This is a genomic window from Agromyces sp. Y575 (assembly GCF_059445445.1).
The window spans coordinates 112408-342035 of the sequence record NZ_JCAIUI010000002.1 but is presented as its reverse complement, the minus strand read 5'-3'; the positions used below and the strand labels follow the sequence as shown (position 1 = coordinate 342035).

General features: G+C 68.5%; 202 protein-coding genes, 4 tRNA genes and 1 pseudogene (2 of these 207 only partly in view). 134 read left to right on the top strand and 73 right to left on the bottom strand.

The features are described from left to right. The 3 genes from AC1C2U_RS07725 to AC1C2U_RS07715 all read left to right on the top strand — a co-directional run. Positions 1–82 carry the end of a PH domain-containing protein gene (locus tag AC1C2U_RS07725; protein WP_495361160.1) on the top strand. The gene continues 572 nt to the left of window position 1, outside the view, so the window shows 82 of its 654 coding nt (coding positions 573–654); its start codon lies off the left edge, out of view; its stop codon occupies positions 80–82. Positions 83–254: 172 nt separating this feature from the next. Continuing rightward, a tRNA-Tyr gene (locus AC1C2U_RS07720) sits at positions 255–339 on the top strand. Positions 340–435: 96 nt separating this feature from the next. Continuing rightward, positions 436–1305, top strand: coding sequence for an inositol monophosphatase family protein (locus AC1C2U_RS07715; RefSeq protein WP_495361159.1), 870 nt, complete (start codon positions 436–438; stop codon positions 1303–1305). Positions 1306–1708: 403 nt separating this feature from the next. On the opposite strand, the gene AC1C2U_RS07710 is transcribed toward AC1C2U_RS07715, so the two are convergent. After that, positions 1709–2131, bottom strand: coding sequence for a hypothetical protein (locus AC1C2U_RS07710; RefSeq protein WP_495361158.1), 423 nt, complete (start codon positions 2129–2131; stop codon positions 1709–1711). Between the two features lie 322 nt (positions 2132–2453). On the opposite strand from AC1C2U_RS07710, the gene AC1C2U_RS07705 reads away from it, so the two are divergent. Beyond that, positions 2454–3557, top strand: a complete 1104-nt coding sequence (locus AC1C2U_RS07705; RefSeq protein ID WP_495361157.1) for a M23 family metallopeptidase — start codon at positions 2454–2456, stop codon at positions 3555–3557. Between the two features lie 343 nt (positions 3558–3900). Here the strand turns inward: AC1C2U_RS07705 and AC1C2U_RS07700 are convergent, their stop codons facing one another. After that, positions 3901–5583 (bottom strand): glycoside hydrolase family 13 protein, encoded by a 1683-nt coding sequence (locus AC1C2U_RS07700; protein WP_495361156.1) that lies wholly within the window; start codon positions 5581–5583, stop codon positions 3901–3903. Between the two features lie 262 nt (positions 5584–5845). Here AC1C2U_RS07700 and AC1C2U_RS07695 point away from each other — a divergent pair, with 262 nt between their 5' ends. From AC1C2U_RS07695 to AC1C2U_RS07680, 4 genes are all read left to right on the top strand, one after another. Next, on the top strand, positions 5846–7078 hold the full coding sequence (locus tag AC1C2U_RS07695; RefSeq protein ID WP_495361155.1) for a sugar ABC transporter substrate-binding protein: 1233 nt from the start codon (positions 5846–5848) through the stop codon (positions 7076–7078). A gap of 170 nt (positions 7079–7248) precedes the next feature. Beyond that, entirely contained in the window at positions 7249–8868 is a 1620-nt protein-coding gene (locus AC1C2U_RS07690; RefSeq protein ID WP_495361154.1) for an ABC transporter permease subunit, read from the top strand. Continuing rightward, complete coding sequence (locus AC1C2U_RS07685) at positions 8868–9872, top strand: sugar ABC transporter permease (protein ID WP_495361153.1); 1005 nt, start codon at positions 8868–8870, stop codon at positions 9870–9872. The genes AC1C2U_RS07690 and AC1C2U_RS07685 overlap by 1 nt, the downstream gene beginning before the upstream one ends. Positions 9873–10060: 188 nt before the next feature. Beyond that, positions 10061–12088: a glycoside hydrolase family 13 protein gene (locus AC1C2U_RS07680; protein WP_495361152.1), complete on the top strand. Its 2028-nt coding sequence runs from the start codon at positions 10061–10063 to the stop codon at positions 12086–12088. Positions 12089–12126: 38 nt separating this feature from the next. Here the strand turns inward: AC1C2U_RS07680 and AC1C2U_RS07675 are convergent, their stop codons facing one another. Both AC1C2U_RS07675 and AC1C2U_RS07670 read right to left on the bottom strand, forming a co-directional pair. Beyond that, positions 12127–14196 carry a hypothetical protein gene (locus AC1C2U_RS07675; RefSeq protein ID WP_495361151.1) on the bottom strand — a complete coding sequence of 690 codons (2070 nt, stop codon included), beginning with the start codon at positions 14194–14196 and terminating at the stop codon, positions 12127–12129. Between the two features lie 84 nt (positions 14197–14280). Beyond that, the gene (locus tag AC1C2U_RS07670; protein ID WP_495361150.1) at positions 14281–14598 is read right to left on the bottom strand and encodes a PAAR domain-containing protein; all 318 of its coding nucleotides are present in this window, start codon (positions 14596–14598) and stop codon (positions 14281–14283) included. Between the two features lie 171 nt (positions 14599–14769). On the opposite strand from AC1C2U_RS07670, the gene AC1C2U_RS07665 reads away from it, so the two are divergent. The 15 genes from AC1C2U_RS07665 to AC1C2U_RS07595 all read left to right on the top strand — a co-directional run bounded on the left by AC1C2U_RS07665 (position 14770) and on the right by AC1C2U_RS07595 (position 30090). After that, positions 14770–15393, top strand: coding sequence for a response regulator transcription factor (locus AC1C2U_RS07665; RefSeq protein ID WP_495361149.1), 624 nt, complete (start codon positions 14770–14772; stop codon positions 15391–15393). Positions 15394–15514: 121 nt separating this feature from the next. After that, positions 15515–16165 carry a Pvc16 family protein gene (locus AC1C2U_RS07660; protein WP_495361148.1) on the top strand — a complete coding sequence of 217 codons (651 nt, stop codon included), beginning with the start codon at positions 15515–15517 and terminating at the stop codon, positions 16163–16165. Between the two features lies 1 nt (position 16166). Next, a complete protein-coding gene (locus tag AC1C2U_RS07655) occupies positions 16167–18218 on the top strand; it encodes an ATP-binding protein (protein ID WP_495361147.1) in 2052 nt (683 codons plus the stop codon). 105 nt (positions 18219–18323) lie between these two features. After that, positions 18324–19007 (top strand): eCIS core domain-containing protein, encoded by a 684-nt coding sequence (locus tag AC1C2U_RS07650; RefSeq protein WP_495361146.1) that lies wholly within the window; start codon positions 18324–18326, stop codon positions 19005–19007. Between the two features lie 139 nt (positions 19008–19146). Further along, positions 19147–20712, top strand: a complete 1566-nt coding sequence (locus AC1C2U_RS07645; protein ID WP_495361145.1) for a phage tail sheath family protein — start codon at positions 19147–19149, stop codon at positions 20710–20712. A gap of 46 nt (positions 20713–20758) precedes the next feature. Further along, the gene (locus AC1C2U_RS07640; RefSeq protein ID WP_495351576.1) at positions 20759–21205 is read left to right on the top strand and encodes a phage tail protein; all 447 of its coding nucleotides are present in this window, start codon (positions 20759–20761) and stop codon (positions 21203–21205) included. Beyond that, positions 21205–21693, top strand: coding sequence for a hypothetical protein (locus tag AC1C2U_RS07635; protein ID WP_495361144.1), 489 nt, complete (start codon positions 21205–21207; stop codon positions 21691–21693). Before AC1C2U_RS07640 ends, AC1C2U_RS07635 begins: the two co-directional genes overlap by 1 nt. Continuing rightward, positions 21690–21848 carry a DUF6760 family protein gene (locus AC1C2U_RS07630; protein WP_495361143.1) on the top strand — a complete coding sequence of 53 codons (159 nt, stop codon included), beginning with the start codon at positions 21690–21692 and terminating at the stop codon, positions 21846–21848. Before AC1C2U_RS07635 ends, AC1C2U_RS07630 begins: the two co-directional genes overlap by 4 nt. A 3-nt stretch (positions 21849–21851) precedes the next feature. Continuing rightward, the gene (locus AC1C2U_RS07625) at positions 21852–24080 is read left to right on the top strand and encodes a hypothetical protein (RefSeq protein WP_495361142.1); all 2229 of its coding nucleotides are present in this window, start codon (positions 21852–21854) and stop codon (positions 24078–24080) included. 31 nt (positions 24081–24111) lie between these two features. Continuing rightward, positions 24112–24555: a phage tail protein gene (locus AC1C2U_RS07620; RefSeq protein ID WP_495351571.1), complete on the top strand. Its 444-nt coding sequence runs from the start codon at positions 24112–24114 to the stop codon at positions 24553–24555. A gap of 9 nt (positions 24556–24564) precedes the next feature. Next, positions 24565–25329, top strand: coding sequence for a CIS tube protein (locus AC1C2U_RS07615; protein ID WP_495361141.1), 765 nt, complete (start codon positions 24565–24567; stop codon positions 25327–25329). Next, positions 25313–27169: a VgrG-related protein gene (locus AC1C2U_RS07610; RefSeq protein ID WP_495361140.1), complete on the top strand. Its 1857-nt coding sequence runs from the start codon at positions 25313–25315 to the stop codon at positions 27167–27169. The genes AC1C2U_RS07615 and AC1C2U_RS07610 overlap by 17 nt, the downstream gene beginning before the upstream one ends. A gap of 14 nt (positions 27170–27183) precedes the next feature. Continuing rightward, positions 27184–27597, top strand: coding sequence for a GPW/gp25 family protein (locus AC1C2U_RS07605; RefSeq protein ID WP_495361139.1), 414 nt, complete (start codon positions 27184–27186; stop codon positions 27595–27597). Continuing rightward, positions 27594–29531, top strand: a complete 1938-nt coding sequence (locus AC1C2U_RS07600; RefSeq protein WP_495361138.1) for a putative baseplate assembly protein — start codon at positions 27594–27596, stop codon at positions 29529–29531. Before AC1C2U_RS07605 ends, AC1C2U_RS07600 begins: the two co-directional genes overlap by 4 nt. 1 nt (position 29532) lies before the next feature. Further along, on the top strand, positions 29533–30090 hold the full coding sequence (locus AC1C2U_RS07595; protein WP_495361137.1) for a phage tail protein: 558 nt from the start codon (positions 29533–29535) through the stop codon (positions 30088–30090). Positions 30091–30110: 20 nt separating this feature from the next. Here AC1C2U_RS07595 and AC1C2U_RS07590 read toward each other — a convergent pair whose 3' ends face one another. Next, positions 30111–32456, bottom strand: coding sequence for a BTAD domain-containing putative transcriptional regulator (locus AC1C2U_RS07590; RefSeq protein WP_495361136.1), 2346 nt, complete (start codon positions 32454–32456; stop codon positions 30111–30113). 323 nt (positions 32457–32779) lie between these two features. Between AC1C2U_RS07590 and AC1C2U_RS07585 the strand changes: the two genes are divergently transcribed. The 8 genes from AC1C2U_RS07585 to AC1C2U_RS07550 all read left to right on the top strand — a co-directional run bounded on the left by AC1C2U_RS07585 (position 32780) and on the right by AC1C2U_RS07550 (position 42381). Beyond that, complete coding sequence (locus AC1C2U_RS07585) at positions 32780–34876, top strand: hypothetical protein (protein ID WP_495361135.1); 2097 nt, start codon at positions 32780–32782, stop codon at positions 34874–34876. Positions 34877–35003: 127 nt separating this feature from the next. Then, positions 35004–35075 (top strand) — tRNA-Thr (locus tag AC1C2U_RS07580). A 48-nt stretch (positions 35076–35123) separates the two neighbouring features. Continuing rightward, positions 35124–35197 (top strand) — tRNA-Met (locus tag AC1C2U_RS07575). A 171-nt stretch (positions 35198–35368) separates the two neighbouring features. Continuing rightward, positions 35369–35593, top strand: a complete 225-nt coding sequence (locus AC1C2U_RS07570) for a helix-turn-helix transcriptional regulator (protein ID WP_495361134.1) — start codon at positions 35369–35371, stop codon at positions 35591–35593. A 780-nt stretch (positions 35594–36373) separates the two neighbouring features. Continuing rightward, the gene (locus AC1C2U_RS07565; protein ID WP_495361133.1) at positions 36374–37459 is read left to right on the top strand and encodes a hypothetical protein; all 1086 of its coding nucleotides are present in this window, start codon (positions 36374–36376) and stop codon (positions 37457–37459) included. After that, positions 37456–39888: a glycoside hydrolase domain-containing protein gene (locus AC1C2U_RS07560; protein ID WP_495361132.1), complete on the top strand. Its 2433-nt coding sequence runs from the start codon at positions 37456–37458 to the stop codon at positions 39886–39888. Before AC1C2U_RS07565 ends, AC1C2U_RS07560 begins: the two co-directional genes overlap by 4 nt. A 71-nt stretch (positions 39889–39959) precedes the next feature. After that, on the top strand, positions 39960–40451 hold the full coding sequence (locus AC1C2U_RS07555) for a hypothetical protein (RefSeq protein WP_495361131.1): 492 nt from the start codon (positions 39960–39962) through the stop codon (positions 40449–40451). A 154-nt stretch (positions 40452–40605) separates the two neighbouring features. After that, complete coding sequence (locus AC1C2U_RS07550; RefSeq protein ID WP_495361130.1) at positions 40606–42381, top strand: SIR2 family protein; 1776 nt, start codon at positions 40606–40608, stop codon at positions 42379–42381. 223 nt (positions 42382–42604) lie between these two features. On the opposite strand, the gene AC1C2U_RS07545 is transcribed toward AC1C2U_RS07550, so the two are convergent. The 3 genes from AC1C2U_RS07545 to AC1C2U_RS07535 form a co-directional block, all read right to left on the bottom strand. Next, positions 42605–43702 carry an FtsX-like permease family protein gene (locus AC1C2U_RS07545; RefSeq protein ID WP_495361129.1) on the bottom strand — a complete coding sequence of 366 codons (1098 nt, stop codon included), beginning with the start codon at positions 43700–43702 and terminating at the stop codon, positions 42605–42607. Beyond that, the gene (locus tag AC1C2U_RS07540) at positions 43699–44271 is read right to left on the bottom strand and encodes an ATP-binding cassette domain-containing protein (RefSeq protein ID WP_495361128.1); all 573 of its coding nucleotides are present in this window, start codon (positions 44269–44271) and stop codon (positions 43699–43701) included. The genes AC1C2U_RS07545 and AC1C2U_RS07540 overlap by 4 nt, the downstream gene beginning before the upstream one ends. A 65-nt stretch (positions 44272–44336) precedes the next feature. Further along, complete coding sequence (locus tag AC1C2U_RS07535; RefSeq protein WP_495361127.1) at positions 44337–45446, bottom strand: peptidoglycan-binding protein; 1110 nt, start codon at positions 45444–45446, stop codon at positions 44337–44339. Between the two features lie 213 nt (positions 45447–45659). Between AC1C2U_RS07535 and AC1C2U_RS07530 the strand changes: the two genes are divergently transcribed. Beyond that, positions 45660–45998 carry a hypothetical protein gene (locus tag AC1C2U_RS07530; RefSeq protein ID WP_495361126.1) on the top strand — a complete coding sequence of 113 codons (339 nt, stop codon included), beginning with the start codon at positions 45660–45662 and terminating at the stop codon, positions 45996–45998. A gap of 130 nt (positions 45999–46128) precedes the next feature. Next, positions 46129–46758: a hypothetical protein gene (locus tag AC1C2U_RS07525; protein WP_495361125.1), complete on the top strand. Its 630-nt coding sequence runs from the start codon at positions 46129–46131 to the stop codon at positions 46756–46758. A gap of 315 nt (positions 46759–47073) precedes the next feature. On the opposite strand, the gene AC1C2U_RS07520 is transcribed toward AC1C2U_RS07525, so the two are convergent. From AC1C2U_RS07520 to AC1C2U_RS07505, 4 genes are all read right to left on the bottom strand, one after another. Next, complete coding sequence (locus AC1C2U_RS07520; RefSeq protein ID WP_495361124.1) at positions 47074–47742, bottom strand: GAP family protein; 669 nt, start codon at positions 47740–47742, stop codon at positions 47074–47076. A gap of 239 nt (positions 47743–47981) precedes the next feature. Beyond that, positions 47982–48173 carry a hypothetical protein gene (locus AC1C2U_RS07515; RefSeq protein WP_495361123.1) on the bottom strand — a complete coding sequence of 64 codons (192 nt, stop codon included), beginning with the start codon at positions 48171–48173 and terminating at the stop codon, positions 47982–47984. A gap of 121 nt (positions 48174–48294) precedes the next feature. Continuing rightward, the gene (locus AC1C2U_RS07510; RefSeq protein ID WP_495361122.1) at positions 48295–49161 is read right to left on the bottom strand and encodes an ABC-2 transporter permease; all 867 of its coding nucleotides are present in this window, start codon (positions 49159–49161) and stop codon (positions 48295–48297) included. Positions 49162–49166: 5 nt separating this feature from the next. Then, positions 49167–50111, bottom strand: a complete 945-nt coding sequence (locus AC1C2U_RS07505; protein ID WP_495361121.1) for an ABC transporter ATP-binding protein — start codon at positions 50109–50111, stop codon at positions 49167–49169. Between the two features lie 110 nt (positions 50112–50221). On the opposite strand from AC1C2U_RS07505, the gene AC1C2U_RS07500 reads away from it, so the two are divergent. From AC1C2U_RS07500 to AC1C2U_RS07485, 4 genes are all read left to right on the top strand, one after another. Further along, positions 50222–50881 carry a hypothetical protein gene (locus AC1C2U_RS07500; protein ID WP_495361120.1) on the top strand — a complete coding sequence of 220 codons (660 nt, stop codon included), beginning with the start codon at positions 50222–50224 and terminating at the stop codon, positions 50879–50881. After that, positions 50874–51161 carry a transcriptional regulator gene (locus AC1C2U_RS07495; protein ID WP_495361119.1) on the top strand — a complete coding sequence of 96 codons (288 nt, stop codon included), beginning with the start codon at positions 50874–50876 and terminating at the stop codon, positions 51159–51161. Before AC1C2U_RS07500 ends, AC1C2U_RS07495 begins: the two co-directional genes overlap by 8 nt. Before the next feature lie 77 nt (positions 51162–51238). Beyond that, entirely contained in the window at positions 51239–53059 is a 1821-nt protein-coding gene (locus AC1C2U_RS07490; protein ID WP_495361118.1) for a DEAD/DEAH box helicase, read from the top strand. Between the two features lie 47 nt (positions 53060–53106). Beyond that, entirely contained in the window at positions 53107–53484 is a 378-nt protein-coding gene (locus tag AC1C2U_RS07485; RefSeq protein ID WP_495361117.1) for a ribosomal maturation YjgA family protein, read from the top strand. A gap of 50 nt (positions 53485–53534) precedes the next feature. On the opposite strand, the gene AC1C2U_RS07480 is transcribed toward AC1C2U_RS07485, so the two are convergent. Continuing rightward, on the bottom strand, positions 53535–55067 hold the full coding sequence (locus AC1C2U_RS07480; RefSeq protein WP_495361116.1) for a glycosyltransferase: 1533 nt from the start codon (positions 55065–55067) through the stop codon (positions 53535–53537). Between the two features lie 89 nt (positions 55068–55156). Further along, positions 55157–56224, bottom strand: a complete 1068-nt coding sequence (locus AC1C2U_RS07475) for an alpha/beta hydrolase (RefSeq protein WP_495361115.1) — start codon at positions 56222–56224, stop codon at positions 55157–55159. A 278-nt stretch (positions 56225–56502) separates the two neighbouring features. On the opposite strand from AC1C2U_RS07475, the gene AC1C2U_RS07470 reads away from it, so the two are divergent. After that, on the top strand, positions 56503–57471 hold the full coding sequence (locus tag AC1C2U_RS07470) for a metallophosphoesterase (RefSeq protein ID WP_495361114.1): 969 nt from the start codon (positions 56503–56505) through the stop codon (positions 57469–57471). Between the two features lie 127 nt (positions 57472–57598). Next, positions 57599–59071, top strand: coding sequence for a phospholipase D-like domain-containing protein (locus tag AC1C2U_RS07465; RefSeq protein WP_495361113.1), 1473 nt, complete (start codon positions 57599–57601; stop codon positions 59069–59071). 14 nt (positions 59072–59085) lie between these two features. On the opposite strand, the gene AC1C2U_RS07460 is transcribed toward AC1C2U_RS07465, so the two are convergent. Further along, on the bottom strand, positions 59086–60708 hold the full coding sequence (locus AC1C2U_RS07460; RefSeq protein WP_495361959.1) for a stealth family protein: 1623 nt from the start codon (positions 60706–60708) through the stop codon (positions 59086–59088). 225 nt (positions 60709–60933) lie between these two features. On the opposite strand from AC1C2U_RS07460, the gene AC1C2U_RS07455 reads away from it, so the two are divergent. From AC1C2U_RS07455 to AC1C2U_RS07420, 8 genes are all read left to right on the top strand, one after another. Further along, on the top strand, positions 60934–61554 hold the full coding sequence (locus AC1C2U_RS07455; RefSeq protein ID WP_495361112.1) for a DJ-1/PfpI family protein: 621 nt from the start codon (positions 60934–60936) through the stop codon (positions 61552–61554). Next, positions 61554–62030, top strand: a complete 477-nt coding sequence (locus AC1C2U_RS07450; RefSeq protein WP_495361111.1) for a MarR family winged helix-turn-helix transcriptional regulator — start codon at positions 61554–61556, stop codon at positions 62028–62030. Before AC1C2U_RS07455 ends, AC1C2U_RS07450 begins: the two co-directional genes overlap by 1 nt. A 227-nt stretch (positions 62031–62257) precedes the next feature. After that, complete coding sequence (locus AC1C2U_RS07445; RefSeq protein WP_495361110.1) at positions 62258–63712, top strand: NtaA/DmoA family FMN-dependent monooxygenase; 1455 nt, start codon at positions 62258–62260, stop codon at positions 63710–63712. A gap of 237 nt (positions 63713–63949) precedes the next feature. Next, positions 63950–65308, top strand: coding sequence for an aminotransferase class V-fold PLP-dependent enzyme (locus tag AC1C2U_RS07440; RefSeq protein WP_495361109.1), 1359 nt, complete (start codon positions 63950–63952; stop codon positions 65306–65308). A 91-nt stretch (positions 65309–65399) separates the two neighbouring features. Then, on the top strand, positions 65400–66224 hold the full coding sequence (locus AC1C2U_RS07435; RefSeq protein ID WP_495361108.1) for a hypothetical protein: 825 nt from the start codon (positions 65400–65402) through the stop codon (positions 66222–66224). 119 nt (positions 66225–66343) lie between these two features. After that, on the top strand, positions 66344–67288 hold the full coding sequence (locus tag AC1C2U_RS07430; protein WP_495361107.1) for a bile acid:sodium symporter family protein: 945 nt from the start codon (positions 66344–66346) through the stop codon (positions 67286–67288). Positions 67289–67339: 51 nt separating this feature from the next. Beyond that, positions 67340–68134 (top strand): hypothetical protein, encoded by a 795-nt coding sequence (locus AC1C2U_RS07425; protein WP_495361106.1) that lies wholly within the window; start codon positions 67340–67342, stop codon positions 68132–68134. 28 nt (positions 68135–68162) lie between these two features. After that, positions 68163–68660 carry an FBP domain-containing protein gene (locus tag AC1C2U_RS07420; RefSeq protein WP_495361105.1) on the top strand — a complete coding sequence of 166 codons (498 nt, stop codon included), beginning with the start codon at positions 68163–68165 and terminating at the stop codon, positions 68658–68660. A 67-nt stretch (positions 68661–68727) separates the two neighbouring features. Here AC1C2U_RS07420 and AC1C2U_RS07415 read toward each other — a convergent pair whose 3' ends face one another. Both AC1C2U_RS07415 and AC1C2U_RS07410 read right to left on the bottom strand, forming a co-directional pair. After that, positions 68728–69498, bottom strand: coding sequence for an SGNH/GDSL hydrolase family protein (locus AC1C2U_RS07415; protein ID WP_495361104.1), 771 nt, complete (start codon positions 69496–69498; stop codon positions 68728–68730). A gap of 90 nt (positions 69499–69588) precedes the next feature. Further along, the gene (locus tag AC1C2U_RS07410) at positions 69589–69783 is read right to left on the bottom strand and encodes a DUF1918 domain-containing protein (RefSeq protein WP_495361103.1); all 195 of its coding nucleotides are present in this window, start codon (positions 69781–69783) and stop codon (positions 69589–69591) included. 224 nt (positions 69784–70007) lie between these two features. Between AC1C2U_RS07410 and AC1C2U_RS07405 the strand changes: the two genes are divergently transcribed. Then, positions 70008–71153, top strand: coding sequence for a M14 family zinc carboxypeptidase (locus tag AC1C2U_RS07405; RefSeq protein ID WP_495361102.1), 1146 nt, complete (start codon positions 70008–70010; stop codon positions 71151–71153). A gap of 158 nt (positions 71154–71311) precedes the next feature. On the opposite strand, the gene AC1C2U_RS07400 is transcribed toward AC1C2U_RS07405, so the two are convergent. After that, positions 71312–71776: an SgcJ/EcaC family oxidoreductase gene (locus AC1C2U_RS07400; RefSeq protein WP_495361101.1), complete on the bottom strand. Its 465-nt coding sequence runs from the start codon at positions 71774–71776 to the stop codon at positions 71312–71314. Positions 71777–71855: 79 nt separating this feature from the next. Here AC1C2U_RS07400 and AC1C2U_RS07395 point away from each other — a divergent pair, with 79 nt between their 5' ends. Beyond that, the gene (locus AC1C2U_RS07395; RefSeq protein WP_495361100.1) at positions 71856–72461 is read left to right on the top strand and encodes a PadR family transcriptional regulator; all 606 of its coding nucleotides are present in this window, start codon (positions 71856–71858) and stop codon (positions 72459–72461) included. A gap of 50 nt (positions 72462–72511) precedes the next feature. Then, a complete protein-coding gene (locus AC1C2U_RS07390; RefSeq protein ID WP_495361098.1) occupies positions 72512–73984 on the top strand; it encodes a GH1 family beta-glucosidase in 1473 nt (490 codons plus the stop codon). 20 nt (positions 73985–74004) lie between these two features. Here the strand turns inward: AC1C2U_RS07390 and AC1C2U_RS07385 are convergent, their stop codons facing one another. Further along, on the bottom strand, positions 74005–75549 hold the full coding sequence (locus AC1C2U_RS07385; RefSeq protein ID WP_495361097.1) for a PucR family transcriptional regulator: 1545 nt from the start codon (positions 75547–75549) through the stop codon (positions 74005–74007). A 226-nt stretch (positions 75550–75775) separates the two neighbouring features. Here AC1C2U_RS07385 and gabT point away from each other — a divergent pair, with 226 nt between their 5' ends. The 9 genes from gabT (at position 75776) to AC1C2U_RS07340 (ending at position 86885) form a co-directional block, all read left to right on the top strand. Beyond that, positions 75776–77182: a 4-aminobutyrate--2-oxoglutarate transaminase gene (gene gabT / locus AC1C2U_RS07380; protein ID WP_495361096.1), complete on the top strand. Its 1407-nt coding sequence runs from the start codon at positions 75776–75778 to the stop codon at positions 77180–77182. Then, complete coding sequence (locus AC1C2U_RS07375) at positions 77179–78519, top strand: Glu/Leu/Phe/Val family dehydrogenase (protein WP_495361095.1); 1341 nt, start codon at positions 77179–77181, stop codon at positions 78517–78519. The genes gabT and AC1C2U_RS07375 overlap by 4 nt, the downstream gene beginning before the upstream one ends. Positions 78520–78597: 78 nt before the next feature. Beyond that, positions 78598–80067, top strand: a complete 1470-nt coding sequence (locus tag AC1C2U_RS07370; RefSeq protein WP_495361094.1) for an NAD-dependent succinate-semialdehyde dehydrogenase — start codon at positions 78598–78600, stop codon at positions 80065–80067. A 124-nt stretch (positions 80068–80191) separates the two neighbouring features. Next, the gene (locus AC1C2U_RS07365) at positions 80192–81556 is read left to right on the top strand and encodes a flavin monoamine oxidase family protein (RefSeq protein WP_495361093.1); all 1365 of its coding nucleotides are present in this window, start codon (positions 80192–80194) and stop codon (positions 81554–81556) included. Next, positions 81556–82437, top strand: a complete 882-nt coding sequence (locus AC1C2U_RS07360; RefSeq protein ID WP_495361092.1) for a universal stress protein — start codon at positions 81556–81558, stop codon at positions 82435–82437. The genes AC1C2U_RS07365 and AC1C2U_RS07360 overlap by 1 nt, the downstream gene beginning before the upstream one ends. A 46-nt stretch (positions 82438–82483) precedes the next feature. After that, on the top strand, positions 82484–84037 hold the full coding sequence (locus AC1C2U_RS07355) for an APC family permease (protein ID WP_495361091.1): 1554 nt from the start codon (positions 82484–82486) through the stop codon (positions 84035–84037). A gap of 712 nt (positions 84038–84749) precedes the next feature. Beyond that, on the top strand, positions 84750–85196 hold the full coding sequence (locus tag AC1C2U_RS07350; protein WP_495361090.1) for an FAS1-like dehydratase domain-containing protein: 447 nt from the start codon (positions 84750–84752) through the stop codon (positions 85194–85196). Next, entirely contained in the window at positions 85196–85651 is a 456-nt protein-coding gene (locus AC1C2U_RS07345) for a MaoC family dehydratase (protein ID WP_495361089.1), read from the top strand. The genes AC1C2U_RS07350 and AC1C2U_RS07345 overlap by 1 nt, the downstream gene beginning before the upstream one ends. Before the next feature lies 1 nt (position 85652). Further along, a complete protein-coding gene (locus tag AC1C2U_RS07340; protein ID WP_495361088.1) occupies positions 85653–86885 on the top strand; it encodes a UDP-N-acetylmuramate dehydrogenase in 1233 nt (410 codons plus the stop codon). A 99-nt stretch (positions 86886–86984) separates the two neighbouring features. Here the strand turns inward: AC1C2U_RS07340 and AC1C2U_RS07335 are convergent, their stop codons facing one another. Then, positions 86985–87386, bottom strand: a complete 402-nt coding sequence (locus AC1C2U_RS07335) for a hypothetical protein (protein ID WP_495361087.1) — start codon at positions 87384–87386, stop codon at positions 86985–86987. Between the two features lie 2 nt (positions 87387–87388). Next, positions 87389–89125, bottom strand: a complete 1737-nt coding sequence (locus AC1C2U_RS07330; RefSeq protein WP_495361086.1) for a PspC domain-containing protein — start codon at positions 89123–89125, stop codon at positions 87389–87391. Between the two features lie 136 nt (positions 89126–89261). Here AC1C2U_RS07330 and AC1C2U_RS07325 point away from each other — a divergent pair, with 136 nt between their 5' ends. Both AC1C2U_RS07325 and AC1C2U_RS07320 read left to right on the top strand, forming a co-directional pair. Further along, a complete protein-coding gene (locus AC1C2U_RS07325) occupies positions 89262–90533 on the top strand; it encodes an ATP-binding protein (protein ID WP_495361958.1) in 1272 nt (423 codons plus the stop codon). Then, on the top strand, positions 90526–91194 hold the full coding sequence (locus AC1C2U_RS07320; RefSeq protein ID WP_495361085.1) for a LuxR C-terminal-related transcriptional regulator: 669 nt from the start codon (positions 90526–90528) through the stop codon (positions 91192–91194). Before AC1C2U_RS07325 ends, AC1C2U_RS07320 begins: the two co-directional genes overlap by 8 nt. A 243-nt stretch (positions 91195–91437) precedes the next feature. On the opposite strand, the gene AC1C2U_RS07315 is transcribed toward AC1C2U_RS07320, so the two are convergent. The 9 genes from AC1C2U_RS07315 to AC1C2U_RS07275 all read right to left on the bottom strand — a co-directional run bounded on the left by AC1C2U_RS07315 (position 91438) and on the right by AC1C2U_RS07275 (position 100768). Then, positions 91438–93132, bottom strand: coding sequence for a long-chain-fatty-acid--CoA ligase (locus tag AC1C2U_RS07315; RefSeq protein ID WP_495361084.1), 1695 nt, complete (start codon positions 93130–93132; stop codon positions 91438–91440). A gap of 132 nt (positions 93133–93264) precedes the next feature. Then, a complete protein-coding gene (locus tag AC1C2U_RS07310; RefSeq protein ID WP_495361083.1) occupies positions 93265–93903 on the bottom strand; it encodes a response regulator in 639 nt (212 codons plus the stop codon). After that, positions 93900–95219 (bottom strand): sensor histidine kinase, encoded by a 1320-nt coding sequence (locus AC1C2U_RS07305; protein WP_495361082.1) that lies wholly within the window; start codon positions 95217–95219, stop codon positions 93900–93902. The genes AC1C2U_RS07310 and AC1C2U_RS07305 overlap by 4 nt, the downstream gene beginning before the upstream one ends. A gap of 21 nt (positions 95220–95240) precedes the next feature. Further along, complete coding sequence (locus AC1C2U_RS07300; protein ID WP_495361081.1) at positions 95241–96056, bottom strand: ABC transporter permease; 816 nt, start codon at positions 96054–96056, stop codon at positions 95241–95243. Continuing rightward, a complete protein-coding gene (locus AC1C2U_RS07295; protein ID WP_495361080.1) occupies positions 96053–96946 on the bottom strand; it encodes an ABC transporter ATP-binding protein in 894 nt (297 codons plus the stop codon). Before AC1C2U_RS07295 ends, AC1C2U_RS07300 begins: the two co-directional genes overlap by 4 nt. A gap of 133 nt (positions 96947–97079) precedes the next feature. Next, entirely contained in the window at positions 97080–97937 is an 858-nt protein-coding gene (locus AC1C2U_RS07290) for an ABC transporter permease (RefSeq protein ID WP_495361079.1), read from the bottom strand. Continuing rightward, the gene (locus tag AC1C2U_RS07285) at positions 97934–98881 is read right to left on the bottom strand and encodes an ABC transporter ATP-binding protein (RefSeq protein ID WP_495361078.1); all 948 of its coding nucleotides are present in this window, start codon (positions 98879–98881) and stop codon (positions 97934–97936) included. The genes AC1C2U_RS07290 and AC1C2U_RS07285 overlap by 4 nt, the downstream gene beginning before the upstream one ends. 80 nt (positions 98882–98961) lie before the next feature. Further along, positions 98962–100356, bottom strand: a complete 1395-nt coding sequence (locus AC1C2U_RS07280) for an RNA polymerase sigma factor (protein ID WP_495361077.1) — start codon at positions 100354–100356, stop codon at positions 98962–98964. After that, positions 100349–100768, bottom strand: coding sequence for a YciI family protein (locus tag AC1C2U_RS07275; protein ID WP_495361076.1), 420 nt, complete (start codon positions 100766–100768; stop codon positions 100349–100351). Before AC1C2U_RS07275 ends, AC1C2U_RS07280 begins: the two co-directional genes overlap by 8 nt. Positions 100769–101001: 233 nt before the next feature. Here AC1C2U_RS07275 and AC1C2U_RS07270 point away from each other — a divergent pair, with 233 nt between their 5' ends. Next, entirely contained in the window at positions 101002–101343 is a 342-nt protein-coding gene (locus tag AC1C2U_RS07270; RefSeq protein ID WP_495361074.1) for a YciI family protein, read from the top strand. Positions 101344–101347: 4 nt separating this feature from the next. Then, positions 101348–101725 (top strand): YciI family protein, encoded by a 378-nt coding sequence (locus tag AC1C2U_RS07265; RefSeq protein ID WP_495361073.1) that lies wholly within the window; start codon positions 101348–101350, stop codon positions 101723–101725. 20 nt (positions 101726–101745) lie between these two features. On the opposite strand, the gene AC1C2U_RS07260 is transcribed toward AC1C2U_RS07265, so the two are convergent. After that, positions 101746–102528, bottom strand: coding sequence for a LysE/ArgO family amino acid transporter (locus AC1C2U_RS07260; protein WP_495361071.1), 783 nt, complete (start codon positions 102526–102528; stop codon positions 101746–101748). A gap of 30 nt (positions 102529–102558) precedes the next feature. Here AC1C2U_RS07260 and AC1C2U_RS07255 point away from each other — a divergent pair, with 30 nt between their 5' ends. Next, positions 102559–103452, top strand: coding sequence for a LysR family transcriptional regulator ArgP (locus AC1C2U_RS07255; protein WP_495361070.1), 894 nt, complete (start codon positions 102559–102561; stop codon positions 103450–103452). 133 nt (positions 103453–103585) lie between these two features. Here AC1C2U_RS07255 and AC1C2U_RS07250 read toward each other — a convergent pair whose 3' ends face one another. From AC1C2U_RS07250 to dgt, 4 genes are all read right to left on the bottom strand, one after another. Further along, entirely contained in the window at positions 103586–103801 is a 216-nt protein-coding gene (locus tag AC1C2U_RS07250) for a dodecin (RefSeq protein WP_495361068.1), read from the bottom strand. A 256-nt stretch (positions 103802–104057) separates the two neighbouring features. Further along, complete coding sequence (locus AC1C2U_RS07245; protein ID WP_495361067.1) at positions 104058–105296, bottom strand: pyridoxal phosphate-dependent aminotransferase; 1239 nt, start codon at positions 105294–105296, stop codon at positions 104058–104060. An 86-nt stretch (positions 105297–105382) separates the two neighbouring features. After that, positions 105383–105787 (bottom strand): DUF7144 family membrane protein, encoded by a 405-nt coding sequence (locus AC1C2U_RS07240; protein ID WP_495361066.1) that lies wholly within the window; start codon positions 105785–105787, stop codon positions 105383–105385. A gap of 123 nt (positions 105788–105910) precedes the next feature. Beyond that, positions 105911–107428: a dGTP triphosphohydrolase gene (gene dgt / locus AC1C2U_RS07235; RefSeq protein ID WP_495361065.1), complete on the bottom strand. Its 1518-nt coding sequence runs from the start codon at positions 107426–107428 to the stop codon at positions 105911–105913. 238 nt (positions 107429–107666) lie between these two features. Between dgt and AC1C2U_RS07230 the strand changes: the two genes are divergently transcribed. From AC1C2U_RS07230 to AC1C2U_RS07205, 6 genes are all read left to right on the top strand, one after another. Further along, positions 107667–107739: transfer RNA gene (locus tag AC1C2U_RS07230), tRNA-Trp, on the top strand. A 40-nt stretch (positions 107740–107779) separates the two neighbouring features. Continuing rightward, complete coding sequence (gene secE, locus AC1C2U_RS07225; RefSeq protein WP_495361064.1) at positions 107780–108055, top strand: preprotein translocase subunit SecE; 276 nt, start codon at positions 107780–107782, stop codon at positions 108053–108055. 65 nt (positions 108056–108120) lie between these two features. Continuing rightward, on the top strand, positions 108121–109065 hold the full coding sequence (gene nusG / locus AC1C2U_RS07220) for a transcription termination/antitermination protein NusG (protein ID WP_495361063.1): 945 nt from the start codon (positions 108121–108123) through the stop codon (positions 109063–109065). A gap of 157 nt (positions 109066–109222) precedes the next feature. Continuing rightward, positions 109223–109651, top strand: coding sequence for a 50S ribosomal protein L11 (gene rplK, locus AC1C2U_RS07215; RefSeq protein ID WP_108594416.1), 429 nt, complete (start codon positions 109223–109225; stop codon positions 109649–109651). 135 nt (positions 109652–109786) lie between these two features. Further along, positions 109787–110476, top strand: coding sequence for a 50S ribosomal protein L1 (rplA, locus tag AC1C2U_RS07210; protein ID WP_495361062.1), 690 nt, complete (start codon positions 109787–109789; stop codon positions 110474–110476). 177 nt (positions 110477–110653) lie between these two features. Then, a complete protein-coding gene (locus AC1C2U_RS07205; RefSeq protein WP_495361061.1) occupies positions 110654–110878 on the top strand; it encodes a hypothetical protein in 225 nt (74 codons plus the stop codon). Between the two features lie 21 nt (positions 110879–110899). Here AC1C2U_RS07205 and AC1C2U_RS07200 read toward each other — a convergent pair whose 3' ends face one another. Next, positions 110900–111169, bottom strand: coding sequence for an acylphosphatase (locus tag AC1C2U_RS07200; RefSeq protein WP_495361060.1), 270 nt, complete (start codon positions 111167–111169; stop codon positions 110900–110902). Between the two features lie 99 nt (positions 111170–111268). Further along, positions 111269–112516, bottom strand: coding sequence for an FAD-dependent monooxygenase (locus tag AC1C2U_RS07195; protein ID WP_495361059.1), 1248 nt, complete (start codon positions 112514–112516; stop codon positions 111269–111271). Between the two features lie 223 nt (positions 112517–112739). Between AC1C2U_RS07195 and AC1C2U_RS07190 the strand changes: the two genes are divergently transcribed. Next, positions 112740–113201 carry a Clp protease N-terminal domain-containing protein gene (locus AC1C2U_RS07190; protein WP_495361058.1) on the top strand — a complete coding sequence of 154 codons (462 nt, stop codon included), beginning with the start codon at positions 112740–112742 and terminating at the stop codon, positions 113199–113201. A gap of 135 nt (positions 113202–113336) precedes the next feature. Here AC1C2U_RS07190 and AC1C2U_RS07185 read toward each other — a convergent pair whose 3' ends face one another. Further along, positions 113337–114866, bottom strand: a complete 1530-nt coding sequence (locus tag AC1C2U_RS07185) for an APC family permease (protein WP_495361057.1) — start codon at positions 114864–114866, stop codon at positions 113337–113339. A 162-nt stretch (positions 114867–115028) separates the two neighbouring features. Next, positions 115029–115952, bottom strand: coding sequence for a LysR family transcriptional regulator (locus AC1C2U_RS07180; protein ID WP_495361056.1), 924 nt, complete (start codon positions 115950–115952; stop codon positions 115029–115031). Between the two features lie 119 nt (positions 115953–116071). Here AC1C2U_RS07180 and AC1C2U_RS07175 point away from each other — a divergent pair, with 119 nt between their 5' ends. From AC1C2U_RS07175 to AC1C2U_RS07155, 5 genes are all read left to right on the top strand, one after another. Then, entirely contained in the window at positions 116072–117655 is a 1584-nt protein-coding gene (locus tag AC1C2U_RS07175; protein ID WP_495361055.1) for an amidohydrolase, read from the top strand. An 88-nt stretch (positions 117656–117743) separates the two neighbouring features. Beyond that, entirely contained in the window at positions 117744–118712 is a 969-nt protein-coding gene (locus tag AC1C2U_RS07170; protein WP_495361054.1) for an ABC transporter substrate-binding protein, read from the top strand. Between the two features lie 9 nt (positions 118713–118721). Next, positions 118722–119735, top strand: coding sequence for an amino acid ABC transporter permease (locus AC1C2U_RS07165; protein ID WP_495361053.1), 1014 nt, complete (start codon positions 118722–118724; stop codon positions 119733–119735). Further along, positions 119732–120496, top strand: coding sequence for an amino acid ABC transporter ATP-binding protein (locus tag AC1C2U_RS07160; RefSeq protein ID WP_495361052.1), 765 nt, complete (start codon positions 119732–119734; stop codon positions 120494–120496). The genes AC1C2U_RS07165 and AC1C2U_RS07160 overlap by 4 nt, the downstream gene beginning before the upstream one ends. Before the next feature lie 92 nt (positions 120497–120588). After that, entirely contained in the window at positions 120589–120945 is a 357-nt protein-coding gene (locus AC1C2U_RS07155; protein WP_495361051.1) for an iron chaperone, read from the top strand. 99 nt (positions 120946–121044) lie between these two features. On the opposite strand, the gene AC1C2U_RS07150 is transcribed toward AC1C2U_RS07155, so the two are convergent. Further along, positions 121045–121494, bottom strand: a complete 450-nt coding sequence (locus tag AC1C2U_RS07150; protein WP_495361050.1) for a MarR family winged helix-turn-helix transcriptional regulator — start codon at positions 121492–121494, stop codon at positions 121045–121047. Between the two features lie 192 nt (positions 121495–121686). On the opposite strand from AC1C2U_RS07150, the gene AC1C2U_RS07145 reads away from it, so the two are divergent. Both AC1C2U_RS07145 and AC1C2U_RS07140 read left to right on the top strand, forming a co-directional pair. Next, positions 121687–123531, top strand: a complete 1845-nt coding sequence (locus AC1C2U_RS07145; protein ID WP_495361049.1) for a flavin-containing monooxygenase — start codon at positions 121687–121689, stop codon at positions 123529–123531. A 124-nt stretch (positions 123532–123655) separates the two neighbouring features. After that, complete coding sequence (locus AC1C2U_RS07140; RefSeq protein WP_495361048.1) at positions 123656–125278, top strand: amidohydrolase; 1623 nt, start codon at positions 123656–123658, stop codon at positions 125276–125278. Positions 125279–125358: 80 nt separating this feature from the next. Here AC1C2U_RS07140 and AC1C2U_RS07135 read toward each other — a convergent pair whose 3' ends face one another. From AC1C2U_RS07135 to AC1C2U_RS07125, 3 genes are all read right to left on the bottom strand, one after another. Then, on the bottom strand, positions 125359–126723 hold the full coding sequence (locus AC1C2U_RS07135) for an NAD-dependent succinate-semialdehyde dehydrogenase (RefSeq protein WP_495361047.1): 1365 nt from the start codon (positions 126721–126723) through the stop codon (positions 125359–125361). Positions 126724–126831: 108 nt separating this feature from the next. Continuing rightward, a complete protein-coding gene (locus tag AC1C2U_RS07130; protein WP_495361046.1) occupies positions 126832–127596 on the bottom strand; it encodes a PDC sensor domain-containing protein in 765 nt (254 codons plus the stop codon). Then, positions 127577–128347, bottom strand: coding sequence for a FadR/GntR family transcriptional regulator (locus AC1C2U_RS07125; protein ID WP_495361045.1), 771 nt, complete (start codon positions 128345–128347; stop codon positions 127577–127579). The genes AC1C2U_RS07130 and AC1C2U_RS07125 overlap by 20 nt, the downstream gene beginning before the upstream one ends. Before the next feature lie 112 nt (positions 128348–128459). Here AC1C2U_RS07125 and AC1C2U_RS07120 point away from each other — a divergent pair, with 112 nt between their 5' ends. Continuing rightward, the gene (locus AC1C2U_RS07120; RefSeq protein WP_495361044.1) at positions 128460–129785 is read left to right on the top strand and encodes a CaiB/BaiF CoA transferase family protein; all 1326 of its coding nucleotides are present in this window, start codon (positions 128460–128462) and stop codon (positions 129783–129785) included. Then, complete coding sequence (locus AC1C2U_RS07115) at positions 129782–131077, top strand: acyl-CoA dehydrogenase family protein (protein ID WP_495361043.1); 1296 nt, start codon at positions 129782–129784, stop codon at positions 131075–131077. Before AC1C2U_RS07120 ends, AC1C2U_RS07115 begins: the two co-directional genes overlap by 4 nt. 21 nt (positions 131078–131098) lie before the next feature. On the opposite strand, the gene AC1C2U_RS07110 is transcribed toward AC1C2U_RS07115, so the two are convergent. From AC1C2U_RS07110 to AC1C2U_RS07095, 4 genes are all read right to left on the bottom strand, one after another. After that, entirely contained in the window at positions 131099–131713 is a 615-nt protein-coding gene (locus AC1C2U_RS07110; protein WP_495361042.1) for a response regulator, read from the bottom strand. Further along, positions 131710–132858, bottom strand: coding sequence for a sensor histidine kinase (locus AC1C2U_RS07105; RefSeq protein WP_495361040.1), 1149 nt, complete (start codon positions 132856–132858; stop codon positions 131710–131712). Before AC1C2U_RS07105 ends, AC1C2U_RS07110 begins: the two co-directional genes overlap by 4 nt. Positions 132859–132871: 13 nt before the next feature. Beyond that, on the bottom strand, positions 132872–133336 hold the full coding sequence (locus tag AC1C2U_RS07100) for a DUF6069 family protein (RefSeq protein ID WP_495361039.1): 465 nt from the start codon (positions 133334–133336) through the stop codon (positions 132872–132874). Between the two features lie 133 nt (positions 133337–133469). Next, on the bottom strand, positions 133470–133796 hold the full coding sequence (locus tag AC1C2U_RS07095; protein WP_495361038.1) for a hypothetical protein: 327 nt from the start codon (positions 133794–133796) through the stop codon (positions 133470–133472). Positions 133797–134093: 297 nt separating this feature from the next. Between AC1C2U_RS07095 and AC1C2U_RS07090 the strand changes: the two genes are divergently transcribed. The 4 genes from AC1C2U_RS07090 to AC1C2U_RS07075 all read left to right on the top strand — a co-directional run bounded on the left by AC1C2U_RS07090 (position 134094) and on the right by AC1C2U_RS07075 (position 137369). Then, positions 134094–134912: an amino acid ABC transporter substrate-binding protein gene (locus AC1C2U_RS07090; protein WP_495361037.1), complete on the top strand. Its 819-nt coding sequence runs from the start codon at positions 134094–134096 to the stop codon at positions 134910–134912. A gap of 110 nt (positions 134913–135022) precedes the next feature. Beyond that, entirely contained in the window at positions 135023–135685 is a 663-nt protein-coding gene (locus AC1C2U_RS07085; protein WP_495361036.1) for an amino acid ABC transporter permease, read from the top strand. 1 nt (position 135686) lies between these two features. Next, positions 135687–136529 (top strand): amino acid ABC transporter ATP-binding protein, encoded by an 843-nt coding sequence (locus AC1C2U_RS07080; protein WP_495361035.1) that lies wholly within the window; start codon positions 135687–135689, stop codon positions 136527–136529. Between the two features lie 90 nt (positions 136530–136619). After that, complete coding sequence (locus tag AC1C2U_RS07075; protein WP_495361034.1) at positions 136620–137369, top strand: Pr6Pr family membrane protein; 750 nt, start codon at positions 136620–136622, stop codon at positions 137367–137369. On the opposite strand, the gene AC1C2U_RS07070 is transcribed toward AC1C2U_RS07075, so the two are convergent. The 3 genes from AC1C2U_RS07070 to AC1C2U_RS07060 all read right to left on the bottom strand — a co-directional run bounded on the left by AC1C2U_RS07070 (position 137266) and on the right by AC1C2U_RS07060 (position 141775). After that, positions 137266–138753, bottom strand: coding sequence for a flavin monoamine oxidase family protein (locus AC1C2U_RS07070; protein ID WP_495361033.1), 1488 nt, complete (start codon positions 138751–138753; stop codon positions 137266–137268). The two genes, AC1C2U_RS07075 and AC1C2U_RS07070, sit on opposite strands and share 104 nt — an antisense overlap. Positions 138754–138829: 76 nt before the next feature. Beyond that, complete coding sequence (locus AC1C2U_RS07065) at positions 138830–140035, bottom strand: aminotransferase class I/II-fold pyridoxal phosphate-dependent enzyme (protein ID WP_495361032.1); 1206 nt, start codon at positions 140033–140035, stop codon at positions 138830–138832. A 255-nt stretch (positions 140036–140290) separates the two neighbouring features. Then, positions 140291–141775: a CoA-acylating methylmalonate-semialdehyde dehydrogenase gene (locus tag AC1C2U_RS07060; RefSeq protein ID WP_495361031.1), complete on the bottom strand. Its 1485-nt coding sequence runs from the start codon at positions 141773–141775 to the stop codon at positions 140291–140293. A gap of 142 nt (positions 141776–141917) precedes the next feature. Here AC1C2U_RS07060 and AC1C2U_RS07055 point away from each other — a divergent pair, with 142 nt between their 5' ends. From AC1C2U_RS07055 to AC1C2U_RS07040, 4 genes are all read left to right on the top strand, one after another. Beyond that, positions 141918–143591, top strand: a complete 1674-nt coding sequence (locus tag AC1C2U_RS07055) for a PucR family transcriptional regulator (protein WP_495361030.1) — start codon at positions 141918–141920, stop codon at positions 143589–143591. Between the two features lie 149 nt (positions 143592–143740). After that, positions 143741–144202, top strand: a complete 462-nt coding sequence (locus tag AC1C2U_RS07050) for a VOC family protein (RefSeq protein WP_495361029.1) — start codon at positions 143741–143743, stop codon at positions 144200–144202. Between the two features lie 13 nt (positions 144203–144215). Next, positions 144216–144929: a winged helix-turn-helix transcriptional regulator gene (locus AC1C2U_RS07045; protein ID WP_495361028.1), complete on the top strand. Its 714-nt coding sequence runs from the start codon at positions 144216–144218 to the stop codon at positions 144927–144929. A 116-nt stretch (positions 144930–145045) separates the two neighbouring features. Next, positions 145046–145690, top strand: coding sequence for a hypothetical protein (locus AC1C2U_RS07040; protein WP_495361027.1), 645 nt, complete (start codon positions 145046–145048; stop codon positions 145688–145690). A 54-nt stretch (positions 145691–145744) separates the two neighbouring features. Here the strand turns inward: AC1C2U_RS07040 and AC1C2U_RS07035 are convergent, their stop codons facing one another. After that, a complete protein-coding gene (locus tag AC1C2U_RS07035; RefSeq protein WP_495361026.1) occupies positions 145745–147193 on the bottom strand; it encodes an NAD(P)/FAD-dependent oxidoreductase in 1449 nt (482 codons plus the stop codon). 273 nt (positions 147194–147466) lie between these two features. Then, a complete protein-coding gene (locus AC1C2U_RS07030) occupies positions 147467–148984 on the bottom strand; it encodes a helix-turn-helix domain-containing protein (RefSeq protein WP_495361025.1) in 1518 nt (505 codons plus the stop codon). A 323-nt stretch (positions 148985–149307) separates the two neighbouring features. Here AC1C2U_RS07030 and aceA point away from each other — a divergent pair, with 323 nt between their 5' ends. The 3 genes from aceA to AC1C2U_RS07015 all read left to right on the top strand — a co-directional run bounded on the left by aceA (position 149308) and on the right by AC1C2U_RS07015 (position 153156). Continuing rightward, positions 149308–150684 carry an isocitrate lyase gene (aceA, locus tag AC1C2U_RS07025; RefSeq protein ID WP_495361024.1) on the top strand — a complete coding sequence of 459 codons (1377 nt, stop codon included), beginning with the start codon at positions 149308–149310 and terminating at the stop codon, positions 150682–150684. A gap of 120 nt (positions 150685–150804) precedes the next feature. Next, the gene (aceB, locus tag AC1C2U_RS07020) at positions 150805–152505 is read left to right on the top strand and encodes a malate synthase A (RefSeq protein WP_495361023.1); all 1701 of its coding nucleotides are present in this window, start codon (positions 150805–150807) and stop codon (positions 152503–152505) included. A gap of 90 nt (positions 152506–152595) precedes the next feature. Continuing rightward, positions 152596–153156 (top strand): GNAT family N-acetyltransferase, encoded by a 561-nt coding sequence (locus tag AC1C2U_RS07015; protein WP_495361022.1) that lies wholly within the window; start codon positions 152596–152598, stop codon positions 153154–153156. Between the two features lie 103 nt (positions 153157–153259). On the opposite strand, the gene AC1C2U_RS07010 is transcribed toward AC1C2U_RS07015, so the two are convergent. Further along, on the bottom strand, positions 153260–154648 hold the full coding sequence (locus tag AC1C2U_RS07010; RefSeq protein WP_495361021.1) for an ATP-binding protein: 1389 nt from the start codon (positions 154646–154648) through the stop codon (positions 153260–153262). 65 nt (positions 154649–154713) lie between these two features. Further along, positions 154714–156087: an MFS transporter gene (locus AC1C2U_RS07005; RefSeq protein ID WP_495361020.1), complete on the bottom strand. Its 1374-nt coding sequence runs from the start codon at positions 156085–156087 to the stop codon at positions 154714–154716. 56 nt (positions 156088–156143) lie between these two features. On the opposite strand from AC1C2U_RS07005, the gene AC1C2U_RS07000 reads away from it, so the two are divergent. Beyond that, on the top strand, positions 156144–157103 hold the full coding sequence (locus tag AC1C2U_RS07000; RefSeq protein ID WP_495361019.1) for an ArsR/SmtB family transcription factor: 960 nt from the start codon (positions 156144–156146) through the stop codon (positions 157101–157103). 346 nt (positions 157104–157449) lie between these two features. On the opposite strand, the gene AC1C2U_RS06995 is transcribed toward AC1C2U_RS07000, so the two are convergent. After that, positions 157450–158364, bottom strand: a complete 915-nt coding sequence (locus tag AC1C2U_RS06995) for an NADP-dependent oxidoreductase (protein ID WP_495361018.1) — start codon at positions 158362–158364, stop codon at positions 157450–157452. A 150-nt stretch (positions 158365–158514) separates the two neighbouring features. On the opposite strand from AC1C2U_RS06995, the gene AC1C2U_RS06990 reads away from it, so the two are divergent. Both AC1C2U_RS06990 and AC1C2U_RS06985 read left to right on the top strand, forming a co-directional pair. Next, complete coding sequence (locus AC1C2U_RS06990; RefSeq protein ID WP_495361017.1) at positions 158515–158754, top strand: hypothetical protein; 240 nt, start codon at positions 158515–158517, stop codon at positions 158752–158754. Between the two features lie 16 nt (positions 158755–158770). Beyond that, entirely contained in the window at positions 158771–159724 is a 954-nt protein-coding gene (locus AC1C2U_RS06985) for a capsular polysaccharide synthesis protein (RefSeq protein WP_495361016.1), read from the top strand. A gap of 25 nt (positions 159725–159749) precedes the next feature. Here the strand turns inward: AC1C2U_RS06985 and AC1C2U_RS06980 are convergent, their stop codons facing one another. The 3 genes from AC1C2U_RS06980 to AC1C2U_RS06970 form a co-directional block, all read right to left on the bottom strand. Then, positions 159750–160550, bottom strand: coding sequence for an alpha/beta fold hydrolase (locus AC1C2U_RS06980; protein WP_495361015.1), 801 nt, complete (start codon positions 160548–160550; stop codon positions 159750–159752). Beyond that, positions 160547–161245, bottom strand: a complete 699-nt coding sequence (locus tag AC1C2U_RS06975) for a YqaJ viral recombinase family protein (protein ID WP_495361014.1) — start codon at positions 161243–161245, stop codon at positions 160547–160549. The genes AC1C2U_RS06980 and AC1C2U_RS06975 overlap by 4 nt, the downstream gene beginning before the upstream one ends. 213 nt (positions 161246–161458) lie before the next feature. Continuing rightward, complete coding sequence (locus tag AC1C2U_RS06970) at positions 161459–162646, bottom strand: ROK family transcriptional regulator (RefSeq protein WP_495361013.1); 1188 nt, start codon at positions 162644–162646, stop codon at positions 161459–161461. 116 nt (positions 162647–162762) lie between these two features. Here AC1C2U_RS06970 and AC1C2U_RS06965 point away from each other — a divergent pair, with 116 nt between their 5' ends. The 7 genes from AC1C2U_RS06965 to AC1C2U_RS06935 all read left to right on the top strand — a co-directional run bounded on the left by AC1C2U_RS06965 (position 162763) and on the right by AC1C2U_RS06935 (position 171153). Beyond that, positions 162763–163869: a Gfo/Idh/MocA family protein gene (locus AC1C2U_RS06965; protein ID WP_495361012.1), complete on the top strand. Its 1107-nt coding sequence runs from the start codon at positions 162763–162765 to the stop codon at positions 163867–163869. Then, on the top strand, positions 163866–165491 hold the full coding sequence (locus AC1C2U_RS06960) for a sugar ABC transporter ATP-binding protein (protein ID WP_495361011.1): 1626 nt from the start codon (positions 163866–163868) through the stop codon (positions 165489–165491). The genes AC1C2U_RS06965 and AC1C2U_RS06960 overlap by 4 nt, the downstream gene beginning before the upstream one ends. Further along, positions 165488–166570, top strand: a complete 1083-nt coding sequence (locus AC1C2U_RS06955; RefSeq protein WP_495361010.1) for an ABC transporter permease — start codon at positions 165488–165490, stop codon at positions 166568–166570. Before AC1C2U_RS06960 ends, AC1C2U_RS06955 begins: the two co-directional genes overlap by 4 nt. After that, entirely contained in the window at positions 166567–167805 is a 1239-nt protein-coding gene (locus tag AC1C2U_RS06950) for an ABC transporter permease (protein ID WP_495361009.1), read from the top strand. The genes AC1C2U_RS06955 and AC1C2U_RS06950 overlap by 4 nt, the downstream gene beginning before the upstream one ends. Beyond that, complete coding sequence (locus AC1C2U_RS06945; protein ID WP_495361008.1) at positions 167805–169010, top strand: substrate-binding domain-containing protein; 1206 nt, start codon at positions 167805–167807, stop codon at positions 169008–169010. The genes AC1C2U_RS06950 and AC1C2U_RS06945 overlap by 1 nt, the downstream gene beginning before the upstream one ends. A gap of 197 nt (positions 169011–169207) precedes the next feature. Then, positions 169208–170077, top strand: coding sequence for a sugar phosphate isomerase/epimerase family protein (locus tag AC1C2U_RS06940; RefSeq protein ID WP_495361007.1), 870 nt, complete (start codon positions 169208–169210; stop codon positions 170075–170077). After that, on the top strand, positions 170074–171153 hold the full coding sequence (locus tag AC1C2U_RS06935) for a sugar phosphate isomerase/epimerase family protein (protein ID WP_495361006.1): 1080 nt from the start codon (positions 170074–170076) through the stop codon (positions 171151–171153). The genes AC1C2U_RS06940 and AC1C2U_RS06935 overlap by 4 nt, the downstream gene beginning before the upstream one ends. A gap of 6 nt (positions 171154–171159) precedes the next feature. Here AC1C2U_RS06935 and AC1C2U_RS06930 read toward each other — a convergent pair whose 3' ends face one another. Further along, positions 171160–171873, bottom strand: coding sequence for an amidase domain-containing protein (locus tag AC1C2U_RS06930; protein WP_495361005.1), 714 nt, complete (start codon positions 171871–171873; stop codon positions 171160–171162). Between the two features lie 61 nt (positions 171874–171934). After that, positions 171935–173377 (bottom strand): DUF1254 domain-containing protein, encoded by a 1443-nt coding sequence (locus AC1C2U_RS06925; protein ID WP_495361004.1) that lies wholly within the window; start codon positions 173375–173377, stop codon positions 171935–171937. Between the two features lie 253 nt (positions 173378–173630). Here AC1C2U_RS06925 and AC1C2U_RS06920 point away from each other — a divergent pair, with 253 nt between their 5' ends. The 7 genes from AC1C2U_RS06920 (at position 173631) to AC1C2U_RS06890 (ending at position 182165) form a co-directional block, all read left to right on the top strand. After that, positions 173631–174020, top strand: a complete 390-nt coding sequence (locus AC1C2U_RS06920; protein WP_495361003.1) for a hypothetical protein — start codon at positions 173631–173633, stop codon at positions 174018–174020. A 9-nt stretch (positions 174021–174029) separates the two neighbouring features. Further along, positions 174030–175100, top strand: a complete 1071-nt coding sequence (locus tag AC1C2U_RS06915; RefSeq protein WP_495361002.1) for an alpha/beta fold hydrolase — start codon at positions 174030–174032, stop codon at positions 175098–175100. A gap of 462 nt (positions 175101–175562) precedes the next feature. Continuing rightward, positions 175563–176381 (top strand): TrmH family RNA methyltransferase, encoded by an 819-nt coding sequence (locus AC1C2U_RS06910; protein WP_495361001.1) that lies wholly within the window; start codon positions 175563–175565, stop codon positions 176379–176381. A gap of 81 nt (positions 176382–176462) precedes the next feature. Continuing rightward, positions 176463–177218, top strand: coding sequence for a response regulator transcription factor (locus tag AC1C2U_RS06905; RefSeq protein WP_495361000.1), 756 nt, complete (start codon positions 176463–176465; stop codon positions 177216–177218). Beyond that, positions 177215–178777 (top strand): sensor histidine kinase, encoded by a 1563-nt coding sequence (locus AC1C2U_RS06900; protein ID WP_495360999.1) that lies wholly within the window; start codon positions 177215–177217, stop codon positions 178775–178777. Before AC1C2U_RS06905 ends, AC1C2U_RS06900 begins: the two co-directional genes overlap by 4 nt. Positions 178778–178904: 127 nt before the next feature. Then, on the top strand, positions 178905–180137 hold the full coding sequence (locus AC1C2U_RS06895) for a PucR family transcriptional regulator (protein ID WP_495360998.1): 1233 nt from the start codon (positions 178905–178907) through the stop codon (positions 180135–180137). A 174-nt stretch (positions 180138–180311) separates the two neighbouring features. Next, the gene (locus AC1C2U_RS06890) at positions 180312–182165 is read left to right on the top strand and encodes a Xaa-Pro dipeptidyl-peptidase (RefSeq protein ID WP_495360997.1); all 1854 of its coding nucleotides are present in this window, start codon (positions 180312–180314) and stop codon (positions 182163–182165) included. A gap of 47 nt (positions 182166–182212) precedes the next feature. On the opposite strand, the gene AC1C2U_RS06885 is transcribed toward AC1C2U_RS06890, so the two are convergent. Next, positions 182213–182656 (bottom strand): MarR family winged helix-turn-helix transcriptional regulator, encoded by a 444-nt coding sequence (locus AC1C2U_RS06885; RefSeq protein WP_495360996.1) that lies wholly within the window; start codon positions 182654–182656, stop codon positions 182213–182215. A gap of 10 nt (positions 182657–182666) precedes the next feature. Then, a complete protein-coding gene (locus tag AC1C2U_RS06880; RefSeq protein ID WP_495360995.1) occupies positions 182667–184430 on the bottom strand; it encodes an MDR family MFS transporter in 1764 nt (587 codons plus the stop codon). A gap of 271 nt (positions 184431–184701) precedes the next feature. Here AC1C2U_RS06880 and AC1C2U_RS06875 point away from each other — a divergent pair, with 271 nt between their 5' ends. Both AC1C2U_RS06875 and AC1C2U_RS06870 read left to right on the top strand, forming a co-directional pair. Continuing rightward, positions 184702–185916 (top strand): PucR family transcriptional regulator, encoded by a 1215-nt coding sequence (locus AC1C2U_RS06875; protein WP_495360994.1) that lies wholly within the window; start codon positions 184702–184704, stop codon positions 185914–185916. A 355-nt stretch (positions 185917–186271) separates the two neighbouring features. Continuing rightward, positions 186272–188203 carry a M64 family metallopeptidase gene (locus AC1C2U_RS06870; protein ID WP_495360993.1) on the top strand — a complete coding sequence of 644 codons (1932 nt, stop codon included), beginning with the start codon at positions 186272–186274 and terminating at the stop codon, positions 188201–188203. 148 nt (positions 188204–188351) lie between these two features. Here the strand turns inward: AC1C2U_RS06870 and AC1C2U_RS06865 are convergent, their stop codons facing one another. From AC1C2U_RS06865 to AC1C2U_RS06850, 4 genes are all read right to left on the bottom strand, one after another. Then, complete coding sequence (locus AC1C2U_RS06865; protein WP_495360992.1) at positions 188352–188741, bottom strand: RidA family protein; 390 nt, start codon at positions 188739–188741, stop codon at positions 188352–188354. Between the two features lie 92 nt (positions 188742–188833). After that, positions 188834–189343 (bottom strand): MarR family winged helix-turn-helix transcriptional regulator, encoded by a 510-nt coding sequence (locus AC1C2U_RS06860; RefSeq protein WP_495360991.1) that lies wholly within the window; start codon positions 189341–189343, stop codon positions 188834–188836. A gap of 70 nt (positions 189344–189413) precedes the next feature. Then, positions 189414–189887 (bottom strand): MarR family winged helix-turn-helix transcriptional regulator, encoded by a 474-nt coding sequence (locus AC1C2U_RS06855; protein ID WP_495360990.1) that lies wholly within the window; start codon positions 189885–189887, stop codon positions 189414–189416. A 1-nt stretch (position 189888) separates the two neighbouring features. Continuing rightward, a complete protein-coding gene (locus tag AC1C2U_RS06850) occupies positions 189889–191613 on the bottom strand; it encodes an MDR family MFS transporter (RefSeq protein WP_495360989.1) in 1725 nt (574 codons plus the stop codon). Positions 191614–191968: 355 nt separating this feature from the next. Here AC1C2U_RS06850 and rplJ point away from each other — a divergent pair, with 355 nt between their 5' ends. Further along, positions 191969–192484 (top strand): 50S ribosomal protein L10, encoded by a 516-nt coding sequence (gene rplJ, locus AC1C2U_RS06845; protein ID WP_108594454.1) that lies wholly within the window; start codon positions 191969–191971, stop codon positions 192482–192484. 50 nt (positions 192485–192534) lie between these two features. Beyond that, a complete protein-coding gene (gene rplL / locus AC1C2U_RS06840) occupies positions 192535–192918 on the top strand; it encodes a 50S ribosomal protein L7/L12 (RefSeq protein ID WP_495360988.1) in 384 nt (127 codons plus the stop codon). A 266-nt stretch (positions 192919–193184) separates the two neighbouring features. On the opposite strand, the gene AC1C2U_RS06835 is transcribed toward rplL, so the two are convergent. Next, the gene (locus tag AC1C2U_RS06835; RefSeq protein WP_495360987.1) at positions 193185–193904 is read right to left on the bottom strand and encodes a hypothetical protein; all 720 of its coding nucleotides are present in this window, start codon (positions 193902–193904) and stop codon (positions 193185–193187) included. 276 nt (positions 193905–194180) lie between these two features. Further along, the gene (locus AC1C2U_RS06830; RefSeq protein WP_495360986.1) at positions 194181–195203 is read right to left on the bottom strand and encodes a LacI family DNA-binding transcriptional regulator; all 1023 of its coding nucleotides are present in this window, start codon (positions 195201–195203) and stop codon (positions 194181–194183) included. Between the two features lie 270 nt (positions 195204–195473). Between AC1C2U_RS06830 and AC1C2U_RS06825 the strand changes: the two genes are divergently transcribed. The 3 genes from AC1C2U_RS06825 to AC1C2U_RS06815 all read left to right on the top strand — a co-directional run bounded on the left by AC1C2U_RS06825 (position 195474) and on the right by AC1C2U_RS06815 (position 198901). Next, entirely contained in the window at positions 195474–196832 is a 1359-nt protein-coding gene (locus AC1C2U_RS06825; RefSeq protein WP_495360985.1) for an ABC transporter substrate-binding protein, read from the top strand. Between the two features lie 114 nt (positions 196833–196946). Further along, a complete protein-coding gene (locus AC1C2U_RS06820; protein WP_495360984.1) occupies positions 196947–197915 on the top strand; it encodes a carbohydrate ABC transporter permease in 969 nt (322 codons plus the stop codon). After that, positions 197912–198901, top strand: coding sequence for a carbohydrate ABC transporter permease (locus AC1C2U_RS06815; RefSeq protein WP_495360983.1), 990 nt, complete (start codon positions 197912–197914; stop codon positions 198899–198901). The genes AC1C2U_RS06820 and AC1C2U_RS06815 overlap by 4 nt, the downstream gene beginning before the upstream one ends. Positions 198902–199188: 287 nt before the next feature. Here AC1C2U_RS06815 and AC1C2U_RS06810 read toward each other — a convergent pair whose 3' ends face one another. Continuing rightward, positions 199189–200043 (bottom strand): DUF559 domain-containing protein, encoded by an 855-nt coding sequence (locus AC1C2U_RS06810; protein WP_495360982.1) that lies wholly within the window; start codon positions 200041–200043, stop codon positions 199189–199191. 419 nt (positions 200044–200462) lie between these two features. Between AC1C2U_RS06810 and AC1C2U_RS06805 the strand changes: the two genes are divergently transcribed. Then, the gene (locus AC1C2U_RS06805; RefSeq protein ID WP_495360981.1) at positions 200463–202469 is read left to right on the top strand and encodes an ABC transporter ATP-binding protein; all 2007 of its coding nucleotides are present in this window, start codon (positions 200463–200465) and stop codon (positions 202467–202469) included. 136 nt (positions 202470–202605) lie between these two features. Here the strand turns inward: AC1C2U_RS06805 and AC1C2U_RS06800 are convergent, their stop codons facing one another. Continuing rightward, on the bottom strand, positions 202606–203268 hold the full coding sequence (locus tag AC1C2U_RS06800) for a LysE family translocator (RefSeq protein ID WP_495360980.1): 663 nt from the start codon (positions 203266–203268) through the stop codon (positions 202606–202608). A gap of 26 nt (positions 203269–203294) precedes the next feature. Between AC1C2U_RS06800 and AC1C2U_RS06795 the strand changes: the two genes are divergently transcribed. Next, positions 203295–203849 carry a CGNR zinc finger domain-containing protein gene (locus tag AC1C2U_RS06795; protein WP_495360979.1) on the top strand — a complete coding sequence of 185 codons (555 nt, stop codon included), beginning with the start codon at positions 203295–203297 and terminating at the stop codon, positions 203847–203849. A gap of 46 nt (positions 203850–203895) precedes the next feature. Here the strand turns inward: AC1C2U_RS06795 and AC1C2U_RS06790 are convergent, their stop codons facing one another. Together AC1C2U_RS06790 and AC1C2U_RS06785 are read right to left on the bottom strand one after the other, a co-directional pair. Further along, complete coding sequence (locus tag AC1C2U_RS06790) at positions 203896–204591, bottom strand: DUF305 domain-containing protein (protein ID WP_495360978.1); 696 nt, start codon at positions 204589–204591, stop codon at positions 203896–203898. Continuing rightward, positions 204588–205271 carry a thioredoxin-like domain-containing protein gene (locus AC1C2U_RS06785; RefSeq protein ID WP_495360977.1) on the bottom strand — a complete coding sequence of 228 codons (684 nt, stop codon included), beginning with the start codon at positions 205269–205271 and terminating at the stop codon, positions 204588–204590. Before AC1C2U_RS06785 ends, AC1C2U_RS06790 begins: the two co-directional genes overlap by 4 nt. A gap of 327 nt (positions 205272–205598) precedes the next feature. Between AC1C2U_RS06785 and AC1C2U_RS06780 the strand changes: the two genes are divergently transcribed. The 17 genes and pseudogenes from AC1C2U_RS06780 to AC1C2U_RS06700 all read left to right on the top strand — a co-directional run bounded on the left by AC1C2U_RS06780 (position 205599) and on the right by AC1C2U_RS06700 (position 228889). After that, complete coding sequence (locus tag AC1C2U_RS06780; protein ID WP_495360976.1) at positions 205599–206966, top strand: cystathionine beta-synthase; 1368 nt, start codon at positions 205599–205601, stop codon at positions 206964–206966. 102 nt (positions 206967–207068) lie between these two features. After that, entirely contained in the window at positions 207069–208265 is a 1197-nt protein-coding gene (locus tag AC1C2U_RS06775) for a cystathionine gamma-synthase (protein ID WP_495360975.1), read from the top strand. A gap of 290 nt (positions 208266–208555) precedes the next feature. Beyond that, a complete protein-coding gene (locus tag AC1C2U_RS06770) occupies positions 208556–209947 on the top strand; it encodes an APC family permease (protein WP_495360974.1) in 1392 nt (463 codons plus the stop codon). Then, positions 209944–210897: a cyclase family protein gene (locus AC1C2U_RS06765; protein ID WP_495360973.1), complete on the top strand. Its 954-nt coding sequence runs from the start codon at positions 209944–209946 to the stop codon at positions 210895–210897. Before AC1C2U_RS06770 ends, AC1C2U_RS06765 begins: the two co-directional genes overlap by 4 nt. A gap of 162 nt (positions 210898–211059) precedes the next feature. Then, the gene (locus AC1C2U_RS06760) at positions 211060–211890 is read left to right on the top strand and encodes an aldo/keto reductase (RefSeq protein ID WP_495360972.1); all 831 of its coding nucleotides are present in this window, start codon (positions 211060–211062) and stop codon (positions 211888–211890) included. A 57-nt stretch (positions 211891–211947) separates the two neighbouring features. Continuing rightward, a complete protein-coding gene (locus AC1C2U_RS06755; RefSeq protein WP_495360971.1) occupies positions 211948–213426 on the top strand; it encodes an MFS transporter in 1479 nt (492 codons plus the stop codon). Positions 213427–213568: 142 nt separating this feature from the next. Next, positions 213569–214657 (top strand): LacI family DNA-binding transcriptional regulator, encoded by a 1089-nt coding sequence (locus tag AC1C2U_RS06750; protein ID WP_495360970.1) that lies wholly within the window; start codon positions 213569–213571, stop codon positions 214655–214657. 207 nt (positions 214658–214864) lie between these two features. After that, on the top strand, positions 214865–216409 hold the full coding sequence (mmsA, locus tag AC1C2U_RS06745; protein WP_495360969.1) for a multiple monosaccharide ABC transporter ATP-binding protein: 1545 nt from the start codon (positions 214865–214867) through the stop codon (positions 216407–216409). After that, positions 216406–217761, top strand: a complete 1356-nt coding sequence (gene mmsB, locus AC1C2U_RS06740; protein WP_495360968.1) for a multiple monosaccharide ABC transporter permease — start codon at positions 216406–216408, stop codon at positions 217759–217761. Before mmsA (AC1C2U_RS06745) ends, mmsB (AC1C2U_RS06740) begins: the two co-directional genes overlap by 4 nt. Positions 217762–217838: 77 nt before the next feature. Beyond that, on the top strand, positions 217839–218957 hold the full coding sequence (locus AC1C2U_RS06735) for a substrate-binding domain-containing protein (protein ID WP_495360967.1): 1119 nt from the start codon (positions 217839–217841) through the stop codon (positions 218955–218957). A gap of 532 nt (positions 218958–219489) precedes the next feature. Continuing rightward, positions 219490–220203 (top strand): annotated as a pseudogene (locus AC1C2U_RS06730) (L-ribulose-5-phosphate 4-epimerase); the annotation flags it as partial. A gap of 200 nt (positions 220204–220403) precedes the next feature. Beyond that, positions 220404–222020, top strand: coding sequence for a xylulokinase (locus AC1C2U_RS06725; protein ID WP_495360966.1), 1617 nt, complete (start codon positions 220404–220406; stop codon positions 222018–222020). 45 nt (positions 222021–222065) lie between these two features. Continuing rightward, positions 222066–223580, top strand: coding sequence for an L-arabinose isomerase (araA, locus tag AC1C2U_RS06720; protein ID WP_495360965.1), 1515 nt, complete (start codon positions 222066–222068; stop codon positions 223578–223580). 190 nt (positions 223581–223770) lie between these two features. Further along, positions 223771–224850, top strand: coding sequence for a multiple monosaccharide ABC transporter substrate-binding protein (chvE, locus tag AC1C2U_RS06715; protein WP_495361957.1), 1080 nt, complete (start codon positions 223771–223773; stop codon positions 224848–224850). A gap of 134 nt (positions 224851–224984) precedes the next feature. Continuing rightward, positions 224985–226511 carry a multiple monosaccharide ABC transporter ATP-binding protein gene (gene mmsA, locus AC1C2U_RS06710; RefSeq protein WP_495351399.1) on the top strand — a complete coding sequence of 509 codons (1527 nt, stop codon included), beginning with the start codon at positions 224985–224987 and terminating at the stop codon, positions 226509–226511. Positions 226512–226557: 46 nt separating this feature from the next. Continuing rightward, a complete protein-coding gene (gene mmsB / locus AC1C2U_RS06705) occupies positions 226558–227799 on the top strand; it encodes a multiple monosaccharide ABC transporter permease (RefSeq protein WP_495360964.1) in 1242 nt (413 codons plus the stop codon). Between the two features lie 28 nt (positions 227800–227827). Then, positions 227828–228889, top strand: a complete 1062-nt coding sequence (locus AC1C2U_RS06700) for a LacI family DNA-binding transcriptional regulator (RefSeq protein ID WP_495360962.1) — start codon at positions 227828–227830, stop codon at positions 228887–228889. Between the two features lie 8 nt (positions 228890–228897). On the opposite strand, the gene AC1C2U_RS06695 is transcribed toward AC1C2U_RS06700, so the two are convergent. Continuing rightward, a protein-coding gene (locus AC1C2U_RS06695; protein WP_495360961.1) for a hypothetical protein crosses the window boundary here: on the bottom strand, positions 228898–229628 show its 3' portion. Its footprint extends 25 nt past the window's final position; 731 of the gene's 756 nt are visible here — the last part of the coding sequence; its start codon lies beyond the right edge, outside the window; its stop codon occupies positions 228898–228900.

The following is a 229628-nucleotide window of genomic DNA, read 5'->3' as shown; positions in this document are numbered from 1 at the left end:
GCAGCCAGATCTCTACGACACCACCCCGCCGAGCGACCAGAACGACACCGCCGAAATGCCCTGGTGGCGCGCGTCGAACTGAGGTGGCGCGCGTCGAACTGAGGCGCAGCGGCATCCGCTTCGTGAATTTCAGGTCGTCGGATGCCTCGCGGAGGGCGGCGCGACGGCGGGCTGAGCGCCGATTTCTCGCACCGGCCCCCTCCGGGTATCCTTGACAGGCTCCCGGTTGTGTGCAGAACGTGGCCGGGCGCGATGGCGAGTTACCCAAGCGGCCAAAGGGATCTGACTGTAAATCAGACTGCTCAGCATTCGGGGGTTCGAATCCCTCACTCGCCACCAGTGAAGCCCCGGTTCGCCGGGGCTTTCGTGGTTCCAGCCGGCGCGGGTGACGGATGCCTCGCGGCGAGACGACGCCGAGCGGGCTAGCGTGAAGGCATGAGTGAACTCGAGTCTGCCGGTGCCCACGAAGCGACGACCACCGACGGGGCACCGGATGTCGAGGCATCCGCTGCACTGCTCGACCTCGCCCGACGCATCGCCGTGCAGGCGGCGGAGTTCGCGCTCGAAGAGCGGCGCGGGGGCGTGAGCGTCGCCGCCACGAAATCCTCGCCCGTCGACGTCGTCACCGCGGTCGATCGTGACACCGAAGCACTCATCCGCCGACTCATCCTCGAAGCTCGGCCCGACGACGGAATCCTCGGCGAAGAAGACGCCGGCCACATCGGCACGAGCGGCATCAACTGGGTCGTCGACCCGATCGACGGCACGGTGAACTTCCTCTACGACATCCCGGCCTGGTCGATCAGCATCGCCGTCGTCGACGGACCGCCCGAGCCCGGCACGTGGACCGCACTCGCCGCCGTCGTCGTCAACCCCGTCACCGACGAGGTGTTCGAGGCGAGCGCCGGGGGCGGGGCGCGACTCGGCACGCGCGAGCTCCAGGTGAACGCGGATGTCCCGCTGGGTCTCGCCCTCGTCGGCACCGGCTTCTCGTACTCGGCCGAGAGCCGGCGTGCACAGGCCGCGGTGCTGTCGACCGTGCTGCCGGAAGTACGGGACATCCGTCGTGCCGGCTCCGCCGCCCTCGACCTCTGCGCCGTCGCCGCCGGCCGCCTCGACGCGTACTACGAACGCGGCCTGAACCCGTGGGATCACGCGGCCGGCGCGCTGATCGCCCGAGAAGCCGGCGCCCGCGTCGGCGGCCCGGAGGGTGGGGCCGCGACAGTGGAGCTCGTGCTCGCTGCCGCTCCCGGCCTCTATGTCGAACTCGCAGCGACGCTCCGTAGGGCCGGCCTGCAGGCGTGATGTGTCGGATGTGCCGCGAGCGGCGGGTGCTCCGTGGCGACACGCCGCAGCGCTCGGTCGAGGGTCGATCCCGGGTTCACACGGATGTCGCGGCCCTCGAGTGCCGAGGCATCCGACGATCTCCATTCCACGTGGCGCGCATTGCCGAGAAAGGCTAGTCTTTACCAATCCGTTATCTCGGCTTGATGCCGGGATGAGCACCTCCCCAACATCCCTGTTCACTCACCGACGCCGAGAGTCCCCCCTACGTGCTCGAGTCCCCCCTCGTGCCCGACGGTTCATCGCCAGGCACCCAAGCACCGTCGCTGCCCGAGCGACCCCTGACTCGACGTGAACTGCGTGAACGCGAGGCGGCTGCGGCGAATCCTGCGGGTTCTGCGCAGGAGTTCCTGGCGCCGGTGAATCAACCGAGCTTCGACGAGTTGTTCGGCCTTGGGGGCGGTGCTGCACCGTCGGCGGCGGTCGCGGGCTCGACGCCTTCGGCTGCCAGCTCTGCTGCGACCCCGGTTGCGACTGGTGCCCAGTGGCATCCCGCCTCGGTTGCGCCTGCGGATGCATCCTGGCAGCCGAGCCCGGTGGATCCGCCGGTCGGGGCGACGGATGCATCCTGGCAGCCGAGTCCGGTGGATCCGCCGGTCGGGGTGACGGATGTCTCCTGGCAGCCGAGTCCGGTGGATCCGCCGGTCGCGGTGACGGATGTCTCCTGGCAGCCGAGTCCGGTGGATCCGCCGGTCGGGGTGACGCCAACTTGGCCGGAGAATCCAGTCTCGGTCGCACGGGAACCCGCCTCGCTTCGCCCTCGCCGCTCGACGGATCCCGTCCCCACCTCACCATCCGCCCTCGCAGCACCCTCCGCTTCCGTCCCGACACCTCAGGCCGAGCCGGTCGACCGCCCCGTCGACAGGAACTCGGCCTTCGACGTTTCCGGGCCCCGTGCGACCGCAGCGGGTGGGTTCGACGCGCTCTTCGCCGGACTCGGCGACGACGAGCCCGACGCGACGCACGGCGGCGGCGCGCGCCGCGACGACCGTCGTCACGACACGGGCTCTCGTGCGCCGAAGCCGTCGCGGGCCGCGCGCAAGGCGGCCAAAGCCGCGGCAGCCGGCCCTCGCCGAAGCGCTCCGGTTGCCGCTCCCGAACGTGATGGCGTGTCAGCAGTCGACGACTTCGCCGCCGTGATCGCGGCGGCGGCAGGTGCGCGGGCCCCGCTCGGTGAGGCCATGGGAGCTGCCCCGGCAGTAGCCGCCGCAGTGCGCTTCGACGGATTGCCCGTGCCGGCGCCTGCTACGCCCTCCGCACGCTTCGATGAGCCGGTGTTGCCATCCGGTCACGACGAATCCGCGATGACGGCGGCAGATCAACGCGAACACGGCACTCCGTGGCAGCCGACGACCACCGTGCCGGTCTCCGCTGACCATCGCCCACGCCGCACGACCGGCGGGGCGACGACTCCCGCGGGTGCAGACACTCGAGGCTCGGCGCGACGGGCTCCTGCGCCGAGCGCGCCGCCGCGTCCTGCCCCCCGGAGCCGTGTGAAGCGTGGGACTCGCGTGGGCCGAATGGTCAGCGCGTTCGCGGCGATGGGATTCGTCGCAATGCTCGCCGTCGCGACATCCGTACCCGCGCTCTCGTTGCTCTCACCGGCCGAGGTGCAGGCCATGGCGCTCGAACAGACGACCATCGGCACCGAGCCCGGCCAACAGATCGAGATCACGGGCGGCACGCTTGCACAGACGATCGATCGCGAAGGCTACGAGACGCAGACGATCGACGAGTACGCCCGAGCAGCTGGCATCCGGGCTGAGGCGACCTTCACGAACAACCCGGCCGGCACCATCCAGTGGCCGTTCGCCGTGGGCGTGCACATCGGCGACCGATTCGGCTACCGCGACTGCGCCGGCTGTTCGAGTGACCATGGCGGCCAGGACTTCAACCCCGGGCTCGGGGCCGAGATCCAGGCCATCGCCGACGGCACAGTCTCGAACGCGACCGACGCAGGCGGATCCCTCGGCGTGGTCATGATGATCGATCACGTGATCGACGGAGACGTCGTCACGAGCGTCTACGCGCACATGCAGTACGGCTCGCGCCAGTTCGAGACCGGCGACACCGTGAACGTCGGCGACGTCATCGGCACGACCGGTGACACCGGCATGTCGACCGGGCCGCACCTGCACTTCGAGATCCGCCTCGGCGGCATCAGCGGCGTCAAGGTCGACTCGCTCGAATGGCTCTACGCGAACACCAACTGACGCCCGGCGCGGTCGAGAGTCGTCAGGGCGGCCGGCTTTCCCGCTGTTGTGCCGGTTCGCTGGTGCATTCGCCGGCTGTCCGTTCGCCGGCGCGTTCGTTCGCCGGCGCGTTCGTTCGCCCGGTTGGCTCGTCACTCGTCGGCTCCTCGGCCGCCCATGCAACACCTCTCAGCGTTGCAACGACCGTATGAATTCGCCTCGTCTGATCAGCGACTCAGCCTGAATTCGGAAGCGTGGTCCGGTTCGGCGTGCGTGCGTGCGGGCGTGCCGGCGTGCTGGCGCGCCCGCACGTGAAGTGCAGGCCGGCGAGGAGATGTGTGCAGATCCCGCCGACGGCCGCGAACTACGCCGTGAGCCAGGCCGTGGTGTCGGCGGGCAGCGTACGCCCATCGAGCGGTTCGCTCGACAGCAGTACGTCGCCCGCGGGCAACTCGACCGCGGCCTCGCCGGTGTTCGCGACCACGACGACGTCGCCGTTGCGGAACGCCACCACGGCGTCGGGGTACCCGGCCAACCACTCGAGCGTGCCGGCGCCGAGGTCGCGCTCGCGCCGCAGCGCGAGCGCATCGCGGTAGAGCGACAGCGTCGAGCTCGCGTCGCCACGCTGGCGATCGCGCGCCAGCGACGCCCACTGCGCGGGCTGCGGCAGCCACGAGGCATCCGTCGGGCCGAAGCCGTAGGAGGGCGCTGAGGATTCCCAGGGCAGCGGCACGCGGCATCCGTCGCGGCCGTAACGCTCCCCGTTCGTGCGGAACCATGTCGGGTCTTGGCGGGCGTCGTCGGGAAGGTCGATGACCTCGGGCAGTCCGAGTTCTTCGCCTTGGTAGAGGTAGACCGAGCCGGGCAGTGCGAGCATGAGCGCGGTCGCGGCGCGGGCGCGGCGCAGGCCCGGCACGTACTCGGGCAGCCCCTTCGAGCGCGCGCCGAGGCCGTGGCCCTGCGGGTTCGCCTCGGTGACCGAGAGTCGGGTCGCGTGGCGCACGACGTCGTGGTTCGAGAGCACCCAGGTCGAAGGTGCGCCGACGGTGGAGAACGCGTCGAGCGAGGCATCGATGACGCCCCGCAGCGCGTCAGCGTCCCACGACGTCTCGAGGTAGGCGAAGTTGAAGGCCTGGTGCATCTCGTCTGGGCGCACCCACTTCGCGACGCGGGGCAGCGGGTCGACCCATGCCTCGGCCGCGAGGACGCGGTCGCCGGGGTACTCGTCGAGCAGTGCTCGCCAGTCACGGTAGATCTCGTGCACGCCGTCTTGGGCCCAGTACGGCGCGCTGTCGCCGGGCTCGGCCGAGATCTCGGGTTCGAGGGGCACTCCGGATGCGGCGGGCGCGCCGCCGCCCATGCTGCCGCCCTCGGCCGGCGGCGTGTAGTCGGGCAGCCCGTCGGCCTTGATCAAGCCGTGGGCGACGTCGACGCGGAACCCATCGACGCCGCGGTCGAGCCAGAAGCGGAGGATGCGGCGGAACTCTTCGCGCACCTCATCGTTGGTCCAGTCGAAGTCGGGCTGTGAGCTGTCGAAGAGGTGCAGGTACCACTGGCCGGGGGTGCCGTCGGCTTCGAGCACGCGCGTCCATGCGGGGCCGCCGAAGACCGACTCCCAGTTGTTCGGCGGTAGCTCTCCGGCCGGGCCGCGGCCGTCGCGGAAGAGGTAGCGAGCGCGCTCGGGGCTGCCGGGCGCTGCGGCGAGCGCAGCCTGGAACCACACATGCTGATCTGATGAGTGGTTCGGCACGAGGTCGACGATCACGCGGATGTCGCGGCTATGCGCCTCTGTGATCATCGTGTCGAAGTCGGCGAGCGTGCCGAAGAGCGGGTCGACGTCGCAGTAGTCGGCGACGTCGTAGCCGCCGTCGCGTTGGGGTGAGGTGTAGAACGGCGAGAGCCAGATCGCATCGATGCCGAGCTCTTGCAGCGCGCCGAGGCGCGACGTGATGCCGGCGAGGTCGCCCATGCCGTCGCCGTTCGCATCGGCGAACGACCGGGGATAGATCTGGTAGATCGCGGCGGTGCGCCACCATTCGGAAGTCATTCGGAAACTGTACGACATCTCGACACCTGATGGAAACGCTTGCAGTATTCGCGCTTCACGTGATGGTTACAAACCGGTATCAATGCGCGCGCTGCGGTTTGTTAATACGCGTCGCGCAGGGTATACCTGTAATCGCTTGCACAAAGCGGGCAATTCAACGGAAGAACGGCCTTTCGGGCACGGTGCCCGTTCCGCATGCGGAACGGGAGAGGATCCACCAAGCGAAGGCGCCGATCTCACGCACACTGAGAAGGGCACACCAATGAGGGTGAACAAGAAGAGCCTCCTCGCTGCCGGGGCCGTCGCAGTCATCGCGACCCTCGGTCTCGCGAGCTGCTCCGCCGGCGACAGCGGCTCCGATGGCGAGGCCTCGTCGAGCGGCACGCTGACGGTCTGGGTCGACGCCGAGCGCGTCGACGCACTGCAGGCAGCGGCCGACGCGTACTCCGAGGAGAAGGGCGTCGAGGTCGAGCTCGTCGGCAAGGACAACGCCGATATCAAGGACGACTTCATCCAGCAGGTGCCGACCGGCAAGGGCCCCGACATCACCATGGGTGCTCACGACTGGCTGGGCGAGCTCTCGACCAATGGTGTCGTCGCGCCCATCGAGCTCGGCGACTCCGCTGCCGACTACCTTCCGGTCGCCATCGACGCGTCGACCTACGAGGGCACCGTCTACCTGCTTCCCTACGCGGTCGAGAACATCGCGGTGCTCCGCAACGCCGACCTCGTTCCCGAGGCCGCGACGAGCTTCGACGACATGATCGCCAAGGGCCAGGCCGCCGGCCTCGCGCAGCCGTTCGTCGTCGAGCAGGGCGCCGAGGGCAACCCGTACCACCTCTACCCGTTCCAGACCGCGTTCGGCGCTCCCGTCTTCGGCAGCAACGATGAAGGCTACGACCCGACCGACCTCCAGATCGGCAACGCGGGCGGCGAGCAGTTCGCCACGTGGCTCGGCAGCCAGGGCAAGAACGGCACCGGCGTCTTCAACACCGACGTCGACGGCGACATCGCCAAGCAGGCCTTCATCGACGGCACCGCGGCCTTCTGGCTGACGGGTCCGTGGAACGTGGGCGCCGCGACCGACGCCGGCATCAACGTCGCGATCGACTCCGTGCCGAGCCCGACCGCCGAGGTCGCATCGCCGTTCGCCGGCGTCAAGGGCTTCTTCGTCTCGTCCGAGTCGAAGAACAAGGTCGCCGCGAACGACTTCCTCGTCAACTACATCGGCACCGAAGACGTGCAGCTCGAGCTCTTCGAGGCCGGCAACGTGCTCCCCGCGCTCTCGGCTGCCGCTGAGACCGCGTCGAAGGACCCGATCGTCGCCGGCTTCGCAGCCGTCGGCGCCGAGGCCGTGCCGATGCCCGCCATCCCGGCGATGGGTGCCGTCTGGCAGTACTGGGGCATCGCCGAGGCCGACATCATCAACGGTGCCGACCCGGTCGCCACGTGGCAGAAGCTGACCGCCGACGTGCAGGCTGCGATCGGCGAGTAACGACTGATCGGATGCCGGTGGTCGCCTAGCGACGCAGGAGCGTATCGAGACCCGCGGGTCTCGATACGCTCGCTTCTCGGCCACCGGCCGGTCTCGATACGCGCTTCGCGCTACTCGACCAACGAACAGGGCTCCGCGCCACTCGAGCCACGAACAGGATGAGCGAAGGCATGACGACGGGAATCGACGACGAGGTCTCGGCGGCGACGCCGCAGAAGCCGACGAAGAAGCAGCGACGTGCGGCGAACATCGCCGATGCGGCGTCGGGCGGGGTGAAGATGCTCCTGTTGAAGCTGCTGATGCTCGGCATCGTCGATGCGATCGCGGTCTACGGGGTCTTCATCCTCGCGACCGCCGGCCAGTGGCTCGTCGCGGCGATCGTCGCCGTCGTGGCAGTGATCGTCAACTGGATCTACTTCTCACGGCGCAAGCTCCCCGCGAAGTACCTCGCGCCCGGCGTCATCTTCCTCGTCGTGTTCCAGGTCTTCGTACTCGTCTACACGGGTTACATCGCCTTCACGAACTACGGCACCGGGCACAACGGCTCGAAGGAGCAGGCGGTTTCGTCGCTCATGGCCTCGTCGCTGCAGCGTGTCGAGGATTCGCCCACCTACCCCGTCACCGTCGTCGACCAGGGCGGCACGCTCGGCCTGCTCGTGACCGACCCCGACGGTGAGGCGCTGCTCGGCACAAACGAGATGCCGCTCACCCCGGTCACCGCCGAGTTCGAGGGTGATCGGGCCGTCTTCGCCGACGGTTGGACGACCCTGCAGTTCGCTGACGTCATCGCCCGCACCGACGAGATCACCGCCCTCGCCGTGCCGTTCTCCGACGACCCGAACGACGGGGCGCTCCGCACACCCGACGGCTCGAGCGCGTACCTCTACCTCTCGAACCTCGAGTACGACGAGGCAGCGGGCACGATGACGAACCTCGACACCGGCACCGTGTACTCCGACATCGGAACGGGTGCCTTCACCTCCGACGACGGCGAGGAGCTGCTGCCCGGCTGGCAGATCGTCGTCGGCTTCGACAACTTCGTGCGCGCCGTGACCGACGAACGGCTCGCCGGTCCGCTCATCTACGTCACGCTCTGGACCTTCGCGTTCGCGCTCATCTCCGTCGCGTCGACGTTCTTCCTCGGGCTCTTCCTCGCGATCGTGTTCAACGACATGCGAATGAAGGGGCGCAAGTACTACCGCGTGCTGATGATCCTCCCGTACGCCATCCCGTCGTTCCTGTCGGCGCTGATCTGGGCGGGCATGATGAACGAGAGCTTCGGCTTCATCAACCAGGTGCTGTTCGGCGGGGCATCCATACCGTGGCTGACCGATCCGGTGCTCGCCAAGTTCTCGGTGCTCCTCGTGAATCTCTGGCTCGGATTCCCGTACATGTTCCTCGTGTGCACGGGCGCGTTGCAGTCGATCCCCGACGAGCTGCAGGAGGCCGCGACGGTCGACGGAGCGAAACCGTGGGCGGTGTTCCGCCTCATCAAGCTGCCGTTGCTGCTCGTCAGCGTCGCCCCTCTCCTCATCGCATCGTTCGCGTTCAACTTCAACAACTTCAATGTGATCTACATGCTCACCGACGGCGGGCCACGCGACTCGAACGCGCCGATTCCCGTGGGCTTCACCGACATCCTGATCTCGATGGTCTACAAGGTCGCGTTCACCGGGCAGACCCGTGACTACGGTCTCGCGAGCGCCTACTCGATCATCATCTTCATCATCGTGGCCTTGATCTCGGTCATCGCCTTCCGCCGCACCAAGTCGCTCGAGGAGCTGAACTGATGGCCGCCCAGCAGCCCGTTCCCGGAACGCCTACCGGTCTCATCGCCGGCGAGATCGACGAGTTCGCGGATTCCTCGACGCGCGCGAGCGTCGTCGCGCCGCGCGGCGGCGGCGGTGGCGGTGGCCGCCCGAGCCTGCCTCGCAAGCCGTTCAACTTCGGGCGCTGGTTCCGTGCGACGGGCTGGCGCCACATCGTCGGCGTGGTGATGGTGATCTTCTCGCTCTTCCCGATCGTGTTCGTGATCTCGTCGTCACTGAACCCGCAGGGCACGCTCACCGGCTCGAACGCGCTCTTCTCGAAGATCGGCCTCGACAGCTACATTCGCATCCTCACCAACCCGCAGGTGCCGTTCCTGACCTGGTTCGGCAACACGCTCATGATCGCGGGCATCACGGCGGTGCTGACGGTGTTCCTCGGGGCGCTCGCCGCGTATTCCTTCTCGCGCATGCGCTTCAAGGGTCGCCGTTTCGGCCTCATCTCGATCGTCGTCGTGCAGATGTTCCCGCAGTTGCTCGCCGTCGTCGCGATCTTCCTGCTGATGAGTGCGATCGGCGACTGGTTCCCGGCGATCGGCCTGAACACGCACGTCGGCCTCATCATGGTGTACCTCGGTGGCGCGCTCGGCGTGAACACGTATCTCATGTACGGCTTCTTCAACACGGTGCCGGCGTCGATCGACGAGGCCGCGAAGATCGACGGCGCGAGCCACGCGCGCATCTTCTTCACGATCATCCTGCGGCTCGTCGCCCCGATCCTCTCGGTCGTCGCGCTGCTCTCGTTCATCGCCTCGGTGAACGAGTTCGTCGTGGCATCCGTACTGCTCATCGACACTGACAAGCAGACGCTCGCCGTCGGCCTCACGAAGCTCGTCTCCAACCCGCGCTATGCGGACTGGAGCGCCTTCTCGGCGGGCGCGGTGATCGCGGCGCTGCCGGTGGTCGCACTGTTCCTGTTCCTCCAGAAGTACATCGTCGGCGGGCTGACTGCCGGCGCCGTCAAGTAGGCGAACGGATGCCGCGTGGCGCGGCGTGCTCGTTGCGCGCGGCGCGTTCGCCTGTCAGGAATTCAGGTGCGGAGGTGTGTCGCGCCGCCGTATCGACTGCCCCGCTCGCGACACGCCGCTCCCGTCCTGAATTGCTGCAGGGGCCGTGGGTGGGCGAGGACGTGGGTGGGTGATGGAAAGGTGAAGGAATGCTGAAGCCGCACCACGACGGATCCCCGCTGCACGTCTCGACCCAGGCACCGGCACTCGGTGAGACGGTGCGTGTGCGCCTGCGGGTGCCCGAGACGTTCGGGCCGCTCTCCTGGGTGGGCACGAGGTCGAACCCGAACCACGAGCCGCGGTTCGACGAGGCAGTGCTGCTCCCTTCGACGGGCTCAGGGAGTGACGGGTGGCAGTGGTGGGAGGCCGCTGTCGAGGTCGAGAACCCCGTGCACGGCTACCGGTGGCTGCTGGTCGGTGAAGACGGCCGCCAGCACTGGCTGAACCAGCTCGGTCTGTCGTCGATCGAGACACGTGATGACGACGACTTCAAGCTCGTCTCGCACGAGCCGGCGCCCGAGTGGGCGGCGTCGAGCGTCATGTACCAGGTGTTCCCCGATCGGTTCGCGAAGTCCGGTGCGGCGCCCTTCGACAAGCTCAGGGAGCAGGGTGAGCTCAGGGAGCAGGGTGAGCTCAGGGAGCAGGGTGAGCTCAGGGAGCAGGGTGAGCTGCCCGAGTGGGCGATCCCCGCGGCGTGGGGGGATCCGCTCGACCCGGTGTATCCGGGGCGCTCGAGGCAGCTCTTCGGGGGAGACCTCGACGGGGTGCGCGAGAAGCTCGACCACCTCGAGTCGCTCGGCGTCGACCTGCTGTACCTGACCCCGGTGTTCCCGGCGCGATCGAATCACCGTTACGACGCGACGACGTTCGACCTCGTCGACCCGCTGCTCGGCGGCGACGAGGCGCTCGTGCGGCTCGTCGAGGCGGCGCACGCCCGCGGCATCCGTGTCATCGGCGACCTGACATCGAATCACTCGGGTGACGCGCACGAGTGGTTCCGTGCGGCGCAGGCCGATCCGGCCTCGCCGGAGCGCGACTTCTACTTCTTCCACCCTTCGACCCTTCGACAGGCTCAGGGCACCGAGGGCACCGCGGGCACCACGGGCACCGAGGGCTCAGGGAGCACAGAAGGCTACGAGTCGTGGCTCGGGGTGCCGAGCCTGCCGAAGTTCGACTGGAGCTCGGCCGAGCTGCGCCGACGCTTCATCGAGGGCCGCGACTCGGTGGTCGCGCGTTTCCTCGCGCCGCCGTTCAACCTCGACGGCTGGCGCATCGACGTCGCCAACATGACAGGGCGGCTCGGGGCCGCCGACCTGAACGCCGAGGTGCGGCAGACGATCCGCCGCACCATGCTCGACGTGAACGCCGACACGATCCTGCTCGGCGAGTCGACGAACGACGCCGCGAACGACTTCCTGGGCGACGCGTGGCATGGCGCGATGACGTACACGCCGTTCACCCGCCCCCTCTGGAGCTGGCTGCTCGAGCCGAGCAGCCCCGCCGCCGGCGGCATCGGCTTCGCCCTGCAGCGGGTGCCGACCTTCACCGGGCCGGACTTCCACGCTGCGCACACGCGGTTCGCGGCCGGGTTCCCCTGGCGCACGCGGCTCGCGACGATGAACGCGCTCGACACGCACGACACCCCGCGCTTCGCGACGAGCGCGCGGCCCGGCACGGTGCCTGCCGCGGTCGGCCTCGCCGTCACGCTGCCCGGCATCCCGGTCGTGTGGGCCGGCGACGAGTTCGGCCTCACCGGTGAAGACGGCGAGGCCTCACGCACGCCGATGCCGTGGGGGAGTGAAGCATCGCCCGAGGTCGCACCCGTGCTCGAGACGTATCGTGCGCTGCTGCGCCTTCGGCGCGAGCATCCGGTGCTCGCGACGGGTGGCATCCGATGGATCGCCGTCGGCGACGATGCGGTCGCATTCGTGCGCGAGTCGGCCGAGGAGGTGGCGCTCGTGTTCGCGGCGCGCGCGGCGGCGACGCTGTCATTCGATGCGACGGCGCTGCCGGGTGCGGAGGCCGCGGCACCGGTGTTCGGGAACGTCGTGCTCGGTGCATCCGACGGTCAGCTGACGCTCTCGACCGAGGGCCCGGCGTTCGCCGTCTGGTCGCTCGCGGGAGTCGAAACTCCCGGTTGGCCGCCGGCTGAGCGGTTTCCCGGTGCCATCGAGTAGGTCGGGCGTGCCGCTGCGTCGCGCGTGCCGCTCGTTCGTCAGAACGGGAGTTCCTCGGCGTTGCTGCCGATCCAATGCGGCGGGAGGCTGACCGGCGGCTGTTCGCGGCCGTCGCGGCGGTCGGCGGGCGTCGTCGGATCGTAGGTGAGCGTGGCGCCCCTCGCCGTGACCTCTCCGCCCTCGAGGTGGTCGTCGACGGTGAACGACGCGGTGATCGTCGCGTTCTCGCCCGCGGCGGGGCCGGGCAGGGTGCAGAGGCGGCCCACGAACGACGTGCACCCGGCCGGTTGGCCGTCGAGCACGAGCCCCGAGGGCCACGTGAGCTCCAATCCGAGCGTCCAGGTGCCATCGCGATACTCCTCGAAATCTGTCGGAAGCTCCGTTGCGGTGACGTCGATGGTCGCGGTGACGGTCGCGCCCTGGCTCGGGTCGTCATCCGAATCCAGCCTGACGTCGACGTCGAAGATGCTGTCGCTGACCATCAGGCCCTCGGCGCCGCGGATCAATTGCACGAGCTCGGTTGTCGGCACGTCCTGCTCGCCGATCGACAGCGCGACACCCTGCACGCTCACCACGCCGACGCCGTGTGCGTCGTTCGGGTCGAACCACACCCTGACCGGCCGCGTGGCGTTCTCGGGATCATCGGAACCGCCGATGGAGACGGTGCAGGTCGACGCTTCGATGTCGAGCTCGATATTGCACCCCTGGGTGTCGTCGATGCCGTCGACGAACGCCGGTGCGACGACCTGGAACGCGATCGTGGCCGGCTCGTCGGTCCCACCACCGAGCAGGGTGCGATGGATGACGACCGTGGCACCCGGCCTCTCGCCTGCAGGCTCTTCGGCGGGATCGGCGTCGACCACCTCCAACCAGAAGAGGTAGGGCTCGAGGGCGACGGGTGTCGATTCCACCTCGCCGAAGTCTGATCCGGCGCCCGTTTCCAGCGTCGACACCTCGCTGTCGTCGACCGTGACGATGCGTGTCGCCTCGGCGCTCACGTTGTCAGTAAGGCCCGATGGCGGACTCGCGAAGGTCAGCTCCGCGTCACCGCCCGACCTCGACGGATCGATCAGGCACTCATCGCCGGGTTGCGGTCGCCCTTGCAGCTCGCGAGCGGTCTCGCCGCCGTCGGGTGCGACCCAGCCGGAGCAGTCGTCGTCGCTGAGGACGAGCGCTTCGGGCCAGACGACCTCCACGGCGAGCCGGGCGCCTTCGGGTGCGCCTTCGACCTCCGGGTCCAGCACGACGATCACCGGGTCACCGGATTTCGCACCCTCGGTCTCCAATGCGACGTCCATGGCGACGACATTCACCGGCTCAGGTGTCGGCGTCGCCGATGGAGACACGGTCTCGGCGACCGGGGCGCCGCTCAGGCCGCCCCACATGATCGCGCCGAGCCACACCACCAGGACCAGCGCCGCGGCCGAAGCGAGGCCGATCGCGGCCTTGAAGGTCCATCCCGGAAGGATGGGGACCTGCGTGAAGGTTCCGTTCAGCGAGATCGAGTGCTCGTCCTCGGGAGTGACCGTCACGACGAACGGATGCTGCGCAGCCTCACCGCGCCACAGCAGGCGCTTGGCGCGAACGCCGAGGTCGACGCTCTCCGTGCTGTTGGCCGGAAGCGCCACCCGTGCGTGATCGATCGACACGACGAGTTCGCCCGCCGAGACGGCGACGTCTGCGTCGGTGTGCGAGTTGCCGGCGTTGGCGATCGCGATCTCGGCCTCTGCGCTGCGCCGGCCCTGGAGCACCGGGGGCGAGAGCACCGCGGCCACGTCGGTGAACGACTGGATCGTGGCGATGGCCTCGACGACGACGAACTCGTCGGGGCGCACCGCGGGAACGATGTGGAGACGCACGATCAGATCTCCGACCGACCACCGGCCGGAGTGCTCGAGGGTGATCGTCGCCGCGGCGGTGCCGGTCTCACCGGGGTGCACGAGCAATGTGTCGGGCTCGATCTCGACGAAGTCGGCTGCGTCGTCGACCACCGACAGGTGGTACGCCTCGACCTCATCGCCGTCGTTCCTGACGGTCAGCGTGAAGACCCCCGCCTGTCCGGGGGTGACGGCGAGCGACGCGGGCTCGATGTCGGCGACCGTGGCCATGCTCCGACGCTACGGTGAGGCTCCGGAGATCGCGTCAGCCCTCCGACCCGTCATCGGGGCAGATCTCGTGCCCTTTGGGCCTTGTCACCCCCCGATGATGACGTTCGGGGCGCCTGGCCCTGGCGCGATCGGTGCCCCGTGCAGCGTGAGGTCGCCGACGCGAGCGGCAGGGAAGGTTCCGATCAGCACGCTCAGGCTGCCCTGGGCGATGCCGTTCGGTGCGGGCGACGCGCAAACGATGCCACCGGGTGCGAGGTTGGCGACGGCGGCCGGCATCCCGCCGATCATGACGTTGAGCACGCCTGCCGCCGGCGTGATCGGCCCGCCAACGTGCGGGGTGACCCCATCGACGAGCGCGCACAGGGCGACGTCGCCGACGCGGAGGGCAGGGCCGATGGGCATGCTTCACGGTAGCCGCGGTCGTTGCGCCGACCCGAGCCCGAATGCGCGCGCGCTCGCGCACCGATGCTGCCCGTTGAGAGTGCGTTGAGTGCGCGAAGAGCGTGCCCGGACAGACTCGGTTCGTTCCCCTTCGGCGGGGGCGATCACTCCGCCTCGAACCTGGAGGATCTCATGACCCGAACGACCGTGCGCGTGTACGCGCGCGACCCCATCTCCGAAGCCGGCGTCTCGAGTGCGCTGCGACCGCGCCCCGAGGTGCGCGTCGTCGGACCGAATGAGGACGAACCGCCCGACGTCGTGCTCGTCGTCGTCGACACCGTCGACGATGAGGCGCTGAACACACTCCGCTTCGTGCGCCGCAACGGCGAGGCGCGCGTCATCCTGATCGCGGCCCATCTCGATGATCAGGACCTCGTTCGTGCCGTGGAGAGCGGCGTGGTCGGCCTCGTCAGGCGATCGGATGCCACGACCGAGCGGCTGCTCGCGGTCATCTCCTCGGCCGCCGCCGGCGAGGGCACCGTTCCGCCCGACCTGCTCGGCCGCCTGCTCGACCAGGTCGGCCGACTGCAGCGCACCGTGCTCGATCCGCGGGGGATCACCTTCACGGGTCTCGCCTCGCGTGAGATCGAGGTGCTGAAGCTCGTCGCCGAGGGCTGGGACACCGCGCAGATCGCGGCGAGGCTCTCGTACTCCGAGCGCACCGTGAAGAACGTGCTTCACGATGTGACCACGCGTCTGCAGCTGCGGAACCGCTCGCACGCCGTGGCCTACGCGATGCGCGAAGGGCTCATCTGAGCGGCAGGGCTCCCACTGGCCGGGTATCGCGGGGGCGCGTGCCCGAGGAGGAACCCACGGCTGCCCCCACGGATGCCCGGAGCACGGGTGCGGCGCCCCCGCGGCATTCCACACTGAATGCATGATCGGTGAGATCGATGACGCCATCCGCGCCCTCGTCAAGGCGTCCGACGGCATCGCCGCCGACATCGACATCGCCCTCGATGCCCCGACGAAGGACTGGGCCGCCAGACGCAACGCCCCGACGGTCGACCTCTTCCTCTACGACATCAGGGAGGACACGAAGCGACGCGAGTACGGCTTCACGGAGCAGCGCGACGACCGCGGTCTCGTCACGCATCGCACGCCGGCGCCGCGATACTTCAAGCTCTCCTATCTCGTGACTGCGTGGACGCAACGACCCGACGACGAGCATCGGCTGCTCGATGCCCTGCTGCGATGCTTCCTGCGGTTCGATGCGATCCCGGACACCTACGTGCTGACGACCATCGCCGAGACGGGACTGCCCTGTTCACTCAGCGTCGCGCAGCCTCCGCCCGAGGACCGGGCATTCGCCGATGTCTGGTCGTCGCTCGGCGGCGAGTTGAAACCGTCGCTCGACCTGGTGATCACCGCCCCGGTCGCGCGGGGCCTGCAGTACCCCGCCGGGCCGCCCGTCACTGCGGGCGTCGAGGCGCAGTTCAGCGCCCCGGCCTTCGGCATCGACGAGAGCGCCGCGCACGCGGCATCCGCTCTTCCGCCGATGCCCGGTGGTGAATCGTTGGAGGGCTGAGATGATCGGCGACCCCAGCATCGCCCACCTGCTGGGGCGGATCGGGGCGATCGAGGATCGCATCCGCCGGCTCGTGGCGGCTCGGCGCGCGGTCGACCCGCAGCCCGACGACCCGTTCAGGGGGCTCTACCTCAGCGACGAGATGATCGACCGGCTGCTGGCCGGTGTCCCCGGCATTCCGGCCTGGTCGGATGCCTCGGCTCGGCTCGCCGCGACGGAACAGAACGCCGACATGGCCGAGGCCGCCGGGCACCCGCTTCGCCTGCGCCGCCTGGCGCAGGCCTTCGGACTCAGCCAGATCGACGTGGACCTGCTCGTGATCGCCCTCGCGGCCGATCTCGACCAGCGGTTCGAGCGGTTCTTCGGATACCTCAACGACGATGTGGGTCGACGCCGCCCATCGGTCGGCGTGGCCCTCGAGCTCTGCGGAGTGCCGTTGACGTCGGCGGCGGACCGGGCACGGCTCATCTCGGGGCCGCTCGTGTCGGGCGGGCTCGTGATCGTCGAGGACGAGGACCGCCCGCTGCCCGGGCGTGCGGTGCGCGTGCCCGACCGCGTCGTCGGGCATCTGCTGGGCGACGACACCGCCGACCGCTCGCTGGAGGGGGTGCTGCGTGAACCGTCGTCCGTCGACTGGGGCGACATGAGCCGCGTGACGCAGGCGTTCGCCGCAGGGATCCGCCTCGTCTACCTGCGGGAATCGGCTACCGGTTCGGGCGAGGCCGTGGCGGTTCGCGGCATCCGTTCCCGGGGGCTCGGCGTCGTGCAACTCGACCTGGCACGGTTGGGCGGCGACCACGACGCGATCGCGCTCGCGCGACTGGCCACCCGTGAGGCCCGCTTGCGCGACGTCGGTCTCATCGCGACGCCCGTGACGGCTGACATCTCGGCGGCTCTCGTCGAGGCCCTCGCCGACTCGCCGCAGCCGACCGTCTTCATCGGCGACTCGACCTGGGATCCTGCGTGGTGCCGCGAGCTGCCGGCAATGGCAGATGTCGAACCGACCACGACCGAGGAGCGCTCGCAACTCTGGCGCACGTCACTCGGGCCCGCAGCCGACGGGCTCGACGTGGCCGAGGCGACCGGCCCGTTCCGGTTGGGGCCGGAGCAGGTGCAGCGCGCCGCCGCCACCGCGCGCACGCAGGCGACGCTCTCACCGACCGGCGTGATCACGGCGGAGCATCTTGCGGCGGGCGCTCGCGCCGAGAATGCTTCAGCACTCGACCGGCTCGCCCGCCGTGTGGCGCCGTGCGTGGGGTGGGAGGACCTCGTGCTGCCCAACGGGCCGTTGACCGCGCTGCGGGAGATCGAGCTGCGGGCCCGGCATCGCGAGCAGGTGCTCGGCGACTGGGGCATGCGCCCAGGCGGCGGCCGCGGGCACGGGGTCGTCGCCCTGTTCGCGGGCGACTCGGGCACAGGCAAGACGATGTCGGCCGAGGTCGTGGCGGGAGGCCTCGGGCTGGACCTGTACGTCGTCGACCTCTCGACCGTCGTCGACAAGTACATCGGTGAGACCGAGAAGAACCTCGAGCGCATCTTCCGGGCGGCTGCGGGCACGAACGCGGTGCTGCTCTTCGACGAGGCAGACGCCGTGTTCGGCAAGCGCAGCGACGTGAAGGACTCGCACGACCGCTACGCCAACGTCGAGAGCGCCTACCTGCTGCAGCGCATGGAGACCTTCGACGGCCTCGCGGTGCTCGCCACGAACCTGCGCGCGAACATCGATGAGGCGTTCACCCGTCGGCTCGACGTCATCGTCGACTTTCCGATGCCGGATGCCTCGCAGCGCACGCGCCTCTGGGATCGCAGCCTCGGCCGCCACCTCCGTCGGGCCGACGACATCGACCTCGCGTTTCTCGGGCAGTCGTTCGAGCTCGCGGGCGGCGGTATCCGCTCGGCTGCCGTGACCGCGGCGTATCTGGCCGCCGCCGACCGCGGAACCGTGCTCATGAAGCACTGCGTGATCGCGGTGCACCGCGAGTACCGCAAGCTCGGCCGACTCGTCGTCGAGAGCGAATTCGGCGCGTTCTGGCCGGAGGTGGTGGGGCGATGACCCCGAGTGCCCGGATGCGCAGGAGTGCTTGCCCGAGTGGGCAGATCCACGACGGCCGAGCTGCGCGCGCGGTGGAATGGAGTCGGTCGATCATGGAGGTGCACCATGCACGCACATGAGATGGACGGCATCGACGTCGAGGTCGGGCGGCGTGGAGCGGAAGCCGCGCGAGAGCCGGGTACGGCGATGCCCGGGCTCCCCGAGCGGCGGCCCGATGTACTGAGCAGCGCCATCATGCTGCGGCTGCAACGGGAGGCGGGGAACGCCGCGGTGAGCGATCTCGTCGAAGAGCAGCGTTCGCCTGTGCATGACGTCATCTCGTCCGGTGGCACCTCGCTCGAACCGGCGGTGCGCACCGACATGGAGTCCCGCCTGGGCCACGACTTCGGCGACGTCAGGGTGCACACGGATGCCCCGGCGCACGCCTCGGCGACGTCGGTCGGTGCGCACGCGTTCACCACCGGCAATCACGTCGTCTTCCAGCGAGACGCCTATGATCCCTCGTCGAACGCCGGGCGGACCACCCTCGCTCATGAGTTGACTCACGTCGTGCAGCAGCGTTCCGGGCCGGTGGCGGGGACGCCGACCGGCGGCGGGGTGAGCGTGAGCGATCCGGGGGATCGCTTCGAGCAGGCTGCCGCCGAGAACGCCACGCGCGTGATGAGCGAACCGGCGCCCGTGCAGCGGCAGGAGGAGTCCGAGGAGGACGAATCCGCACAGGGCGCGTCCGTGCAGGGCACGTTCGTGCAGCGCGATGAGGACTCCGAAGAGGAGGAAGCTGCGGGCTGAGCAGAGGGTGTGCTCTCTCTCACCTGGGCAATGCCCGATCGCGCAGCCACCACTACCCACGCGCACGCACCGAAAGACTGCACCGCGGGGCATCCGCTCGCCGACGCTGGAGAGACGCAATCCAGCGAAGGAGTTCGGGATGCCCACCTACCTTTCACCCGGTGTGTACGTGCAGGAGATCGACGCGGGGACGCGACCGATCGAGGGCGTCGGCACCGCGGTCGCCGCATTCATCGGCATCGCGCCGAAGGGGCCTGAGAACTCGCCGACCCTCGTGTCGAACTGGACCCAGTTCGTCGACACGTTCGGCGGCTTGTACGAGGGCGCCTACCTGGCCTACGCGGTCTACGGCTACTTCTTGAACGGCGGCGGCAATTGCTACGTCGTGCGTATCGGCACGGCGCCGGTCAGCGGGAAGAGCAGCAGCGGCAAGCGCGAGCCCAAGCAACTCGCTGCGGGTCCGCAGACCGCCCAGATCGGCAACTACGCGTTCACGGCGAAGAACGCCTCACCGAACGCGAAGCCGATCAAGGTCGAGATCGCCGACCCTGAGGGGGAGGCGCCCGAGGAGGGAACGTTCAAGGTCACCGTGACCGTCGAGGGCCGCGCGCCGGAGGTCTACGAGAACGTCTCGGCGAAGCCCAGCAGCCCCGAGTACGTCGTGACGAAGCTCGCCGAATCGAAGCTCGTCACGATCGAGGAGATCGACCCGGCATCCGCTGGGCTGACGCCGCGGACAGGTACGTTCGACCTCGTCGTGCCCGAGCCCGAAGAGCAGCCCATCGTGCTCGACGACATCGGCGCGGCGAACTACATCGGCGACTCCGCCGACCGCACGGGCTTCAGCGGCCTCGAAGAGGTCGAGGAAGTGACGATGGTCGCGGTGCCCGACCTCATGGCCGCATACGAGCAGGGCGCCGTCGACATCGAGACGGTGAAGGCCGTGCAACTGGCCGTCATCGCTCACTGCGAGCTCATGGGTGACCGAATGGCGGTGCTCGACCCGCCGCCGCAGCTGTCCGCGCAGGACGCGGCGAAGTGGCGGCGGCTGGATGCGGGCTACGACTCCAAGTTTGCGGCGCTCTACTACCCGTGGATCAAGGTGCTCGACCCGGTGTCGGGAACCAACCGCTTCATCCCGCCGTCGGGACACATCGCCGGCGTGTGGGCGCGCAACGACAACGAGCGCGGGGTGCACAAGGCGCCGGCCAACGAGGTGATCCGCGGTGCGGTCGAACTGCAGACGCAGCTGACCCGAGCGGAGCAGGAGACCCTCAACCCGATCGGCGTGAACGCCATCCGCAGCTTCCCGGGGCGAGGCGTGCGCGTCTGGGGTGCTCGCACCCTCTCGAGCGATCCGGCGTGGCGGTACATCAATATCCGCCGGCTCTTCAACTACCTCGAGAAGTCGATCCTGAACGCGACCCAGTTCGCGGTCTTCGAGCCGAACGACCCGGCCCTGTGGGGCAAGCTCAGCCGCTCGATCTCGAGCTTTCTCATCGGCGAATGGCGCAAGGGCGCGCTCTTCGGGCGCAGCGCAGACGAGGCCTTCTACGTGAAGTGCGACGACGAGACCAATCCGGCCGACGTCATCGACGCGGGCCAGGTCATCTGCCAGATCGGCGTTGCACCCGTGAAGCCCGCGGAGTTCGTGGTGTTCCAGCTCTCGCAGTTCTCGGGCGGCACGAGCCTCGTCACCGAATGACCGACCACGACCGACCACCGACCATCGCAAACACTAGGAGCATGACATGGCACTCGCAGATGCCTTCGATTCCTCACCTGCCTACGCCTTCAAGGTCACGATCGACGGAATCGAGATTCCGAAGGTGACCGAGGTCTCGGGGCTGAAGAACGAGGTCGACAAGATCGAACTCAAACAGCAGCTGGCCGACGGAAAGTACGTCGCGCGGCAGCTCATCGGCCGGGCGAAGACGGGTGAGTTCACCGTGACGCGCGGCCTCACCGAATCCAAGACGATCTCCGACTGGCTCAAGGTCGTCATGAAGGGCGACGTGGCCGGGGCGCGCAAGAACGCGTCGGTCGAGTTGCTCGACTATGAGGGCAGCTCGCTCAAGAAGTACGAGTTCCGCAACTGCTGGGTGCGCGTCGTCGAGGTCAACTCGCTGAAGGCGGGCGCGACCGAGCAGGCGACCGAGAAGTTCACGGTCTGCTTCGACGAGTCCGAGGTGACCTGATGCAGCGCGTGCTCTCGACGCGAGCGGGCGCGTCGGCCGTGTCGGCCGCACCCGGTGCGGATGCGGCATCCGATGGGGCCGATGCGGGCTCGGGGCCGACCGCCTTCGACGACGGGGCCATGCGCACCGAGTTCGCGTTCGAGCTTCCGCGCGGCTACGTCACCGCCGACGGCACCGTGCATCGTCGAGGCGTCATGCGGCTGGCGACGGCCCGCGACGAACTGCTGCCGCTCTACGACGCACGCGTGCAGGAGAACCCCGCCTTCACGACGGTCGTGCTGCTCGGTCGGGTGATCACCTCGCTCGGAACGCTCGGCACGGTCGACGGCTCGGTCATCGAGAACATGTTCGCGTCCGACGTCGCGTTTCTGCAGGACTTCTACCGTCGCATCAACGCCGAGGGCCACACGCGCATCGCGGTGACGTGTCCCGAGTGCTCGCACCGGTTCACCGCAGATCTCGCAGGCGGACGCCTGGGGGAATCATGACGTACTCGGCCGACCGCATCCATGAGGAGGTCGCGTACGTCGCCTATCACTTCCACTGGTCGCTCGACGACATCCTCGACATGGAGCACGCGGCGCGTCTGCGTTACGTTCACGAGATCGCGGCGATCAACACACGACTCCGCGAAGGCGGTTGAGGCGTGCGATGGCCGTGGCAGCGATCCGAGGAGCGGACGACGGATGCCGCGCCTCGCGTTGTCGCGCCGTCGAGCGCTGATCATTCCGTGCCGCCGGCGGGCTGGGCGTTCCTGCCGCCGGTGCAACGGCAGGTCTCGGATGCCGCTCCGGCCACCCTGCGGCCGACGTTCGTCGCGTCGCTGGCGACTCGGGTCGTGCCGGCCTCGCTCGGAACGATGGGCCACCTCGTCGACGACCGGGCTCCGGCGGGCACGTTCGGCCTCGACGGCGGGGCGCTCGGAGCGCCCGTGCAGCGTGCGGTCGCGTCGGAGCTGAGCCTGCGGCAGCTGCCGCAGCGGCCGCTTGGTCGAGCGTCGACGCCATCCGCGCGTCAGGTGCAGGCTGTGACGGATGCCGCGGGGCTCGAGCCGCCGGTTCAACGGATGGATGCCGACGAAGGGCCGCCACTCGTTCGACCGGGAGAGGACCACGCCGGGCCGCCCGAATCCTCGCCGGAGTCTCGGTCGGCTCTGGACGGTGCTCGTGATGGGACCGACGGCGACAGCGTGCCCGACACGTCCCGAGCCACGCCCGACCCGGACCCGGTCGAACGGCCCGAGCCCGCCTCGGCAGGACTCATCGGCGACCCCGCCGGGAGCAGCGTCACGGTGTCCCGATTCACCGAGGCGGCGGCGGATGCACCTGCGGCCGCGCCCTCGACGCAGGCTCGGCCGGGGCTGGGCGCACCGCTCGCGTCGCCTTCGGTGCAGCGCGCGTCAACTGGCGCGGTGGCCGATCTCACCGAACCGGCGACGGGCGGCCTCTCGTCCGATGCGGAGCTGACGATGCCCGAATCCGGGATCGCCGCCCCCGCCGCGACTGAGCCGGCCGGGGCCGCGCCGGCCCAGGCTGCGCCCACCGAGAGCGTGACGGCGGAGCTCGTCGGCAACGTGGGCGGCGACCGCAGCAATGGGCCATCGGTGTCCAGGCTACCCGCCGCAGACTCGTCATCGTCAGGCCCGCCTCGTGCCCGTCCGCCCCTGCAGCGCGCCGCCATGAACGCGATCTCCGAAGCGCCGCGGAACTCGGCCGCAACCCCCGGCGCATCGCCGCCTGCCGTCTCAGCCCAGCGCCAGGTCGGACTCGGCGCACCGCTCGCACCGCCGCCGGCACAGGGTGTCGCCGCGGGCGGCGAGCCAGTTCCGGCTGGGCCGCTCGGCCGGACTCCAGCGCCGTCGCAGACACCTCGTGCTGCGGACACGGCAATGCCGATTGCGCAGCGCGTCTCATCCGAGGTAGCGCCGGCGATCCAACGCGAGGTGCGCGGAATCGTGCCGCCATCCGACGAGGAGACTTCGCCTGACGACCCCAGCCCAGACGACGGAACAACGTCCGTCTCGCGCGCAGTCGACGTGCCCGGCGCCGTCGACGTGCCCGGCGCCGTCGACGTGCCCCGGGCGCCTGACGTGCCTGGCGCAGTTGCCGCGCTCGGCGCCAGGTCCCCCGCATTCCCGCTGCGCTCGGTTCCCCTCGTCGCGGCACGGGCGATCGAGCCGGCGATCGCGACTCCAGCCCTCGGCCCCACGGCCGCGCAGCGCCCGAGCGGCCGAGTCGTCGTCGCACGGGCGATTGCTCCGGAGACACCGTTCGCGCAGGCCCCGTTCCACTCGATCTCCTGGCCGGAGTCCGCCGGCTCCGTGCGTGACCACGCGGACCGTGGAGGGATGAGCGACGCGCCCTGGAATTCCGTCCCTACCGCCGCGGCATCCGTGTCGAGGCTCTCGACTCCGACGGCGTCTGGCACGACGACGGCTCGCCCCGTACCGCAACCGGTCGGCGCGGCCGTGCAGCGTGCGTTCGGCCTCCCGACCTCGATGCCGCGGGCGCCGGACCTCTCGTCACTGGCGCCGTCGGTGCCGCGCGTGCCCGACCTCCCGTCGATGCCCGACCTCCCGTCGGCAGACGAGCTCCGTTCGCGCGCCGCCGACGCGGTGCCCGGGGCGGCCGACGCGCTTCGCTCCACCTCCGACACACTGACGCAGGCCGGTCGGGCGCTGTCGACCGCGGCACCCGCAGCGGCAGCCGCCGCGACCGCCGCGACCGCCGCCTCCGCCGCGACCGCCGCCACCGCGTCCGGTCCCGAGAACGTGGAGCAACTCGTGCGCAAGCTGTACGGCCCGCTCGTGCGCCGGATCAAGGCCGAACTGCTGCTCGACCGCGAGCGCCGCGGCATCCGCATCGATGGAATCTGAACGAGACGGAATCCGAACGAAGGGGATGACGATGCTGACCGACACCGAGATCGCCGTCGGCGTGCACTACCTCGTGCACCTCGACGAGGAGGACCTCGGCGATTTCGCGAGCTGCGAGGGGCTCGGAGTCGAGGTCGTGCTCGAGTCGCGTGAAGAGGGCGGCAACAACGGGTTCATCTGGCAGTTCCCGACCCGGCTCAAGTATCCGAACATCAAGCTCACCCGCCCGGTGAGCAAGCAGTCCGCCGACAAGATCGTGAACTGGGTCGTCGCCGCCGTCTCCGGCTTCTCGCGCGGCACCGGCCACATCGAGGCGAAGACCGCCGATGGCCAGACCGTCGCGACCTACGACCTCCACGACGTCATCCCCGTTCGCTGGACGGGGCCGTCGCTGAACGCCGACCAGCCGAAGGTGCTCATGGAGACGCTCGAGATCGCCCACAACGGCTTCGTGAACACCGGCTCGAAATACTGAGGACCCGCGATGCCCGTCACCTCCACCGCCTCCGACACGAAGAGCCTCGTGCACGCCGCCATCGACGTGCACGAGCCCGGCCAGACGCCGGGCAAGGTCGGCGCCCTCCTCGCCACGATCGACTTCCAGCTGAATCCGAAGGAGGTGACCATCGCGAAGTCGGCGAAGTGGGAGAGCAAGAATCAGAAGAAGGCGGCGTCGGCACCGCCCGCGACCTACCAGGGTCCGGAGCCTCAGAAGATGAGCGTCGAGATGTACTTCGACGAGACGCGCTCGCGCGACGGAAGCGTCGTGAAGAACGTCGAGGCGCTCTTCCAGGCGTGCACCCCGACGAGCGCCTCGAAGGACGGGGACACGCCGTCGGCGCCGTGGGTGAAGTTCAAGTGGGGGGTGCTCACCGGATTCGTCGGCTACATCAAGAGCGTCTCGGCGAAGTACACGCTCTTCTCACCCGACGGCAAGCCGCTCCGGGCGGTCTGCACCGTGGCCCTCGAGGAGCTCGCGAACGAACCGAAGAAGCAGAATCCCACGTCGGGGGGCCTGCAGCCACGTCACGCGCACACCCTCCGCGAAGGCGACTCGCTCGCGGGGATCGCCTACCGCGAGTACGGCAACCCGGCGCACTGGCGTGCCCTCGCCGAGGTCAACGGCATCGACGATCCGTTGCGACTGCGCCCGGGACACATCGTGCTCATCCCCGCCCTCGAGGAACTCTCCCGCGCCGACGGCCGCGAGATCGCCCGGAAGGAGGTCGCCCGTGCCCGCCTCCACTGAGACCTACACGAGCCTCCTCCTCGTCTCTGTCGGGGGCACGGCGCTGCCGCCCGCCGTCGCCGGCCTGCTCGAGCGCAGCAGGGTCACGGATGCCGCGGACCTCCCCGATTCATTCGAACTCGAGTTCGTCGACTCCGCCGGGATCGTGCTCGAGCAGGGCGGGTTCGCCATCGGGGCATCCGTCACCCTCGCCGTCTCGCAGAACGGCGGCGATGGACCGCAGAAGCTGCTCGACGCGGAAGTCACCGCACTCGACCGCGAAGACGTCGGCGGGGAGTTGCGCACCCGGGTGCGCGGCCTCGATACCTCGCATCGCCTCTTCCGCGGCCGTCGGGTCGCGGCCTACGTCGACATGTCGACCGCCGACATCGTGGCGAAGGTCGCGCAGCGGGCCGGCGTCAAGGTCGGCACCGTCACCGGTCCGGCCACGATCATGGCCCACACGACGCAGGACAACGTCAGTGACTGGGTGTTCCTCAAGCGACTGGCGGATGCCGCGGGGTGCGTGTTCTCCGTCGTCGACCGACAACTGCAGTTCGGCCCGCCGACGAGCGCGTCGACGGCGGATTCGGGCTCGGCATCGGCGAACGACGACCCGATCGTGGTCGAGCACGGCCGCAACACGACGTACCTGCACGCCACGATCACGAGCGCCGAGCAGGTCTCCGAGGTCGAGGTGCGAGGGTGGGATGTCGCCGCGAAGGAGAAAGTGGTGTCCACCGCGCCCGCGAAGACGTTGACGACGGAGTTGCCGACGCTCGATCCCGCGAAGGTCGCGAAGGTGTTCTCGAGCCCCCGCTACGTCAGCGGCGCCGGCGCGGGCGCGCAGCAGCCGCAGGACAAGCTCGCCGAGGCGATCGCCTCGCGCATCGCCGGCGGGTTCGCCGAGGTCGAGGCGCAGATCCTCGGCAATCCGCGCATCCGCTCGGGGATCGCTGTGCGGCTGCGGGGATTCGGTGCGCCGTTCGACGGCCGCTACACGGTCACCGAGTCGAGGCACGAGTTCAGCTCCGAGCAGGGGTACACGACGACGCTCACCGTCTGCGACGCCTCGGATCGGTCGCTGCTCGGGGTCGGATCCCGACCGGAGCACGCCGTGACCGGCTTCGGGATGCCCGGGGTCGTCAGTGCACTCGTGAGCGAGATCTCCGGCGCCGGCGCAGCGGGGGAGGACGGCCGCGTCCGGCTGACGTTCCCGTCCCTCTCCGACGACTACGTGAGCGGCTGGGCCCGCCTCGCGCAGCCGGGTGCCGGCGCCGACCGAGGCGCCGTCGTGCTGCCCGAGGTCGGCGACGAGGTGCTCGTCGCGTTCGAGTCGGCACGATTCGATCGCCCGGTCGTGCTCGGAGGGCTCTACAACGGCAAGGACCTGCCCCAGGGGGGCTGGGCGTCGTTCGTCGAGTCGGGCAGCGTCGTGCGTCGCAGCTTCACCTCGCGCGCGGGGATGGTCGTCGAGTTCGTCGAACGCCAGGGGGAGGAGCTGCTGCGCATCTCCACGAACGAGGGTGCGCAGCACGTCACCCTCACGCAGACCTCCGAGAAGGGCATCCAGATCGTGTCGGAGGGGTCCGTCTCGGTCGTCGCCAAGCGCGACGCGATGGTCACCGTCGAGGGCGATGCAACAGTGACCGCGAGCCAGGGCGCCATCTCCCTCGCGGCCAGGAAGATCGCACTCGACGCGTCGTCGGAGCTCGCGATCTCGGCTCCGAAGGTGAAGGTCGACGGCGCAGCATCGCTCGACCTCTCTGGCGCAGCGGTCGCGGTGAAGGCGTCGGGCACGGCCGAGCTCTCGGCGTCGGGCGTGACCGTCGTCAAGGGCAGCGTCGTCAAGATCAACTGACCGGAGGTCACGGGATGTCGCAGGAATTCGTCGGACGAGGGTGGTCGTTCCCCGTGCACGCCGACGCGAGTGGGCGCATCGCGCTCTCGTCCGACGCGCACGAGATCGAGGAGAGCATCCGGCTGATCCTCGCGACGGCCCCCGGCGAGCGGCCGATGCGGCCGGAGTTCGGATGCGCCGTGCACGACTACGTCTTCGCGCCGGCGGATGCCGCGACGGCCGGCGCCATCGGCGACGCCGTGCGCACCGCCCTCACCATCTGGGAACCCCGCATCGACGTGACCGGCATCACCGTGACGTTCGACCACGCGAACGCGGGGGTGCTGCTCATTGACGTCGGCTACGCGATCCGCGGCTCGAACGACCCCCGGAACCTCGTGTTCCCGTTCTACGTCATTCCCGATCGAACTTCGGAGCGACTGCCATGACCCTGCCCACGCCGCACCTCGACGATCGCCGATTCCAGGACCTCGTCGACGACGCCAAGCGACTCGTCGCCGCACGCTGCCCCGAGTGGTCGGATCACAACGTCTCCGACCCCGGTGTGACGCTCATCGAGACGTTCGCGTTCATGACGGATGAGCTGTTCTACCGGCTGAACCGCGTGCCAGACAAGCTGTACATCGCCTTCCTGGAGCTCATCGGCACGACGCTCTTCCCGCCGACGGCGGCGCGTGCCGACCTCGTCTTCTGGCTCGCCGCCCCGAGGGAAGACGTCGTGATCGTGCCGGAGCACACCGAGGTCGGCACGCCGCGCACCGAGCAGACCGAGTCGACCGTGTTCCAGACCACCTCCGAGCTCCCGATTCCGCCCAGAAAGCTCGCCCATATCGGGAACCGCTCTGGCAAGGCCGTCACGGTGCGCGGCGCACGCTTGGGCTCCGAGACGCTCGACGCCTTCGCGAACCCGCCGAAGGTCGGCGACGAGTTCCTCATCGGCCTCGACGAGCCGGCGCCCGGGCTGGCGATCGGCATCCACCTGGACTGCGCCGTGCGCGGCGTCGGCGTCGACCCCCTCGATCCGCCAACCGTCTGGGAGTCGTGGAACGGCACCGACTGGTCGCGCTGCGACGTCGTCTCCGACCGCACCGGCGGGCTCAACCAGCCGGGCGACGTCGTCGTCATCGTGACCCGTGACCACGTGGCATCCGTCATCGGAGACGAACGTGCCGGCTGGCTCCGGTGCCGGATCGTCGAGCGCGAGCAGACCGTTCCGAGGTACAAGTCGCCGCCGCTCGTGCGAGAGGCGACGGCGGCGACCGTGGGCGGGGTGGTACAGGCCATGCACGCGCACACGATCGACGACGAGATCCTCGGGCTGTCGGAGGGTGTGCCCGGCCAGGCGTTCGAGCTCCAGGAGCGGCCCGTGGTCGACGACGGCGAACCGTTCGTCGTCGAGGTCGGCACCGGCAAGGGATGGGACGAGTGGACGGAGATCGACTCCTTCGCGGGCTCCGGCGATGGCGGCCGCAGCATCATGGTCGATCGAGCCCGAGCCACCGTGATGTTCCCGCCGGCGGTACGAGAGTCCGACGGTTCGTTCCGCGTCTACGGGTCCACGCCGCCAAAGGGCGTGCCGTTGCGCGTGCCCCGGTATCGCGTCGGCGGCGGCCGCGGCGGCAATGTCGCGGCCGGCACGCTCTCGGTGCTGCGGTCGACCGTGCCGTTCGTGCGCGGTGCGGAGAACCGCTCGGCCGCGCACGACGGCACCGACGGCGAGACCGTCGACGAGGCGAAGGTGCGGGGACCGCTCGCGTTGCGCACTCGCGATCGGGCCGTGACGCTCGAGGACTACGAGCAGCTCGCCAAGCGTGCCGCGCCGGGGGTCGCCCGCACCCACGCCGTCGCGGCGCCGGACACGCTCGGCGTGCGCCTGCTCCTGGTGCCGACCGCGGCGGTCGGGGCCGACGGCCGGATCGAGTTCGACGACCTGATTCCCGGCGATGAGCTCCTCGGCACCATCGCCGCGGATCTCGAGCCGCGGCGGATGGCCGGCACCCGGCTCGTGATCGAACGGCCCGAGTACCAGGGCGTCACGGTCGTCGCGAAGCTCGTCGCACATCCGAGGGTGGCCGTCGATCGGCTCCGCGCCGATGCTCTCGCGACGCTCTACGGGTATTTCGATCCGATCAGGGGCGGTTCGTCGGGCGGGGGATGGCCGTTCGGCCGCCCAGTGCTCGCGGGCGAGGTGTACTCGGTACTGCAGTCGCTGCCCGGCACCGAACTCGTCGACGAGGTGCTGCTCTTCACCGCCGACCCGGCGACGGGCAAACGCGGTGAGCCCGCGCAACGCATCGAGATCGGCGGGAACGCCCTGGTGTTCAGTTTCGAGCACCGTGTGCGCGTGGCGGCGGGAGTCTGACATGCGCGGCCTGGTTCCCGAGCTGCCCAGCCCCGTGCCGCTGATCACCCGTCTGCCCGCGGTGCTGCAGGAGGACGACTTCCTGAATCAGGCGCTGCCCGCCTTCGACGATCTCATCGCTCCGGTCTACTCCACGCTCGACAACCTCGAGGCGTACGTGCGGCCCGAGTACGCCCCCGCCGATTTCCTGGAATGGCTCGCCGGATGGGTCGACGTCGCCGTCGACGAAGAGTGGACCGAGGAGCAGCGCCGCCGCATCGTTGCAGATGCCGCGCGCCTGCACCGTCGCGTCGGCACGGCCGGAGGCATCCGTGATGCCCTGCAATTGGCGGCAGGTCCCGCCGCCACCGTTGAGGTCGAGGAGTCCGGCGGCACCTCGTGGTCGACGGACCCTGGCGGGCCGCTGCCCGGCTCGAACGATGCCGTGGTCGCCATCACCATCACCGTGCCGGGCGGCGACCCGGAATCGCTCGCCCGCCGCTTCGAACGCGTGGCCGCCGGCGTCGTGCCGGCGTACCTCCCCACTCGCCTGTCGGTCTCGGTGGTGGCCGTTCCCTGAGCCTGTCGAATGGCGCCCGCTCACTCGACGCCGAGTGCGACGCGCATGTGGCGGTAGCCGTCTTCCGCTCGCCGCGCCGCGACGACGTCGCCGGAGCTCCGGTGCACCATGACGAGCGTGCGCCACGACTCGTCGAGCCACGGGTCGATCTCGACCGCGCGACTCGCGGCGGCGACCGCGGCGTGCGCGTCGCCGAAGCGGAGCTCGAGGTGCGCCAGCGACGCGGCGGCCTCAGCCGCTCGCACCCGATATCGTTCTCGCGCGCCTGCCACCCATTCGGCAGGGCCGTCCTCTGGCAGAACGTCACCGACGTAGAGGGCCAGCGCGCCCCGCAGGCCGTTCGCGGTGGTGACGGCATCCCGCCCGAGCTTGGATGCGGCAGCCTGCGCGAGCTGATCGTCGAAGTCGGCCAGGTCGCAGTCGTGCCGCGCGGTGATGCCGAGGCGGTAGGCCTCCCCGACGCGTTCGACGATGGATGCCGCGGGGCCGATCAACTCTGCAGGGAGGGCCCGGCGCAGGCTGGACACGCTCACGTGCAGTGCGTGCACCGCGGAGTCGATCCCGAGGTCGCCCCAGAGGATGTCGGCGATGAGCTCTCGGTGCAGCGGCGAACCCGCGTTGAGGGCGAGCATTCGCAGCAGTGCCCTCGCCTGGGGCCGCACGGCTCTGAGCTCGATCTCGGAGCCGTCGGCGCACAGGTGGAATCCGCCGAAGCATCTGACCGTCACGTGCGGATGCCTCGGCTCGACGTCTGCGGTATTCCGGAATTCCCCGGCTCGCGTGACCGCGACGTCCCTGCTGGAAGGAGACGGGGACAGTCGCGGCAGCCCGGTCTGCAGCGCGCACCGCCGAGCCGAGGCGATGAGGGCGGGCGCACGCGCGCCGGGCCCGACGAGTGCGCGCGCGGCGTCGATGAAGGCGCGCGCACCCTCGACGCCGGTGGCGATCGAGGCGGTCTGGGCCTGGACGATCTGGTCGCGCGCGTCGGCAGCACCGGATGCCGCGGCGAGCAGCGCCCCTGACGCGCGCGTCCACGCCGCGACATCCGTGAAGCCCAGTCGTTCGAGTCGGTCGGCGAGCGAGTTCGCATGCACGCACGTCGCGCGCCCCCGCCGCAGGCGCATCACGAACTCGATTCCCGCGACGAGTGCGGCAGCCACATCGTCGCCACGAGTCTCGCACTCCTCGACGACGCCTTCCACGGCCAGATACGGAAGGGCGGATGTCGCGGCCACAGCACCGCGAACGACACGCGCCTGCGCATCCAATCGTCGCGCGACGCATTCTCGCTCGAGGGCCGCAAGCGCGTCGAGCGTCGTCTCGCGCGGCGTGACCGGCTCACGGATCATGAGGAGGGCGAGGAGCGCTGCGGGGCGCTCGGGAGCGTCGCCCGGCGTTCGGAGCACGCGCTGCAGCAGGGGGACGGCACCGACCACGTCGCCGCGGCGGAGCCTCGTCATCGCTGCGTCGAACGGCGCGGATCGGGAGACGGCTGGGACTCGGAGGCGCGCGGCGACCGGTGCCGTGTTCGTGCCGATGATCGTCGCCACGCTGCTCGGACTCGGTGCCGCGCGAAGGCCGACCTCCGCAGGAATTCCCCCGCGCGCGCGGAGATGCCGGCGGAGGATGGGCGGCAACACGCGCGACCCGAACTCGGTGACGTGCATGATCGCACCGCTGTCGACGGCGTCGAGCAGTCTCGTCGCGGCATCCGCCCCCAACAGTCGGGCGCAATCTGCGAAGCCGAGCGCGGAGAGGCCGCTCGTGAGCTCGAGCGAGCGCACGACGTCGACCGGAAGTGCATTCAGGGCCACTTCGAGGCCGGTCGCCGCGAAGTCGCTCTGCAACAGCTCCTCGACCGCCGCGCTGAGCGACTCGCGGCCGACCGATCGCGACGCCAACGCGAGCTGGTGCACGAGCCCCGCCCACCCGCAGGTCTCGGATGCCACATGGGAAGCGCATTCGAAGGGGAGTATCTGCCCGCTGACGACCCGGAATGACTCGGACACCTCATCGATGCGGAGAACGAGCTCCGGCGCGGTCACGATGTCGGGTTCGATCTCAGTGGCGTGCGCGAGGTTCGCACCCAGGGCGCGCCGCGAGGCGAGGATGACGTGGCGCCCGCTGCCGCAGTGCGCGATCATCCGCTCGAGAGCGGACTCGCCTCGCGTGCCGGCCACCAGCTGCACGTCATCGATCGCGATCGTCGTCGGGTCGCCCGACGTGGCGCCCATGATCAACGCATCGAGCGCCGCAGGATCCCGGCATTCCCGGCCGAGGGTGACGACGACGACGTGGTCGACGGAGTTGCTCAGCCGACGAAGGAGCGTCGACTTCCCCGATCCGCTCGGGGCCACGATGAACACGCAGGGGGACTGGAGGCGGCGCGCCAACCGCGCCGGGACGAAGTCCCGGCGTGCAGCCTGATCGTTTCCCGCAACCCCCATGCGACGCACCGCCAAACCTCACGTCGGCGGGTGTCGCCGCTCGGGTCTGACGGAACTCAATCTATGCCCTCTCGCCCCGCTGCGGGTCCGGGCGAGCACTGGTTCTCGGGCGTGAACGCAGCGGTCGCAGGAGGGCAGCGATGGGTGCCTGTTGAGGCATTGGACTGGTTGCACGCCCGGCGCTCCGCAATGATCAGCGGTATCGGTCGTTGCTTGTCTGTGTCGCGGCCGGAGGGACGGAGATGGCCGAACGCATCTGTGAGACGTGCGGCGCCAAGAACGACGTCGGCGCACGGTTCTGCGCGGCGTGCGACTCGTACCTCGGCTGGGATATCGGAGGCTCGACGCTCGACGGAGAGGCGCTCACCGGCACGATACCCCGCGTCGTGGGCGCGGTCCCGGCCGAGCCCGCCGGTGCGACGGAACCCCACGTAACCACGCCGGGCGAGGGGGAGCCGCAGCCTGACGCGGCCGCGACCGCGACCGCGACCGCACCCGAAACCGCACCTGTGACGGCACCCGAAGCCGACGCCGCGGCAGCTCCCGCTCAATCGTCGCCCGGCCCCGAGGCGTCGTCGCAGCGCGATGCTCCCACCGTGACCGTCGCGACCCCAGAAGTGGTCGTGACCCCGGATGCTCCGGGCGAGGTCGAGTTCGCCATCGAGAACACGACGAGCATCGTCGACGGATTCGTCATCGAGGCCGTCGATCCTCCATCGTGGCTCGAGCTCACGCATCCCGACGTCCACCTCATGCCCGGTGAGGCGCGCAGTGTCACGTTGTCACTCGGGCTGCGAGAGGGGATCATGGTGGTCGCGCAACGCCTCGCCATCACGGTCGTCGTCCGCTCCATGGAAGACGAGGAGCGGAGCGCGACCGTACGCGTCGTCGCGACCGTGCCGCCCTACGGGCCGCGTCCCGCACTCGAGGCGCGGCCGACCCTCATCCGGCTCGAGGACGCGGCTTCGGGCTCGTTCTACCTTCGACTCGACAACCGGGCCGCGAACTACCCGCAGACCGTCGGGATGTCGGCCAGCGATCCTGAGGGCGTCGTGCTGTTCGCCTTCGCGCCCGAGGTCGTCGAGGTTCCGGCCGGGTCGATGGTCGAGGTCGCCGCGTCGTTCACCGCTCCGCAGCCGGCGCCGGGCCAGCAGCTGAACCGGCAGCTCTCCGTCGCGGCGACGAACGACGAGGGGCCGATCAGCACGATCGTGACCCTCGTGCAGTCGACCGCGGCGGCCCCGGTGAACGCGCCGATCCGGGTACAGCTGCAACCCAGCAGCATCCGTCTCGTCGATGCTCACGACGCCGAGTTCGAGGTGCACGTCGACAACCGAGGCGGCCACTCCGGTGTCACCGTGGAGCTCTCGGGAAGCGACCCCGAACAGCGGATCGCATTCGCGTTCGTGCCGGCCCGGTTCATCGCCGTGCCGGGCCACGTCACGCTCGCCCACGGGCGGCTCCGCGCGAACCCCCCGCCGCGCGGCACGAGTGCGAAGCATCCGTTCACGGTCATCGCCTCGGACGGGACGAGGGATGTCGAGGCCTCGGCCGTGCTCGAGATGAGCACCTCTGCCGCCGCGATCGCGACCGCCGAGTTGCGGGTCAGTCCCGAGAAGCTGAATATCGGCACGCATCGCGGCGGCGAATACACGATCGAGGTCGACAACCGCCATGGTGCCGAGCCCCTGAACGTGGTGTTCTCGGGGCGATCCGACGACGGGCTCGTTCGCGCAAGCTTCGCGCCGCCTCAGGTCGCGGTCGTCCCGGGCGCCGTCGGCCATGCCCGGATGTCGGTGTCGAGCCCGCACCCGCCGGCGAACCAGGTGAGTGCGCGCCGGCTCGAGATCGTGGCATCCGATGGAGTGCAGAATCTCACGGCGAGCGCGGAGCTCAGCCAGATCGGCCCGAATCGTCGGCGCCCGGCGAGCAGGTGGCTGGTCGTCATCGGTGCGTTCCTCGTCATGATCGGTGCGTTGTTCATCCCGTGGTTCATCGGCACCGACGTCGATCTCGCGCTCGACGAGTGGGTCGGGAGCCTTTCCAACGTGCAGTTCTTCCGAGGCATGTCGCCCGACACGGCAGTCGCCACCTTCGAGGCCCCGTTGCGGATCCTCCTCGTCGTCTTGGCCGTGGCGATGCTGTTCGGCATGGCCGGTAGGGCCGGCGGGCTGACCCGCAAGTCCGCCCTGCTCGTCGTGCTGCTCACCGTCGGCTTCCTCGTGGCCATCGCATTCGCCGCCGTTTCGATACCGGTGCCCTTCCTCGGCCTCCCCGTCATCTGGCTCGGCGCGGTGCTCGGCTACATCGGTGGAGTCCTCGCCAGACCTCCCTCTTGACGACGCCACACAGACGTTTCGGAGGGGGAAGCGGAGGGGATGCGGACCGGCATTTCGCGGGGTCGTACTGGTTCGAAGCACGCTCCGCGAGATGATATCCTCGTACGGTTGCCGATTGCGGCAGCGCGCCCCGATAGCTCAGTGGTAGAGCACTTCCATGGTAAGGAAGGGGTCGTCAGTTCAATCCTGACTCGGGGCTCTGGTTCTCTTCGGTTCGGCCATTCGGCAGGGCCGGGAAGACCTACCCGGCGGGGTAGCTCAGGTGGTTAGAGCACACGGCTCATAATCGTGGTGTCGCGGGTTCGAGTCCCGCCCTCGCTACTGGAAATCATCGGTTGACCAGGGGTTTCTTGTCCTAGACAAAGGACAGGACTCGATGAGTTCAACGTTTATTCAACGCTTATTCGTCAGCGACCGCGTTTTGCGGACCTACAGGAAGAAGGTGTTCGACCCGTCCCGGGTGTTCTGGAACGACTTGGAACACCTCAGTGCATGGACACTGAGCGATTCTCCGGGCTCGGCCTCGAGCCGGTTCTCACGACGAGCGAGCTCGCCGACTACCTCGGCGTGCACGTGCAGGCGATCTACGACCTGCGCGCCGCCGGGAAGGGCCCTGCCGGCATCCATGTCGGGCGCGAGATTCGCTATCGAGTCTCCGAGGTACTCAGCTGGATGGACGAGTTGCACGATCCCGTCCCTGCTGGTCGCGGGCGGTGAGCGCTGATGGCCGGCCGGCCGCGGCTCCCCATTGGCACGTTCGGCGACATCAAGACGAACCAGGTCGCTCCCGGACGGTTCCGGGCGTACGCCCGGTTCCGCGACTGGGACGGCGAGACGCGACAAGTCTCGACGACCGGTGCGAGTCGGGGTGGACGATCCGAAACGGGCTTGCACGGCTCTGTGCTCAGCAGCTCCTCGGAGACAACAACTGGAGAGATGCGTGAGAACGACGCCAAGTGCCGCCACTGCTCAGCAACTTTGCCGGCCAGTGTTCAGCCGAGCATTCTTGGAACTCAGCAAGAAACGCTATCGAAACTCAAGGGCACAGCCACCGCCTCTGAGGATCATGCTGCCTCTCGTGAGCACATCCGAGAGCGGGCCGGTGCCCCACGCGTCTTCCAACCAATCCAGGACGGGAATACGACGCAGCGTGGGTGGCGCCAGCACCGCGTGCCCATTCGGAATTCAGACCTGCGCGCTGTTGAGTTCGATAAGGCGGACGAGGGCGTTGGAGGCGGGTCCACAGCGACGTCGATGCAGTGGACCAGCCTCTTCTGACGCGTCCGCGAGGGTCTCGAGCACCGCGACATCGCGCATCGCCATCGAAGGCGAGTGCCGGCGGCACGGACAGGCGCATGAGGTACCGGCGCGAACCTCCGCCGAGACGGCCGTCGCGTGCGAAGCGAGCCCGGCAAATGGATGTCACTAAAGTCACATTCTACCCGTGAATGGGTCTTTGTGATTGCTCTGCCTTTCGAGCCCGGCCATCGTTGACGCATGCAGACGCCCGGACAAAGCCGACCAAAGATGAACGGGTTCTCGATCACCCGGCGCCAACTCATCGTTGGCGCTGCCGACGCAGTAGCCGCCACGGTGGTGTGGGATCAGCCTGCCAATCGGGCGGAGGCAGCGACACTCTCTGGCGCAATCACATCAGAGAACCGGCAGACCATCGAGTTCTTCTCCACAGACTTCACGGTGAAGCATGTCTGGCACCTGGCCACTGTGGTCTCCATCTCGGCTCTCCCCGAACGCGTCCAATCGGTCAGCGCCGAGTTTCTATCTGACATACGCGTCTTGGCGCAGCGCAGGTTCCTGTCAATCCAGAGCGCCGGCGGGCTGACCACTGTGAAGGCCGATGACGCTTCGCTGGATGGCTCAACTGCGTCCGTGATCTTCAAGGTAGACAGGCGTTCACTGAGCGGCGAGCAGGTCAGGATCTACCTACCTTTGCTTGGGCGAATGCTCTACCCCGAAGACGGAATCGACGGGGTCAGCGCGCCCGCAGTGAAGCTCGCCCTGATGGACGCCGACGGCAAGGTAGTGCAACGACTGGAGCGACGCCTGATCCTTGAATCAAGCGTTCCGGTCGCCCCATGGGGGCTCGTACCTTCTGCAGGTTGGGCAGCGTTGACCAACCCTGAGCAGAACGCTCTCTATCGAGTTCCTGTTGCGATCAATCTCCGCAGTATCGGCTCGAGCCCTACTCCAGCAGGTGTGCAGGTTGGGATCACCGTTGATCAAGCACAGGCGGGAATGCCTGTTGTCACGTCGCTGGCGAGCGGACCCGAGCAACTCGATCCCACACTGGTAACAGTCAGTGGCCCTGCAACCGGCCCCGCGCACACAGTGGTCCTCACCATCAACGAGGCCATACCAGTCGGCGTGTCTCACGTGATCGGGTTGAGCTGGCCAAATGCTGACCCGCATTTCGCCGAGCCGTCTCCGCTTCGTTCGGCAGTCACCATCCTCACCGAAGGAACGCAGGACGCCCCCCGCCGGCGGGTCGGGAACGCGGAGACACTCTCTGACGACCCCATCGGCGTCTATACCAATAATGTCGCCGCCAAGGAGGGACAATGAGCGATCCCCAAGTACAGAACGCGCAGGCCTGGCTCAACAACACGTTCGGTGGTCGCGCGGGATACGTGGACGCGCCCATGAACGGGGAAACCGGCTGGCTAACGATGTACTCGGCCATTCGTGCCCTTCAGCTCGAGCTTGGCATTACGGCCACCTCCGACAACTTCGGATCAGGAACTCTCGCAGCGCTCGAGTCCCAGGTTGGTGATGTACGAGCGGCCACCGCGGCTACGCATCCAAACATCGTCGGCATTCTCCAGTTGGCGCTCTGGTGCAAGGGCTACTGGGGCGGGCTGATCTACGAGTTCTGGGACGAGGATGTCGCATCCAGCGTCAACTCCGTCCGTCTGGACTCGGGGCTCAGCGCAGGCCAGACCGTCCCGCCGAAGCTGTTCAAGAGCCTTCTGACGATGGATGCCTACATCGTCATCGGAAACGGCAATAGCGAGACCCGCGCCGTGCAGAGGTGGATGAACGGCCACTACCTCGACCGTGCCGATTTCCAGATGATCCCCTGCGACGGGATCTTCTCCCGACAGGTTCAGCAGGGGCTAATGTACGCACTCCAGTATGAAATCGGCATGGCTGACGGAACTGCCAATGGCAATTTCGGTCCCGGTACACAGCAGGGCATTCGGGACCACGGCATCGCCTCACTGGGAGACGCCGACGGCGCACGAAAGATGATCCGGCTCTACCAAGCCGCCCTCATCTTCAATGGCTACACGCAAACCCCGTTCACCGGTTCTTTCGACACAGCTACCAGAACGCAGACGACCGGCTTTCAACAGTTCGTTGAGCTTCCTGCGACAGGGGCAGCGAACTTCTCTACGTGGGCATCGTTGCTCGTGAGCACCGGCGACGTCAACCGCTCGGCGACCGCGTGTGACACCGCCACCCCCTTGACACCCCTCAACATTGGGTCGATCAATGGGGCGGGTTTTCAAGTCATCGGGCGGTATATCAATGGTCTCGAGAAGCGCCTCGCCCACGATGAGCCAGCCCGCATCTGGGCCAATGGCCGCACGTGGTTTCCGATCTATCAGGAATGGAATGACACGGCGGATCAGTTTTCCTACAGCCTCGGGTACGAACAGGGCGAACGGATCGCCTCCCGGATGCGACAGCTCGGAATCGTAACCGGCAACCGTGTTTATCTGTCCGTGGACTTTGATGCCACGCAAGACGACATCGACGCAGTGGTTGTTCCGCATTTCCGCGGCGTGCGCGACGCTCTCGACGCGTCCAAGACAGTTGTCTACAAGCTCGGCGTATACGGCACCAGAAACGTCTGCGCTCAGCTAGCGGCCGAGGGCCTCACAGAGTCCTCGTTCGTCAGCGACATGTCGACAGGCTATAGCGGGAATCTCGGCTTCCCGCTCCCGCCCAACTGGGCGTACGACCAAATTCTCACCATCGAGGTGGGGAGCGGTGACGCTTCCATCGAGGTCGACAAGGTAGTCAAGTCAACCCGAGCGCAGTCCCTCTCCAGCGCGCAGCTTCGGCGAACACCTCGAAGATTCACGGCTGGGCAGGCATCCGGATTTGACGAAGCGTTCTTCTGGCGAGTAGCAGGGCTGGCATACCTCTCAGATCAGGTGAGCCCGGACACATACATGACCCAGGGCATCCGTGATGACATGGTGCTGAACTGGCTTCAGAAGCCGACCTACTGGATTGGCGGAGGCAACGGGGAGCTTGACGAGATTTGGACGCACTTCTATACGCCGAGATATCCGAATCTCTTCCCGCAGGATGCTCCCGAGTGGGCTGCCTTTGAGCTCGCATTCGCAGAGTTCGATGCTCGCGCCGGAAGCGAAATGTACCCTCGACCCGTCGACGCACAGTTCGGCGACACAACGCATTGTGCCGCGTCGACGCGCGGGTACACGAACTGGGGCGTTCCCGCGCCAAGCGCAGCTTTTCACGTTTCGGACATCGGCGGATGGGCTGGAGACTTGGCAACTTTCTGGGAAGACTACGAAGCGGCTCGACTTGATAGCTCTAGTGGCGTGCTCGACGTACGGGCATGGACCGCCGCGAACCTCGGATCCGGAGCGAACTCTTTTGGCAGCGGTGACTTGCTTGCCGACATGGCCGCCTTCCTCTGGGCAAAACGCCTTGCCAATGGGAGCGGCTCAGTTGATGAAATCGCCCGACAGATGCTTTGCGCCATCGAGGATGACCCGGGCTGGCTGGCCAAGCAGTTTTTAGCGGAGAGATTCGGTTCTCGAGCGAACCTCGTTGCCGCAGCCAAGTCAGTGTTCACCGCACCATGGCCAACAGAACTGGCAATTAGTCAGCTCGTCGATATCAGGCTGCCAGGAGAGCCAGCGCCGACATTGTCACCTTCGCCGACAGTCCTGGCAACAGAGCTCGACGGTCTGGCAAATGGATTCGCGGACGTTGTTGTCGCGGCTCAGCAATGAACCAGAAAGCGACCGCCGCGAAGGCTAGAGCAGTCTTCAGATACCTAGCGGGAATCGTTGGCTCGACAGGCATGCTGCTCGCATCGGCTCTCTTGCTCTTGCCCACCGGCCGCGCCGCACGCTGTGTTGTGCAATGGCAGGGTGCGCTAGCGGATGCCACGTGGGCCTACTGCGTCGCACTTGTGTCGCTGCTGCTCCTGATCTGGGCACACAACTCGCGTAAGTCAGCAAAGTACGGTGGAGTCGACTACACAACATTCGGGCTCCTGATTCTTGGCGGTCTGCTCCTTTCTCCCATGGCGTTTCTGGCCACCGCCGCTGACGATGAGGGTGGCGCGATACGAACAGCATGCGGGCTGAGCACATGGTCGGCGTTCGGCATCGTACTGACCGCCTTCTTTCCGTTGTTGACAGGCCTGCTAGCGGTAGTGCTTTCCAGAATCGGTGAGATCCCATTCTGGGTGCGTCTGGTCTCGCCTATTGCGATTTTCGCCGCTCTCTGGTGGCTGAACTCCAGCCTCATCGCCCATTTGTCATCCCCTGGAATCGTGCAGCTCCCCTGATCGCATCTCATAGCCACATCGTGGAGGGGCCGCGGTCACGCGTGTGGACCATTGACGTCTGGATGCGGCGACGAGGGCTCCTCGGCCTGGTTGTCCGTTGATGGACGCACTCCGCGCTCGCCCATCGGCATCGAGCGCTGCGTGAGGTGAGGTCATGGTGACTCTCGACCCGCGGATTAGCCTGGCGACGGCCCTAAATGCCCAGCCTGGCGTATATGCCCTCCTCATCGGTTCCGGAACGTCGACCGGGGCGGGCATCCCCACTGGATGGGGTGTGGTGGAAGCGCTCGTCCGGCGTGGTGCCGTCGCCGGCGGCACCTCTGTTGACGAGGACTTCGATACCGAAGCCTGGTGGGATGCTCACGGCGACGGGAATCCCCTGGGGTACTCCAACCTTCTGGAACGACTTGCTTCGACGCCCGCCTCGCGACGGGCTCTGCTCGCTGGCTTCTTCGAGCCGACCGAGGAAGAACGCGAGGCAGGGTTGAAGATCCCGAGTCCCGCCCACCACGCGATCGCCGCACTCGTCAAACGGGGGCTCGTCCGGGTAATCGTGACGACCAACTTCGACCGCCTCCTCGAGCGCGCGATCGAGGCAGCTGGCGTGAGCCCGCAGGTCATCTCGAGCGAGGCGGCGATCACAGGCATGGAACCGCTGCAGCACATGCCCTGCACGATCCTGAAGCTGCACGGCGACTACGCCAGTCTTGATCAACGCAACACCGTCGACGAGCTACGCGAATACCCGAAGCGAACCGGTGAGCTCCTCGCCCGGATCCTCGCGGAATATGGCTTGATCGTCTCGGGGTGGTCTGGCGACTGGGATCCCGCGCTCGTCGGCGCGATCGTAGCGACCGCAAGCCGACGCTACCCGATCTACTGGACAAGTAGATCCGCACTCGGCGAGACGGCGAGACGCCTGACCACACGCAGCGGCGTACACGTCGTTACGGGAGTCACGGCCGACGACTTCTTCCCTGACCTCGAGCAGCGAGTCGAGGCGATCGAGCTCATGGCCGATGCGCCGGAATCAGTGAGCATGATGATCGCCCGACTCAAGCGTGCGCTTCCGAACCCTGTTCGGCACCTCGAGCTGCGTGACCTGTTCGAGGCAGAACTCACCAAGCTTTCCGACTACATCCGCGACCTCGTTGAACAACCGGGCCCGGCCTCATGGGAAGCGACAGAGGAGGGCCTTGCTGAGCTTCGCGGCCGATCAACTACGCTTCTCCACTTGTTCACCACAGGCATCCTGCTCGATCGTGATCGACAGCACAATGAACTCTGGGTTTGGGTCATGGAACGTGCGATGGCGGCCCGCCCGGCACGCATGACAACCACCGTCTGGGACGAGCTTGCGCACTATCCGGCGTTGCTGTTGCTACGCGCTGGAACCATCGCAGCACTCCTCGCGAAACAGGAGGACGTCGCCAGGTCGATCCTGCAGAAGCCCAAATGGGGGTCCGGCAACGGATTCAGCGGGAACGACCAACTCCGGCCCGCGTGGGACGTGCTCTCCCCGTGGAGCATCCTGGACAGGGACCGGGCGAACTCTCTCCCGCGGAACACGAGCGCGAACTATCGCTGGCCAATGAGCCGGATGGTGCGTGCCGATCTCAAGGATTTCATTGACCCGATCGCCGGAGGGCAGGACTATACCCGGCTTCATAGCCAAGCCGAGTACCGGGCATCGCTCGCATGGCTCTTCGCCACGAACAGGGCCAAGGAGCACACTTACCCAACGGATGGCGAGTTCATCGGTGACAACCAGTGGACACGGTCGGAACCGATCGACCTGATCTGGTCGGCGGACTTCTTGGCGAACTCAGATCGAGACGCCTGGGGATATCAGGGATCCACGGGGAATGGTTCAAGCAACAACTCGATGGCCTCACGGAACAACTATTTATTCAGCGACGAGGATGACTAGACACGAAGATACTTCAATGCCACTCAGGATGTCTCGTGTCCTCAAGTTCAATGACGACCTAGGGTTCGACTATGCGTGGGACTCAATGCCGAGCACGGACGACCGCGGCAGGTTGCGCGAGAACCTACATTTCGACGAGATCCGAATCCAGTGAACCGAGCGCGCTGCCAACTGTCAGAGTCGCCTTCTCGCTACAACGTATGCAGTCGCCTGTCGAGAGGCATCAGGGCACTCGAAGCTCTCGTATCGGTTCGCGTCGAGCCGCAGTCACGGCCGGGAAAAGGCTGGCGACGACCCCGACCGTGGTCGCAAGCACGATCAGGCCTGCGACGTATCCAGGCCCCGGTAGCGGGTCCCCGAGTAGAGCGAGGGTGCCAAGCGAGACTGCGCTTCCGACGACAGCGCCTGTGGCGGAGATGATCCCCGTCTGAGTTACGAGCAGCGCGACGATGAGTCTCTGACTCGCGCCAAGAGCGCGTCTGCGACCGAAGTCCTTGCGGCGCAGCATCACGAGACTATAGAGAGCGACAGCTGCAAGTGCGGCGGTGAGCAGGAGAATCCCAACCGTCAGTCCTCGCCCAAAGCTGCCCAGCTGCCCCTCGATCAGCCCGCGGAGGGCCGCGAGTGCTTCACTGGTCTGCACGGTCACCTTCGTCGGGTCGTCAACGGCGAGCACACTCGTGATGGCGGATGCTACGGGGGCGACGAGGTCGGGGCGTTCGGCAATGACCACGAGCACCGATACGGCGCCGGGGGAGTCGGCTGGTTGCGGTGCGAACAGGGCAGGCTCAAGGAATGATAGATAGTCCGGCAGGGTAAGGCGACCGCCGACGGCGTACCCGGTGCCGGCGTCTTCGGCGACAGCTCCGACAGGTTCGGTCATGCCGAGCCGATCGAGAGCGTCCTGTGACGCCCACGCGATATCGCCCTGGTTGGGAATCGACCGCGCCAACCCGGCGGCCGTCCAGTTGTCTGCCCAGACCTGCCGAAGTGGCACGCGAGTCCCCTCTGGGAACGCGCTGTTCTTCACGTCGGCAGCAGTGCTGAAGGCGCCGACCCAGTCCACCCCACCGAGCCCACGCACTCGGTCGAGTACGCTCGTGTCTAGGCCCGCCTCGGGGTCGGCGCGCACGACTATCGAGCGGGTTCCCGCGGAGTCAATCGACCCGATCACGGCTTGTTCCGCGCCAACGGTGCGGCCTGAGGTCAGCAGCACTGCTGCGCACATCCCAGCGATCATGACCACCGTGATGATCGTTGCGATCGGCGCTGTCCACGCCGAGATAGCGGCCTCGCGTAGCACCGCGATTGCTCGCCTCACAGCTCGATCCTTCGGTCGCACCGCTCGACCAGCGAAGGGTCATGGGTCACGACGACGACTGCGGCGCCCCGACCTGCCTGAGCGTGAAGCGCTTCGACGACCACATCGGATGATGCAGGGTCGAGGTTTCCGGTCGGTTCGTCTGCGAGCAAAACACTTGGGTCGCCGATCAATGCACGGCAAAGCGCAATGCGTTGCGCTTGACCACCGGAGACCTGGCCGGGCTTCGCCTCACGCCTGAGTCCGACACCGAACCGTTCCATCAGGGCCTCCGCGCGAGGAACGAGATCGCGTCTGCGTTCACCCCGGTACAGCGCGGTCTCGAGGATGTTGTCGAGTACCGTACGAGAGGGATCAAGGGCGGCATCCTGGAACACGAACCCGTAACGTGTCGCCCGCGCCGCGGCCCGTTCCCGATCGCTTCGGCCGTGCATCGCCCGCCCGTCGAGCAAGACCTCGCCGCTGCCTGGCTTCAGCATTAGCCCGAGCAGGTACAGGAGCGTCGATTTCCCTCGGCCGGATGCTCCGGTCACCGCGACGACCTCGCCGGCTTCGAACACGGCCGACACGTCTTCGAGCAGAGGCGATGAAGTATCGTACCTGAACCCGAGACCGCTGGCGGCAAGCCTGACCGTCATTCGGGTGCGCCCGGCTCGGCAGGGATCCGTATCCGGTCGCCTGCACTGACGCCCTCCACAATCGACATCCCGCGAGCGGAGGCGATCACCGTCACAGGGTGCTCAACCCCGTCGACGCCTAAGACCGAAACATCTCCGTTGGCTGCGCTTCTCAGTGCTGCGGACGGCACAACGAGGCCCGAGACTTTTGGCTGGGTGATGATCTGAGAGCTCAGAAGCGACTGACCTTCTACAGGAACCAGGCCGCACCCAGTACCGCAGATCGAACCTCCATCCGGTCCGGCGAGGGTGACGTTCATTTGATCACCGCCGTCCGGTGACGGCTCTTGTCCGGCGGCCACCGCATGCCAGACCTGATCTTGGAAGGTGATCTCCACTTCGGTCCCGGGCGGGATTTTCGCGGACTGTTGCCCGGTGACCGGGACGGTGAAGCTCGGCTCGGCCGACAGCACCGATATGGCGGCTTCCCCGCCCGCAAGCGTCGCGCCTCGGAACACGACCTCACCGTCGAGCGTCACACGTCCCGGGAGCGTCGGCACGAAGACAAGATCAGCGGTCCGAACGATGCCATCGGCCTCGATCCCGACCGACTTCTGCCAGTCCTTCACGGCAGCGGCGGTCCCGGTGCCGAACTCGCCGTCTTGTGTCCCGTTGTACATGCCGAGCGCCGCAAGGAGCTGCTGCACCTGCAGAACGTCCGCCCCTTCCGACCCCACTGTCATGTCACGGAAGGCCGGTGTCTCACCCTGCGCCACGACTACCGGGCGCAGGCTTACCTCGTACAGGGTTTGTCCGGCGGCGACCTCCTCACCGGTTTGCACCCGAACAGCGGTCACGATGCCCGCTGCTTGATTCGCTCCCACGGGCCGCTTTGTCCATTCGGCGACCGTGTTGAGGGAGATCGATGAGCCCACCTCGCCGTCAGTCACTTCGACGTCGGTGAACGGCGTCTCGGCGACCGCCTCGGTCGGCGCCGCGAACACCACGACACCCGCCCACCCGACGAGAGCGGCAACGGCGAGCAATACGAACGACCCAACGACCACAGCGGCGGGTCGACGTCGCATGTCGCGAGCGGCGGGATCCTTGGCGGATGAAGCCTGCATGTGCCACCTTTGCTTGATTTCTCGTTGCACGGTCCCCAACAACTACAACTATGCGGGTCGCTTCAATCGGCAGCCAAAACTGGATGTGTAAAACGGGAATAGATGTGACGAAAGTTACATGGATACACGCGACTCTCTGCGAAACCATTGGGGCTCTAGCAGGGCACTGGAAGTTCGAGCAGGATTGAGGAGAAATTTATGAAAGCAAGACGAGTGACCGTGCTGAGCGCGGCCCTGGTGGGGAGCTTCGCTCTCGCCATGTTGGTGGCTTCTCCGGCGCACGCTTGGTACCAATCAAACTGGGCGGCAAAGAACTGCGCAACGAATGTGCAGGTGTCCGTATACACGGAGGCTAACGGCAACGGCGATCACGAGTACCGCGCTCCCGGCGGCTACTACCGGATTATCTACATCGGCAACGGCCCACAAAGGACCTACGGCTACGTCGGAAGCGGCGAATGGCGCCAATACTGGGAAGGCAACCTGGGATACGCCGGCACCGCATCCTGCGCAAGGTATGTGAATCCGGGTGGGGTGGCGCCAGCAATATAGAGCCGTCCGCGGTTCATCGCGTCGAGGGGTCAGAGCCGGATGCCTTTTGCAACCCACGTGCGGTCGAGACTGATGCCTCGACGCGAGAACCACAGCACACTCCAATGCCAAATGAAGGGTCCAAACGCTCATGAGTTTTACCGGTCGTCGCCATGCCGGAGCGGTAGGCGCGGCATTGATCATTGCCGCCCTCGGAATGTCCGCGCTGGCGGGTTGTTCGATCAACGATGCCCCTCCCGCTGACGCTCCTCGCGCAGAAGCATCGGCGCTTGCGGTAGACCCAGCCCTAGTGGAAGAGGTCCAGGCTGGTCTTGAGCGGTACGAACAGTCGTTCCGCGATGTTATGGCCTGCATGGAAGCCGCAGGGTGGCAGGTTGCCGATCAAGGGAACCAGACGTTTTCGGTAGTCGGGATTACCCCGGAGCAGGCGGACCAGTCCCGCCAGGCATACAAGGACTGTTCCGAATCCACAGGATGGGGCGAAGCGAACGCGGTCGATACCGCTTCGCTCGCGAAGCTGTACCTGTACGAGCTATCGACGCTGGACTGCCTCGAGTCGATCGGCTGGGACGTCCCGGCAGACCCTCCGACACGCGAGGTATACGTCGAACGGTTCAATTCGGAAGACGCCTGGAGCGCATACTCGGAGATCGAAGATCAGATGACCGAGTCAGCAGCGTCAGCAGATACGGACCTGCCCGATTGGGATGAGACCCTTGCGATGTGCCCCCCGCCCACTCGCTGGGCAGATCTGAATTAGGGCGCGCACTCACGGGATCCAGGTCATGTGATTTTGGCGCGGCGAAAGTGTGTAACGAGGGGAATTGCCACGAGACTCGATGCGCGCACGCTTATTCAACGAATATCGGTCCGAACTCACTTGAGACGTTCCCAGTCGAGCCGAGTAGAGTCGCAATCGCAACATCCGTTCTCGCAAGGAATCCCAGGTCAGTCCGAGATCATTCGAGACGTCCGGAGCATGAGGAAGGACTCACGAGCGGCCCCGTCGTCTTCGTGGTGTCGCGGGTTCGAGTCCCGCCCTCGCTACAACACGACGTGCGTGAACGCAGCCAGCTCAGAGGCGGCCGAGGCCGGTCCCGATGATGACCACGCCGACCACGAGCAGGATGAGTGACGTCACCTCACGGTTGTTTCGGGTCATCCACTCCTTCGCCTTCACCAGCCTCGGTTGCATGCCGTTCGCGTCGACGAGCGTCACGATGATCGGCACCGCAACGGTCGACGCCCCCACAACCGTGTAGACCAGTATCGCGAGCGCCGCATCGGCAGCGGCGAGACCCGCACCGCGCACGGCCAGGCCGGCCGCGATGGCCAGGAGCAGCGCCTTGGGGCGTACGTTCAGGGCGGCCGCAATGCCGAGTGCGCTCCACGGCCCGATCGATTCCAACTTGTCGAGCCAAGCGGGCATGGCCTCCACCGGGTTGCGTCGGGCGCGCCGCCAGACGACGATCGCGATGACGACGAGGGCGACGCCCACGACGATCTCGGCGGCAGCGACCGCCACGTCGGGCTGCCGCGAGGATCGTGCCGTCGGAATGGCCTGGGCCGAGATCGTGCAGATCGAGACCACGAGGGCCATGCCGATGACCCACCCGATGAGGAAGGGCGGGGCGGATGCCCGGCGCTTCGGCGAGAGCAAGATCACGATCGTCGCCATGATCGGAACGGAACTGATCGCGACCGCCAGCGCGATCGGAAGTATGTGCCCTATCGCCTGCAGCATTCCGCCGCGCCCCCTGCCCTACCGGCGCCGGCACTGCGGAGCAGTACACGCAGCGGCGTTGCTGAGCAACGATATCCGAGGCCGTCCTGCGCGACAACGCCTGCCGCGACGCACGATTTGGCACGGTCTCGAGGATTCTCGGCAACACGGTCGCGCCGGCCTCCCCAGAACCCACTCAGCCGGCTGGGAGGTATACGTTCGCGACCGAATGAGACCGCGCCGCACTAACCGATGTCGGTTCAGGCGTACGCGCGGTGCCGGGGCCCGGCTGTCGCCGCGACGGGCGCTCCGGCGAAGGTGCGCGAGTTCACTCGGCCGTGGTCCTCGCCGCGCGGACAATTGCACTGCAGGGCGATGCTGTCGGTGCTGTCGATCGGCACGAACTCGAGGTGTTCCGCCGGTTGCCGGTTTTGCTGTCGTTTCTGCCACATGTTCATCCCCTCCTATGGAAGAGACGGCGAACGTGGCACATCATGACGCGACTTGACGAGGGGTCGCCGACTTCGACGAACTCGACTTCGACGAGTCCGAGCAGCCCTCAAACGCTGCCGTTCAGACCAGGTCGCGCCTGCGGAACGACACGAAGGCGAACGACGCGAACACACCCGCCCAGACGACGAGCACGGCGATCGCGACGCCGGGACCGGTGGACGCGACGACGGCGGGAACGACATCGCGCCCGTCGGGGACGAGCGCTGCGGCAAGCGAGTTGCTGGCGCCGATCGGGAGGAACCCGCGGATCGCGTCGAAGAAGGCGATGGAAGGAGCGAGCATTCCCACGAACAGGGTCTCGATGCCGAGCACCCAGCCCACCCCGATGGCGATCGCGGCGATGACACTTCGCGTCAGCACGCCGAGGGCGAGGCCGAAGAGGAGGAAGACCGTCACGATCAGCCAGATGGCGACGGTGGCGACGACCAGATCGTACAGCTCGGGGAAGACGATCTCCCTGCCGGCCACGATGGCGACGACGATGCTCGCGAGCATGCTCGTCACGAGGGTTACCAGTGCCGTGATCGCCGCGATGACCACGACGCCGGTGAGGCGAGCGAGGACGAGCGGGTCGCGGCGAATGAAACGTGCGGTGATCGCGCGGAGGGTTCCTCTGCCGTAGTCGGATGCACCGATGATGGCGCCGAGGATCACCATCATCGGCGCGCAGTACAGCGGCAGGGACGCCACGATGTAATACGCAGTGCCCTCTGGGAGCATGTTCAGGAGTTGGAGCTCCTGCTGCTCGGGCGTGTACCAGTCGGCGCCCATCGTCGAGATGTAGCTCACGAGGTACGCGAAGGCGGCGATGCAGGCTGCCCAGACACCGATCACCGTCCAGACCGCGACGCGTCTCGTGCCGAGGCGGAGTTCCCCGCGTAGGGCGCTCGCGTAGTTCGGCGCGTGCCTGCTGCTCGTGGTGGCCACTGTGCTCATGCTGTGCTCGCCCCTGTCGTCTCGGGTTCAGCGGTCAACTCGAAGAAGGCATTCTCCAGCGACTCCGACACCACGGTCAGCGACGAGACCGCGATGCCCGCGCGAACGAGTGCGGCATTCACTGCGTGCGGTGCAGTCTCGCCCAGGTGTACCTCCAACCCCGGTCCGACCTCGTGGATGTCGGACGGAGAGATTCCGAGCGCGCCGATGATCGAGCGCGCGCGCGCCGCGTCGTCGACCTGTACGGCGAGCCGTCTCCGGTGCACGGCGCGATCGCGCAGCTCCCGAAGCGTTCCTTCGGCGATCAACCGTCCCTTGGCGAGCACGCCCACCCGGTCGGCGACCAGCTCGACTTCGCTGAGGAGGTGGCTGGACAACAGCACGGTGCGCCCCTCTTCTCTCACGCTGCGGACCAGTTCTCGAATGCTCACGATTGATTCCGGATCGAGCCCGTTCGTCGGTTCGTCGAGCACGAGCACCTCGGGTTCGCCCAAGAGGGCGGCGGCGACGCCCAGCCGCTGTTTCATGCCGAGCGAGTAGCTCCGGTAGGGCCGCTTCTGATCCTTCGGCAGCAGGCCGACGCGAGCAAGCTCTCGGCTCGCCGACGCGCGAGGAAGATTCCAGTACGTCGCCAGGAGTCGAAGATTCTCGGAGCCCGACAGGTTCGGGTAGAACGCGGGAGATTCGATCAAGGAGCCGACGCCGCCGGAGTTGCGCGCGCGCTCCACGCGGATGACACCACTGCTCGGCGCGACCAGTCCTGTGAGCACGCGCATGAAGGTGGTCTTGCCCGCGCCGTTGGCGCCGACCAGGCCGTAGACCTCGCCCGGGCGGATGTGCAGGCTCACCGTGTCCAGCGCGCGCACGCCACCGCGGTAGACCTTGGTGACCTCGAACGCCTCGATCACCGCCCGAGGGGCGATCCCGTGTTCGGCTGTCATGTGATGCTCCCGATGTCCGAGCTCGCGGCATGCAAGCGAGAACTTTCTACCACAAAGTAGCTTCTGTGGGAAAGTACTATGTGGTAGAAATGGCGACGGAGGATGCAACTGTGAGTGATGACAAGGAATCGGACGCGGTCGATGCTGCGGAGATCCTCCGGTCGATCGAGAGAGACCGCGAGCGCATGGTGAATGCGCTCAGCCCCAACGCCAGGCTCCTCTACGGCACTTGGGGTGTGGCGTGGATCATCGGGTTCGGAGCGTTGTTCCTCGCCCTCTTCCCTGTGGAGGGGCCCGCGCTGCCCTTCCTGGTCAGCGCGATCATCGGTGGCGCGGCACTCGTGGGGGCGATCGTCTTCTCCACGGTGCATTCGACCCGGAAGAATCTCGGATCGCGTGGCCCGTCGAAGGTTCAGGGCGCCATCTACGGCAACACCTTTGCGATCGCGTTCACGCTCATGGGCGTGCTCGGCGGGCGCATGATGGGCCTCGGCGTCCCCTTCGAGGTGATGCTGGTCTTCTGGGTCGCCGTGCCGTGTCTGATCGTCGGAATCCAGTCCATGGCGGGCGCAGCCATGTGGAACGACAAGTCCCAGCTCGTCTTCGGCCTGTGGACCCTCGTCATCGGATTCGGCTCGGTCCTCGTCCCGGTGCCGTTCAATCTTCTGGTCGGTGTCGTCGGCGGGCTCGGATTCCTCGCCCTCGCGCTCGTCGAGACCATCAAGCCGACCCTCACTTCAGGCCCGATCACGCAGCAGGACCATGGATGAACTCGACCCGGTCATCCACGTCCAGGCTCGGCTTCGAATCGTGACCGTGCTCGATGCGCTCGGCGCCGGGGATGCCCTGTCCTTCCCTCGGCTTCAGTCGGTGCTCGGCGTGACGTCCGGAAATCTGGCGACGCACCTGAGAAAGCTCGAAGAGACCGGTTACGCCGAGGTCTCGAAGGTCATCGAGGGGCGGACTCCCGTCACGTACGTGAGCTTGACCGACGATGGCCGGCACGCGTTCCGGCTGTACAAGAAGGCGCTTCGGGCCCTCTTGAAATAGAACGTGCGTCAGAGTCGTCGAGAATCGGCGCCGCGGTGCATCCGGCCGCTTCCCAGCTCGGCGGACTATCCTGAAGCGTGACTGCTGACGATTCTCCGGTCGAGGTGGAGGCTCCGAAGGAGCCCGCCGCGACGACATTCTCTGATCTCGGGCTCGATGGCGCGGTGCTGAAGGCACTCTCTGACGTCGGCTACGAGACCCCCTCGGCCATTCAGGCTGCGACGATCCCCACCCTCCTCGCGGGTCGCGACGTCGTGGGCCTCGCGCAAACGGGCACCGGCAAGACGGCCGCCTTCGCGCTGCCGATCCTCGCGCGCCTCGACCTCTCTCAGAAGACCCCGCAGGCGCTCGTGCTCGCCCCGACGCGCGAACTCGCGCTGCAGGTCTGCGAGGCGTTCGAGCGTTACGCCGGGCATCTGAAGGGCGTGCACATCCTCCCCGTCTACGGCGGTCAGGGCTACGGCGTGCAGCTCTCTGCGCTGCGCCGCGGCGTGCACATCGTCGTCGGCACCCCGGGTCGCATCATGGACCACCTCGACAAGGGCACCCTCGACCTCAGCGAGCTCAAGTACCTCGTGCTCGACGAGGCCGACGAGATGCTCAAGATGGGCTTCGCCGAAGACGTCGAGACGATTCTCGCCGACACCCCCGACGACAAGCAGGTCGCGCTGTTCTCTGCGACGATGCCCGCCACCATCCGGCGGATGTCGAAGCAGTACCTGCACGACCCCGAAGAGATCACGGTCAAGAACAAGACCACGACGTCGGTCAACACCACGCAGCGCTACCTCGTTGTGTCGTACCAGCAGAAGATGGATGCCCTCACCCGCATCCTCGAGGTCGAGAACTTCGAGGGCATGATCATCTTCGTTCGCACGAAGAGCGTCACTGAAGAGATCGCCGAGAAGCTCCGCGCACGCGGATACTCCGCAGCTGCGATCAACGGCGACGTCGCGCAGGTGCAGCGCGAGCGCACCGTCAATCAGTTGAAGTCGGGCAAGCTCGACATCCTGGTCGCAACGGATGTCGCGGCGCGCGGCCTCGACGTCGAGCGCATCAGCCACGTGGTGAACTTCGACATCCCGACCGATACCGAGTCGTACGTGCACCGTATCGGTCGCACGGGTCGCGCCGGACGAAGCGGCGACGCCATCAGCTTCGTGACGCCTCGCGAGCGCAACCTCGTCTCATCGATCGAGCGGGCCACCCGTCAGCCGCTCACGCAGATGCAGCTGCCGAGCGTCGACGACGTGAACGTCACCCGGCTCGCCCGGTTCGATGACCGCATCACCGCGGCGCTCGACCAGGCGCCGCGCATCGAGGCGTTCCGCGACATCATCGGGCACTACGTGCGCAACCACGACGTGCCCGAAGTCGACGTCGCGGCCGCGCTCGCCGTCGTGGCGCAAGGCGAATCGCCCTTGCTGCTGGAGCCCGAACCCGAGCGTCCGCGTCGCGCCGACCGCGAGCGTTCCGACCGCCCCGAGCGTGGCGACCGTCCCGAGCGCGGCGATCGTCCCGAGCGCGGCGACCGCTTCGACCGCGGTGACCGCGGCGACCGGCCCGAGCGCCGCCAGCGGCCGAGCAGCGGCCCCATGGCGACGTATCGCATCGCCGTCGGCAAGCGCCACAAGGTCGAGCCGCGCCAGATCGTCGGTGCCCTCGCGAACGAGGGCGGCCTCAGTCGCGGCGACTTCGGCGCCATCCAGATCCGTCCCGAGTTCTCACTCGTCGAACTGCCCGCCGATCTCTCGCAAGAGACGCTCGAGCGACTCGACGGCACTCGCATCTCCGGCCGGCTGATCGAGCTGCGGCCCGATGCCGGCGGGCCCGCGCGCCGCAGCGACAGCGACGGCGACGGCGGCAAGCCGTACCGGAAGCCGCGCCACAAGGGCTGAGCGAAGAGCGGATGCCGGTGCGGTCGACGAGTCCGAGAAGCATCCGTGTGCGAAGCGGCCTGGCCGCGGCCGGCTGTCTCGTGCTCGGCATCAGCCTGCAACTGATCGATCGCACGATGTTCGTCGACCTGCTCGGCAGCATGCTCTACGTCGGGGTGATCGCATTCCTGCTCCGTGCGGCTTGGCCACGGCTCGGCGCGGTGTGGATCTCGGGGACGGCGTTCGCCCTTGCGGCGGCCGTGGAGCTGCTCCAGCTCACGGGCCTGCCGCAGCGCGTGGTCGACGTCTTCCCGCAGGCACGACTCCTGCTCGGCAGCTCCTTCGACCCGGTCGACCTGCTCGCCTACGCCGGTGGCGCGGTGCTGGCCTTCGCCGCGCAGCTCGCGTTGAACGCCGGGCCCGTCAGCGCCCGCTCCCGTCCGTAACGGGAGCAGTCTCGATCTGTTCGTGCTGACGCGGGGCCGACGGCCGATTCCTAATCGATGACGCCGAAGGCTCGGCGAACCCGGTCGACGCCCGCGATGGCGCGCCGGCCGATCGAGCGCACCGCTCGTGGCAACGGCAGCTTCGCCGCCGCCGCCCGGGTGCGCCGGAACCGAGCGGAGCTGTGCACCTCGCGCCGCAGTGCTGCCTGTCGAAGCTCGCGCGCCCAACTGCGGGTCACACGTTCGTCGTCGAAGCGGCGTGCTGTCCGCACGGCACGTGCCCGCATCCGCGCGACGCGCTGCGGAGACATCCCCCGCAGACGGCGGATCGCGCGGGCGAGTCCGTCGATGTCGCCGGCCGGCACGAGGAAGCCGTTGCGACCGTCGCGGATGAGATCGGCGGGTCCGTAGGGGATGTCGTAGGCGATCGGCAGGCAGCCGGCGGCCATCGCCTCGACGAGCACGAGCGGCAGCCCCTCTGAGTGCGAGGTGAGCAGTAGGAACGACGCGCCGGTGAGGTGTTGCCGCGCATCGGGGTCGAATCCGTGGAGCTGCACCGCGGCGGCATCCGTGATGCGTCGTTCGAGTGCGCGGCGGCTCTCGCCGTCGCCGTAGACGTCGAGGCGAACGCCGGTTCCGGAGTGCGCGTTCGCCGCCTGAACGGCATCGATCGCGTGTGACACGCGCTTGCGCCGGGTCAAGGCGGCGAGCACGATGCCGCGGGCGGGGTCGCGAGGCACCGACGCCGCTCGAACCGGGATCGGCCGGGCGTTCGGGATCACCGCCAGGTGCTCGCTCGGTCCGACGATCCGCTCGACGTCGACGCGCTGGCGCTCGGAGAGGAGCACCACGAGGTCGAAGTCGTCGAGGCGGTCGAAGACCTCGCGCCGCGAGCGGCGTATCGGATGCTCCGCACCCGCCGCGGCCCGGTGCGATGCGTGCACCACATGGGCGGAGATGACGTGGGGCCGATGGTAGTCGAGCATGAATGGCGCGATCGTCTTGCTGTCGACGATCATGAAGCTCGCTTGGTGGTCGGTCAGGGCGTCGAGCCACGCCCGGTACAGGGGCCAGATGTGCCGCCACGACCGCACGGGTCGTCCATCGGCGTCGCACAGCACGACGGATCGCCCGCCGAGCGCCCCGCGAACTCGCGTGTCGCGCCGGTCGGTCAGGAGCAGGGTGCCGTCTTCGCGGTAGTGATCCACTTGGAGTACGTGCCCGTCGGCGTCGAGTCGCGCACGACTCATGACGGCGTCCCCGTGTCGCCGCGTCTCCGACGCGTCGCTCGCCTCGAGCGGCGTGAACAGGTCGTGGTCCAGCTGCAGCGAACCGCCCGGCAGCGGATGCCCCCGCAACCAGTCGTACAGGTTCGCGATGCGCACCCCGTGGTCAAGTGCACCGCGAGTGCGCAGCTCGCGCTCGAGGTCTGCAGTATCGGGCCGGGCGTCGAAGGTCAGCACGTCGACAGGCACGCCGCCGATGCGGTGGAATGCGGCCGATCGACGCAGCATCGCGTCGGTCATGCCCCCGAAGGTGTCGGGGATCGACCAGGTGACGGCGAAGTGCCGGCCTTCCGGCATGCGGACTCGAGCCGCCCGGGGCTCAAGTGAAGTGCGCCCGACAGACATCCGTCGAGCCTGGTCCGCCCGGTTCCCGGGCTCCTGAACGTTCAGCCGGTCACCTCGGCCAGGAAGTCGAGGGTCTCGACGAGCGCTGCCTGTGCGTCTTCGGAGTCGAGATGGAACTGGTACTCGTGCGGGAGTGCGGGCTCGTGGTCGGCAGGCCAGAACAGCGAGGTGACGTCGACTCCCAGCTCATCGAGGCGGGCGTCCATCGGCAGAGACTGGATCCAGGTGAGCGCGTCGCCATTGCCGCCCGAGATGTAGGTGGTCGGGAAGTCTGCCGTCACGAAATCGATCGTCGACATCGTCGTGCCCGACGAACGCTGCGACCAGTCCTTGGTTCCCGTATAGCCCCAGAGGGCGACCTTGAGTCCCCATGCCCCGATGCCGGTGAGCTCCGACATCGCGTCGAGATCGTAGACGCCGCAATTGAGCACCACACCCACGAGCTGGTCGGCGTCGAGTGCGGGATCGATGCTGAGGAGTTCGGCGTAATCGGAGTTCGTCGAGAGCGCTGCAAGCTGGCTCGCGAGCTGCGCGCCGGCCGAATCGCCCGCGAGCACGATTCGGTCGGGGTCGATGCGGAACTCCTCGGCGCGAGCGTCGAGGGTCGCGAGCGCATCGTTCAGCTGGTGCACCGCGATGGGATAGGTCCCTTCGGGTCCCAGCGTGTAGTTCAGCCCCACCGTCGTGTACCCCTCGGCGGCGAGGATGCGCAGATAGGGGTCGACATTCGTCGAGTCACCGGCGATCCACGCTCCACCGTGCACCCACACGATCGTGGGCAGCGGATCGTCGCCGTCGTCTGGCGAGAAGACGTCGAAGGTCATTCCGGCGTCGGCAGCGTCGCCGTAGACCGGAACCCCGAGCTGTTCAGTGAGCTTCGTGTCGGGAACGTACTTGTCCATCTCCGCCGCGGTGTTGGTGCCGCCCTTCTCGAACACGGCCCGGATCACCATCGCCGACGGCCACGGCGTGAGGGTCAGCACGAAGGTGATCAGGAAGCCGATCACGGCGATGCTCGCGACGATGGCGATGATGCGCCGTTGCCGATTGGTCAGCCAGATTTCGTTGCCCCACGACGGCAGCGTGTTGCGTGTGTTCTTCGACGACACTCGATCCCCCTCGATATCGGTCCTCGCCATCCTGTCGGGAATTCCGCCGCCGACGTGGGTGGCACACCGGCGCTCAGCGCGTTCGGTTTCGTCATATGCCGCGTTCGTTCGTGAACGCGGCCCGTTCGGTTTCGTCATATGCCGCGTTCGTTCGTGAACGCGGCCCGTTCGGCTTCGTCACATGCCGCGTTCATGAGCCGTTCAGGCGAGCGTGTTCGGCTAGCGTTCATGCCTGACGCCCGGTGCTGCGCGTCCACCACCGATCGATGGGACGAATCGTGACCACCCGTACGGCCGAGTACCCTCGACCGGACCACTTCCTCCTCCACATCAGCGACACTCACGTGCTCGCGGGGGGTGGCATGCTCTACGACCGGGTTGCGAGCGAGCAGCACCTGCAGACGCTCTTCGACGAGTTCGAGGCATCCGGTGCCCGGCCAGAGGCCATCGTCTTCACGGGGGACCTCGCAGACAAGGGCGAGCCCGACGCCTACGATCGCATCCGCCGCATCGTCGACCCCGTCACTGAGCGGCTCGGCGCCCAGGTGATCTGGGTCATGGGCAATCACGATGACCGCGCCGCGTTCCGGCGGGGGCTGCTCGACGAGCCAAGCAGTGGCAGTGGCAGTGGCAGTGGTGGTGGGGTGCGACCCGTCGACCGGGTCGATGACGTCAACGGGCTCCGCGTCATCACCCTCGACTCCACGGTTCCGGGCCACCACCACGGCGAGATCGCGCCGGCACAGCTCGACTGGCTCGCCGAAGAGCTCTCCATCCCCGCGCCGCACGGCTCGATCCTCGCGATGCACCACCCGCCGGTGCCGAGCGTGCTCGACCTCGCCGTGGCGGTCGAGTTGCGCGATCAGACCGGTCTCGCCGAGGTCGTCGAGGGCAGCGACATCCGCTCGATCATCGCCGGTCACCTGCACTACTCGTCGACTGCGACGTTCGCGGGCGTGCCGGTGTCCGTCGCCTCGGCCAGTTGCTACACGCAAGACCTCAATGTGCCGGTCGGCGGCACGAGGGGCCGCGACGGCGCCCGGGCCTTCAACCTCGTGCACGTCTACCCGACGACGGTGCTGCACTCGGTCGTGCCGCTCGGCTCGTTCCCCGCACTCGACTGGATCGACGCCGGCGAGAGTGCCAGGCGCCTCGACGCGTCAGGCATCGGCATCGCGGATGCCGCGACCCCGCCGGTGCCGAAGGAACCGCCGTTCACCATGCCGATCCCGGTGCTCGCCGGCTGAGTCGCCGCTCTCCGGATTCCCGTGCGACCTTCCCGCGATCGTGCCGGAGTGTCATACTCGGACCACTTCTCCCGACCGCAGCGGCCCTTCACGTCGCGTGAGGCGAGCCGACCACGGGAGGTGGCGTATGAGCACCGAACTCGCCGCGATCATCGGGGTGGCGTTGATTCTCGCCGACCTCGCCATCCGCATCGCCGCACTGATCATCGTGCCTCGGGGGCGCAAGCCCACCGCGGCGATGGCCTGGCTGCTGGCGATCTTCCTGATCCCCTTCGTCGGCATCCTCTTCTTCCTGCTGATCGGCAGCTCGAAACTGCCGAAGAAGCGACAGGAGAAGCAGCGGGAGATCAACGCGATGATCGCTGCGAGGGCCGAGGGTCTCGACCTCGCACCCGACCGGGCGACGTGGCCCGACTGGTTCGCCTCGATCACGGAGCAGAACCGGGTGCTCGGCGCCCTGCCAGCGCTCGGAGGCAACACCGCCCAGCTCATCGGCGACTATCGCGGATCGATCGACGCGATGGCTGCTGACATCGACACCGCCACCCGGTTCGTGCACGTCGAGTTCTTCATCGTCTCGTTCGACGAGACGACCAAGGGCTTCTTCGCGGCGATGGAGCGGGCCGTGCAGCGCGGAGTCACGGTTCGCGTGCTGCTCGACTACATCGCCTCGAACAAGGCCGCGGGCCACGATGAGACCTACGCCGAACTCGACCGCATCGGTGCGAAGTGGAGCTTCATGCTGCCCGTTCGCCCGCTGAAGGGCGAGTACCAACGGCCCGACTTGCGCAACCACCGCAAGCTCGTCGTCGTCGACGGGCTCGTCGGCTTCATGGGCTCGCAGAACCTCATCGACCGCAGCTACAACTCCAAGAAGAACCTGAAGCGGGGCCTGCAGTGGCAGGAACTCGTGGCGCGCGTGACCGGGCCGGTCGTGACGGGAATCAATGCCGTCTTCCTCTCCGACTGGTACCTCGAGACCGACGAGCTGCTCGGCGATGAGGAGAACGTGCCGGCCGCAGCGGTGCCGGCGGACTCCTCGCCCGATGCCCTCGTGTGCCAGGTGGTGCCGAGTGGCCCGGGGTACGACGCCGAGAACAACCTCCGGCTGTTCCTCGCACTCATCAACTCGGCGCAGCGACGAGCCATCATCACGAGCCCGTACTTCGTGCCCGACGAGGCGATGCTGTACGCGATCACCTCTGCCTGCTACCGGGGGCTCGACGTGCAGCTCTTCGTCTCGGAGGTCGGCGACCAGGGTTCCGTCTGGCACGCGCAGCGCTCGTACTATCGAGCGTTGCTGCGCGCGGGTGTGAAGATCTGGCTGTACCCCGGCCCGTACATCCTGCATTCGAAGCACCTCTCGATCGACGACGACATCGCCGTGATCGGGTCGAGCAACATGGATATCCGTTCCTTCAGCCTGAACTCCGAGATGATGCTGCTCGTGCGCGGCGCCTCGTTCGTCGACCAGATGCGCGACGTCGAACAGGGCTATCGCGACGCCGGCCGGCAGCTCACCCTCGAGGAATGGGATCGGGAGCCGGCCTCGGCGACGTTCCTCGACGGGGTCGCCCGCCTCACCTCCGCCCTGCAGTAGCCGCCTGCAGCGCTTCAGGCGATGAGGTCGGGCGTGACGGATGTCGCGGCATCGACCTGCCCCGAGGCATCCGTCGCCGCCTTCTCCCACGGGGCCGGGAACGGGAAGTAGCGATCGAGGAACTCGATCACGGCCGCCGTGCGCTCCTCTACTGAGATCTCGGGGAAGCTGCCGTCGTTCAGGCAGAACATGTCGTGGTCGCGGCGCTTCAGGAGCTGCTTCATCGCAGGCAGCGCCTGGCGCAGCGTCGTCTCGACGTACTTCACCCGGGCGTCGGTCTGCACGACGGCATGCCCGGTGACGAGCGAGTAGTAGTGGTACAGCGAGTTCGTCACCGAGATGTCGGTCGCCGAGCGGAAGCGACTCGCGGCCGTGCGCCGGAACTCCTCGGGGAATGCGGCCTCGAGCTCGGCCATAACGCTCTTGCGGAGCGGCGCGGCACTGTGTTCGAGGTGCCGGGTGGTGACCTTGCCGAAGCGGTCGCGCAGGAGCGCCCGATTCACGCGTGCCGCGTTCTCGAACCCGCTGCGGCCGGGGTGGGTCGAGCCCAGCCCGATGCGGGTGGCCGCTTCGACGAACTTCGTGATGCCACCGGGTGAGAAGAACAGCGATGGGCTGATTGGCCGGCCGAAGAACATGTCGTCGTTCGAGTAGAGGAAGTGCTCGGCGAGTCCGTCGATGTGGTGCAGCTGGCTCTCGACGGCGTGCGAGTTGTGCGTCGGCAGCACGGAGGTGTCGGCGAACATCTCTTCGCTGCGCACGATCGTGACCTTCGGGTGCTTCGCGAGCCAGGCGGGGGCGGGGGAGTCGGTCGCGATGAAGATGCGCCGTACCCACGGGGCGAAGAGGTGCACCGATCGCAGCGCATACTTCAGCTCGTCGATCTGCCGGTAGCGCGCCTCGGAGTCATCGCCCTCGCCGACGACGTAGCTCTGCATGCGCTTCGCACGCTCGCGGATGAACTCGTCGCTCGACCCGTCGACCCATGAGAAGACCATGTCGATCTCGAAGTCGATGTCGCTCGCGAGCGACTCGAACATGTGCTCGAGCGTCGGCCAGTCGCGGCCGTGCAGGTGCACGACGTCGTCGGTCGTCTCGGAGCGCTGCAGGGTGCGGCGCATCAGGGCGTTCTCGACGGGTGCTTCGATGGTGTCGTCACCGAACCGCCAGAACTCGATCTGCACCGCCGTCTCGCTGCCGTAGCGGAGCCGCCCGATCGGCTCGATGCGCGGGCGGTAGACCCGCAGCACTGTGGGCTTGCGCCCGGCCGAGAGGCGGCCGTCGGCGAGCAGCACGGGATGGGTGTCGGCGGCGTGCGCCGGGGCGAGGGTCGCGGCGTAGAACGGCTCGTCGGCGAACGACTCGGCGAAGGCCCGGGCGACCGCCTTGCGCTCGCCGCGGTCGACGGCGATGACGGGCCGGTCGTCGTTGCCGCGCACGAGCAGGAACGGGATCTTGGCGGCATCCAGCGCTTCGCCGACGGCGAGCAGGTCTTCGACCATCGACTCCTGCGGGGTCATGTGGCCGTTCCGCAACGCGTACTGGCCCTTGCGCATGACGAGGTCGTCGCGATCGAACCGGGCGACACGATTCGCGGATGCCACGAGTACGAGTTCGGACGCGTCGGAGAGCCGCATCGGCGGGGCGGGCGTCGCTTCCCTCCTCGCGAACGCGTGTCCGTCGTGCAGCTGCCGGTCAGGGGTTCGATCGCGGTCGGGTCTCGTCACGGAGCAGTGGCCTCCAGGGGTCGTGGGGAGTGCGCGATTGCGCGGTGCTCTGATTGTACGCAGCGCGGCGGCGTGCGCCACTCTTCCCGTTCTTCGCTCTTGACAGCATCCTGTCAATTGGGGCAAAATGACAGCATGCTGACAAACATCGACGCGAACGAACAGCTCGTGGTGCTCTACACGACGGGCACCATGGCCGACTGGGAGTACGGCTATCTCGCCGCCGGTCTGGGCATGGCCGGAGGCGCGATCAGGCTCGTCACCGCGGGTGAGACAGCCGCCGAAGTCGACACGATGGGCGGGCTCCACGTGAGGCCTGATGTCGCGCTCGCCGAGCTCGACCCCGATCGCATCGCGCTGCTGGTGCTCCCCGGCGCCGACACCTGGGCCGAGGGGCACGATCAGGTACTCGCGCTCGCCGTGAGTCTCGTCGAGTCGGGCACTCCGGTCGCCGCGATCTGCGGCGGCACGCTCGGCCTCGCCCGGGCCGGCCTGCTCGACGAGCGGCGGCACACGAGCAACGCTCCCGACTTCCTGGGTCTGGCCGGCGAGTACGCGGGGGCGGCGCACTACGTCGATGCGCGCGCCATCGTCGACGGTGGCGTGATCACCGCGGGGGCAACCGCCCCGATCGAATTCGCCAAGGCGGTCTTCGAAGTACTCGACGCCATGCCGCAGCCGGTGATCGACGCTTGGTACGGCCTCTACACGACTGGCGAGCGTCGATATTACGACGCTCTCGTCGGTGCCGAGTGATGGCAGGCCGCAGCCCGGCGGGTGACGCGCTCACCGAACTCGTGCTCCCGGTGTTCGAACTGAACGGCGAGTTCCTCGACGCCGCCCGCGACATCGCGGGCCCCGCCGGCCTCACCCCGGCGCAGTGGCAGGTGCTCGGCGCGACTCTCGACGAGGGGCTCCCGGTCGCCGAGATCGCCCGCAGGGTCGGGCTCGGGCTCGCCCGGCAGAGCGTGCAGCGCACCGCCGACCTCCTCGTCGAGCGCGGCTGGGCCGAGTATGCAGAGAACCCGCGACACCGCCGGGCCAAGCTGCTGCAGCCCACCGCCGATGGGCGTGCGGCCGTCACGCGCCTTGGCGCGGCCCAGCACGCGTGGGCCGACGCGGTCGGTGCGGTCGTCGGGGTCGAGGAGTTGCAGGCCGCCCTCGCGACGCTGCTGCGCGTCATCGCCGCGTCGCGGCGGGTGCGTGGAACGAGTGGAGGGAATCCGCGCTGAGTGGACCGGCGCCGCTGACGCTGCACGCCTCACGAGGAATGACCGGGAGCTCCTGTGGGAGCGACAGATCCTGAACCCTGCCGCGTTCTACGACCACCAGTAGGAGCGAACACGGATGACGCCGTGTGACCCCGGATTGAGGCGTGTGACGGCCGGTTCCCTCGTGTGACAGCGGTCATCGCGGCATCCGTTCGGCCTCCCTAGCGTCGAGGCCAGGAGGTCGAAACATGACGCGACTCATCATCGGCGCAATGGTTAGGGCCATCGGCGCGTACCCCTCGGGCTGGCGGTACCCCGGCGCCCATCGAGACCCCGGCGCCGATGCCGCCGTGCTGCGGCGCGCGGCCGAGGTGGCCGAGGCCGCCCGACTCGACTATCTCTTCTTCGGCGACTGGCTCGCCACCGGGCACGACCTCGAGTTCCGCGACCCGTACCTCGTGGCCCGCATCGACCCGATCTCAGCGATCACCTACCTCTCGGGCATCACCTCCCGCATCGGGCTCATCGCCACGGCGAACACGAGCTACTCCGACCCGTACACGCTCGCGCGGGCGACGGCGTCGGTCGACCTGCTCTCGGGCGGGCGAGCGGGCCTCAACCTCGTGACGGGGGCAGAGCCGCGCGCCGCCGGCAACCACGGTCTCGACTTCCACGCGGCGAACGAGTCGCGTTACGACCGCGCCGTCGAGTTCGAGCTCGTGCTGCGTCGTCTCTGGGACTCATTCGAAGACGATGCGATCGTCGCGGATGCCGCGAGCGGCGTGTACCTCGACCCGCAGAAGCTGCACGCCACCGACTTCCACGGTCAGCACCTCAGCGTGACCGGCCCCTTGAATGTCGCGCGACCGGTGCAGGGACACCTGCCGATCGTGCACGCCGGCACCTCGCCGCGGTCGCGGCTGTTCGCCGCGCAGAGCGCCGACCTCGCGCTCGTCGCGGTCAGCGGCCTCGAGCACGCGGTCGCGATCCGCGAAGAGCTGCGCTCGCTCGCCTTCGAGTCGGGTCGTGACGACCGCACGCTGAAGGTCATCGCACCCGTGCTGCCGATCGTCGGGCAGACCCGAGAGCACGCCCAGTCGATCGCCGACGAACTCAGCGAGCTCGTGCAGATCGCCGAGGACTGGCCGGGCGGCCCGCCTGTGGCGTTCCCCGCGAACCGCTCGCTCGCCCAGCTGTCGACGCTCGTCGGGGTCGACCTCGCCGGGCTCTCGCCTGACCGTGCGGTGGCCCCCGCGCTCGTCGCCGAGTTCAGCGCTCCGGGGCAGGAGCTCGTCGAGATCGTCGCCGAACGCACCGGTCGCAGCCCCAGCGGCGAGCGCCCGCCGACGCTGCGACACCTCGTGGTCGCCGCATCCGTGAACGCCTCGATGATCGTCGGCACCGCCGAAGACGTCGCCACCGAGTTCCAGGCGTGGGGCGACGCCGGAGCCGTCGACGGCTTCAACGTGCTCTCCGCGGTGCAGCCCCAGCAGTTCGAGGCGTTCGCGCTCCAGGTCGTGCCCGAACTGCAGCGGCGGGGCGTGTTTCCCACCGAGTACGAGGGCGAGACGCTGCGCGACCACCTCGGCCTCGATCGCCCCGACAACGTGCACGTGACGCCGGGTGACGCGGCGTTGCACCCCGTTTCACCCCGTGACCGTGCGGGTCGCAGCTCGGTTGATGCTGCGCCGCGGCATCCGTAGTTTCGAGCGCACGCCCTCACCAGGGGGCCCGCGCGATCCGTTCCCGACCGAAGGAAGACACCAGATGCCAACGCCACGCACCTGTCGCCCCAAACCCAGGCTCGGGCCCGTCGCTCCTCAACCCACGGGTGCGGCAGGTTTCCGACTGTGTCGCGCCGTGACGGTTCGCGTCGGCAAGGGGTTGAGGAGCGGCTCAGGGGGTCCGAAATCTCGACGAACCACGCATTGAGGAGCCGCGTGATCGCCGCCGAGACCGCCGCAGTTCGCGTTTCGCGCGCCCAGGTGACGGCGGCGACGGATGTCCCTCCGCCCGCGCCACTCGGCCCGCTCGCGGTGCTCGCCGACGCCCGACTCGAAGTTCCCGTGCTCGGCGGCGGGCGGGTGCGTCACGTGAACCTCGACGTCGCGGCATCCGCTCCCGCGTTCGAGGCCGTGGCGCGACATGTGACGCGGGTGTTGCCGTACTACGCGAGCGTGCACCGCGGTTCGGGCTACCCGTCGCAGTTGTCGACCTCGCTCGTCGAAGACGCTCGCATCACCGTCGCCCGGCATGTCGGCGCCGGTGACGACGACCTCGTGGTCTTCACGCGCAACACGACCGATGCGCTCAACCTGCTCGCCTCGGCGATTCCGGGCGACACCGTGGTGCTCGACCTCGAGCACCACGCGAACCTGCTGCCGTGGCGATCGCGCCGGGTCGTCGTCGGGCAGCCGACGCTCGACGCGACGATCGACGCGCTCGAGGCCGAACTCGCACGATGTCCGGCGGCATTGCTCTCGGTGACGGGCGCCTCGAACGTGACGGGCGAAGTGCTGCCCATCGCGCGGCTCGCCGAGATCGCCCACACCCACGGAGCCCGAATCGCCGTCGACGCCGCGCAACTGCTGCCGCACCGCAGGATCGACCTCGCGGCATCCGACATCGACTACCTCGCCTTCTCAGGGCACAAGGCCTACGCGCCGTTCGGTGCGGGCGCCCTCATCGGCCGCGGCGACTGGCTCGACGAAGCCGCCCCTCATCTCGCCGGCGGGGGAGCGGTCGAGGCCGTGAGGCTCGACACTGTCGAGTGGAAGCGCGGGGCCGAACGCCACGAGGCCGGCACCTCGAACGTCGTCGGCGTCGCGGCACTCGCCCGCGCGCTCACCGAGCTCGAGCGGATCGGCGAGTCTGCCAGGCTCGAGCACGAGGCCACGCTGACCGCTCGCCTGCACGACGGGCTCGCAGCGCAGCGCGGCATCCGGGTCATCCGCGGCTTCGACGATTCCGCAGCCTCGCCCGCCGACCGGCTCGGCATCGCGACCATCGAACTCGAGCGCGGCTCGGTCGGCCTCCTCGCCGCGGCGCTCGGCGCCGAGCACGGCATTTCGGTGCGCGCCGGCCGCTTCTGCGCCCACCCCTTCTTCGAGCGCGCGGCGACGCGCACCAACGGCCTGCGCGCGAGCCTCGGGGCCGGCACATCGGCCGACGACATCGACCGCTTCCTCGACGCGCTCGCACGGCTCATTGCCGACGGGCCGGCGCACGTCTACGACACGTCGCCTGCGGGCTGGTGCCCGCGGGTCGACGACCGGCCATGGCCGAGTCTCAGCGACTGACCCACGAGCCCACGTGAGTACCCCGTCACCGTTCGGCGTCCAAGCGTGCGGGCATCGATTCTGCGGCGTACCGTTGAAGCGGGAGCTGTCGATGGACCGCGATCGCGCACGTCTTTCCGCCCGCCGCGACGAGTTGCGGCGAGTCGTCTATGGTGCGCCCGGTGGCCACGAGTCGGACGCAGCGACCGAGCTGGTCGCCGTTGAAGAGGCGCTCGCGCAACTCCGAGCGACGCAGGAGGCTGCGGCCGACTCGACCGTGGACGCCCGCTTCCCGACGGTGACGGCCGAGACCGCGGTCACCATCGAGTCGGGGGTGTCCAGGCGGCTCCGCGGATGGCGCCGGCCCGCGCTCGCTGTCGCGGCGGTCCTCGGTGTCGGCGTCGCTCTCGCCATCGCGCTCGGCCCTGCGATGGACCTCATCGCCCCGCCGCGAGGACTCGAGGTGTTCGATCGGGTCCGCGACGACGTCGACGCGGGGCCGCGGGCCTTCGTGGCGGTGCTCGGCGCGGACGCCGTGTCGAGCTTCCGCAGCATCGGACGTGCCGCCGACCACGACGTGTGGGTCTTCCGCGACGGCAACGAGGTCTGCATGATCGCGCAGACGCAGCACCGGAGCAGTTGGGGCGCGAACTGCGTCAGCGAGACGGAGTTCGCGCGCTCGGGAATCCGTCAGTTCATCAGCTACGACGAGCTCGGCGATGAGGCGCGGCCCGCGGGACTCGACCCGGCGAGCGCCGTCGCGCTGATCTGGACCGATCGATCCGCCACCGTCGAGTGGTCGATCGTGCCGCGCTCGCACGCGACGACCGACGGCGTCTGGGTCTGGGTGCCGATCTTCGCGGGCGGAGGTACGGCGCCGATGACGTACGAGGAGTGGTCGTCATCCGGCTTCGCGGCCCGCTCGGGCGATTCGTAGACGGTGACGGTGACGGCCACCGAGACGACCGCGGCAACGGGGATCCCGCGCGGGCGTGAACGATTGGGGCGACGACTCGTGGCATCCGTCGCCGAATCGGTGTTCCGCTCGCGACCGCGATGCGCCACACTGAGCGCATGGGATCAGCGTTGACCACCATCGGATTACCCGTCGCCCTCGGCATCATCATGTTCGGGCTCGGCCTCTCACTCACCCCGGGCGACTTCGCGCGCGTCGCGAAGCATCCGAAGGCGGTGATCATCGCCTTGCTCTGTCAGCTGTTGTTGCTGCCGGCGATCTGCCTCGCCCTTGTGCTGGCCTTCCGGCTGCCGCCCGTGCTCGCCGTCGGCATGATGCTGCTCGCCGCGTCGCCCGGCGGCACGACCGCGAACCTCTACAGCCACCTGTTCCGTGGCGATGTCGCGTTGAACATCTCGCTCACCGCGATCAACTCGGTGCTCGCGGTCTTCACCCTGCCGCTCATCACGAACCTCGCGATCGCGTACTTCCTGCCGGGCGACGACACTCTCGGCCTGCAACTGGCCAAGACCGTGGAGGTGTTCGCGATCGTGCTGCTGCCGGTCGTCGTCGGCATGCTCGTGCGCTGGTGGCGACCGGCCTTCGCCGACCGCATGGACAAGCCCGTGCGCATCGCCTCCGTCGTGATCCTCGTGATCGTCATCGCCGGCGCGATCGTCTCGAACCTCGACCTGCTGCTCGAGAACTTCGGCAGCCTCGCGGTCGTCACGGTGCTCTTCTGCCTCCTCAGCCTCACGGTCGGCTTCCTGGTGCCGCGCATGCTCCGGGTCGATCGGGCGCAATCGATCGCGAGTTCGTTCGAGATCGGTATCCATAACGCAACGCTCGCGATCGTGATCGCCCAGACGGTGATCGGCAGCGTCGAGATGAGCCTGCCTGCGGCCGTCTACGGGGTGCTGATGTTCTTCGTCGCCCTTGCGTTCGGATTCCTGATCCGAGGGCGCGGAACGGCACCTGATCGAGCGGATGCCGCGGCGACGACGGTGTCCTCGGCGCGAGCGGGTGGGCGACCACCCGGGGACTGAGCCGCGACGGCGGCGGGAGCGCGCCCCGCCGTCGCCATCGCGAGGCAGGAGATGGCGAGCGAAGAGGAGCTGGAACGTCGCCGAGACGAACTGCGGCGGATCGTCTACGGCACTCCCGGTGAGCCGCCCGCCGGAATCGGCGACGAGCTCGCCGAGGTGGAACGGGAGCTTGCGGAGCGCGGGGTCGACGATCGCTCGCATGTCACTGAAGCCTCGAACTCCCCGGACGGCCCCGAGACCCCGGAAGGGCTGAACTCCCCGGTCGCGTCGGCGCCCACCGTTTCGGGGGACGCCCGCGCGGCGGAGATCGCCTCGACCGAACTGACCGTGCACGAGCATGCGCCGATTCCGCCCGGTCGTCGTCGAGAGACGCGTGCGCGCGCGCTCGCCGTGGCCACCGGGGTGCTCCTGGTCATCGCGGGCGGTTGGACGGTACTGGGACCCGTGCGGGAGTCGCTCTCACCCGCGCGAGGGCTCGGAGTGTTCGACCGGGCGCAGAGTGCCGATGAGCAGGAACTCGCCGGGGAGGTCGTCGCGGGTACGGAGCTCACCGATCGCGATCGCGGCGGGCTCCGCACCGTCGGCATCGCCGTCGGACACGAGTTCTGGGTCGTGCGTCATGACGACCGGGTGTGCATGCTCTCGCGCCGCGAGTTCTTCTTCGACTGGGTCACGACGTGCACGTCGCTCGAGGCCTTCGCGAAGCACGGCCTCGAACGGCGCATCTCGGCCGACGATATCCGTGACGGCGCCAGGCCTCCCGACGTGAAACGAGACGACGTCGTGATCGTGACGTGGGGGCCTCGATCGATCGACATCGACTGGCACGTCGAAGCCGATTCGTAGACTGGGAGGCGCGCACGGAGGGGGATGCATGCAGCCGCTGGTCGAGAACGAGGTTCGCTCGTCGCTCGGGAACGCGAATGCCGCCGAGCTCGAACAGCTCTCGCTCCCTGTGCGGTTCTTCATCACCGAGTGGGCGCCGCTCGACGCCTTCGCATGGAGGGACCCGCGCATCCCTTCGCGCGGCTACCTCGTCACGGAACTCGAGGGTGAACCGGCGGGCATCGTGCTCCGGGCGGCGGAACGCACCGGTTCCCACCACCGCGCCGCCATCTGCAATCTCTGCCACACGCAACAGCCCGGCGATCAGGTCGAGCTGTTCTCGGCTCGGCGCGCAGGGGCCGCGGGCGAACGCGGCGACAGCGTCGGCACCTACATCTGCGCCGACCTCGCCTGTCAAGAGACGGTGCGGCTGGGCCGTCCGCCGGCGCCGTCCGAGGTGCAGCCGAGCGCGCACGAGCTCGAGCGCATCGAGGGACTGGCCCGTCGCACGCGAGCGTTCGTCGCCGACGTGCTCGGGGTGGGCTGAGGCCTGTGACCCCGCGGCCAGCGGCCCGTGGCCTTGGCGCGAAACTCGCGGGCCGGCCGATCAGGCGTCAGCGCGCGGCATCCGGAGCCACAGGCTCGAGCGTCGGCCGCTTGGCGGTGCGACCGTCGCCCGAAGAGCGGCCGGTGAGGCGTCGGCCGATCCAAGGCAGCACGAACTCCCGGTAGTACGCCGCGGTGTTGCGGCTCTTCGGGCCGGCAGGCGCGGCCGCGACCTCTTCGACGCCCCACTTGGCGGGCACGGCCACGCCGAGACCGGTCAGCACATTACTGGCCACGCGCGCGTGCCCGAGCGGATTGAGGTGCAGCTTGTCGGGCGACCAGTAGCGGATGTCGCGGAGCACACGATCGTTGAAATTGTCGACGAAGGTGACGCCGGGCTCGTCGGCGAGGTCGACGAGGGCTGCGGTGAGCCGGGCGCCTCGGGCGTCGAACACTCGCCCCATCGGGAGGTGCTCGGTGGGGTTCGCGCCGCTCAGCATGAGCACATGGATGCCCGCTGAGCGGATGCGCTGGATCGCGTCGCGGAAGCGGGACGCCGTGACCTGCTCGTCCATGCGAGGGCGCAGCATGTCGTTGCCGCCGCCGTTGAAGCTCAGCAGCTCGGGGCCGAGCGCGATCGCGGGGTCGAGCTGCTCGTCGATGATCGGGCCGAGCTTGCGCCCGCGAATCGCGAGGTTCGCGTAGCCGACCGGTTCACGGGCGGCCGCCGCGAGACCGAGCGCGACGAAGTCGGCCCAGCCGCGTGTGGAGCCGTCGGGCAGCTCGTCTCCGACGCCCTCGGTGAAGCTGTCGCCGATCGCCGCATAGGAGTGGAACATGCGTCAACGCTAGCGTGCAGGCTTGCCCGCTGAGCCTGTCGAAGCGGGCGAGTGGGCAGCGCCCGCCGACGAGCTCAGGGCGCGCCGCCTTCAGCGCGCCTCGTGCTCGCGCTCGAGCTCGCAGTCGGCACCGGGGTAGAGCAGTGTCTCGTGCCCGTCGTCGAACCGCACGAGGTAGGGCGGGCCTCCGTCTTCGCCGCGCACCTCGAGGATCTCGCCGCGGCGCACCGCCTGACCGACCTGCTTGCCATGAATGACGAGGTGTTCTCCGACGGTTGCTTGCATCGCGTCCTCCTCCGGATCACTCCAGCGTACGCCGGGCGGTCGCGGTGCGGAAGGTGTCGGACGATCGGTGCGGCGGGCGGCCGAAGCGCGGACGTGCGGCCCTTGACGTCGCTGGAGCCGAATCCATACGCTCCAAAGTACGTCCACGGAAAACCCATTCCGATCCGGGTCCCGCGGACGCGTGTCGTCTCCGGCGGCATGTCGAACTCAAAGGGGAGCAACAGATGACCGAAGTCTCGAAGTCACCGAATCGCCGTCGTCGCATCACCGTCCTCGCCGCCGCAGCGGCACTCGCCGTGGCAGGCCCGCTGGCCGCGGGTTCGCCCGCCCTGGCCGACGCGAATTTCCCATCGCCCAACGGCAACACCAACATCGCCAGCATCGCCACGTACGCTGACCTCATTGCCGAACTGGATCGACTCGAGCGCACCTCGCGCTTCGGCGTCGAGGTCGCCACCCTCGCCGAGATCGGCACCGAGATCTCGACCTCGGAGCAGGGCCGCGATCTCTACGTCGCCACCGTCGGCGATGGACCCGAGGCGGTTTGGCTGCAGGGTCGCATCCACGGGAACGAGCCCTACGGCACCGAGACGCTGCTGGCCGTGCTGAAGGACCTCGGCACGAACGGCTCCGCCGACTGGGCGCTGCTGCGCGAGAAGTACACGTTCCACGTCATCCCGATGTACAACCCCGACGGATCCGAGGCCAACATCCGCCAGACCATCCTGCAGGACGGCTCCGAGACCAGAATCGACCTGAACCGCGACTGGGGCGACAACCGGTTCGTCGCCGCCGAGTCCGAGGCGTACTACGAGTACTGGACGATGGTCGACCCCGCGTTCGCCGTCGACATCCACCACCAGGGGCTGAAGACGGAGTACGGCACGGGAGACAACGTGACGCTGTCGCTCGGTATCTCGCTGGCTCCCGGCGGGCCGACCCTTCCGGGCATCGAAGGAGGCGCGTACGACACGCTGACGCGGCAGATGCACGTCCACGTGTACGACGAGCTCGCCAAGTACGGGTCCATCAATATGGACCGCTACCAGGTCGGCGGAAGCCTCGAGATCGACATCAAGGGCGGCGTCGTCTCGGCGATGATGCTCGGGTACGACTACAAGGGCCTCAACCCCGAGGGCCACAGCAACCCGGCGGTCTTCTTCGAGACGAGCGGCAACACGAGCGACGGCAGCCTCGGACAGAAGGCCCGCGGCAAGTCGATCCACCAGAACGTGCTCGCGTTGACGGAACTGCTGGTCGGCATGGCAACGGGCGAGGTCGCGCAGGAGGACCCCGCGCGCTGGGAGGAGATCCCGCACGCACCCGTCACGGGCTACCAGACCGACGACGGCGTGATCCCGGCCGGCTGAGTTCGCCCGGTCGCTGAATCGCGAGCGGCGGCAGGTCTCCGGTGATGCCGGGTGGCCTGCCGCCGCTTCGGTGTTCTCCGACGGTTGCTTGCATCGCGTTCTCCTCCGGATCCCTCCAGCGTACGCCGGGCGGTCGCGGTGCTGAAGGTGGTGCGGAGTCAGCGGGGGCGCGGATTCGCCATGCGATTCAGGGCTCTGCGATTCATGGCCATGAAGAGGCGGTTCTTCTTCGTGTTCTGGAAGGCGGCGCATCGCCAGGTCGCACCCTCGCGCACCATGACGAAGGTCTGCACTTTGTCGTGCCGGATGCGGGCGCCTTTGCCGATGCCGCCGTCGGTGAGCACGACGGCGACGTCGGGGCCGACGAATCGCAGGTCGAGCACCTGCATGGACATGCGGGTGCCCCGTTGCCACTTCGCGAACACGGGAACGTGCGCGCGGCGGATGGCGTCGCGCCCGAGGTCGTGCAGGCCGGCGAAGATCACGTAGCTCGCGTCGTCGGTGAACTCCGCTGCGTAGGCGTTCGCGTCACCCGATTCCCATGCGGCGCGGATGCGGTCGAGTGCAACGAGGACGCCGGCGTGATCGGTTCTTGTCGAGGTTGGGGTCGAGTGCTCGTTCATGAGGCCAGCATGACATGCAATACGCATTAGTGCAAGATGCACTAATGCGTATTGCCGTCCACCGGATAGGCTGAGGGTCATGATCAGCCGAGACCAACTGCAACGAGCAGATCGCGATCTTCCGGCGCTCGCAGTGCTGGCGCTGCTCAGCCAGGGTCCGCGGCACACCTACGACATGCATCGCTTCATGGTCGACACTCGCAAGGACTTCGTCGCCGGCCTGCCCCGGAGCCTCTACCACGCCGTCGGCAAGCTCGAGAAGTCCGGTCTCATCGCCGAGGTGGGCACTGAGCAGTCGGCCGGTCGGCCGGAACGCGTGCGCTACGACATCACCGACGCGGGCCGCGCCGACCTGCGCCGGAGGGTCATGCTGCTGCTCGCCACGCCCGAACCCGACGCCACGCTCGCCTACGCCGCGCTCTCGTTCATGGGCGTGCTCGGGCCCGACGAGGCGATGGCCGCCCTGCGTGCGCGCGTCGCCGCGATCGAGCTGAAGCTCGCCCGGCTCGCAGGCGATCTCGCCGAGGCGATCAACGTGCCCCGCATCCTGCTCGTGGAATCCGAGTTCGAGCGGGCGAGGCTTGCCGCCGAGCGTGAATGGATCGCGGGGCTCGTCGGCGAACTCGAGTCCGGCGAGCTGAAGTGGCCCGACCTCGCTGAACTGCCGCCGCCACCCGGCTGGTGAGTCCGTGACGACTCTTCCCTGATCGGGTTCGCGGGCCTAAGGTGGCCAGAGTGGGTCGAGCGTCCCACTTCGGGCGAACGGATGCCGCGGCATCCGCTGACCGTGAACTGCCGACGAACAGCGAGGTTCCCATGGGCGTTGCCGCCGCCTCCAATCACACGGCCGAGCTGCCGCCGTTCCCCCAGGGATTCCGGTGGGGCGCCGCCACGGCCGCGTTCCAGATCGAGGGCTCGACGAGTGCCGATGCCCGCGGCGAATCGATCTGGGATGTGTTCACGCGCACCCCGGGCCGCGTGCTCGAGGGGGCGAACGCCGAGGTCGCCGCCGACAGCTACCGGCGTTTCCGTGACGACGTCGCGCTGCTCGCGGAGCTCGGCGTCGACGACTACCGCTTCTCGATCGCGTGGCCGCGCGTGCAGCCCGGCGGCACCGGCCCGGCCAACGAGGCAGGGCTCGACTACTACGAACGACTGGTCGACGCGCTGCTCGCCGCCGGCATCGCGCCTGTGCCGACCCTCTACCACTGGGACCTGCCGCAGCCCCTCGAAGACGCCGGCGGCTGGCTCAACCGCGACACCGCCCGACACTTCGCCGATTACACCGAGCTCGTCGTCGAACGGCTCGGCGATCGCGTCGGCCGCTGGATCACCCTCAACGAGCCCGCGATGACGACCCTGCAGGGCTACGCCCTCGGCACCCAGGCCCCTGGAAACGCCCTCATGATGGGCGCCCTGCCGACCGCGCATCACCAGTTGCTCGCCCACGGCCTCGCTGTCGCGGCTATCCGTGCGCGGAGCAGCGCCGAAGTCGGCATCACGAACAACCACACCCTGGTGGTGCCGGCGACGGATGCCCCGGGCGACCGGCTCGCCGCCGGTGCGTTCGACCTCGTGTACAACCGCATCTTCGCCGACCCTGTGCTCACCGGCGCCTACCCCGACCTCTCGGGATTCGGACTCGAATCCATGCCGGGCCTCGAAGACGGCGACCTCGACGTGATCGGTGCGCCGCTCGACTTCTACGGGGTCAACTTCTACAACCCGACGCGGGTCGCCGCGGCATCCGCAGACTCCGAGTTCGCCGTCGCCGGCCTGCCGTTCGAACCCGTCGAATTCGATGACGTGCCCGTCACCGGATTCGACTGGCCGATCGTGCCGGCGGCCTTCACCGACCTGCTGGTCTCGCTGCACGACGACTACGGCGACCGGCTGCCGCCGATCGTGATCACCGAGAACGGCGCCTCGTTCCCCGACGAGCTCGTCGACGGCGCCGTGCACGACGAGCAGCGCATCGCGTATCTCGACGAGCACATCGCCGCGGTGCGTCGCGCGATCGAGTTCAGCGTCGACGTGCGCGGCTACTACCTCTGGTCGCTCATCGACAACTTCGAGTGGGCCGAGGGCTACACGCAGCGGTTCGGGCTCGTGCACGTCGACTTCGCGACGGGCGTGCGCACGCCGAAGGACTCGTACGCCTGGTACCGCGAGCTGATCGCGCGCGAGCGCGGGCATCACCTGCCCTGACGCGCACGCGCGAGACGGGGTCAGTCGACGGCGAGGAGCGCCGCCCAGAGGTCTGCGCGCGCATGGAAGCCCGAGAGGTCGCGGCCGAGCAGCCGCTCGGCGTGCGCGATGCGGCTGCGCACCGTGTGCCGGTGCACCCCGAGCGCCTGCGCGGTGGCGTCGTATAGGCCGCCGTGCTCGAGCCACGCTCGCGCCGTGGCGAGCAGGGTGGTGCCGGTCGCGGCGTCGTGCTCGGCGAGCGGGGCGAGCGTCGCGAGTGCGACCGCGCGGGCGTCGGTGCGGGCGAGGAACGCGAGCACGCCCTGACGGCTGATCTCGTCGAACAGCACGACGCCCGAGCCCGATTCGCGGGCGCGTTCGAGCGCCCGCAGCGCCTGCTCGTGGGCGACCGCGATGCCGCCCGCGCCGACCGGGTCGGAGAGCCCGACGGGCAGCTCGAACTCGGTCGCGAGCTCCGCGGCGAGCGCGGCGTCGGACTCCTCGAGCACGAGCACGAACTGCTCGTCGTCGCGGCCGAAGAAGAGCCGGCCGCCCCGCTCGTCGACCCGCAGCTCGAGCAACTCGGTGAGGCGGTCGACGCCCGTGAGCGGGGCATCCGTCACCGCGATGCGCACCGGCGCCACCGGAAGCGGCCCCCACATCTCGGTCGCGACCCGTTCGGCGAGGGCGGTGTCGCCCGCGAGGATGCCGCGGAGCAGGCCTGAGCGCAAGTGACCGCGCGCCCGGTCGAGGTCTCGGTTCTGCTCGAGCGCGAGCCCGGCGAGGGCGATCACCGAGGTGACGACCTCCCGACCGGCCTGGTCGAGCTCGGCCGAGTCGCCGATGGCGAGCACCCCGCGGAGCGCTCCGCCACTGCCGAGCGTCTGCAGCGTCATCCGTTGCGGTGAATCCGTGGACTCGCCCGCCCGCAGTGCACGGCTGGCACGTTGCCCGCGCCGCAGCATCGAGCGCGCCTCGCCGACGACTTCGCCGAGCAGCGGCTGGTCGAGCCCGCCCGACGGCGCCTCACGGTCGAGGGACCCGGTCGCGTCGATGAGCCCGACCCAGGCGCCGATGCGGTGGGAGAGCTCGACGAGCGTCGCGGAGAGTCCGTCAGGTCTCAGGGCAGCGAGCGAGATCGCGCGTTGCGCGGCGAATGCCCAGGTGCGGCGCGCGTTGGCGTCCTGCGCGATCAGATCGGCGACCCTGCGGACGATCGCAATGAACGGCACCCGGTAGGGCACCTCGAAGAGGGGGAGGCCCTGGGCGGCGCAGGCTTCGGCGAGCGACTCGGGGGTGCCGGCGCGGATCACCTCGGTGCCGAAGCCGAGGGCCGCGACGCCCGTCTCGAGCAGTCGTCGCACGTAGGCTGCGGCGAAGTCGGCCTCGGCATCGTCGCCGAACTGGGTGCCCGTCGTCAGCAGCACGTGTCCGGCGTCGAGGAACGGGGTGGGGTCGGCGAGGTCCGAGCTGTGCGCCCAGACGACGGGTGCTGCGAGAGCACCGTCGGGAAGGTCGGAGACCGGGGTGAGCAGGCTGAGCGCGAGCTCGGGCTGGTCGAGCAGGGTCTGCACGGTGGGCTGCACGGCGGTCTCCTCTTGTTCCGTCGGTCGAGTAGCGACGGAGGAGCGTATCGAGACCCGTCGCGGGACCCTCGATTCGGCCCTGGCGGGCCTACTCGGTCAGCGGACGCACGGTGTACATGGTGTCCAGCAAACTGTTTCCGAGTGTACACACGGGCGCTGAGGCATCCGCGGGTCGCGACCTAGCATGGCCGCAAAGCCACCGTCGTCACCTCGAATCGGAGCACCCATGACTCTCGTCGACACCCCGGTCCACCCGGCCACCATCGCCGGAGGGCCCGCGCTCGCACAGGAGCGCCGTCTCGTCACCGCCATCCCCGGCCCGCGCTCGCAGGAGCTCATGGCCCGCAAGGCCGAGGCCGTCGCCTCGGGGGTCGGCACCACCATCCCCGTCTCCGTGGTCGCCGCGGGCGGCGGCGTCATCGTCGACGCCGACGGCAACTCGCTCATCGACCTCGGTTCTGGCATCGCCGTCACCGGTGTCGGCAACGCCAACCCCCGCGTCGTCGAGGCCGTCACTGCGCAGCTGAACGCCTTCACCCACACGTGCTTCACCGTCGCGCCCTACGATTCGTACGTCGATGTCGCCGAAGCCCTGAACCGCCTCACCCCCGGCGACCACGTCAAGCGTTCGGCACTCTTCAACTCGGGCGCCGAAGCCGTCGAGAACGCCGTGAAGATCGCCCGGCACTTCACGAAGAAGCAGGCCGTCGTCGCGTTCGACCACGCCTACCACGGCCGCACGAACCTCACGATGGGCCTCACCGCGAAGAACATCCCGTACAAGAGCGGCTTCGGACCTTTCGCCTCCGAGGTGTACCGCGCCCCGCTCAGCTACCCGTTCCGTGACGGCGGACTGAGCGGTGCGGATGCCGCGGCTCGCGCCATCTCGGTCATCGAGAAGCAGGTCGGCGCCGAGAACCTCGCCGCGATCATCATCGAGCCGATCCAGGGCGAGGGCGGCTTCATCGTGCCTGCCCCCGGGTTCCTCCCGGCCCTCGTCGAGTGGGCCGCGGCGAACGACGTGGTCTTCATCGCCGACGAGGTGCAGACCGGGTTCGCCCGCACGGGCGCCTGGTTCGCGAGCGAGCACGAGGGTATCGTGCCCGACCTCGTCGTCACGGCGAAGGGCATCGCGGGCGGCCTGCCGCTCTCGGCGGTCACCGGCCGCGCCGAGATCATGGACTCCGCGATGGCCGGGGGACTCGGCGGCACGTACGGCGGCAATCCGCTCGCGTGCGCCGCCGCGCTCGCGACGATCGAGACGTACGAAGAAGACGACCTCATCGAGCGTGCCCGCGAGATCGGCGCCGTGCTCATCGGCCGTCTCAACGCACTGCGCACCGCCGACCCCCGCATCGGTGACGTCCGTGGCCGCGGCGCGATGGTCGCGATCGAACTCGTCGACCCAGAGACCGGCGCGCCCGACGCGGCGCTCACGAACGCGGTCGCCAAGCACGCCCACGCGAACGGCGTCGTCGTGCTCACCTGCGGCACCTACGGCAACGTCATCCGATTCCTGCCGCCGCTCACCATCTCCGACGAACTGCTCGTCGACGGCCTCGGCGTCGTCGCGGAAGGACTTCGACAGGCTGAGGGAGCCCTTCGACAGGCTCAGGGAGCAGTGACGGCATGACCGACCTCCTCGCGACGACGACGTCGACCGCAACGGATGCCGCCGCTTCGACAGGCTCAGCGAACACCGCTCGCCCGGCTGCTGCGGCCGCGCACATCGCCACCCCGCTCACCGACGCGCGTTCGCAGCTCGCCGAGGCGATCTCACTGCTCGGCTACACCGATGGCCTGCACCAGATGCTCGCGACCCCGCGCCGCGAGCTGAGCGTCGCCGTGCCGCTGCGCATGGACTCGGGCGAGAGCCGTCTCTACCTCGGCTACCGCGTGCAGCACAACTTCTCGCGAGGTCCAGCCAAGGGCGGCCTGCGCTACGCGCCGAGCGTGAACCTCGACGAGGTGCGGGCGCTCGCGATGTGGATGACGTGGAAGTGCGCCCTGCTCGACGTGCCGTACGGCGGCGCGAAGGGCGGCGTCGCGATCGACCCCCGCGAGCACTCCATGGCCGAGCTCGAGCGCGTGACCCGCCGCTACACGAGCGAGATCCTGCCGATCATCGGCCCGGAGCGCGACATCCCCGCGCCCGACATCGGCACCGACGAGCAGACCATGGCCTGGATCATGGACACCTACTCGGTGAACATGGGCTACACGGTGCCCGGCATCGTGACCGGCAAGCCCATCTCGCTCGGCGGATCGCAGGGGCGGGCTTCGGCGACGAGCCGCGGGGTGACCCACATCGCGCTCGCGGCGCTGCGGCACACGGGCATCGAGCCGACGCGGGCGACCGCCGCCGTGCAGGGCTTCGGCAAGGTCGGTGCGGATGCCGCGCGGTTCCTCTCCGAGGCCGGCGTCTCCGTCACCGGGGTGAGCGACCAGTACGGTGCGGTGTTCAACGCCACCGGCCTCGACGTCGAATCGCTCACCGCACACGTGCGGGCGACCGGATCGGTCGTCGGCTTCGCGGGCGCTGAGGCGCTCGACGGCGCGGCGCTGCTCGCCCTCGAGGTCGACCTGCTCGTGCCGGCCGCCGTGGAGGGCGTGCTGCACGAGGGCAACGCCGGGGGAGTGCGTGCGAAGGTCGTCGTCGAGGGGGCCAACGGCCCGACGACCCCGGGCGCCGACCGCATCCTGCGCGAGGCCGGCGTGCTCGTCGTGCCCGACATCCTCGCGAACGCGGGCGGCGTCATCGTCTCGTACTTCGAATGGGTGCAGGCGAACCAGGCCTACTGGTGGCGCGCCGACGAGGTCGAGTCCAGACTGGAGGAGCGGATGCTCAGTGCGTGGCAGCACGTGCTGGGCTACGCCGAGGCGCGGGGGCTCTCGCTTCGCACCGCCGCAACGGCGCTCGCCGTCGAACGCGTCGCCGAAGCACACAAGCTCCGCGGCCTGTACCCCTGATAGGAATCGAGTTGCCCGACTTCGGCCATACTTGGGCAACTCGAGAAGGAACTGACCACGAGTGAACGGAACAGAGCAATGACCGACGCCACGCTGGAAGCCACCGTGCTCGACAAGGTCAAGAGCGGGCTCTTCATCGGCGGCGAGTGGGTCGATGCCGAGGGCGGCAAGACCCTCGCCGTCGCCGACCCGTCGACCGGCGAAACCATCAAGAAGATCGCTGACGCCTCCGTCGCCGACGGCATCCGCGCCCTCGACGCCGCGGTGGCCGCACAAGACGAGTGGGCCGCGACCGCTCCGCGTGAGCGCGGCGAGCTGCTGCGCCGCGCCTTCGATCTGCTGCAGGAACGCAAGGAGGAGTTCGCGCTCCTCATGACGCTCGAGATGGGCAAGCCGCTCGCCGAGGCCCGCGGGGAGGTCGCCTACGGCGGCGAGTTCCTGCGCTGGTTCAGCGAAGAGGCCGTGCGCATCTCGGGCCGCTACGGGCTGAACCCCGAGGGCACCGGCCACATGATCGTCTCGCAGCGGCCCGTCGGCCCGTCGTTCTTCATCACGCCGTGGAACTTCCCGCTCGCGATGGCGACGCGCAAGATCGCCCCGGCGTTGGCGGCCGGATGCACCGTGGTGATCAAGCCCCCGGCCCTCACGCCGCTCACGACCCTCGCATTCGTGCAACTGCTCGAAGAAGCGGGCCTACCGGCCGGAGTCGTCAACGTCATCGCCACGTCGACGTCGTCGAAGGTCTCGGGCCCGATCATCGCCGACCCGCGCCTGCGCAAGCTGAGCTTCACGGGCTCGACCGAGGTCGGCCGCAGCCTGATGGCGCAGGCGGCCCAGGGCATCCTCCGCACCTCGATGGAGCTCGGCGGCAACGCCCCGTTCGTCATCTTCGACGACGCCGACCTCGACAAGGCCGTCGACGGTGCGATGCTCGCGAAGTTCCGCAACATCGGGCAGGCGTGCACCGCGGCGAACCGCTTCATCGTGCACGAGTCGATCGCTGAGGAGTTCGGCAGCCGGGTCGCCGAGCGGGTGCGGGCGATGCGTGTCGGCCGCGGCACGGAAGACGGCATCGCGATCGGCCCGCTCATCGACGCGAAGGCGGTCGCTTCGACCGACGAGCTCGTGAGCGACGCGGTCGGCAAGGGCGCGAAGGTGCTCGTCGGCGGCAGCCCGATCGAAGGCGAGGGCACGTTCTACGCCCCGACCGTGCTCGGCTCCGTGCCGGCCGACGCTCGCCTGCTGCGTGAAGAGATCTTCGGCCCGGTGCTCGGCATCACGACGTTCTCGACCGAAGACGAGGCCGTGCGCCTCGCGAACGACACCGAGTTCGGTCTCGTCTCCTACGTGTTCACGCAAGACCTCGCGCGCGGTCACCGCATGATCGACCGCCTCGCGACCGGCATGATGGGCCTGAACACGGGCCTCGTCTCGAACGCCGCAGCTCCCTTCGGCGGCATCAAGCAATCGGGCATCGGCCGTGAGGGCGGGCTCGAGGGCATCCACGAGTACCTCGACACGAAGTACACGCTCATCCCGGTGAGCTGACGAGTCCTGCGGGTTGAGGAGGGAGCGAAGCGACCGTCTCGAAACCCCGCATTGCTCAACCGGGTCTCGAGACGGCCATGGCGGGCCTCCTCGACCAGCGAACTCGAACGAAGGAACACACACCATGGAACGCATCGATTGCGACGTCGTCATCGTCGGCGCCGGGGCATCCGGACTCACCGCCGCCAACCGGCTGAAGGACGCCGGCAAGTCCGTCGTCGTGCTCGAGGCCCGCGACCGTATCGGCGGCCGCCTCTGGACCGACGACATCGACGGCGCGATGCTCGAGATCGGCGGACAGTGGGTCTCGCCCGACCAGGACGCGCTCATCGAGACGCTGGGCGAACTCGGGCTCGAGACGTACTCGCGCTACCGCGAGGGCGAGAACGTCTACATCGGGCCCGACGGCGTGCTGAAGAGGTTCGAGGGCGACATCTTCCCGGTGCCGGCGAAGACCGAGAACGAGATCGTCGGCCTCATCGAGAAGCTCGACGCCGTCGTGGCCGAGATCGACCCCGACCGGCCGTGGGCGCACCCGCGCGCAAAGGAGTTCGACGAGATCTCGTTCGCGCACTGGCTCGAGACCCAGACCGACGACCTCGAGGCGCGCCTGAACGTCGCCATGTTCATCGCCGGTGCCATGCTCACGAAGCCCGCGCACGCGTTCTCGGCGCTGCAGGCGCTGCTCATGGCGGCATCCGCGGGCTCGTTCTCGAACCTCGTCGACGCCGACTTCATCCTCGACAAGCGGGTCATCGGCGGCCTGCAGCAGGTGCCGCTGCTTCTCGCCGATCGTCTCGGCAACGCGGTGCGCCTCGGCCAGCCCGTGCGCACGGTGCGCTGGAGCCCGGATGCACCGACGTCGGGCGTCGTCGCGGTGACGGACTCGCTCGAGGTGCACGCGAAGCACCTCGTGCTCGCGCTGCCGCCGATCCTGATCAGCCGCATCTCGTACGAGCCGCCGCTGCCGCGTCGCCAGCAGCAGCTGCACCAGCACCTCTCGATGGGCTTCGTCATCAAGGTGCACGCCGTCTACGAGACGCCGTTCTGGCGTGATGCCGGACTCAGCGGCACCGCGTTCAGCCCGTACGAGCTGTGCCACGAGGCCTACGACAACACGAACCACGATGACCCGCGCGGCACGCTCGTCGGCTTCGTGTCCGACGAGGAGGCCGACGGTGTCTTCTCGCTCACGGCAGCGGAGCGCAAGGCCAAGATCCTCGAGTCGATGTCGCACTACTACGGCCCCGAGACGCTGAACCCGGTCGTCTACTACGAGAGCGACTGGGGCTCCGAGGAGTGGACGCGCGGCGCCTACGCCGCGAGCTTCGACATGGGCGGGCTCGCTCGCTACGGCGCCGACCTCCGCACGCCGGTCGGGCCGATCCACTTCTCGTGCTCCGACATGGCAGGCAAGGGCTACCAGCACGTCGACGGTGCCATCCGCGTCGGCCGCGAAGTCGCCGCCGAGATTCTCAGGAGCGAGTGATGCCCACCCGCATCGTCGTCGGCTACATCGCCAACGACAGCGGCGCCGACGCGCTCGCGCTCGCGACCCGCATCGCGCGAGCGAGCGAGGCCGTGCTCGAGGTCGTCATCGTGCTGCCGAGCGAGGCGCGCACGAGCATCGTGCCGACGGATGCCGGATACGAACGGTTCCTCAGAGAACGTTCGCGCACGTGGCTGGCCGAGGCATCCGCGGCGCTCGGCGACGACGTTGCCCAGTCGCTGCACATCCGCTACGCGGAGTCGTTCGCCGAGGGGCTCATCGCGGCCGCGCACGAGTTCGAGGCGATGCTCATCGTCGTCGGCGCTGCGCGCGGCGGCATCCTCGGGCGTTCGCGCATCGGCTCGGTCGCGAACGAACTCCTGCACTCCTCCGACGTGCCGGTCGCGCTTGCCCCAGCTGGTTCGCGCGAGGTGTCGCCCGGACAGGGCGTCACCCGCATCACCGCCGCGGTCGGCACGCGACCCGGCGCTGAGGGGCTGCTCGAGGCATCCGTTCGCCTTGCACGCCAGACACACGCACCGCTGCGCCTGCTCTCGCTCGTCTCGATCGACCTGCCGGCCGGCATGGACGAGGAACTCGCCGACCTGACGAGCACCGTGCACGCGGAAGAGGTGCTGCTCGCCGCTCGGCTCGCGCTGCCGGCGAGCGTGGAGGCCACCGTCGTCACCGCCAAGGGCGCCACGATCGAGGCTGCCGTGCAATCGCTCGACTGGCACGCGGGCGAGCTCGTGCTCGTCGGCTCCAACCGGCTCGCGACGTCGAGCCGCCTGTTCCTCGGCTCGACGGCGGCGAAGATGCTGCGCGAGCTGCCGGTGCCGATGATCGTGGTGCCGCGCACCGCGACGCCCGGCGCACGCTGACCCACTGAAGACGCCCGGCGCACGCTTTCCACTGGAAGAGACCGCAATGACGCATCCCGCAGAACCGACCGCGCCGCTCACTGAGGCGTCTCGCGCCATCGACGGCTCCGAACACGGCATCTCGAAGAAGGGTCTCTCGGCCGGATCGGTCGGCCTCATCGGCGCGATCGTCATCGGCATCTCGTGCATCGCGCCCGCGTACACGCTGACGGCTGCGCTCGGCCCGACGGTGTCGGAGGTCGGGGTGCAGGTGCCGGCGATCATCCTCGTCGGCTTCATCCCGATGCTGCTCGTCGCCTTCGGCTACCGCGAGCTGAACCGCCGTATGCCCGACTCGGGTACCTCGTTCACGTGGGCGACCCGTGCGTTCGGGCCATGGGTCGGCTGGCTCGCCGGGTGGGGGCTCGTCGCCGCGACGATCCTCGTGCTGTCGAACCTCGCCGGTATCGCGGTCGACTTCCTGTTCCTGTTGATCTCGCAGATCTCGGGCAATCCCGACATTGCGGGCATCGCCGCGAACCCGCTCGTCAACGTCGTCGTGTGCCTGCTGTTCATGCTCGGTGCGACCTGGATCTCGTACCGCGACATGCAGACGACGCAGAAGCTGCAGTACTGGCTCGTCGGCTTCCAGGTGCTCGTGCTCCTGATCTTCTCCGTCGCGGCGCTCGTCGAGGTCGCGAACGGCGACGCGTTCGATGGGACTGCGATCGACTGGTCGTGGTTCAACCCCTTCGCCGTCGAGTCGTTCTCGGCGTTCGCGGCAGGCCTCTCGCTCTCGATCTTCATCTTCTGGGGCTGGGACGTCACGCTCACGATGAACGAGGAGACCCGCGGGTCGGAGAAGACGCCCGGCCGCGCGGCGACCATCACCGTCGTCACGATCGTGGTGCTCTACCTGCTCATCGCGGTCTCGCTCATCGCCTTCGCGGGCGTCGGCACCGGCGAGTTCGGTCTCGGCAACCCCGACATCCAAGACAACGTGTTCTTCCACCTGGCCGGCCCCATCCTCGGGCCGCTCGCGGTGCTCGTCTCGCTCGCCGTGCTCACGAGCTCGGCGTCTTCGCTCCAGTCGACCTTCGTCTCGCCGGCCCGCACGCTGCTCGCGATGGGGCATTACGGCGCACTGCCAGAGAAGTTCGCGGCGGTCAGCCCGCGCTTCTTCACGCCCGGATACGCGACGATCGTCTCGGCGATCGTGGCATCGGCCTTCTACGCGGTCATGCGCTTCGTGAGCGAGAACGTGCTGTGGGACACGATCACCGCCCTCGGCATGATGATCTGCTTCTACTACGGCATCACGGCGTTCGCATGCGTGTGGTTCTTCCGCTCGGTGTGGTTCCGCTCGGTGCGCAACGTCTTCTTCACGCTGTTGTTCCCGCTCGTCGGCGGCGTGATCCTCGGCGTGCTGTTCTTCACGACCCTGATCGACAGCATGGACCCCGATTACGGATCGGGTTCGTCGGTCGCAGGGCTCGGTCTCGTCTTCGTGCTCGGCATGGTGGTGCTGCTCTCGGGCGTCGTCATCATGCTCTGGCAGTGGCGCAAGCGCCCGGCGTTCTTCCGCGGCGAGACGCTCTCACGCGCGGTCGCGGAGGACTGAGCGTTCAAGCGCTGGGCTCGTCGTGCGCTCGGGAGGAGGTCGAGTTCGAAGCGCTCACGTCCTCCCTGTCGAACCTCTCTGCCTACCTCGAGCCCCGACCGCGGGACGGAATCGCCGTCACCCCTCATGCACGATCGACTCGGCGAGCGGCCTCGAACTCCTGCTCGACGCACTGCGCATGCGGCTTGGGCGCCCTGCCCGGCGGCGGCAAACGCTTGACCGTTCGAGGGCGCGGGTTCTCGGTGTACCGGGTGTCGCCGTTCGGTCTCGCCGCTTCAATCTCAGCCTGCGACGCTTCAATCTCAGTCGCTGAATCCGTATGCCAGTTCCGCCTCATCGATGAGGCGGAACTGGCATACGTCATTTCGGATCTCTCGTGCTGTGTGCGTGGGGCGTTCGACGTCCCGCTGGTCCAGGGGCGAGCGAATCGAGCGTGTCGAGGCCTCGGGGTCGGGCGGGCGGCACGGGTTTCGACAGGCTCAACCCGCAGGTGGGGGAGTCGCCCCCGCGGAGGCTGCTCAACCCGCAGGTGGGGAGTCGCCCCCGCGGAGGCTGCTCAACCCGCAGGCGGGAGTCGCCCCCGCGGAGGCTGCTCAACCCGCAGGTGGGGAGTCGCCCCCGCGGAGGCTGCTCAACCCGCAGGTGGGGAGTCACCCCCGCAGAGACTGCTCAACCCGCAGGACGGGATTCGCCCCCCGCATAGACTGACTGGGTGCCAGTGAACCCCGAGCTGCAGGGGCGGGTCCTCCCGCCAACCGAGCCCTACCTCGTCGGTCGTGAGAAGGTGCGCGAGTTCGCCCGTGCCGTCTTCGCGACGAACCCGATCAACCTCGACCCCGAAGCGGCGCGTGCTGCCGGGTACGCCGATGTCGTCGCGCCGCCGACGTTCCCGATCGTCGTGCAGGAGCGCACGCTGGCCCAGCTGCTGGCCGAACCCGACGCGGGCATCGACTTCACGCGGGTCGTGCACGGCGACCAGCGCTTCAGCTACACCCGCCCGGTGGTCGCGGGCGACCTGCTCACCGCGACCCTCACCGTCTCGAGCGTGAAGACGCTCGGCGCCCACTCGATCGTCGTTGCCGAATCGGTCATCGTCGATGCCGATGGCGCCCACGTGGTCACCGCCCTGTCGCAGCTCGTCGTGCGAGGAGAAGACTGATGCCCACTCCCGTCTTCGCGTCCCTCGCCGTCGGCGATGTCGTCGCCGAGCAGTCGTTCCCGCTCACGCGTGACTCGCTCGTTCGCTACGCCGGAGCCTCTGGCGACTTCAACCCCATTCACTACCGCGACGACATCGCCGCCGAGGTCGGTCTGCCCGGCGTGCTCGCACACGGCATGCTCACCATGGGCTTCGCCGTGCAGCCCGTCGTCGACTGGGCCGGCGACCCCGGTCGCATCGCCGACTACCAGGTGCGCTTCACCCGCCCCGTCGTCGTCGACCCCGAGACCGGTGCGACCGTCGCGGTCACCGCGAAGGTCGGCCTGCTCGACGAGACAACAGCCGTCGCCCGCATCGACCTCACCGTCAAGCTCGGCGACGACACGGTGCTCGGCAAGGCGCAAGTGCGCGTCGATCTCGATACGCGCTCCGCGCTACTCGATCCCAGCGCCTGACATGAGCGGCGACATCCGCTTCTCGGAGCTCACGACCCTGCAGGTCGGCGGGCCGATCGACCGACTCGTCACGGCGACGACGCAGCGCGACCTCGTCGACCTCGCGAGCGAGGCATGGGCGACGGATGCCCCGTGGCTCGCGCTCGGCGGCGGCTCGAACCTGCTCGTCGGCGACGAAGGCTTCGACGGCACGGTGATCCGGGTCGCGACGCGCGGCATCGAGGTGCTGCCTCCGCATGAGTCGAGCCTCGGATCGAGGATCGACGATCGAGCGTCTCGAGACCGCGAGCACTCAGCTCGACTGCGCGTGCAGGCGGGCGAGTCGTGGGACGACCTCGTGGCGTGGACCGTCGAGCACGGCTACTCGGGCGTCGAGGCTCTTTCGGGCATTCCCGGCTCGGTCGGTGCGGCGCCCGTGCAGAACATCGGCGCCTACGGGCAGGAGCTCGAGTCGACGCTCGTCGCGATCGAGTTCCTCGACGAGGGGGCCGACGCCCCGCGTCGCATGACCGCCGCCGAGCTCGAACTCGGCTACCGCACCTCGGTGCTGAAGCAGGGCTTGCGCGGCATCGTCGTCACAGTCGAGCTCGAACTGCACGACACCGCAGCCGAGCGGGCCGTGCTCGGAGCGGCCCTCGGTCGGCCGATCGCCTACGGGCAGCTCGCCGACGCGCTGCACGTGCAGCAGGGTGACCGGGTGCCCATCGCCAAGGTTCGCGAGAGCGTGCTCGCGCTGCGTGCTTCGAAGGGCATGGTGCTCGACCCCGCCGACCCCGACTCGGTGAGCGCCGGCTCGTTCTTCACGAACCCGATCGTCTCCGAGCACGTCGCCCGGTCGTTGCCCGCCGGTGCTCCGCGGTGGTACGTCGAACCCGAGGCGGCTGACGTGGTGACCCCGCTCGGCTCGCTCGCGTCCGAGTCGCCGCTCGACGCGTTCCTCGCGCACCAGGCCGAGCTCGAGACATCCGTCACCGTCACAGATGCCCCGGCCGACGAACCGCTCGTGAAGCTCTCGGCCGCGTGGTTGATCGAGCAGTCCGGCGTCCGCCGCGGGTTCGCCCTGCCCGGCTCGCGGGCGGCGATATCGTCGAAGCACACCCTCGCGCTCACGAACCGCGGCGGCGCGACCGCCGACGAGATCACGGCGCTCGCACGGTTCGTTCAGAGCCGAGTGCAAGCCGAGTTCGGCATCCTGCTGCGGCCCGAGCCGGTACTCGTCGGCGTCGAGCTGTAGCAGCCTCCGACGTTCCGACGGCGAAGCGACGCGGATCGACCTCCACCGGACAGGCAGAGGTCGATTCGCGTCAGCGTGTGGATGTCGCGGGGCGACGGGTCAGCTGCGGCGCTGGCGCTCGCCGCGGCGGATGAGGCCGACGATGCCGAACAGCGCCACGATGATGCCCACCGCGACGACCGCGTAGAGGGCGGCGGCGAGCGGACTCAGTGTCGTGAGCCAGTCGCCGACCGCATCGCGGCGCACGGGTTCGACGATGACCCAGAGGGTCGTCGCGGCCATCGCGCCGAAGAGCAACGCCCAGACGAGGGCCCCCCATCGCACCGTCGGGCGGGCCACGGCAGCGCTCGCGTGGGAGTCACCGCTCGCGGGCGGCGTGGCCGCCGGCGGGGAGAGTGCGGGGTCGCCCCAGTCTGCGAGGATCGCGGTGACGGCGGCATCCGCGTCATTCGGAGTGGGTGCAGGCGCCTGCTCGCCGGAGTTCGGGGTGCTCGTGGTCATGGTCATGCTCCTTCGCGGATCTCGATGTACACCATGCCGGACCCCTGCTCGAGCACGAGCTTCGCGTCGGCGGGGGTATCGCCCGGGCGATACTCGCTGACCCCCGTCTCGCCGCCGAGCATCAGGGCACCGCGGTCGAGCCCTCCGAGCTGCGGGGTCGTGCTCCCCGAGCCATCGGCAGGGTAGACGAAGAGCTGAATCGGGCCGGCCTCGCTCGCATCGAGCAGGATCTGTGAGTCCGCCTCGATCGTGATCCACGTGTTGCCGGCGCCTTGCCGGAGCTCGATGACGGGTGCATAGGCGCCGAAGAGGGAGGGTGTCGCATAGAAGAACGCGTCGCCGAACGGCTGCACGAGTTGCTGCGAGTGGTCGAGCGAGATGCCGTACCCGGGCGGCACGAGTGATCCCTGCGGAATGATCGAGGCGACGAGCACGGCGATGGACATCGAGACCGTGGCGAGGGTCGTGGTGAAGGCGAGAGCTCCGCTGCGTCGTCTCCGGAGCGCTGCGACGACCATTCCGGCCGCGAGGAGGAGCGTCGCGACCGAGAACGCGATCGGGATCGCGTACCCGTCCACGCTCGGCGTGCCGAGCGACCAGATCGCGGCGATCGATCCGGCGACGACGGCGAGGCCGAGGAACGTGAACACGAACGCGGCGCTCGCGCGAGGCCGGCAGGCGCGTCGCGCCGCTCGCGCCTCATCGGCCTGTGCCGTGAGCAGGCGGGCCTTCTCCTTGTTCTCCGCGGCAGCGAGGGCTCGTGCGGCGCGTTCGGCGTCGTCGTGGCCCGCCTTCCACTCGGCGTGCGAGACGCGCCACGCCTCGTGCTGCGCGCGCCACTCGGCGATCGCGGCCGCATCGGCGCCCTCGGCGGGAACGGCGGGTTCGACGTTCGGCACGGTTGCGGCGGTACCGAATGCGGCGGAGGCAGGCGGAGGGGTCAGCCCGTCGACGGGGTCGGTGCCAATCTCAGGGTAGGCGGTGCTGGTCGGTGACGCGGAGGAACTGGCGGTTCCCGGCCCGGTCGCCGCCGAGGCATCCGTCGCGAACGCCGTCGTCGAGTGGTACCCCGGAGCGGCGGCGGTCGCCGCGGAAGCCATTCGCGGCCCACCGCCGTCCGGGGAGTTCTGGGAGGCTCGCCGTGCGAGCCAGATGACGAGCGTGACGATCGCGCCGACGACGATGAGCACCCACAGCACGCGAAGTGGCCAGGCGATGTCGATGCCGGCGACCGAGCCCCACGAGTACGGCGTCCAGTCGGGCCACCAGCGCCAGCCGAGCCATCCGCCCTGAACGAGCGGGATGAGCCCGATGACGCCCATGACGGCGATTCCGACGATCGCCGGGTCGACGACGCCCCGGGTCAGTCGCTCGAAGTGGATCTCGCCGTCGGTATCGGGCAGCAGCAGCCAGGCGATCGCGTACAGCAGCACGAACGGCGCACCGAGCACCGCGACGACCACGACGATGCCGCGCACGATGATCGGGTCGATGCCGAGGCGAGCGGCGACGCCCGCGCAGACCCCGCCGAGCCACCCCGCACGGCGCGGCACGCCGAGTCGGCGCAGCCACGGGTAGAAGCCGGTGCCGGTGCCCGGCGCGGGTGTCGCCGCGCCGGGTGCACCGGAGGATGGAGCCGAACCGACCGCCCCTTCGGCCGAGGGGCCGGGCGCCGCGGAGTCCCCCTTCGCGTCGTCCGGCACTGGTTCCGCCTCTGGGGCAGTCGAGTTCGTCTCCATGCTTCGATGCTGGCAGCGATGACGGATGCTCCGCCATGGGGTGAATCCCTGATTCGACCCTGAGCGTGCGGCCGGGGCCGGGGGGATCCTGGCCGGGTCTGCTTGGATTGCAGGCATGGAGTCGAGCGCGGAACAGGTGACGGATGCCGCTTCGTTCCCTGAGCCTGTCGGAGGGAGCGACCGCGCGCAGGCGCCCCCTTCGGCAGGCTCAGGGGACCCGACCGGCACAGGGGGCCAACCTCGCCTGACGCGGCCCCGCGCATGCATGGCCACCGGCGTCGCCGCGGGGCTCGCAACTCATCTCGGCTGGCCGGTCTGGGTCGTTCGCACCGCGTTCGTCGTGACGAGTCTCGCCGGTGGTGCCGGACTCCTGCTCTACGTGTGGCTCTGGGTGTTCACCCCGTGGGCGCCGGGCGATGAGCGTCCGACCCGACGCGCGCCCGTCGCCTGGCTACTCGTCGTCGCCTCGACCGTGTCGCTCCTCATCGCTTGGGTCATGAGCTGGCGCGTCGCCCAGGCGGGCGGCAACGGCCTCGAGTGGTGGCTCGGCGCGGTGCTCGCCGGGGTCGGCCTCGCTGCGGCATCCGGGGCGTGGGCGACCTTCATCGATCGACCCGACCCCGATCGCGGCCCTCGCAACGAACTCGCGATCCGCATCGTCGCTACGGCTCTGCTCGCGATCACCGCCCTCGCCCTCGTCTTCGGCCCGAATGCGGCCTGGTACCCGGTGCCGACTTTCGCGGCAGCGCTCGCCGCGGTGCTCGGCGTCGGGCTCGTCTATGCGCCGACGCTCGTGACCGCGTGGCGCGACCTCACTGCCGAGCGTACGAAGCGCATCCGCGAGGAGCAGCGCAGCGAGATCGCGGCGCACCTGCACGACTCGGTGCTGCAGACGCTCGCCCTCATCCAGAACCGGGCCGGGGCGACGAGCGAGGTCGCCCGCATCGCGCGTGCGCAGGAGCGGGAGTTGCGCGACTGGCTTTTCGAGGGCGACACTCCGGCCGACAGCGATCTCGGCACCGACCTGCGAGACTTCGCGGCAGCGCTCGAGATCGACTACGCGGTGACCGTCGATGTCGTCGTCGTGGGGGAGTCGCGCGAGAGCGCGAGCGGCGAAGTCGCGGCAGCCGCGCGTGAAGCGATGCTGAATGCCGCGCGGCACGCGGGCGGGGAGGTGTCGGTGTACGTCGAGTCGACCCCCGAGACGGTAGAGGTGTTCGTGCGCGATCGCGGGCCCGGATTCGCGATCGCCGAGGTGCCGGGTGACCGGCTCGGTGTGCGCGAGTCGATCATCGGCCGCATGCGACGTTCGGGTGGCTCCGGCGAAGTGCGCACGGGCGTCGGTGGTGTCGGCACCGAAGTGCGCCTGCGGTTCCCGGCCGAGCGGACGGAGACGGTTCGTGGCTGAACGCGTGCGGGTCGTCGTCGTCGACGACCATTCGATCTTCCGGTCGGGCCTGAAGGCCGACCTCGACGATTCCATCGAGGTCGTCGGCGAGGCGCACGATGTGGAGTCCGCCGTGACGGCCGTGACGGATGCCGCGCCCGACGTCGTCCTCCTCGACGTGCACTTGCCCGGCGTGGCCGTGCCGGCGGGCACGAGCGGCGGTGCCGAAGTGATCCGGCGGGCCGCGGCATCCCTGCCCTCGACGCGATTTCTCGCGCTGTCGGTCTCGGACAAGGCCGAAGACGTCGTCGGCGTCATCCGTGCCGGGGCCAGGGGCTACATCACGAAGGGCTCGTCGGGGGCAGACGTCAGTCGCGCCGTGCACGCCGTGGCCGGTGGCGACGCCGTGTTCTCACCGAAGCTCGCGGGTTTCGTGCTCGATGCCTTCGGAGCTGCCGTCGGCGAGACGGCCTCGGCGAGCGATGAGCTCGACCGGCTCTCGGCTCGCGAGCAGGAGGTCATGCGGCTGATCGCCCGCGGCTACGCCTACAAAGAGGTCGCGGCCGAGCTCTTCATCTCGACGAAGACGGTCGAGACGCACGTCTCAGCGGTGCTGCGCAAGCTCCAGCTCTCGAGCCGGCACGAGCTCACGGCGTGGGCGAACGCGCGGCGCCTGCTCTAACCCGCCCCGCGCCCCGCGCCCCCGCCCCGCGCGCGGGGATTCGTGCGACGGTTTGCGGGCTGGAGGATGCGTGCCAACCGACCGTGAACGCGGAAACCGTCGCAGGAGCGGGGAGCGGGGAGCGGGGAGCGCGGAGCGGGGAGCGGGGAGCGGGGAGCGCGGAGCGGGGAGCGGGAGCGGGGCGCGGGGAGCGGGGAGCGGGAGCGGGGAGCGGGAGCGGGGAGCGGGAGCGGGGAGCGGGGCTCAGCCGCGCTCGAGCAGCACGTCGCGCACCTCGCGGCGCAGCACCTTGCCGATGAGCGAGCGCGGCAGCTCATCGAAGAGCTCGATGCGGCGCGGCACCTTGTAGGGAGTGAGGCTCGTGCGGCAGAAGTCGCGCAGCGCCGACTCCTCGAAGACAGCGCCCTCGCGCAACTCGACACCGGCGGCAACGGATTCCCCGCCCGAGGCGCGTGGCAGACCCACGACCGCTGCACCACGCACGTCGGGGTGGGCGAGCAGTGCGGCCTCGACCTCCGACGGCGAGACGTTGAACCCGCCCGTGATGATGAGCTCTTTCACACGGTCGACGATCGTGACGAAGCCGTCGTCGGAGACGCGCACGATGTCGCCGGTGCGCAGCCACCCGCCCGGCAGCAGGGTCTCGGCCGTCTCCGACGGTCGGCGCCAATACCCCTGGAAGACCTGCGGGCCGCGCACGAGCAGTTCGCCGGCCTCGCCCGCGGGCCGGTCGACGTCGGGGTCGTCGGGGTCGATCACGCGGATCTCGGTGCTCGGAAACGGCACGCCGACCGTGCCGGGCCGCCGGGTCGGACCCATCGGGTTGCCGAGCGAGATCGGCGAGGACTCGGTCATGCCGTAGCCCTCGACGAGCAGTCCGCCGGTGGCGCTCTCCCAGCGATCGACGGTCGCGATGGGCAGGCTCATCGCCCCCGAGATCGCGTAGCGGATGCTCCTGAGCGCGCGCGGTTGGCGCACAGCGGCACGCGCGAGCTGGTCGTAGATCGGCGGCACCGCTGGCAGGAACGTCGGCGGCGAGTGGCGTGCGGCATCGAGCACGAGGCCTGAGTCGAATTTCGGGAACAGCACGAGCCTGGCGCCGATGCTCATCGCGACCGTCAGGCAGAGGGTCATGCCGTAGGCATGGAAGAGCGGCAGCACGCCGTAGAAGACCTCGTCGCCCTCCAACAGTCCAGGCACCCATGAACGACCCTGCATCGCATTGGCGCGCAGGTTGCGGTGGCTGAGCACTGCGCCCTTCGGGCTGCCGGTGGTGCCGCTCGTGTACTGCAGCACCGCCGTGTCGTCGAGCGAGGGCCGCGGATGCCGCTTGGCCAGTGCCCGCCGGGAGGTGAGACGCTCCCAGGGCACGAGTCCACGTGCGCGCGGCTTCGAGGTGAGCGCGGCACGGGAGCGTCGCGCCTTCGGCAGCGGCAGGCGCAGTGCCATCCGCTTGCCCAGCGGGAGCGACCGCGTGAGGTCGACGGCCACGGTGTGCTCCGGCCGGATATCGCTGGGGAACTCCGCGACCGTGTCGGCGATGCTGTCCCAGACGATCGCGACGCGGGCGCCGTGGTCCTCGAACTGGTGCCGCAGCTCGGGCGGCGTGTAGAGCGGGTTGTGCTCCACCACGATCGCGCCGAGCCGCAGCACCGCGTAGAACGCGACGACGTGCTGCGGGCAGTTCGGCAGTACGAGTGCGACTCGGTCGCCCTGACCGACGCCGAGCCGGCGCAGCCCCTCGGCGGCCGAAGCGATCTGCGCCCCGAGCTCGCGGTAGCTGGTCTCGGCCCCGAAGAACTCGAGCGCCGTGCGTCGTCGGAACCGGCCGACGGCGTCATCGATCATGTCGACGAGGGTCTGGCTCGGCTCGTCGATCGTGGGCGGCACGCCCTCGGCGTAGTGGTCGAGCCACGGCCGATGTTCGTACGAGTTCATGCTTCTCCCTCGAGGCCACCGCGCACTCGTCGACTACGGGAGCAGCCCGCCGTTGCTACGGCGCGTGCGGATGCCACCTCCAGCGTAGGCGGCATCCGCTGTGCCCGACCCGAGTCAGCCGGCGCTGCCGCCTCAGATGATGCCGAGCTCCATCGCGCGCGTCACAGCGCGAGTGCGATCGTTCACTTCGAGCTTCTCGAACACGTGCAGGAGGTGCGTCTTCACGGTTGCCTCACCGATGAAGAGTGCGCGGGCGATCTCGGGATTCGAGCGCCCGTCGGACACGAGGCGCAGCACGTCGAGCTCTCGCGGCGACAGCGACGGCAGGTCGACGGATGCCGCATCCGCACGCACTCGCGACACGAGCTTCGCCGCGATCGACGGGGCGAGCACCGTCTCCCCGGCGGCGACCGCACGGATGCCCGCGACGATCTCCGCGTGCGGCGCCGCCTTCAGCAGATACCCGCTTGCGCCGGCCTCGATCGCGGCGAGGATGTGGTCGTCGGTCTCATAGGTCGTGAGCACGAGCACGCGGGCGCCCGGCACCTCCGCGACGATGCGCGCGGTGGCCGCTGCGCCGTCGAGCTGAGGCATCCGCAGGTCCATGAGCACGAGGTCTGGGCGCTCGGATGTCGCGACCGCAACCGCTTCCGCGCCGTCGGCGGCCTCGCCGACGACCTCGAGACCCGGTTCGGATTCGAGCAGGCCCACGATGCCCGCGCGCACGATCGGGTGGTCGTCGGCGACGACGATGCGGATCGCGGGGGTCATGGGGTCTCCTTTGTGGTGGGTCTCGATACGCGTCCCCCTCGGTCGGGCACTACTCGACCAGCGGGAGGGGCGTCGGGCGCGCTTCGACCGGTGGGAGTGTTCGTTGGTCGAGTAGCGAGCGAAGCGAGAGTATCGAGAGCGGGAGGGGCGTCGGGCGTGCGGGGAATTCCGACGCGCAGCACGGTGCCGCCGGCCTCGCCCGGCTCGATCGAGAACGACCCGCCGACGAGGGCGGTGCGGTCGCGGATGCCGACCAGGCCGAATCCCGATTCCCCGGGCGCTGAGGTGCCGGGCCCCACGCCGTCGTCGGCGACGGTGAGCACGACGTCGCCGTCGCCTGCCTCGACGGTCACCGAGGCGCGCGACGCTCGGGAGTGCTTGCGGATGTTCGCGAGTCCTTCCTGCGCCGAGCGCAACAGCACGACCTCGGTGTCGCGGGCGAGCTCAGTGCCGTCCGTCGTCACGGTGACCCGCACTCCCGTTTCACGTTCGAAGCCCGCGCCGAGCCGCCGCAGTGCATCGGCGAGCCCCGCCGTCGAATCCACCGGTGCCATGGAGGCGACGAGCCCGCGCGCCTCGGTGAGCGCATCGCGCGCCATCTGTTCGATGAGTTCGACATCGGCCCGAGCGGATGCCGCTGCCTCGCCCTCGAGCGGAGCGAGCCGGTTGCCCGTGCGCTGGGCGACCATCACGAGCCCCGTGAGGCTCTGCGCGATCGTGTCGTGGATCTCTCTCGCCAGCCGCCCCCGCTCGTCGACGACACCGGCATCCCGGTGCATCGCGGCGAGCTGGCCCTGCGTCGACTGCAGTTCGTCGAGCAGCCGGCCGCGTTCTTCGCCGTATTCGGCGATGCGGGTGATCCACAGACCGAGCGCGATGCTGAAGCCCACCGAGAACACCGCGGTCGGCACTCCGCTGAAGATGTCGTCGGGCCCGTCGAGCAGGGCGTACCCGATGGCGAGGGAGAGGGCGACCATCACGTTCGAGCCGACGGCCCAGCGCGTATTCGGCGCGGTGAACCACAGGAACGGGTAGATGAACGTCTGCATGATGGCGAACGCCGATTCGAAGGTGGATCCGAAGCCGATGATCATCGCGAACACGACCGTGATCACGATGAAGTGGCCTCTCGAGCCAACCTGCCCCGGCGGCGGGATGAACCAGCGCGCGTACGCGGCGTAGAACACGAGGAACGCCCCGAGGACGATCCACGTGCCCCACTCCGCCGGCCCGTATGGAGGATCTCGAAGCGTGATCAGCAGGGTCACCGCCGTGACGCCGACCGCCGCGAGATCCCACCACTTGAGTCTGTGCATGCTGCTACCTTCGCATGCGGCCTACGCGTCGCGCCGGATCCATCGGAAGGTCAACCGGCTCACGACGAGTCCGACGACGAGCCAGACGACGAGCCAGAACGCCACCCAGCCGAGTTCGAATGACCCGTGCTGTTCGAGCACTGCGAAGTCTTCGGGGAGGAACGCCGCCCGCATGCCCTGCGCCATCCACTTGAGGGGGAAGGCGCTGGCGACGTTCTGCATCCACTCGGGCAGTTGGGCGAAGGGCAGGTAGACGCCCGAGATGAATTGCAGCACCAGCACGATGGGAATGACGACCGCGGTCGCGCTCTTGCCGGATCTCGGCACCGCCGAGAGGGCGATGCCCAGCAGGGCGGATGTCGCGACTCCGAGCACGAACACCCACGCGAACGTCAGCCAGGCTTCGGTGCTCGTCGGCAACGCGATGCCGAAGATCGTCACGGCAGCGAGGAGCAGCAGTGCGGCCTGCAAGACGCCGGTGAAGAAGACCTGCCCGATCTTGCCGAGGAAGTACGACACGGGTGACAGCGGCGTGCCGCCGAGTCGCTTGAGCGTGCCGTCGCCCTTCTCGGTCGCGATGTCCACGGCGAGGTTCTGCATGCCCGAAAGCAGCATGCCGGCCGCGAGCATGCCCGGCAGGTAATATGCGCCGACCGAGATCGACGCGCCGCCCGGGGTCGCCTGCATCTCGCCACCCGAGCTGAAGGCGGCCGTGAAGATGCCCAGCATGATGAGCGGGAACAGGAAGGTGAAGAACACCGCGTCGGGGGAGCGGAAGTAGCCCTTCGTCTCGTACCCGATGCGCGTGGTGCCGATGGTCATGATGCCCGTGCTCATGCGAGCACCTCCTCTTCGTCGCGGACGACCGCGCCGGCGGCCCGCACCAACTGCAGATAGATGTCTTCGAGGCTCGGCCTGATGACCTCGAGCCCCACTGGCTCGCGACCGAGTTCGGCGGAGATGGACGCAATGAGCTCCGCAGGCCGATCGGTGCGCACCTCGCGTGGGGTGCCGTCGGCCGCGTGCCACCGCACGATCGGAACGCGCGCCTCTGCGCCGCCGAGTGTCGCGACGGGTCCCACGTCGACCAGCCGGCCTTCGAGGATGATGCCCGCCCGGTCGCCGAGCTGCGCGGCCTCGTCGAGGTAGTGGGTGGTGAGCAGGATGGTCGTGCCGTCGGCCTTCAGCCGGCGGATGAGCGCCCAGAAGTCACGGCGTGCCTCGGGGTCGAACCCGGTCGTCGGCTCGTCGAGGAAGAGCAGCTCCGGTCGCCCGATGATGCCGAGTGCGACGTCGACGCGGCGGCGCTGCCCGCCCGAGAGCTTCGAGATCCGTGTTCGGGCCTTCTGCTCGAGACCGACGGCGGCGATCACCTCGTCGATATCGCGGGGATTCGGGTAGAGCTTCGCGAAATGCGTGAGCTGCTCGCGCACGGTGTAGAGGCCCGCCTCGTTCGCCGACTGCAGCACGATTCCGAGCCGAGCTTTCCAGTCGAGGCCGCCGCGCGCGGGGTCGATCCCGAGCACGCTCACCTCGCCGGCGGTGCGCAGCCGATACCCCTCGAGGATCTCGACAGTCGTCGACTTGCCCGCCCCGTTCGGGCCGAGCAGGGCAAAGGTCTCGCCGTGTGCAATATCGAGATCGAGCCCGTCAACGGCGGCGACCTTGCCGTAGTCCTTTCGGAGCCCGCGAATCCGCACCGCGGCGTCCGTACGTGTGATGTCCATGCTGCAAGCGTGCCGTTCGCCCGCACTGCCCGGCAGCCCCCGGCCGGTCGATTCGCGCATCCACCGGTCGGTGGATATGTCAGTTGGAGACCCGCCACCGTCTGTTCAGCATGCTGCTACTTTCGCATGCGGTTCAGGAGTCACGCCGAATCCAGCGGAAGGTGAGCCGGCTGACGACGAGCCCCACCACCAGCCAGGCGATGAGGGCGACCGCGACCCACTCGACGTCCCACGAGCCGTTCTGCTCGAGCGCGGCGAAGTCCTCCGGCAGGAACACGTACCGCATGCCCTGTGCCATCCACTTGAGCGGGAATACGCTCGCGAGGTTCTGCATCCATTCGGGCAGCATGTAGAACTGCAGGTAGACGCCCGAGATGAACTGCAGCACGAGCATGATCGGGATGACGACGGCGCTCGCGCTCTTGCCCGACCGCGGAAGCGCCGAGAGGGCGATGCCGAGCAGCGCCGACGTGATGATGCCGAGTACGAACACCCAGGCGAAGGTGAACCACTTCTCGGGCTCGGCCGGCAGCTCGATGCCGAGTACAAGCGCGCCGAACGCGAGCAGTAGGGCCGCTTGCGCGGTGCCGGTTACGAACACCTGGCCGATCTTGCCGAGGAAGTAGCTCGTGGGGGCGAGCGGCGTGCCGCCGAGGCGCTTGAGTGTGCCGTCGCTCTTCTCCACGGCGATGTCGACGGCGAGGTTCTGCACGCCGGAGAGCAGCATGCCGGCCGCGAGCATCGCGGGCAGGTAGTACTCGGCGACGGTGATCGTCTCGCCACTTGGATCGCCGATCTCGCCCGCCGAGGCGAACGCGGCCGAGAAGATCGCGAGCATGACGAGTGGGAAGAGGAACGTGAAGAACAGCGTGTCGGGCGAGCGGAAGTAGCCCTTCACCTCGTACCCGATGCGCGCCGTGCCGATCCGCAGCGGGCCGGGTCGGGCGACTCGCTTCGCGCCGGCGGTCGAGGGGGTGCTCGTCTCGCTCATGCGAGCGCCTCCTCGTCGTTGCGAGTCTCGGCCCCGGCCGAGTGCACCAGTTGCAGGTAGATGTCCTCGAGGCTCGGGCGGATGACCTCGAGCCCCTCCGGCTCGCCGCTGAGGCCTGCAGCGACGGCGCCGTCCTGAGTTTGTCGAAGGGATGCCACGAGCGCCGCCGGTTGCTCGGTGCGTACCTCTCGAGGGGTGCCATCGGGGTCGCGCCACCGCACGATGGGCACGCGGGCCTCGGGCCCGCCGAGCTCATCGACGCGTCCGACGTCGACGAGCCGCCCGCCGAGGATGATGCCGGCGCGGTCGCCGAGCTGGGCGGCCTCGTCGAGGTAGTGGGTCGTGAGGAGGATCGTGGTGCCCTCCGACTTCAGAGTGCGGATGAGTTTCCAGAACTCGCGCCTGGCCTCTGGATCGAAGCCCGTGGTCGGCTCGTCGAGGAAGAGCAGTTCGGGCCGTCCGACGATGCCGAGCGCGACATCGACGCGGCGGCGCTGCCCGCCCGAGAGCTTCGAGACCCGGGTGCCGGCCTTGGCCTCGAGGCCGACGGCGGCGATCACCTCGTCGACGTCGCGCGGCGACGGGTAGAACCTCGCGAAATGCGCAAGCTGCTCTCGCACGGTGTAGACACCGCTCTCGGTCGCCGACTGCAGCACGATGCCGAGACGCGCCTTCCAGTCGAGGCCGCCGTGGGCGGGGTCGATGCCGAGCACGCTCACCTCGCCCGCGGTGCGCAGGCGGTACCCCTCGAGGATCTCGACGGCGGTCGACTTGCCGGCTCCGTTCGGTCCGAGCAGGGCGAACGTCTCGCCGTAGGCGATGTCGAGATCGATGCCGTCGACGGCGGCGACCCCGCCGTACACCTTGCGAAGCCCGCGGATCCGTATCGCGGCATCTGCGCGGTCGGAGTCGGTTGTGCCCGTCGCGGGCGCTGTGGTTTCCATGCTCCGAGACTGCCGGTTCAACGGATGTCGCGGAAGCCCCCGTTGCGGTCGATGCGGGCTTCCACCGATCGTTGGATGCCTCAGCCGCGGAGCGGCTGGGGCGGCTCGTCGAGTTCGGCGAGACGGCGCGACAGGAAGCGGCGCTCGGGCCCGGTCGGTGCGAGAGCGATCGCCTCGCGGTAGCGCGCCGCCGCTGCAGCTGGTCGGTCGCTTCGGCGCAGGAGGTCGGCTTGGGCGGCTGGGAGCAGGTGATAGCCGGCGAGCCGGCCGGATGCCTCGAGCTCGGCGAGTGCGTCGAGTGCGCCGGCGAGTTCGCCGGCGAGGCCGAGCGCGACCGCGTGATTGAGTTCCACGACCGGCGACGGCGAGACCGCACGGAGTCGGTCGTAGCACCCGACGATTGCCGCCCAATCCGTCTCGTCGGCGGTGCGTGCGCGGCTGTGCACCGCCTGGATCTCGGCCTGCAATCGGTATGCGCCGGATGCCCCGTGCGGCGGGCCGCCCGCCGGTGAGTCGAGGAGCGCGAGTCCCTCGTCGATCTCGGCCGCGTTCCACAATGAGCGGTCCTGCTCGGGGAGCGGCACGAGCTCGCCGCCGGCATCGACGCGGGCTGCCGAACGTGCGTGCTGCAGGAGGAGTAGGGCGAGCAGGCCGCGCGCCTCGCTCGAGTCAGGCAGCAGGCCGGCGACGAGCCGGGCGAGCCGGATCGCCTCCTCCTGCAGATCGAGGCGCAGCAGCCGGTCACCCGAGGAGGCGAGATAGCCCTCGTTGTGCACGAGCATGAGCACGGCGAGCACCCCGCCGAGCCGCTCGGACAGGTCTTCGGGCCCCGGCACCCGATAGGGGATGCCGGCGTTCTTGATCTTGCGTTTGGCGCGCACGAGTCGCTGCGCCATCGTCGCCTCGGGCACGAAGAACGCCCGGGCGATCTCGCCGGTCTCGAGCCCGCCGACCGTGCGGAGCGTGAGCGCCACACGGGCCTCGAGTGGCAGGGCAGGGTGCGCGCACGTGAAGACGAGCCGCAATCGGTCGTCCCACTCGGGCACGGCGGCCGCGATCTCGGCCGGATCGGTCGGCGCCTTGCCCCCTCTCATATCGTCCATCGCGATCCACTCCCTGACCTTGCCCGACTCGACCCCGCGCCGGCGCAGCACGTCGAGCGCCCGATTGCGCGCCACCGTCGTGAGCCAAGCACCGGGGTTGCGCGGGATGCCATCGACCGGCCACCGCCGTGCCGCCCGTTCGAACGCGTCGGCGGCCGCCTCCTCCGCCACGTCCCAGTCGCCGGTCGCCCTGATCAGCGTCGCGACGATGCGCGCCCACTCCTCGCGGTACACGCCCGCCACGGTCGCGGCGACGTCTGCGGCATCGGCTCGCACGGTGGCATCGGCTCGCCCTGCGGCATCCGCTCGCTTCGGGGCGTCCGTCGCCCGACCGTCGGTGTCGCTCATCGCCTTGCCGTGGTCGTCACGCACCCACCGCCGGCTCCGTGCGGCGATCGCGACCCTCGGCCTCTCGTGCTTGGCGCTCTTCGCGGATCTCCGGGTCTTCGGTGACGTCGAGCGGCCAGGTCGGGCGGAGTTCGATACGACCGAATCTCGCCATCGGATGCCGGCTCGCGATCTCGATCGCTTCGTCGAGGTCGCGGCAGTCGATGATGTCGAAGCCCGCGATCCACTCCTTCGATTCGGTGAAGGCGCCGTCGGTGACGATGAGCTCGCCTCCGCGCATCCGCACCGTCGTCGCGTCTTCGACCGGGCGCAGGCGCTCGCCGAACACGTGCACTCCTCGCGCCTCGACGTCTGCGGCCCACTCGCCGATGTTGTCTTCGGCCGGCACGAACGGCTCGGCCTCGGGGTCGGTCGCCACGAACATCACGTACTGCATCGGTTGCTCCTTCAGTGCTGGGGATTCAGAAATTCGACGGGGTGACGTCGGGTTTCCGTTTCCTTCCGATCGTCACGTTATGCCAGCACGACGAACGGTGGCAGGGGGAATCGACATCCGTACAGAATCTTGTTGCCGGAACAGTCCGATGCGGTACACCGCTCCACTGGGTGTCGATTCCCCCTGCCACCGTTCGTCGCATGGGCATACCGTGAACGCAGAAGGAGCGTGCGATGGAAATCATGATGTTCGTGGTCGCCGACCCAGGGGTCGACGCCGGTGAGGTCGACCAGGAGGCATCCGCAGAATGGGATCGCGCGATGGCCGAGCGCGGGGTGTTCAAGCGCGCGATGCGCCTGCGTCCCGTCGACGAGGCGGTGACCGTGCGGGTGCGAGGCGGCGAGGTACTCGTCACCGACGGCCCGTTCACCGAATCGAAGGAGTGGATCGCCGGCTACGACCTGCTCGAGGTCGCCGACCTCGATGAGGCGATCGAGATCGCGAAGGGCGACGAGCTGGCCCGCCATGGCGCCCTCGAGCTGCGGCCGGTCTGGCCGATCGGGTCGGGGGAGTGACGCGATGGAGTTCATGATGTTCGTCGCGACCGACCCCGACGCCGAACCGTACCGGCCAGAGGAGGACAACATCGGCGAGTGGGTCGAGGAGATGACGGAGCGAGGCGTCGCGGTCGCGGGCGACCGGTTGCGGCCACCCGAGTTCGCGAAGACAGTGAGGGTTCGCGGCGAGGACGCCATCGTCACCGACGGCCCGTTCACCGAATCGAAGGAGTGGATCGCCGGGTTCGACGTCATCGAGGTGCGCGACCTCGACGAGGCCATCGAGGTCGCGTCGAAGCATCCGATGGCCCGATTCGGGCGGATCGAGCTGCGTCGGGCCTGGCCGCTCGGCTCAGCGGAGCCCGAGTCGGTGTCGCAGGCGCGACCTGAGGCCGGATAGCGCGCTGGCCGCCCGATCGCTCAGTGCGGCAGCACGAGCAGCACGCCGAGCACGACCATGACGACCGCGATGACCGCGTCGAGCACACGCCAGGCCCGGGGGCTGCCGAGCACGCCTCCGAGCAGTCGTGCGCCGTAGGCGAGTCCGAAGAACCAGAGGATGCTCGCGACACCCGCACCCGCGGCGAAGGCCCACCGGCCCTCGCCGTGCGTGTTCGCGACCGAGCCGAGCAGGAACACCGTGTCGAGGTAGACGTGCGGGTTCAGCCAGGTCAGGGCGAGGCACGTGAGCACCGCGGCCGCGAAACCCCGGCGGAGCGACGCAGGAGCGTCTTCCTGCTGGTCGAGGAGCGACGCAGGAGCGTCTCGAGACCCGGCGCCCGCGGGCATCGATCGGGGGGTCTCGAGCCGGCGCTCCGCGCCTCCTCGACCCGCGGGAACGAAGAGCTCCTCTTCGGCGACGAGCGCCTCGCCGCCTGGATGGATGGCGCGTCGCGCAGCGAGGAGCCCGTATCCGACGAGGAAGGCCGCGCCTGCCCACCGGATCACGTCGACGAGCCACGGCACGGCCGTGAGCACAGCGCCGATGCCCGAGACGCCCACGATGATCAGCACGAAGTCGCTCAGGGCGCAGATCGCCGCGACCGCGAAGACGTGCTCGCGCCGGATGCCCTGCCGCAATACGAAGACGTTCTGCGCGCCGATCGCGACGATGAGCGAGAGGCCGAGGCCGAGGCCGGCGAGCGCGGGAGACAGGAGCACGAGATCGAAGGTACGGTGTCGTCGGTGTTCAATCCAGCTCATGATTCTTCACGGCCATTAGCATGGCTTCAGATGGACATGCCACTCGACCTGGCTCGCACGCTCGCCGTCGTCATCGACGAGGGCACCTTCGACGCGGCGGCCCGGCGTCTGCGCATCACGCCGTCAGCCGTGTCGCAGCGCATCAAGATTCTCGAACAGCGGCTCGGTCGCGTGCTCGTCGTGCGCTCCAAGCCGGCGCGAGCCACCTCGGCGGGCGCGCCGATCGTGCGCCTCGCGCGACAGCTCGCCCTGCTCGAACACGACGCGCTCGCCGAGTTCGGCCTCGACGAGGCATCCGCTCGCCCGATCTCGGTGCCGCTCGCAGTGAATGCCGATTCGCTCGGCACCTGGTTCCTCCCCGCCCTCGCGCGCGTCGCCGAGCGGCATCCGGTCGTCTTCGACCTGCACCGCGACGACCAGGAGTTCACCGCGGGCCTGCTCGAATCGGGCACGGTCATGGGCGCGGTCACCTCGCAGGCGACCCCGGTCGCCGGATGCCTTGTGCGCACCCTCGGGGTCATGCGGTACGAGGCCGTGGCGACCAGGGCATTCGTGGCGAGGTGGTCGCTCGCGGGCCTGTCGCCTGCGGCACTCGCCGCAGCTCCGCTCGTGGATTTCGATCGCCGCGACGACCTGCAGCGTGACTTCGTGCAGACGCAGGGCGTCGACCCCGACTCGCCGCCGCGTCACTACGTTCCGGCATCGAACGACTTCGCCATCGCGGTCAAGCTCGGACTGGGGTGGGGGATGCTGCCGGGGTTCCAGTCCTCAGCCGAACTCGAGCGCGGCGAACTCGTGCGCCTCGGCGGCGCGCCGATCGACGTACCGTTGCACTGGCAGCAGTGGAACCTGCGGTCGCCGCTGCTCGATGCGATCGCCGACGAGCTCGGGCGGGAGGCGCGGCACGGACTCATGCCCGCGTAGCGCGTCGGAAGCCGTGCGGCAACGCATGCCGCTCCCGGCCTTCACCGCGTTCACTGGAAGCGAGGCGCCGCAGACTCCCATCGCTCTGGAAGGAGTTCGACGCTGGGTGTCGACGACCCCATTGCGGAGCGAACTACTCGGGGTCCTCGATCTTGAAGCCGACCTTCAGCGTGACCTGGAAGTGGGCGGGCGCACCGTCCTCGATCTCGCCGCGCACCGAGACGACTTCGAACCAGTCCATGTTGCGGATGGTGGCGGCCGCACGGGCGATGCCGTTGCTGATCGCGGTGTCGATGCCGTCGGGCGAGGTGCCGACGATCTCGGTGACGCGATAGGTGTGATTGCTCATCGTGATCTCCTCCGCGGGGGCGCCGTTGCACCCGCTGGTGCCGACGTTACTCCGTGGTCGCGTGCTCGGAAATCGTGCGATTGAGACCGAGAGTGCGATTGCCGCCCTCGGTTGGGTACGAGTGCACTCTTGATCGCGCCGTCGCGCCTTGCGATCCGGGCGAGCGTGCAGTCGCGGCCCGTGAACCGGGCGCGGACTGCACTCCCGGACTCAGGTCCGCGCGGGTGGGTGCAACGGCGCGCGACTTGCTGATGCGTCAGCCGAAGAGGCGCTGCAGGCGCTGCACGCCCTCGAGCAGGGGGGCGTCGCCGAGCGCGTAGCTGAAGCGCAGGTAGCCCGACGGGCCGAACGCCTCGCCCGGCACCGCGGCGACCTCGGCCTGGTCGAGAATCAGGTCGGCGAGCTCGAGCGACGTGGTCGGCGTGACGCCGCCCCACTCACGACCGAGCAGCCCCGACACGTCTGGGTAGACGTAGAACGCGCCCTGCGGCACGGGCACTGCGAGCCCGTCGATCTTCGAGAGCTCGGCGACGATCGTGCGCCGGCGACGGTCGAACGCCTGCCGCATCTCTTCAACCGCGTCTTGAGGGCCGTTGAGGGCGGCGATCGCGGCGCGCTGGGAGATGTTCGACACGTTCGACGAGAGGTGCGACTGCAAGTTCGCGGCGCCCTTGATGATGTCTGCGGGGCCGACCATCCAGCCGAGTCGCCAGCCCGTCATCGCATACGTCTTCGCAACGCCATTGACGAGGATCGTCTGGTTCGCGAGCTCGGGCACCGCCTCGACGATCGACACGGCGCGGGGCGGCCTCTCACTGTCGCCTACGCTGAGCTCCGTCGAAGCGTCGGCGTACGTGAGGTTCTGGTAGATCTCGTCGGAGACGACCCAGATACCGTGCTCGAGCGCCCACTCGCCGATCTCTCGCACCTGCTCGGGCGGGTAGACCGCGCCGGTCGGGTTCGACGGCGAGACGAACAGCAGCACTTTCGTGCGGTCGGTGCGTGCGGCTTCGAGCTGGTCGACCTGGACGAGGTATCCCTGGTCGGCGCCGGCGAAGACGTCGACCTGCACGCCGCCGGCGAGCTTGATCGCCTCGGGGTAGGTGGTCCAGTACGGCGTCGGCACGAGCACTTCGTCGCCCGGGTCGAGCAGGGCCTGGAACGACTGGTAGACCGCTTGCTTGCCGCCGTTCGTGACGACGACCTGCCCGGGTGAAACTTCGAGGCCCGAGTCGCGCAGCGTCTTCGCGGCGATCGCCTCACGCAGCTCGGGCAAGCCGGCCGCCGGCGTGTAGCGGTAGTTCTTCGGGTCGTGCGTGGCCGCGAGCGCCGCCTCGACGATGTACTCGGGCGTCGCGAAGTCGGGCTCGCCGGCAGCGTACGAGATGACCGGGCGACCCTCGGCCTGCAGGGCCTTCGCCTTCGCATCGACCTTGAGGGTGGCGGACTCGGCGATGGCGGCGATGCGGGCGGACAAGCGCGGGAATTCGGTCACGATCACCAGCCTACGGCGCACGGGCTGCGCATGACAGGGCTTGGATGCCACGGGCGGGAGCTGCGGCATCCAAGCCGTCGTTCGCGTCAGTTGCGCGTCTTGAGCTCTCGGCCGTGCACCGTGAGCGCGTAGATCACGAGGAAGTCGAGCGTGAGCACGATGAGCGACCACCAGGGCTGCACGGGCAGCAGGAAGAGCTGCCCGATGGCGTTGAGGATCACGAGGATCACGGCCACCACGCGAGCCCAGGTCGCGCCCGACAAGAGGGCGGCGCCGATGATGACGAGCAGGGCGCCGCTGATCACGTGCCACCAGCCCCAGCCCTGCACGTCGAACAGGAAGAGCGCTCCGCCGCCGGTCGTGAGGTATGCGCTGTCGGGCATGGCGAGCGCGATGAATCCGTACAGGATGTCGAAGCCGCCCGCGATGATGAGCACGATCGCCGCGAACACTCCCCAGCCGACCCAGCCGGTTACTTGCGTATCACTCATGGTGCTACTCCCTTTCGCATCGAAGCAGCGTCGGCGCGAATCTGCGACGGCGCAGATGGTGCTGGGCGTCACGCTATCGCGCGGCGGCGGAGCAGGGCAACGGATGAGCCGCCCGGGTGTCGCTCAAAGGTTCTGGCCGATGCCCCACAGCCGATCGGGCCGCCCGTCGATCGCCTCCGACACCGCGAGCGCCTGGTCGTCGGAGAGTGAGGCGACGTAGTCGATGACGCCGCGGCCGACCCCGAACCGCCGCACGTCGCCGGCCGCCGGGATCGGGTGCCCGTCAGGACGCGAGTAGCGAACCCGCGCGTAGCCGTCGGTCGCGATCTCGATGAGCTCTTTCAGGCGTTGCGGCACACGGTCGCGGTCGTGCTGGTCGGTCGCCCAGGCGGTGAGCCCCTTGACGGCCCGGGTGAGCGCCCGGCTGAGCCCTCGCTGATACATCACGATGTCTGCCCGGGCGAGGATGAAATGCCGGTGCACGAACTTCAAGATCTCCACCTCGTGCCAGGCGCGGCGATCGAGGGTGACGAGACCGGCACGCACCACGTCGGTCGGCGCCGGCACGACGGAGGACTGCAGGTGACTGATCCAGCGGTTCGTGAACGACGACAATGCCCGCTCCGAGGCGATCGAGCCGTCGAACGGGATGGCGAGCAGTCCGTCGACGAGGTCGTCGGCCACGACGTCGACGGCGGCTGCGAACGCGTCGTCGTCGGCGACCCACGCATCGCTGCGCCGGATCTTGCGGCGCAGGCCCTCGAGGGAGCCTCCCGGCGGAGCGGTGCGCTCGACGAGCGCGTCGTCGTCGAGCTCGCGGAGTTCCGCGCTGTTCTCCATCCAGCCGCGGAACTCGCGTGCGACGGCGCCCTGGCTGAGCACCCCCGCACGGTAGAAGTCGTCGACGTCGTGAATCGAGTAGGCGATGTCGTCGGCGATGTCCATGATCGAGCACTCGAGTGATTGCTGCATCGGCGGTTGCCCGGCGCGAGCCTGGTCGAGATCGACGGCGTCGATGCCGTACGCGGAGAACTTCAGCACCTCCACGCCGTCTTCCGAGCGGCGGAGCCCGCGCGGCAGCGGGCCGTCGCCGAGGGCAGCCCCGTCGACGAAGCGCGTCCACGGGTACTTCGCGACGGCGGTTCGCACCGCCGCAGTGAGATTGAGCCCGCGCGGGGCCGCCTCGCTGACGTCGAGCGCAGTCAGGATTCGGTAGCTCTGCGCGTTGCCCTCGAAGCCATCGACGAGCCCGAGCGTATCGCGCGCGAGGCGGTCGAGCACTCGTTCGCCGAGGTGGCCGAACGGCGGATGCCCGAGATCGTGCGCGCTCGCCGCGGCCTGCACGACCACAGCGTCGCAGCCGTGCTCGAGTGCGAACCCACGGGCCGGCGACCCGGTAGTCGTCAGCTTCACGGCGATCGCGCGGGCCACCGCCGTCACCTTGATCGAGTGGGTGAGGCGATTATGGATGAGCGGGCCGGCGCCGGGCTGCGCGATCACCTGGGTGACGGCCGACAGGCGTGAGAAGTACGGGGAGAACCGGATGCGCTCGAGGTCGAGCCGGAACTGCGAGTGCTCGCCGGTGACCTCGGCGCTGCTGCGCGGCTCGGGAACCAGGCGCGATGCGCGGTCGATGGGCATACGCCCAATCTATGCCGATCGACTCGCGGGCGCCCGCATCGTGGACGCCGCGGGCACCGGTGCGGCGGCGGCATCCGCTCGGCTTTACTCTCCCTCCGGCGTCGCATACACTTGGTGAGGTTGTTGAAGTCAGCCAAGGTTTTCTGCGCCTATTTTCGGGTTTCACCTGGTGAGAAACGTAGTGAATCGTGGTGCCTCGACAATCGGTGGAACAGCCCCGGTCACCCGGTCGTTCCATAGGGCGGTGGCTCAATTGGTAGAGCAGCGGTCTCCAAAACCGCAGGTTGCAGGTTCGAGTCCTGTCCGCCCTGCGAGCCGGCATTGATTGCCGGCCCACGAAAGGTGTACGAGGTGGCACGGAAGATCATCGAAGAGCCCAGCGAAGACGTCGTTGCCAACGCGAAGCGCGATCGCGCAGCGCGTCGGAATCCGTTCTCGCGCTTGGCCCTGTTCGTTCGCCAGGTCATCGTCGAGCTGAAGAAGGTCGTCACCCCGACCCGCAAAGAGCTCGTCAGCTTCACGTCTGTCGTGCTCGTGTTCGTCATCATCATGATGGCGATCGTGTGGGCGTTCGACCAGGTGTTCGGATGGCTCGTGCTGGTCGTCTTCGGAACACCGGGGGGCTGATCGAGCCTTCGGGTTCGACTGATCCGGTTCGCCGCTGGCGCGCAGGAGAAAAGGATTTGAGAGAAGTGTCAAGGACTGAGGGCGACGACGTCGATTGGGCCACGGCTGCAGAGCAGTCGGCCGAAGACGACGAGGCGCAGACGGGCAACATGCTCGAGCGCGAAGAGGAATCGGTCGAACCGGCCGAGCACCGTGCCGTGCACGTCGTCGACGACGAGGGCAACGACGTCGACCTCGACGCCGTGCTCGACGCGATGGCAGAGTCGAGCGACCCCGAGGCCGACGCCGTGATCGACGACGCCCTCGACATCGACTCCGCCGACGAGGCCGAGGCCGCCGTCGAGGCCGTCATCGAAGAAGAGGCCGTCACCGAAGAAGAGGAAGAGGAGGCCGACCCGTACGCGGAGTTCCGCGCCGAGCTGCGCTTCCTCCCGGGCAAGTGGTACGTCATCCACTCCTACGCGGGCTTCGAGCGCCGCGTGAAGGCGAACATCGAGCAGCGCCGTGAGTCGATGGCGATGGCCGACTACATCTACCAGGTCGAAGTGCCCATGGAAGACGTCGTCGAGATCAAGAACGGCCAGCGCAAGATGGTCACGCGCGTCCGCATCCCCGGCTACGTGCTCGTGCGCATGGACCTCAACGAGGAGAGCTGGTCGGTCATCCGCCACACTCCCGGGGTCACCGGCTTCGTCGGCAACGCGCACAACCCGACTCCTCTCCGCTTCGAGGAGGCCTTCGGCATGCTGAAGAGCCTCGTCGAGATCAAGGATGTTGCGCCCGTCAAGGGTGCGAAGGGCGGCGCCGTCGCCGGCGCGACGCGCGCGATTCCCGCCGAGGTCGACTTCGAGGTCGGCGAGACCATCACCATCAAAGACGGCTCGTTCGCCGGCCTGCCCGGCACGATCAGCGAGATCAAGCCCGAGAGCGGCAAGCTCACCGTGCTCGTCTCGCTCTTCGAGCGCGAGACCCCGGTCGAGCTCAGCTTCGACCAGGTCACCAAGCTCTAAACCTCACAGACAGCCGGCAGCGGCCCTCCGGTATCATCGGAGGGTTGTGCTGCGTCAGCAGTGCTGAGTCAGTACACAGATCACCGCATCCCGGAACGGCCGGGCGTGCGGGAGAGTGCCCCGGCATCCGGGGCGTTCGAACAGAAAGAGAGAAATCATGGCACCGAAGAAGAAGGTCACCGGTCTGATCAAGCTTCAGATCAAGGCCGGCGCTGCGAACCCGGCCCCGCCCATCGGCCCGGCCCTGGGTCAGCACGGCGTGAACATCATGGAGTTCTGCAAGGCCTACAACGCGGCGACCGAAGCCCAGCGTGGCAACGTCATCCCCGTTGAGATCACGGTCTACGAAGACCGCTCGTTCACCTTCGTCCTGAAGACCCCGCCTGCCGCGGAGCTCATCAAGAAGGCTGCCGGCGTCGCCAAGGGCTCCGGCGTTCCGCACACCACCAAGGTCGGCAAGCTGACCCAAGCACAGGTGCGCGAGATCGCCGAGGCGAAGATGGTCGACCTCAACGCGAACGACCTCGACGCCGCCTCGAAGATCATCGCGGGCACGGCTCGCTCGATGGGCATCACGGTCGAATAGGCCTCAGTTCCCCGAGCTCGTCGAAGGGAACGCACGCTCGCCCGCTTCGACAAGCTCAGCGAGCTCTCCAGAACTCAGCATCCGTGGCAGCGCCCGCCAGGCGCAGATGACCACACTCTCTCAAGGAGAAACAACATGGCACAGAAGTCAAAGGCCTACCGCGCCGCGGCCGAGAAGATCGAAGACGGCAAGTTCTACACCCCGAGCGAGGCAGTTGCCATCGCGAAGGAGACCGGTTCGGCGAAGTTCGACTCGACCGTCGAGGTCGCGCTGAAGCTCGGCGTCGACCCCCGCAAGGCGGACCAGATGGTGCGCGGCACCGTCATCCTCCCGCACGGCACCGGCAAGACCGCCCGCGTCATCGTGTTCGCAACCGGCCCTGCGGCCGAGGCTGCGATCGCGGCGGGCGCCGATGAGGTCGGCGGCGCCGAGCTCATCGAGAAGGTCGCCGGCGGCTACACCGCGTTCGACTCGGCGGTCTCGACCCCTGAGCTCATGGGCCAGGTCGGCCGTCTCGGTAAGGTGCTCGGCCCGCGTGGTCTCATGCCGAACCCGAAGACCGGCACCGTGACCCCCGACGTCGCCAAGGCCGTCTCCGACATCAAGGGCGGCAAGATCGAGTTCCGCGTCGACAAGCACTCCAACGTGCACTTCGTCGTCGGCAAGGCCTCCTTCACCAAGGAGCAGCTCGAAGAGAACGCCAACGCCGCTCTCGAAGAGATCGTGCGTCTGAAGCCGTCGAGCTCCAAGGGCCGCTACATCCAGAAGGGCGTCGTGTCGACCACGTTCGGCCCGGGCATCCCCCTGGACGTCAACGCCATCTAGGTTCACCCGATCGAAGGGCTCGCCGGTTCGCCGACGGGCCCTTCGTCGTCTTGCCGTGTCGATCGGCCAGCTCATCGCTCCATGGATCAGGCCGCCAGGCGCAGTCCCGTACCGTTGACGATGAGCCTTGACAACGCGGCCCCTTGCGGCGTCGGCGGTGAGGCGTACGCTGACGGCATGAGTGAACGAACCACTGCGGTCCTCGCGTCGGTCGGCACCATCGTGGTCGCTGCAGCCGCCGCATATTGGATGACCCTCATCGGTGCCTTCGGGCCCGCCGTTTACACCGTCGTGCTGGCGCTCATCATCGTCTGGCTGCTCATTGCGGCCGAACGGCATCGCGCCCTCGACCCGGTCGACGATGAGTCGTTCCGCCGCAGCGAACGCGTGTACTGGCTCTGACCGGCGTCCGCCGGGATGTCATCACCCGGTGATGACAAACGCCCGATCGCCGAGCGTCACACGCTCCGAGACATCCATTCGCTCGACGACCGCGCCGGGCGGACCGTGCGCAAGCCACTCGAGCATGGCATCGACGGATGCCGCATCCCCCTCGATCTCGGCTTCCACCGTGCTGTCGCGGGCGTTGCGCACCCAGCCGGCCACACTCAGCCGTCGGGCTTCGCGCTGCGCGGAGTAGCGGAAGCCGACGCCCTGCACGACTCCGTGCACGACGACGTGTCTGCGGATCATGCGATTCAGCGTAGGCCGTGGGCGGAGCGCGGCGCTCTTTGGCGGCATTCTGTGAGAGATGATGCTGTGGAGCTGGGCTCATCTGGCTCAGAGGGTCACTTAAGCGTTCTCGATCACTTGTGCGATCGATCGGGCGGAGGCGCGGTTGGCGATGAGGTCGCTGAAGATCTCGCGGACGGCACGGCTGCTGTCATCGTTGCGTGCGAGCGCGGCCTGTGCGCGGGTGTGCTGCAGTGCGCGATTGCCCGCGGGCTGCCGGAACGCTTCATAGGCATCGAGTTCATCGATGGCCGCCCCTCCACGCTGCACTGCGGTGAGGCGGCGTGCGAGATCGAGCGCGTCTTGTAGGCCGACGTTGAGAGCGGAGCCACCCGCGTTGAAGACGTGCGCGGCATCCCCAGCGAGGAACACGCGGCCACGACGGTAGGCGTCCGCTTGGCGGCTGTTGCCGACGGTACTCCGGATCGCGGTGGCCGCGGTGAACGGCAGATCAGCGCCGAGGACTCGTTGCAAGCTGGCCCGAAGCTCGTCGATCGAGACCGTATCGCTCGGGCTGGCATCACCGCGCGGCTCGTGCGCGCTGATCACGTACAGGTCCTCAGGTGCACCATGGTCGAGAACGGATGCCGACGCGATCGAGAAACCGCCGCCAAGCATTTGGTTCAGCCGCATCGCGGCCACTCGGCCGATACCGGTGATGTCAAAGTCCTCACCCGTGCGAGTGATCTGCTCTGAGGGGATAGTGACCCGTGCGATCCAGGCGATCTGATCGCTTGTGAAGCCAGGGAAGCCGATGCCCGCGTGTTTCCGAACCAAGCTGTGTGCGCCGTCGCATCCGACCAGATAACGTGCTGCAATCTGCGTTGTGGTGTCGCCACTGTGAACCTCAACCGCGACCCCGGTGTCGTCCTGGGTGAAGCCGATGACCTCCTGCCCACGGCGCACCGAGGCGCCATGTCGTGTTGCCCGGTGCTCAAGCAGCTCCTCGAGGCGGCGTTGCGGGACTGGCAGGATGTGCAGCGGATTTCGGCGACCAAGGCCGAGATCGAGTGCGAGAGGGCCGAATTGGAAACGCGGCGGGGTCACCACGCGCAGGCCCGTGCCGGCGAGGACACCTCGCTTGGCCAGCTCGAGGGCCGAGTGTCCGACGATGCCGTTTGCTTTGGGAACCGGCGACGACGAATCGGCGCGCTCGAAAACCACAGCGCGAATATCTTGCGAGGCGAGTTCACCGGCGAGCAGCAGACCGGTCGGGCCGGCTCCAACGATTGCAACGTCCCACGGATGCGGAGTGTCAGTCTCAATGATCATGGCTGTCAGTCTGGCTTGACAAGCAAAGCGTGTCAAGCCAGACTGACAGGCATGGATTCATGGGATCTTGGACCGTTGCACACCGCCGACCCGGCGAGTGGACTGCGCGCCGTGGGCGCGCTGCACCGCCTCGCCGAGCGCGTTGAGGCAGTGCACGTTGCCGAAGCGCGACGCGCGGGGTGGTCATGGGAGCAGATCGGCGACGCCCTCGGAGTCACGCGCCAGTCGGTGCACGCAAAATACGGAAGGCGAGGTAGCAATGTTTGAGAGGTTCACCCAGTCGGCCAGAGCCGTGGTCGAGAATGCACGGTACGAGACCGGTCGTCGCGGCGACCGGCGAATCGGAACCGACCACCTGCTGCTCGCCCTTTTACAAGACGACGCACTCGCACAGATCGTGGGCGTCGACACCGCAACCGCGCACGAGACAGTCGATCAACTCGACCGTGCCGCACTCGCCGCGATTGGACTCACGCTCGGCGACTTCCAGCCCACCGGGAGTGCTGCGCTCGGCCGACACGTCCCGCTGACGTCGGGCGCCAAGACGGTGATCCAACAGACCCTCGCATACGCGGCAGCCGAGAAAGCGCGAGCCATTACGACGCGGCATATCCTGCTTGCCCTACTCGACCGGCACGAACCCGACCCCGCAGCGACCCTCTTCGCAGCACTCCTCGTAGACCAGCCGAAATTGCGAGAACGCCTCGCCGCAGCCGCTTAGCGCCCTACGCCGAACTCGCCGACGCGGTCGACGCGAATGACGCGCGACTGTGCTGAGCCGCCGAAACGACGCGCCATGCGCAGAGAAGGGCCCCGAGAACTCAAGAACTCGGGGCCCTTCGCCCGCGGTCGTCGGTCAGGCGACCGGCTCCTCGGCGCGTTCGCTTGCAGCGCCGTGGTGCGATCGAAGCCGCTCCGCCACCGCGATCGCGTCGTCCGAAGGTGCGTCGGACTTGCGGTCGGGGCGAGCGATGAAGAGGTACAGGAGCCCGGTGATCGCGACGACGCCGACTCCGATCAGCACGACGAAATCGGTGAAGAAGTCGCCCGACGTACCCGGCGTCGCGAGCAGCACCATCGCGAAGATGCCGTAGGCGAGCGCTACGACGTTGACGGCGAGGCCCCAGCGCCCGAGCGAGAACGGACCCGCCGGCTTCCAGCCCTTGATGCGCTGACGGAGCGAGGCGAGCACGACCATCTGGAACGCGACGTAGATGCCGAGCACGGCGAACGAGGTGATCGGCACGAGGAGATCGGCATTGATCCACACGAGGACTGCGATGAGCGCGGGCACGGTGCACGCCACGATGAGCGCGTTCGTCGGCACCTTGCTGCGTTCGGAGACCTTCGCGAGCCAGCGGTGGCCGGGGATCATGCCGTCGCGGGCGAAGGAGAACAGCAGACGGCTGGCCGCCGCCTGGAGGCTGAGCACGCACGAGAGAAACGCGGTGATGGCGATGACGAGGAAGATCTTCGCGCCAGCCGTACCCAGCGTCGCCTCGAGGATGCCGGGAATGGGGTCGGCATCGTCGCCCGAGACGATCGATGCGAGGTCAGGAGCGGCGAGCACGTAGCCGCCGAATGAGAACAGCGCCGAGACGCCGCCGACGAGGATCGTCAGCATCATCGCCTTGGGAATGCGTCGGGCCGGGTTCTCGACCTCCTCGGCGACGTCGCCGCACGCCTCGAAGCCGTAGAACAGGAAGAGACCGGCGAGGGCTGCGCCCATGAAGGCCGCCGCGTAGCTGCCGTCGCCTTCGACGCCCATGGTGTCGAAGAACACGCTGAACTCCTGCTTGCGCTGGAAGATCAGGAGGTAGAGGCCGAGCCCGATGACGCCGATGAGTTCGGCGGCGAGTCCGATGCGCGCGACGCGAGCGAGCCACTTCGTGCCCGTGAAGTTGATCGCGAGCGCGATGAGAAGGAAGGCGAGCGTCAGCCACAGCGTCGAGTCATTGGTGTGCTCGATGCCGAAAAGGCTCGCGGCGAATCCGGATCCGAACTCGGCGACCGCCGTGATGGTGACGATCATCGCCCAGATGTAGACCCACGCCGCCATCCAGGCGTAGCGGCGGCCCCAGAGGCGCCGGGCCCACGGGTAGATGCCGCCGTGGATCGGGTACTGCGAGACGACCTCGCCGAACACGAGCGAGACGAGCAGTTGGCCCGTGCCGACGATGACGATCCACCAGATCGACGGCGGCCCGCCGATGGTGAGGGCGACCGCGAACAGCGAGTAGACGCCGACGAGCGGGGAGAGGTAGGTGAAACCCAGGGCGAAGTTCGCCCAGAGGCTCATCGAGCGGTTGAACGTATCCTCGTAGCCGAGCACGCTGAGGTGCTCGCCGTCGGAGAGGCTCGCTGCGGGTTGGCGGTCTTCGGACATCGCTGCCTTCCACTGTCATCGCTGCGTCGACCGCCCCCGCCGACGACACCACGCCGTCGTGGTGTCGCGCCAGCTTAGCCAGACATCCGGTCATAAAGCTATAGTTCCGGATGATTAGCGCGAGCGGCCGACGCTCGGCGTGATGGCGCCGGGGCGGAACTCTCAGCGCTTCGGCTTGGCGATGCCGAGACTGTCGAGGATCGCCGCGACGGCGGTCATGAATACGCCGAGCTGGGCGCCTTCGGATTCGCGCGGAACGAGGGCGAAGACCTTGCGATCGAGCCGGAACTCGGGAACGTCGAGCACGCTCACGCCGGGAGGCGGTCGGTGCAGGGCGATGTCGGGGACGATAGACGCGGCGAAGCCCCCGGCGATGAGCCCGAGGGTGACCGCGAAGTCGTCGGAGCGTGCGACCACCCGCGCACGCAGGTCGAGGCCTCGGAAGAGACGGTCGATGACCGCGGCGTCGCTCGTGCCGGAGTGATGGAAGATCCACGGGCGATTCTCGAGGCGGTGCAGGGGAGCCGGTTCGTTCGGGGCGAACCCCCACGCACTCGGCACGACGATGCGGAACGCATCGTCGCCCAGCCATTCGGGTGCGACCGACTGCGGCCAGGAGAGACCGCTGTCACCGACCTGGTAGACGAGCGAGACGTCGAATTCGCGGCCCGAGCGGAGCTGCTGGATCGTCGGGGAGGGGTCGGCGACCCAGAGCTGCAGGTCGATGTCGGAGCTGCGCCATTCCGGGAGTTCGAAGAGCCGTTCGAGGAGCGGAGTCGCGAGGCTGGGGAAGACGGCGAGCCGCAGCTCCTGCGTGATCGAGGAGTGGGCGCTCGACGTCGCGGCGAGGAGCGCGTCGATGTCGGCGAGCACGCGCACCGAGTGGCGCGCCACGGCGTTGGCGGCATCGGTCGGGTGCGCGCTGCGCGCTGAACGTTCGAAGAGCGGAACCCCGACCTCGCGCTCGAGTGCTGCCATCTGCTGCGAAACGGCGGACGGGGTGTAGCCGAGCCGATTCGCCGCGGCGGCGAATGAGCCGAGGCGCACGGTCTCGAGGAGCGTGCGAAGGTGGATCGGATTCAGCAACAGCATTCCTAATGTTCAGCGCAGGAAGGTCTCGACCACAGCCTATGGGCAAGGGGCGCGAGCTCGCCTAACCTTGCAGAAACCTCGTACCTGTCCGGACATCAACGCAAGGAACACTGTTGGTTTCAACGCTCTTCCGCCATGCCCGATTCCACACCTTCGCCGGCCCGGCAACGCCGGTCGAGGCACTGTTGGCCATCGACGGGGTCATCGTCGCCGCAGGCGGCGATGCTGAGGTGCGCGAGTTCGCCCGCCCCGGCACGAGCGAGGTCGATCTCGACGGATGCACCGTCGTGCCGGGCTTCGTCGACGCCCACATCCACTCCGCTTCATACGCGCGAGAGCGAGACGCCCTCGATCTGCGCGGCGCACGGAGCCTCGAGGAAGCGCTCGACGGGATTCGGACGCACGCGCAGCAACTGCCGGCGGGCCAGTGGATCTTCGCCGGTCGGTGGGACTCGAACACGTGGGAGGTGCCGGTGCAACCGGATCGTCACTCCCTCGACCGCATCTGCCCGGATCGCCCCGTCGCATTGCCGAGCGTCGATGGCCACACGATCTGGGCGAACAGCGCCGCACTCGCCGTGATCGGCTACACCGCCGAGACGCGCGACCCGGTCGGCGGCGAGATCGTTCGCGACGACCGGGGCGAGCCGACGGGCATCCTGCGCGAGTCGGCCCGCTATCCACTGCGCGAACTCATGGGCTCCCCGCTCGCCGGCGAACTCATCGACCAGCTCCGCTCCAGCCAGGAGCACCTGCTCTCGCTCGGCCTCACGGGACTGCACGACATCGACGGCGAGGACGCGCGCGCGGCATACCTCGAGCTCGCTGCCCGCGGCGAGCTGAAGCTCCGCGTCCACAAGGCGATCACCGCCGACCACCTCGATGCCGCGATCGCGGAGGGGCGGTACACAGGCGACGGCGACGACTGGTTCCAGACCGGCCCCGTGAAGCTCTTCTCAGACGGGGCGCTCGGCTCCCACACCTCCCACATGGGCGAGGACTTCGCGGGTCACGCGGGCAACCACGGCATCGAGGTGATCCCGTACCCGGAGCTTCGCGATCTCGTGCGCCGGGCAGCAGCCGCCCGCATCGCCGTGGCCACTCACGCGATCGGCGACCAGGCGAACCACCTCGTGCTGAACGCGTACGAGGAGGTCGCACCGCTCAGCCGAGCGGCCGGGCTGCGGCACCGCGTCGAGCACGCGCAGCACATCCGCTGGGACGACGTGCCGCGCTTCGCCTCGCTCGGCGTCATTCCGTCACTCCAGCCGACCCACTGCACGTCCGACATCCCGCTCTCCGAATCGCTCCTCGCGGGGCGAGACCTCGCGAACTACGCCTGGCGCTCGCTCGCCGACGCCGGTGCCCATCTCGCGTTCGGATCGGATGCGCCGATCGAAGACCCGAACCCGATGCACGGGATCCACGCGGCCGTCACCCGCCAGGACGCCCTCGGGAGCCCCGTGGGCGGCTGGGAGCCGGAACAACGGATCTCCCTCGCCGCGGCGCTCGCGGCCCACTCGGCCGGCAGTGCCTATGCTGCGAATCGCGACCATCGGCAGGGGCGGCTCGCGCCGGGGCAGCTCGCCGACTTCGTCGCGCTCGAGCAGGATCCGTTCGAGGTCGAGCCCGAGGCGCTCCGCGACCTCCGCGTCGTCACCACGGTCGTCGGCGGCGCAGTGCGATTCCGGCGATGACGCGATGAAGCCAGCAACAGGCGGGTCTCCAGCTCGCCCCACCACAGCCCGGTCGAATCGGGAACCCCATCAGGAATGGAGCACCACCATGTCTGCACTCTCCTCACTCGGGCGGGCGCGAACCGCCGGCTTCGCGCTCGTTCTCGGCGCCGTGCTGCTCGGTACCTCGGCGTGCGGTGCCCAGAGCCTCTCCGACGACGGGGTATCCGACGGGCCTGCGGCTGAGCTCGCGGAGACACCCGCGGAAGACCTCGCGAAGTCGGTCATCGACGGCATCGAGCCTTCGGACGACCTCGTCGACCTCGTGCCCGCGAGCCTCTCGTCGGCAGGGCTCAAGATCACGAGCTCGGTCGGCTACCCGCCGATGGAGATGTTCGGCACCGACGGCACCACGATCGTCGGCCTGGACGCCTCGCTCGCCCGCGCCCTCGCCCGTGTGCTCGGCGTCGGCATCACGCTCACCGACCAGGAGTTCAACGCCCAGATCCCGGGTGTGCTCACGGGTCGCTTCGACGCGGTGATGTCCTCGATGACCGACAACGAGGAGCGTCGCGAAACGGTGACCTTCGTCGACTACGTGAGTGCCGGCAACGGATTCCTCGTGCAGACCGGCAACCCCGGCGGCGTCGCGGTGCCCGAGGACCTGTGCGGCAAGATCGTGTCGGTCGTCGACAACGGCTCATCGATGCTCCTCGCGGAGGAGATCGACGCCCAGTGCGCGACCGACGGTGCCGCTGCCGTCGAGATCCTGAAGTTCGAGGGCGACGGCGAAGCGATCCTCGCCGTCAGGAGCGGCCGTGCCGCCGCGACGATCTCCGACTACCCGGTCGCAGTCGCGCGGGCCGCGGAGGCCGACTCGGGCGTCGAAGCCATCGCGATCGAGGGCGGCGAGAGCCCGTGGGGCATCGCGATCGACAAGGAGAACACCGAGCTCGTCGATCTCATCCAGGCCGCGCTGCAGGAACTCATCGACTCCGGCGCCTACGCCGAGATCCTCGACGCATGGGGCGTCGGCCAGATGGCCGTCGACTCGGCCGTCGTCAACGACGGCCAATAGGAGCAGCAGATGCCGTATTCAAACCGGCGCATCGCGCCATTCGCCCGCGCCGACGGCGGAGTGATCCCGATCACGCCGCGGCGTCACTGGGGCCGATGGGTCGTCGGTGGCCTGGCCCTGCTCTTCGTCGCATGGCTCGTCTCGGCGGTCGTCTTCAACGACAACATCAAGTGGAACCGTGTCGCCGAGTACCTGTTCGCGCCCAAGATCCTGAGCGGCGTGGTCGTCACGATCGGGATCAGCGTGCTTGCGACGGTGATCGGCCTCGTGCTGGGCGTCGTGCTCGCGATCATGCGGCTGTCGCAGAATCCGGTGCTGGGCTGGCTCGCGACGCTCTACATCTGGTTCTTCCGGGGCACGCCAGTGCTGGTGCAGCTCATCTTCTGGTACAACCTCGCGTTCCTCTTCCCCTACCTCACCCTGCAGGTGCCGTTCACCGACATCGGTGTGCGGTGGGACACGAACCAGGTCATGACGGGCTTCACCGCTGCGATGCTCGGCCTCGGCCTGAACCTCGCCGCGTACTTCGCCGAAACCGTGCGGGCGGGCATCCAGGCCGTCGACCGCGGACAGACCGAGGCTGCTCTCGCGGGCGGTATGACGGCGATGCAGAACATGCGGATCATCGTGCTCCCGCAAGCGCTGCGCATCATAATTCCTCCGACTGGGAACGAGTTCATCTCGATGCTGAAGACCACGTCGCTCATCGTCGTGGTCGCCGGCAACGACCTCATGACGAACGCGAGCCAGATCTACAAGCAGAACAACCTCATCATCGAGCTGCTCATCGTCGCGAGCCTCTGGTACATGCTGCTCACGGCGATCGCGACCTACCTGCAGTCGAGGTTGGAACGGCGGTTCGGAGTCGATGCAGTACGGCTCGTCCGCGGTCCGACGTGGACGCAGTCCATGCTCCGGCGGGTCTCGGGCACTCGGGACGTCACGACGGCGACTCGCGCCATGGTCGAGGTCCGCGACACGACGGACAAGAAGACGGACAAGAAGACGGAGCACGTGCGATGACCGAGCCACTCGTCCACGCAGCCGGTGTCACCAAGGCGTTCGGCGAGCACCTCGTGCTGCGGGGCGTCGACTTCTCGGTGAATGCCGGTGAGGTGAGCTGCATCATCGGCCCGTCGGGCTCCGGCAAGTCGACGTTCCTGCGTTGCATCAACGCCCTCGAGATCGTCGACGACGGCGATCTGACGGTCGCCGGCGAGCCGGTCGGCTACTCGCTGCGCGGGGGGAGCTATCACCCCTGGGCGGATCGCGAGTTCGCACGGTTCCGCGCCGGGATCGGAATGGTCTTCCAGCGCTTCAACCTCTACGCGCACCTCGATGCCGCGGAGAACGTCGCCGCGAGCCTCGTGCACGTGAAGAAGATGCGGAAGGACGCGGCCCGTCTGCGGGCACTCGAGGAGCTCGATCGGGTCGGTCTCGCCGATCACGCGTCGAAGCGTCCGCATCAGCTCTCCGGAGGACAGCAGCAGCGTGTCGCGATCGCGCGCGCGCTCGCCATGGACCCCGCGCTCATGCTCTTCGACGAACCCACTTCGGCCCTCGATCCCGAACTCGTCGACGAGGTACTCGAGTCGATGAAGGTGCTCGCCGAGGGCGGGATGACCATGGTCGTGGTCACGCACGAGATCGGATTCGCGCGTGAAGTCGGCGACACGCTGAGCTTCTTCGATGAGGGTGTGATCGTCGAGAGCGACACCCCGGAACAGGTCGTGAAGGCTGCCGTCTCACCGCGTACGCGTGCGTTCCTCGACAAGGTGCTCTGAGGTACGGAGATTCGGTCCCATGGACGTCTTCGGTGGGATGTCGGCGATGGCCGTCGCGGCACGCGTATCCCCGCGCGCGTACGATGGCCGCCATGGGGGAAGTCAGCGACTACATCGCCGGGCTCGAAGAGCCCGAGCGCGACGTCATGGAGCACATCAGGGCTCGAGCCGCGGCGCTCGTGCCCGACGCCGTCGAGGGTGTGAGCTACGGCATGCCGGCATTGCGGTACCGGGACTCACCACTGCTGAGCATCATGAAGGCGAAGGGTCACATCGGGCTCTACCCGTACAGCCCGCCGGTGATCGAGGCGGTCTCGTCGGAGCTCGAAGGGTATTCGTGGGCGAAGGGCACGATCAGGTTCACGCCCGAGCACCCGTTGCCCGACTCGCTCGTCGACCGCCTCATCCTGCTGCGGCGCGACGAGATCGACGAGAAGAAGAAGCGCTAATCGGCGGGAGCCGGCGAGGCAGCAGCAAGTGACATGTGACACATTAGTGACGCTGTGTCTGCCCGACCCCGACCGGCGACCTCAATCACGGAGGGCACGTCATCCGCGGGGCGCGTGCAACTCCCTGCTGATCGCCCGCAGGCCTGTTTCGAGCGCCTTGAGCTCTTCGAGGGTCAATCCCTGCAGTACGTCGTTGCCGAGTTCTGGGCGGGCGCCCAGGATCTCGGCGACGACGGTGCGTCCGAGCTTCGTGGGGTGCAGTCGGCGCACGCGATGATCAGCCGGAGTGGCGATGCGTTCGACCAGCCCTTGGCCGACGAGTCGGTCGACGAGCTTCGATACCGTCGCCATCGACACCGAGAAGCGATGCGCGAGCTCGCTCGTCGTCATCCCGTCGGCGACGACGAGCGACGTCAGCGTCTTGAGCTGTTGGATGGTCAGATCGGTCTGCAGCAGAGGCCCCAGGATCCGCGGAATGGAGCGCACCGTGATCGCGATCGTCAGCGACTCGATGCGCCGCTGCACCTCGTCTCTCTCGTCGCCACCCACGTCTTAACGGTAGCGGCTTGCCAGTCGATACCCAGTTACATTTCCTTAGCTTGCGACTAACCTTTATCCAGGAGAAGTTCCGATCCGGAGTCGTGTCGGGCCCGGATCGGAGCGCGCCCGCCCTTTGTGGGCGCCCGCGCGTGCGCCCTCGATCCGCTCTCGACTCGACGACGGGCGAAAGGAGAGAACAGTATGAACCGATTCGCAGCAGAGGCAACCGCCTCGATCGACATCGACGCGATCCGCGAGAAGTACGCCGCAGAGCGCGACCGCCGCATCCGCCCGGACGGGGCCCGCCAGTACCGCCGCGCCGCGGGCGAGTTCGGCTACTACGCGGTCGACCCGTATACCCCGCGCGTCGACCGCGAACCCGTCACCGACCGCGTCGAGGTGCTCGTCATCGGCGCCGGCTTCGGCGGTCTGCTCACCGCCGCGTTCCTGCGGGATGCGGGAGCCGACTCAGTCCGCGTCATGGACGAGGGGGGCGACGTTGGCGGCACCTGGTACTGGAACCGCTACCCCGGCGTCCGCTGCGACATCGAGTCGTACGTCTACATGCCGCTCCTCGAGGAGACGGGGTATCTGCCGAAGGAGCGCTACGCGCCAGGCGAAGAGATCCGGCAGCACGCCGTGCGCATCGCCGAGCACTACGACCTGTACCGCGACTTCGTGCCGCACACTCGTGCGACCGCACTCACCTGGGATGACGACACGTCGGAGTGGCTCATCGAGACCGACAGGGGCGATCGCTTCCGCGCCCGGTACGTCATCACTTCGTCCGGCACGCTGACGCAGCCGAAGCTGCCGGGCATCCCGGGCATCGAGTCGTTCCGCGGCCACACCTTCCACACCAGCCGATGGGACTACGCGTACACGGGTGGTAGCGCTGACGGCGACCTCACGGGTCTCGCAGGCAGGCGCGTCGCCGTCGTCGGAACCGGCGCGACGGGTCTGCAGGTCATCCCCCATCTCGCCGAGAGCGCGAAAGAGCTCATCGTCTTCCAGCGCACACCTTCCACGGTCGACGTGCGCGACAACCGACCGACCGATCCTGCGTGGGCGGCCTCACTGCAGCCGGGCTGGCAGCGCGAGCGGATGGAGAACTTCCTCTCCGTTCTGGCCGGAGAGCCGGTGCCGGAGTCGCTCGTGACCGACGGGTGGACGGCCACGACGAGCCTGCAGCGACACATCCTCTCGGGCTCCCTCGACGAGACCCTCGACCCAGCTGAACGCGAGCGCCAGGACGAGCTCGACGACGCCGCGACCATGAACCGTATCCGCGCCCGCGTCGACGAGGTCGTCGACGACCCTGCGACCGCCGAGGCACTCAAGCCCTGGTACCGCTACATGTGCAAGCGCCCCGGTTTCAGCGATCTCTATCTGCAGTCGTTCAACCGCCCGAACGTCACCCTGGTCGACACTGCCAGCTTCCAGGGCATCACGGCGATGACCGAGAACGCGGTCGTGGTCGGCGATACCGCATACGAGGTCGACTGCGTCGTGTTCGCGACCGGATTCGAGACCGGTGTCTCCGGCGTCATGTCGGGGACGCTGCCCGTCGTCGGTCGGAATGGGCGTGCGCTGCTGGAGGCGTGGGCGCGTGGCCCCCGCACGCTCCACGGCTACTCCACACACGGGTTCCCGAACCTGTTCCAGCTCGGTGCGCTCCAGAACGCCAACTCGGTGAACTTCGCGCACATCCTCCAGGAGCAGGCCGAGCATATCGCCGCCGTCATCTCGCGTGCCGACCTCGAGGGCGCCATACGCATCGAACCCACCGCAGAGGCGGAAGCCGACTGGCTGCGCACCGTTCACGACACCGCACGTGACGTGTCGGCATTCCAGGCCGCGTGCACTCCCGGCTACTACAACGCCGAGGGCACGCAGGCCATCACGGGATTCACCTACTCACCCGGCCCCGTGGCATTCCATCGGCTGCTGCGCGCCCAGCGCGACGGCGACCTGAGCGAGCTCCTCGTCCGCGACGAAGACGAGCTGCGTGCGCGCGACAGCAGCCTCGCGGAGGCCGCCTCGTGAGCTGATCAGCTCGCGGGCATCTTGCATGCTGCGGGGGCGGATGTCGCCAGACACCGCCCCCGCACCGGCCCGGTCGGCTCGCTAGCCTTGCAGGAAACATCCGATCCCGACGCAAGGACGACAGTTGCCCTCGACGCTCTTCCGGCATGCCCGCATCCACACGCTCACCGGCCGGCCCGCGCCCGCCGAGGCCCTGCTCGCCGTCGACGGGGTGATCGCCGCGATCGGCGAAGATGCAGAGCTCCGGCGGCTCGCGGGTTCGGGCACGGTCGAGGTCGACCTCGACGGTCTCGCGGTCGTGCCGGGATTCATCGACGCGCACATCCACACGGCGTTGCTCGCGAGCGAGCGTGGTGAGCTCGACCTGCGTGGGGTGCACAGCCTCGATGATGCGCTCTCCGCCGTTCGTGCGCGCGCGGCAGGACTTCCGGTGGGCCAGGGCATCTTCTGGGGCAGCTGGGACTCGAACACCTGGGATGTGCCGGTGCAACCCGACCGCTACAGCCTCGACCGGGTGTGCCCCGATCGCCCGGTCGTGCTGCCGAGCGTCGACGGGCACACCGTCTGGGCCAACAGTTTCGCCCTCGCGGCGGCCGGGATCACCGCGGCCACCCCCGACCCCATCGGCGGCGAGATCGTGCGCGATGCGCATGGCGAGCCCACCGGCATCCTTCGGGAGGAGGCGCAGCGTCCGTTCGACGCGCTCATCGGCGGGCCCTCCGTCGTCGATCTCGTCGAACTGCTGGCGGCCGAGCAAGAGCACCTGCTCGCCGTCGGGCTCACCGGGCTGCACGACATCGACGGCGAAGACGCCCGTGCGGCGTACCTCGAACTGCAGCGAAACGGGCGACTGAAGCTCCGCGTCCACAAGGCCATCCCCGCCGACCATCTCGATACGGCGATCGCCGAGGGCCGGTACACGGGCCAGGGCGACGACTGGTTCCAGACCGGGCCCGTCAAGCTCTTCTCCGACGGCGCGCTCGGCTCGCACACCTCGCACATGGGCGAGGCGTTCATCGGCGAGGCGGGCAATCGCGGCATCGAGGTGATTCCCTACGCTCGCTTGCGCGAACTCGTGCGGAAGGCCGCCGCGGCGGGCATCGCGGTTGCGACGCACGCGATCGGCGACGAGGCCAATCACCTCGTGCTGAACGCCTACGAGGAGGTCACCGAGCTCAGCCGAGCCGCGGGCCTACGGCATCGCATCGAACACGCCCAGCACATCCGCTGGGACGATGTACCGCGCTTCGCAGAGCTCGGCGTGATCCCCTCACTGCAGCCGACCCACTGCACCTCGGACATCGCACTCGCGTCGACCCTGCTCGCCGGCCGCAGCCTCGCGAACTACGCGTGGCGCGCGCTCGCCGACTCCGGCGCGCACCTGGCGTTCGGCTCCGATGCGCCGGTCGAGAGCCCCAACCCGATATACGCCGTGCACGCGGCGGTCACCCGCCAGAACGCCGAGGGGCGGCCGATCGGCGGCTGGGAGCCCGAGCAGCGGATCACTGTGGCCGAGGCACTCGCCGCCCACTCGGCCGGCAGTGCCTACGCCGCGCACCGCGAGGGGCGCCAGGGAAGCCTCGAGGTCGGCAAGCTCGCGGACTTCGTCGCCCTCGAACGCGACCCCTTCGAGGTGGAGCCGGCCGAGCTCCGCGAGCTGCGCGTCGCGACGACGGTGGTCGGCGGCGAGGTGCGATTCCAGCGAGAGGCGTCGACGCGCAGCCAAGCGGCCCGGTCGCGGTACTGAGCGGCCGCGCTCGCACGAGCCGCTGAGACGACGGATGCCCCGGGGCGCCGGCCCCGGGGCATCCGCTCATGTTCCGGTGATCAGCCGATGCGGATCATCTTCTTGTTGACGAACTCGTCGGCGCCGAAGCGGCCGAGCTCGCGGCCGGAACCCGAGCGCTTGATGCCGCCGAAGGGCAGTTCGGCGCCGTCGGCGCCCACGACGTTCACGAAGACCATGCCGGCCTCGATCGAATCGGCAACGCGCAGGGCCTGCTCGGCGTCGGTCGTGAACACGTAGGAGCCGAGCCCGAACGGGGTGTCGTTCGCGAGCTGCACGGCCTCGGCTTCGCCTGCGACCTTGAAGATCTGCGCCACGGGGCCGAAGAACTCCTCGTGGAACGCGTCGGAGCCGGGCTTCACATCGGTGAGCACGGTGCCGGTGAAGAAGTTGCCATCAGCGGTGCCTCCCGCGACGAGCGTGGCGCCCTGCGCGACGGCGCGCTCGACCTGCTCGGCGAGGGTCTCGGTCGCCTTCGTTGACGAGAGCGGGCCGAGGCCGGTGCCCTCCTTCGTCGGGTCGCCCGGTTCGACCGAGGTGATCGCAGCGGTGAACTTGTCGAGGAAGGGCTCGTACAGCTCATCGACGACGATGAAGCGCTTCGCGGCGTTGCAGGATTGACCGTTGTTGTCGAGGCGTGCCGCGACGGCCGCTTCGACGGTCGCATCGAGGTCGTCGGTCGACAGCAGGATGAAGGGGTCGCTGCCGCCGAGCTCGAGCACGACCTTCTTCAGATGACGGCCGGCGATCTCGGCGATCGCTGCGCCCGCACGCTCGGACCCGGTGAGCGAGACGCCCTGTACGCGCTTGTCGGCGATGACCGTGGCGATCTGGTCGTGCGACGCGTAGATGTTGACGTAGGCGCCCTCGGGGAAGCCCGCGTCGCGGATGATCTGCTCGATCGCGGCGGCCGACTCGGGGCACTGCTCGGCGTGCTTCAAGAGGATCGTGTTGCCGATCACGAGGTTCGGGCCGGCGAAGCGGGCGACCTGGTAATACGGGAAGTTCCACGGCATGACGCCGAGCAGCACACCGAGCGAATCGCGGCGAATGAGCGCAGAGCCCTCGCCCGCGAGCAGCTCGATCGGCTCGTCTTTCAGCAGCGACTCGGCATTGTCGGCGTAGTACGCGTAGATGTCGGCGCTGTAATCGACTTCGGCGTAGGCCTGCTCGATCGGCTTGCCCATCTCGCGCACGATGATCGCGGCGAGTTCGTCGCGGCGCTCGAGGTGCAGCTCGCTGACGCGGCGGACGAGTGCGGCGCGCTCGGCGACGGTGGTCGAGCGCGACCAGGTACGGTGCGTCTCGTCGGCCGAGGCGATGGCGGCCTCGAGCTCGGCGTCGGTGATCGTCGGGTACGTCTTGACGGTCTCACCTGTCGCAGGATTGGTCACGGCATAGCTCATGGGGTTCTCCTTCTCGGGTGCACACACGCCAGCGAGTCCTTGACCTTCACGAAGGGGGTCGTCTGCCGCGATGCATACGCTCACGTCAAAGATATAACAGCGGATGATTCATTTCGACCCGGATGCCGCGGGGTGCGCGTTGGGGTCGACGAGCACCCGGAACGGTGTACCGGGGCACGGCTCGGTGTGTGCCGCACGGCCGGCGAGCTGCCCGACCTGCAGCGCCGGATCGGTCGAGAGCACGACGCGCCCGGCCTCGTTCACGAGCGCGAGGGGCTCCGGCACATCGAGGAACGCGCCGAGCAGCTCCTGTTCGAGGCGGCGCACCGCGATGTCGGCGCCAACGACGCCGACCATGCGTGCGACGTCGTCGCCGGGCGCTGCGTCGCTCGCCGCGGCGTGCACCGGCATCGTCAGCGTGAGGATGTAGTCGCACGTGCACAAGTGGTCGACATAGGGGCCCGTGACGTGCGCGTGCCGCGTGGTCGCCGGAATCGAGTACCACTCGAGCGCGCGGAAGTCGCGCAGGTACTCGGTGTAGCCGCGCGTCGAGAGATCGAGACGGGTCGGCTCGGTCGTCGAGCCGAGTACGGGGTTCGCGTCGAGCGGGCCGAGCCACCAAGCGAAGTGCACGTCGCGGCCCCGCACGATCGCGCCGTCGGCGATGAAGCCGGCGCCGACGAGCAGTGGGTCGGGTTCGGTGAGTCGGGGCAGCACGAGCTCCGAGACCACGGTATCGAGCTCGGCGGGCCGCACTTCTGGCGATGCGTCGATGACGGCCTCGATGGGTCGCCGCCATTCGGCGAGCTGCTCGAACACGCCCGCGAACACCTCGCCGACGCCGGCGGCCACGTCATGCGCTGTTCGGCTCATCGAGACCACCTCCCCGTTCGATGCGGGCCTTCGCCGCGAGCAGGTGCTCCGAAAGGCCTCGCACGAGGTCGCCGGCCGCTTCGCGTGCAGGTGCAGGGCGGTGCGACGCGACGGCGTGCATGATGGCAGCGTCGTGCGCCGCGACATCCGCGCGGGTATGTTCGCCGTCGAGGCCGAGCAGCAGCAACGGGCCGAACTCGGCCTGCAGGCGGATCTGCTCGCGAACGAGCCGGGCCGACTGGCTCAGTACCGCGAGTTCGAGGAAGAAGCCGCCCTGATTGGTGCGAGCGGATGCCGCTGCGCCGAAGTCGGCCGCGGCGAGCCAGGCAGTGAGGCGCTCGGCATCGGCGGCTGAAGCCCGCTCCGAGGCGCGCTCGGCGACGCCCGCAAGGATGGCCCCGAAGAAGACCGCCATGTCGCTGAGCTCGACCTGGGCGAGGCCGCGCAAGCGGGTGGTGATGAGCGAGCGGTGGTCGGCGTCGTCGGCGACGACGAAACTGCCGCCGTCGCGACCACGGCGGGTCTCGACGAGACCCGCCTCGCGGAGGATGCCGAGTCCCTCTCGCACAGTGATGAGCGCGACGCCGAAGCGGCGGGCGAGATCGGGTTCGCTCGGCAGGCGCTCTCCGGCGCCCAGTACCCCGAGCACGATGCCGTCGGTGAGGCGCTGCGCGACCTGCTCGGCGCGGCCCGTGTCGGCGAGTTGGGCGAACACGGCTTCGCGAGCGCCCGGCCCCACCCTCGACTCCATGCGTTCAGGCTAGCCGAGCAGACCTCGCCCGGCTGGCGGCGCGCGCGGAAATCATTCAAGATAGGATGAATTAGTGTTGCCGGGCAGCCACTGACATGCGAAGGCGGATGGGATGCACGAGCGACGCACCGACGACGAGACGCGTGTGCCGCCGATCGATGCGCCGACCGATGCGCCGACCAGACCCGCGGGCGTGCTCTCCGGTGTGCGGGTCGCCGACTTCTCGCGGGTGCTCGCCGGGCCCTACGCCACGATGATGCTCGCCGACTTCGGCGCCGACGTCGTGAAGATCGAGTCGCCCACAGGTGATGACACCCGACACTGGCGGCCGCCCGTCGACGCCAACGGGCAAGCCACCTACTTCGGCAGCGTCAACCGCAACAAGCGCTCGGTCGCGCTCGACCTCACGGATGACGCGGGGCTCGCCGAGGCACGTCGGCTCGCGGCATCCGCCGATGTCGTCATCGAGAACTTCCGGCCCGGCGTCATGGATCGCTTCGGGCTCTCCTACGACGCGTTGCGCGAGGCGAACCCCGGTGTCGTCTACTGCTCGATCACTGGCTTCGGCACGGGGGAGGGCGCTGCGCTCGCCGGGTACGACCTGCTCGTGCAGGCTGTCGGCGGGCTCATGTCGATCACCGGTGCACCCGACGGCGAACCCGCGAAGGCAGGCGTCGCCCTCGTCGACGTGCTCACCGGGCAGAACGCGGTGGCAGGCATCCTGCTCGCGCTGCGCGAGCGTGACCGCACGGGCATTGGTCAGCTCGTCGAGGTGAACCTCATGCAGGGCCTGCTCTCGGCGCTCACGAACCAAGCAGCATCGACGCTCGCGACGGGCACGCCGCCGCGACGCCTCGGCAACGCGCACCCGAGCATCGCGCCCTACGCGGTGTTCCACGCGGCCGACCGCGAACTCGTCATCGCGGTCGGCAACGACAAGCAGTTCCGCGCGCTCGCCGCGGTGCTCGAGTCGTCGTCAGGGGGTCTCGATACGCGTCCTCCTTCGTCGGGCGCTACTCGACCAGCGTTGGCCGACGACCCGCGATTCGGGAGCAACAGCGATCGCGTCGCCCATCACGCCGAGCTCACGGCGCTCATCGAGGAGCGGCTCGCCGCGGCATCCGCTGCGCACTGGGTCGAAGTGCTGAACGGAGCCGGCGTGCCCGCGGGCCTCGTGAACGACGTCGCCGAGGCGATCGCGTTCGGCGAATCGCTCGGCCTCGATCCCGTGGCCGAGATCGCCGTGTCGCTCGCTGAGCCTGTCGAAGCGAATCCCGGAGCTCCCTTCGACAAGCTCAGGGAACAGGTCAGTCGCACGATCGCGAACCCGATCGGCCTCTCGGCGAGCCCCGCCGTCTACCGCATACCGCCGCCCGCGCTCGACGAGCATGCGGGCGCCGACTGGCATCCGACCCCTTCGAAAGGACCGCACCTGTGACCTCCGCCCCCACGATCGACGCCGTGTTCGACCTCGATGCTCTGCTGAGCGCCGAGGAGCGCGAGTGGCAGCTGAAGGCGCGCGCGTTCGCGCAGGAGCGCATCCTCCCGGTCATCGAGGAGGACTTCGAGGCCAAGCACTTCCGCCGCGAGTTCGTGAAGGAGCTCGGCGACCTGGGCTTCCTCGGCATGCACCTGCAGGGCTACGGATGCGCCGGCGCGGGCGCCGTCTCATACGGGCTCGTGTGCCTCGAGCTCGAGGCCGCCGACTCGGGCTGGCGCACGTTCGTGTCGGTGCAGGGCTCGCTCGCGATGAGCGCCATTCACAAGTACGGCTCGGAGGAGCAGAAGCAGCGGTGGCTGCCGGGCATGGCAGCGGGCGACCTCGTCGGATGCTTCGCGCTCACCGAGCCGCAGGGCGGCTCCGACCCCGCCGGCATGACGACGACCGCCCGCCGCGACGGCGACGGGTGGGTGATCGACGGCGCGAAGCGCTGGATCGGCCTCGCCTCGTTCGCCGACGTCGCCGTCGTATGGGCGAAGGTCGACGAGGGCTCGCTCCCTGAGCGGGCTTCGCTCCCGGGACCTGGCTCGCTCCCTGAGCCTGGCTCGCTCCCTGAGCCTGTCGAAGGGCACCCATCGACCCTTCAACAAGCTCAGGGGGGCCCGGGCTCAGGGAGCAGCGTGCGCGGGTTCCTCGTGCGGACCTCGACCCCGGGCTTCACGGCGACGCCGATCGACGGCAAGCTCTCGATGCGCGCCTCGGTGCAGTGCGACATCGACCTCGACGGCGTGCGGATCGGCGACGACGCGATCCTGCCGGGTGCGAAGGGGCTCTCGGGTCCGTTCGGCTGCCTGAACGAAGCGCGCTACGGCATCGTGTGGGGCGCCATGGGCGCTGCCCGCTCTTGCCTCGAGGCGGCGATCGAACGCTCGACGTCGCGTGAAGTGTTCGGCAAGCCGATCGGCGCGAACCAGCTCATCCAGGCGAAACTCGCCGACATGTTCCTCGAAGTCGAGAAGGGCATCCTCCTCGCGCTGCACCTCGGCCGTCTGAAAGAGCGCGGCACGCTCACGCCCGCACAGATCTCCGTCGGCAAGCTCAACAGCGTGCGCGAGGCGCTCACGATCGCGCACGAGGCGCGTGCGATCCTCGCGGGCGACGGCATCACGAATGCGTGGCCCGTCATGCGTCATGCGGCCAACCTCGAATCGGTGCGCACGTACGAGGGCACCGACGAGATCCACCAGCTGATCCTCGGGCGCGAGCTCACGGGGTTGAGCGCGTTCTGACGTGTGTGCAAGCTCAACGGGTCAGAGCCATCCGTTGTCGCGGGCGACGCTGAGCGCCTCCGATCGGTTGCGGGTCGCTGTCTTGCCGATCGCCGACGACAGGTAGTTGCGCACCGTGCTCGGCGAGAGATTGACCTCGCCCGCGATGTCGGCGATGGTGGCGCCGTCGATGGATGACCCGAGCACCTCGCGTTCGCGATCGCTCAGCGGATTCGGGCTGATGCTGAGGGCCTGGGTCGCCAGCTTCGGGTCGACCACGACCTCACCGGCCCTGACGCGCCGGATGGCTGCGGCGAGCTGTTCGACGGGATCGTCCTTCATCAGAAATGCGCGCGCGCCTGCCTGCATCGCCCGTTGCAGGTACCCGGGCCTGCCGAACGTCGTCACGATCACGATGACGCACTCGGGCACCGCCGCCCGCAGCTCGGGGATGACGTCGAGACCGCTCCGCCCGGGCAGTTCGATGTCGAGGAGTGCCACATCCGGCATCGTGCGACGCGCGGCAGCCATGATCTCATCACCGCGGGCGACTTCGGCGACGACCGTCATGTCCGGCTCGAGTTCGAGGAGGCTGGCCAGGGCCGAGCGCATCATGCCCTGGTCCTCCGCGATCAGGATGGTCGTGGCTTCGCTCATCGTCGCCTCCCTGCCATCGCCGCGTCGGTGATCATCGCGGTCAGGCGGAAGCCGTCGGAGGTCGTGCCCGCCGAGAGCTCTCCGTCGAACGCCTGAAGCCGTTCCCGCAGGCCGGTGAGTCCGCCGCCTTCCGGTGCGCCGCCCCCGCCGTGCCCGTCGTCGGTGATCTCGATGCGTGCGACGCCGCGTTCCGCGGTGACCACGATGCGGCATCGTCGTGCTCCGGAGTGGCGCAGCACATTCGTCGCACCCTCCCGCACCACCCAGCCGAGGACGGCGTCGGCCTGCGCAGCGAGCCCATCGGGCGGAACTGCGACCTCCAACTCGATGCCGGCCGCTGCGAGTGCCGCGCGCGCCGCGTCGAGTTCTTCGCCGAGCCGTACCGAGCGATATCCCGTGACGGCGTCTCTCACATCGGCGAGGGCGCGGCGGCCGATCGTCTCGACGTCTGCCGCGTGGGCCCGGGCGGCGTCGGGTTGCGTGTCGATGACTCGCCGGATCGCCTCTGCCTTCACGACGATGACCGAGAGCGTGTGGCCGAGCAAGTCGTGAAGGTCGCGGGAGAAGCGCAGGCGCTCCTCGGTGACCGCGGTGTTCGCGAGTCGCTCCTGGGTGCGTCGGAGTTCGGCAACGACCTCCACGAGGTACTGCACGATGAAGGTCGCCGCTCCCGCGATGTACGTGGAGAAGCCGAGGAAGAGCGCCGCGTCGAGGGATTCACGCTCGATGCCCGTTGCGATGGCGCCGCTGATCGCCGCAGCTCCCACGACGCTGAGCGCCCAACGGCGGCGCACGGCGACGGCCGCCGCGATCGCGATGAGCGGGAAGAGGAACTCCTGATCGGTGTGCCAGATGTAGACGTATGCCGTCACCAGCGCCATGAAGAGCACGAACACGACTTCGGATCGCCACCGGGGACGGCCGATGCTCTGGAACGGCAGGCACGCGGCGATCGCGAACACCGCCGCCAGGACGGCGAGGGCGGCGACGCGCACGGGGTCGGCCGTGCCGATGGCGTCGATCACGGGCCCGAGGAGGAGCAACGGCGCCCACACGAGCGCGAACCAGGGCCCCGGCCGGCGCGCGATTCGGGAGAGCAACGGGTCGAACTCGTTGCAGAGTTCGTTTCGTTCGTCGATCTGCATGGAATCCACCCGATCAGTTCGTGACACGACGGTCGCTCCACGTGGTGAGTCCGAGGATCAGCGTCACCCCGACCGCGAGGTGCATCGCGACCAGACTCACCAGGGTTGCGCCCGCCGCCCCCATCGAGAACGGCCCGGCCAGCGACAGGGCCAGCACGACCCAGCCTATGACCAGCCACGCGAGGCGCCCCCGGCGGAAGAGCCGCTCGAGGAGCGCGAGCAGTCCCCACGCGATGGCGCCCGCGAAAATCGAAGCGAGCACGATCGGGATCGGGGCGATCGTCTGCGCGGCGGGCCCGGCTCCGACGGAGAGGTCGATGCCGAGGAGTGGCACACTCACTACCCAGACGGCGAGTCCCGCCAGGGCCGCGGCCACGAGCATCAACGCACGGATGCCTCGGCGGTGCGGTGTCGGGCGATGCGGCGCCGCGGCATCCGGAATCGTGACCGTCGTGGTCTCTGCAGTCGAATTGTTCATGTCATCGACGCTACGGATGTCGCCCCAGGCGCCGACAGGTGCCGTCGTCCCGAGATCGGGAGGACGAATGTCACATCGGCCGTCGTCGACACGGAGGGGCGGCCCCGAGGGGCCGCCCCTCCGTGTCGGGCATTCAGTTGATGCCGGGGATGACGAGCCAACGGTTCACGAGGATGAGCCAGACCGCGACGAGCACGATCGCGGCGACCGTGAGCGTCAGGCCCGTTCGGCCGCGGGCGATGAGTGCGACCACGAGCACGACGAGCGTGGCGATGCCCAGCACGAGAGAGCCGAACGGGATTCCCGGCAGGAACAGTGACAGCACGAACAGTGCGGCGACGATGATCTCGATGATGCCGACGACCGAGCCGCCGCGCCCGCGGAGACGTCTGATGCCGTCGATGAGGGCGAGCACGCCGCCGACGAGCGCGATGAGGAGGAGCCATGACAGGGTGATCACGGGTGAAGGGTCCTTCCGGTTGGTGTGGGTAGGCACCGCGACGACGGAGAGGACTCCATCGCCGCGGCCAGCGTATCCGTGGGTGAGCGCACGAGGAAGGGGTTGCGGGAGGTGGGCTTCGCACGGTATGCCGCGAGCGGAATGCGTCGAATCCATTCGGATCCGCGTGCATCGGAATGAAACCGGAGGTAACGCCGTTTCCGTCACTGGCGAGGCCGTGATGGACTCGACCCGAACTCGACCCCCGCGCACGCCACCACGGTGCGGGCACAGCACTCCCAACGAACGGAGCCCCACATGTCTCGCGCACCCCGCGTTCGCACCCTGCTCGGTCTCGCAGCGGCATCCGTCGCCGTCGTCGCCCTCGCCGCCTGCTCGAGTGGTGCGCCGGCATCGAGCGACGCTGCGACCGACAACGAGTTCGGACTCGTGAAAGCCGGAACGCTCACCGTCGCGACCGAGGGCACCTACCGTCCGTTCAGCTTCCACGAAGACGGCTCCGGCGACCTCGTGGGCTACGACGTCGAGCTCGCCGAGGCGGTCGCCGACAAGCTCGGCCTCGAAGTCGAGTTCCAGGAGACCCAGTGGGACGCGATCTTCGCGGGCCTCGACGCTGGCCGGTTCGACGTCATCGCGAACCAGGTGTCGATCAACCCCGAACGCGAGGAGCAGTACCTCTTCAGCGAGCCGTACACCGTCTCGCCGGGCGTCATCGTCGTCAAGGAGGGCGACACCTCGATCTCGAGCTTCGCCGACCTCGCCGGCAAGACGACCGCCCAGTCGCTCACGAGCAACTGGTACGAGCTCGCCCAGGAGTCGGGCGCGAACGTCGAGGCCGTCGAGGGCTGGGCACAAGCCGTGGCGCTCCTCAAGCAGGGCCGGGTGGACGCGACCATCAACGACAAGCTCACCTACCTCGACGACGTGAACACCAACCGCACCTCGGGCATCGAGATCGCCGCCGAGACCGACGACCCGTCACTCAGCGCACTCGCGTTCACGAAGGACAAGGAAGACCTCGTCGCCGCGGTCGACGAGGCGCTCGCCGAGCTCCGCGCCGAGGGCGTGCTCGCCGAACTCGGCGAGAAGTACTTCGGCGCCGACGTCTCCGAGTAGTCTTTCGGCACCTGCCGACGTTTCCGTACGCGCCGGATGTCTCCGCTCCGGCGGGAACACCGTGCGTGAACGGAAACATCGGCCAGCTGAGCCGGAAAGGCGGTGAGGCGATGAGCGGCTGGCAGCTGTTCCTCGATTCCTTCTGGCCCCTCGTGTGGGGCGCCGTGAGCGGCACTATCCCGCTCGCCCTCGCCTCGTTCGCGATCGGTCTCGTGCTCGCACTCGGGGTGGCGCTCATGCGGCTCTCGAAGAGCCGGGTGGTATCGGGCATCGCCCGGTTCTACATCTCGGTGATCCGGGGCACGCCGCTGCTCGTGCAGCTCTTCGTGATCTTCTACGGGCTGCCGTCGCTCGGGCTCGTCATCGACCCGTGGCCGAGCGCGATCATCGCCTTCTCGCTCAACGTCGGCGGGTACGGTGCCGAGGTGATCCGTGCCGCGATCCTCTCGGTGCCGAAGGGGCAATGGGAGGCCGGGTACACGATCGGCATGTCGAACGGCATGACGCTTCGCCGGCTCATCCTGCCGCAGGCGGCGAGGGTTTCGGTGCCGCCGCTCTCGAACACCTTCATCTCGCTCGTGAAGGACACCTCGCTCGCCTCGCTCATCCTCGTGACCGAGCTGTTCCGGGTGTCGCAGGAGATCGCGGCGTTCAGCCAGGAGTTCATGCTGCTCTACCTCGAGGCTGCGCTCATCTACTGGCTCATCTGCATCGTGCTCGCGAGCGGGCAGGGCATGCTCGAGAAGAGGTTGGACCGCTATGTCGCGACGTGACATGTCGAACAGTGACCCCGGCGATGACATGAAGCGGCCGGATGCCTCGGGCGGCGACCCGCTCGCCCCGCTGGCCGCTCCCGACGACTCGGTGCTGCTCTCGGCACGGGGCATCCGCAAGTCGTTCGGCGACAACGAGGTGCTCCGCTCCATCGACCTCGAGGTGCGCCGCGGCGAGGTCGTCGTGCTCATCGGTCCGAGCGGCTCGGGCAAGACCACTGTGCTGCGCACGCTGAACGGGCTGGAGACGCCCGACGGCGGCACGATCGACTTCACCGGCGGGCCGGAGCTCGACTTCGCGAAGCCGATCTCGAAGGCCCAGCGCTTCGCTCTGCGCGATCGCTCGGCGATGGTGTTCCAGCAGCACAACCTTTTTCCGCACATGACGGTCATCGAGAACGTCATCGAAGGACCGGTGCGCGTGCAACGAGTGCCGAAGGCGCGTGCGATCGCCGAAGCATCCGCCCTGCTCGACCGGGTCGGGCTCGCCGAGAAGCGCGACGCCTATCCGTTCGAGCTCTCGGGCGGGCAGCAGCAGCGCGTGGGCATCGTGCGGGCGCTCGCCCTGAAGCCGCAGCTGCTGCTCTTCGACGAGCCGACGAGCGCACTCGACCCCGAACTCGTGGGCGAGGTACTGCAGGTCATCAAGGAGCTCGCCGACGAGGGCTGGACGATGGTCGTCGTCACCCACGAGCTGAGCTTCGCGCGGCAGGCCGCCGACGAGGTGCTGTTCATGGACGGAGGTGTCGTCGTGGAACGCGGCGCGCCCGGGCGGATCTTCACCGACCCGACGCACGAGCGCACACGCAAGTTCCTCGACCGTATTCTGCGGCCGCTCGACTGAGCACCATCCGCTCGCTGAGCCTGTCGAAGCGAGCTCCCGCCTCCGGTTCGACAAGCTCAGCGAGCGACGGGGGGCGGCTAGCGTTGAAGCATGCCCCGCTCGCCACGCATCCGCGCTGACAATGGGGTGCGGGCACGGCGGATGCTCGGCGTCTTCCGGCTGACGATCGCGGCGCTCGAGATCGCGGCACTCGTCGGCAACTTCCAGTACGTGCTCGGCTTCCGCCTGTTCGCGACGGCGAACTTCTTCAGCTACTTCACGGTGCAGTCGGCCTTCGCTGCGGTCGTGACCCTCGCCCTCGCCGGGGTGTTCGCACTGTCGGCTCCCCGCGACCCGGCGTGGCTCGGCGTGCTCCGCACCATGGTGACCGTGTACGTGCTCGTCTCGGGCATCGTCTTCGCGATCATCGTCGCGCAGGCGTCGACGCGCGACTACCGCATGGAGGTGCCGTGGTCGGACACCGTGCTGCACTTCGTCGTTCCCGCGCTCGCCGTCATCGCGTGGACGACTGACAGTGTGCTCGCAGTGAACCCTCGCGTGCCGTGGGCGACTGCAGGCTGGGTGCTCGTCTTCCCGACGATCTGGCTCGTGTACACGTTGTTCCGCGGCGCCGACACCGGCTGGTACCCGTACTTCTTCCTCGACGAAGTGCAGGTAGGCGGGCCCGTGGGAGTCGCGCTCTACTGCGTGCTCATCGTCGTGATCTTCGTCACACTGACGGCCGCGCTCGTGGCCGTCAACCGGTGGCTGTGGCGTAGGGCACGAGGTCGTCGAGCACCTCGGCCTGAAACTCCGAATCGTCGAGCGCCTCGAGCCGAGTCGCCTGCTCTGCAGCGATGATGCCGATGAGGATGGGTTCGCCGGAGTCGAGTCCGGCGTCGATCCAAGCCGCGACCGCGGGCGACTCGCCGACGATCGTGAGTACATCGGCGGCGGGCTCAGCTTCGGGATCCTCGGGCTGGTCCGCGGCATCCGCTCGCCAGAATGCCTGTTCGAAGCGCAGCCAGACCGTGTCGACGACGCCCATGCCGAGCAGGGAGATCGCGCGCTGATGCATGAGCGGCAGCGCCGGGCTGAAGCGCACGGTGTCGGTCTTCAGCACGCCTAGCGGCACCGTGACGATCGCCCGATCGACGTTGAGCGACTCTCCGGAGTCGAGGCGCAGGCTCACCCGGCTGTCGTTGTAGGCGATGCGAGTGACCACGCTCGACACGGCGATGTCGAGCGGCTCCGCGAGCTCGTCGACGTAGTCGGAGAGACGCCCGGTGATGAGATTGCCGAGCTGCTCGAGGCGACGCGAGTCGTACTGGCCGGCCGAGACGACTGCGGCGGCGGCGCCCGTCGACGGCTTGACACCGCTGTTGATCGAATGCGCGAGCCAGTCGGCCGGGCTCACGCCGTCGGCGCCCGGTTCCGCCGACAGCGGCGCTGCGCCCGAACCCGCGAGAGCGGTCGCGAGCGAGACATCGTGCAGCTGGCTGCTCGCCCACTGCTGCGCAGTGGCGATCGCGTCGGCTCCGGTCGCGGGGATCGGCACGCGAACGCCCGCGGGAGTGGCGGCCGCCACGATCGGCACGAACTGTCGGGTGTCGACGGATGCCTCGTGCAGTGCGTCGAGCAGACCGTCGTCGTCGCCCGCGAACACGCTGCCGAGTTCGACCGGTGCGTCGAACCCCGCGGCGTCCACGGAGTGGGCGCGGCCGCCCAGCCGGTCGCGCGCCTCGATGACGACGACCTCGAACCCGGCGTCGACGAGTTCACGGGCCGCAGTGAGCCCCGCGATGCCGGCACCGATCACGGCGACGCGCTCGCCGGCTTCGCCGAGTCGTGCGACGTCGGCGGCGGCTCGGATGCCCGACGCCCTCGCGCCCTCGAGGGTGCCTGGCGCGTCGGGGTCGGTCGCCTCGCCGGCGATGACGAGTCGACCGGCGACCGGCTCGCCGAGCGCGCGCCGTAATTCGGGCGTGCTTCCCACCGCATCGAAGCTGAATGCGCCACGGGCGAACGGATCGGCTCCCCAACGTGAACGGCGCATCGCAGTTGGCAGCGGAACGCCGTTCGTCGGGGCGGGCGGTGCGGCGGTCGTGGGCGGTGCCGTGGGTACGGGGCTCGGTTTGGGTTCGGGCCAGGTGCAGCTCGCGAGGGTGAGCGTCGCGAGTCCCGAAAGCGAGGCGGCGAGGAAGGTTCGCCGGGCCATGCCGCCCGGCGCTCCCCGTGATTCCATGGGTTCAGGCTAGCCGACCGCTCGGCGCGCCTACCCGGGGTGGCGCATGCCGGTCACTCGGATTCGGGCCGCCCGCTCACTGCGCGGACGGCGAGCCGCTCGCGCGGAACGCGGCCGCGAAGCGCGGCAGGCTCGCCTCGATAGTCTCCATCGTGGCGGTCAGGCAGATGCGGAAGAATCCGGGTGTCTCGAACATCCGCCCGGGCAGCACGAGCACACCCTCCCGGTCGAGCGAGGCGGCGAATGCGGCGTCGTCGGCGATCGGCGAGGTCGGGAACAGGTAGAAGGTGCCCTCCGGCACGGTGATGTCGTATCCGATCTCCCGCAACCCCGCGACCATGACATCGCGCTTGCGCTGGAATCCCGGGATGTCGAACTCCAGCGTCTCGAGGCGGGGGAGCGCGTACTGCATCGAGGCGTTGGGGAAGAGCCATCCGCCGGTGATCTGGATCGCCTCGATCGCGTCGCGGAGTGGTTCGCGGTCGGGCATTGTGGGCGATACGGCGAGGTAGCCGATGCGCTCGCCCGGCGAGAGCAGCGTCTTGCCGTAGCTGTACGCGAGGAAGCTCCACGGGTAGAACTCGACCGGACTCCTGAATTGCGCGCCGTCGAAGACGATGCGGTTGTAGGCCTCATCGGAGATGAGGAAGATGCGCCGGCCGTTCCGTTCGGAGGCCTCGTCGAGCAAGGTGGCGAGCCGTTCGAGCGCCTCGACCGGATAGATGCGGCCGGTGGGGTTGTTGGGGCTGTTGACGATGACGATGCGCGTGCGCGGGGTTATGGCGGCCGCGATCGCGTCGAGATCGAGGTCGAAGGTCTCGCGATCGATCGACACCTTCACCGGCACGAGGCCGGCCTCGCGGACGAGTCCCTCGTAGAGGAACCACGGCGGCAGGCTGTAGACGACCTCGTCGCCCGCATCGCCGACGAGCTTCAGCGCGGTCGAGATCGCCGCGAACCCACCGGTCGTGAGGTGCACGTCGTCGGTCTCGAACGGGATGCCGACGTGACGTCGCAGGGATTCGGTCGCAGCCGCGATCGCCGTCGCATCGCCGAAGTTGTAGGCGAACCACAGTTCGTGCTGCGGGATCAGCGCGTCGCGCAGGATCTCGACGTAGGCCGTCGACGCCGGTTCGTGCGGGTCGCCGAACGTGAAGTCGAGCACGCCGGGTTCATGTCGTCGTCGTTCGTAGCCCGAGAGCCGGTAGAACTCGTAGAGCAATTGGAACGGCGTCGCGGCCTGCACGTTCGCGACGCGATCGGAAGTGAGTCGGTCATCCATGAGCGCTTCCCTCGGGATCTGGGAGGCTCCGCCGACACGGAGTTCCCGTGAATGCCGCCATGCTACTCCGCAGCAAGCCGCGCGCCCTCAGGGATGTCCCGTATCGCTGGTCGAGTAGCGCCCGACGTAAGGAGGACGCGTATCGAGACCCGGTATTCGCGGGTTGAGGAGCGACGGAGGAGCCACCGAAACCCTGTTGACCGGGAAGTGGGTTTCGACACGGCGCTGGCGCGCCTCCTCAACCTGCGAGAGGGGTCAGTGGTTCGAGGGGAAGCCGAGGTTGATCTGCGATTCGCTCGGCTCGGGCCACCGGCTCGTCACGACCTTCGTGCGGGTGTAGAAGTGCACCGACTCGGGGCCGTAGATGTGCGAGTCGCCGAAGAGCGAGTCCTTCCAGCCGCCGAACGAGTAGGCGCCGATCGGCACCGGGATCGGCACGTTCACGCCGACCATGCCGACCTCGATGTCGATCTCGAACTGTCGCGCGGTGCCACCGTCGCGGGTGTAGACAGCCACGCCGTTCGCATAGCGATTGGCGTTGATGAGCGCGACGGCCTCGTCGTAGTTCTCGACGCGCACGACCGAGAGCACGGGGCCGAAGATCTCGTCTTCGTAGACCTTCATGCCGGGCTTGACGTGGTCGACGAGGCTGACGCCCACGAAGAACCCGTCACCGTCGAACTGCGCGGCGGTGCCGTCGACGACGACGGTCGCGCCTTCGGCAGCGGCACCCGTGACGTAGGAGGCGACCTTGTCACGGTGCTCGCGGGTGATGAGCGGACCCATCTCGCTCGCGGCATCCGTACCGTCGCCGATCTGCAGCGCGCCCATGCGCGAGCGCACCGCTTCGACGAGGTCGTCGGCGACCTCGCCGACGGCGACGAGCACAGAGACGGCCATGCAACGTTCGCCGGCCGAACCGTAGGCGGCCGAGATCGCGGCATCGGCCGCGCCCTCGAGGTCGGCGTCGGGCATGACGACCATGTGGTTCTTCGCGCCGCCGAGGGCCTGCACGCGCTTGCCCTGCTTCGCGGCCCGCTCGTAGATGGAGCGGGCGATCGGCGTCGAGCCGACGAACGAGACCGCCCGCACGTCGGGGGAGTCGAGGATCGCGTCGACCGCGACCTTGTCGCCGTGCACGACGTTCAACACGCCGTCGGGCAGCCCGGCCTCTTGGAAGAGCTTCGCGAGGAACACCGAGGCGCTCGGATCCTTCTCCGACGGCTTCAGCACGACGGTGTTGCCGCACGCGATCGCCGAGGCGATCATCCAGAGCGGCACCATGACCGGGAAGTTGAACGGCGTGATCGCGCCGACGACCCCGACCGGCTGCTTCGTCGAGTGCACGTCGACACCGCGCGCAACCTGCTCGGAGTGCTCGCCCTTCAAGAGGTGCACGAGTCCCGCGGCGAACTCGACATTCTCGATGCCGCGCGAGATCTCGCCCGCGGCGTCGGAGAGCACCTTGCCGTGCTCGCTCGTGACGATCGCCGCGAGTTCGGGCGTGCGCTCCTTCAGCAGCTGCCGCAAGCGGAAGAAGACGTCAGCTCGCTTCACCAGCCCCGTCGCCCGCCACCCAGGCAGCGCGGCCTTCGCGACGGCGATCGCCTGCTCGACCTCGGCGGCGGACGCGAACGCGACCTCGTGCTGCCTCGCACCGGTCGCCGGGTTGAATATCGGGCCGGTGCGTTCGGCGACAGCTGTCTCGCGACCGTCGATGAAGTGCTGAACCAAGGGCATGCGTGTACTCCTTCGAAGGCGGCGGCAGCGGATGTCGCGGAGCAGTGCCGCGCGAATCGTGTCGCCATTCGGTGCCGCCCATACAGATTGACTGGGTAGCACCTAGGCTGGTGCTACCCAGCCTGACAGAGGAGGAAGGGCGATGCCGTTGACAGACCGTCGCGAAGATGAGGTGATCCGGACGAATCGTCCGGAGGTCGAGACGGCCGACCACGGTCTGCCGACCGTCCGCGAGATCCTCGCGATCCCCGCGGTCGCGCAGGGCCGTCCCGAGGTGCTCTCGAGTGCCGAGGCGCTCGACGCCCACGTGCGCTGGGCGCACGTTTCCGACAGCCCTGGCGTCGCCCGACTGCTCGATGGCGGCGAGCTGCTGCTCTCGACGGGATCGGGGTGGCCGACGGAGCCGGCAGAGCTCGCGGGGTTCATCGGCGGGCTCGCGGGTGCCGGGCTGTCGGGCATCGTGCTCGAACTCGGGGCGCATTACCAGCACGTGCCCGCGGTCGTCGAGTCGGCGGCGCGCGAGCATGGGCTGGCCCTCGTCGCCCTGCACCGAGAGGTGAAATTCGTCACCCTCACCGAGGCGGTGCACAGCCGGATCATCTCGGAGCAGACCGCGGCGCTGCGTGCCCGCGACGAGGTGCGCGAGCGATTCACCGCACTCGCGCTGCGCGGCTCGCCGACCGACTTCATCGTGCAGCAATTGGCGCAGACGCTCGGCGCTGCGGTCGTGCTCGAAAACCTTGCGCACGAGGTCGTAGCCGCTGAGGTGCCGCTGGCCGCGGAGGCGGATCTCTTCTCCGGGTGGGAGGCGCGGTCGCGGCTCGCGCATCGGCAGCGCTCGGGGCGGCGGCATGACCTCGGGGCTTCGGTCGACGAGTGGCTCATCGTGCCGGTCGAGGCGCGAGGCATCCGGTGGGGTCACCTCATCGCACTGCCGGGCCCGACGCATCCGGCAGGGCGCACGAGTGTGCTCGAGCAGGGCGCCATCGCTCTCGCCCTCGGACGCCTCGCCGACGGCGACGCCGACGAGTGGACTCGTCTCGGCCGGCAGCGACTCCTCGACGGGCTCCTCGCCGGTAGGTTCGCCGGCCTGTCGGCCGCATCCGCCCGCGTCGAGGCGGCCGGCCTGCCGCTCGACCGCATGCGGCTCTTCGCCGTCGTGGTGACAGGGGTCGCGGTGGCAGCGGCAGCAGCGGATGCCGCGGCTCGCGATCTCGGCGGCCGCGCGATCGCCGGCGCAGCTCCCGACGGCGCGCTCGCAGCACCCGCCACGATCGTGCTCCTCTCACTGCCGATCACGTGTGACTTCGACGACGCGTCGGCGCGGGCCTTCGCTCGAGCGCTCGTCGAAGGCGATTCCGCGGCGACCGAGCTGCTCGTGCTGTCGATCGGATCCGAGGCGGGCTCGCTCGACGCGTTGCTCGGCTCGGTTCAGGAGGCGATCGACGTGGCGCGGGGCGTCGCGCCCCGCGCCTCGCGTGGCCCGGTGTTGCGCCGCTCCGACGATCGTCCGCTGATGAGACTCGTGACCTCGCTCCGCGACGACCACCGACTCCTCGAGCACGGCGAGCGCATGCTCGAGCCGCTCATCGACTACGACCTCGCCCGCAACGGCGACCTGCTCGACGTGCTCGCTGCGATGCTCGCGCATCCGGGCAATCGCACCGCCGCGGCATCCGCTTCGCACCTGTCGCGTTCAGTGTTCTATCAGCGGCTCGCGCTCATCGGTGACTTGCTCGGCGTCGATCTCGACGATGGGGAGACGCTGACGGCGCTGCACCTCGCGCTGCTCGTGCGGCGCAGCGTCGTGCCCTGAATCGTTCGTCGAGTCGCGACGGAGGAGATCCGGCGCTGGCGCGACTACTCGACTAGCAGAGTGTTACTTGCTATTGACAAGTGCACTTGCAAAGAGCAAGCTGGGCATGCAGCATCCCGCAGACCAATGACGATCCTCCGGAGGAGATCATGACCGCAACCAACATCTTCGTGAACCTGCCCACCACCGACCTCGAGCGCTCGAAGGCGTTCTACGAGGCGCTCGGGTTCAGCATCAACCCCATGTTCACCGACGAGAACGCGGCGTGCGTCGTGCTCGGCGAGAACATCTACTTCATGGTGCTCACCCGTGAGTACCTCGGCACCTTCACCGACAAGCAGATCATCGACCCGAAGACGCACGCTCAGGCCCTCATCGCGCTCGGTCGCGAGTCGCGCGACGACGTCGACGCAGTGCTCGGCAAGGGTCTCGCCGCTGGCGGCAACGAGCCGCGCGAGGCACAGGACTACGGCTTCATGTACTCGCGCGACCTCGAAGACCCCGACGGCAACATCCTCGAGTTCCTCTACATGGACCCGGCGGCCGCAGACAAGGGCCCCGAGGCATACCTGGCCGAGCAGGGAGTTCCGGCGCCTTCGGCGTCGGCCTGACCGGGCGAGTTCCATGGCAACACGCGCCGCACGCGGCTTCGGCCAGTACAGCGGCGCAGCACGGGCCCTCGAGCGGGTCGGGGATCGGTGGGCACTGCTCATCGTCCGCGACCTGCTCGTCGGCCCGCGCCGTTACGGCGACCTGAAGGCCGGGCTGCCCCGCATCCCGACGAACATCCTCAGCGACCGGCTGAAAGAGCTGCAGGAGTCGGGGGTCGTGCGGCGGGTGCCGACAGTGCGCGGCGGGTACGAACTCACGGCGCTTGGTCGCGGGCTCGAGCCCGTCGTCGTCGCGCTCGAGCGCTGGGGGTGGGCGGTGCTCGGTGAGCCCGGCGCCGAAGAGGCGGTCAGCGCTGATGCACTCGCGGTCTCGCTGCGAGCGGCATTCCGGCCGGATGCCGCGGCGACGCTGCCGCCGACCGAGTACGTGCTGCACGTGGCGGCCACCTCGGTCTCCGCGATCGTGGTCGGCCCGAGCCTCGACGTGGTGCCGGTCGGCGCGGGCGCGCTGCCGCAGCCGCGCCGGCGCTCGGCGCTCGAACCGATACCGCAGGCGGTGCTCGAACTGGAACTCGAACCCGGGCTGCTGCGCGCGCTGCTCGCCGGTGAGTCCGCCGCGCCGAGCGGGTTCGTGGGCGATCCCGAGCTCCTCGACCGGTTCACCGTGACGTTCCGCATCGACCCCCCGGGGCCGGCGGCCTCCTCCATCGACGCGGCGGTGGCCTGAAGCCGGATGCCACGGGAGTTATGGAAGTGATATCAGGACTCCTGTCAAACCGGTGAACCGGCCAATACGCTGAGGCCAGGCGGTTCCCCCGCAGGCGCTCGACTCAAGGAGAATCCATGTCACGGATCCGTCCACTCGCCTCGATGGCCGTAGTCTTCGGCACGGCAGCTCTCGCCGTGCTCGGTCTCGCGGGGTGCGCGTCGCCCGGCGAGGCGGTCGCCAGTGAGCCGACGACGGCCACGTCCTCGGTGCCACCCACACCCACGCCGTCCGAGACCACGCCGGCCGCGGTCGATCCCGCCGACGTGACCACGTGGGTCATCACCACCGCGGGCATCGGTCCGATCGAACGTGGCGCCCCATACAAAGAGGTCATCGCCGGCTTGCCGTCGTTCGAGGTGTCGGAGTGGTGTGCATGGGTGGCGGGGCTCACCACCGAGGGTGCGGCCTCCATGCTCCTGACCCACCCGGAGGGCGGCGAGGAGATCACATCGGTGTGGGTCAACGGACGGGCTGATGAAGCGGGCGTCATCCCGGCGTCTCCGTCGACGGAGGCCGGCATCGTGGTCGGGTCGACGATGGACGAGCTCACCACCGCCTACCCCGATCTCCAGCCGGTGAACCAGACGGGGGCAGACTCGTTCGGCTACGCCGTCGGCGATGATGCGAACGGGTACCTCGACTTCCTCGTCGAAGACGGCGTCGTCGTTCTCATCGGCGTGCAAGATGTCGCGGGCGTGCCCAAGGAGTTCTGCGGCTGACCCGCATCCGTGATGCCGGCGATGAGACGCAGGGTGTCGCCCGCTCTGCCGTGCTCACGAGTCGAACCCGAGTCCGAGCGCGTCGAGGGTCTTCAGCAACAGGTTGCGCCGGCCGCCGTCGTGGTCGGCTCGATCGAGCGACCATCGGGTCGCGTTGATGCCGATTGACGCGGCAGGCTCGGGCGGGAAGGGCAGCGGACGCTTGCGCACCATCTCGAGCGAGGTGCGCTCGTTCTCACGACCCTCGAGCAGGTCGAGCATGACCTCGGCCGCGAACCGGGTCGACCCGACGCCGAGCCCCGTGAAGCCCGACGCGTAGGCGACGCGGTCGTCGCGTGCGGTGCCGAAGAATGCCGTGAACTGCGTGCTCGTGTCGATCGCGCCGGCCCACTGGTGGCTGAACCGCAGACCATCGAGCTGCGGGAAGGTCGTGAAGAAGTGGCTTGCGAGCTTCCGCCAGGACTCGGGCCGGTTCTCGTACTGCGCGCGCACCTTGCGGCCGTAGTGGTAGATCGCGTCGTAGCCGCCGAACAAGATGCGGTTGTCTTTCGTGAGGCGGGAGTAGTGGAACTGGTTGGCGAGATCGCCGATGCCCTGGCGGTCCTTCCAGCCGATTTCGGCGAGCTGCTGCTTCGTGAGTGGCTCGGTCATGAGCACGAAGTCGTAGACCGGCACTGTCATCAGGCGATTGCGCTTCAGGAGCGACGGGAACACGTTCGTCGCGAGCACCGCCTGCCTCGCATCGACTCGCCCGGCATCGGTGATGGCGGAGACGGCCCCGGTCGAGCCCGGCGTCTCGAGGCGTTTGACGGGGGAGTGCTCGAAGATCTCGACACCGAGCTCCTCGGCGACGCGTGCGAGCTCGGCGGCGAGGCGCGCAGGGTGCAGCATGCCGCTCGTGCGTTGCTCCCAGACGCCCGCAAGGAAGATCGGTGAGGCGACGGATGCCTGCACCTCGCGTTCATCGAGGAAGATGACGCCCTCCTCACCGCGCTCGACGGCCTCGGCGTGCCAGTCGCGCAGCCACGCGACCTGGTGCTCCTCGATCGCCGGCGCGAGCTCGCCGGTGCGTTCGAAGTGGAAGTCCATGCCGTACTCCGCCTCGGCGGCCTCGATCGCGTCGAGGTTCGCCATGCCGAGCCGGTCGAGCGTCGCCATCTCCTTCGGCCACCGCGCCATGCCGTTCTCGCGCCCGTGGGTGAGGCTCGCCTCGCAGAAGCCGCCGTTGCGACCGGAGGCCGCCCAGCCGATCGTCTTCGCCTCGACGAGCACGATGCGGGTCCTCGGGTTGCGGCGCTTGGCGAGCACCGCGCTCCAGAGACCGGCGTAGCCGCCGCCGACGATGACGAGATCGGCGACATGGTGACCCGCGAGCTTCGGCCGGCCACCCACGGCGCCGGCGGGCAGGTCGTCGAGCCAGAACACCGACCGCGCGGTGTGCTCGAGCGAATGAGTGACGACGGATGCCGGTGGCCGGCGTCGTTCGAAGACGGTCGTTCCCACGGGGATCACTCCGATGCGGTTGTGATGGTCTCATCTTCCCGCGGGGCGTGCACCGAGCACCAGAGCGTGCTGTCGCGACATCCGCTCGCTCCCGGACAGGATGCCTCTGCCCTCTGCCCTCTGCCCCCTGCCCTCTGCCCTCTGCCCCCGCCCGTGCCCGCCCGTTCGTGCGACGTTTTGCCGGTATGCGGGGGTTTCCGAATGGTCGTGGGAGGCGCAAAGCGTCGCGGGAGCTGCAGAGCGAGTGCGGCGAGTGTGGGGAGGGAGGGCGGGTCAGTGCGGGGCGTGTGCCTCGAGGAACTGGTAGACCTCGGTCTGGTCGACGCCCGGGAAGGTGCCCGTCGGCAGCGCGGCGAGCAGCGAGGTCGGTGTGCGGGCGGCGGGCCACGAGGCATCCGCCCACCGATCGGCGAGGCTGGACGGCGCCTGGCAGCATGCGGGGTCGGGGCAGCGCGACACCGCACGATGCGGTGTCTCGCGCCCGCGGAACCACTTCACATGCTCGAACGGCACGCCGACCGACACCGAGTACTCGCCCTCCTTCGCCTTCTCGATGCGCGAGGTGCACCAGAACGTGCCCGACGGGGTGTCGGTGTACTGGTACCAGGGGCTGAAGCGGTCTTCGACGTCGAACACCGTGCGGGCCGTCCAATTGCGGCACATCGTCGTGCCCTCGATCGCACCGAGCGCGTCGGACGGGAAGCGCACGCGGTCGTTCTCGTACGCCTTGATGATCGTTCCCGACTCGTGCACCTTGATGAAGTGCACGGGGATACCGAGCCGCGCCGTCGCGAGGTTCGTGAACCGGTGCGCGGCGGTCTCGTACGAGACGGCGAAGTGGTCGCGCAGCTCCTCCATCGAGATTCGGCGCAGGTTCTTCGCCTCGGCGAGGAAGCGAACGGCAGCCTGCTCGGGCAGCAGTATCGCCGCCGTCAGGTAGTTGGTCTCGATGCGCTGGCGGAGGAAGTCGGCGTAGCCGCCGGGCTCCTCGTGGCCGAGCAGGTGGCTCGCGAGCGCCTGCAGGATGGGTGAACGCGAGTCGCGCGACGGTGACTGCTGCGTCGGCAGGTAGATGCGTCCGTTGCGCTTGTCGGTCACCGATCGGGTCGAGTGCGGCAGGTCGCCCACGTAGTGCAGGGAGTAGCCGAGATGGCTCGCCATGTCGGCGACGAGCTGGTGGGAGACCGGGCCGCCCGTGTGGCCGACGGCTTCGAGCAGCTCGGCGGCTTTCGCCTCGAGCTCGGGGTAGAAGTTGTCGCGGGCGCGCATCTCGGCGCGCAGCTGGGCGTTGGCGCGTCGCGCCTCTTCGGGCGTCGCCGCGCGTTCGCGGTGCAGCCGGTCGATCTCGTTGGCGAGGCTCAGGATCGTCTGCAGGGTCTGGTCGTTCATGCCCTTCGCGACACGGAAGGCGGGCAAGCCGAGAGCGGCGAACACCGGCCCGCGCTGAGCGCGTTCGACGGCGATCTCGAGGGCGGCACGGGCAGAGGGGGCATCCGTTCGGAGCAGTTCGTCGACGGATGTCCCGAGCGCCAGCGCGATCGTGCGCAGCATCGAGAGCCGGGGCTCGCGCTTGCCGTTCTCGATTGCGGAGACCTGGCTCGGCGCTCGGTCGATCGCGGCGGCGAGCTCGCCGAGGGTCATGCCGCGGGCGGTGCGACGCTCGCGGATGCGGCGGCCGAGGGTGAGCGCGTCGACCTCTTCGGCGGCCGGATCGGCGGTCTCGCCGACGGCGGCGGGCGCAGCGAGTGCGGCGGTGAGTGCCGCCGAGCCCGTGCGATCCGCGATGACCATGCTTCGATGGTCACACGGGTGAACGGATGCCGCAAACGGAAGAATCACGATTCTTCTCCGACTCGCATGCAACTGGCGCGCGAATCGGTCGATTGCTCACGCTTCTCAACGGAAAGAACGCGCTCCTGGAGTATTCGCTCGGCCTTGGGTCGTGCGGCGCGCTTGTTCCGCCACGCAGAAAGAGTGGGAAAGTTCACCCATGGGATCGTGGGTGAGCAGGTACCGAGCGGGCGCAGAGTGGATGCCACAGACCCCCGAACGACGTCGAGGCAGACGTCGGACGGGACACCGAAGCATCCGCTCAGCACCACTCGGAGGACACTATGAGCACCACGAACCGCCCCGGCGACCAGACCCAGACCGCTGCCGAACTGCAGCTCGAGTGGGATGCCGACTCGCGTTGGGATGGCGTCAGCCGCGACTACACGGCCGACGACGTCGTCGCCCTGCGCGGTCCGGTTCGGGAGGAGCGCACGCTCGCCAAGCGCGGCGCCGAGCGCTTGTGGGACGACATCCAGCAGAACACGGGTACGGCGTTCGAGCGCCAGGAGGACCCGCAGTGGTCGGCCGCGCTCGGCGCCCTCACGGGCAATCAGGCCGTGCAGCAGGTGCGCGCCGGGCTCAAGGCGATCTACCTGAGCGGCTGGCAGGTCGCGGCCGACGCGAACCTCAGCGGCCAGACCTACCCCGACCAGTCGCTCTACCCCGCGAACTCGGTACCCGCGGTCGTGCGCCGCATCAACAACGCGCTCCTTCGCGCCGGGCAGATCGAATCGCGCCCTGAGCCTGTCGAAGGGGGCTCGGTTTCGACAGGCTCGGTTTCGACAGGCTCAACCAGCAAGGACTGGATGGCCCCCATCGTCGCTGACGCCGAGGCAGGCTTCGGCGGCCCGCTCAATGCTTACGAGCTCATGCACCAGATGATCGAGGCCGGCGCCGCAGGTGTGCACTGGGAGGACCAGCTCGCGAGCGAGAAGAAGTGCGGCCACATGGGCGGCAAGGTGCTCGTGCCCACGTCGCAGCACATCCGCACGATCAACGCCGCACGCCTGGCGGCGGATGTCGCCGGCGTGCCGTCGATCATCATCGCCCGCACCGACGCGCTCGCTGCGACCCTGCTCACGAGCGACCACGATGAGCGCGACCGCCCCTTCGTCACGGGCGAGCGCACCGCCGAGGGCTTCTACGAGGTGCAGAACGGCATCGAGCCGGTCATCGCCCGCGGCCTCGCCTATGCCGAATACGCCGACCTGCTCTGGGTCGAATCGGCCGAGCCCGACCTCGACCTCGCGCGGCGCTTCGCCGAGGCCGTGCACGCGAAGTTCCCGGGCAAGCGCCTGAGCTACAACTGCTCGCCCTCGTTCAACTGGAAGAGTCACCTCGACGACGACCAGATCGCGAAGTTCCAGCGCGAGCTCGCCTCGATGGGTTACGCGTTCCAGTTCATCACCCTCGCGGGCTTCCACGCCCTCAACCACTCCATGTTCACGCTCGCCAAGGATTACAACGAGCGGCACATGAGCGCCTACGTCGAACTCCAGGAGGCGGAATTCGCCTCTGAGAAGCACGGGTACACCGCGACGCGCCACCAGCGCGAGGTCGGCACCGGCTACTTCGACCAGATCGCCACCGCATTGAACCCCAACAGCTCAACGCTCGCCCTCGTCGGGTCGACCGAGGAAGAACAGTTCAGCCACTGACCCGCAACCCACTTTTCTCAGGACAAGTGGGTCAGAATCGCACACTTATCAGGAGTTTTCGGCGCGAACGCCGCTCCCGAGCGAATTTCTCCTGAAAAGAGTGCAACGGAGGAGATGACCATGAACACGACGCCCAGCATGACCCTCGAGCGAGAGCGAGCGGATGCCGCATCCGCTCGGCTGCCCGAACCCAAGCCCGCCACTGGCAGCTTCCAGACCGTCGAACCCCGCATCGAGATCACCTCGCCGCTCGGCGAACGCTACGAGGAGATCCTCACGCCCGAGGCGCTCCTCTTCCTGGCGGAGCTGCACGACCGCTTCGCAGGCACCCGGCACGAGCTGCTCGCCGCCCGCCTGCAGACGCGGGTCGACGCCACCAACGGGCGGGATCCGAAGTTCCTGCCGGAAACGGAGTGGATCAGGAACGACGAGAGTTGGCGCGTCGCCGGCGCCGGACCCGGCCTCGAGGACCGCCGCGTGGAGATCACCGGGCCGACCGATCGCAAGATGGCGATCAATGCGCTGAACTCGGGCGCGAAGGTCTGGCTCGCCGACCAGGAGGATGCGACGAGCCCGACCTGGCCGAACGTCATCGAGGGCCAGCTGAGCCTCTTCGACGTGCTGCGTGGCCGCCTCGAGTACACCAGTGCCGAGGGCAAGCAGTATCGCGTCGAGCGCCCGCTCGCCGAGACCCCGACGATCGTGATGCGCCCGCGCGGCTGGCACCTCGTCGAGAAGCACCTGAAGTTCCACGACCGTGCGGGGCGCGCGATGCACGCCTCGGGCTCGCTCGTCGACTTCGGGCTCTACTTCTTCCACAACGCGCACGCGCTCATCGCCGCGGGGCGCGGGCCGTACTTCTACCTGCCGAAGCTCGAGTCGCACCGCGAGGCGAAGCTCTGGAACGACATCTTCGTCTACGCGCAGACGCGGCTCGGTATCCCGCGGGGCACGGTGCGCGCGACGGTGCTCATCGAGACGATCCAGGCCGCGTTCGAGATGGACGAGATCCTCTATGAACTGCGCGACCACTGCGCGGGTCTGAACGCCGGCCGCTGGGACTACATCTTCTCGATCGTGAAGACGTTCCGTTCGCGCGGTCGTCGTTGGGTCATGCCCGACCGAAAGGCGATCACGATGACGGTGCCGTTCATGCGGGCCTACACGGAGTTGCTCGTCGCGACCAGTCACAAGCGGGGAGCACATGCCATCGGCGGCATGAGCGCGTTCATCCCGAACCGCCGCGACCCCGAGGTCACCGAGCACGCGCTCGCTGCGGTGTCGGCCGACAAGCGACGCGAGGCCGGCGACGGCTTCGACGGCACGTGGGTCGCGCACCCCGATCTGATCCCCACCGCGCGAGCGGAGTTCGATGCCGTGCTCGGCGAACGGCCGAACCAGCTCGACCGGCTGCGAGACGACGTGAACGTGACGGCGGCCGAGCTGCTCGACATCCCGTCGATCGGCGGCGAGGTCACCGAGGGCGGCGTGCGGGGCAACATCTCGATCGCGATCCGCTACATCGAGTCGTGGCTGCGCGGCACGGGAGCTGCGGCGATCGACGACCTCATGGAGGATGCCGCGACGGCCGAGATCTCGCGCTCGCAGATCTGGCAGTGGCTGAACGAGAACACCGTCACCGCCGAGGGCACGCGCATCGACCAGACGTCGATCGTGCGCCTCATGGCGGCCGCGGTCGCCGAGCTGCCGCGCTTCGAGGGCGACCGGTTCGACGACGCGATCTCGGTGTTCCGCAGTGTCGCACTCGAGCCCGAGTTCCCGACCTTCCTCACGGTGGGTGCCTACGCGCGCTTCCTCTGAGACGGAATGCGGGTTGAGCTTGTCGAAACCGTCCCTCCCGGGCAGGCTTCGACATGCTCAGCCCGCACTGGTCTGCCAGAATCGATGATCGTGACCCTGCCGAACGAGACCGCCGTGCGAATCCGACCGGCAGCGATGTCGGATGCAGCTGCGCTCTCGTCGCTCGCTGCCGAGACGTTCCCGCTCGCGTGCCCGCCCCACACCACCGCCGAGGCGATCGCCGATTTCATCGCCGAGAACTTCGCCGTGCGCAACTTCGAGCGCTACCTCGCCGACCCCGAGCGCGTGCTGCTGGTCGTCGCGAAGCCCGATGCAGGCCGTCTCCTCGGTTACACGATGCTCGTCGGCGGCGAACCGGGCGACGCCGACGCCGCTCGCGCGGTGACGGCGCGGCCCGCGATCGAGGTGAGCAAGGTCTACGTGCTGTCGGAGTCGCACGGCACCGGCGCGGGCGCCGCGCTCATGCGCGCGTCGCTCGACGCGGCGAAGGCGACCGGAGCCGTGACGGCCTGGCTCGGCGTCAACGAGGAGAATTCGCGGGCGATCGCGTTTTACGAGCGGCACGGCTTCTCGAAGGTCGGACGCAAGCACTTCGTCGTCGGCGGTCGCGTCGAAGACGACTGGGTGCTGGCGCGCTCGCTGCTGGAGTAGGCGCGCCAGCACCGAATCGAGACCTCGTGACGGGTCTCGATACGCTCCTGCGTCGCTACTACTCGACCGGCGGGTGCGTCGCTATTCGACCGGCGGGGTGTGGTCAGCGCAGGGGCACACCGACGTCGCTGCCGCCCTCGGGCGTGAGCCGCGCGTTCATCGCGAGCAACGTCGGCGCGGGCACGAATCCGCCGGCGAAGAGCGCCTCGCCCTGCCGGAACCACGGCGACCGCGCGATGAGAGCCTCGGGCGCGTACCCGAAGTACGTCGCGAGTCCATCGAGATCGACGGGGGAACTCATCTTCATGAGGGCGAGGTTGTCGCACTGGGAGATGATGCCCGGGTGCACCTTCGATGGCCGCTGCGTCGAGAGCAGCAGCCACAGACCGAACTTCCGGCCTTCGGCGGCGATCTGGATGATGCGCTCGCGTACTGCGACCGCGAGCGGTGAGCTCAGTGCGGGCGAGCAGAGGTTGTGAGCCTCGTCGATCACGAGCAGCGCCGGTCGGCGCTCCTCTCGACGGGCCCACAGCTCGTCGAGCACCGAGAGCGCGACGACGAGGTGCTGGTCGGGCGTCGAGAAGCCGCCGAGGTCGAGCACCGTGGCATCCGCTCGCTCATCGATGACGAGTGTCGCTTCACGGTCGGGGCCGGCCCACACCTCCCAGTTCAGGATGCCCATGTTCTCGATACGGAGGCCGAGCGCACGACGCGCCGGTTCGTCGGAGCCGAGCAATTCGGGCAGCAACTCGCCCGGTTCGACCACGCTGAGCGTGTCGCGGAGGTGCACGGCCGCGTTGAACTCCTCGCGGTCGACGACGGGGTCGAGGCGGAGCACCGCCGCCTTCGCCTCGGTCGTCATCGCGGTGAACCGGGCGCGCAGCAGATCGGCACCTGCCGTGTTCGGACGGAGCACCCGGATGTCACGTTGCGCCAGCAGCTCGGCGGTTGGCCCGCTCGCATCGGCGTTCAGCTCGCCGAGCCGAACGAAGTCGGAGTTGGGGTCGAACACGACGACGGGCAGCGCCGTGTGCGCGATGAGCTGCTCGAGCACCACGCCGAGCGCGTAGGTCTTGCCCGAGCCGCTCTGGCCGCACCAGAAGGTGTGCCGATTGAATCGATGCGACAGCAGTCGTGCCGGCCTGCTCGGCGGGCTGAGGTTCACGCCGATCTCGAGGGTCGCCCCAAGCGCCGTGTGCACGAGGTCGATCGTGGCCGCGTCGGCCGCTGCCACGGCGCCGACGGCGAACCCGTGGCTGCCGCGTGCGTCGAAACGCTCGCCGTCGATCACGCCGAGGAGGCGTCCGCGCAGGGCCTCGGGCCCGCTCGCCTCACCTGTCTCACGCTCCTCGACGAGGGCGAGCTGCCGACCTCGGTCGGTCGTGATGACGAGCAGGGTGCCGGCGATGAACGGGGTGCCCGAGGCATCCGGAATCGTGAACGATCGTCCGTCGTCGGAGTGCGCCGGAAGCGGCGTGCTGGGCTCGGCCATGCGCCGATCATGCCACGCACGCCGCGCAATGCGACAGTGCGCTGGCGGATGTCGCGGTGTGCCGGCTACACCGCCGTGACCTCGGCCGTGCGTGCCGCGCGGCGCGCGAGCCACCAGATGCCGAGGCCCGAAACGAGGAAGATCGCGGCGAGCACGACCCAACCCGAGAAGCCGTTCGAGATCGCCGTCGCGTTGACGACGAGCGGGGCGGCGAGCGCGCCGACCGAGAAGCCCATGCCGAACACGCCCTGGTAGCTGCCCGCCTGCACGGGGTCGGCGAGTTCGAAACTGAGCCCCCAGCCACCGGCCTGCGAGAACACCTCGGCGAAGGCGTGCGTGATCGCGGCGATCACGAGCACGGTGATCGCGAAGCCGATGGGGAGCCCTGCGGCCGAGGCGTACACGAGGCAGGCGGCCGCCATCAGCCACGCCGCGATGCCAGACACTCGGGCCGCGACCCGCAGGTCGTGCGTGCCCCTCGAGAGCGGCACCTGGAAGATCACGACGATGACGGTGTTGAGGATGAGTAGTGCGGCGATGAGGGCCTCGGGCGCCGTGGTCTCGTTCGCGATCCAGAGCGGCACCCCCAACTCGGCGACGCCGAACTGCATGCCGAACACCGCGGTGAGCGCGGTGAGCAGCAGATACCTCGGGTCTCGCCACGGGGAGTGCCGGCGCCAGCTGCGACGCTCAGCCGCGGCTGCTTCGGCGCTGGCGGCGGCATCGAACGACCCGGTCGCGGTGGTCACCGGCGGCGTCGCGACCCTCCCGGGCGCATCGACGCTCGAGGGGAGCTTGACGAGCTGGATCAAGCCGAGCAGGTAGAGCGCGCCTGCGCCGAGGATGAGCGCGCGGTACGCCTCGGCTGTGCCGATGGCGAGCGCGAGCGCGCCGAGTCCTGAGCCGACGGCGATGGAGATGTTGGTGATTGCGCGCAGCATCGCCCGCGCGTGCACACGACCCTGACCTTCGAACGCCCGGGCGATGATCGCCGCCCGCGTCGAGTTCGCGGCCTGTCCGAAGGCGCCGCAGACGACCGCGACCATGAGTGCGGTGATGAAATCGCCGGCGAAGACGTACGCGATCAGCGCGAGGCCCTCGATCGTGGTGAAGACGATGAGGAGGCGCTTGGCGCTGAAGCGATCGGCGAGCCATCCGCCGGCGAGGGTCGCGCCGACTGCCGCGGCGCTCGAAGCGGAGAGCACGATCGCTACCTCGTGCGGCGCCAGGCCGACGATGAAGGTGAAGTAGAGCACCGTGACAGTGAGGAAGATGCCGCGGCCGACGCGCGAGATGAGGGTCGCGCCGACGAGGATGCGCAGCACCGGGTCGGACACGGATGCCGCGACGCGGGCGACGAGCGAGGGCTTCGGCGGTGATTCGGGGTCGACGGTCGGCACGGTGCCCGTGTCGGGGGGCGATGCGGGGGTAGGGCTCACTCGTACAGTTCTTCCAGAACCGCCGTCGTGGCGAAATTGATGTAGCGTTTTGCTTCATGTTGCGATACGTGCTCAACGAGGGCGACGTCGCGGCCGTGCGCTTCGGCATCTCGCCGCTCTGCGAACTCGGACTGTCGCTGCGCGCGATCGACGACCCCGCCCGATTCCCCCTGCAGCTGCCGTGGCTGCGCCGCACCGAGGCAGCGCGTGCCAACCTCGACGTCGAGGCACTGCACGGCCTCATCGACGAGCGGCTGTGGACGCCCGACTTCATGAACCCGCGCCCCGAGTCGCCGCTGACGCGCCTCGACGACGAGTTCGAGCAACTGCTCGCCACACCTCCGCAGACCTTCATCGGCGACCTCGTCGCGGTGCACGGGCACGTGCCGGCCGTGTTCGCCGGCTCGCCGAAGACCGCGATTCGGCGCATCGTGCGTGCGCTGCACGAGCTCTGGGACGCCTCGTTCGCGCCGTACTGGCCGCGCATGCGTGCGGTGCTCGAGGCCGACGTCGTCTACCGGGGCCGCCAGATCGCCCAGAGCGGGCTGTCGACCATGCTGAATGGCATCTCGTCGACGGTCGACTACGCCGACGGGGTCGTCTCGGTGCGGCTGAGAGACCCGAACGACCGCCTGCAGCGCATCGACGGCCTCGGCCTCACGCTCGTCCCCACGATGTTCACGCGCCGAGGCTCCGCGCCGGTCGGCGACGGCCCACCGATGATCATGTACCCGGCGCGCGGCCAGGGCGCGCTCTGGGAGACCGAGCGGTTGGCCAATCCCGCCGCGGTCGCTGCGATCCTCGGCGAGACGCGGGCGAGCCTGCTCTCCGCTCTCGGCGACCCGGCCTCGTCGACAGAGCTCGGCGTGCGCTTCGGCGTCACCCCATCGGCCGTCAACCAACACCTCCGCGCCCTACGCGATGCCGGCCTGCTCGTCTCGACGAGGTACGGGCACAGCGTGCTCTACCTCCGCAGCGAACTCGGCAGCGCCCTGCTCGACGCCCGTACCGGCTGACCGGGTCCGGGGGTTTCGAGACGGCGCTGGCGCGTCTCCTCAACCTATGGGCCCGCGGGTTGAGGAGGGAGCGAAGCGACCGTCTCGAAACCCCTTTCGTACCCGGGGGTTTCGAGACGGCGCTGGCGTGCCTCCTCAACCTATGGGCCCGCGGGTTGAGGAGGGAGCGAAGCGACCGTCTCGAAACCCCTTTTCGCGACCCGGGGGTTTCGAGACGGCGCTGGCGTGCCTCCTCAACCTATGGGCCCGCGGGTTGAGGAGGGAGCGAAGCGACCGTCTCGAAACCCCTTTTCGCGACCCGGGGGTTTCGAGACGGCGCTGGCGCGCCTCCTCAACCTACGGCTGCTCAGGCGGGGTCGGGCGAGACCCGCAGCACGAGCTTGCCGCGCACGTGCCCGGCCTCGAGCAGGCGGTGCGCCTCGGCGCCCTCTTCGAGGGGGAGTTCTCTCTCCACGTACACACGTACGGCACCGTCGTCGATGAGCCGCGTGATCACCGAGAGCGTGCGGGCATCGGGCGAGACGGTGTAGCCGCTCGAACGGATGCCCCGGGCTGCGGCCTCCTCGGCCATGCTCGGCCAGGATCCCGTGGGTACCGTCACGATCAGGCCGGCCGGCCGGAGCGCGTCGAGGGAACGGGTGCCCGTGGCATCCGTCACATTGCCGAGCAGGTCTATGACCACGTCTTGGTCGGTGACGACCTCTTCGAATCGTTCGACGTTGTAGTCGATGACGCGGCGTGCACCGAGGCCGCGTACGAAGTCGGCGTTGCGGGCGGAAGCTGTGGCGGTGACGACGGCCCCGAAGTAGGCGGCGAACTGCACGGCGAAGTGGCCCACCCCGCCTGCACCCGCGTGGATGAGCACGCGCTGCCCGTCGTGCACGCGCGCCGTGTCGACGACTGCGCCCCACGCGGTGAGCGCCGCGAGCGGCACCGCCGCCGCCTCGGCGAAGGAGAGGGAAGCCGGCATGCGGGTGATGCCCATCGAACTCACCGAGATCAGTTCGGCGTAGCTGCCGCCGGTCCGGGGCACCCGGCCCATGCCGTAGACGCGGTCACCAGGCTGCAGCGGATGGGCCGTGTAGGGCACCGCCTCGACCACGCCGGCGAAATCGCCGCCGAGCACGGCCGGGTAGGCGGGGATCGCCCTGGCGACTCCGCGCCCGGCTCGAGTCTTCGCGTCGATCGGGTTCACGCCGGCTGCGACGACCCGCACGAGCACCTCGTCGCTGATGCGGATCGGCTCGGGCATCTCTGCCATATGCAGCTCGTCGGCTCCGCCTGTCTGATCGATCACCAATGCCCGCATCGACACACCCTCCCGAGATTGTCCTTCGCCCAGTATCCGCCATCGCTATGATCGCACCGACACCCGGGTGACCGGTGGCGTCGCCGAACAGGGGGAGTGCGAATGCGTGCGGAATGGGGCGTCATCAGGATCGCGGCGGCGGCCGGCATCGTCACCGCGGTCGTCGGCTGGTACCCGTACCCGTTCCTGAACCCCGACATCGCGCCCGGCGTCGGCTACGACGGCGTGACCGTCTACGTCATCGCGATCGCCGCGTTCCTGCTCGTCGGCGCCGGCATCCTCGGCATCAGCCGGGCGGCCTCGGCGTACCGGACGGCGCCCGAGGAGCCCGCGGCCGCATGAGCGCGATAGCCGGCAGATGACGAACCCGGCGAACGGCGACGGCGACGGCGATGGCGCCGGTGACGGCGACGGTGATGGCGCCGGCCCGATCGAGCGACTGCGCACCCAGTTGCGCCGTGCACAGGAGTACTACGTGCCGACGATCGATCCGGCCGCTTCGGCGCGAGCGGCCGTCGAGGCTCGCGCCTTCGTCGATTCACATCTCACCGTGCTGCAGGAGGCCGCAGAGATCGCCGCCGATCGGGTCGTCGAACTCGACGGCGATCGGATGCCGGTCTGGAGCTACTGGGACGGGCCCGAGGAGTCCGCGCCGCCGCTCGTGCGGGCCTGTCTCGCCCAGCTGCGGCGGGTGCATCCTGAGGTTCGCATCCTCGACGCAGAGACCGTCGCCGAGTTCGTCCGGCTGCCGCCGATCGTCGAGCAGCGGCTGGCCGAGCGTCCTGCGCAGCGTTCGGACCTCATCCGGGTCTCGCTGCTCGAGCGGCACGGCGGCATCTGGGTCGATGCCACTGCATACGCGCCCCGGCCGCTGACACCGCGAGTTGAACCGCTGCTCGGAGCCGGCTCGTTCTACCTGCGCTGGGCGGGCAACGAGATCTCGAACTGGTTCATCGCGGCCCGGCCGGGCAATCGCCTGATCGCGCTGCAACGCGCCGCCCTCGAGGCGTGGTGGCGCGAGCGCGACGAGCTGCCCGACTACTTCCTCTACCACCGACTGTTCACGGCGATCATCGCGGCCGACGATGGAGCGCGGCGCATTGCGAGCGCAATGCCGAAGCGCAGCACCATTCCGAGTCATCTGTTGCAACTCGCGATGCTGCGGCCGTACGACGCCGATGAGGTCGCCCGCATCCTCGACGTGGCACTCGTGCAGAAGCTCAGCTACAAGTACGACGCCGACGCGGTGCCCGAGGGCTCCGTCCTCGCTCGGTTGCTCGCGGGTGAGCTGCCGACTCGGCCTCAGCGCTGACGATCGCGATTCGCGCCGGGAAGGCTCAGGCGCGCGTGTGCTGCAGCCAGCGGGCGATACCCTCGCGCAGCAGCGCCGTCTGCACGGGCAGCCCGTCGTCGCGGGCCGGCAGTTCGACGAGTGGCGCGTCGAGCGCGGCAGCCCATCGCTCGGCGAGCGCGTACGGATGCACCGGGTCGCGCGGTGCGCCGACGACGAGTGAACGGATGCCGCGGGCTCCGAGCCCGGCGAGCTCGGAGTCGGCGGTGAACGCTCGGTTGCGCGGGATCTCGACGAGGCGCATCGCCCGCCGCGCGGCATCGGGAGCGGTGAACTGCGCGAGGAGCGCTCGCCCGCCAGAGGGCGAGACGGAGGCGACGTGGTGGAAGATCGCGCGCTCGCGGAACTCTTGAATGCCCGCCGGCCCGGCGTCGGCGAGGATCTGTCCGATCACGGGGAACGGGCGCAGATTCTCGGGCAGCGATTCGTCGCTGAAGGACGGCCGCACGAAGATCGCCCGCTCGATGGGCAGCAGTTCGTCGAGCGCGAGCCGCAGCGCGAGCGCGGCACCGAGAGAGACGCCGATGATGGTGAGCGGGGCGGATGGCTCGGGCGCAGGTTCGCCCGCTTCGGCGATCGTCTCCCGCACGGTCGCGGCGACTTCAGCGGCGAGCCGGTCGATCCGGAAGTCGTCGGGTTCGCCGACCGTGAGGAACCCGCCGTGCGCGCGGATGTCGGGTGCGACGATGAGTTCGTCGGATCCGATCGCCGCGTGCACCGCGGGCGTGAAGAGGTCGAGGGGCTGGCGTCGGTCGGCACCGAGGCCGTGCAGGAGGACGGTCGTCACGCGAGAGCACCCGGCCGGTAGATCGCACGTGGGTCGTGGTCGGCGCCGGCTGGCCGGATCGCCGTGAGCAGTTCGTTCGCGAACCCGACGAGGATCGCGATCTGATCGTCGTCGCGGTCGACCCACCGGCACTGCGGCTCGGCGGCGACCGGAATGAAGTCGTCGTGCTGCTCCCACACGACGAGCGTGCGCTCGGCGCCCAGCACGTACTGCTGCCACCAGACCTGACGCAGGTATCCGCGTGGGATTCCGCGCCACGGTTTGGAGGTGGTCTTGATCTCGCAGAGTTCGAGGGTGCCGTTCGGCGCGATTCTGAGGCCGTCGGGTGTCGCGAGGTGGCGGCGTTCGAATTCCGAGTGGTACAGCAGCGTCGACGGCTCGATGCTGTAACTGTGTCGTGCCCACTCGGCGATGACGGGTTCGCGTGCCCGGCCGTGGTCGGTGTAACGGCTCCCGCCGAAGCTGTACCGGCTGCCGTGCAGCTTCTCGTGCGCGGCGGTGCGCACCGATTCGCGCGTCGCGAGCTTCGCGGCATCCGTCGCGGTGATGCCCTGTGATCGCGCCCGCAGCCAGGCGACCCGATCGCTCGAGTCGGCCACGACGCGCGACTGGCACGGATGCCGCGGGCGCTCCTCGACCGCGACCGCAGTCGTCACACTCTCGAGATCGAAGAAGGCGAAGGGGGTGTCGGGCACCCCTCGAGCGTACCGCTGGGCTCCGTCGTCGGTGCGCCATACTCGCGGTCGCCTGCAGCAATTCAGGACGGGAGGAGCGTGTCGCGGCGTGTCGGCGGCAAATCAGGGGTGCGACACGTCTCCGGACCTGAATTGCTGCAGGTGGCGAGGTGGCGAGGTGGCGAGGTGGCGAGGTGGCGAGGTGGCCGCGAACAGGGGGCAGCGGATGCCGCGTCAGCGCGCTGCGAGCGCGTCGATGCCCTCGGGTGAGAGCGCGTGGTGGATCGCGAGCATGCTCGCCCCGAGCACGGCCGCATTCTCCGCCGCGGCCGATTGCACGATCGCGAGGTGCTCGGTCGCGAGCGGCATCGAACGGGTGTAGACGACCTCTCGCACGCCGGCGATGAGGTGCTCGCCGGCCCTCGCCATCGAACCGCCGATCGCGACGACCGAGGGGTTCACGAGGCTGACGCACGCGGTGAGCACTTCGCCGATGTCGCGACCGGCCTGGCGCACCGCTTGGATCGCATCGATGTCGCCGCGCTTGACGAGCTCGACGACATCGTTGCCGGATGTCGCGTCGACGCCCTGCTCGCGAAGCGCCCGGGCGATGGCGGGGCCCGAGGCGAGGGCTTCGAGGCATCCGCGGTTGCCGCAGTGACAAGGCACCTCGCTGCCGCGCGCGACGCGCACATGGCCGATGTCACCCGCGATGCCCTGCGCACCGCGCTGCAGCAGGCCGCCCGAGATGATGCCGGAGCCGATGCCCGTGGCGACCTTCACGAACATGAGGTGCTCGACCTGCGGCCAGGCGAGGGCGCGTTCGCCGAGCGCCATGATGTTCACGTCGTTGTCGACGAGCACGGGTACCTCGAGGTGCTGCTGCACCCAGCCGGGCACGTCGAAGCGATCCCAGCCGGGCATGATCGGGGGGTTCACCGGGCGACCGGTGGAGTGTTCGACCGGTCCGGGCACGCCGATGCCGATGGCCGCGAGCTCGTGCCGGTCGCGGCCGAGCCCTTCGATGAGTGCTCGGCCGGCGTCGACCATCCAGCCGAGCACCGCCTCGGGGCCCTCGGCGATGTCCATGCGCTCGCCGCGTGAAGCGAGCACCGTGCCGGTGAGATCGGTCACGGCGATCGTGGCGTGCGAGGCACCGAGGTCGGCGGCGAGCACGATGCGCGCCGCGGGGTTGAGCGCGAACTGCGATGGCGGGCGGCCGCCGGTCGAGGCGGCATCGGCCACGGGGGAGACGAGCCCGAGCCGCATGAGTTCGTCGACGCGCGCCGCGATCGTGGATCGCGCGAGACCGGTGGTGGCCGCGAGGGACGCGCGGGTGCGGGGTGCGCCGTCGCGGAGCAGCTGGAAGAGCTCGCTCGCCCCCGAGGCACCGAGTGCTGATCCCCGGCTGATGTCAACCATGCACTGAGTAAAGCACACGGTCTTCGCGCGCACACAAATCTCGAAGATGTAACGACTTCTGCAACTTTTGATGAACGGCTAGCAGAAGTCATCATTCTTGTGCCACCATATCGACCATGACAATGGATGTCGTCGCCCCGGTCCGCACTCTTCGTGCGGGCTTCGTCGGTGGCGGCTTCATGGCCGCCGTGCACTCCCGGGCTGCTCGCACCGCGCGGGCCGAGCTCGCGGGCGGTGCCTCATCGTCGGCAGATCGCGCTCGCGACGCCGCACAACGGCTGGGGTTCGCCACGGCGTTCGACTCGGTCGCCGCGCTGCTCGACGACCCCGGGATCGACGTCGTGCACGTCTGCACGCCGAACGCGACGCACGCTGCGATCGCTCGGGTCGCACTCGAGGCGGGCAAGCACGTCATCTGCGAGAAGCCGCTCGCGACGTCGGCGACGGATGCCGCGGCGCTGACCGCACTCGCCGCCGATCGGGGCCTCGTGGCCGCCGTGCCGTTCATCTACCGCTTCCACCCCATGGCGCGCGAGGCACGTGCCCGCGTCGCCCGCGGCGAGACCGGGCGGCTGCTCAGCGTGCAGGGTGCATACCTGCAGGACTGGCTCGCCGCACCTCATGACGACGATTGGCGGGTCGACGCCGCGCTCGGCGGCCCGTCGCGCGCGTTCGCCGACATCGGCTCGCACCTCGTCGACCTGCTCGAGTTCGTCTCGGGGGAGCGGATCGAACGACTCAGCGCCTCGACCCGCACCGTCTACGAGGCCCGCGCCACGCACGACGACATCGCCACCGAAGACCTCGTCGCCGTCGTCGTCGAGCTCTCTTCGGGCGCTGTCGGCACACTGCTCGTCTCGCAGGTGGCGCCGGGCCGCAAGAACGCCCTCTCGATCGAGCTCGCCGGCACCGAGGCGAGCGTGCGGTTCGAGCAGGAGCGCCCCGACACCCTGTGGCTCGGGCGCACTGACGCGTCGAGCATCATCGAGCGCGACCCGGCACGGCTCGCCGAAGACGCAGCACGGCTGGCGATCGTGCCGGCGGGGCATCCGATGGGCTACCAAGACGCGTTCAACGCCTTCATCGCCGACGCCTACGCGGCGATCGGCGGCGCGTCGCCAGAGGGGCTGCCTCGCTTCGACGACGGTCTGCGCGCGGTGCGCGTGACCGAGGCGGTACTGGAGTCCGCGGCATCCGGCAATTGGGTGGAGGTGGCCGCATGAGCGCGGAACAGCAGGAGCCGAGGGGCGACACCGGGCGCGGCACCGTGCTCGACGCCGACCCGGTGCTCGTCGCCACGGGCCTCGAGAAGTCGTTCTTCGGCGTCACGGTGCTGCAGGGAGTCGGCCTCACGCTCCGGCCGGGCGAGGTGCACGGCCTCGTCGGTGAGAACGGCGCGGGCAAGTCGACGTTCATGAAGATCCTCGCCGGCGTCTACGAACGAGACGCGGGCACCATCACGCTCGGCGGCGCCGACGTGGCGTTCAGCCACCCGGTCGAGGCGGCACGCGCGGGGCTCGCCACGGTCTTCCAGGAGTTCAACCTGCTGCCCGAGCGCACCGTCGCGCAGAACGTTTTCCTCGGCCGCGAGCCGCGGCGCGGCGGCTTCGTCGACAAGAGGGCGATGCTCGCCGAGACGAGGTCGCTGCTCGCCGACCTCGGCATCGACACGATCGACGCGGATGCTCCGGTGCGCACGCTCACCGTCGCCGAGCAGCAGATCGTCGAGATCGTGAAGGCGCTCTCGGTCGACGCGCGGGTCATCCAGATGGACGAGCCGACGGCCGCGCTCGCCGACCACGAGGTCGAGCTGCTCTACACGATCGTGCGTCGCCTCTCCGAACGCGGCGTCGCCATTCTCTACGTCTCGCACCGGCTGAAGGAGATCTTCGACCTCTGCGACACGATCACCGTGCTGAAAGACGGCGCACTCATCTCGAGCGGACCGGCCGCCGAACTCGACACCGACGAACTCGTGCGCCGGATGGTCGGTCGACCGATCTCCGCCTACTTCCCGGGGGCGGAGGAGGGCACCGTCGTCGGCGATCCGCGGCTCGAACTGCGCGGCGCGGGCAACGCCTACGTCGACGGCATCGACCTCGAGCTGCGCGCCGGCGAGATCGTCGGTGTCGCCGGCCTGCAGGGCTCGGGTCGCACCGAGCTCGTCGAAGCGCTCTTCGGCATCGCGCCGTTCACCCGCGGCGAGATGCTCCTCGACGGACGGCCCGTTCGCATGACCTCGGCGCGGCAGGCCGTGAAGGCGGGCGTCGCGCTCATCACCGAAGACCGCAAGGCCCAAGGGCTCGCCCTGAACCAGTCGGTCGGTGACAACGCGCTGCTCGTGATCCGCTCGGTCTTCGCTCGTCGCACGAGCGAGGCGCGACGTGAACTGCCCGGCGTGCTCTCCTCGCTCGAGGTCGCCTCGCGCGGAGTCGACCAAGAGGTGCAGTATCTCTCGGGCGGCAACCAGCAGAAGGTCGTGCTCGCGAAGTGGCTCGCCACGAAGCCGCGCGTCGTACTGCTCGACGAGCCGACCCGCGGCATCGACGTCGGCGCGAAGGTCGCCGTCTACACGCTCATGCGGCGGCTCGCGAAAGAAGGAGTCGCCATCCTCATGATCTCCTCCGAACTGCCCGAGGTCATCGGCATGTCCGACCGCATCATCGTCATGCACGACGGCCGCGCCTCGGCAGAGCTGCAGGCTCGCAGCGACGAGGCGACGATCCTCTCGGCGGCCACCGGCACGCTGAGGCTTCCTGAGCCAGGGCCCGCAGCGGCCGAGGCTCAGGGTACCGCGAGCCCGGCGAGCGAATCGGATGCCTCGGGCGAGGAGGACGATCGATGAGCACCGTCACCGCGACATCCGCTCGCCGAGGTCGTCGTCGCCGCCTCGACGCGAGCCTCATCGTGGGCATCGCGCTCGTGGGCGTCATCATCATCGGCGCCATCCTCGTCGCAAGCATCGGGCGCAACTTCTTCAGTGCAGGCAACATCCGCGACATCCTCACGGGCATGAGCGTGCTCGGCTTCGTCGCGATCGGCCAGACGCTCGTGATCCTCTGCGCCTCGCTCGACCTCTCGGTGCCCTACGTCGTGAGCCTCTCGAGCCTCATCGCGGCCGACATGATGGCCGGCAACCCCGCGAACATCCCGGTCGTGGTACTCGCGGTGCTCGTCGTCGCTGCGCTCATCGGCCTCGCCAATGGGCTCATCGTCACAAAGCTCAAGGTCAACGGGTTCATCGCGACGCTCGGTACCGGGCTCATCATCAAGGGCTATCTCGACACGAACTACAAGGGCACGAGCGGCGAAGTGCCGTGGGAGTTCCAGCTGATCGGCGCGACCGGCGTCGGGCCGGTGCCCGTGTCGACGCTCATCATGCTCGTCGTCGCACTCGCCGGAGCGTTCTTCCTCGCCCGCACCCGAGTCGGCAACCACATGTTCGCCGTCGGCGGCAACGAGCAGGTCGCGCGCCTCTCGGGCATCCGCACGGCGCGGCCGGTCATCGTGGCGCACATGCTGTGCTCGATCACCGCGGCGCTCGCCGGTCTCCTGCTCGCGAGCCGGCTCGGCGTGGGCAGCCCGACCGTCGGCACCCAGGGCGGCTACGACCTGCTCTCGATCGCCGCGGTCGTGCTCGGCGGAACGCTGCTCTTGGGCGGCCGCGGTTCGATCTGGGGCACGATCGGCGGTGTCGCGATCTTCGCGGTCGTCGACAACGTCATGAGCGTCATGCAGGTCAACCCCTTCTTGAAGGACGTCGTGCGCGGGGTCGTCATCGTCGCCGCGGTCGCGGTCTACACGAGCCGATCGCTCGACCGGCGACGGCCGAGATTCGGCGCGGGCGGGCTCGCTTCGACCCTTCGACAGGCTCAGGGCGCCGCTGGCTCAGCGAGCGACGACTCGAAGGAGGCATCGTCATGAGCGCCGCGACATCCGACCAGCCCACGGCCGGCCAGCGCCTCGCCGGTTTCGGCCGAAACCTCGTGAGCCCCCGCGGCGCCGTCTTCCTGCTGCTCGTCGTGCTGCTCGTGGCGATCACGGTGCTGAACCCGTCGTTCGCCGAGCCGAGCCAGTTCATCCGCTTCGTGCAGCGTGTGGCGCCCGTCGCCATCGTCGCGATCGGCCAGTTCTTCGTGATCGTCGGCGGTGAGTTCGACCTCTCGATGGGTTCGGTCGTCACCGCCCAGGTTGTGATCGCCGGCAACCTCATCGGCCAAGACGAGGCGAAGTCGTTGCCGGTGCTCGCGTTCATGCTCGCGTTCGGCGCGTTCATCGGCCTCGTGAACGGCCTCATCGTCACCCTGCTCAAGGTGCCGAGCTTCATCGCCACGCTCGGCATGATGCTCGCCCTCCTCGGCGCCATCCTCTACTGGACAGGCGGCGCCGCCACAGGCAACCCCGCAGACGGGTTCCGCGAGATCGGCCGAGGCGGCATCCGCGGTCTTCCGGTCATCGAGATCCTGCCGTGGTCGGTCGTGGTGCTCGTCGTGGTGCTCGTCATCGCGATCTGGTTCGCGCGACGACCGTTCGGCCGCACGATCATCGCGCTCGGCGACAACCCGACGACGGCGCGCTACTCGGGCACCCGCACGTGGTGGGTGAAGACCTCGACCTTCGTGATCTCCTCGCTCGCGGCGACCATCGCGGGCGTGCTGCTCGTCGGCTACGCCGGGGTGCACCCGAGCGTCGGTCGCGGCTACGAGTTCACCGCGATCACCGCGGTCGTGCTCGGCGGCGTGGTGCTCGGCGGCGGTCGCGGCTGGGTCGTCGCTGCGGCGGCCGGCGCGTTCGCGCTCGAAGCACTCTTCACCCTCTTGAACTTCGCGGGCGTGCCATCGACGTACCGCGACGCGGTGCAGGGCGCGATCATCATCCTCGCCGTCGCCTATGCGGCTACCACCATCCGCGCGCGCCGAAAGGGTCGTGCGCTCGAAGCACCGACGACTCCGCCGGCACCGGTTGCCCCCGACTCGCCGTCCGCGGCGACCACGGTCTCGCCGTCGGTTTCGTCGGACGTGCCGACCCAGACTTCGCCGTCCGCGGCGACCCAGACTTCGCCGGCACCGGCGGAGGAGCAGGATGCTGCGGCATCCGCTCGCCCTGCACCCATTCCCTCAACGCTGAGGGCAGACAACGAAACCAAGGGAGGTTCGTGATGCGACGCAGGTATGCAGTGGCATCCGCCATGGTCGCCGCTCTCGCGATGATCGCACTGGCCGGATGTACCACCGACCCGAATGTGGCCGCGCCGTCGGATGACGCCGGAGCCATGGAGGAAGCGGTCGAGTGGTTCGACCAAGAGCTCTTCGACAAGCAGGACGCCGAACGATCCGTCGTGCCCGAAGGGCCCGAGGGGCAGCCATGGCTGCAGTACATCAACGCCGAGATGACCGACACGGCGGAGTACGCGGGAACGGGCGCGAAGAAGGCGTGCTTCGCGAACGCCTCGATCTCCAACCCGTGGCGCACCACCGGCTGGATCACCATGAACCAGCAGCTGAAGGTCATGCAGGACGCGGGGGTCATCTCCGAGATGGAGACCCGCGACGCGCAGGACTCCGACGACACGCAGATCGCCGACATCGACTACTTCATCGAGGAGGGCGGCTGCGACATCTTCCTCATCTCGCCGAACTCCACGGCGGCGATGACCCCGGCCGTCGAGCGTGCGTGCGACACCGGAAAGCCCGTCGTGGTCTTCGACCGCGGCGTGCAGACCGACTGCCCCGTCACGTTCATCCACCCCATCGGCGGATTCGCGTGGGGTATCGACACCGCCGAGTTCCTCATCGAGGAGCTCGAACCGGGCTCGAAGGTCGTCGCGCTCCGGATCCTCCCGGGCGTCGACGTGCTCGAACAGCGCTGGGCCGCGGCCGAGAAGCTCTTCAGTGAGAACGACATCGACGCGGTCGACTACTTCTCAGGGGGCGACCCCGCCGAGATCAAGAAGATCATCTCCGACGAACTCGCGAAGGGCGACGTCGACGGCATCTGGATGGATGCCGGTGACGGCGCCGTCGCGGCCATCGAGGCGTTCGAGGACGCCGGCGTCGACTACCCCGTCATGACGGGCGAAGACGAGATGAGCTTCCTGCGCAAGTGGAAGGAGACGGGCCTCACCGGTCTCGCACCGGTGTACTCCAACTTCCAGTGGCGCACGCCGCTCCTCGCCGCGCAGAAGATCTTCGCGGGCGAGGAGATCCCGAAGGAGTGGGTGCTGCCGCAGAGCCCGATCACCGCAGAAGAGGTCGACCAGTACCTCGAGGCGAACGACGGCATGCCCGACGGCCACTACGCGAAGTTCGGTGGAGAGGACCTGCCCGGCTACCCGCAGGTGTGGCAGGAGCGCATCATCCCGTAACCGGCGGGAAGACTCGTTGGTCGAGTAGGCGCAAAGCGCCGTATCGAGACCCGGCGACCGGCCTTCGGGCTCAGGAGGCCGGGTCTCGATACGCTCGCTTCGCTCGCTAGATCTCGATACGGCGCCGGCGCGCCTACTCGATCCGGCGTTCGACCAACGGGGACCGACTGGCGGTTCCCTCACTGCAAGGAGGCAGCATGCGTCGCATCGTCGGTGTGAACACCTGGGTCTGGACATCGCCGCTCGATGATGCCGCGCTCGCCGAGATCGCCGCGAAGGCGGCGGGCATGGGCTTCGGCGCCATCGAACTGCCGGTCGAGAACCCCGGCGATTGGTCATCGGATGCCGCGGCCGAGGTGCTGCACGAGCACCGACTCGCTCCAGTCGTGGTCGGCGCGATGGGCCCCGGCCGCAACCTGATCGCGGCGCCCGGCTCCGAAGTCGTCGCCACGCAGAACTACCTCGTGCACTGCGTCGGCGTTGCTGAACGCCTTGGCGCCCGCATCGTCGCCGGCCCGTTCACCGCGGCCACCGGGCGCACCTGGCGCATGGATGCCGAGGAGCGCGAGGAGCGCTATCACGAGCTCCGGGGCAGCCTCGGGCCGGTCGTGCGGGCGGCGGAGCGCAGCGGCATCCGTCTCGCCATCGAACCACTCAACCGCTACGAGACGAGCCTCATCAACACCGTCGAGCAGGCGCTCGAGGCGCTCGGCCCGTTGCTCGGCCCCGGACTCGGCCTCGCGCTCGACAGCTACCACCTGAACATCGAGGAGCAGCGCATCGGCGACGCGATCCGCCTGGCGGGCGAGCATCTCGCATACGTGCAGGTGTGCGGCAACGACCGCGGCGCGGTCGGCGACGACCACATCGACTGGCCGGCCTTCCTCGACGCGCTCGACGACGTCGGCTACGGCGGCCCGCTCGGCCTCGAGAGCTTCACCGGCGACAACGACACCATCGCGGTCGCCGCCTCGGTGTGGCGCCCGCTCGCCGTGTCGCAAGACGAACTGGCGGCACGGAGCATCCGTTATCTCACCGCGCTGCAAGACGAAAGGGAACGACGATGAGCTTTCGAGAGCCCCCTGAGCCTGTCGAAGGGAACACATCGGCCGCTTCGACGAGCGCAGCGAGCGGTCCCGCAACCCACCCGGTCACGCTCTTCACGGGCCAGTGGGCCGACCTCCCGTTCGAGGAGGTCGCGCGCCGCGCGGCCGAGTGGGGGTACGACGGCCTCGAGATCGCCTGCTCGGGCGACCACCTCGACTTGAAACTCGCCGATGAGGAGCCCGGCTACCTCGACGAGCGGCGCGAGATCCTGCAGCGACACGGGCTCGAGGTGTACGCGATCTCGAACCACCTGACCGGCCAGGCCGTCTGCGACGACCCGATCGACTTCCGCCACCAGGCCATCGTGCGGCCTTACACCTGGGGCGACGGTGACGCCGAGGGGGTCAGGCAACGTGCCGCCGACGACATGAAGCGCGCGGCTCGCGTCGCGCGGGCGCTCGGCGTCGACACCGTCGTCGGGTTCACGGGTTCGAAGATCTGGCCCTACGTGGCGATGTTCCCGCCCGTGCCCGTATCGGTCATCGACGCGGGCTTCGAGGACTTCGCGAACCGGTGGAACCCGATCCTCGACGTCTTCGATGCCGAGGGCGTGCGGTTCGCCCACGAGGTGCACCCCTCGGAGATCGCGTACGACTACTGGAGTTCGGTGCGCACTCTCGAGGCGATCGATCGGCGACCGGCGTTCGGCTTCAACTGGGACCCGTCGCACATGATGTGGCAGCACATCGATCCGGTGGGCTTCATCTGGGACTTCAAGGACCGCATCTACCACGTCGACTGCAAGGACACGCGGATGCGCCCGACCAACGGCCGCGCCGGCGTGCTCGGCTCGCACCTGCCGTGGGGCGACCCTCGCCGCGGCTGGGACTTCGTGTCGACGGGCCACGGCGACGTGCCCTGGGAGGACGCATTCCGCGCACTCGATGCGATCGGCTACGACGGACCGATCTCGGTCGAGTGGGAGGACGCGGGCATGGACCGGCTGCACGGTGCAGCCGAGGCGGTCGGATACATCCGCTCGCTGCTCTGGCCGAAGCCGGCAACGTCGTTCGATGCGGCCTTCTCGAACCAGTAGGTCCCGTCAGTCGGGGATGCTCCAGTAGTACGCGACGCCGCCGGGGTGCAGCTCGGTGATCGCCATGTCGACCGAGCGGTCCCACGTCGCATCCGTGTGCCCGGCGTAGAGGATCGTGACCGAACCGTCGGCTTCCGGCTCGACGGAAGTGACGATGCCGGTGTGGTCGCGATCGCCCGAGTCATCCCAGTCGAACTGCACGACGTCGCCGACCTTCACCGAGGCGCGCTCATCATCGGTGAGCGCGGTCGCGCGCTCGGGGTGCTCCTCGAGGTAATTCATGAGCGCGGTCGAGCTGATCCACGCGTCGGCGCTGTCGTAGGCGTTGCCCGACTCGTCGTACCACCACTCGTCGTCTTCGATCCAGCCGCGGGCGAGCAGTGACTGGCTCGTGAAGTTCACGCAGTCGTTCTCGTCGACGTATCCGAACTGGTCGCTCTCGGTGTCGTTCCAGTGTTCGTAGGCGTACTCGAGTTGCGCGGCGACCGAGGTCGAGTAGGCGGAGAAGTCGGCCACCTGGGCTTCCGATTCGGATGCCTCGCGGTCGTCGCCGTCGACACCCGTGGTCGTGTCACCGGACGTCGACGCCTGAGCATCACCGGCCGAGCTCGCCTGAACGATCGCCCATGCGCCGCCGCCGATGGCGAGGATGCCGACCAGGCCGAGCGCGACGAGCGTGCGGCGAAGGCGGTAGGTACGGTCGGTCGTGGTAGGGGCCATCGCTTCCACGGTACGAAATGAAGCTGTGCAGACGCCCGCGCCGCGCCGCGCCGCCGTGCCGTCAGTCCTGTGGCTCGAACTCGTTGAGCCGCCAGCTCTGATCGAACCACGGCTCCAGAGGGCCGTAGATGCGGAAGAGCTGGAACCACGACTTGCCGGGGATCGTCTCGACCCAGTTCGATTCCTTGCCCTCGGGCGCCTGCGGGCCGAAGTAGAGGTCGTACGAACCATCGTCGTTGGCCGCCACCTTGCCGTCGTTGCTGGCAACGGCAGGGTAGGGGGTCGATGGAACGACGAGGAGCGACCGGGTCTGCGTGTCGTAGACGTCGACCGCCCAGAAGTTCTTCGCCGGCGGGTTCGGATCGACGTGCAGCCTGTAGGTGCGCGCGCCGTCGAGAAGGTCGCCGTTCGCGTCGTGCACCGTGTAGGCGTACGCCGATCCGGCACCGACCTGGGCGTGCGCCATCGCCGGGGTGATGACCGTGGCGAGGTAGTGGAACTGGGTTCGGGCGTCGAGCAGGCGGGCTCCGTTGCGCAGGAACTCGTAGCTGCCGCCGACGAAACCGTTGCGCCACGAGCCGTAGAGCACGGCGTCGGGGTCGCGCGGCGCGTAGGCGATCACGCGCGCGATGCCGGCGGCGATCGGTGCGGCCCGCTCGAGGATGGCCTTGAGCCGCGCGTCGGGCGCGAACGGCTGTCCTTTCACGATGCCGATCGCGGCGAGCTGCCCGGCCCGTTCGGCGTCGAGTGCGTCGGTCGGCTCTTCCTGCACGAGTTCTGACACTTCCTCGTAGAACGAAAAATCGTTGGCGTGCACCGTGTTGATCGCGAGGTCGGAGATGTTGATGAACTCGTTCGCGTCGGGATTCTCGGCCTGCGCCAGCGGATAGATGCGCGTCTGCTTCATGGCCGGGACCCCGCCGAGTGCTCGCAGCACGACGAAGTTCGTGAAGGTCGGAGTCCGATACGTGAAGTACCCGTCTGGCACTTCGCCGTCGTAGCCCGGCGGGAGGAACAGGTACTTGCCGCCGGCTCCCCGATCGGGCCCGGCGATGCCCATGTCGGCCACGTACCGGAACCAGAAGTCGTCGACGACGCAGAGCGACTGCGGCGGCGCTTCGATGACCGTGGGGCCCCAGGCCTTCAGGTCGAGCATCGTGACACCGTAGGTCGTCTCCGTGTTCGGCGTGAGGTAGAACGCCTTCGACGTCGCCCTCGGTTCGGTGATGCCGATTTGCCGAGCCGTAGTGACACCCGCAGCGCGCAGGCCCTTTCGGAACGCCACGAGCGACGCACCCGGCACGGCATTCAGGAACACTTCGATGCCTCGCATGAGGTCGAGCGCGTCGTAGGCGGTGTCGACCGTCTCGGGCAGCGGCACCCCGTCGAAGAAGCGCAGCTCGCCGAACGGCGACGACACCGTGTCGGCGGTACTGAGCGACGCAACTGCTTTCGCCATCTCATCTGCGTTCAGTCCTGAACTGACCTGGTCGGGCTCTGACATGATTCCCCCATCATCGACGGCCGCTCCGCTCACTCTGGCAGCGGACCGGTTCACTGACAAGGGGCGTCGACGAGCGAGCGGATGCCGCGGGCGGACGAGGCGCGCCGAGGCATCCGCCCAGCCCGGCTTCGTGGCCCGTTCCGGCCATTCGCGAGTGGCCGGAACGCGCGATGTCCGGTGAGGGCCGGCCGCGGTGGAATCGGAGCGTGCTGAATCGCCCCGACCGGGGTGGCACCGTTCCAAGGGAGTCATCATGGACACCGACACCGACACCGACACGACGGCCGCCGAACGCCGCACCCGCGCCTCGATCGCCTTCGGGCGCAAGCGCGGCTACTACCGGCTGCTGTTCGAGGCCGGACCCGTGGATGCCCCGACCTTCGCGGCGCTCGCCGCCGTGCCGGAGCACCTCGCGCGCGCCTGGCTCGAGGAGCAGCGCGCGGCGGGAGTGCTCCGCGTCGTCGAGGCCCCGACCGGCGACCGCCAGGAGCTGTTGCTCCCGGGCGAGCACGTGCCGATCCTGCTCGGCGATCACGGCGGACCGGAACTCGACAGTGCCCGCGTGCTCCTCGCCGAGCACCGCGCCGAACTGCCGCGCGTGCTGTCCAGCGTGGTGTGGTCCGAGGATTCCTCGACTTCCTAGACTTGGAGCGTGCAGCCCGAGGATCAGATCATCCGCTATGCGGAGTTCGGCGGTTCGTCGATCGCGTGGTCCGCGGTCGGCTCGGGCCCGCCCCTCGTCATCGGCGGCTGGTGGTCGAGCCATCTCGAATACGACTGGCGGAACACGAAGTTCCGGCGGTTCGTCGCGCTGCTCGCGCGACATCGGACGGTGATCCGCTACGACCGACCGGGAGCGGGCGTCTCCGATCGGGGCGCGCTTCCCGCCCGCTCGCTCGAGGAGGAGCTCGCGACCCTCGAGGCACTCGTCGAGGAGGCGGCTCCGGCTCCGGCGGTGATCTCGCTCTTCGGCGCATCGTCGGGCGGCGGGGTCGCGTCGCTGTTCGCGGCGCGGCATCCGGAACGCGTCGACCGGCTCGTGCTGTACGGCAGCTACGCCCGCGGCGTCGACCTCGCACCGCCCGCCGCCCGCGAGACGATGCTCGCCGTCATCGACCAGCACTGGGGTCTCGGCTCGCGTGTGCTCGCCGATCTGTTCCTGCCCGACGCGACGGCCGAGGAGCGGAGTGAGTTCGCCGAGTTCCAGCGACGTTCCGCTTCCCGTGAGGTCGCACGCGCCTCGCTGCAGGCGGTGTACGACTTCGACTCGACGGGCCATCTCGGCGACGTGCTCGGGCCGACGCTCGTGCTGCACCGTCGTGATGACCGCGCCATCCCGTTCGCCCTCGGCAAAGAGGTGGCGAGCGGCATCCGCAATGCCCGCTTCGTCGCGCTCGAAGGCGACGACCACTATCCGTGGCGGGGCGACTCGGACTCCGTCGTCCGCGAGACGCTCGCCTTCCTCGGCGTGCCAGTCGAGGCGGCGCAGTCCGGGAGCGCGGCAGGCGGACCCGGAGCATCCGGCGCGCCCGCCCGGCTCAGCGAGCGAGAGCGCGAGGTGCTGCGTCTCGTCGCCCGCGGCGAGACGGACGCCGAGATCGCCGCCCACCTCGTGCTGTCGGCGCACACCGTGCATCGCCACATCGCCAACATCCGCACGAAGCTCGGCGTCCCGTCGCGCACCGCCGCGGCCGCGTGGGCGCTCCGAAACGAGCTGATCTGAGGCCCGCCCGCCTGCGCCTGCCTGCGCCCGCCGAGCTTGTGCAGCAATTCAGGAACGGAGTTGGCGTGTCGACGGATCGGTCGGCGTGTCGCGGCCGCGACACACCTCCGAACCTGAATTGCTGTAAAGAGCGGATGCCGCGAGGTGGCCGGTTCCGGCCACCCGCAGTTGGCCGGTTCGGGCGGTTCCGCACGACGCGACTGCGGCGTTGATTTGCCTCTCGTGCCGCGCATCCGCCGGCCGAACCATGACGCAAGGAACCGACGATGTCCGAGACCCCGACCACGGCCGCCGCCTTCGCGACGACCACGGGCATCGCCCCGCGGTACGTCCGCGAGTGCCGGCCCGTACCTGAATTGCTGCATACCCCGCAGCGGATGCCGAGGTGGAGACGCGCGAGTAGTCTTGACCGACGGACCGCTCGGCATCCCGCGCTGCGCGCCGAATTCCCGTGGAGAACGAGTGCCTGCGATCCGGATCACCTCACGCAACGCCCGCTTCCAGTTGCTCCAGACGTTGCTGGCGAACCGCACGAAGCGGCACCGCGCCGGCGAGTTCATCGTGCAGGGTGTGCGACCCATCAACCTGGCCGTCGAGCACGGCTGGGAGATCCGAAGCCTGATCCACGACGTCGACCGGAAGCTCTCGACGTGGGCCCGCGACCTCCTCGACCGCAGCCGGGACGCCGAGGAGATCGCCATGTCATCCGAGCTCCTCATGGAGCTGAGCGAGAAATCCGACGGTGCCGCCGAGCTGCTCGCCGTCGTTGCGATGCGCCCCGATGACCTGGACCGGATGCCGGTCGCCCCCGACTTCCTCGGCGTGGTCTTCGACCGGCCCACCCAACCGGGGAACATCGGCTCGATCATCCGCTCCGCCGACGCGTTCGGCGCGCACGGGGTCGTCACCACCGGCCATGCCGCTGACCCGTACGATCCGAAGTCCGTGCGCGCGTCGACGGGATCCTTCTTCGCCGTGCCAACCGTGCGTGCAGCCTCGCAGCGCGAAGTCATGGAGTGGGTGGAGGCGCAACGGGTGGCGGGCACGCCGATCGTCGTCGTCGCCACCGATGAGGTCGGAGACGCCGACGTGTCCGCGTTCGATCTGACGCAGCCGATATTGCTGCTCATCGGCAACGAGACGTCGGGGTTGTCCCAGAGCTGGCGTGAGGCCGCCGATGTGACGTTGTCGATCCCCATGACGGGAGCGGCGAGCTCGCTCAATGCGGCGAACGCGGCTTCGATCGTGCTCTACGAGGCGAGGCGCCAGCGGCTCGCGTGACATCTGCTGCGTCTCGTGGCCACGCGGCATCCGCTCATGGAAGTCATAGGAAACGCAAAGCCGCGCGCGGATACTGGAAACATGAGCACTGCACCGGCCTCGGCCTCGGCCCCGCACCGCGCCCCCGCCATCGCGAAGGGCGACGGGTCGATGGTGCGAGTGCTCGTGGTCGATGACGAGCACTCGCTCACCGAACTGCTCAAGATGGCTCTGCGCTACGAGGGCTGGGACGTGCGTACCGCGAGCGACGGCTACTCCGCAGTCAAGATCGCGCGCGAGTTCCGCCCCGACGCGATCGTGCTCGACATCATGCTGCCCGACATCGACGGGCTCGAGGTGCTCCAGCGGGTGCGGGCCGATGGTTCAGAGACGCCTGTGCTCTTCCTCACCGCGAAGGACGCGCTCGACGATCGCATCGCCGGTCTCACCGCGGGCGGTGACGACTACGTCACCAAGCCGTTCAGCCTCGAAGAGGTCATGGCGCGCCTGCGCGGACTCATCCGCCGCTCGACGCTCACTCTCGCCCAGGCGAAAGACCCGGTGCTCGTCGTCGGCGACCTGACGCTCGACGAGGACTCCTACGAGGTCGCCCGCGCCGGCGTGCCGATCGAGCTCACCGCGACCGAGTTCGAGCTGCTGCGTTTCCTCATGCGCAACCCGCGCCGGGTGCTCTCGAAGGCGCAGATCCTCGACCGGGTCTGGTCGTACGACTTCGGCGGCAAGGAATCCGTGGTCGAGCTCTACATCTCGTACTTGCGCAAGAAGATCGATGCCGGCCGCGAGCCGATGATCCACACCGTGCGCGGCGCGGGCTACATGCTGAAGGCCGTCGGATGACCCGGCCGGGCGATCCCGGCCATGCGACGTCTGCGCGGGCGACCGTGACCGCGGCGACGCCCGCGCTCGGCGACGACGAGGCAGCGGATGCCCCGGGCCGACGCCACCCCTGGACCCTGCACCGTCGACTCCTCGTCGTGGTCGCCGCGCTGCTCATCGCCGTGAGTGCGGTGATCGGCGTGGCGACGGTGCTCGTGTTCCATACCTCGTCCGTCGATCGCCTGGACGCGAGTCTGCGTGCGACGGCGACACGCGCGGTCGAGGCCTCCCCGTCCGGAATGTCCCTGGACCCCTCAGCGAGCGTTGACGAATTCCTCCGGGTGCCTGGCCAGCCGGAGGGCACGCTCGGCGCGCTCATCCTCCCCGACGGCAGGGTCTTCGCGAAGTACATCTCGACAGGAGGCGAGCTACCCGACCCGGGCGAGGGCGCGACACTCCCGCTGGCCGAGGTGCCCGCCGACGGGCAGCCGCACACGATCACCGCAGGCTCGCTCGGTGACTACCGGGCACTCGCCGTGCAGACGCAGCCCGAGTACCGGGTCGTGCTCGCACTGCCGCTCACCGATCTCAACGCTCAGACCGTTCAGCTGGCCTGGACGATCGCGATCGTGGCACTCGCAGGACTCGTGCTCGCTCTCGCGGTCGGCTCCGTCGTCGTGCGGCGGGCGCTCAGCCCCCTCGCCGAGGTCACCGCGACGGCGCAACGCGTCTCGGAGCTCCCGCTCGATCACGGCGACGTCGCACTCGCCGAACGGGTCGACATCGACGACGAACGCACCGAGGTGGGGCAGCTCGGTGGTGCGTTCAACCGCATGCTCGGCCACGTGGCATCCGCTCTCTCGGCGCGTGAGCAGAGCGAGCAGAAGGTGCGCCGTTTCGTCGCGGACGCGAGCCATGAGTTGCGCACGCCGCTCGCCTCGATCCGCGGCTACGCGGAGCTCACTCGCCTGCACGGCGGTGAGCTGCCGCCTGACGTCATGCACGCGATCGGCCGCATCGAGTCGGAGTCGGTGCGCATGACCGAGCTCGTGGAAGACCTGCTGCTGCTCGCTCGCCTCGACGAGGGGCGCGAGCTCTCGGCGCTGCCGGTCGACCTCGGCCGGGTCGTCGTCGAGGCGGTCGGCGATGCGCAGGCAGCCGGCCCCGGCCACGATTGGGAGGTGCGGCTTCCGGATGCCCCGGTGACCGTGATCGGCGATGAGCCGCGCCTGCGCCAGGTCGTGACGAACCTGCTCGCGAATGCCCGCGTGCACACGCCAGAGGGCACCTCGGTCGTCGCGTCGCTCGCGCGCGTCGGCGACGATGTCGTGCTCTCCGTCGAGGACGACGGGCCCGGCATCCCACCGGAGCAGGTGGACTCGCTCTTCGAACGTTTCGCGCGCGGCGACTCGTCACGATCGCGTCTTGCCGGAAGCACCGGTCTCGGGCTCGCGATCGTGCGTGCGGTGGTCGAGGCGCACGGCGGCGACGTGTCGGTGTCCAGCGAGCCCGGGCGCACCGAGTTCGTCGTCGAGCTGCCTCTCGCTCCGGAGGACGTGCCCGCCGCACATGGAGGGTAGCGCTGCACCCGGGTTGGGCCGGGCGGGCTGCGGCGCTGGAGGGCATCGAACTGCGATCCCGCGGCGATCCCGCGGCGCTCACGCTTAGGCTGGTGTCGTCCGCCATCGCAGCGACCCGAGACTTCACATGAGCCTGCAGCAGTTGATCACCCGCATCGCCGTCGAACTCGGGTGCCCGGCCCTCGTCGAGGACCATCGCCGTCGCGTCGTCGCTTACAGTCCGCATCCCGACGAGATCGACGATGTGCGCCGGCGCTCCATCCTCGAGCATCGGGCAGATCCAGCGGTCCACGCCTGGCTGAGCCGGCTCGGCGTCTACTCGGCGGTCTCCGCCGTCCGGGTTCCGGGCAGTTCCGAGCTCGGCATGCTCCCGCGCGTGTGCGTGCCGATCAGTCGATCCGGTGTCGTGTTCGGCCATCTCTGGTTCATCGAGCCGGCGGGGTTCGCGAAACGGCTGGACCTCGCGCGAGTCGGTGACTGTGCGGAGCAGGTCGCCGACGAGTGGGCGCGCGTGCGGATGTCACAGGACCTCGAGTCCGCACACGAGCACGAGCTGGCCCGCGAGCTGGTGCTCGGCCGCGCCGAGGTGCGGCGCAGAGCCGCCGACGAACTCGTCGAGTCGGGCCGGTTCGAGAGCGGATCGCTCCGCGTCTACGTGCTGGATGCCGGGTCGTCGTCCATCGCGCACGACGGATCGGTCCGCGAGGCGCTCGAGCGAACCGCGCGCCGCGCACGTCAGTCGCTCGGCGGTCGCGGAGTATTGGCACTGGTCCGGCGGGACCACGCGGCAGTCGTCGTTCAGTCCTCGCCTGGGCGCTTCGCCGACTACGACCGCATAGCGGGGGTCATCGCGGAGTCGGCGGTCGACACGGCCTCGGCCGGCCTCGGCACGCTGCGGATCGCGGTCGGCGGAGAGGCGTCGGTCGTCGCCGCTCGCGAGAGTTACCGGCAGGCTCGCCGCGCACTCGGCATCGCCGAGTCGTTCCGCCTCGACGGCGCCGTCTTGCATTGGGATCGCCTGGGTGTCTATCGAGGCTTGGACGCGGCATCCGAGTCGGGGCTCCGGTCGAGCGACTTCCAGCCGGGGCTCGAGCGCGTCGCGGCCGAGCGAGACGGCCACGCCCTGATCGAGACGCTCGAGTGCTACCTCGCGGCGGCCGGGCATGTGCAGGCGGCTGCAGCGCGCCTGGGCGTGCACAGGACCTCCCTTTACAACCGGCTGGCCCGTGTCGAGCGGATCCTCGACATCGACCTCGGCAACGGTCTGGATCGCTTGGGCCTGCACGTCGCGCTCCTGCTGTGGGCAGGCGAGGCGGGGGATGGCGGGAGCCACGTCGGCGGAGCCTCCGAGGTCGCGTGAACGGCCCGGTTCCGGTGCCGCGTCGACATCTGTCGATCGGTGCTCGAGCCCGCCGCAACATCTGACGCGTGCCCTCGGAGGCACCTGTGCCTAGCCTGTGGATGCCACGGGTGGTCGCCCTCGCCCGCATCAGCGGACGCGGATGCCCCCCGACCACGTTCGAAGGAGCACCCCATGACACCAGCGGTCCCATACGCCGGCGGCCGACGGCGCGGTCGCGTCGTCGCCATCGCCCTGACCTCGGTACTCGCGTGCGGCCTCGTCGTCGCGGCGACTCCCGCGCAGGCGGCACCCGAGGCGGCACCGGTCGAGCCGACGTTCCAGGACGGCCTCTCGCAGGCGGTCTTCACGAAGGTGTCGACCGAGTGGATCAACGAGGAGGCGTGGGTCGAGAGCGAAGTCGACTCGGATCGCGACGGCAGGCCGGACCTCGTGCACATCGATGTGAGCCGCGTGCCGGAGACCGCCGATGGCCTCAAGGTGCCGGTGCTCATGGAGATGAGTCCCTACTACGCCGGCGGCACGGATGTCTCGAACTGGCCGGTCGACCACGAGATCGGTTCCCCGCCGACGGAGAAGCCCGCGTGGCCGACCTTCACACCCACGAATCGCACGAGCCCGCGCATCTCGGGCTCGCTCGAGAGCACGTGGGTGCCTCGTGGATTCGCGGTCGTGCACGCCGAGGGGCTCGGCAGCGGCTGGTCCGAGGGATGCCCGACCTCGGGCGGCGAGAACGAGTCGCTCGCCGGCAAGGCGGTCGTCGACTGGCTGAACGGCCGAGCGACTGCGTACACCGCCCCCGATCGAGCGTCGACGGTCTCTGCAGACTGGACGACCGGAAACGTCGGCATGATCGGCACCTCGTACAACGGCACGTTGCCGATCGGCGTTGCGAGCACGGGCGTGGAGGGCCTCGAGGCGATCGTCCCGGTGTCAGCGATCTCGAACTGGTACAACTACTACCGCTCGAACGGCACGGTTCGTGCACCGGGCGGCTACCAGGGTGAAGACCTCGACGTGCTCGCCGACTACGTGTACTCCCGGTTCGACCAGGAGATCTGCAAGCCGGTCATCGACGAGCTCCGTGCGAATCAGGATCGCGCCACCGGTGACTCGAGCGCGTTCTGGGAAGAGCGCGATTATCTCGCTGACGCCGACCAGATCACGGCCGCCACGCTCGTCGCACACGGTCTGAACGACTGGAACGTCATGACGAAGAACGCCTCCGACCTCTACGAGGCCCTGAAGGCGCGCGGAGTGCCGCACCAGATCTACCTGCACCAGGGCGGCCATGGAGGCAACCCGAACGACACGTTGCTCAACCGCTGGTTCACGCGTTATCTCTACGACGTCGAGAACGGGGTCGAGCAGTTGCCGAAGGCGTACGTCGTCCGCGAGGACAAGACGCTCACCGAGTACCCGGAGTGGCCCGACCAGGCTGCGGATTCGGTCAAGCTGAAGTTCGCACCGGCAACCGCGGCCGACGGGGTCGGCGGGCTCGCCGTCTCCCGAAACGGTTCGCGTGCGACCGAGAACCTCATCGACGACGCGGGCATCCGGGCATCGGCGCTCGCTGCGGCGGAGTCCTCGCCGAACCGGCTCGCGTACCGCACAGGTGTGCTCGGCAAGCCCATGCGCCTCTCCGGCACGCCGTCGGTCTCGCTCGAAGTCGCGGTGGATCGCTCGAAGGCGAACCTCTCGGCGCTGCTCGTGGAGTACCCGGCGACGGGAACGCCGAAGATCATCACCCGCGGCTGGATGGATGTCGAGAACCGCGGTTCTTCGGCCGTGACCGAGCCGATCACACCGGGGAAGTCGTACACCTTCGACTTCGACTTCGAGCCGAAGGACTACGTGTTCTCCGCCGGCTCGCAGATCGGAGTGGTGATCATGTCGTCGGACAACGAGTACACCGTGCGCCCGGCGCCCGGCACCGAGCTGACGCTCAAGCCGTCGGCATCGACCGTGCACCTGCCGCTCGTCGGCGGCATGGGCGCACTGCAGAAGTCACTGCACGCGGCGAAGTGATGCGAGCGGGTGCCGGCTGCCTCCAGTGAGGCGGCCGGCACTCGCGGTCAGTCGCCGAGGCGACCGAGCAACTCGGCGAACATCTTGATCTCGTGCGGCTGCCAGGTGCTGAGCCGTTCGCGCAGTTCGGCCTGGTTGTCGCGTCGGATGGTGTTGATCCGCTCCGTCGCGGCCGGCGTCGCGGCGAGCAGTCGTGCACGGGCGTCGAGCTCGTCGACGCGTGACTCGATGAGCCCGAGTTCTTCGAGCACGCGCACTTGCCTGCTGAGCACGCTCTTGTCGGTGTGCAGTTCCTCGACGAGGGAGCCGGCGTGTGAGGGCCCCATCGAGACGAGGGACGACACGACCTTGTAGCCCAGGGGTTGCAGGTCGGGGTGCAGCAGCGTGGCGTAGCGCTTCCAGTTGGCACGCACGCGGTGGAACAGCCGACCGAACTGCTGCTCGACGGCCGCGATGGCCTGCTCGGTGTCGAGGGCGGGTTCGGTGGTCATGCCGGTCATTTTAAGCTCGCCCGCCTCTCACGCCTGCATCGGCGTCGACGGCTGGGATGGCGCCGGTCACGGGAACCGCGACCGAGGCTTCCGACACCTCGAACAGTTCTTCGCCGGCCTGCTCGAGCTCACGCTCGAGCGGCGATCCGGAGCGCTGCTCGGCCTTCGCGCGCTGGATGGCGCTCTGGGTGCCGAGGTCGATGTTCGGCAGGAAGATCACCGCGATGAGGGTGACGATCGCGAGCGGCAGTGCAGCCAGGAAGACGCTGCCGATGCCCGTGCCGTAGGCCGACTCGACGACGACGCGGAGGAAACCGGGCAGGGCGCTGATCTGGGGGATCGTGCCGCCGGTGCCGAGCGCCTCTGCCGCTTGCGCCTGCTGCTCGGGCGGCAGCCCGCCGATGCCGGTCTTGATGTTCTCGGCGACGACCGTGCCGAGGATCGATCCCATCACCGAGACGCCGATCGTACCACCGAGGCTGCGGAAGAACGTGACGGAGCTCGTAGCGACGCCCATATTCTTCACGGCCGTCGTGTTCTGCACGACGAGCACGAGGTTCTGCATGACCATGCCGACGCCGGCGCCCAGCAAGAACATCGAGACGCCCACGTACCAGAAGTTCGTGTCGTGGTGCAGCTGGGCGAGCAGCAGCACGCCGATCGTCAGGAGCACGCTGCCCACGATCATGTAGGACTTCCACTTGCCGAAGCGGCTGATGAGGGCGCCGACGATCGTGGAGGAGATGAGCACGCCCGCCATCATCGGGATCGTCAGCAGACCGGACTCGGTCGGTGTCGCGCCGCGCGCGAGCTGCATGTACTGGCTGAGGAACACCGAGGTGCCGAACATTGCAACGCCGACCGAGAGTGAGGCCACGACGGCGAGGGTGAAGGTGCGGCTCTTGAAGAGGCCGAGCGGGATCACGGGCTCCTTGACCTTCAGCTCGACGACGACCGCGATGATCAGGAGCAGCACAGCGCTCCCGGCCATGAGGAAGCTCGGTACGGAGATCCAATCGAACTCGTTGCCGGCGAAGGTGACCCAGAGAAGCAGAAGCGAGACACCCACCGAGATGAGCACGATGCCGAAGTAGTCGATCGAGACCTTGGTCTTCGGTCGTTTCGGGAGGTGCAGCGTGCGCTGCAGCAGGATGATGGCCGCGACCGCGATGGGCAGGCCTACGAAGAAGTTCCAGCGCCAGCCCGCGACATCGGTGATGACACCGCCGAGCAGCGGGCCGCCGACGGTCGCGACGGCCATGACGGCACCGAAGAGTCCGGCGTACTTGCCGCGCTCACGCGGGCTGATGATGTCGGCCATGACGATCTGGCTGAGGGCGGCGAGGCCGCCGGCGCCGAGGCCCTGGAAGACGCGCATCGTGATGAGGGTGGCGGCGTCTTGCGAGAAACCGGCGAGTGCCGAGGCGACGACGAAGATCACGAGGGCGAGCTGCAGCAGCAGCTTGCGATTGAAGAGGTCGGCGAGTTTCCCCCAGATCGGGGTCGACACGGTGGTCGCGAGCAGAGTCGAGGTGACGACCCAGGTGAACGCCGACTGGTCGCCCCCGAGGTCGGAGATGATGACGGGCAGCGAGCTGCCGACGACCGTCGAGGCGATCATCGACACGAACATGCCGAGCAGCAGGCCCGAGAGTGCGGTGAGAACCTCGCGATGCGTCATGCCGCTTTCGGTGAGTTCGACGGATGCCGCGGCATCGAGGCTCTTCTTCGGTGCGGACTTCTTCGGCGCGCGATCGCGCGAGGCGGATGCCATTAAACTCCTGAGATTGATTGACTATCGTCAACTATAGCTCAAGTAGTGGACTTATATCAACTATCGAAGACCCCCGCCTGGAAGGGGCGCGGGCTTTCGCGACAGGATCGGCGAGCTGGGTGTCAGGCCTCAGTAGTGCGGTGCCGCAGCTCGGCTTCGACCTTCGACGTTGGTCAACTGTTTCGGCTGGTGGGCACGGTATCCTGAGATCCCAGATGCGACACCTACCTCCGTCGGAATCCCCCTGAGCAGCGCACCTCGGAGGCAGCCGGTGACCGTCAGTCAGCTCGTCAATCTCATCGCCCGCGAACTCGGCCGCCCGGCGCTTCTCGAAGACGGTCGCTACCGCGTCGTCGCGTTCAGCCCGCAGTTCGAGGTCATCGACGAGGTGCGGCGGCGCTCGATCCTCGAGCACCACGCCGGTCCGGGCGTGCACTCCTGGCTCGCCGGACTCGGGGTCTACCGCTCCGAGGTGGCCATGCACGTACCGCGGAACCCCGGCCTGGGCATGCTGCAACGCCTCTACGTCCCCATCCGCACCCAGGACGGCGCCCGTGCGCACCTCTGGCTCATCGAGGAGCCAGACGCGATGTGGCCGGAGGAGGTCGCTCGAGCCGTCGAGCTCGCCGGGCGGCTGGCTGAGGAATGGGCCCGCGTGCTCTCACTGCGGGACGACGAGTCGGCGCGCCGGGCGGAGCGCACCCGGGTGTTGCTCATGGGGGAGGCGCGCGAGCGACTCCTCGCGGCCGACGAGCTGGTCGCCTCGGGCGACATCGACGCCTCGGGCGCACTCCGGGCCTACCTCCTGACCACGCGCGAGCCCGGCGCGCTCGGGCGGGAGGACCTCGAGGCGGCCGATCGGCGCATCCGCCGGGCCCTCGCGGGCCTCGGCCCGCTCACGCTCGTGACCGCCAACGGCGTCGTCGTCATCGTGCCGGACGACGGCGGGCGCCTGCGCCCGGCCGTGGACGCCATCGTCGAGCGTCTGCGGTCGGCCGCCGTGCGCGGCGGCGGCACCCTGAGCGATCCGCTCGTCGCCATCGGCGGCGCCGTCGTGCACCTGCCCGACTCCGCCCGGAGCCACCGCGAGGCGCAGCGTGCGCTCGCGATCGCCGCGGCCTTCCGCCTGCCCGGGCCCGCCGTCGCCTGGGACGAGCTCGGCGTGTACCGCGGATTGCAGTCCGCGGCCGCGCTGGGCATGCGCTCGACGGACTTCTCGACCGGGCTCGCGAGCCTGTTCGACGAGCGTGACGGAGACGTGCTCCTCGAGACGCTCGAGGCCTACTTCCGGCACGGGGGTCGCCTCCGCGACGTCGCGGGGCGGCTGAACGTGCACCGGGCGACGGTCTACCACCGGCTCGCCCGCATCGAGCGCATCCTCGGCATCGACCTGCGCGACGGGCTCGAGCACCTCGGGCTCCACCTAGCGCTGCTCCTGCGCCGGATCGAGGTCGCCGCGGCCATCGAGGCGAATCTCACGGCCTGACGGGATCCGCTGCCGAGGATGCGTCGCCGGTCCCGCCGGTCCGGCGCCGGTCGTGCGGCGCCGGTCGTGCGACGCCGGTGCGTCGTTCGACAACTGTCGGAGGAGCGCGCGCGGTTGCTCGACAGCTGGTCGATGACCGTTCGCCGAGGTGTTTCTAGGCTGTGAGGCACCTGACACGGGTAAGAACGGGGACGCTGATGATCCAGGGCCGCAGGCCGGCCGCGTCGTCCGGCGAAGAGAGCACCACCGCCGTCACCGCAGCGGGACCAGTTCGTCGCACCATCCATGCGGCGATACTCCTCCGACCGCGCCGCAATGCAGCGCCGCGGGACATCCAGATGAAGGGAACCATCGCATGAACTCCCAACCGCTCGCCCCGCCACTCATTGCGCGTACGGCCACGCCGCGCGCGCGGCGTCGTCGCGCCGGCGCCCTCGCGCTCGCCGCAGTGCTGACCACCGGCCTGACCGTCACCGCGGCCCAGGCCGCGTACGCCGACGAGCCCGCCGTCGGTAGCTCGACTCTCGTCCCCATCCAGGTGACTGGCGACCCCTCCGAGCGCTTCTCGCTCGTGATCCTCGGCGACGGGTACACCGCCGACGAGCAGCCGCTCTTCCGCGAGCAGGTCGAGAAGCACCTCGAAACGATGTGGAGCATCGAGCCGTACAAGAGCTACCGCAACTACTTCAACGTCTACGCGGTGGAGATCATCTCGGGGGAGTCCGGCATCAGCTGCGACTCGTCCCTCGACTCGCCCCGCCGTGACACCCCGCTCAAGATGTCGTTCTGGGGCGGCTGCAACCCGAACAGCGTGCAGCGGCTGATCACGATGGACAGCGCGAAGGCCCGCGAGTACGCGACGGCCGCGCCCAAGGTCGACCAGGTGCTCGCCCTCGCAAACAGCGACACGTACGGCGGCGCGGGCGGCAGCTACGCGACGGCGAGCGGCGGCAATTCGCTCTCGGCACTCATCTCGCCGCACGAGATCGGGCACTCGCTCGGCGGACTCGCCGACGAGTACGACTATTACACGCGCGGTATCACGACGGGCGACTACACGGGCGGCGAGCCCCGCTCGAAGCACCACACGATCATGACCGTCGAGGAGATGGCCGCGCAGCACGCCAAGTGGTGGCGCTGGCTCGGGGAGCCGAGCGAGGCCGGCGGCATCATCGGCGCGTACGAGGGCGGCCAGTACTACTCGACCGGCATCTTCCGCCCGAGCCGCCACTCGATGATGAAGACCCTCGGGTACCAGATGGACCAGGTCTCCCGCGAGATCATGACCGAGCGCATCTCGTCGAAGATACCGCTCATCGCGGACGCGCCCAACGAGGCGACGCCCGTCGCGGCCGACGAGGTGATCTCGATCGACGTCGCGCACCCCGTCTACCATGAGCTCGACGTCGACTGGGCGATCAACGGCAAGGCAGTCCCCAACCCCCACAACACGACGCAGCTCGAACTCAAGAAGACGCGGGCGAAGTCCGGTGACGTGGTGACGGTCACGGTCGTCGACAACACGCCCTTCGTGCGCGACCCCGCGCTCCGCGACTCGGCGTCGATGACCCAGACGCGGTCGTGGACCGTGGGCACGGACCGGTCTGCGGCCACCGGCGTCGAGCCGGCGTTCACCGAGTCGACCCGGACCGAGCGCCCGGTCGGCTCACTCGACGTGCTCTACGTCGAGACCACGCACCGGCCCGACCGCGTGTTCGACGTCATCTGGACGGTCGACGGCGTCCGCCAGCCGAACCCGCACAACGCGCGCACCCTCGGGCTCGCCCAACTCGGGCTCGCGGCGGGCACGCACACGGTCACCGCGTCGGTCGGAGACTCCAAGCGCCCCGGTGCCGCCGCCGAGACCCGGACGTGGACCGTCGACGCCGAGGGGCCCACCGTCGAGTCCGTCGTCTCCGCACCGGTCGAGACCTCGGTCGGCGCGAACGGCGAGCCGCACTTCGTCGTCGACGAGTCGTTCACGATGAAGCTGACGGCGAGCGACGACCAGGCGGGTGCGCTCGTGACCGAGTTCCGCCTCGACGGCGACGGCTGGCACAACTACTACGGCTGGCCGACGGACGCCGAGGCGCCGTTCCTGTTCACGCCGACCGGTACGAACGTCGACGACCTCATCTACGGCAACCTCGGCACGGGCGGCATGTCCCTCTCTCCGTTCCAGGAGCGGGAGCCGGGCTACGGAGCGCACCGTGTCGAGTACCGGTCGACGGATGCCGCGGGCAACATCGGTCCGGTCGGGGAGTTCACCGTCGAGGTGCGCCCCTGAGCGGGCCGATGCGCCGCATCGGCGCATCGTCGCGCGTCTGATCGCGCGGGGCACCCGGGTCGACGGCCCGGGTGCCCCGCTGCGTGTGCAGCGCTGCGCCCCGCCGTTCCCGCTGCCTGATGTCAAGATGCCCGCTCGCCACCGCGACTCACTCGATGGCCGCTGTAGCCTCCAGCTCGATGAGCGCGTCGGGGCGGCCGAGCGAGGCGACCATGAGCACGGTCAGCGCGGTCGGCGTCGCGCCCCAGACGCGCGCGGACGCGGCATACGCGTCGTCGACCGACTGCCCCGCGACGAGGTAGACCGCGAGCCGCACGACGTTCGACTGGTCGGCGCCGACCTCGGCGAGCACCGCGAGCACGTTCCTGATCGCTTGTTCGGTCTGCGGGCCGAGGCCGCCCGGCACGATGGCGCCGGAGGGATCCGTGCCGTTCTGCCCGCCGACGTGCAGCGTGCGGTGCGACCCGCTCACGAGCACTCCCTGGCTGAAGGCCAGATTCGCGTGCAGGCTCACGGGGTTCAGGTGTGTGATCTCCATCTGACAATTCTGCTCTTCTCGCCCGGCCTGGGCTAGCCCTGTTCGGCGCAGCTCACGCAGGTCGCCGCGTGCGAGGAGTTGCCGCGCGACGCTCAGCGACCGAGTTGTCCGAGGAGGTCGGCGAAGTGCGCGAGGTCGTCGACCGACCACGCGCGCAGCCGTTCGCCGAGGCGTGCTTCGTAGCGCTCGCGCGCGGCCCGCACGCGCTCCTGGGCCAGTGGGGTGGCAACGAGGATGCGGGCGCGGCGATCGGCGGGGTCGGGCAGGCTCTCGACGAGTCCGAGCTCCTCGAGCTGGCGCACCTGCCGGCTCACCGCGGACTTCTCGGTCTGCAGGCGCTCGATGATGGCGCCGGCGTTGTCGGCCTTGCCGCTTTCGATCGAGACCAGCACCTGGTAGCCCAGCGGCTGCAACTCGGGATGCACGGTCGCTGCGGCCTCGCGCCAGCCGGCGCGGATGCGCGCGAACAGGGCGCCCAGCTCTTGCTCGACGACGGCGATGGCGCGATCGAGTTCGGGGCGGTCGTCGTCGCGGTTGCCGACGGCCGCGTCGGCGGCTCCATCGGCCTCGGTCGCGTCGGGGTGCGCGGCGTCGGCGGTCATGCCCATGAGTGTACGGGGGCGGAGACGACGACGACCCGCCCCCACCGGAGCGGGCCGTCATCGCCGTGGTTCACGCCTCGGCGAGGCACCGGAAGACGTGGGCGGCCGCGAGCAGTTCGGACGGCTCGAGTTCGGCGAGTGCACGCCGCATCCGGGCGTGGTTGTCGCTGCGTGCCGCATCGAGGGCGGTGATCGCGCCGGGTGTCGCCGTGAGCACGCGCTGCCGGCCGTCGCGCTCGTCGGGTTGCGAATCGACGAGACCGAACTCCTCGAGCATCCGAACCTGGCGGCTGACGACCGACTTGTCCATCTCGAAGACGTCGGAGAGCAGGTGCGCGTTCGCGGTGCCGGTGCGGGCGATGAACGACAGCAGCTTGTAGCCCGCGGGCTGCAACTCGGGGTGGACCCGCGCCGCCGACTCCTTCCAGATCAGGCGAACGCGGTTGAACAGGACGTTCATCCGGCCCTCGACCTCGGCGATCGCGTCGTCGAGTTCGCTCAGCGCCGTCTCGGCGACGGCGGGCCCACCGGTTGCCGTCGTCATCTCAGCGGGTCCGCTCCTCGCCGTCGGTGCGCTCGAGCACGGCGATCGAACCGGTCGCGGTGGTCGGCATGCCGGAGTCCGCGGCGCGTATCGCGGAAATGGAACCGGTCGCAGCCGCGCCGACCTCGGCCTCGGCGATCTCGATGATCGATTCCTCGACCTGCTCGCGCAGTTCGTCGCCCGCGGACTTCGTCGAGAGCGTCTTGTTGGGCACGAACGCGATCGCGATCAAGCCCATGACGGCGAGCGGAATCGCGATGATGAACGCATCGGCGATGCCGTGGCCGTAGGCACTCTCGACGACCGAGCGGAGCGCGTCGGGCAGCGCCGACACGGTGGGCACCTCGCCGGACGCGAGTTTCTGCAGCGCGGTCACCTCGCCTTTCGAGCCCGGCGTGTAGTTCGCGAGCCCGTCGGTGATGTAGCTCGTCACGCTGGTGGCGAGCAGCGAGCCCATGATCGTCACGCCGATGGTGCCGGCGATCGTGCGGAAGAAGTTCACGTTCGACGATGCGGCGCCGAGCTGGGCGGCCGGGGTGTCGTTCTGCACGATGAGGGTCAGGTTCTGCATGACCATGCCGAGGCCCGCGCCGAGCACGATCATGTAGACGGCGACGAACGTGAACGGCGTGTCGTAGCGCAGGGTCGCCATGAGGCTCACGCCGGCGATCGTCAGCACCGAGCCGGTCACCATCCAGCCCTTCCACTTGCCGAAACGGCTCACGAGCTGGCCGATGATGATCGAGGCGCCCATCTGGCCGATGATCATCGGGATCGTCATGAGGCCCGACTCCGTCGGGGTGGCGCCGCGGGCCAGCTGGAAGTACTGCGCGAGGAACACCGAGGTGGCGAACATCGCGACGCCGATCGAGATCGAGGCGATCACTGAGAGGGTGAAGGTGCGGTTCTTGAAGAGCGTCATCGGAACGATGGGCTCCTTCACGAAGAACTCGACGGCGATGAAGCCGAGGATCGCCACGGCCGCGCCGATGGCGATGGTCCAGCTCGTGGTTGAGTCCCAGTCGAACTGGCTGCCGCCCATGGACACCCAGATCAGGAGCAGCGAGACGCCGACGGCGAGCAGCACGATGCCGAAGTAGTCGATCGAGATCTTCTTCGAGCGGTTCGGCTTGGGCAGGTGCAGCGTGAACTGCAGCAGCACGAGCGCGACGATCGCGAACGGGACGCCGACGAAGAAGTTGGCGCGCCAGCCCCACCAGTCGGTGATCACGCCGCCGAGCAGCGGGCCGCCGATGGTGCCGAGGGCCATGATGCCGCCGACGACGCCCATGTACTTGCCTCGCTCGCGCGGCGAGATGATGAGGGCGACCGCGATCATGACGAGCGACATGAGGCCGCCGACGCCGAGACCCTGCACGACCCGGACTGCGATGAGCATGTTGGTGTCGGTCGAGAAGCCGGCGATGACGGTGCCGACGGTGAAGAGAACGAGCGCGACCTGGATGAGGACCTTGCGATCGACGAGGTCGGCGAGCTTGCCCCAGATCGGGGTGGAGACCGCCGTGGCCAAGAGACTCGCGGTGATGACCCAGGTGTACTGGGATTGGGTGCCGCCGAGGTCGGCGATGATCACCGGCAACGAGGTCGATACGATTGTTCCGGAGAGCACGGCGACGAACATGCCGACGACGAGTCCGGAGATGGCAGTGAAGACCTCTCGAGCTGATCGGGTGGTCTCGGGCGGGGTTGCTGAAATTGCAGTCAAAGTGAGGTTGCTCCTGCGAAAGAAAGTTGATCGACGTCAACAATAAAACTGTCGTTGCGCTTTGTCAACTATCGATTTATGTCAACTATTCCCATCGCGGTTTGCGATTTGGCGGATGCCGCGGCATCCGTTAGTCTCTACGGAGCCGAAGACCGCTGGTTGTCGTGCGCCTCGAAAGAGATGTGCGATCGAAGTCTTGCGAAAGCAAGGGCCTGCGCAGGTGTGACGAAGACTTCCGGGTGACCGGCCAAGCTCCGCGCAACTGCGCCGGAGCTTTTTTCTTTCCCATTCACGTTCCAGCGCTCCAGGCCGTGCACCGCTTCCGCGTTGCACGTTGAAGACACAAGGAGTGGCCATGGCGAACAAGGAAGCCTCGGTTGCCGAACTCACGAACCTGTTCGAGAGCTCGACCGCCGTTCTGCTGACCGAATACCGCGGCCTCACTGTTGCCCAGCTCAAGACGCTGCGCAAGTCCATCAGTGAGGACGCGAGCTACGCCGTGGTGAAGAACACGCTGACCAAGATCGCAGCGAACAAGGCCGGAATCTCGTCGTTCGACGACGAGCTCGCCGGTCCGTCCGCGATCGCATTCGTGCACGGTGACCCGGTCGCCGTCGCGAAGGCCCTGCGTGACTTTGCCAAGGCGAACCCTCTCCTCGTGGTCAAGGGCGGCTATTTCGATGGCAAGCCCCTGACCGCCGAAGAGGTAGGCAAGCTCGCCGACCTCGAGTCCCGCGAAGTGCTGCTGGCGAAGCTCGCCGGCGCATTCAAGGCCTCGCTGTTCGGAGCCGCATATCTGTTCAACGCACCGCTGTCGAAGGCCGTTCGCACGGTCGACGCGCTGCGTGAGAAGCAGGAGTCCGCTGCGTAGGCGAGAGCCTCTCAAGCGGTGAGTAACCACAGAATCTAAGGAGAATAATCATGGCGAAGCTGTCCACTGAAGAGCTGCTCGAGCAGTTCAAGGGCCTGACCCTCATCGAGCTCTCGGAGTTCGTCAAGGCATTCGAGGAGACCTTCGAGGTCACCGCTGCTGCTCCCGTCGCCGTTGCCGGCGTTGCGGGCCCCGCTGCCCCTGCCGAAGAGGTCGAAGAGAAGACGGCGTTCGACGTCGTCCTCGAGTCGGTCGGCGACAAGAAGATCCAGGTCATCAAGGTCGTCCGCGAGCTCACCTCGCTCGGCCTCGGCGAGGCCAAGGCCGTCGTCGACGGTGCCCCCAAGGCCGTGCTCGAGGGCGCGTCCAAGGAAGCCGCTGACAAGGCGAAGGCTGCTCTCGAAGAAGCCGGCGCAACCGTCAACATCAAGTAGTCGCCGCCTTCGAAGAAGGCAGCACTCAGACGGCAACCGTCAACATCGAGTAGTCGCCGCCTTCGAAGAAGGCAGCACTCAGACGGCAACCGTCAACCTCAAGTAGTCGCCGCCTTCGAAGAAGGCAGCACTCAGACGGCAACCGTCAACATCAAGTAGTCGCCACCCTCGCGAGAGGGTTGCTGCTTGAGATGACGAGCGTCACCTGAATACACGGATGCCCCGTGGCTCACGAGCCACGGGGCATCCGTCGTCTCAGCGAGGTGTCAGGAGCAGTGCCCGTTCGCCCAAGGCGCCCCGACTTCGGCGAAGGTCCGGCCTTCGGTCACGACGCGCTCGCTCCACTGCTCGAGGTCGTGCACGACGAGGTGCTCGCCGTCATCATCGACGCGGCGATCGATGTGACGCGAGTCGATCGGCGAGGCCGGCGGCCCCGTGCGCACCGCCTCCAACACCCGCATGAACGCACCCGTCGACGACGCAGCCACGAGCAGCGGTGTGCCATCGACGACGTGGTCGACGAGATTCGCCAGCAGCCCGCGCCGCGAGTACGCGGTCGTCGTCGGAATGGCGGCGCCCGGTCGCATGAGCTGCACGATGTCGAGGGTGTACCAGAGCACGAGGCGGCCACGGGTGCCCTCGACGATGATGCTCGGCTCGCTTCGCCGGGACGCGGTGAGGCTGAGGGCACTCGCCAAACGGTAGCCGTCGATGAGATCGACGATGAGCGACGAAGTGTCGTCGGCCTCGATGTCGTTGGCCCGGTACAGGTTGAGCTCGACGTTCGCGACGTCGGCTTCGAGGCGAGCCCCGGCGACGGCGAGCCCCGTCGCGACCGCATGGGCGAGCGGGTTCGTCACGACACCATCGACCACGGGAACACCGTCGAGCGTGCGTCGACCCGCCCCGGCATCCGTCGACGGTGCGACGGCATCACGGAGTCGGCGCCACGACTGCGCACCGAGCTCGACCCGCGGCACCGACATGGTCGTGGGCGCCGGAGCCGCGAAGCGGACGAGCGGAATGTCGTCGATACCGGTGACCGTTCGTCTTCGAGCATGCGCGCGAAGTTGTCGAGACCGTTGAACTTCGGGGGGCTCAACAGGTTGTAGCGGGTGAACGAGAGCACGAGCGAGGCGACCATCGGCCCGACCGTGACGAGCGCGAGCCTGAGGAACCAGGGAAAATCACCGAACTTTCGAGAAAGGGCTTTCTGGTGAGTCGTCGAGATCGGGGCATCCGCTCGCCCGCACCTTCTCAGCTCAGCGCTGGGCGGCCGTCGAGCTCGCCCGCACGACGAGTCGGGTCGGCATCGGGGCGCCGGAATCGGGCAGCGGGTCGGCGACGGTGCTGTCGCCGAGCAGGCGGAGTACGACGTCGACGACCGATCGGCCCTGCTCGCCAGGATGCTGCTCGATGGTCGTCAGGTCGAACATCTCGGCATACTCGTGCCCGTCGACGCCGACGATCGAGAGCTCTCGGGGCACGTCGATGCCGAGCCGTTCGGCCGCGCGCATGGCACCGAAGGCCACCTCGTCGGATGCTGCGAACAGCGCCGTCGGGCGACGCCCGGGATGCCCGAGCAACTGCAGGGCGGCGCGGTAGCCGCCCGGCATGCTCATCTCGGTCTCGACGACGTCGCCCGCCGACGGCGGCAGGCCCGCACCGGTCATCGCCTCGAGATACCCCTGCCGCCGCAGGCCCTGCACGCTCGAGGGGCGATCGATGGCACCGTTGCCGGCGAGGTGCGCGATGCGGGTGTGCCCGAGGTGCAGAAGGTGCTCCGTGGCGAGGATGCCGACCGCGCGGTCGTCGACCGAGAGTCGCGCTGCCGCGCCGCCGCTTCCGCCGAGGCATACGAGGGGCTTCTCGCGACGATCGAGCGAGGACACCTCGCGCTCGTTGAGGTCGACGCCCACGGCGATCACGGCGTCGACCCGCTTCCTGGCGAGGAAGAAGTCGAAGACGCGGTCGCGCTCGGGGCCGGTGGCGGCGACGTTGTAGAGGGTGAGGTCGTAGCCGGCGGCGAGGAGCGCGCGCTCGATGCCCTCGAGCACTTCGCCGAAGAACCACCGGTTGACGAAGGGGATGACGACGCCGACGTTCTTCGTGCGTCCGGTGACGAGGCTCGCCGCATCGGGGGAGACGATGTAGCCGATCTTGGCCGCGGCCGCCTCGACGCGTCGACGCGTGTCATCGGCCACGTAGCCTTTGCCGCTGAGCGCTCGTGATGCCGTCGCCTTGGAGACGCCGGCGAGGCGCGCGACGTCGCCGATCACTGGCATCCGTGCCTCCCCTCGTCGGGCTGCTCCGCTGCAGAGTGTACTGCTCGGCAGAGCGAATGTGGAACCGTTTCCCGAAGGGCGGGGACAAAGGCGAACGAACTTCGGGATGCGCGCTGGGAGCGCTCTCTTCCAGTTTCGACGGCGTTTCGGCGGCGGTGGCCGAACCGTGACCTCCGATCACTTGTGAGGAGGGCCGCGGTTGACCTAGCGTGGAGGCTGGAACCGGTTCCCGGCTTCCCCTGCACCACACTCACTCAACGAGGAGATGACATGAGAATCAGACGGCATCGCCGTTGGATGGCCCCCGTGGTGGCGGCCGCAGCGGTCGGCCTCGCCCTGACGGGCTGTACGGGTGACGTCGCGGACGAAGGTTCCGCCGACGTCGATTGCGGCCCCTACGAGGAGTACGGCACGTTCGAGGATGCCACGGTCACGGTCGCCGGCACGATCCTCGACCTCGAAGCGGATCGCCTCAATGAGTCGTGGGCCGACTTCGAAACCTGCACGGGCATCGAGGTCGACTACCAGGGCTCCAGCGAGTTCGAGGCGCAGATCGCCGTGCTCGCCGAGGGCGGCAACGCCCCCGACGTGGGCATCGTGCCCCAGCCGGGCCTGCTCGCGCGTCTCGCCGCCGGTGGTTGGCTGATCCCGGCCTCCCAGACCGTCGAAGACAACGTCGACGAGTGGTGGTCCGAAGACTGGAAGCAGTACGGCAGCTACGAAGACACCTTCTACGCCGCACCGCTCATGGCCAGCATCAAGGGCTACGTCTGGTACTCGCCGGCCGAGTTCGAAGAGAATGGGTACGAGATCCCCAAGACCCTCGACGAGCTGACCGATCTCTCCGAGACGATCGCGGCTGAAGGCGACCACAAGCCGTGGTGCGTCGGTCTCGAGTCGGGCGACGCCACCGGCTGGCCGGGCACCGACTGGATCGAGGACTACATGCTGCGCCTCCACGGCGCCGACGTGTACGACCAGTGGGTGACGCACGGCATCCCGTTCAACGACCCGCAGGTCGCTGAAGCGTTCGACGCGGCCGGTGCGTACCTGAAGAACGAAGACATGGTCAACGGCGGCATCGGCAACGTGTCGACACAGGTCAGTGAAGCGTTCCAGACCGCCGGACTGCCGATCCTCGACGGGGAGTGCTCGCTGCACCACCAGGCGTCGTTCTACGAGACCTTCTGGAACCCCGAGGGAGGCGACGACGTGACCGTCGCGTCCGACGGCGACGTGTTCGCGTTCCTGCTTCCGCCGGTCAATGCCGACGACCCGCAAGCGGTCACCGGCGGCGGCGAGTTCCCGGTGGCGTTCCGCGACGCCGAAGAGGTCGAGGCGTTCCGCACGTACCTCGCGAGCGACACTTGGGCCAACAACCGGGTGAGCCTCGGTGGCGTGATCAGCGCGAACAAGGGGCTCGACCCCCAGGTCGCGTCGAGCGAGCTGCTGACGCAGTCGATCGAGATCCTCCAAGATCCCGAGACGACGTTCCGATTCGACGGTTCCGACCTGATGCCCGGTGCCGTGGGTGCCGACTCCTTCTGGAAGGGCATCGTCGCGTGGGTCACAGGTGAAGACACCGCACAGGTGCTCGACACCATCGAGTCGAGCTGGCCCGCGAGCTAGCTGGCGCAACTCACGCCGATACCGGCATGATCGAGGGGCGGGGCTTTCAACCCCGCCCCTTGTCACCCGACTGCACGAACGACTCCGATTTCAACGAAGAACATGGGAGGCACAATGACCACGGCCGATCTGCTCGGCAAGCTCCTCCAGGTGGTGATGGGTCTCGCAGTATTCGCCGCGGTGGTCGGTCTCCTCATCTTCTTCATCGACAAGGCCCCGAAGAAGGGCCGCGACTACTGGCAGCTCGTGTTGTTCCTGCTGCCGGCGATGCTCTTCATCGTGGTCGGGCTGGTGTATCCGGCGATCCGCACGAGCCTCTTGGCATTCCAGGATTCGAGCGGCGACTGGACCTTCGACAACTTCGTCTGGACCTTCACGCAGCCCGCGGCCATCCGCACGCTGATCAACACGATCATCTGGGTGGCGCTCGTGCCGACGATCTCGACGGCCGTCGGCCTCGCGTACGCCGTATTCATCGACAGATCGCGGGGTGAGCGCTACTACAAGGTCATCCTGTTCATGCCGATCGCGATCTCCTTCGTCGGCGCTGGTGTCATCTGGCGCTTCGTCTACGAATACCGCGGGGGCGATCGTGAGCAGATCGGCCTGTTGAATGCGATCGTGACCGCCTTCGGTGGCGAACCGGTGCAGTGGTTGCAGTCCGACCCGATCAACACCATCCTGCTGATCGTCGTCATGATCTGGATCCAGACCGGGTTCGCCATGGTGCTCCTCAGCGCGGCCATCAAGGGCGTTCCGACCGAGCAGATCGAGGCGGCACAACTCGACGGCACGAACGGCTGGCAGCGTTTCTTGAACGTGACGGTGCCGGGCATCCGGGGCGCGCTCGTCGTGGTGCTCACGACGATCTCGATCGCCACGCTGAAGGTCTTCGACATCGTCCGCACGATGACAGCCGGAAACTTCAACACCAGCGTCATCGCGAACGAGATGTACACCCAGGCGTTCCGCGCGAGTGAAGTGGGTCGAGGTTCGGCGCTCGCGCTGATCCTGTTCGTGCTGGTGCTCCCGATCGTGATCTACAACGTCAATGTGCTTCGCAAGCAGAGGGAGATCCGATGAGCAGCGTCGCCCCCGCCGACCTCCCGACCGGCCAGAAGCTCGGCTCGATCGAGTCCGCCGAGGTGGCCGAATACGGCACGAAGACGGCTCGAGTCAAGAAGCGGCTGACCTCACGCACGGCGACCATCATCGCGCTCATCATCGCGGTGGTCTGGACGATCCCGACGTTCGGGCTGCTCGTCTCGTCGTTCCGGCCCGCCGAGCTCATTCGCGAGACCGGCTGGTGGACGATCTTCCAGAACCCGGGCTTCACGCTCGACAACTACCGTGACGTGCTGCTCTCCACCTCGTCGTCATCTCCGCAGCTCGGCGCGTACATCGTCAACTCGATCGCGATCTCGCTGCTCGCCACGCTGATCCCGCTCGTGTTCGCATCGATGGCGGCCTACGCCTTCGCCTGGATCAGGTTCAAATGGGTGAACTGGCTCTTCATCTTCGTGTTCGCGCTGCAAATCATCCCGCTGCAGATGGCGCTCGTGCCGCTGCTGCAGATCTTCTCGACCTGGCTTCGTCCGATGCAGGCGTGGCTGCACGACGTCGTGCCGATCATCCCCGAGCAGAATTACCTGCCGCTGTGGCTGGCGCACTCGATGTTCGCCCTGCCGCTCGCGATCTTCCTGCTGCACAACTTCATCTCCGAGATCCCGTCCGACGTCATCGAGGCGGCGCGGGTCGACGGCGCGACCCACGGGCAGATCTTCTTCCGTATCGTGCTGCCGCTCGCGACCCCGGCGCTCGCGTCGTTCGCGATCTTCCAGTTCATCTGGGTGTGGAACGACCTGCTCGTCGCCTTGATCTTCTCGGGCGGTACGCAAGACGTCGCACCACTCACCCAGCGATTGGCGGAGATGGTCGGCACGAGAGGTCAAGACTGGCAACGGCTCACGGCCGCGGCGTTCATCTCGATCATCGTTCCGCTCGCCGTGTTCTTCGGTCTGCAGCGTTACTTCGTGCGCGGCCTGCTGGCCGGATCCACGAAGGGGTAGTCCCAACGACGTCGCAGACGGGCAGGGGCGACGGATGCCGCGGGCGGAGGCTCGCGGCATCCGTCGCTGCCGCCCGGCCTTCGCTGCCGCTCGTGCTGCTCCACCCTGCAGCAATTCAGGACGGGAGGTGTGTCGCGCCGTCCCAAAGCTCGCGCGGAGGGGCGACACGCCCTCCTATCCTGAATTGCTGCGCGGCAGACGAGCAACCATGAGTGATGCGACTGCAGACGGTGCGCTCGACCGCAGGGGGTTGCGTCCGAGCGCACCCACCTGAGGGCGGACCCGGGTCAGAGCGCCGGGGCGGCGAGCGCCGCGCGCACGGCGGCGAGCACCACGTGCCACTCATCCATAACGAGGCGATACGAGAAACGCAGTGTGCGGTACCCCATCGTCGCGAGCAGCGCGTCTCTGCGGCAGTCCTCGTCTTGCTGCGCGGCAGTGCGGTGTGTGCCGCCGTCCCATTCGATGACGAGCCGATCGCCGATGACGAGGTCGACCCGTCCGATGCCGGGGAAGTCGACCTGATGTTGGCCGGTGATGCCGGCCTGTTCGAGCCTGATGCGTCCGATCGTCTCGAGAAAGCTGTGACAGAGCGCGTTTCTGGTCGGAAGCTCGCGCACCAGCCAGGCCGGCATGGTGCTCAGCCAGGCCTCGAGATCGCGGCTGCCGATAGGGTCGTCATGCAGGAATGAGTCCAACGCGGCGATGGCGAACTCGGGCGACAGGCAACTCACGATCTGGGTCACGGTCTCGAAGCGGTCCGTCACGAAGCGCGGACGGGCGGCAGACGCCAGTGGAGACGTCCAATGCACCACGAGGGCGGGCGCGGCACTCGCGCCGATGCTCGAGGGTGATCTGAGCCTCGAACTGTTCTCGGGGACGCAGACGTGCAGACCGTGGCGCTCCGGGGTCGCCCAGCCGTAGTGGGCCGCAGCCGAAACGCAGGCGAGCCTGCCACCGACTCGAATCGCCTGTTGCAGCACGGGGTCGGTCTCGGGGAGCGAGTACCAGCCGCGGCGCACGCGGAGGAGATCACCGCAGCGTACAGCAGCCGTCAGTGCGTGCGGCTCGATTCCGAGCGCGACGAGCTCCCGGGTCTCTGCGATACCGCCGAGCCGACGCACCATTGGGATGGGATTCATCACTCTTGAGTAACGCGGCGCCGAGGCATCCGTGGTTCGAAGACGGCGACCTGTGGATGTCTCGCCGCCCGGCAGCGCTGTGGAGGGCGGGTTGGCCGTTCCTCCTCCTCGCCCCTGCAGCAATTCAGGACGGGAGGGCGTGTCGCGCCCCGAATCGGCGTCGGATGGCGCGCGACACACCTCCCCTCCTGAATTGCTGCAGGGGCGAGGGGCGAGGGGCGAGGGGTGAGGGGCGAGGGTGAAGGCGAGGGCGAGGGCGAGGAGCGAGGGGCGAGAGATGGGGCGGGGCGAGCAGCGAGCGGCGAGCAGCGAGCAGCGAGCGGCGAGCGGCGCGAGCGTGCGGGTTGGGGCAACAGGATGCGCGCTGCGCCGCAGGCGAACAGCGGAGGTGGGTGCGGGGCGCGGCATAGGGTGAACGCATGAGCATGCACGGGGGAGCGCCTCGAGGCGGAGGCGGCGCCGGTGGCGGTCGCGGCGGCGGCGGCAGTGCTGGTGGCGGCGGTGGCGGGGGCTCGCGCCGCGTGTTCTCAGGCGATGAAGAGGCCCAGCGCGTCGCGAATGCCGAGGCCCCGCGGGTGCCGCACTTGCTGCGCCGCATCTCCGAGCTGTTCGCCCCGCACAAGGCCGCACTCATCACGACGGTCGTGCTTGTGTTCATCGGCGCGGCGTTCGCCATCATCCCGCCGCTGCTGACCCAGCGAGCGTTCGACGACGGACTGTTCCCAGTCGACGCGAGCGGCGAGGTATCCGGACCGAACCTGCCTGTGCTCATGTGGCTCGTCATCGCGATGATCGCCGTGTACATCGTCTCGGCGCTGCTCGGTGTGTGGCAGACGTACTTGACCGCGACGATCGGCAACAAGGTCATGGGCGCGCTGCGCGTGCGCCTCTTCACGCACCTGCAGGCGATGGAGCTCAGCTTCTTCACCCGCACGAAGACTGGTGTCATCCAGTCGCGGCTGCAGAACGACGTCGGCGGCGTCGCCGGCGTGCTCACCAACACCGTGTCGAGCGTGCTCGGCAACACGGTCACGGTGATCTCGGCGTTCATCGCGATGCTCATCCTCAACTGGCAGCTGACGATCATCGCGCTCGTGCTCATGCCGTTCATGGTCATCGCCCAGCGCCGGGTCGGGCAGGTGCGTGCGCGCATCGCCGGCAAGACGCAGGAGTCGCTGTCGGAGATGACCGCAATCACGCAGGAGACGCTGAGCGTCTCGGGCATCCTGCTCTCGAAGAGCTTCACCCGGCAGCAGAGCGAGATCGAGCGCTATGCCGACGAGAACCAGAACCAGATCCAGCTGCAGGTCAAGCAGCAGATGACGGGCCAGTGGTTCTTCGCGATGGTCAACATCTTCATGTCGTCGATTCCCGCGATCGTCTACCTGGTCGCAGGGTGGCTCGTCACCGGCGGCGCAGCGGATGTCACGGCGGGCACGATCGTCGCATTCACGACCGTGCAGGCGCGCCTGCTGTTCCCACTCATGGGGCTCATGCGTGTGGCCCTCGACCTGCAGACCTCGAGTGCTCTGTTCGCGCGCATCTTCGAGTACCTCGACCTGAAGCCGGCGATCACCGACAAGCCCGATGCGATCGTGCTCTCGGCGGGGGGTCTCGATACGCGTCCTCCTTCGTCGGGCGCCACTCGACCAACGGATGCGGGCGGGATGCTCGGGCGGGTGGAGTTCGACGAGGTCTCGTTCCGCTACCCCGACGCCGACGACGATTCTCGCCCCACACTCGATCGGGTGAGCTTCACGATCGAGCCGGGGCAGTTCGCGGCATTCGTGGGGCCGTCGGGCGCGGGCAAGACGACGGTGTCGTATCTCGTGCCACGACTGTACGAGGCATCCGCCGGCGCCGTGCGCTTCGCCGGAGTCGACGTGCGCGATCTCGTGCAGGAATCGCTCATCTCACACATCGGCATCGTCAGTCAGGAGACCTACCTCTTCCACGCGACGATCGGCGAGAACCTGAGGTATGCGAAACCGGATGCCTCTGATGCCGAACTCGAGGCCGCGGCGCGTGCCGCGAACATCCACGAGACGATCGCCTCGTTCCCCGACGGCTACGACACCGTGGTGGGCGAACGCGGCTATCGTCTCTCCGGCGGCGAGAAGCAGCGCATCGCGATCGCGCGGGTGCTTCTGAAAGACCCGGCGGTGCTCGTGCTCGACGAAGCGACGAGCGCCCTCGACACGATCTCGGAGCGCGTCGTGCAGCAGGCGCTCGACGACGCCGCGCGTGGTCGAACGACCATCGCGATCGCCCACCGCCTCTCGACGGTGGTGGGTGCCGATGTGATCTTCGTGGTCGTTGCGGGCCGCATCGTCGAGCAGGGCACGCACGCCGAGCTCGTCGGCGTCGAGGGTGTCTACGCCTCGCTCTACCGCCAGCAGGAGGAACGGCCGGTGCTCGAGGGCTGACCCGATCCGGCCGGCCGGCCGAGCCAGCCGACGCGCGTCCGCCACGAGCCCGCCGAAGCGATCCGGCCGCCGCGAGCCCGCCGCCGCGAGCCCGCCGCCGCGGACGACCGAAGCGAGCCGGCCGCCGCGAGCCCGGTCAGGCCTGTGCTCGCTCTGGCACGTCTCGCGCCAGGAGAACAGCCACTGCTCCGAGCATCGAACCGGTGACGCGCCGTTGCCATTTCGTCCAGCTCGGCCGCTGGGAGAGGAAGCCCGAGATGGAGCCTGCGCCGAAGATGATCACTGCGTTCACCGCCATGCTCACGACGATCTGGATCGCACCGAGGATGAAGCCCTGCGCGGTCGTTCCGTCGCGGCTCGGGTCGATGAACTGGGGGATGAGCGCGAGATACATGACGGCGGTCTTCGGGTTCAGGAGGTTGGTGAGCAGGCCGACCCGGAACAGCGTCGCGGGAGAATCCCGATGGAGGGGGCGCACTTCGAACGGGCCGTGTCCGCCTGGTTTGAGCGCTTGCCACGCGAGGTGGATCAGATAGAGGACTCCGGCGATCTTCAGGCTGGTGTACAGCCATGGCACGGCGACGAACACCACTGCGAGTCCGAGGTTCGCCATCGTCAGGTAGATCAGAAAGCCGACTGCGGTGCCGCCGAGTGAGATCATTCCCGCCCGCCGCCCTTGGCTCACGCTTCGCGAGACGAGGTAGACCATGTTCGGGCCGGGTGTGAGGACCATTCCGAGGGCGGTCAGTGCCATGCCGCCCGCCGCCACCAAGGAGACGGCACTTCCGAAGAGCATCATGGCGTCAACGATGATGTAATGTCACTATGCATCTCAACCCTTACGGCGAGTACGCAGTGCTGCTCGCTGCATCCCTGGCCAATGACTGGCCGGAAGACCGCGATGGCATCGTCGACCGCACGCGCGAGTTCGGCATGACCATGGACTTCCCCGTCGCCGATGACGACCATTCGCTGACCCGACGTGTCGTCGACGAATGGCTCTTGGTCGTCGACGAACCCGATTCCCAGATCCGTTCACGACGACTGAATGCCCAGATGGCCTCCGCCGCCGCATACCCGCGCCTGACCGACCACGACGGCGAAGGCTGGCACCTGCACTATCGCGATCTCGATCAGCCTCTTCCGCAGGTGATGGTTGCCGTGATCAGCGTCGGAACCGCGCTGCATCTCAGTACCCGCGGCATGCATCGGCTGGGCAGATGCGCAGCGGGGCACACGGCCGGCGACCCGTGCAGGAACGTCGTGGTCGACGTGACCCGCAACGGCCGCCAACGCTACTGCTCCGTGCGCTGCGCGAATCGAGATGCCGTGCGCAGGCATCGTGCGCGTTCGGCGAAGCCAGCGCCCAGCACCGAGTGAGCAGAGTGAGCGCTGAGTTCTGCACGGCGATGTCGAACGACGCACGCTACCCGGCCGGCGTGCGCTCCGCGAGCATCCCGGTCATGAGCTCGATCTCCGAGGTCTGGCTGTCGACGATCGAGCGTGCGAGCGAGACGACGACGTCGTTCGAGGAGCGCGCGAGCGCGGCATCCGCCATCTCGACCGCGCCCTGGTGGTGGGCGATCATGAGCTCGAGGAAGCGCCGTTCGGCGTCGATCCCGGTCAGGCCCCGCAGTTCTTCGACCTGGGCCGGCGTCGCGAGGCCGGGCATCGGCGCGCCCGGTTCATGAGCGGCGGGGTCGGTGGCGTGGGCGTCATGGCCGGACGCGCCGTCGGCCGCGGGCCGGGTCATCCACGTCATCGACGGCTCGCTGCCGGCCTGCGAGAGGCCCCACTCGGAGAGCCAGCCGTACATCTGCCCGGCCTGCTGGGCCTGCGTCGTCGCGATGTCGTAGCCGAGCAGGCGCACTTCGGAGTCGTCGGTCGCGTCGCGCACGATCATCGCGAGCTCGACGCCCTGCAGGTGGTGCACTTGCATGTCGCGGGCGAACCCCGCTTCGGCGCTCGTGTCGGTGGGCGTCGGCTCGGCGAGCGTCGAGAGTCGGCCGATCGAGAACGCGGCGATCGCGACGACGACGAGGGCGACGGATGCCACGACGATGACGGCGACCCGGCCGCCGCGCCGGGGCTCGGGGCTCGGGGCTTCGGTGCCGGCGGTCACGACACCTTGCCGGGCGCGTCGTATGCGCCCGTGCAGAGCGCGCCGGGCTCGGGCACATTCTGGCTCTTCCAGAACTCCTCGAAGAACGCGGGGATGCGCGTGTCGCCGGCATCGTCGACGGCGAGCTGCGTGTTCCAGCCGCTCAGCACGATCGGCGAGGGGAGGTCTTCGAAGGGAGAGAGCACGACGTACGTCGATGGCAGGTGCTTCTTGAGCGCATCGAGCTCGCCGGCGGGCAGCTCGGAGTCATAGGTCACCCAGATCGCGCCGTGCTCGAGCGAGTGCACGGCATTCTCGTTCGGCACGGGCTGCTCGTAGACGCCGCAGTTCAGCCACATCTGGTTGTGCTCGCCGCCCGCGGGCGGGGTCTGGGCGTAGTCGACGACGCCCTCGACGTGGCCGGCGGGGTTGTCGAACGTCTCCACACCCTCGATCTCGGTGCCGTCGCCGCCAGCGCTGTACGAGACCGGCTGCGGGGTCAGCACGATCGCCGCGATGAGCAGCCCGACGACCGCGACGCCGCCGACGACGGCCGACCAGATGCCGATGCGCCGATTGCGCTTGGCGCGAGCCTCGCGCTTCCTGAACTCCTCGAGCTTGCGCGCGCGCTCTTCGGCGCGCTGCTGCTTGATCGACAGCTGCTTCTTGACTGCGGGGGGAACGGGCGGGGTCGCGCTCACGCGTGGGCCTCTCTCGAAAGGTTGTCGTTTCAATCATACGAACGCATACGCTGGGAGAACACCCTGCTCGCGGCATCCGCTCGCCTCTTCTGCTCGCTGAGCCCGTCGAAGCGCAGGCCGCCCGTTCGAACGCCCTTCGACAGGCTCAGGGGGCGTAATAGGCAGGCTCAGGGGGCATAATAGGCAGGCTCGAGGGGCACAGTAGGATGGCCTCGCGATCCTCGCGCTGTGTTGTCGCCGCTGACGTCGACCGACCCCGCACGCCCGATCGTTCGCCGCTCTCGTCCGCCCACGAAGCGGACCGAGCCGACCAGCTAGGACACCAGCATGAAGTACGCAGAATCCATCGTCGATCTCGTCGGCGACACCCCGCTCGTGAAGCTGCAGCACGTCACGAAGGGGGTGACGGATGCCACGGTGCTGGTCAAGCTCGAATACCTGAACCCCGGCGGCTCATCGAAAGACCGCATCGCGGCTCGCATCATCGACGCGGCCGAACGCGAGGGCAAGCTGAAGCCCGGCGGCACGATCGTCGAACCGACCTCGGGCAACACCGGGGTGGGGCTCGCGCTCATCGCGCAGCAGCGCGGCTACCGCTGCGTGTTCGTGTGCCCCGACAAAGTCGGCGAAGACAAGCGCAACGTGCTCACGGCCTACGGCGCTGAGGTCGTCGTGACGCCGACCGCGGTCGCGCCCGACAGTCCCGAGTCGTACTACGGCGTCTCCGATCGGCTCGCCCGTGAGATCCCGGGGGCGTTCAAGCCCGACCAGTACTCCAACCCCAACGGGCCGCGCTCGCACTACGAGACCACCGGCCCCGAGATCTGGCGCGACACCGAGGGCAAGGTGACGCACTTCGTCGCCGGCGTGGGCACGGGCGGCACGATCACGGGAACCGGACGGTATCTGCGTGAGGTGTCCGAAGATCGCGTGCGCATCGTCGGCGCCGACCCTGACGGCTCGGTGTACTCGGGCGGCACCGGCCGGCCGTACCTCGTCGAGGGCGTCGGCGAAGACTTCTGGCCGACGGCGTACGACCCCGCGGTGCCGCATGAGATCATCGCCGTCTCAGACGCAGAGTCGTTCGACATGACCCGGCGGCTCGCTCGTGAAGAGGGCGTGCTCGTCGGCGGCTCGAGCGGCATGGCCGTAGTTGCGGCGCTCAAGGCCGCGGCATCCGCCGGCCCCGACGACGTGTTCGTGGTGCTGCTGCCCGACGGTGGTCGCGGGTACCTCGGCAAGATCTTCAACGACAAGTGGATGCGCGCCTACGGCTTCTCGAACGCGCCCGCCGGCCACACGATCGCCGAGCTGCTCGCGGCGAAGGCCGACCGCACGGCACCCCTCGTCTACGTGCACCCGAACGACACGGTGCGCGAGGCGATCGACCGCATGACCGAGACCGGGGTCTCGCAGTTGCTCGTGCTGACCGCCGAACCGCCCGTCGTGCTCGGCGAGGTGCTCGGTGCGCTGAATGAAGAGACGCTGCTCGACCTGGTGTTCTCAGGCCAGGTGAAGTTGACCGACAAGGTCTCGAGCGTGGTGGGCGACTCGCTGCCGCTCATCGGGGTGAATGAGCCCGTGGCATCCGCTCGCTCTGCGTTCGGGGCGGCGCCCGCGATGCTCGTGACCGATGGCGGCAAGGCGCTCGGCGTCATCACCCGCACCGACCTGCTCAGCTACCTCTCGGCCTGACGCGCTTTCTGCTTTTTTCAGGAAGTTCTCCGGCTGCTCCGGCAGACCGGCCACCGATCAAGTCCTCACCCTTCATTTCGACTAGAAAGCAGCGGCACGCTCATGAAAACTCCTGAAAACGGCGCGCCAGGGGCCCGCTTCGACACCCGCGCGATCCACGCCGGCCAGGAGTCCGATCCGACGACCGGCGCGGTCATTCCACCCATCTACGCGACGTCGACGTATGTGCAAGACGGCATCGGAGGCCTCCGCGGCGGCTACGAGTACTCGCGCGGCGGCAACCCGACCCGCACGGCCCTCGAGACCCAGCTCGCCGCGCTCGAGGGCGGCGTGCGCGGCCTGTCGTTCGCGTCGGGCCTCGCTGCCGAGGATGCCCTGCTGCGCACCGTGCTCGTGCCGGGCGATCACGTCGTCATCGGCAACGACGTCTACGGCGGCACTCACCGGCTCATCCGTCGCATCCACGGCGCATGGGGCGTGCGGCATACGACCGTCGACACGAGCGACCTCGATGCGGTGCGCGGGGCGATCGAGCCCGGCACAAAGGTGTTGTGGGTCGAGACGCCGTCGAACCCCCTCATGAAGATCTCGGATGTCGCGGCGCTCGCCGAGCTCGGTCGTGAGGCCGGCGTGCTCGTGGTCGTCGACAACACCTTCGCCTCACCGGCGCTGCAGCAGCCGCTCGCACTCGGCGCCGACATCGTCGTGCACTCGACGACGAAGTACCTCGGCGGCCACTCCGATGTCGTCGGCGGCGCGCTCGTGTTCGGCTCGGAGACGGGTGCCGGGCGAGCCGAGCTCGCCGACCTCGTCGAGCGGGTGACGTTCACGCAGTTCGCGGCGGGAGCGGTCTCGGGGCCGTTCGACGCGTTCCTCACCTCGCGGGGCATCAAGACCCTCGGCGTACGGATGCAGCGGCACAGCCAGAACGCCCTCGCGATCGCGCAGCGTCTCGAGGGTCACGCGGGCGTCGAGCGCGTGTACTATCCGGGGCTCGAGTCGCACCAAGGACACGAGCTCGCCGCCCGGCAGATGTCGGGCTTCGGCGGCATGCTGTCGATCGCGCTCACCGGCGGCGGCGAGGCGGCCAGACGGTTCGCGGAATCGACCGAGCTGTTCCAGCTCGCCGAGTCGCTCGGCGGCGTCGAGTCGCTCGTCAACTACCCCTCGGAGATGACGCACGCCTCGGTGAAGGGCACCGAGGCGGAGGTGCCCGAGTCGATCGTGCGTCTGTCGGTCGGCATCGAAGACGTCGCCGACCTGCTCGCCGATATCGACGGAGCGCTCGCGCGCCTGTAGGCCCACGCTGGTCGCGTAGCGCCCGCCTGTGGGCCCACGCAGGTCGAGTAGCGCCCGACGAAGGAGGACGCGTATCGAGACCCATCGCGGGTGGGTCTCGATACGCTCCTTCGTCGCTACTCGACCGGCGGTGGGCGACCGGCGGCCACGAATGCGAGTCAGTGGGCGTGCCCGTTTGCGGTGGGCGCGGATTACGGCCGCGCATGGGCCGCGCAGGGTTGGCAGTTTATCGACGTAGCATGTCCGGGCTGCCAGCGGTGACCGTCGGTGGGATGCCCCAGAATGTGCTGGTGACTTCGAATGATACTTCCGTGGCGGCCGGCACCGCAGCCGCCGTCGCAGGCGCTGTCGGCGCGCCAACCGGCGCCGCCTCGCCCCCGCAGGCGCATCGCGGCACCCTCGGTCTCGTGCAGGGCACGGCCCTGTACATCGCGAGCGTGCTGGGCACCGGCATCCTCGTGCTCCCGGGGCTCGCGGCTGCGGCGGCGGGCCCCGCGTCGATCGTCGCCGTGGCTGCAGTGCTCGTGCTCTCCATCCCGCTCGCCGGCACCTTCGCGGCGCTCGCCTCGCGCTACCCCGACGCGGGAGGGGTGGCCAGCTACGTGCGCCGTGCACTCGGCGGCACCGCTGCACGCATGGCCGGCTACTGGTTCTTCTTCGGTGTCTGCGTCGGCGCGCCCGTGCTCGCGATCCTCGGCGGCGAGTACGTCGTCGCCGTGCTCGGCGTCGACCGTGCAGCCGTGCCGATCATCGGCTTCGCGGTCTTCGTGCCGCCGTTCATCGCAAACTGGTTCGGCATCCGCGTCGCCGGCTGGGTGCAGTTCGTGCTCACCGGGCTGTTGATCACCGTCGTGGTCGGTGTCGTCGCCGTCACGTTCCCGGCGGTCGACGCGGCCAACTTCGAGCCGTTCCTGCCGAACGGCTGGGGCGGCGTCGGCATCGCGATCAGTCTCTTCGTGTGGGCGTTCGCCGGTTGGGAGGTCGGCACCCACCTCGCCGGTGAGTTCAAGAACCCACGGCGCACGATCCCACTCGCGACGGCGATCGCCGTCGTCGTGGTGGGCGCGGGCTACCTCGCACTGCAATTCGTCACCGTTGCAGTGCTCGGCGATCGTGCAGGCGAGGGGCAGGTGCCGCTGCTCGACCTCGTCGAGACGACCGCGCCCGGCATCGGGCCGGTGCTCGTCGCGATCATCGCGGCGATCGTCACGGTCGGCGTGATGAACGCGTACCTGCCGGCTTTCGGCAAGCTCGGTGCCGCGCTCGGTCGCGACGGGGACCTGCCGCGGTTCTTCGCGAAAGGCGCGGCCGACGGCGAGGTGCCGCGCCGAGCCCTCGCGCTCACGGGAGTGCTCATCGTCGTCTACTTCGGGCTCATGCTGCTCAACGACCTCGACCTCACGGGCTTCATCCTCATTCACACGAGCAACATGGTCGCGATCTACGCCGTGGGCATGCTCGCCGCGACCCTGCTGCTGCGCCGCTGGTCGTTCGGCTGGTGGCTCGCCGTCGTCGCGACCGTCATGACCGCCGGGCTCCTCGTGCTCGCCTGGGCGAACCTCGTCGTGCCGCTCGTGCTCGCCGTGGCCGCCGTCATCGTCACGGTGGTGCGCCGAGTGCGCACGCCGACGTCGCGCACGCCGAAGTCGCCCACGCCGACAATTGCAGAGGAACCACTGTGACCGACTACAGAGCCCACTTCGATGCCGATATCGCGTTCGTGAACGGGGGCGGCCTTCGCGCCGAGGCCTTCCGGCTCGACGTGCCGTCGGCCGAACTCACCGAGGGCCAGATCGGCGAGTTGCTCGTACGCCACCTCGGCCTCGCCCTCGTCGGCAGCATCGAACTCTCGAACCTCGCGATCGTCGAAGAGGCGCACCGCGGGTCTCGTGGCGTGGCCGATGCAGGCGTGCATGCGAGCGAGACGAGCGAGGCGGCATCCGCTGGGCTCGACGTCACGCAGCGCGGTCGTCTCGTCGACCTCAGCCACACGATCAGCGCCGGGCTCGTGACCTACCCCGGTCTTCCCGTACCGGTGATCACGCCGCACCTCACGCGCGAGGCGTCACGCGCGGTCTACGCGCCCGGCACCGAATTCGAGATCGACGTCATCGCGATGGCCGGCAACACGGGCACCTACCTCGACAGCCCGTTCCACCGCTACGACGGCGGCGGCGATCTCGCGAGCCTGTCGCTCGAAACGCTCGTCGGCGTGCCCGCCGAGGTCTTCGGGTTGACGGATGCCGCCGAGCGCGGCATCCCCGCCGAGGTCTTCTTCGACCGTGACCTCGCCGGCACGGCCGTGCTGCTGCACACCGGCTGGAGCCGTCACTTCGGGCGGCCCGAGTACGCGCACGGATCGCCGTTCCTCACCGAGGCGGGCGCCCGGCACCTCGCCGATGCCGGAGTCGCGATAGTCGGCATCGACTCCCTCAACATCGACGACACCGAGTCGGGGGGCGAGCGGCCGGCGCATTCGATTCTTCTCGCGGCGGGCATCCACGTGGTGGAACACCTCACCGCGCTGGCCGACGTGCCGCCGCGCGGGGCGCGGTTCACGGCGGTGCCGCCTCGCGTCGCAGGCTTCGGCACCTTCCCGGTTCGCGCGTTCGCTGAGTTGCCGCTGTCGTAGGTTTCGAGACGGCGCTGGCGCGCCTCCTCAACCCGCTCGGTGTTCATGTTGTGGTTTCGAGACGGCGCTGGCGCGCCTCCTCAACCCGCAGAAATCGCGAATCGGTCGAATCGAGCATGTCGGAGTGTTGGCACCGCCCCTCGAGTGCGTGAGGATGGACAGATGATCGCACCCGAGTATTCCCTCCGCGACGGCAACACCATCCCGGCACTCGGGCTCGGCACCTACGGTCTCAACGATCAAGCGGGCATCGACGCGATAACCGGGGCCATCGCCGATGGCTATCGCCTCATCGACACGGCGTACAACTACGGCAATGAAGAGGCCGTGGGCGAGGCGATCCGCCGCACCGACGTCGATCGCAGCGACCTCGAGATCACGACGAAGCTTCCCGGCCGTCATCACGGGTTCGACGAGACCATCGCGAGCTTCGAGCAGTCGCGTTCCCGCCTCGACCTCGACTGGGTCGACCTGTACCTCATCCACTGGCCGCTGCCGCGCATCGACAAGTACGTCGACAGCTGGCGAGCGATGATCTCGCTGCGCGAGAAGGGCCTCGTGCGCGCGATCGGCGTTTCGAACTTCACGCCGGCGCAACTCAGCCGCCTCATCGACGAGACGGGTGTCGTGCCGGTCGTCAATCAGGTCGAACTGCACCCCTACTTCCCCCAGCAGGAGTTGCGCGCCTTCCACGACGAGCACGAGATCCGCACCGAGAGCTGGAGCCCGCTCGCTCGCCGCACCGAACTCCTCGAGGAGCCGGTCGTCACGGCGATCGCCAGAGCGCATGGCGTCTCGCCGGCGCAGACGGTGCTGCGCTGGCACGTCGAGCTCGAGTCGGTACCGATTCCGAAATCGTCGGATGCCGCGCGCCGACGTGAGAACCTCGACGTCTTCGGGTTCACGCTCACGACAGAAGAGGTCGACGCCATCTCGTCGCTCTCGCGCGGGCGCATCTGGGGCGCAGACCCCGACACGCACGAAGAGCTCTGAGGTCGCCGCGCCTCTCGGCTTGAGTTCAAGCCCGCTTGAAGTCGTAGGCTCGACAGAGTGACCGAACCGACCGCTGAGACGCCAACACCGACCGCTGAGACGCCAACACCGACCTCGACCGACGATGCCGAGACCTCGCGGGGCGCATCAGCCGAGGCATCCGCCGCTGCAGTATCGCCGGTGCCTGCCGGCGGTCCGCTGGCGATGCCGTACCGCTGGCTCTCGATCGGCATGTTCTCGCTGATCTTCCTCGCGGCGTTCGAGGCGATGGCGGTCACGACCATCATGCCGCTCGTCGCCGAGCAGCTCGACGGCGAGTCGCTCTTCGCGCTCGCGTTCGCAGTGCCGCTCGCTGCCGGCATCATCGGCATGGTGCTCGCGGGCAACTGGACCGACCGGTCGGGGCCGATCCCGTCGCTCGTCACCGCGGCCGTGCTGTTCGTGCTCGGCCTCGTGATCGCGGGCACCGCCGTGAACATGGAAGTGTTCGTCGTCGGGCGCTTCGTGCACGGACTCGCTGGCGCCGCCGTCATCGTGCCCCTCTACGTCATTGTCGGTCGGGTCTACCCCGAGGAGCTGCGGGCGCGGGTCTTCGCGGGCTTCGCTGCAGCGTGGGTCATTCCGTCGATCGTGGGGCCGGCGCTCGCCGGCGTCGTCGCGGAAGCCACCAGCTGGCACTGGGTGTTCCTCGGCGTGATCGTGCTGATCGTGCCGGCAGCCGCGATGATGCTGCGGCCGATGCTCCGTGTGCGCGACCAGGTGCAGGGCGACACGTCGGTGCGCTGGAGCCTCGGGCGCGTTGGCTGGGCGGTGCTCACCGCCGCGGCCGCGCTCGCCCTGTCGCTCTCGAAGGAGGTCGGGGAGCCGTGGCGCTGGGTCATCGCCGTCGTTGCCATCGTGCTCGTCGCCGTGGCCGTACGACCGCTGCTGCCCGCCGGCACGTTGCGTGCCGCGCGCGGCATGCCGGCGACTGTGCTGCTCCGGCTCATCGTCGCCGGTGCGTTCTTCGGCTCCGAGATCTACCTGCCGTACCTCTTCATCGAGCGATACGACTTCTCACCCAGCCTCGCCGGGGCGGTGCTCACCGGCGCGGGCGTCAGCTGGGCTGCCGCGTCGTGGCTGCAGGGCCGACTCGGCGACCGTGTGTCGAACACGCAGGCGGTACAGATCGGTGCCGCGCTGCTCACGGTGTCGCTGGCGATCGTGCTGCTCGTCGCGGCATTCACCCTCACGCCCGCGATCGCATTCGTCGCGTGGACCTTCGCGGGCGGCGCCATGGGCTTCATGTATCCGCGATTCTCGGTGGCGGTGTTGAAGCTCTCGCCGGTCTCGGCGCAGGGGTTCAACAGCGCGGCGCTGTCGATCGGCGAGTCGCTCGGGGCATCCGTCGCCCTCGCCGTCACCGCTCTCGTTGCGAGCGCGGTCGTGGGAGGGGCGTTCACGGCCGAGTTCGCCGTGACCGTCGTGATCGCGCTTGTGGCGGTGGTGCTCGCGTCGCGCGTGAAGCCCCGCGGCGGGGCGGCCGTCGGCGTCTGAATGGTCATCGCGAGCTCGGATCGAACGCCGTCGCAGCGCGTATGACGTGACCTCGTGTCGCCGTGACACCCCCATGTGACTGTCACACGATCCGCAATGCGCGGGAACCGGCGCGCGCGTGCATAATGGAACCGCCGCCGATGTGAACGTGCACATTGGGGTGAACGGTCTGGTTGTGATTCCTGAGACTCCCAAAGGGCGGGCGCCCAGCATCCGCGATGTGGCGCGCCTCGCCGAGGTCTCGCATCAGACCGTCTCCCGGGTGCTGAACGACCACCCGAGCATCCGGCCCGAGACCAAAGAGCGCGTGCTGGCCGCGATGGAGACGCTGCAGTACCGGCCGAATCGCGCTGCGCGGGCGCTCGTCACGAGCCGCTCGCACACGATCGGCGTGCTCGCCGCCCGGAGCAGCGAGTATGGTCCGGCGACGAGCATCGCGGCGATCGAAGACGCGGCGCGCGAGCACGGCTACTACGTGAACACCGCGAACCTCACCGAGGCCACGCCCGAGGGCATCGCCGACGCGCTCGAGCACCTCATGCTGCAGGCGATCGAGGGGCTCGTCGTCATCGCCCCGCAGGTGCGAGTCTTCGACGTGCTCGCCACCTCGCCCATCGGGGTGCCGTTCGTGAGCCTCCAATCCACCGGGCGCAGCGATCATCTCGCTCTCTCGGTCGACCAGGTCACGGGTGCGCGCCGCGCCACGCAGCACCTCGTGAGCCTCGGACACCGCGAGATCGTGCACCTGGCCGGTCCGCAGGACTGGATCGAAGCCGAGGCCCGCATGCGTGGCTTCCTCGACGCGATCGATGATGCCGACCTCACGCTGCACCCGCCGATCCTCGGTGATTGGAGCGCCGACTTCGGCTACTTCGCCGGCCGCGAGCTCAGCCGGCACCTCGACTTCACCGCGGTGTTCGCGGCGAACGATGTGATGGCGATCGGCCTCATGCACGCGTTCCGCGATGTCGGCCTCGACGTGCCGGGGGAGGTCAGCGTGGTCGGCTTCGACGACATTCCGGTGGCCCAGCACGTCTGGCCGCCGCTCACGACGGTGCACCAGGACTTTCACGAGATCGGGCGCCGCGCCGTGGCGCTGCTCCTGAACCAGGTGCACGGGCGCGAGGTGGCCGAGGTCGAGGAGATCGTACCGAGGCTCGTCACGCGAGGGTCGACGGCGGAGGCATCCGGTCGGCGCCCTCGTTATGCAAGCGTGACTGGCTCGGCTTGACAGGGAGGAATCTCAGATGCACCATAGGGATCGATGTGAACGGTCACACGTGATCGCACGCAGATACCGCCCCGAACGAATGACATCGAGGTTGCACGTGAACGAGTCGCCGACGACGCCCCTTGCGGAACCCCGCGAGCGTGGATCGGTCGAAGCCATGCCCGCGGGCCGGTCCGCACGTCGCCGACCCGCCACAGGAGACGCCCGATGAGCCCGCAGCCCATTCTCGAGATGCGCTCCATCACCAAGGAGTTCCCGGGCGTCAAGGCGCTTGCGGATGTCTCGCTCACGGTGATGCCCGCCGAGATCCACGCGATCTGCGGTGAGAACGGCGCCGGCAAGTCCACCCTCATGAAGGTGCTCTCCGGGGTCTACCCGCACGGCACCTACACCGGGCAGATCATCTTCCGCGGCGAGGAGGTGCAGTTCAAGGACATCCGCCAGAGCGAACAGGCCGGCATCGCGATCATCCACCAGGAGCTCGCGCTCATTCCCGAGCTGTCGATCACCGAGAACATCTTCCTCGGCAACGAGATCAACCACGGCGGTCGCATCGACTGGCGCGCCGCGAAGGTGCGGGCCATCGACTTGCTCGCGCGCGTCGGCCTCGCCGAAGACCCGGACACGCAGATCAAGCACCTCGGCGTCGGCAAGCAGCAACTCGTCGAGATCGCCAAGGCGCTCGCGAAAGACGTGAAGCTCCTGATCCTCGACGAGCCCACCGCCGCCCTCAACGAAGACGACTCGCAGCACCTGCTCGACCTGATCCGCGGCCTCAAGGGCAAGGGCATCACCTCGATCATGATCTCGCACAAGCTCAACGAGATCGAAGAGGTCGCCGACGAGATCACGATCATTCGCGATGGCCACGCGATCGAGACGCTCGACGTCAGTTCCGGCGGGGTCGACGAAGACCGCATCATCCGCGGCATGGTCGGCCGCTCGCTCGAAAGCCGCTTCCCCGACCGCACGCCGCACATCGGCGAGGTGTTCTTCGAGGTCAAGGACTGGACGATCCAGCACCCGCAGGTGCCCGAGCGGCTCGTCGCCAAGGGATCGAACCTGAACGTACGCCGCGGCGAGATCGTCGGGCTCGCCGGGCTCATGGGTGCCGGTCGCACCGAACTCGCGATGAGCATCTTCGGCCGCTCCTACGGCAACTACCTCTCGGGCACGATCGTGAAAGACGGCAAGGAGATCGTGCTGAAAGACGTCGAGTCGGCGATCAACCACGGCCTCGCTTACGTCAGCGAAGACCGCAAGCAGCTCGGGCTGAACCTGCTCGACACGGTCAAGCGCTCGATCGTCGCCGCGAAGCTCTCGAAGATCGCCAAGCGAGGCGTGATCGACGAGTCGCAGGAGTTCGGCATCGCCGAGGACTACCGCAAGCAGTTGCGCATCAAGACGCCGAGCGTCGATGTGGGTGTCTCGAAGCTCTCGGGCGGCAACCAGCAGAAGGTCGTGCTCGCGAAATGGATGTTCACCGACCCCGACCTGCTGATCCTCGATGAACCGACGCGCGGCATCGACGTCGGCGCCAAGTACGAGATCTACACGATCATCCAGGCGCTCGCCGCGCAAGGCAAGGGCGTGATCCTCATCTCGAGCGAGCTGCCCGAACTGCTCGGCATCGCCGACCGCATCTACACGGTGTTCGAAGGTCAGATCACCGACAATATCCCCGCATCCGAAGCCAACCCCGAGGCGCTCATGCGCAGCATGACCTCGACGAAGAAGAAGGCGAACGCATGAGCACGACGGCGAACGACCCGACCGCCCAGAAGAAGGGCGGGTTCTCCGACATCCGCAAGATCTTCGGAGGCGGCCAGTCGAGCCTCCGCCAGTTCGGCATCCTCGGCAGCCTCATCCTCATCATCGTGATCTTCCAGATCTGGACGGGCGGGCTGACGCTCTCGCCGACGAACCTCATCAACGTCGTCAACCAGTACTCCTACATCCTGATCCTCGCGATCGGCATGGTGATGGTCATCATCATGGGCCACATCGATCTCTCGGTCGGGTCGGTCGCCGCCTTCACCGGCATCATCGTGGCGAAGTCGATGGCGGAGTGGAACTTCCCGTGGCCGCTCGCGATTCTGCTCGGCATCGCCGTCGGGGCGGCGATCGGCGCCTGGCAGGGATTCTGGGTGGCGTTCGTCGGCGTGCCGGCATTCATCGTGACCCTGGCCGGCATGCTCATCTTCCGTGGCGGCAACCAGTTCATCGGGCAGTCGACGACGACGCCGGTGCCGCCGGAGTTCGGCCAGATCGGTGCCGGCTACCTGCCCGAGCTCGCGCTGCCCCTGAACTTCAACGTGCTGACGATGCTGCTCGGCGTCATCGGTGCCGGCTGGATCGTCTGGAACGAGATCCACATGCGCCGGGTGCAGAAGAAGCTGGGCTCCGACTCGGCGCCGGTCTGGGTGAGCGTCGTGAAGGTCATCGTGCTCGCCGGCGTGCTGCTCTGGGCGGCGTGGCTGTTCGCCACGGGACGCCCCGGCACGAGCTTCCCGATCTCGGGCATCATCCTCGTGGTGCTCGTCATCCTGTACTCCTTCATCACCCGCAACACGATCTTCGGCCGACACATCTACGCGGTCGGCGGCAATCGCCTCGCCGCGACGCTCTCGGGTGTCAAGGACCGACGCGTCGACTTCTTCGTCATGATGAACATGTCGGTGCTCGCCGCGCTCGCGGGCATGATCTTCGTCGCCCGTTCGACGGCCTCGGGCCCGCAAGACGGCAACGGCTGGGAGCTCGACGCGATCGCCGCGGTCTTCATCGGCGGCGCGGCCGTCTCGGGCGGCATCGGCACCGTGATCGGCTCGATCGTCGGTGGTCTCGTGATGGCGTTCCTCAACAACGGCCTGCAACTCATCGGTGCCGGCGCCGACGTCGTGCAGATCATCAAGGGGCTCGTGCTCCTCCTCGCCGTCGCGGTCGACGTGTGGAGCAAGCGCCAGGGCCGCCCGTCGATCCTCGGCATCTGGTCGACGCGGCGCAAGGCGCGGCTCGAGACGCAGGCACCGGACGAGGCGCCGACGGTCGCCCCGACAGGGCCGTCCAACGTGTCGTCGCGGCCCGAGGACCTTTCACGGCGCTGAGGTCACCGCCGCGGCATCCGCTCATTCGTCACCGTCCAAGAGAAGTCCGACAATCCCAATCAGAAAGTGAATGATCAATGAAGAAAATCACTCTTGCGGCTACCGCCCTCGCTGCGGTCGCTGCACTCGCCCTCGCGGGTTGCGCGGGTGGCGACCGTGGCGGCGACACGGGCGAAGCGTCCGACGCTGCCGGTTTCGCAGCCGATTCGACGATCGGTGTCGCACTGCCCGACAAGACGTCGGAGAACTGGGTACTGGCCGGCGGCCTGTTCGAAGACGGACTGAAAGAGGCCGGCTTCAAGGGCGACGTGCAGTACGCGCCCGCCTCGAACACCGTCGCCGAGCAGCAGAACCAGATCTCGGCCATGGTCACCAACGGTGCGAAGGTCATCGTCATCGGTGCGAAGGACGGCAAGCAGCTCGGAACGCAGCTGCAGCAGGCTGCCGACGCCGGCGTCACGATCATCGCCTACGACCGTCTGATCGAGAACACGCCGAACGTCGACTACTACGTCGCGTTCGACAACTTCAAGGTCGGCCAGCTGCAGGGCGAGGCGCTCCTCGACGGTCTCGAGCAGCGCTCGGGCCACGGGGCTCCGTGGAACATCGAACTGTTCTCGGGCTCGCCTGACGACGCCAACGCCGCCGTGTTCTTCAACGGCGCCATGGAGGTTCTCCAGCCGAAGATCGACGACGGCACCCTCGTCGTCGCCTCGGGCCAGACCGACATCGCCCAGACGGCGACGCAGGGCTGGGAAGCCGAGAACGCCCAGAGCCGCATGGACTCGATCCTGACCTCGACGTACGGGACCGCCGCCATCGACGGTGTGCTCTCGCCGAACGACACGCTCGCTCGCGCGATCATCACGTCGGTGAATCAGGCCGGCAAGGACATCGCGACCATCACGGTCACCGGTCAGGACTCCGAGGTCGAGTCGGTCAAGTCGATCATGGCCGGGGAGCAGTTCTCGACCATCAACAAGGACACGACCCTCCTCGTGGAGCAGACGATCAAGATGATCCAGCAGCTCCAGAAGGGCGAAGAGGTCGAGGTCAACGACACCGAGCAGTACGACAACGGCGAGAAGATCGTTCCCGCCTTCCTGCTCGCGCCGGTCATCGTGACGAAGGAGAACGCGGCTGACGCATACGCCAACAACCCGAACCTCCTCGAGATCGTGAACGCGGCGGGCTAGTCACCCCACGCACGTCGGCCCTCGCCCCTTCGGGAGCGGGGGCCTTCGTCGTGCCACGGGTGCTTCGTGTCACGGATGTTGCGTGGTGGTGGGTGCTGTGGTGGGTGCGGATGCTGCGTGGTGGCGGGTGCTGTGTGGTGATGTTGCGTGGTGGCGGGTGCTGTGTGGTGATGTTGCGTGGTGGCGGGTGCTGTGGTGGGTGCGGATGCTGCGTGGCGGGTGCTGTGGTGATGTTGCGTGGTGGCGGGTGCTGTGGTGGGTGCGGATGCTGCGTGGTGGCGGTTCGTCTTGACGCGGCCCGGAGCGACCGTGCACAACTCCGGAGCAGGCGTGCCGACACGCCGTCAACGGGTCACGACTCGCCGGGCGAGGCATCCGTGGTCCGGAATTGTGCACGGCAGGGCGGCCGGATGCCGCGGCATCCGCTCACCTGAGTCGGAATCGGGCAGCGTGAGCCGAGGTTTTGCAGCGGTCGTCGTGAGCGCTAACATAGGGCTTCGTTAGCGCTAACGTAATCGACGAAGGAGTCTCTATGAGCGGCACGGCGCCCGAGTTCGCGCGCGAGGTCCAGGCCGCGATTACGCGGATTCGCGACGATGTCTCCGCGCTGCACGGCGAATTGACCCGCTACGGACTCGTCGTCTGGACGGGCGGCAACGTCTCGGGCCGGGTGCCGGGCGCCGACCTCTTCGTGATCAAGCCCTCTGGCGTCTCGTACGACGAGCTCGCCCCCGAGAACATGATCCTCTGCGACCTCGACGGCAACGTGATCCCGGGCACGCCCGGCTCCGACCGAAGCCCGTCGAGCGACACGGCGGCGCACGCGTACGTGTACCGGCATATGCCAGAGGTCGGCGGCGTCGTGCACACCCACTCGACCTTCGCCGTCGCGTGGGCGGCGCGCGGCGAAGAGATCCCGTGCGTCATCACGGCGATGGCCGACGAGTTCGGCGGGCCGATCCCGGTGGGCCCGTTCGCGATCATCGGCGACGACTCGATCGGCCGCGGCATCGTCGAGACCCTCGCGGGGCACCGTTCTCCTGCCGTGCTGATGGCGAACCACGGTCCGTTCACCATCGGAGCGAACGCGAAGGCCGCGGTCAAGGCTGCCGTCATGGTCGAGGATGTCGCGCGCAGTGTGCACTTCGCCCGCGAGGCGGGGCCGCTCATCCCGATTCCGCAGGACGCGATCGACCGCCTCTACGACCGGTATCAGAACGTGTACGGGCAGGCCGGGGATGCCCGTCCAGAAGGCGCAGCCGGGCAGGCCGGGGATGCCCGTCGAGCAGGCGCAGCCGGGCAGGCCGGGGATGCCCGTCGAGCAGGCGCAGCCGGGCAGGCCGGGGATGCCCGTCCAGAAGGCGCAGCCGGGGATGCCGGGGATGCCCGTCCAGGAGGCGCAGCCGGGCAGACCGGCACATCCGCGCAGGCGGGGGATGCGCGCTGATGGCCGAGCCGACGAACCAGCGGGCCCGTGCCGATGCGGCCGCGGCGATCCTCGAGGGACGCACCTCGCTCGGCATCGAGCTCGGTTCGACCCGCATCAAGGCGTGCCTGGTCGGCGAGGATCCGACCGTCGTGCTCGCCATCGGGAGCCACGAGTGGGAGAACCGCTTCGTCGACCGCGTCTGGACCTATTCGCTCGAAGACGTCTGGTCGGGCTTGCAGGCGGCGTACGCAGACCTCGTCGCCGACGTGCGAGCCCGTTACGACGTGGTGCCGCAGACCTTCGGCGCCATCGGCATCTCGGCGATGATGCACGGCTATCTCGCGTTCGATTCGAACGACGAGCTGCTCGTGCCGTTCCGTACATGGCGCAACACGTCGACCGGGCCGGCGGCCGCCGAGCTGAGCGAGCGGTTCGGGCTCAACATTCCGCTGAGATGGTCGATCGCCCACCTGCAGCAGGCGATCATCGACGAGGAGCCGCACGTTCCCGCGATCAGCTTCCTCACCACTCTCGCCGGATACGTGCACTGGCGGCTCACCGGCCGGAAGGCGATCGGCGTCGGCGATGCATCCGGGATGTTCCCGATCGATTCCGGGGCGCTCGACTACGATGAGCGGCTCCTCGCGAACTTCGACGAATTCGTCGCCGAGCGGGCGCCCGGCATGCGCGTGGCCGAGCTGCTGCCGGAGGTACTCGTCGCCGGACGCGAGGCCGGACGGCTCACTGCCGAGGGCGCGGCGCTCCTCGACTCCTCGGGAAGCCTGCAGCCGGGTGCGCCGCTGTGCCCTCCTGAGGGCGACGCCGGCACTGGCATGGTCGCGACGTGTTCGGTTGCGCCGCGGACGGGCAATGTCAGCGCAGGCACGAGCATCTTCGCGATGGTCGTGCTGGAACGACCACTCCAGCACGCGCACCACGAACTCGACGTGGTCACGACTCCGGCCGGCGATCCCGTCGCCATGGTGCACTGCAACAACGGCGCGAGCGAGTTGGCGGCCTGGGTCGGCCTGTTCACCCGATTCGCCGCGGCATCCGGGGCTGAAGCGCACACCGACGCCGTCTTCGAGGTGCTCTTCCGGGAGGCGCTCGATGGCGAGGCCGACGCCGGCGGGGTGCTCGCCTACAACCACTTGGCCGGGGAGCCGATCGCCGGGCTCACGGAGGGCCGGCCCCTCGTCGTGCGCACTCCCGACAGTCGGCTCACGCTCGCCAACTTCATGCGCGCGCAGCTGTACGGCGTCTTCGGAACCCTCAGCCTCGGCATGCGCGTGCTCGTCGGTGAAGACGTCGCCATCGAGCGGATGTTCGCTCACGGTGGCATCTTCCGTACGGCCGGTGTCGCCCAGCGGTTGCTCGCCGGCGCACTCGACGCCCCGGTCGCCGTCGGCGAGACCGCCTCGGAAGGCGGTGCATGGGGGATCGCCGTGCTCGCTTCATATCTCTCGGCTGCGCCCGACGCCGACCTCGGCGCCTACCTCGCCCAGAGCGTCTTCGCCCGGGCCGAGTTCGACACCGTGACGCCCGTCGCGGAGGACGTGGCCGGCTTCGCGGTGTTCCTCGACCGATACCGAGCGGGCCTCTCGGCCGAGGCCGCCGCCGTCGAAGCACTCTGACCCCGGCGCATCCGAATCCAACGAACCGACACAGGAAGACGACACATGACCCGCTCGCCCCTCACCACCTCCCTCGACGAGTACGAGGTCTGGTTCCTCACCGGGAGCCAGGGCCTCTACGGCGAGGAGACGCTCGCCCAGGTGGCCGAGCAGTCGCGCGCGATCGCCGACGAACTCGGCACGGGCGTTCCGGTGAAGGTCGTCTGGAAGCCGGTACTCACCGACTCGGATGCGATCCGCCGCCTCGCGCTCGAGGTCAATGCAGTCGACAACGTCATCGGTGTCATCGCCTGGATGCACACCTTCAGCCCGGCCAAGATGTGGATCGCCGGCCTCAACGCACTGGCGAAGCCGCTGCTGCACCTGCACACCCAGGCCAACGTCGAGCTGCCGTGGGGCGAGATCGACTTCGACTTCATGAACCTCAACCAGGCCGCTCACGGCGACCGCGAATTCGGCTACATCCAGACCCGCCTCGGCATCGCCCGCAAGACGGTCGTCGGCCACGTGTCGAACCCCACCGTGCAGCAGCAGGTGGAGACCTGGCAGCGCGCAGCGGCCGGTTGGGCGGCATCGCGCACCCTCAAGCTCGCCCGCTTCGGCGACAACATGCGCTACGTCGCCGTGACCGAGGGCGACAAGACCGAGGCCGAGCTGCGCTTCGGTGTGCAGGTCAACACCTGGGGCGTCAACGAACTGGCGGATGCCGTTGCCGCGGCATCCGAGACGGCCATCGACGCCCTCGTGACCGAATACGAGGAGCTCTACGAGGTCGTCCCCGAGCTGCGTGCCGGTGGCGACCGCCACCAGAGTCTGCGCGACGGCGCCGCCATCGAGATCGGACTGCGTTCCTTCCTCGAGGAGGGCGGGTTCGGGGCCTTCACCACGAGCTTCGAAGACCTCGGCGCCCTCAAGCAGCTTCCAGGCCTCGCCGTGCAGCGTCTCATGGCCGATGGCTACGGCTTCGGCGCGGAGGGCGATTGGAAGACGGCCATCCTCGTGCGCATCGCGAACGTCATGGGTGCAGGCCTGCCCGGCGGCGCGAGTCTCATGGAGGACTACACCTACGACCTCGTGCCCGGGCAGGAGCGAATCCTCGGCGCGCACATGCTCGAGGTGAGCCCGTCGCTGACGACGTCGAAGCCGACGCTCGAGATCCACGAGCTCGGCATCGGCGGCAAGGACGACCCCGTGCGCCTCGTCTTCACTGCCGACCCCGGCCCGGCCGTCGTCGTGGCGCTCTCCGACATGCGCGACCGCTTCCGCCTCACGGCGAACGTGGTCGAGAACGTGTCGGCGCCCGATCTGCCGAAACTGCCCGTCGGGCGCGCCGTCTGGAAGCCGGCGCCCGACTTCGCCACGAGCGCCGCATGCTGGCTGACCGCCGGTGCCGCGCACCACACCGTCATGTCGACCGCTGTGGGCGTCGACGTGTTCCGTGACTTCGCCGAGATCGCTCGCACCGAGCTGCTCGTGATCGATGAGACCACCACCCAGCGCGATTTCGCGCGCGAGGTGCGTTGGAACCAGGCGTACTACCGCCTGGCGCAAGGACTGTGACGAAGCACAGCCGATTCACACAACTGAACACCCGCCGTACGGTCGCTTCGGCCGTCGGCAGCGGATTCGATGCTTCATGGACGACATCGAAGCCGCACACCGCCCAGGTGAACAACGACGTCCATCAGTGAAAGGAAACACAGTGAAGACCACCAAGAAGGTTCTTCTCGCAACGCTGGCAGCGGGCTCGATGCTCGCGCTCGCGGCCTGCTCCGGCGGATCCGGGGACAACGCGGGCGACGGGGGCGGCGACGGCGGCCTCATCGGCGTCGCGATGCCCACCAAGAGCTCCGAACGCTGGATCCAGGACGGCAACGCCGTCAAGGAGCAGCTCGAGGAGCAGGGCTTCAAGGTCGACCTCCAGTACGCGGAGGATGACATCCCCACGCAGGTCTCGCAGATCGAGAACATGATCACCAAGGGCGCGGAGGCCTTGATCATCGCCTCGATCGACGGCACGACCCTCACGCAGGTGCTGCAGGATGCGGCTGACGCCGACATCCCGATCATCGCCTACGATCGCCTCATCCGCGACAGCGAGAACGTCGACTACTACGCCTCGTTCGACAACTACAAGGTCGGTGTGCAGCAGGCCACCTCGCTGCTCAGCGGTCTCGGCCTGACGGACCTCGAGGGCGAGCCGGTCGACGGTGCTCCCGCCGGCCCGTTCAACATCGAGCTGTTCGCCGGTTCGCCGGATGACAACAACGCCACGTTCTTCTGGGACGGCGCGATCGACACCCTGCAGCCCCTCATCGACGACGGAACGCTCGTCGTCAAGAGCGGCCAGACCGACTTCGAGCAGGCGGCGACGCTGCGCTGGGACGGCGAGGTCGCCCAGAGCCGCATGGAGGACATCCTCACGAAGAGCTACTCCGACGGCTCCAAGGTGAACGCGGTGCTCTCGCCCTACGACGGCCTGTCGCGTGGCATCATCTCGGCTCTGACGGACGCGGGATACACCGTGGGCGCCGAATGGCCGATCATCTCCGGCCAGGACGCCGAGCTCGACTCGGTCAAAGCCATCAACTCCGGCGAGCAGTACGCCACCATCTTCAAGGACACCCGCAAGCTCGCGGTCGTGGCCGTGGACATGGCGACCGCCTTGCTCAACGGTGAAGAGCCCGAGGTGAACAACACCGAGGACTACGACAACGGCAAGAAGGTCGTTCCGTCGTACCTGCTCGAGTCGCAGATCGTCGTCAAGGACAACATCAACGAGATCCTCGTCGACAGCGGCTACTGGACCGAAGAAGACATCACGGGCTGATCGCCCGGTCTTGCCGATCACGCGCTGATCGACGGTCGCGTGCCGGGGCCCGGTGGCGAGTACTCTCGCACCAAGCCCCGGCACGCGGACGCCTCTGAGCAGTCCAGGCATCCGTCAAGGAAGCAGGAGAATCAATGACGAACATTCTCGAGATGCGCAGCATCACGAAGACTTTCCCCGGGGTGAAGGCACTCTCGGACGTGACGCTCGAGGTCGCGCGCGGCGAGGTGCACGCCATCTGCGGCGAGAACGGCGCCGGCAAGTCCACCCTCATGAAGGTGCTCTCGGGCGTGTACGGCCACGGTACCTATGAAGGAGACATCGTCTTCGAAGACGAGGTGGTCGAGTTCAAGGAGATCACCGATAGCGAAGCCAAGGGCATCGTCATCATCCACCAGGAGCTCGCCCTCAGTCCCTTCCTGTCGATCGCCGAGAACATCTTCCTCAACAACGAGGTCAAGGGTCGCGGCGGGCTCATCGACTGGAACAAGACGAACCACGAAGCTCAGACGCTGCTGCACCGCGTCGGCCTCCGCGACAACCCGACGACGAAGATCATGAACATCGGGGTCGGCAAGCAGCAGTTGGTGGAGATCGCCAAGGCGCTCTCGAAGCGCGTGAAGCTGCTCATCCTCGACGAGCCGACCGCGGCGCTGAACGACGAGGACTCCGATCACCTGCTCGACCTGATCCTGCACCTCAAAGAGCAGGGCATCACGTCGATCATCATCAGCCACAAGCTCAACGAGATCAAGAAGATCGCCGACACGGTCACGGTCATCCGCGACGGCAAGACGATCGAGACCATCTCCAAGGCGGATGTCTCGGAAGAGCGCATCATCAAAGACATGGTGGGCCGCGACCTCGAGCACCGCTACCCCGAGCACACGCCGAACATCGGCGAAGAGCTGCTGCGGGTCGAGGACTGGACGGCGCACCACCCCCAGGACACCTCGCGCGTGATGGTCGACAACGTGAGCATCAATGTGCGCGCCGGCGAGATCGTCGGCATCGCCGGCCTCATGGGCGCCGGTCGCACCGAGTTCGCGATGAGCTTGTTCGGCCAGAGCTACGGATCGCGCATCTCGGGCAAGGTCTTCAAGCGCGGCCAGGAGATCAAGACGCGCACCGTGTCGGAGGCGATCGGCAACGGCATCGCCTACGCCACCGAGGACCGCAAGACCTTCGGTCTCAACCTCATCGACGACATCAAGCGCAACATCTCGATGGCGTCGCTCGGCAAACTCGAGAAGTTCGGCCTCGTGCACGACAACGAGGAGTTCAAGGTCGCCAACGAGTACCGCACCTCGATGAACATCAAGGCGCCGAGCGTGCTCGTGAAGACCGGCAAGCTCTCGGGCGGCAACCAGCAGAAGGTCGTGCTGTCGAAGTGGATCTACTCCGATCCCGATGTGCTCATCCTCGATGAGCCGACTCGCGGCATCGACGTCGGCGCGAAGTACGAGATCTACACGATCATCAACCGGCTGGCGGCAGCGGGCAAGGGCGTCATCGTGATCTCCTCCGAGCTGCCCGAGCTGCTCGGCATCTGCGACCGCATCTACGCCCTCTCCGAAGGACGCATCACGGGCGAGCTTCCCATCGAGGAAGCGAGCCCCGAATCGGTTCTCAAGCTCATGACCATGGAGAAGCCCCGCTAGCGCCGACGCTCGCGGCCTTTCCTTCCAGCCCCTCAGAGGAGACAAAATGTCAGACCCAACGCCGACCCAGACGGAGTCCGAGGCCGTCGGCGGCAACATCAATCCGGTCGAGAACAAATTCACCGACCGCCTGAGTCACATCCTGTCGGACCTCGGCAAGAACGGCATCTTCATCGCCCTCATCATCGTGGTGGTGCTGTTCTCCTTCCTGACCGACGGCATCCTGCTGCGACCGCAGAACATCTCGAACCTGATCGTGCAGAACGGCTACATCCTGGTTCTTGCGATCGGCATGGTGATGGTCATCATCGCCGGTCACATCGACCTGTCAGTGGGATCGGTCGCCGCCTTCGTGGGCGCCTGCTCCGGCCTCTTCGCCGTGACGTGGGGCCTCCCGTGGTGGCTCGCCGTCATCCTCTCTCTCGCGATCGGCGCCCTCGTCGGCGTCTGGCAGGGATTCTGGATCGCTTACGTCGGCATACCCGCGTTCATCGTGACGCTGGCCGGCATGCTCATCTTCCGTGGTCTCGCGCTCGTGGTGCTCGGCAACGCCAACATCGGCTCCTTCCCGGCGGAGTACCGCGCCCTCGGCAACGGCTTCGTCAACGGCATCTTCGGCGAGTCCGATCCCGACATCTTCACCCTCGGCATCGGCGTCATCGCCATCCTCGCGCTCATCGTGCAGCAGGCGCGCACTCGCCGCGGACGCCAGAAGTACGGCCAGGATGTCGAGCCCATCGTGTGGTTCGTCACGAAGCTCGTGCTCGTCTCGCTGGCCATCGGTTTCTTCGTCTACGCCCTCGCCTCGTACAAGGGCATCCCGGTGACGCTCATCATCCTGGCGGTGCTCGTGATGGTCTACGGCGTCGTGATGAACCGCTCGGTCTTCGGCCGCCACATCTACGCCATCGGCGGCAACCGTCACGCGGCCGAACTCTCAGGCATCAAGACCCGCCGTGTGGACTTCTGGCTGTTCGTCAACATGGGCTTCCTCGCCGCACTAGCCGGTCTCATCTTCACCGCCCGCCTCAACCTCGCCGGCCCGAAGGCCGGTGACGGCTTCGAACTCGAGGCCATCTCCGCCGCCTTCATCGGTGGAGCAGCGGTGCAGGGTGGCGTCGGCACGATCGGCGGCGCGATCATCGGTGGTCTCATCATCGGCGTGCTGAACAACGGCATGTCGATCATGGGCATCGGCATCGAGTGGCAGCAGGCGGTCAAAGGTCTCGTGCTGCTGCTCGCCGTCGCGTTCGACGTGTACAACAAGCGCCGCTCCGGCGGCGCGTAGATCCCGCGTGGTGGGGGAGAGGGATGCGATGACGGATGCACCTGCGCCCGCGCCTTCCGCCGCGGCATCCGCACGCCGTGATCAGCCGGCCACGATGTTCGACGTCGCCAAGCTCGCGGGCGTCTCGCACCAGACCGTCTCGCGGGTGCTCAACGACCTGCCTGGCGTGAGGGCCTCGACCCGCACGCGAGTGCAGCAGGCGATGGGCGAGCTGTCGTACACGCCATCGCCGGCCGCACGCACTCTGGCATCCCGCCGTTCCCAGACGATCGGCCTCATCACGGCCGGCCGGCCGGACTACGGGCCGTCGAACGCAGCGCTCGGCTTCAACGAGGCCGCCCGCGAGGCGGGGTTCACGGTCACCCAGGTGGCGATGCGTGAGGTGGATGCGACCTCGTTGCGTGCCGCTGTCTCGATGATGGTGCGCCACAACGTCTCGGCGATCGTGCTGATCTCGGGTGAGCGGGCCGCGATCACCGCCACCCGCAGCATCGAGATCGAGGTGCCGCTCGTCGGGTTGGCTTCGGAGCCGGTCGACGGCATGCACCAGGTGGCCATGGACCAGTACGACGGCGCCCGCGTCGCAGTGGAGCACCTCATCGGCCTCGGGCATCGGCGCATCCGCCACGTCGCCGGGCTTCCCGATGCGATGGACGCAGGCGAGCGCGTGCGCGGCTGGGCCGCAGCGCTGCGGGACTACGACCTTCCGGCGTCGGAGCCGATGGTGGGGGACTGGACGTCGGAGTCCGGCTATCGTGCCGGGCAGGCGCTCGCCGCGAACCGAGAGATCGACGGCGGCGAATTCACGGCGGTATTCGTCGGCAACGACCAGATGGCGCTCGGCGTGCTGCACGCGTTCGGTGACGCGGGCATCCGCGTGCCCGAAGACGTGAGCGTGATCGGCTTCGACGACATTCCGGAGGCCGCGCACTTCGCCCCACCGCTGACCACCATGCGGCAGGACTTCGAGGGGCTCGGGCGCGACATCATGGCGAATGTGCTCGACGTGCTCGGAGATGAGGAGCATGCTCCCGACCGCATCGCCCGACTTCCCGAGCTCGTGGTGCGCAGCAGTACGGCGCGAGTCTGAGTCGACGGTCAGCGCGGTGCGCTGCTGTTCCCGTCTGTCGCCCCGTCGCCGTCGGCGCTCGCACTGCCGTTGTCAGTGCTCAGGTCGCCGCGCGGATGCGGCGGCACGTCGCTGCGGTCGAAGAGGAACAGGAGCAGGCCGGCAGCCGTGTCGACGAGTTCGGGTCCGCGACCGAAGCTCCAACCGGCATCCGTGGCGCGCAGCGAGTGGCCGCGGATGACGGCCTTGATCTCCACCGGCGCAGCCAGGGCTCGCCGCAGGGCGACGGGGCCGGTCGCCGATGCCGGGAGGGCGAGTTCGATGCCGAGTGGCAGTGCGATGTCGAGGCCGCCGACGACGGCCGTCTCGAGTTGGCGGATGCCCATATGGCCGACGCCGAGCGCTGCGGCCGCCGTGGCGGAGGTGATGACGGCGGCGAGGGCGTCGAGCGTCTCCTCGGGGTTCGTCGCATCGGCTGCCTTCAGGGCGGAGGCCGCCTCGGCGGCGTTCCGGCTGAAGACGTGCTCGGCGAGGCCGAGGGCGGCAGCGGTGATGCGGCCTGTGAAGGGCGTGGTGAGCTGTTGCACGATGAAGGCGGCCGACATCCGCACCGTCCAGCCGCGGCGGAGCGTCGGGACGTGCCACGCTTCAGGCGGCTGCGTGCGGAGACCGTCGACCAGGGAACCGAGAACGGCGGCGAGTTCGGCATCCCAGTGCGAGGACACACCCGACTCGTCTTGCTGCGCCCGCTGGCTGAGCG

Excerpts from the sequence above, each read along its gene's own strand:
- AC1C2U_RS07715 (WP_495361159.1), top strand. The coding sequence starts at position 436 with ATGAGTGAACTCGAGTCTGCCGGTGCCCACGAAGCGACGACCACCGAC.
- AC1C2U_RS07700 (WP_495361156.1), bottom strand. The coding sequence starts at position 5,583 with ATGACTTCCGAATGGTGGCGCACCGCCGCGATCTACCAGATCTATCCC.
- AC1C2U_RS07695 (WP_495361155.1), top strand. The coding sequence starts at position 5,846 with ATGAGGGTGAACAAGAAGAGCCTCCTCGCTGCCGGGGCCGTCGCAGTC.
- AC1C2U_RS07690 (WP_495361154.1), top strand. The coding sequence starts at position 7,249 with ATGACGACGGGAATCGACGACGAGGTCTCGGCGGCGACGCCGCAGAAG.
- AC1C2U_RS07685 (WP_495361153.1), top strand. The coding sequence starts at position 8,868 with ATGGCCGCCCAGCAGCCCGTTCCCGGAACGCCTACCGGTCTCATCGCC.
- AC1C2U_RS07680 (WP_495361152.1), top strand. The coding sequence starts at position 10,061 with ATGCTGAAGCCGCACCACGACGGATCCCCGCTGCACGTCTCGACCCAG.
- AC1C2U_RS07675 (WP_495361151.1), bottom strand. The coding sequence starts at position 14,196 with ATGGCCACGGTCGCCGACATCGAGCCCGCGTCGCTCGCCGTCACCCCC.
- AC1C2U_RS07670 (WP_495361150.1), bottom strand. The coding sequence starts at position 14,598 with ATGCCCATCGGCCCTGCCCTCCGCGTCGGCGACGTCGCCCTGTGCGCG.
- AC1C2U_RS07665 (WP_495361149.1), top strand. The coding sequence starts at position 14,770 with ATGACCCGAACGACCGTGCGCGTGTACGCGCGCGACCCCATCTCCGAA.
- AC1C2U_RS07660 (WP_495361148.1), top strand. The coding sequence starts at position 15,515 with ATGATCGGTGAGATCGATGACGCCATCCGCGCCCTCGTCAAGGCGTCC.
- AC1C2U_RS07655 (WP_495361147.1), top strand. The coding sequence starts at position 16,167 with ATGATCGGCGACCCCAGCATCGCCCACCTGCTGGGGCGGATCGGGGCG.
- AC1C2U_RS07650 (WP_495361146.1), top strand. The coding sequence starts at position 18,324 with ATGCACGCACATGAGATGGACGGCATCGACGTCGAGGTCGGGCGGCGT.
- AC1C2U_RS07645 (WP_495361145.1), top strand. The coding sequence starts at position 19,147 with ATGCCCACCTACCTTTCACCCGGTGTGTACGTGCAGGAGATCGACGCG.
- AC1C2U_RS07640 (WP_495351576.1), top strand. The coding sequence starts at position 20,759 with ATGGCACTCGCAGATGCCTTCGATTCCTCACCTGCCTACGCCTTCAAG.
- AC1C2U_RS07635 (WP_495361144.1), top strand. The coding sequence starts at position 21,205 with ATGCAGCGCGTGCTCTCGACGCGAGCGGGCGCGTCGGCCGTGTCGGCC.
- AC1C2U_RS07630 (WP_495361143.1), top strand. The coding sequence starts at position 21,690 with ATGACGTACTCGGCCGACCGCATCCATGAGGAGGTCGCGTACGTCGCC.
- AC1C2U_RS07620 (WP_495351571.1), top strand. The coding sequence starts at position 24,112 with ATGCTGACCGACACCGAGATCGCCGTCGGCGTGCACTACCTCGTGCAC.
- AC1C2U_RS07615 (WP_495361141.1), top strand. The coding sequence starts at position 24,565 with ATGCCCGTCACCTCCACCGCCTCCGACACGAAGAGCCTCGTGCACGCC.
- AC1C2U_RS07605 (WP_495361139.1), top strand. The coding sequence starts at position 27,184 with ATGTCGCAGGAATTCGTCGGACGAGGGTGGTCGTTCCCCGTGCACGCC.
- AC1C2U_RS07600 (WP_495361138.1), top strand. The coding sequence starts at position 27,594 with ATGACCCTGCCCACGCCGCACCTCGACGATCGCCGATTCCAGGACCTC.
- AC1C2U_RS07595 (WP_495361137.1), top strand. The coding sequence starts at position 29,533 with ATGCGCGGCCTGGTTCCCGAGCTGCCCAGCCCCGTGCCGCTGATCACC.
- AC1C2U_RS07585 (WP_495361135.1), top strand. The coding sequence starts at position 32,780 with ATGGCCGAACGCATCTGTGAGACGTGCGGCGCCAAGAACGACGTCGGC.
- AC1C2U_RS07570 (WP_495361134.1), top strand. The coding sequence starts at position 35,369 with ATGGACACTGAGCGATTCTCCGGGCTCGGCCTCGAGCCGGTTCTCACG.
- AC1C2U_RS07565 (WP_495361133.1), top strand. The coding sequence starts at position 36,374 with ATGCAGACGCCCGGACAAAGCCGACCAAAGATGAACGGGTTCTCGATC.
- AC1C2U_RS07560 (WP_495361132.1), top strand. The coding sequence starts at position 37,456 with ATGAGCGATCCCCAAGTACAGAACGCGCAGGCCTGGCTCAACAACACG.
- AC1C2U_RS07555 (WP_495361131.1), top strand. The coding sequence starts at position 39,960 with ATGCTGCTCGCATCGGCTCTCTTGCTCTTGCCCACCGGCCGCGCCGCA.
- AC1C2U_RS07550 (WP_495361130.1), top strand. The coding sequence starts at position 40,606 with ATGGTGACTCTCGACCCGCGGATTAGCCTGGCGACGGCCCTAAATGCC.
- AC1C2U_RS07535 (WP_495361127.1), bottom strand. The coding sequence starts at position 45,446 with ATGCAGGCTTCATCCGCCAAGGATCCCGCCGCTCGCGACATGCGACGT.
- AC1C2U_RS07525 (WP_495361125.1), top strand. The coding sequence starts at position 46,129 with ATGAGTTTTACCGGTCGTCGCCATGCCGGAGCGGTAGGCGCGGCATTG.
- AC1C2U_RS07520 (WP_495361124.1), bottom strand. The coding sequence starts at position 47,742 with ATGCTGCAGGCGATAGGGCACATACTTCCGATCGCGCTGGCGGTCGCG.
- AC1C2U_RS07515 (WP_495361123.1), bottom strand. The coding sequence starts at position 48,173 with ATGTGGCAGAAACGACAGCAAAACCGGCAACCGGCGGAACACCTCGAG.
- AC1C2U_RS07505 (WP_495361121.1), bottom strand. The coding sequence starts at position 50,111 with ATGACAGCCGAACACGGGATCGCCCCTCGGGCGGTGATCGAGGCGTTC.
- AC1C2U_RS07495 (WP_495361119.1), top strand. The coding sequence starts at position 50,874 with ATGGATGAACTCGACCCGGTCATCCACGTCCAGGCTCGGCTTCGAATC.
- AC1C2U_RS07480 (WP_495361116.1), bottom strand. The coding sequence starts at position 55,067 with ATGCCGGAAGGCCGGCACTTCGCCGTCACCTGGTCGATCCCCGACACC.
- AC1C2U_RS07465 (WP_495361113.1), top strand. The coding sequence starts at position 57,599 with ATGAGCACCGAACTCGCCGCGATCATCGGGGTGGCGTTGATTCTCGCC.
- AC1C2U_RS07460 (WP_495361959.1), bottom strand. The coding sequence starts at position 60,708 with ATGCGGCTCTCCGACGCGTCCGAACTCGTACTCGTGGCATCCGCGAAT.
- AC1C2U_RS07455 (WP_495361112.1), top strand. The coding sequence starts at position 60,934 with ATGCTGACAAACATCGACGCGAACGAACAGCTCGTGGTGCTCTACACG.
- AC1C2U_RS07450 (WP_495361111.1), top strand. The coding sequence starts at position 61,554 with ATGGCAGGCCGCAGCCCGGCGGGTGACGCGCTCACCGAACTCGTGCTC.
- AC1C2U_RS07445 (WP_495361110.1), top strand. The coding sequence starts at position 62,258 with ATGACGCGACTCATCATCGGCGCAATGGTTAGGGCCATCGGCGCGTAC.
- AC1C2U_RS07435 (WP_495361108.1), top strand. The coding sequence starts at position 65,400 with ATGGACCGCGATCGCGCACGTCTTTCCGCCCGCCGCGACGAGTTGCGG.
- AC1C2U_RS07430 (WP_495361107.1), top strand. The coding sequence starts at position 66,344 with ATGCGCCACACTGAGCGCATGGGATCAGCGTTGACCACCATCGGATTA.
- AC1C2U_RS07425 (WP_495361106.1), top strand. The coding sequence starts at position 67,340 with ATGGCGAGCGAAGAGGAGCTGGAACGTCGCCGAGACGAACTGCGGCGG.
- AC1C2U_RS07420 (WP_495361105.1), top strand. The coding sequence starts at position 68,163 with ATGCAGCCGCTGGTCGAGAACGAGGTTCGCTCGTCGCTCGGGAACGCG.
- AC1C2U_RS07415 (WP_495361104.1), bottom strand. The coding sequence starts at position 69,498 with ATGTTCCACTCCTATGCGGCGATCGGCGACAGCTTCACCGAGGGCGTC.
- AC1C2U_RS07410 (WP_495361103.1), bottom strand. The coding sequence starts at position 69,783 with ATGCAAGCAACCGTCGGAGAACACCTCGTCATTCATGGCAAGCAGGTC.
- AC1C2U_RS07405 (WP_495361102.1), top strand. The coding sequence starts at position 70,008 with ATGACCGAAGTCTCGAAGTCACCGAATCGCCGTCGTCGCATCACCGTC.
- AC1C2U_RS07400 (WP_495361101.1), bottom strand. The coding sequence starts at position 71,776 with ATGAACGAGCACTCGACCCCAACCTCGACAAGAACCGATCACGCCGGC.
- AC1C2U_RS07395 (WP_495361100.1), top strand. The coding sequence starts at position 71,856 with ATGATCAGCCGAGACCAACTGCAACGAGCAGATCGCGATCTTCCGGCG.
- gabT (WP_495361096.1), top strand. The coding sequence starts at position 75,776 with ATGACTCTCGTCGACACCCCGGTCCACCCGGCCACCATCGCCGGAGGG.
- AC1C2U_RS07375 (WP_495361095.1), top strand. The coding sequence starts at position 77,179 with ATGACCGACCTCCTCGCGACGACGACGTCGACCGCAACGGATGCCGCC.
- AC1C2U_RS07370 (WP_495361094.1), top strand. The coding sequence starts at position 78,598 with ATGACCGACGCCACGCTGGAAGCCACCGTGCTCGACAAGGTCAAGAGC.
- AC1C2U_RS07365 (WP_495361093.1), top strand. The coding sequence starts at position 80,192 with ATGGAACGCATCGATTGCGACGTCGTCATCGTCGGCGCCGGGGCATCC.
- AC1C2U_RS07360 (WP_495361092.1), top strand. The coding sequence starts at position 81,556 with ATGCCCACCCGCATCGTCGTCGGCTACATCGCCAACGACAGCGGCGCC.
- AC1C2U_RS07355 (WP_495361091.1), top strand. The coding sequence starts at position 82,484 with ATGACGCATCCCGCAGAACCGACCGCGCCGCTCACTGAGGCGTCTCGC.
- AC1C2U_RS07345 (WP_495361089.1), top strand. The coding sequence starts at position 85,196 with ATGCCCACTCCCGTCTTCGCGTCCCTCGCCGTCGGCGATGTCGTCGCC.
- AC1C2U_RS07340 (WP_495361088.1), top strand. The coding sequence starts at position 85,653 with ATGAGCGGCGACATCCGCTTCTCGGAGCTCACGACCCTGCAGGTCGGC.
- AC1C2U_RS07335 (WP_495361087.1), bottom strand. The coding sequence starts at position 87,386 with ATGACCACGAGCACCCCGAACTCCGGCGAGCAGGCGCCTGCACCCACT.
- AC1C2U_RS07330 (WP_495361086.1), bottom strand. The coding sequence starts at position 89,125 with ATGGAGACGAACTCGACTGCCCCAGAGGCGGAACCAGTGCCGGACGAC.
- AC1C2U_RS07315 (WP_495361084.1), bottom strand. The coding sequence starts at position 93,132 with ATGAACTCGTACGAACATCGGCCGTGGCTCGACCACTACGCCGAGGGC.
- AC1C2U_RS07310 (WP_495361083.1), bottom strand. The coding sequence starts at position 93,903 with ATGACCCCCGCGATCCGCATCGTCGTCGCCGACGACCACCCGATCGTG.
- AC1C2U_RS07305 (WP_495361082.1), bottom strand. The coding sequence starts at position 95,219 with ATGCACAGACTCAAGTGGTGGGATCTCGCGGCGGTCGGCGTCACGGCG.
- AC1C2U_RS07300 (WP_495361081.1), bottom strand. The coding sequence starts at position 96,056 with ATGAGCACGGGCATCATGACCATCGGCACCACGCGCATCGGGTACGAG.
- AC1C2U_RS07295 (WP_495361080.1), bottom strand. The coding sequence starts at position 96,946 with ATGGACATCACACGTACGGACGCCGCGGTGCGGATTCGCGGGCTCCGA.
- AC1C2U_RS07290 (WP_495361079.1), bottom strand. The coding sequence starts at position 97,937 with ATGAGCGAGACGAGCACCCCCTCGACCGCCGGCGCGAAGCGAGTCGCC.
- AC1C2U_RS07285 (WP_495361078.1), bottom strand. The coding sequence starts at position 98,881 with ATGGAAACCACAGCGCCCGCGACGGGCACAACCGACTCCGACCGCGCA.
- AC1C2U_RS07275 (WP_495361076.1), bottom strand. The coding sequence starts at position 100,768 with ATGCAGTACGTGATGTTCGTGGCGACCGACCCCGAGGCCGAGCCGTTC.
- AC1C2U_RS07270 (WP_495361074.1), top strand. The coding sequence starts at position 101,002 with ATGGAAATCATGATGTTCGTGGTCGCCGACCCAGGGGTCGACGCCGGT.
- AC1C2U_RS07265 (WP_495361073.1), top strand. The coding sequence starts at position 101,348 with ATGGAGTTCATGATGTTCGTCGCGACCGACCCCGACGCCGAACCGTAC.
- AC1C2U_RS07260 (WP_495361071.1), bottom strand. The coding sequence starts at position 102,528 with ATGAGCTGGATTGAACACCGACGACACCGTACCTTCGATCTCGTGCTC.
- AC1C2U_RS07255 (WP_495361070.1), top strand. The coding sequence starts at position 102,559 with ATGGACATGCCACTCGACCTGGCTCGCACGCTCGCCGTCGTCATCGAC.
- AC1C2U_RS07250 (WP_495361068.1), bottom strand. The coding sequence starts at position 103,801 with ATGAGCAATCACACCTATCGCGTCACCGAGATCGTCGGCACCTCGCCC.
- AC1C2U_RS07240 (WP_495361066.1), bottom strand. The coding sequence starts at position 105,787 with ATGAGTGATACGCAAGTAACCGGCTGGGTCGGCTGGGGAGTGTTCGCG.
- dgt (WP_495361065.1), bottom strand. The coding sequence starts at position 107,428 with ATGCCCATCGACCGCGCATCGCGCCTGGTTCCCGAGCCGCGCAGCAGC.
- rplK (WP_108594416.1), top strand. The coding sequence starts at position 109,223 with ATGGCACCGAAGAAGAAGGTCACCGGTCTGATCAAGCTTCAGATCAAG.
- rplA (WP_495361062.1), top strand. The coding sequence starts at position 109,787 with ATGGCACAGAAGTCAAAGGCCTACCGCGCCGCGGCCGAGAAGATCGAA.
- AC1C2U_RS07205 (WP_495361061.1), top strand. The coding sequence starts at position 110,654 with ATGAGTGAACGAACCACTGCGGTCCTCGCGTCGGTCGGCACCATCGTG.
- AC1C2U_RS07200 (WP_495361060.1), bottom strand. The coding sequence starts at position 111,169 with ATGATCCGCAGACACGTCGTCGTGCACGGAGTCGTGCAGGGCGTCGGC.
- AC1C2U_RS07190 (WP_495361058.1), top strand. The coding sequence starts at position 112,740 with ATGTTTGAGAGGTTCACCCAGTCGGCCAGAGCCGTGGTCGAGAATGCA.
- AC1C2U_RS07185 (WP_495361057.1), bottom strand. The coding sequence starts at position 114,866 with ATGTCCGAAGACCGCCAACCCGCAGCGAGCCTCTCCGACGGCGAGCAC.
- AC1C2U_RS07170 (WP_495361054.1), top strand. The coding sequence starts at position 117,744 with ATGTCTGCACTCTCCTCACTCGGGCGGGCGCGAACCGCCGGCTTCGCG.
- AC1C2U_RS07165 (WP_495361053.1), top strand. The coding sequence starts at position 118,722 with ATGCCGTATTCAAACCGGCGCATCGCGCCATTCGCCCGCGCCGACGGC.
- AC1C2U_RS07160 (WP_495361052.1), top strand. The coding sequence starts at position 119,732 with ATGACCGAGCCACTCGTCCACGCAGCCGGTGTCACCAAGGCGTTCGGC.
- AC1C2U_RS07155 (WP_495361051.1), top strand. The coding sequence starts at position 120,589 with ATGGGGGAAGTCAGCGACTACATCGCCGGGCTCGAAGAGCCCGAGCGC.
- AC1C2U_RS07145 (WP_495361049.1), top strand. The coding sequence starts at position 121,687 with ATGAACCGATTCGCAGCAGAGGCAACCGCCTCGATCGACATCGACGCG.
- AC1C2U_RS07135 (WP_495361047.1), bottom strand. The coding sequence starts at position 126,723 with ATGAGCTATGCCGTGACCAATCCTGCGACAGGTGAGACCGTCAAGACG.
- AC1C2U_RS07130 (WP_495361046.1), bottom strand. The coding sequence starts at position 127,596 with ATGAGCCGAACAGCGCATGACGTGGCCGCCGGCGTCGGCGAGGTGTTC.
- AC1C2U_RS07125 (WP_495361045.1), bottom strand. The coding sequence starts at position 128,347 with ATGGAGTCGAGGGTGGGGCCGGGCGCTCGCGAAGCCGTGTTCGCCCAA.
- AC1C2U_RS07120 (WP_495361044.1), top strand. The coding sequence starts at position 128,460 with ATGCACGAGCGACGCACCGACGACGAGACGCGTGTGCCGCCGATCGAT.
- AC1C2U_RS07110 (WP_495361042.1), bottom strand. The coding sequence starts at position 131,713 with ATGAGCGAAGCCACGACCATCCTGATCGCGGAGGACCAGGGCATGATG.
- AC1C2U_RS07105 (WP_495361040.1), bottom strand. The coding sequence starts at position 132,858 with ATGCAGATCGACGAACGAAACGAACTCTGCAACGAGTTCGACCCGTTG.
- AC1C2U_RS07100 (WP_495361039.1), bottom strand. The coding sequence starts at position 133,336 with ATGAACAATTCGACTGCAGAGACCACGACGGTCACGATTCCGGATGCC.
- AC1C2U_RS07090 (WP_495361037.1), top strand. The coding sequence starts at position 134,094 with ATGTCTCGCGCACCCCGCGTTCGCACCCTGCTCGGTCTCGCAGCGGCA.
- AC1C2U_RS07085 (WP_495361036.1), top strand. The coding sequence starts at position 135,023 with ATGAGCGGCTGGCAGCTGTTCCTCGATTCCTTCTGGCCCCTCGTGTGG.
- AC1C2U_RS07080 (WP_495361035.1), top strand. The coding sequence starts at position 135,687 with ATGTCGAACAGTGACCCCGGCGATGACATGAAGCGGCCGGATGCCTCG.
- AC1C2U_RS07075 (WP_495361034.1), top strand. The coding sequence starts at position 136,620 with ATGCCCCGCTCGCCACGCATCCGCGCTGACAATGGGGTGCGGGCACGG.
- AC1C2U_RS07070 (WP_495361033.1), bottom strand. The coding sequence starts at position 138,753 with ATGGAATCACGGGGAGCGCCGGGCGGCATGGCCCGGCGAACCTTCCTC.
- AC1C2U_RS07065 (WP_495361032.1), bottom strand. The coding sequence starts at position 140,035 with ATGGATGACCGACTCACTTCCGATCGCGTCGCGAACGTGCAGGCCGCG.
- AC1C2U_RS07060 (WP_495361031.1), bottom strand. The coding sequence starts at position 141,775 with ATGCCCTTGGTTCAGCACTTCATCGACGGTCGCGAGACAGCTGTCGCC.
- AC1C2U_RS07055 (WP_495361030.1), top strand. The coding sequence starts at position 141,918 with ATGCCGTTGACAGACCGTCGCGAAGATGAGGTGATCCGGACGAATCGT.
- AC1C2U_RS07050 (WP_495361029.1), top strand. The coding sequence starts at position 143,741 with ATGACCGCAACCAACATCTTCGTGAACCTGCCCACCACCGACCTCGAG.
- AC1C2U_RS07045 (WP_495361028.1), top strand. The coding sequence starts at position 144,216 with ATGGCAACACGCGCCGCACGCGGCTTCGGCCAGTACAGCGGCGCAGCA.
- AC1C2U_RS07040 (WP_495361027.1), top strand. The coding sequence starts at position 145,046 with ATGTCACGGATCCGTCCACTCGCCTCGATGGCCGTAGTCTTCGGCACG.
- AC1C2U_RS07030 (WP_495361025.1), bottom strand. The coding sequence starts at position 148,984 with ATGGTCATCGCGGATCGCACGGGCTCGGCGGCACTCACCGCCGCACTC.
- aceA (WP_495361024.1), top strand. The coding sequence starts at position 149,308 with ATGAGCACCACGAACCGCCCCGGCGACCAGACCCAGACCGCTGCCGAA.
- aceB (WP_495361023.1), top strand. The coding sequence starts at position 150,805 with ATGAACACGACGCCCAGCATGACCCTCGAGCGAGAGCGAGCGGATGCC.
- AC1C2U_RS07010 (WP_495361021.1), bottom strand. The coding sequence starts at position 154,648 with ATGGCCGAGCCCAGCACGCCGCTTCCGGCGCACTCCGACGACGGACGA.
- AC1C2U_RS07000 (WP_495361019.1), top strand. The coding sequence starts at position 156,144 with ATGTTGCGATACGTGCTCAACGAGGGCGACGTCGCGGCCGTGCGCTTC.
- AC1C2U_RS06995 (WP_495361018.1), bottom strand. The coding sequence starts at position 158,364 with ATGGCAGAGATGCCCGAGCCGATCCGCATCAGCGACGAGGTGCTCGTG.
- AC1C2U_RS06990 (WP_495361017.1), top strand. The coding sequence starts at position 158,515 with ATGCGTGCGGAATGGGGCGTCATCAGGATCGCGGCGGCGGCCGGCATC.
- AC1C2U_RS06985 (WP_495361016.1), top strand. The coding sequence starts at position 158,771 with ATGACGAACCCGGCGAACGGCGACGGCGACGGCGATGGCGCCGGTGAC.
- AC1C2U_RS06970 (WP_495361013.1), bottom strand. The coding sequence starts at position 162,646 with ATGGTTGACATCAGCCGGGGATCAGCACTCGGTGCCTCGGGGGCGAGC.
- AC1C2U_RS06965 (WP_495361012.1), top strand. The coding sequence starts at position 162,763 with ATGACAATGGATGTCGTCGCCCCGGTCCGCACTCTTCGTGCGGGCTTC.
- AC1C2U_RS06960 (WP_495361011.1), top strand. The coding sequence starts at position 163,866 with ATGAGCGCGGAACAGCAGGAGCCGAGGGGCGACACCGGGCGCGGCACC.
- AC1C2U_RS06955 (WP_495361010.1), top strand. The coding sequence starts at position 165,488 with ATGAGCACCGTCACCGCGACATCCGCTCGCCGAGGTCGTCGTCGCCGC.
- AC1C2U_RS06950 (WP_495361009.1), top strand. The coding sequence starts at position 166,567 with ATGAGCGCCGCGACATCCGACCAGCCCACGGCCGGCCAGCGCCTCGCC.
- AC1C2U_RS06945 (WP_495361008.1), top strand. The coding sequence starts at position 167,805 with ATGCGACGCAGGTATGCAGTGGCATCCGCCATGGTCGCCGCTCTCGCG.
- AC1C2U_RS06940 (WP_495361007.1), top strand. The coding sequence starts at position 169,208 with ATGCGTCGCATCGTCGGTGTGAACACCTGGGTCTGGACATCGCCGCTC.
- AC1C2U_RS06935 (WP_495361006.1), top strand. The coding sequence starts at position 170,074 with ATGAGCTTTCGAGAGCCCCCTGAGCCTGTCGAAGGGAACACATCGGCC.
- AC1C2U_RS06930 (WP_495361005.1), bottom strand. The coding sequence starts at position 171,873 with ATGGCCCCTACCACGACCGACCGTACCTACCGCCTTCGCCGCACGCTC.
- AC1C2U_RS06925 (WP_495361004.1), bottom strand. The coding sequence starts at position 173,377 with ATGTCAGAGCCCGACCAGGTCAGTTCAGGACTGAACGCAGATGAGATG.
- AC1C2U_RS06920 (WP_495361003.1), top strand. The coding sequence starts at position 173,631 with ATGGACACCGACACCGACACCGACACGACGGCCGCCGAACGCCGCACC.
- AC1C2U_RS06905 (WP_495361000.1), top strand. The coding sequence starts at position 176,463 with ATGAGCACTGCACCGGCCTCGGCCTCGGCCCCGCACCGCGCCCCCGCC.
- AC1C2U_RS06900 (WP_495360999.1), top strand. The coding sequence starts at position 177,215 with ATGACCCGGCCGGGCGATCCCGGCCATGCGACGTCTGCGCGGGCGACC.
- AC1C2U_RS06895 (WP_495360998.1), top strand. The coding sequence starts at position 178,905 with ATGAGCCTGCAGCAGTTGATCACCCGCATCGCCGTCGAACTCGGGTGC.
- AC1C2U_RS06890 (WP_495360997.1), top strand. The coding sequence starts at position 180,312 with ATGACACCAGCGGTCCCATACGCCGGCGGCCGACGGCGCGGTCGCGTC.
- AC1C2U_RS06885 (WP_495360996.1), bottom strand. The coding sequence starts at position 182,656 with ATGACCACCGAACCCGCCCTCGACACCGAGCAGGCCATCGCGGCCGTC.
- AC1C2U_RS06880 (WP_495360995.1), bottom strand. The coding sequence starts at position 184,430 with ATGGCATCCGCCTCGCGCGATCGCGCGCCGAAGAAGTCCGCACCGAAG.
- AC1C2U_RS06870 (WP_495360993.1), top strand. The coding sequence starts at position 186,272 with ATGAACTCCCAACCGCTCGCCCCGCCACTCATTGCGCGTACGGCCACG.
- AC1C2U_RS06865 (WP_495360992.1), bottom strand. The coding sequence starts at position 188,741 with ATGGAGATCACACACCTGAACCCCGTGAGCCTGCACGCGAATCTGGCC.
- AC1C2U_RS06860 (WP_495360991.1), bottom strand. The coding sequence starts at position 189,343 with ATGACCGCCGACGCCGCGCACCCCGACGCGACCGAGGCCGATGGAGCC.
- AC1C2U_RS06855 (WP_495360990.1), bottom strand. The coding sequence starts at position 189,887 with ATGACGACGGCAACCGGTGGGCCCGCCGTCGCCGAGACGGCGCTGAGC.
- rplJ (WP_108594454.1), top strand. The coding sequence starts at position 191,969 with ATGGCGAACAAGGAAGCCTCGGTTGCCGAACTCACGAACCTGTTCGAG.
- rplL (WP_495360988.1), top strand. The coding sequence starts at position 192,535 with ATGGCGAAGCTGTCCACTGAAGAGCTGCTCGAGCAGTTCAAGGGCCTG.
- AC1C2U_RS06835 (WP_495360987.1), bottom strand. The coding sequence starts at position 193,904 with ATGTCGGTGCCGCGGGTCGAGCTCGGTGCGCAGTCGTGGCGCCGACTC.
- AC1C2U_RS06830 (WP_495360986.1), bottom strand. The coding sequence starts at position 195,203 with ATGCCAGTGATCGGCGACGTCGCGCGCCTCGCCGGCGTCTCCAAGGCG.
- AC1C2U_RS06825 (WP_495360985.1), top strand. The coding sequence starts at position 195,474 with ATGAGAATCAGACGGCATCGCCGTTGGATGGCCCCCGTGGTGGCGGCC.
- AC1C2U_RS06820 (WP_495360984.1), top strand. The coding sequence starts at position 196,947 with ATGACCACGGCCGATCTGCTCGGCAAGCTCCTCCAGGTGGTGATGGGT.
- AC1C2U_RS06815 (WP_495360983.1), top strand. The coding sequence starts at position 197,912 with ATGAGCAGCGTCGCCCCCGCCGACCTCCCGACCGGCCAGAAGCTCGGC.
- AC1C2U_RS06810 (WP_495360982.1), bottom strand. The coding sequence starts at position 200,043 with ATGAATCCCATCCCAATGGTGCGTCGGCTCGGCGGTATCGCAGAGACC.
- AC1C2U_RS06805 (WP_495360981.1), top strand. The coding sequence starts at position 200,463 with ATGAGCATGCACGGGGGAGCGCCTCGAGGCGGAGGCGGCGCCGGTGGC.
- AC1C2U_RS06800 (WP_495360980.1), bottom strand. The coding sequence starts at position 203,268 with ATGATGCTCTTCGGAAGTGCCGTCTCCTTGGTGGCGGCGGGCGGCATG.
- AC1C2U_RS06795 (WP_495360979.1), top strand. The coding sequence starts at position 203,295 with ATGCATCTCAACCCTTACGGCGAGTACGCAGTGCTGCTCGCTGCATCC.
- AC1C2U_RS06780 (WP_495360976.1), top strand. The coding sequence starts at position 205,599 with ATGAAGTACGCAGAATCCATCGTCGATCTCGTCGGCGACACCCCGCTC.
- AC1C2U_RS06775 (WP_495360975.1), top strand. The coding sequence starts at position 207,069 with ATGAAAACTCCTGAAAACGGCGCGCCAGGGGCCCGCTTCGACACCCGC.
- AC1C2U_RS06760 (WP_495360972.1), top strand. The coding sequence starts at position 211,060 with ATGATCGCACCCGAGTATTCCCTCCGCGACGGCAACACCATCCCGGCA.
- mmsA (WP_495360969.1), top strand. The coding sequence starts at position 214,865 with ATGAGCCCGCAGCCCATTCTCGAGATGCGCTCCATCACCAAGGAGTTC.
- mmsB (WP_495360968.1), top strand. The coding sequence starts at position 216,406 with ATGAGCACGACGGCGAACGACCCGACCGCCCAGAAGAAGGGCGGGTTC.
- AC1C2U_RS06735 (WP_495360967.1), top strand. The coding sequence starts at position 217,839 with ATGAAGAAAATCACTCTTGCGGCTACCGCCCTCGCTGCGGTCGCTGCA.
- AC1C2U_RS06725 (WP_495360966.1), top strand. The coding sequence starts at position 220,404 with ATGGCCGAGCCGACGAACCAGCGGGCCCGTGCCGATGCGGCCGCGGCG.
- araA (WP_495360965.1), top strand. The coding sequence starts at position 222,066 with ATGACCCGCTCGCCCCTCACCACCTCCCTCGACGAGTACGAGGTCTGG.
- chvE (WP_495361957.1), top strand. The coding sequence starts at position 223,771 with ATGCTCGCGCTCGCGGCCTGCTCCGGCGGATCCGGGGACAACGCGGGC.
- mmsA (WP_495351399.1), top strand. The coding sequence starts at position 224,985 with ATGACGAACATTCTCGAGATGCGCAGCATCACGAAGACTTTCCCCGGG.
- mmsB (WP_495360964.1), top strand. The coding sequence starts at position 226,558 with ATGTCAGACCCAACGCCGACCCAGACGGAGTCCGAGGCCGTCGGCGGC.
- AC1C2U_RS06700 (WP_495360962.1), top strand. The coding sequence starts at position 227,828 with ATGACGGATGCACCTGCGCCCGCGCCTTCCGCCGCGGCATCCGCACGC.